Source organism: Fructobacillus sp. ESL1129 (assembly GCF_058507945.1).
The window spans coordinates 459,314-689,999 of the sequence record NZ_CP196668.1; the positions used below are offsets into that span (position 1 = coordinate 459,314).

Annotated in this window: 207 protein-coding genes, 2 tRNA genes, 3 pseudogenes, 1 riboswitch and 2 other annotated features (2 of these 215 cut by a window edge); of the genes and pseudogenes, 29 read left to right on the forward strand and 183 right to left on the reverse strand. The window is 45.1% G+C overall.

Annotation, left to right across the window (positions count from 1 at the left end):
• The 17 genes from argS to ACSYSL_RS02330 form a co-directional block, all read right to left on the reverse strand.
• On the reverse strand, positions 1 to 911 hold the 5' portion of the coding sequence (gene argS / locus ACSYSL_RS02250; RefSeq protein WP_338342118.1) for an arginine--tRNA ligase. It extends 781 nt beyond the left edge of the window; 911 of the gene's 1,692 nt are visible here — the first part of the coding sequence; its start codon is at positions 909 to 911; its stop codon lies off the left edge, out of view.
• 211 nt (positions 912 to 1,122) lie between these two features.
• Complete coding sequence (locus tag ACSYSL_RS02255) at positions 1,123 to 1,371, reverse strand: hypothetical protein (protein ID WP_010690669.1); 249 nt, start codon at positions 1,369 to 1,371, stop codon at positions 1,123 to 1,125.
• A 44-nt stretch (positions 1,372 to 1,415) separates the two neighbouring features.
• The gene (coaBC, locus tag ACSYSL_RS02260; RefSeq protein WP_491708938.1) at positions 1,416 to 2,663 is read right to left on the reverse strand and encodes a bifunctional phosphopantothenoylcysteine decarboxylase/phosphopantothenate--cysteine ligase CoaBC; all 1,248 of its coding nucleotides are present in this window, start codon (positions 2,661 to 2,663) and stop codon (positions 1,416 to 1,418) included.
• Entirely contained in the window at positions 2,656 to 4,191 is a 1,536-nt protein-coding gene (gene murE / locus ACSYSL_RS02265) for a UDP-N-acetylmuramyl-tripeptide synthetase (protein WP_491708939.1), read from the reverse strand. The genes coaBC and murE overlap by 8 nt, the downstream gene beginning before the upstream one ends.
• Positions 4,192 to 4,294: 103 nt before the next feature.
• The gene (locus tag ACSYSL_RS02270) at positions 4,295 to 5,431 is read right to left on the reverse strand and encodes a cation:proton antiporter (protein WP_491708940.1); all 1,137 of its coding nucleotides are present in this window, start codon (positions 5,429 to 5,431) and stop codon (positions 4,295 to 4,297) included.
• A 128-nt stretch (positions 5,432 to 5,559) separates the two neighbouring features.
• Positions 5,560 to 6,591: a tRNA dihydrouridine synthase gene (locus ACSYSL_RS02275; protein WP_420889346.1), complete on the reverse strand. Its 1,032-nt coding sequence runs from the start codon at positions 6,589 to 6,591 to the stop codon at positions 5,560 to 5,562.
• Positions 6,592 to 6,715: 124 nt separating this feature from the next.
• A complete protein-coding gene (locus ACSYSL_RS02280) occupies positions 6,716 to 7,315 on the reverse strand; it encodes a non-canonical purine NTP pyrophosphatase (RefSeq protein ID WP_491708941.1) in 600 nt (199 codons plus the stop codon).
• A 12-nt stretch (positions 7,316 to 7,327) separates the two neighbouring features.
• Positions 7,328 to 8,356 carry a biotin--[acetyl-CoA-carboxylase] ligase gene (locus ACSYSL_RS02285; RefSeq protein ID WP_491708942.1) on the reverse strand — a complete coding sequence of 343 codons (1,029 nt, stop codon included), beginning with the start codon at positions 8,354 to 8,356 and terminating at the stop codon, positions 7,328 to 7,330.
• 24 nt (positions 8,357 to 8,380) lie between these two features.
• On the reverse strand, positions 8,381 to 8,938 hold the full coding sequence (locus ACSYSL_RS02290) for a biotin transporter BioY (RefSeq protein ID WP_010690660.1): 558 nt from the start codon (positions 8,936 to 8,938) through the stop codon (positions 8,381 to 8,383).
• 101 nt (positions 8,939 to 9,039) lie between these two features.
• Complete coding sequence (locus ACSYSL_RS02295; protein WP_491708943.1) at positions 9,040 to 9,807, reverse strand: YutD family protein; 768 nt, start codon at positions 9,805 to 9,807, stop codon at positions 9,040 to 9,042.
• Between the two features lie 12 nt (positions 9,808 to 9,819).
• Complete coding sequence (locus ACSYSL_RS02300; protein ID WP_491708944.1) at positions 9,820 to 11,181, reverse strand: bifunctional metallophosphatase/5'-nucleotidase; 1,362 nt, start codon at positions 11,179 to 11,181, stop codon at positions 9,820 to 9,822.
• A 96-nt stretch (positions 11,182 to 11,277) separates the two neighbouring features.
• A complete protein-coding gene (locus ACSYSL_RS02305; RefSeq protein WP_338342109.1) occupies positions 11,278 to 12,366 on the reverse strand; it encodes a M24 family metallopeptidase in 1,089 nt (362 codons plus the stop codon).
• 171 nt (positions 12,367 to 12,537) lie between these two features.
• Complete coding sequence (gene rpmA / locus ACSYSL_RS02310; RefSeq protein WP_010690656.1) at positions 12,538 to 12,849, reverse strand: 50S ribosomal protein L27; 312 nt, start codon at positions 12,847 to 12,849, stop codon at positions 12,538 to 12,540.
• 27 nt (positions 12,850 to 12,876) lie between these two features.
• Positions 12,877 to 13,176: a 50S ribosomal protein L21 gene (rplU, locus tag ACSYSL_RS02315; protein ID WP_010690655.1), complete on the reverse strand. Its 300-nt coding sequence runs from the start codon at positions 13,174 to 13,176 to the stop codon at positions 12,877 to 12,879.
• Positions 13,177 to 13,189: 13 nt separating this feature from the next.
• Positions 13,190 to 13,265, reverse strand: a sequence feature (ribosomal protein L21 leader region).
• 72 nt (positions 13,266 to 13,337) lie between these two features.
• Complete coding sequence (locus tag ACSYSL_RS02320) at positions 13,338 to 13,967, reverse strand: TetR/AcrR family transcriptional regulator (protein ID WP_338349467.1); 630 nt, start codon at positions 13,965 to 13,967, stop codon at positions 13,338 to 13,340.
• A gap of 190 nt (positions 13,968 to 14,157) precedes the next feature.
• Positions 14,158 to 14,922, reverse strand: coding sequence for a nicotinamide riboside transporter PnuC (pnuC, locus tag ACSYSL_RS02325; protein WP_010690651.1), 765 nt, complete (start codon positions 14,920 to 14,922; stop codon positions 14,158 to 14,160).
• 41 nt (positions 14,923 to 14,963) lie between these two features.
• Positions 14,964 to 15,293: a DMT family transporter gene (locus ACSYSL_RS02330; RefSeq protein WP_010690643.1), complete on the reverse strand. Its 330-nt coding sequence runs from the start codon at positions 15,291 to 15,293 to the stop codon at positions 14,964 to 14,966.
• 184 nt (positions 15,294 to 15,477) lie between these two features.
• Here ACSYSL_RS02330 and ACSYSL_RS02335 point away from each other — a divergent pair.
• Positions 15,478 to 15,551: transfer RNA gene (locus ACSYSL_RS02335), tRNA-Arg, on the forward strand.
• Between the two features lie 224 nt (positions 15,552 to 15,775).
• A complete protein-coding gene (locus tag ACSYSL_RS02340; RefSeq protein ID WP_010690642.1) occupies positions 15,776 to 16,042 on the forward strand; it encodes a hypothetical protein in 267 nt (88 codons plus the stop codon).
• 42 nt (positions 16,043 to 16,084) lie between these two features.
• On the opposite strand, the gene trmB is transcribed toward ACSYSL_RS02340, so the two are convergent.
• Genes trmB through ACSYSL_RS02355 form a run of 3 tightly spaced genes read right to left on the reverse strand, consistent with a single transcriptional unit; the run spans position 16,085 to position 18,573 of the window.
• Positions 16,085 to 16,744 carry a tRNA (guanosine(46)-N7)-methyltransferase TrmB gene (gene trmB / locus ACSYSL_RS02345; protein WP_010690641.1) on the reverse strand — a complete coding sequence of 220 codons (660 nt, stop codon included), beginning with the start codon at positions 16,742 to 16,744 and terminating at the stop codon, positions 16,085 to 16,087.
• On the reverse strand, positions 16,745 to 17,866 hold the full coding sequence (locus ACSYSL_RS02350) for an ABC transporter permease (protein WP_491708945.1): 1,122 nt from the start codon (positions 17,864 to 17,866) through the stop codon (positions 16,745 to 16,747). It lies immediately after the preceding gene.
• The gene (locus tag ACSYSL_RS02355; protein WP_491708946.1) at positions 17,863 to 18,573 is read right to left on the reverse strand and encodes an ABC transporter ATP-binding protein; all 711 of its coding nucleotides are present in this window, start codon (positions 18,571 to 18,573) and stop codon (positions 17,863 to 17,865) included. Before ACSYSL_RS02355 ends, ACSYSL_RS02350 begins: the two co-directional genes overlap by 4 nt.
• Before the next feature lie 70 nt (positions 18,574 to 18,643).
• Here ACSYSL_RS02355 and ACSYSL_RS02360 point away from each other — a divergent pair, with 70 nt between their 5' ends.
• The 3 genes from ACSYSL_RS02360 (at position 18,644) to ACSYSL_RS02370 (ending at position 20,248) form a co-directional block, all read left to right on the forward strand.
• Positions 18,644 to 19,072 (forward strand): HIT family protein, encoded by a 429-nt coding sequence (locus ACSYSL_RS02360; RefSeq protein WP_010690638.1) that lies wholly within the window; start codon positions 18,644 to 18,646, stop codon positions 19,070 to 19,072.
• The gene (locus tag ACSYSL_RS02365) at positions 19,072 to 19,287 is read left to right on the forward strand and encodes a hypothetical protein (RefSeq protein ID WP_010690637.1); all 216 of its coding nucleotides are present in this window, start codon (positions 19,072 to 19,074) and stop codon (positions 19,285 to 19,287) included. Before ACSYSL_RS02360 ends, ACSYSL_RS02365 begins: the two co-directional genes overlap by 1 nt.
• Before the next feature lie 64 nt (positions 19,288 to 19,351).
• Positions 19,352 to 20,248: a peptidylprolyl isomerase gene (locus ACSYSL_RS02370; protein WP_491708947.1), complete on the forward strand. Its 897-nt coding sequence runs from the start codon at positions 19,352 to 19,354 to the stop codon at positions 20,246 to 20,248.
• 48 nt (positions 20,249 to 20,296) lie between these two features.
• On the opposite strand, the gene ACSYSL_RS02375 is transcribed toward ACSYSL_RS02370, so the two are convergent.
• The 8 genes from ACSYSL_RS02375 to ACSYSL_RS02410 all read right to left on the reverse strand — a co-directional run bounded on the left by ACSYSL_RS02375 (position 20,297) and on the right by ACSYSL_RS02410 (position 29,723).
• Positions 20,297 to 22,675, reverse strand: coding sequence for an ATP-binding protein (locus ACSYSL_RS02375; protein ID WP_491708948.1), 2,379 nt, complete (start codon positions 22,673 to 22,675; stop codon positions 20,297 to 20,299).
• Positions 22,665 to 23,843 carry a metallophosphoesterase family protein gene (locus ACSYSL_RS02380; RefSeq protein ID WP_491708949.1) on the reverse strand — a complete coding sequence of 393 codons (1,179 nt, stop codon included), beginning with the start codon at positions 23,841 to 23,843 and terminating at the stop codon, positions 22,665 to 22,667. Before ACSYSL_RS02380 ends, ACSYSL_RS02375 begins: the two co-directional genes overlap by 11 nt.
• Before the next feature lie 115 nt (positions 23,844 to 23,958).
• Positions 23,959 to 24,246, reverse strand: a complete 288-nt coding sequence (locus ACSYSL_RS02385) for a DUF7671 family protein (RefSeq protein ID WP_491708950.1) — start codon at positions 24,244 to 24,246, stop codon at positions 23,959 to 23,961.
• A gap of 1 nt (position 24,247) precedes the next feature.
• A complete protein-coding gene (locus ACSYSL_RS02390) occupies positions 24,248 to 26,767 on the reverse strand; it encodes a carbamoyl phosphate synthase preATP-grasp domain-containing protein (RefSeq protein ID WP_491708951.1) in 2,520 nt (839 codons plus the stop codon).
• Complete coding sequence (locus ACSYSL_RS02395; RefSeq protein WP_491708952.1) at positions 26,748 to 27,827, reverse strand: carbamoyl phosphate synthase small subunit; 1,080 nt, start codon at positions 27,825 to 27,827, stop codon at positions 26,748 to 26,750. The genes ACSYSL_RS02390 and ACSYSL_RS02395 overlap by 20 nt, the downstream gene beginning before the upstream one ends.
• A gap of 44 nt (positions 27,828 to 27,871) precedes the next feature.
• Positions 27,872 to 28,399: a bifunctional pyr operon transcriptional regulator/uracil phosphoribosyltransferase PyrR gene (gene pyrR / locus ACSYSL_RS02400; RefSeq protein WP_491708953.1), complete on the reverse strand. Its 528-nt coding sequence runs from the start codon at positions 28,397 to 28,399 to the stop codon at positions 27,872 to 27,874.
• Between the two features lie 24 nt (positions 28,400 to 28,423).
• The gene (locus tag ACSYSL_RS02405) at positions 28,424 to 29,344 is read right to left on the reverse strand and encodes an RluA family pseudouridine synthase (protein ID WP_491708954.1); all 921 of its coding nucleotides are present in this window, start codon (positions 29,342 to 29,344) and stop codon (positions 28,424 to 28,426) included.
• Positions 29,337 to 29,723 (reverse strand): EbsA family protein, encoded by a 387-nt coding sequence (locus ACSYSL_RS02410; protein WP_491708955.1) that lies wholly within the window; start codon positions 29,721 to 29,723, stop codon positions 29,337 to 29,339. The genes ACSYSL_RS02405 and ACSYSL_RS02410 overlap by 8 nt, the downstream gene beginning before the upstream one ends.
• 93 nt (positions 29,724 to 29,816) lie before the next feature.
• Between ACSYSL_RS02410 and ACSYSL_RS02415 the strand changes: the two genes are divergently transcribed.
• On the forward strand, positions 29,817 to 30,203 hold the full coding sequence (locus ACSYSL_RS02415; RefSeq protein WP_491708956.1) for a ribonuclease HI family protein: 387 nt from the start codon (positions 29,817 to 29,819) through the stop codon (positions 30,201 to 30,203).
• 44 nt (positions 30,204 to 30,247) lie between these two features.
• Here ACSYSL_RS02415 and ACSYSL_RS02420 read toward each other — a convergent pair whose 3' ends face one another.
• The gene (locus ACSYSL_RS02420) at positions 30,248 to 30,787 is read right to left on the reverse strand and encodes a GNAT family N-acetyltransferase (RefSeq protein WP_491708957.1); all 540 of its coding nucleotides are present in this window, start codon (positions 30,785 to 30,787) and stop codon (positions 30,248 to 30,250) included.
• A 949-nt stretch (positions 30,788 to 31,736) separates the two neighbouring features.
• Between ACSYSL_RS02420 and ACSYSL_RS02425 the strand changes: the two genes are divergently transcribed.
• Entirely contained in the window at positions 31,737 to 31,883 is a 147-nt protein-coding gene (locus ACSYSL_RS02425; RefSeq protein ID WP_491708958.1) for an IS3 family transposase, read from the forward strand.
• Between the two features lie 1,544 nt (positions 31,884 to 33,427).
• Here the strand turns inward: ACSYSL_RS02425 and ACSYSL_RS02430 are convergent.
• The 4 genes from ACSYSL_RS02430 to ACSYSL_RS02445 form a co-directional block, all read right to left on the reverse strand.
• A complete protein-coding gene (locus ACSYSL_RS02430; protein WP_491708959.1) occupies positions 33,428 to 39,352 on the reverse strand; it encodes a mucin-binding protein in 5,925 nt (1,974 codons plus the stop codon).
• Between the two features lie 189 nt (positions 39,353 to 39,541).
• Positions 39,542 to 39,952, reverse strand: coding sequence for a transposase (locus ACSYSL_RS02435; RefSeq protein WP_491708960.1), 411 nt, complete (start codon positions 39,950 to 39,952; stop codon positions 39,542 to 39,544).
• Positions 39,867 to 40,175 (reverse strand): IS3 family transposase, encoded by a 309-nt coding sequence (locus ACSYSL_RS02440; RefSeq protein WP_491709089.1) that lies wholly within the window; start codon positions 40,173 to 40,175, stop codon positions 39,867 to 39,869. Before ACSYSL_RS02440 ends, ACSYSL_RS02435 begins: the two co-directional genes overlap by 86 nt.
• Positions 40,176 to 40,306: 131 nt before the next feature.
• Positions 40,307 to 41,443, reverse strand: coding sequence for a THUMP domain-containing class I SAM-dependent RNA methyltransferase (locus ACSYSL_RS02445; RefSeq protein ID WP_491708961.1), 1,137 nt, complete (start codon positions 41,441 to 41,443; stop codon positions 40,307 to 40,309).
• Here ACSYSL_RS02445 and ACSYSL_RS02450 point away from each other — a divergent pair.
• Entirely contained in the window at positions 41,421 to 41,768 is a 348-nt protein-coding gene (locus tag ACSYSL_RS02450) for a hypothetical protein (RefSeq protein ID WP_491708962.1), read from the forward strand. The genes ACSYSL_RS02445 and ACSYSL_RS02450 overlap by 23 nt on opposite strands.
• 2 nt (positions 41,769 to 41,770) lie before the next feature.
• Here the strand turns inward: ACSYSL_RS02450 and ACSYSL_RS02455 are convergent, their stop codons facing one another.
• From ACSYSL_RS02455 to ACSYSL_RS02475, 5 genes are all read right to left on the reverse strand, one after another.
• Complete coding sequence (locus ACSYSL_RS02455; RefSeq protein WP_338349733.1) at positions 41,771 to 42,472, reverse strand: DnaD domain protein; 702 nt, start codon at positions 42,470 to 42,472, stop codon at positions 41,771 to 41,773.
• Between the two features lie 64 nt (positions 42,473 to 42,536).
• Positions 42,537 to 43,847 (reverse strand): asparagine--tRNA ligase, encoded by a 1,311-nt coding sequence (gene asnS / locus ACSYSL_RS02460; RefSeq protein WP_338342091.1) that lies wholly within the window; start codon positions 43,845 to 43,847, stop codon positions 42,537 to 42,539.
• A gap of 64 nt (positions 43,848 to 43,911) precedes the next feature.
• On the reverse strand, positions 43,912 to 45,099 hold the full coding sequence (locus ACSYSL_RS02465; RefSeq protein WP_187753371.1) for a pyridoxal phosphate-dependent aminotransferase: 1,188 nt from the start codon (positions 45,097 to 45,099) through the stop codon (positions 43,912 to 43,914).
• Between the two features lie 7 nt (positions 45,100 to 45,106).
• Entirely contained in the window at positions 45,107 to 45,631 is a 525-nt protein-coding gene (locus ACSYSL_RS02470) for a hypothetical protein (protein WP_187753372.1), read from the reverse strand.
• Between the two features lie 125 nt (positions 45,632 to 45,756).
• A complete protein-coding gene (locus ACSYSL_RS02475) occupies positions 45,757 to 48,174 on the reverse strand; it encodes an exonuclease domain-containing protein (RefSeq protein WP_491708963.1) in 2,418 nt (805 codons plus the stop codon).
• Positions 48,175 to 48,332: 158 nt separating this feature from the next.
• Here ACSYSL_RS02475 and mvk point away from each other — a divergent pair, with 158 nt between their 5' ends.
• Genes mvk through fni form a run of 4 tightly spaced genes read left to right on the forward strand, consistent with a single transcriptional unit; the run spans position 48,333 to position 52,355 of the window.
• A complete protein-coding gene (mvk, locus tag ACSYSL_RS02480; RefSeq protein WP_491708964.1) occupies positions 48,333 to 49,262 on the forward strand; it encodes a mevalonate kinase in 930 nt (309 codons plus the stop codon).
• Positions 49,263 to 49,308: 46 nt separating this feature from the next.
• Positions 49,309 to 50,268, forward strand: a complete 960-nt coding sequence (mvaD, locus tag ACSYSL_RS02485; RefSeq protein ID WP_491708965.1) for a diphosphomevalonate decarboxylase — start codon at positions 49,309 to 49,311, stop codon at positions 50,266 to 50,268.
• A complete protein-coding gene (locus ACSYSL_RS02490) occupies positions 50,261 to 51,301 on the forward strand; it encodes a mevalonate kinase family protein (RefSeq protein WP_491708966.1) in 1,041 nt (346 codons plus the stop codon). Before mvaD ends, ACSYSL_RS02490 begins: the two co-directional genes overlap by 8 nt.
• A gap of 13 nt (positions 51,302 to 51,314) precedes the next feature.
• Positions 51,315 to 52,355, forward strand: coding sequence for a type 2 isopentenyl-diphosphate Delta-isomerase (fni, locus tag ACSYSL_RS02495; RefSeq protein WP_491708967.1), 1,041 nt, complete (start codon positions 51,315 to 51,317; stop codon positions 52,353 to 52,355).
• A gap of 49 nt (positions 52,356 to 52,404) precedes the next feature.
• Here fni and ACSYSL_RS02500 read toward each other — a convergent pair whose 3' ends face one another.
• The 6 genes and pseudogenes from ACSYSL_RS02500 to guaB all read right to left on the reverse strand — a co-directional run.
• Positions 52,405 to 53,331: an aldo/keto reductase gene (locus ACSYSL_RS02500; protein WP_491708968.1), complete on the reverse strand. Its 927-nt coding sequence runs from the start codon at positions 53,329 to 53,331 to the stop codon at positions 52,405 to 52,407.
• A gap of 85 nt (positions 53,332 to 53,416) precedes the next feature.
• Positions 53,417 to 53,665, reverse strand: a complete 249-nt coding sequence (locus tag ACSYSL_RS02505; RefSeq protein WP_491708969.1) for a hypothetical protein — start codon at positions 53,663 to 53,665, stop codon at positions 53,417 to 53,419.
• A gap of 202 nt (positions 53,666 to 53,867) precedes the next feature.
• On the reverse strand, positions 53,868 to 58,841 hold the full coding sequence (locus tag ACSYSL_RS02510; protein ID WP_491708970.1) for a DUF1542 domain-containing protein: 4,974 nt from the start codon (positions 58,839 to 58,841) through the stop codon (positions 53,868 to 53,870).
• Between the two features lie 321 nt (positions 58,842 to 59,162).
• Positions 59,163 to 60,704 (reverse strand): glutamine-hydrolyzing GMP synthase, encoded by a 1,542-nt coding sequence (gene guaA / locus ACSYSL_RS02515; RefSeq protein WP_010690494.1) that lies wholly within the window; start codon positions 60,702 to 60,704, stop codon positions 59,163 to 59,165.
• A 2-nt stretch (positions 60,705 to 60,706) separates the two neighbouring features.
• A pseudogene (locus ACSYSL_RS02520) lies at positions 60,707 to 61,585 on the reverse strand (IMP dehydrogenase); the annotation flags it as partial.
• Positions 61,586 to 61,621: 36 nt separating this feature from the next.
• Positions 61,622 to 62,737 (reverse strand): annotated as a pseudogene (guaB, locus tag ACSYSL_RS02525) (IMP dehydrogenase); the annotation flags it as partial.
• 79 nt (positions 62,738 to 62,816) lie between these two features.
• Positions 62,817 to 62,913, reverse strand: a riboswitch (purine riboswitch).
• A gap of 134 nt (positions 62,914 to 63,047) precedes the next feature.
• Between guaB and ACSYSL_RS02530 the strand changes: the two are divergent.
• Positions 63,048 to 63,557 carry a GNAT family N-acetyltransferase gene (locus ACSYSL_RS02530; protein ID WP_010690491.1) on the forward strand — a complete coding sequence of 170 codons (510 nt, stop codon included), beginning with the start codon at positions 63,048 to 63,050 and terminating at the stop codon, positions 63,555 to 63,557.
• Between the two features lie 36 nt (positions 63,558 to 63,593).
• Here ACSYSL_RS02530 and ACSYSL_RS02535 read toward each other — a convergent pair whose 3' ends face one another.
• From ACSYSL_RS02535 to leuS, 3 genes are all read right to left on the reverse strand, one after another.
• On the reverse strand, positions 63,594 to 64,589 hold the full coding sequence (locus tag ACSYSL_RS02535; RefSeq protein ID WP_491708971.1) for a YitT family protein: 996 nt from the start codon (positions 64,587 to 64,589) through the stop codon (positions 63,594 to 63,596).
• Positions 64,590 to 64,721: 132 nt separating this feature from the next.
• The gene (locus ACSYSL_RS02540; RefSeq protein WP_491708972.1) at positions 64,722 to 66,830 is read right to left on the reverse strand and encodes a putative polysaccharide biosynthesis protein; all 2,109 of its coding nucleotides are present in this window, start codon (positions 66,828 to 66,830) and stop codon (positions 64,722 to 64,724) included.
• A 66-nt stretch (positions 66,831 to 66,896) separates the two neighbouring features.
• Positions 66,897 to 69,329, reverse strand: a complete 2,433-nt coding sequence (gene leuS, locus ACSYSL_RS02545) for a leucine--tRNA ligase (RefSeq protein ID WP_491708973.1) — start codon at positions 69,327 to 69,329, stop codon at positions 66,897 to 66,899.
• 307 nt (positions 69,330 to 69,636) lie between these two features.
• Between leuS and ACSYSL_RS02550 the strand changes: the two genes are divergently transcribed.
• Together ACSYSL_RS02550 and ACSYSL_RS02555 are read left to right on the forward strand one after the other, a co-directional pair.
• Positions 69,637 to 70,170, forward strand: a complete 534-nt coding sequence (locus tag ACSYSL_RS02550) for a hypothetical protein (RefSeq protein ID WP_491708974.1) — start codon at positions 69,637 to 69,639, stop codon at positions 70,168 to 70,170.
• A gap of 69 nt (positions 70,171 to 70,239) precedes the next feature.
• On the forward strand, positions 70,240 to 70,371 hold the full coding sequence (locus tag ACSYSL_RS02555; protein WP_010690486.1) for a hypothetical protein: 132 nt from the start codon (positions 70,240 to 70,242) through the stop codon (positions 70,369 to 70,371).
• Between the two features lie 67 nt (positions 70,372 to 70,438).
• Here ACSYSL_RS02555 and ACSYSL_RS02560 read toward each other — a convergent pair whose 3' ends face one another.
• From ACSYSL_RS02560 to ACSYSL_RS02600, 9 genes are all read right to left on the reverse strand, one after another.
• The gene (locus ACSYSL_RS02560) at positions 70,439 to 73,888 is read right to left on the reverse strand and encodes a mucin-binding protein (RefSeq protein ID WP_491708975.1); all 3,450 of its coding nucleotides are present in this window, start codon (positions 73,886 to 73,888) and stop codon (positions 70,439 to 70,441) included.
• Between the two features lie 42 nt (positions 73,889 to 73,930).
• Positions 73,931 to 74,761 (reverse strand): KxYKxGKxW signal peptide domain-containing protein, encoded by an 831-nt coding sequence (locus ACSYSL_RS02565; protein ID WP_491708976.1) that lies wholly within the window; start codon positions 74,759 to 74,761, stop codon positions 73,931 to 73,933.
• Positions 74,762 to 74,965: 204 nt separating this feature from the next.
• Positions 74,966 to 76,153 (reverse strand): elongation factor Tu, encoded by a 1,188-nt coding sequence (gene tuf / locus ACSYSL_RS02570; RefSeq protein ID WP_010691831.1) that lies wholly within the window; start codon positions 76,151 to 76,153, stop codon positions 74,966 to 74,968.
• Positions 76,154 to 76,380: 227 nt separating this feature from the next.
• Positions 76,381 to 77,292, reverse strand: coding sequence for a hypothetical protein (locus tag ACSYSL_RS02575; RefSeq protein WP_491708977.1), 912 nt, complete (start codon positions 77,290 to 77,292; stop codon positions 76,381 to 76,383).
• A 58-nt stretch (positions 77,293 to 77,350) separates the two neighbouring features.
• Entirely contained in the window at positions 77,351 to 79,177 is a 1,827-nt protein-coding gene (locus ACSYSL_RS02580; RefSeq protein ID WP_491708978.1) for a ribonuclease J, read from the reverse strand.
• A gap of 224 nt (positions 79,178 to 79,401) precedes the next feature.
• Entirely contained in the window at positions 79,402 to 79,821 is a 420-nt protein-coding gene (gene rplT / locus ACSYSL_RS02585; protein WP_010691824.1) for a 50S ribosomal protein L20, read from the reverse strand.
• Positions 79,822 to 79,867: 46 nt separating this feature from the next.
• Positions 79,868 to 80,065, reverse strand: coding sequence for a 50S ribosomal protein L35 (rpmI, locus tag ACSYSL_RS02590; protein ID WP_010691823.1), 198 nt, complete (start codon positions 80,063 to 80,065; stop codon positions 79,868 to 79,870).
• A gap of 49 nt (positions 80,066 to 80,114) precedes the next feature.
• Positions 80,115 to 80,720, reverse strand: coding sequence for a translation initiation factor IF-3 (gene infC, locus ACSYSL_RS02595; protein ID WP_218015517.1), 606 nt, complete (start codon positions 80,718 to 80,720; stop codon positions 80,115 to 80,117).
• Positions 80,666 to 80,790, reverse strand: a sequence feature (ribosomal protein L20 leader region). It overlaps the preceding gene by 55 nt.
• Positions 80,791 to 80,833: 43 nt before the next feature.
• Positions 80,834 to 81,520 carry a DUF1361 domain-containing protein gene (locus tag ACSYSL_RS02600; RefSeq protein WP_421825080.1) on the reverse strand — a complete coding sequence of 229 codons (687 nt, stop codon included), beginning with the start codon at positions 81,518 to 81,520 and terminating at the stop codon, positions 80,834 to 80,836.
• A 293-nt stretch (positions 81,521 to 81,813) separates the two neighbouring features.
• Here ACSYSL_RS02600 and ACSYSL_RS02605 point away from each other — a divergent pair, with 293 nt between their 5' ends.
• The 4 genes from ACSYSL_RS02605 to mscL all read left to right on the forward strand — a co-directional run bounded on the left by ACSYSL_RS02605 (position 81,814) and on the right by mscL (position 84,773).
• Positions 81,814 to 82,188, forward strand: a complete 375-nt coding sequence (locus ACSYSL_RS02605) for a YbaK/EbsC family protein (RefSeq protein ID WP_491709090.1) — start codon at positions 81,814 to 81,816, stop codon at positions 82,186 to 82,188.
• A gap of 112 nt (positions 82,189 to 82,300) precedes the next feature.
• Positions 82,301 to 82,474, forward strand: a complete 174-nt coding sequence (gene rpmF, locus ACSYSL_RS02610) for a 50S ribosomal protein L32 (protein ID WP_010691818.1) — start codon at positions 82,301 to 82,303, stop codon at positions 82,472 to 82,474.
• Positions 82,475 to 82,613: 139 nt separating this feature from the next.
• Entirely contained in the window at positions 82,614 to 84,335 is a 1,722-nt protein-coding gene (locus tag ACSYSL_RS02615) for an NFACT RNA binding domain-containing protein (protein ID WP_491708979.1), read from the forward strand.
• Positions 84,336 to 84,341: 6 nt separating this feature from the next.
• Positions 84,342 to 84,773 carry a large-conductance mechanosensitive channel protein MscL gene (gene mscL, locus ACSYSL_RS02620; protein ID WP_491708980.1) on the forward strand — a complete coding sequence of 144 codons (432 nt, stop codon included), beginning with the start codon at positions 84,342 to 84,344 and terminating at the stop codon, positions 84,771 to 84,773.
• A 53-nt stretch (positions 84,774 to 84,826) separates the two neighbouring features.
• Here mscL and ACSYSL_RS02625 read toward each other — a convergent pair whose 3' ends face one another.
• From ACSYSL_RS02625 to gatC, 22 genes are all read right to left on the reverse strand, one after another.
• On the reverse strand, positions 84,827 to 85,459 hold the full coding sequence (locus tag ACSYSL_RS02625; RefSeq protein WP_010017545.1) for a deoxynucleoside kinase: 633 nt from the start codon (positions 85,457 to 85,459) through the stop codon (positions 84,827 to 84,829).
• Positions 85,460 to 85,502: 43 nt separating this feature from the next.
• Positions 85,503 to 86,111, reverse strand: coding sequence for a Holliday junction branch migration protein RuvA (ruvA, locus tag ACSYSL_RS02630; protein ID WP_338342073.1), 609 nt, complete (start codon positions 86,109 to 86,111; stop codon positions 85,503 to 85,505).
• Positions 86,112 to 86,123: 12 nt separating this feature from the next.
• On the reverse strand, positions 86,124 to 86,891 hold the full coding sequence (locus tag ACSYSL_RS02635; RefSeq protein WP_491708981.1) for a class A sortase: 768 nt from the start codon (positions 86,889 to 86,891) through the stop codon (positions 86,124 to 86,126).
• Between the two features lie 63 nt (positions 86,892 to 86,954).
• The gene (locus tag ACSYSL_RS02640; protein WP_491708982.1) at positions 86,955 to 87,764 is read right to left on the reverse strand and encodes an HAD-IIB family hydrolase; all 810 of its coding nucleotides are present in this window, start codon (positions 87,762 to 87,764) and stop codon (positions 86,955 to 86,957) included.
• A gap of 44 nt (positions 87,765 to 87,808) precedes the next feature.
• Positions 87,809 to 89,278, reverse strand: coding sequence for a signal recognition particle protein (ffh, locus tag ACSYSL_RS02645; RefSeq protein WP_491708983.1), 1,470 nt, complete (start codon positions 89,276 to 89,278; stop codon positions 87,809 to 87,811).
• A 38-nt stretch (positions 89,279 to 89,316) separates the two neighbouring features.
• Positions 89,317 to 89,658, reverse strand: a complete 342-nt coding sequence (locus ACSYSL_RS02650; protein WP_010017538.1) for a hypothetical protein — start codon at positions 89,656 to 89,658, stop codon at positions 89,317 to 89,319.
• Positions 89,658 to 91,010, reverse strand: a complete 1,353-nt coding sequence (ftsY, locus tag ACSYSL_RS02655; RefSeq protein ID WP_491708984.1) for a signal recognition particle-docking protein FtsY — start codon at positions 91,008 to 91,010, stop codon at positions 89,658 to 89,660. Before ftsY ends, ACSYSL_RS02650 begins: the two co-directional genes overlap by 1 nt.
• A gap of 12 nt (positions 91,011 to 91,022) precedes the next feature.
• A complete protein-coding gene (gene smc, locus ACSYSL_RS02660; RefSeq protein ID WP_491708985.1) occupies positions 91,023 to 94,580 on the reverse strand; it encodes a chromosome segregation protein SMC in 3,558 nt (1,185 codons plus the stop codon).
• 15 nt (positions 94,581 to 94,595) lie between these two features.
• Positions 94,596 to 95,294, reverse strand: a complete 699-nt coding sequence (gene rnc, locus ACSYSL_RS02665; protein WP_491708986.1) for a ribonuclease III — start codon at positions 95,292 to 95,294, stop codon at positions 94,596 to 94,598.
• Between the two features lie 119 nt (positions 95,295 to 95,413).
• The gene (gene glmM / locus ACSYSL_RS02670; RefSeq protein ID WP_491708987.1) at positions 95,414 to 96,781 is read right to left on the reverse strand and encodes a phosphoglucosamine mutase; all 1,368 of its coding nucleotides are present in this window, start codon (positions 96,779 to 96,781) and stop codon (positions 95,414 to 95,416) included.
• Between the two features lie 47 nt (positions 96,782 to 96,828).
• Positions 96,829 to 97,821: a CdaR family protein gene (locus tag ACSYSL_RS02675; RefSeq protein WP_491708988.1), complete on the reverse strand. Its 993-nt coding sequence runs from the start codon at positions 97,819 to 97,821 to the stop codon at positions 96,829 to 96,831.
• Positions 97,818 to 98,642, reverse strand: coding sequence for a diadenylate cyclase CdaA (gene cdaA, locus ACSYSL_RS02680; protein WP_010017531.1), 825 nt, complete (start codon positions 98,640 to 98,642; stop codon positions 97,818 to 97,820). Before cdaA ends, ACSYSL_RS02675 begins: the two co-directional genes overlap by 4 nt.
• A 3-nt stretch (positions 98,643 to 98,645) precedes the next feature.
• Positions 98,646 to 100,742: a Na+/H+ antiporter gene (locus ACSYSL_RS02685; protein WP_491708989.1), complete on the reverse strand. Its 2,097-nt coding sequence runs from the start codon at positions 100,740 to 100,742 to the stop codon at positions 98,646 to 98,648.
• Between the two features lie 2 nt (positions 100,743 to 100,744).
• Entirely contained in the window at positions 100,745 to 101,635 is an 891-nt protein-coding gene (gene murB / locus ACSYSL_RS02690; protein ID WP_338349395.1) for a UDP-N-acetylmuramate dehydrogenase, read from the reverse strand.
• A 183-nt stretch (positions 101,636 to 101,818) separates the two neighbouring features.
• Complete coding sequence (locus ACSYSL_RS02695) at positions 101,819 to 102,307, reverse strand: YehS family protein (RefSeq protein ID WP_029489949.1); 489 nt, start codon at positions 102,305 to 102,307, stop codon at positions 101,819 to 101,821.
• Between the two features lie 23 nt (positions 102,308 to 102,330).
• On the reverse strand, positions 102,331 to 104,439 hold the full coding sequence (gene mutL, locus ACSYSL_RS02700) for a DNA mismatch repair endonuclease MutL (protein WP_491708990.1): 2,109 nt from the start codon (positions 104,437 to 104,439) through the stop codon (positions 102,331 to 102,333).
• A complete protein-coding gene (gene mutS / locus ACSYSL_RS02705; RefSeq protein WP_491708991.1) occupies positions 104,423 to 107,128 on the reverse strand; it encodes a DNA mismatch repair protein MutS in 2,706 nt (901 codons plus the stop codon). Before mutS ends, mutL begins: the two co-directional genes overlap by 17 nt.
• A 98-nt stretch (positions 107,129 to 107,226) precedes the next feature.
• On the reverse strand, positions 107,227 to 108,618 hold the full coding sequence (gene rlmD, locus ACSYSL_RS02710) for a 23S rRNA (uracil(1939)-C(5))-methyltransferase RlmD (protein WP_491708992.1): 1,392 nt from the start codon (positions 108,616 to 108,618) through the stop codon (positions 107,227 to 107,229).
• Between the two features lie 65 nt (positions 108,619 to 108,683).
• Positions 108,684 to 109,754, reverse strand: coding sequence for a diacylglycerol kinase family lipid kinase (locus tag ACSYSL_RS02715; protein WP_491708993.1), 1,071 nt, complete (start codon positions 109,752 to 109,754; stop codon positions 108,684 to 108,686).
• Positions 109,755 to 109,839: 85 nt separating this feature from the next.
• The gene (gene gatB, locus ACSYSL_RS02720) at positions 109,840 to 111,291 is read right to left on the reverse strand and encodes an Asp-tRNA(Asn)/Glu-tRNA(Gln) amidotransferase subunit GatB (RefSeq protein ID WP_010017521.1); all 1,452 of its coding nucleotides are present in this window, start codon (positions 111,289 to 111,291) and stop codon (positions 109,840 to 109,842) included.
• A 12-nt stretch (positions 111,292 to 111,303) separates the two neighbouring features.
• Positions 111,304 to 112,770 carry an Asp-tRNA(Asn)/Glu-tRNA(Gln) amidotransferase subunit GatA gene (gatA, locus tag ACSYSL_RS02725; protein ID WP_491708994.1) on the reverse strand — a complete coding sequence of 489 codons (1,467 nt, stop codon included), beginning with the start codon at positions 112,768 to 112,770 and terminating at the stop codon, positions 111,304 to 111,306.
• The gene (gene gatC / locus ACSYSL_RS02730; RefSeq protein WP_010017519.1) at positions 112,770 to 113,078 is read right to left on the reverse strand and encodes an Asp-tRNA(Asn)/Glu-tRNA(Gln) amidotransferase subunit GatC; all 309 of its coding nucleotides are present in this window, start codon (positions 113,076 to 113,078) and stop codon (positions 112,770 to 112,772) included. The genes gatA and gatC overlap by 1 nt, the downstream gene beginning before the upstream one ends.
• A gap of 224 nt (positions 113,079 to 113,302) precedes the next feature.
• Between gatC and rpsO the strand changes: the two genes are divergently transcribed.
• Both rpsO and rpsT read left to right on the forward strand, forming a co-directional pair.
• The gene (rpsO, locus tag ACSYSL_RS02735) at positions 113,303 to 113,572 is read left to right on the forward strand and encodes a 30S ribosomal protein S15 (RefSeq protein WP_010017517.1); all 270 of its coding nucleotides are present in this window, start codon (positions 113,303 to 113,305) and stop codon (positions 113,570 to 113,572) included.
• A gap of 46 nt (positions 113,573 to 113,618) precedes the next feature.
• Positions 113,619 to 113,870: a 30S ribosomal protein S20 gene (rpsT, locus tag ACSYSL_RS02740; protein ID WP_010017515.1), complete on the forward strand. Its 252-nt coding sequence runs from the start codon at positions 113,619 to 113,621 to the stop codon at positions 113,868 to 113,870.
• Between the two features lie 57 nt (positions 113,871 to 113,927).
• On the opposite strand, the gene ACSYSL_RS02745 is transcribed toward rpsT, so the two are convergent.
• From ACSYSL_RS02745 to recX, 40 genes and pseudogenes are all read right to left on the reverse strand, one after another.
• Entirely contained in the window at positions 113,928 to 114,206 is a 279-nt protein-coding gene (locus tag ACSYSL_RS02745) for a type II toxin-antitoxin system YafQ family toxin (protein WP_338342199.1), read from the reverse strand.
• Positions 114,199 to 114,453 (reverse strand): type II toxin-antitoxin system RelB/DinJ family antitoxin, encoded by a 255-nt coding sequence (locus tag ACSYSL_RS02750; protein ID WP_010017511.1) that lies wholly within the window; start codon positions 114,451 to 114,453, stop codon positions 114,199 to 114,201. The genes ACSYSL_RS02745 and ACSYSL_RS02750 overlap by 8 nt, the downstream gene beginning before the upstream one ends.
• A gap of 122 nt (positions 114,454 to 114,575) precedes the next feature.
• Positions 114,576 to 115,280, reverse strand: a complete 705-nt coding sequence (locus tag ACSYSL_RS02755; protein WP_491708995.1) for a hypothetical protein — start codon at positions 115,278 to 115,280, stop codon at positions 114,576 to 114,578.
• 191 nt (positions 115,281 to 115,471) lie between these two features.
• Positions 115,472 to 117,343 (reverse strand): hypothetical protein, encoded by a 1,872-nt coding sequence (locus tag ACSYSL_RS02760; RefSeq protein WP_491708996.1) that lies wholly within the window; start codon positions 117,341 to 117,343, stop codon positions 115,472 to 115,474.
• A 128-nt stretch (positions 117,344 to 117,471) separates the two neighbouring features.
• Positions 117,472 to 117,876, reverse strand: a complete 405-nt coding sequence (locus ACSYSL_RS02765) for a GtrA family protein (RefSeq protein WP_338342059.1) — start codon at positions 117,874 to 117,876, stop codon at positions 117,472 to 117,474.
• 90 nt (positions 117,877 to 117,966) lie between these two features.
• Entirely contained in the window at positions 117,967 to 118,620 is a 654-nt protein-coding gene (locus ACSYSL_RS02770; protein WP_491708997.1) for a hypothetical protein, read from the reverse strand.
• Positions 118,621 to 118,810: 190 nt separating this feature from the next.
• Positions 118,811 to 121,615, reverse strand: a complete 2,805-nt coding sequence (locus ACSYSL_RS02775; protein ID WP_491708998.1) for a glycoside hydrolase family 68 protein — start codon at positions 121,613 to 121,615, stop codon at positions 118,811 to 118,813.
• Positions 121,616 to 121,809: 194 nt separating this feature from the next.
• Entirely contained in the window at positions 121,810 to 125,382 is a 3,573-nt protein-coding gene (locus ACSYSL_RS02780) for a glycoside hydrolase family 70 protein (protein WP_491708999.1), read from the reverse strand.
• On the reverse strand, positions 125,382 to 125,936 hold the full coding sequence (locus tag ACSYSL_RS02785; RefSeq protein ID WP_491709000.1) for a KxYKxGKxW signal peptide domain-containing protein: 555 nt from the start codon (positions 125,934 to 125,936) through the stop codon (positions 125,382 to 125,384). The genes ACSYSL_RS02780 and ACSYSL_RS02785 overlap by 1 nt, the downstream gene beginning before the upstream one ends.
• A gap of 148 nt (positions 125,937 to 126,084) precedes the next feature.
• Positions 126,085 to 129,384 (reverse strand): glycoside hydrolase family 68 protein, encoded by a 3,300-nt coding sequence (locus ACSYSL_RS02790; RefSeq protein ID WP_491709001.1) that lies wholly within the window; start codon positions 129,382 to 129,384, stop codon positions 126,085 to 126,087.
• A 165-nt stretch (positions 129,385 to 129,549) separates the two neighbouring features.
• Positions 129,550 to 132,378 (reverse strand): glycoside hydrolase family 68 protein, encoded by a 2,829-nt coding sequence (locus tag ACSYSL_RS02795; RefSeq protein WP_491709002.1) that lies wholly within the window; start codon positions 132,376 to 132,378, stop codon positions 129,550 to 129,552.
• Between the two features lie 266 nt (positions 132,379 to 132,644).
• Positions 132,645 to 135,152 carry a hypothetical protein gene (locus ACSYSL_RS02800; protein ID WP_491709003.1) on the reverse strand — a complete coding sequence of 836 codons (2,508 nt, stop codon included), beginning with the start codon at positions 135,150 to 135,152 and terminating at the stop codon, positions 132,645 to 132,647.
• Between the two features lie 167 nt (positions 135,153 to 135,319).
• A complete protein-coding gene (locus ACSYSL_RS02805) occupies positions 135,320 to 135,784 on the reverse strand; it encodes a hypothetical protein (RefSeq protein WP_491709004.1) in 465 nt (154 codons plus the stop codon).
• Between the two features lie 19 nt (positions 135,785 to 135,803).
• Entirely contained in the window at positions 135,804 to 136,445 is a 642-nt protein-coding gene (locus tag ACSYSL_RS02810) for a hypothetical protein (RefSeq protein WP_491709005.1), read from the reverse strand.
• A 135-nt stretch (positions 136,446 to 136,580) separates the two neighbouring features.
• Complete coding sequence (locus ACSYSL_RS02815) at positions 136,581 to 137,486, reverse strand: glycosyltransferase family 2 protein (protein ID WP_491709006.1); 906 nt, start codon at positions 137,484 to 137,486, stop codon at positions 136,581 to 136,583.
• A gap of 129 nt (positions 137,487 to 137,615) precedes the next feature.
• A complete protein-coding gene (locus tag ACSYSL_RS02820) occupies positions 137,616 to 139,178 on the reverse strand; it encodes a glycoside hydrolase family 68 protein (RefSeq protein ID WP_491709007.1) in 1,563 nt (520 codons plus the stop codon).
• Between the two features lie 113 nt (positions 139,179 to 139,291).
• Positions 139,292 to 141,403, reverse strand: a complete 2,112-nt coding sequence (locus ACSYSL_RS02825) for a hypothetical protein (protein WP_491709008.1) — start codon at positions 141,401 to 141,403, stop codon at positions 139,292 to 139,294.
• A gap of 39 nt (positions 141,404 to 141,442) precedes the next feature.
• Positions 141,443 to 143,110, reverse strand: coding sequence for a hypothetical protein (locus ACSYSL_RS02830; protein ID WP_491709009.1), 1,668 nt, complete (start codon positions 143,108 to 143,110; stop codon positions 141,443 to 141,445).
• Between the two features lie 95 nt (positions 143,111 to 143,205).
• Complete coding sequence (locus ACSYSL_RS02835) at positions 143,206 to 144,144, reverse strand: glycosyltransferase family 2 protein (RefSeq protein ID WP_491709010.1); 939 nt, start codon at positions 144,142 to 144,144, stop codon at positions 143,206 to 143,208.
• 71 nt (positions 144,145 to 144,215) lie between these two features.
• Positions 144,216 to 145,406 carry a UDP-galactopyranose mutase gene (gene glf, locus ACSYSL_RS02840; protein ID WP_010017856.1) on the reverse strand — a complete coding sequence of 397 codons (1,191 nt, stop codon included), beginning with the start codon at positions 145,404 to 145,406 and terminating at the stop codon, positions 144,216 to 144,218.
• Positions 145,406 to 146,176: a DUF4422 domain-containing protein gene (locus ACSYSL_RS02845; protein ID WP_491709011.1), complete on the reverse strand. Its 771-nt coding sequence runs from the start codon at positions 146,174 to 146,176 to the stop codon at positions 145,406 to 145,408. Before ACSYSL_RS02845 ends, glf begins: the two co-directional genes overlap by 1 nt.
• Entirely contained in the window at positions 146,173 to 147,567 is a 1,395-nt protein-coding gene (locus ACSYSL_RS02850; protein ID WP_491709012.1) for a hypothetical protein, read from the reverse strand. The genes ACSYSL_RS02845 and ACSYSL_RS02850 overlap by 4 nt, the downstream gene beginning before the upstream one ends.
• A 9-nt stretch (positions 147,568 to 147,576) precedes the next feature.
• Complete coding sequence (locus ACSYSL_RS02855) at positions 147,577 to 148,200, reverse strand: YveK family protein (RefSeq protein WP_010017852.1); 624 nt, start codon at positions 148,198 to 148,200, stop codon at positions 147,577 to 147,579.
• A gap of 25 nt (positions 148,201 to 148,225) precedes the next feature.
• Positions 148,226 to 148,858, reverse strand: coding sequence for a sugar transferase (locus ACSYSL_RS02860; RefSeq protein WP_338342043.1), 633 nt, complete (start codon positions 148,856 to 148,858; stop codon positions 148,226 to 148,228).
• A 61-nt stretch (positions 148,859 to 148,919) separates the two neighbouring features.
• Positions 148,920 to 150,362 carry a flippase gene (locus ACSYSL_RS02865; RefSeq protein WP_491709013.1) on the reverse strand — a complete coding sequence of 481 codons (1,443 nt, stop codon included), beginning with the start codon at positions 150,360 to 150,362 and terminating at the stop codon, positions 148,920 to 148,922.
• A 72-nt stretch (positions 150,363 to 150,434) separates the two neighbouring features.
• Positions 150,435 to 151,493 carry an acyltransferase gene (locus ACSYSL_RS02870; protein WP_491709014.1) on the reverse strand — a complete coding sequence of 353 codons (1,059 nt, stop codon included), beginning with the start codon at positions 151,491 to 151,493 and terminating at the stop codon, positions 150,435 to 150,437.
• 110 nt (positions 151,494 to 151,603) lie between these two features.
• Positions 151,604 to 153,928, reverse strand: coding sequence for a GDSL-type esterase/lipase family protein (locus ACSYSL_RS02875; RefSeq protein ID WP_491709015.1), 2,325 nt, complete (start codon positions 153,926 to 153,928; stop codon positions 151,604 to 151,606).
• A gap of 53 nt (positions 153,929 to 153,981) precedes the next feature.
• Positions 153,982 to 155,622 carry a GH25 family lysozyme gene (locus ACSYSL_RS02880; RefSeq protein WP_491709016.1) on the reverse strand — a complete coding sequence of 547 codons (1,641 nt, stop codon included), beginning with the start codon at positions 155,620 to 155,622 and terminating at the stop codon, positions 153,982 to 153,984.
• 16 nt (positions 155,623 to 155,638) lie between these two features.
• Positions 155,639 to 156,079: a hypothetical protein gene (locus ACSYSL_RS02885; protein ID WP_338342039.1), complete on the reverse strand. Its 441-nt coding sequence runs from the start codon at positions 156,077 to 156,079 to the stop codon at positions 155,639 to 155,641.
• 237 nt (positions 156,080 to 156,316) lie between these two features.
• Positions 156,317 to 157,816, reverse strand: coding sequence for a reverse transcriptase/maturase family protein (locus ACSYSL_RS02890; protein WP_491709017.1), 1,500 nt, complete (start codon positions 157,814 to 157,816; stop codon positions 156,317 to 156,319).
• Between the two features lie 392 nt (positions 157,817 to 158,208).
• Complete coding sequence (mgtE, locus tag ACSYSL_RS02895) at positions 158,209 to 159,576, reverse strand: magnesium transporter (RefSeq protein ID WP_491709018.1); 1,368 nt, start codon at positions 159,574 to 159,576, stop codon at positions 158,209 to 158,211.
• A gap of 70 nt (positions 159,577 to 159,646) precedes the next feature.
• A complete protein-coding gene (locus ACSYSL_RS02900) occupies positions 159,647 to 160,552 on the reverse strand; it encodes an RluA family pseudouridine synthase (protein ID WP_010017839.1) in 906 nt (301 codons plus the stop codon).
• Between the two features lie 82 nt (positions 160,553 to 160,634).
• On the reverse strand, positions 160,635 to 161,438 hold the full coding sequence (locus ACSYSL_RS02905; RefSeq protein ID WP_491709019.1) for an NAD kinase: 804 nt from the start codon (positions 161,436 to 161,438) through the stop codon (positions 160,635 to 160,637).
• 42 nt (positions 161,439 to 161,480) lie between these two features.
• Entirely contained in the window at positions 161,481 to 162,053 is a 573-nt protein-coding gene (locus ACSYSL_RS02910) for a RelA/SpoT-related domain-containing protein (RefSeq protein ID WP_187753419.1), read from the reverse strand.
• 152 nt (positions 162,054 to 162,205) lie between these two features.
• On the reverse strand, positions 162,206 to 163,162 hold the full coding sequence (locus ACSYSL_RS02915; protein WP_029489969.1) for an ROK family glucokinase: 957 nt from the start codon (positions 163,160 to 163,162) through the stop codon (positions 162,206 to 162,208).
• A gap of 207 nt (positions 163,163 to 163,369) precedes the next feature.
• A pseudogene (locus ACSYSL_RS02920) lies at positions 163,370 to 163,558 on the reverse strand (YqgQ family protein); the annotation flags it as partial.
• A gap of 91 nt (positions 163,559 to 163,649) precedes the next feature.
• Positions 163,650 to 167,480, reverse strand: a complete 3,831-nt coding sequence (gene addA, locus ACSYSL_RS02925; RefSeq protein WP_491709020.1) for a helicase-exonuclease AddAB subunit AddA — start codon at positions 167,478 to 167,480, stop codon at positions 163,650 to 163,652.
• Positions 167,473 to 171,102, reverse strand: coding sequence for a PD-(D/E)XK nuclease family protein (locus ACSYSL_RS02930; protein WP_491709021.1), 3,630 nt, complete (start codon positions 171,100 to 171,102; stop codon positions 167,473 to 167,475). Before ACSYSL_RS02930 ends, addA begins: the two co-directional genes overlap by 8 nt.
• A gap of 121 nt (positions 171,103 to 171,223) precedes the next feature.
• Positions 171,224 to 171,793 carry a nucleoside tri-diphosphate phosphatase gene (ntdP, locus tag ACSYSL_RS02935; protein ID WP_010017830.1) on the reverse strand — a complete coding sequence of 190 codons (570 nt, stop codon included), beginning with the start codon at positions 171,791 to 171,793 and terminating at the stop codon, positions 171,224 to 171,226.
• A gap of 147 nt (positions 171,794 to 171,940) precedes the next feature.
• A complete protein-coding gene (gene recX / locus ACSYSL_RS02940; protein WP_248657084.1) occupies positions 171,941 to 172,738 on the reverse strand; it encodes a recombination regulator RecX in 798 nt (265 codons plus the stop codon).
• Positions 172,739 to 172,908: 170 nt separating this feature from the next.
• On the opposite strand from recX, the gene ACSYSL_RS02945 reads away from it, so the two are divergent.
• The gene (locus ACSYSL_RS02945) at positions 172,909 to 173,868 is read left to right on the forward strand and encodes a Dyp-type peroxidase (RefSeq protein WP_491709022.1); all 960 of its coding nucleotides are present in this window, start codon (positions 172,909 to 172,911) and stop codon (positions 173,866 to 173,868) included.
• Between the two features lie 61 nt (positions 173,869 to 173,929).
• On the opposite strand, the gene adhP is transcribed toward ACSYSL_RS02945, so the two are convergent.
• From adhP to ACSYSL_RS03170, 45 genes are all read right to left on the reverse strand, one after another.
• Positions 173,930 to 174,952: an alcohol dehydrogenase AdhP gene (adhP, locus tag ACSYSL_RS02950; protein WP_491709023.1), complete on the reverse strand. Its 1,023-nt coding sequence runs from the start codon at positions 174,950 to 174,952 to the stop codon at positions 173,930 to 173,932.
• A 92-nt stretch (positions 174,953 to 175,044) separates the two neighbouring features.
• On the reverse strand, positions 175,045 to 176,040 hold the full coding sequence (gene holA / locus ACSYSL_RS02955; RefSeq protein WP_491709024.1) for a DNA polymerase III subunit delta: 996 nt from the start codon (positions 176,038 to 176,040) through the stop codon (positions 175,045 to 175,047).
• 888 nt (positions 176,041 to 176,928) lie between these two features.
• The gene (locus tag ACSYSL_RS02960) at positions 176,929 to 177,837 is read right to left on the reverse strand and encodes a peptidoglycan recognition protein family protein (RefSeq protein ID WP_491709025.1); all 909 of its coding nucleotides are present in this window, start codon (positions 177,835 to 177,837) and stop codon (positions 176,929 to 176,931) included.
• Between the two features lie 11 nt (positions 177,838 to 177,848).
• Positions 177,849 to 178,160, reverse strand: coding sequence for a phage holin (locus tag ACSYSL_RS02965; RefSeq protein WP_491709026.1), 312 nt, complete (start codon positions 178,158 to 178,160; stop codon positions 177,849 to 177,851).
• A 37-nt stretch (positions 178,161 to 178,197) separates the two neighbouring features.
• Positions 178,198 to 178,473, reverse strand: coding sequence for a hypothetical protein (locus ACSYSL_RS02970; protein ID WP_491709027.1), 276 nt, complete (start codon positions 178,471 to 178,473; stop codon positions 178,198 to 178,200).
• 14 nt (positions 178,474 to 178,487) lie between these two features.
• The gene (locus ACSYSL_RS02975; protein WP_491709028.1) at positions 178,488 to 178,619 is read right to left on the reverse strand and encodes an XkdX family protein; all 132 of its coding nucleotides are present in this window, start codon (positions 178,617 to 178,619) and stop codon (positions 178,488 to 178,490) included.
• Positions 178,619 to 178,936, reverse strand: a complete 318-nt coding sequence (locus tag ACSYSL_RS02980; protein WP_491709029.1) for a hypothetical protein — start codon at positions 178,934 to 178,936, stop codon at positions 178,619 to 178,621. The genes ACSYSL_RS02975 and ACSYSL_RS02980 overlap by 1 nt, the downstream gene beginning before the upstream one ends.
• Positions 178,937 to 178,947: 11 nt before the next feature.
• Complete coding sequence (locus ACSYSL_RS02985) at positions 178,948 to 180,297, reverse strand: BppU family phage baseplate upper protein (protein WP_491709030.1); 1,350 nt, start codon at positions 180,295 to 180,297, stop codon at positions 178,948 to 178,950.
• A 15-nt stretch (positions 180,298 to 180,312) separates the two neighbouring features.
• Entirely contained in the window at positions 180,313 to 180,438 is a 126-nt protein-coding gene (locus tag ACSYSL_RS02990) for a hypothetical protein (protein WP_491709031.1), read from the reverse strand.
• A gap of 8 nt (positions 180,439 to 180,446) precedes the next feature.
• Positions 180,447 to 182,162 (reverse strand): glycoside hydrolase family protein, encoded by a 1,716-nt coding sequence (locus ACSYSL_RS02995; protein WP_491709032.1) that lies wholly within the window; start codon positions 182,160 to 182,162, stop codon positions 180,447 to 180,449.
• Positions 182,163 to 182,212: 50 nt separating this feature from the next.
• Positions 182,213 to 183,349, reverse strand: a complete 1,137-nt coding sequence (locus ACSYSL_RS03000) for a phage tail protein (RefSeq protein WP_491709033.1) — start codon at positions 183,347 to 183,349, stop codon at positions 182,213 to 182,215.
• Positions 183,349 to 184,176 (reverse strand): phage tail domain-containing protein, encoded by an 828-nt coding sequence (locus ACSYSL_RS03005; protein WP_491709034.1) that lies wholly within the window; start codon positions 184,174 to 184,176, stop codon positions 183,349 to 183,351. The genes ACSYSL_RS03000 and ACSYSL_RS03005 overlap by 1 nt, the downstream gene beginning before the upstream one ends.
• Positions 184,166 to 187,432 (reverse strand): tape measure protein, encoded by a 3,267-nt coding sequence (locus ACSYSL_RS03010; protein WP_491709035.1) that lies wholly within the window; start codon positions 187,430 to 187,432, stop codon positions 184,166 to 184,168. The genes ACSYSL_RS03005 and ACSYSL_RS03010 overlap by 11 nt, the downstream gene beginning before the upstream one ends.
• 15 nt (positions 187,433 to 187,447) lie before the next feature.
• A complete protein-coding gene (locus ACSYSL_RS03015) occupies positions 187,448 to 188,077 on the reverse strand; it encodes a Gp15 family bacteriophage protein (RefSeq protein ID WP_491709036.1) in 630 nt (209 codons plus the stop codon).
• Complete coding sequence (locus ACSYSL_RS03020) at positions 188,077 to 188,469, reverse strand: hypothetical protein (RefSeq protein WP_491709037.1); 393 nt, start codon at positions 188,467 to 188,469, stop codon at positions 188,077 to 188,079. The genes ACSYSL_RS03015 and ACSYSL_RS03020 overlap by 1 nt, the downstream gene beginning before the upstream one ends.
• 74 nt (positions 188,470 to 188,543) lie before the next feature.
• Positions 188,544 to 189,047, reverse strand: coding sequence for a phage tail tube protein (locus ACSYSL_RS03025; RefSeq protein WP_491709038.1), 504 nt, complete (start codon positions 189,045 to 189,047; stop codon positions 188,544 to 188,546).
• Entirely contained in the window at positions 189,048 to 189,455 is a 408-nt protein-coding gene (locus ACSYSL_RS03030) for a phage tail terminator protein (protein WP_491709039.1), read from the reverse strand.
• Entirely contained in the window at positions 189,455 to 189,808 is a 354-nt protein-coding gene (locus tag ACSYSL_RS03035; protein WP_491709040.1) for a minor capsid protein, read from the reverse strand. The genes ACSYSL_RS03030 and ACSYSL_RS03035 overlap by 1 nt, the downstream gene beginning before the upstream one ends.
• Position 189,809: 1 nt before the next feature.
• Positions 189,810 to 190,160, reverse strand: a complete 351-nt coding sequence (locus ACSYSL_RS03040; protein WP_491709041.1) for a putative minor capsid protein — start codon at positions 190,158 to 190,160, stop codon at positions 189,810 to 189,812.
• A complete protein-coding gene (locus tag ACSYSL_RS03045; protein ID WP_491709042.1) occupies positions 190,160 to 190,567 on the reverse strand; it encodes a hypothetical protein in 408 nt (135 codons plus the stop codon). The genes ACSYSL_RS03040 and ACSYSL_RS03045 overlap by 1 nt, the downstream gene beginning before the upstream one ends.
• Positions 190,568 to 190,583: 16 nt before the next feature.
• Positions 190,584 to 191,504, reverse strand: a complete 921-nt coding sequence (locus ACSYSL_RS03050) for a N4-gp56 family major capsid protein (protein ID WP_491709043.1) — start codon at positions 191,502 to 191,504, stop codon at positions 190,584 to 190,586.
• Between the two features lie 11 nt (positions 191,505 to 191,515).
• Positions 191,516 to 192,139: a phage scaffolding protein gene (locus ACSYSL_RS03055; RefSeq protein ID WP_491709044.1), complete on the reverse strand. Its 624-nt coding sequence runs from the start codon at positions 192,137 to 192,139 to the stop codon at positions 191,516 to 191,518.
• A gap of 193 nt (positions 192,140 to 192,332) precedes the next feature.
• Positions 192,333 to 193,469, reverse strand: coding sequence for a phage minor capsid protein (locus ACSYSL_RS03060; RefSeq protein ID WP_491709045.1), 1,137 nt, complete (start codon positions 193,467 to 193,469; stop codon positions 192,333 to 192,335).
• Complete coding sequence (locus ACSYSL_RS03065) at positions 193,469 to 195,052, reverse strand: phage portal protein (RefSeq protein WP_491709046.1); 1,584 nt, start codon at positions 195,050 to 195,052, stop codon at positions 193,469 to 193,471. The genes ACSYSL_RS03060 and ACSYSL_RS03065 overlap by 1 nt, the downstream gene beginning before the upstream one ends.
• Positions 195,052 to 196,374: a PBSX family phage terminase large subunit gene (locus ACSYSL_RS03070; RefSeq protein WP_491709047.1), complete on the reverse strand. Its 1,323-nt coding sequence runs from the start codon at positions 196,372 to 196,374 to the stop codon at positions 195,052 to 195,054. The genes ACSYSL_RS03065 and ACSYSL_RS03070 overlap by 1 nt, the downstream gene beginning before the upstream one ends.
• On the reverse strand, positions 196,361 to 197,161 hold the full coding sequence (locus tag ACSYSL_RS03075; protein WP_491709048.1) for a terminase small subunit: 801 nt from the start codon (positions 197,159 to 197,161) through the stop codon (positions 196,361 to 196,363). Before ACSYSL_RS03075 ends, ACSYSL_RS03070 begins: the two co-directional genes overlap by 14 nt.
• 235 nt (positions 197,162 to 197,396) lie before the next feature.
• Positions 197,397 to 197,543 (reverse strand): hypothetical protein, encoded by a 147-nt coding sequence (locus ACSYSL_RS03080; protein ID WP_491709049.1) that lies wholly within the window; start codon positions 197,541 to 197,543, stop codon positions 197,397 to 197,399.
• A gap of 646 nt (positions 197,544 to 198,189) precedes the next feature.
• Positions 198,190 to 198,265: transfer RNA gene (locus tag ACSYSL_RS03085), tRNA-Leu, on the reverse strand.
• 311 nt (positions 198,266 to 198,576) lie between these two features.
• Positions 198,577 to 199,005 (reverse strand): DUF722 domain-containing protein, encoded by a 429-nt coding sequence (locus tag ACSYSL_RS03090; RefSeq protein ID WP_491709050.1) that lies wholly within the window; start codon positions 199,003 to 199,005, stop codon positions 198,577 to 198,579.
• 5 nt (positions 199,006 to 199,010) lie between these two features.
• Positions 199,011 to 199,367, reverse strand: a complete 357-nt coding sequence (locus ACSYSL_RS03095) for a RusA family crossover junction endodeoxyribonuclease (RefSeq protein ID WP_491709051.1) — start codon at positions 199,365 to 199,367, stop codon at positions 199,011 to 199,013.
• Positions 199,360 to 199,701, reverse strand: a complete 342-nt coding sequence (locus tag ACSYSL_RS03100) for a YopX family protein (RefSeq protein WP_491709052.1) — start codon at positions 199,699 to 199,701, stop codon at positions 199,360 to 199,362. Before ACSYSL_RS03100 ends, ACSYSL_RS03095 begins: the two co-directional genes overlap by 8 nt.
• Positions 199,702 to 199,986: 285 nt before the next feature.
• The gene (locus ACSYSL_RS03105) at positions 199,987 to 200,619 is read right to left on the reverse strand and encodes a hypothetical protein (RefSeq protein WP_491709053.1); all 633 of its coding nucleotides are present in this window, start codon (positions 200,617 to 200,619) and stop codon (positions 199,987 to 199,989) included.
• Positions 200,620 to 200,644: 25 nt separating this feature from the next.
• Positions 200,645 to 201,322, reverse strand: a complete 678-nt coding sequence (locus ACSYSL_RS03110) for a putative HNHc nuclease (protein ID WP_491709054.1) — start codon at positions 201,320 to 201,322, stop codon at positions 200,645 to 200,647.
• Between the two features lie 15 nt (positions 201,323 to 201,337).
• Positions 201,338 to 201,460: a hypothetical protein gene (locus ACSYSL_RS03115; RefSeq protein ID WP_491709055.1), complete on the reverse strand. Its 123-nt coding sequence runs from the start codon at positions 201,458 to 201,460 to the stop codon at positions 201,338 to 201,340.
• Between the two features lie 58 nt (positions 201,461 to 201,518).
• The gene (locus ACSYSL_RS03120; RefSeq protein WP_491709056.1) at positions 201,519 to 201,956 is read right to left on the reverse strand and encodes a helix-turn-helix domain-containing protein; all 438 of its coding nucleotides are present in this window, start codon (positions 201,954 to 201,956) and stop codon (positions 201,519 to 201,521) included.
• A gap of 16 nt (positions 201,957 to 201,972) precedes the next feature.
• Positions 201,973 to 202,869, reverse strand: a complete 897-nt coding sequence (locus ACSYSL_RS03125) for a phage replisome organizer N-terminal domain-containing protein (protein WP_491709057.1) — start codon at positions 202,867 to 202,869, stop codon at positions 201,973 to 201,975.
• 3 nt (positions 202,870 to 202,872) lie between these two features.
• The gene (locus tag ACSYSL_RS03130) at positions 202,873 to 203,079 is read right to left on the reverse strand and encodes a helix-turn-helix domain-containing protein (protein WP_491709058.1); all 207 of its coding nucleotides are present in this window, start codon (positions 203,077 to 203,079) and stop codon (positions 202,873 to 202,875) included.
• Positions 203,080 to 203,094: 15 nt separating this feature from the next.
• Positions 203,095 to 203,547: a single-stranded DNA-binding protein gene (ssb, locus tag ACSYSL_RS03135; RefSeq protein WP_491709059.1), complete on the reverse strand. Its 453-nt coding sequence runs from the start codon at positions 203,545 to 203,547 to the stop codon at positions 203,095 to 203,097.
• A 9-nt stretch (positions 203,548 to 203,556) separates the two neighbouring features.
• A complete protein-coding gene (locus ACSYSL_RS03140) occupies positions 203,557 to 204,234 on the reverse strand; it encodes a hypothetical protein (RefSeq protein WP_491709060.1) in 678 nt (225 codons plus the stop codon).
• A gap of 16 nt (positions 204,235 to 204,250) precedes the next feature.
• On the reverse strand, positions 204,251 to 205,216 hold the full coding sequence (locus tag ACSYSL_RS03145; protein ID WP_491709061.1) for a recombinase RecT: 966 nt from the start codon (positions 205,214 to 205,216) through the stop codon (positions 204,251 to 204,253).
• A 117-nt stretch (positions 205,217 to 205,333) separates the two neighbouring features.
• Positions 205,334 to 205,495: a hypothetical protein gene (locus ACSYSL_RS03150; protein WP_491709062.1), complete on the reverse strand. Its 162-nt coding sequence runs from the start codon at positions 205,493 to 205,495 to the stop codon at positions 205,334 to 205,336.
• A 51-nt stretch (positions 205,496 to 205,546) separates the two neighbouring features.
• The gene (locus ACSYSL_RS03155) at positions 205,547 to 205,768 is read right to left on the reverse strand and encodes a hypothetical protein (protein ID WP_491709063.1); all 222 of its coding nucleotides are present in this window, start codon (positions 205,766 to 205,768) and stop codon (positions 205,547 to 205,549) included.
• Between the two features lie 12 nt (positions 205,769 to 205,780).
• Positions 205,781 to 205,990 carry a hypothetical protein gene (locus ACSYSL_RS03160; protein WP_491709064.1) on the reverse strand — a complete coding sequence of 70 codons (210 nt, stop codon included), beginning with the start codon at positions 205,988 to 205,990 and terminating at the stop codon, positions 205,781 to 205,783.
• 143 nt (positions 205,991 to 206,133) lie between these two features.
• Positions 206,134 to 206,829 carry a BRO family protein gene (locus ACSYSL_RS03165; RefSeq protein ID WP_491709065.1) on the reverse strand — a complete coding sequence of 232 codons (696 nt, stop codon included), beginning with the start codon at positions 206,827 to 206,829 and terminating at the stop codon, positions 206,134 to 206,136.
• Between the two features lie 16 nt (positions 206,830 to 206,845).
• Complete coding sequence (locus ACSYSL_RS03170) at positions 206,846 to 207,070, reverse strand: thioredoxin domain-containing protein (RefSeq protein ID WP_491709066.1); 225 nt, start codon at positions 207,068 to 207,070, stop codon at positions 206,846 to 206,848.
• A 197-nt stretch (positions 207,071 to 207,267) separates the two neighbouring features.
• Between ACSYSL_RS03170 and ACSYSL_RS03175 the strand changes: the two genes are divergently transcribed.
• The 4 genes from ACSYSL_RS03175 to ACSYSL_RS03190 all read left to right on the forward strand — a co-directional run bounded on the left by ACSYSL_RS03175 (position 207,268) and on the right by ACSYSL_RS03190 (position 209,146).
• On the forward strand, positions 207,268 to 207,669 hold the full coding sequence (locus tag ACSYSL_RS03175; protein WP_491709067.1) for a helix-turn-helix domain-containing protein: 402 nt from the start codon (positions 207,268 to 207,270) through the stop codon (positions 207,667 to 207,669).
• A complete protein-coding gene (locus tag ACSYSL_RS03180) occupies positions 207,666 to 208,091 on the forward strand; it encodes an ImmA/IrrE family metallo-endopeptidase (protein WP_491709068.1) in 426 nt (141 codons plus the stop codon). The genes ACSYSL_RS03175 and ACSYSL_RS03180 overlap by 4 nt, the downstream gene beginning before the upstream one ends.
• A gap of 79 nt (positions 208,092 to 208,170) precedes the next feature.
• Positions 208,171 to 208,560 carry a hypothetical protein gene (locus ACSYSL_RS03185; RefSeq protein WP_491709069.1) on the forward strand — a complete coding sequence of 130 codons (390 nt, stop codon included), beginning with the start codon at positions 208,171 to 208,173 and terminating at the stop codon, positions 208,558 to 208,560.
• A 1-nt stretch (position 208,561) separates the two neighbouring features.
• Positions 208,562 to 209,146, forward strand: coding sequence for a hypothetical protein (locus tag ACSYSL_RS03190; protein ID WP_491709070.1), 585 nt, complete (start codon positions 208,562 to 208,564; stop codon positions 209,144 to 209,146).
• Here the strand turns inward: ACSYSL_RS03190 and ACSYSL_RS03195 are convergent.
• Positions 209,118 to 209,282, reverse strand: a complete 165-nt coding sequence (locus ACSYSL_RS03195) for a hypothetical protein (protein WP_491709071.1) — start codon at positions 209,280 to 209,282, stop codon at positions 209,118 to 209,120. The two genes, ACSYSL_RS03190 and ACSYSL_RS03195, sit on opposite strands and share 29 nt — an antisense overlap.
• Positions 209,283 to 209,484: 202 nt before the next feature.
• Here ACSYSL_RS03195 and ACSYSL_RS03200 point away from each other — a divergent pair, with 202 nt between their 5' ends.
• Positions 209,485 to 210,537: a site-specific integrase gene (locus ACSYSL_RS03200; protein WP_491709072.1), complete on the forward strand. Its 1,053-nt coding sequence runs from the start codon at positions 209,485 to 209,487 to the stop codon at positions 210,535 to 210,537.
• Here the strand turns inward: ACSYSL_RS03200 and ACSYSL_RS03205 are convergent.
• The 7 genes from ACSYSL_RS03205 to pepA all read right to left on the reverse strand — a co-directional run bounded on the left by ACSYSL_RS03205 (position 210,520) and on the right by pepA (position 217,181).
• Positions 210,520 to 212,793 (reverse strand): ComEC/Rec2 family competence protein, encoded by a 2,274-nt coding sequence (locus tag ACSYSL_RS03205; RefSeq protein ID WP_491709073.1) that lies wholly within the window; start codon positions 212,791 to 212,793, stop codon positions 210,520 to 210,522. The genes ACSYSL_RS03200 and ACSYSL_RS03205 overlap by 18 nt on opposite strands.
• Complete coding sequence (locus tag ACSYSL_RS03210) at positions 212,790 to 213,485, reverse strand: helix-hairpin-helix domain-containing protein (RefSeq protein ID WP_491709074.1); 696 nt, start codon at positions 213,483 to 213,485, stop codon at positions 212,790 to 212,792. Before ACSYSL_RS03210 ends, ACSYSL_RS03205 begins: the two co-directional genes overlap by 4 nt.
• Positions 213,486 to 213,554: 69 nt before the next feature.
• Positions 213,555 to 214,034 (reverse strand): pantetheine-phosphate adenylyltransferase, encoded by a 480-nt coding sequence (gene coaD / locus ACSYSL_RS03215; protein WP_010017825.1) that lies wholly within the window; start codon positions 214,032 to 214,034, stop codon positions 213,555 to 213,557.
• Between the two features lie 14 nt (positions 214,035 to 214,048).
• On the reverse strand, positions 214,049 to 214,603 hold the full coding sequence (gene rsmD / locus ACSYSL_RS03220) for a 16S rRNA (guanine(966)-N(2))-methyltransferase RsmD (protein ID WP_491709075.1): 555 nt from the start codon (positions 214,601 to 214,603) through the stop codon (positions 214,049 to 214,051).
• Positions 214,604 to 214,927: a YlbG family protein gene (locus tag ACSYSL_RS03225; protein ID WP_010017821.1), complete on the reverse strand. Its 324-nt coding sequence runs from the start codon at positions 214,925 to 214,927 to the stop codon at positions 214,604 to 214,606.
• Positions 214,927 to 216,111, reverse strand: coding sequence for an FtsW/RodA/SpoVE family cell cycle protein (locus ACSYSL_RS03230; RefSeq protein ID WP_491709076.1), 1,185 nt, complete (start codon positions 216,109 to 216,111; stop codon positions 214,927 to 214,929). Before ACSYSL_RS03230 ends, ACSYSL_RS03225 begins: the two co-directional genes overlap by 1 nt.
• Positions 216,111 to 217,181: a glutamyl aminopeptidase gene (gene pepA, locus ACSYSL_RS03235; protein ID WP_491709077.1), complete on the reverse strand. Its 1,071-nt coding sequence runs from the start codon at positions 217,179 to 217,181 to the stop codon at positions 216,111 to 216,113. The genes ACSYSL_RS03230 and pepA overlap by 1 nt, the downstream gene beginning before the upstream one ends.
• Before the next feature lie 291 nt (positions 217,182 to 217,472).
• On the opposite strand from pepA, the gene ACSYSL_RS03240 reads away from it, so the two are divergent.
• The gene (locus tag ACSYSL_RS03240) at positions 217,473 to 218,783 is read left to right on the forward strand and encodes an NCS2 family permease (protein ID WP_010017816.1); all 1,311 of its coding nucleotides are present in this window, start codon (positions 217,473 to 217,475) and stop codon (positions 218,781 to 218,783) included.
• Between the two features lie 39 nt (positions 218,784 to 218,822).
• Here ACSYSL_RS03240 and ACSYSL_RS03245 read toward each other — a convergent pair whose 3' ends face one another.
• The 6 genes from ACSYSL_RS03245 to xseA form a co-directional block, all read right to left on the reverse strand.
• Complete coding sequence (locus ACSYSL_RS03245; RefSeq protein ID WP_010017815.1) at positions 218,823 to 219,158, reverse strand: hypothetical protein; 336 nt, start codon at positions 219,156 to 219,158, stop codon at positions 218,823 to 218,825.
• A gap of 181 nt (positions 219,159 to 219,339) precedes the next feature.
• Positions 219,340 to 221,040, reverse strand: a complete 1,701-nt coding sequence (recN, locus tag ACSYSL_RS03250; RefSeq protein ID WP_491709078.1) for a DNA repair protein RecN — start codon at positions 221,038 to 221,040, stop codon at positions 219,340 to 219,342.
• Between the two features lie 47 nt (positions 221,041 to 221,087).
• Positions 221,088 to 221,912 (reverse strand): TlyA family RNA methyltransferase, encoded by an 825-nt coding sequence (locus ACSYSL_RS03255; protein ID WP_491709079.1) that lies wholly within the window; start codon positions 221,910 to 221,912, stop codon positions 221,088 to 221,090.
• Positions 221,913 to 221,914: 2 nt separating this feature from the next.
• Positions 221,915 to 222,805 (reverse strand): polyprenyl synthetase family protein, encoded by an 891-nt coding sequence (locus tag ACSYSL_RS03260; RefSeq protein WP_187753431.1) that lies wholly within the window; start codon positions 222,803 to 222,805, stop codon positions 221,915 to 221,917.
• Positions 222,798 to 223,025, reverse strand: coding sequence for an exodeoxyribonuclease VII small subunit (locus tag ACSYSL_RS03265; RefSeq protein ID WP_491709080.1), 228 nt, complete (start codon positions 223,023 to 223,025; stop codon positions 222,798 to 222,800). The genes ACSYSL_RS03260 and ACSYSL_RS03265 overlap by 8 nt, the downstream gene beginning before the upstream one ends.
• Positions 223,018 to 224,292, reverse strand: coding sequence for an exodeoxyribonuclease VII large subunit (gene xseA / locus ACSYSL_RS03270; RefSeq protein WP_491709081.1), 1,275 nt, complete (start codon positions 224,290 to 224,292; stop codon positions 223,018 to 223,020). The genes ACSYSL_RS03265 and xseA overlap by 8 nt, the downstream gene beginning before the upstream one ends.
• A 464-nt stretch (positions 224,293 to 224,756) precedes the next feature.
• Between xseA and ACSYSL_RS03275 the strand changes: the two genes are divergently transcribed.
• Positions 224,757 to 225,011 carry a hypothetical protein gene (locus ACSYSL_RS03275; RefSeq protein WP_491709082.1) on the forward strand — a complete coding sequence of 85 codons (255 nt, stop codon included), beginning with the start codon at positions 224,757 to 224,759 and terminating at the stop codon, positions 225,009 to 225,011.
• Between the two features lie 170 nt (positions 225,012 to 225,181).
• Here ACSYSL_RS03275 and ACSYSL_RS03280 read toward each other — a convergent pair whose 3' ends face one another.
• The 6 genes from ACSYSL_RS03280 to ACSYSL_RS03305 form a co-directional block, all read right to left on the reverse strand.
• A complete protein-coding gene (locus ACSYSL_RS03280; RefSeq protein ID WP_010017807.1) occupies positions 225,182 to 225,694 on the reverse strand; it encodes a hypothetical protein in 513 nt (170 codons plus the stop codon).
• 96 nt (positions 225,695 to 225,790) lie between these two features.
• On the reverse strand, positions 225,791 to 227,134 hold the full coding sequence (locus ACSYSL_RS03285; protein WP_491709083.1) for a dihydrolipoyl dehydrogenase family protein: 1,344 nt from the start codon (positions 227,132 to 227,134) through the stop codon (positions 225,791 to 225,793).
• Between the two features lie 40 nt (positions 227,135 to 227,174).
• Positions 227,175 to 227,795: a YdhK family protein gene (locus ACSYSL_RS03290; protein WP_491709084.1), complete on the reverse strand. Its 621-nt coding sequence runs from the start codon at positions 227,793 to 227,795 to the stop codon at positions 227,175 to 227,177.
• A 137-nt stretch (positions 227,796 to 227,932) separates the two neighbouring features.
• On the reverse strand, positions 227,933 to 229,309 hold the full coding sequence (gene glmU, locus ACSYSL_RS03295; protein ID WP_491709085.1) for a bifunctional UDP-N-acetylglucosamine diphosphorylase/glucosamine-1-phosphate N-acetyltransferase GlmU: 1,377 nt from the start codon (positions 229,307 to 229,309) through the stop codon (positions 227,933 to 227,935).
• 2 nt (positions 229,310 to 229,311) lie between these two features.
• Positions 229,312 to 230,145 carry a pur operon repressor gene (gene purR / locus ACSYSL_RS03300; RefSeq protein WP_010017800.1) on the reverse strand — a complete coding sequence of 278 codons (834 nt, stop codon included), beginning with the start codon at positions 230,143 to 230,145 and terminating at the stop codon, positions 229,312 to 229,314.
• Positions 230,146 to 230,270: 125 nt separating this feature from the next.
• A protein-coding gene (locus ACSYSL_RS03305) for a metal ABC transporter permease (protein WP_010017799.1) crosses the window boundary here: on the reverse strand, positions 230,271 to 230,686 show its 3' portion. Its footprint extends 373 nt past the window's final position; the window shows 416 of its 789 coding nt (coding positions 374-789); its start codon lies off the right edge, out of view; the stop codon is at positions 230,271 to 230,273.

Here is a 230,686-nt window from a genome sequence, read left to right on the forward strand (position 1 = left end):
CCATCGGAACGCTTAATCATGGCAGGCGTCAGGTTTTCGTTAACCGGTGACAAATCAACGATTTGTGCCCCTTCCGACTCCTTCAAGAGATGCTTATCTTCCAATGCCTTGACAACGCGGTCCATCTTATCGTTATAGAAGGCTTCCCCGTTATATGAATCAAAGGTGATGCCCAAACGATCGTAAATTTCAGTAAATTCCTTTAATGATTCTTCACGGAACCATGACCAAAGTTTGTGTGCTTCTGGATCACCATCTTCCAACTTCTTAAACCAAGCGCGCCCTTCGTCGTCCAACGCTGGGTTTTCCTTGGCTTTTTCGTGGAACTCCACGTAATACTTCAGCAATGTCCCGATGGGATCTGCCTTCACTTCCGCTTCGGAACCCCAAGTCTTGTAGGCATAAATCAGCTTTCCGAACTGCGTTCCCCAATCACCCAGGTGGTTGATTTTAACTGGCTTGTAACCATTTTTAGCGGACAAGTTGGCCAGTGCATTCCCAATAACCGTTGAACGAAGGTGACCCATCGACATTGGCTTGGCAATGTTAGGCGATGACATGTCGAGCGCAATCGTCTGCCCCTTCCCATCGCTGTTTTCACCGTAGTTCATGCCGGCTTTCAAAACCTTTGTCAACGTTTCGGCCGTTACCTGCTTCTTATCCAAGAAGAAGTTAATGTAGGGACCCGTTGCCACGACTTTTTCAAAGGCGGACTGGTCGATTTGTTCGACCAAATCAGCCGCAATCATTTGGGGCGCTTTTTTCAATACCTTTGCCAACGTAAAAGTCGGAAAGGCTAAATCTCCCATTTTATGGTCTTTTGGTGCTTCCACCTTATTGGAAATTTCTTCCGTTGTTAAATCCGGTAGAACCGCCTGTAAGGCGGTTACTACTGCCGTTTTTTCTGCCATTGTTTTGTCCCTTTCAATGTTTAAAAGCAGGACCCATCTCGACATATCTGAAGAGACGAGCCCTGCCCGCGGTACCACTCTAATAGTTAGCTTGGCCAACCACTTTTGTTTATCAAATTGTTTCAGAAAAAGTGGCGCGGGTCAGGGGCAAGCCTTGACTCACACTACCGCCAAGGTCACTGGATGCTAGCCATCCTGCCTTCTTCTTTTTCTATTCTTCTTCAGCCGGTGCTTCCTGAATCACTTCCACATCAGCCATCCGAACGACTCCCCGGTGATTCATTTCGTTAACCGTGGGTTGGTCTGCTGGATCGTTTTCAATGATTTCGACAAGCAGTGCGTTGTCGTAAACCTTCTCGACTTTGCCAGTAAAGGGCTTTTCCAAGTTTCCGTAGGCTGGTGCCAAAAGCACATCCCCCACGTGATACTTAGCTGCTTGTTCTTCGTCTGTCTTTGCCATGAAAGCCTCCGATTCCTTATTAGAAACTAATTATACCACAATTCTTATCTATCTAGTATGGTAACCAAATGGGCAACGATGTCTTGGGCAACCGCTTGCTTCGACTTTGGACCAATCGATACCGGTTCCTGTCCTTCTTGAATAAGCGTTACCTGGTTACTATCCTTATCAAAGCCGGCTTGCGGAGCCGTTACATCGTTGGCGACAATCATGTCCGCATGCTTGGAAGCCAACTTCTTTTCAGCGTTTGCCAAAAGATTTTGGGTCTCGGCAGCAAAGCCAATAACCACCTGTCCGGCTTTCTTTTCTTGACCAACTGTCTTTAGGATGTCCGGATTTTGAATCAAATCAAGCACAAGGTGCTCATCTGGTTGGCTCTTTTTCACCTTTTGTTCAAAGGGATTGGCCAATGCATAATCCGACACAGCCGCTGCCCCAATAAAGGCATCAGCCGTCGGCATGGCCTTCTGAACCGCTGAAAGCATCTCTTTTGCAGAAGGTGCATAAACGAAATGAATGGCTGGTGAGTAAGGTCGTTTCGTCGCAGCAACTAACGTTACCTCTGCTCCTGCTGCAAGCGCTGCTTCAGCTAAGGCGTAGCCCATCTTTCCAGACGAACGATTCGTTAAATAACGGACTGGATCAATGGCTTCCTTTGTCCCACCGGCTGTTACCACAACTTGTCGACCAGCAAGTGGCCGCTTGTGAACTAGCGCCTGCTCGGCACTTAGTTCCTCCAGGGCCTGTGTAGTGGCCGTCATAATTTCTGACAATGCAGCCAAACGGCCCTTGGCCGCATACCCTTCCGCTAGAAAACCAGTTTCGGGGCCCACCACTTGCCACCCGTCTTTTCGGAGCGTTTCCAAATTGCGCTGGGTGGCTGGGTTGGCATACATCTGGTCGTTCATGGCGGGTGCCAGTACTTTGACCGGGGCGGTGGCAGCCATGATGGTTTCGGTCAAGACATTATCAGCCAGACCATTCGCGACTTTGGCCAGCGTGTTAGCAGTGGCTGGTGCCAGTACCAACGCATCCGCCCAGCGTCCCAAGGCAACGTGCTCAACGGCGGAAGATTCACCCTGTTTGGCGTCAGTCAGCACGGCTTCTTTTGATAAAATGGCCAGGGTTTTTGCCGATATAAAGGTTTCAGCCGTCTTAGTCATCAAGACTTTCACAGTCGCCCCAGCCTTAACGTAGAGACGAACCAGTTCGGCAGCCTTATAGGCAGCAATGCCACCCGTCACCGCAAGTAAGATTTTTTTATTTGTCAAAGGCTGTTCCATACTAGGCATGAAAAGTTCCTTCTTTAAGTTCTTGTTGGCAGTTTTTGACGACCGCAAAATCGCCAATATAGGGAGTGTCAACGCCATTTACCTTCTGATATGGGTCTTCTCCCTTACCCGCAACGACGACCAGGTCATTCGGTCCTGCTAGCGCAACCGCCTCATGGATGGCCTGAATCCGATCCATTTGATAGTGGATGGTCACAGCTGGATTGGTAATGGCCGAGGCAATTGTCTGACAAATGTCTTCTGGCTTTTCAAAGGCCGGGTCATCGGCTGTCAAGACCACCTGGTCCGCTTGCTTCGATAAGACTTTGGCAAAGTCTAACCGACGGGAAACACCCTTGTTACCGGGTGCGCCCAAGACCACAATGACTTGTCCTTCTGGCGACTGCCCCTTGGCAAAAGCCAAAAGGGCGTTCAAGGAAGCAAAGTTATGGGCGTAGTCAACAAAGGCCACCCCGTGCCCAGGCAAAACCATGGAGAGCATTCGACCAGGAATCGTGACCTCATCGAGCCCCTTTTTCATATCGTCGTACTTGGCACCGGCTAAAGCGGTCATCATCAACGCCGCCGTTGCGTTCTCCTCGTTAAAGTCACCAGGCAGGTTCAAACGATACGAACCGTTCAATTCAACTAAAGCCGGTTCTTTCACCAGGACCTCAGCCGTAAAATACGAATCATGTAATTCAGATTTGTCGGAATGAAAGGCAACCGTTGGAGTTAAGTCAGGTAACTGGCTGTCCGCCCCCTGTCGATTAAAAGTCAACACTTGATTGTGCTTCCGAGCAGCCCGCTGATGGATTTCGGCAAAATAATCCATGCCAGCGTTTAAAATCACCTGATTGGAGTGGTCCAATAGCATTTCTTTATGGGCTAGGTAGTCCTCAAAAGTCGGATGCTCGTTCGGACCAATGTGGTCTGGCGAAATATTGAGAAAAGCACCAACGTTGTAGCGCAACCCGTACACCCGGTTCTTCAGGTAAGCTTGCGAGGAAACCTCCATCACCAAGTGGGTCATCCCCTTTTTAACAGCCCGAGCCATGTCCTTGTATAGTTCGTAGGATTCGGGGGTCGTTAAATCGGATTTCTTACTATCTTCGGGGTTGGGTCCAACAATCCGGTTCACGGTCGAAAAGAGTGCGGTCTTCCCGTCAGTGGCTTCCTTCAAAATATTATAGGCAAAATAAGCCGCCGTTGTTTTCCCCTTGGTCCCGGTAAAGGCACCAATCCAGAGCTTTTGATTAGGATAGTCGAAAAACGCAGCCGAAAGAACCGCTAAGGCTTTTTGCGTATCCGTCACTAGCCAAAGAGGCACGTCCAGTCCGAGGTCTTCCGTTGCCACCAGTCCGGTCACACCCTGGACGCCGTCTAAATAGGCTGCCTTAAAGGCTCCTTTGGCAACAAAGAGGGTGTTTCCCTTTACTCGCCTCGAATCATAGTGTAAAAAGTCAAAAACCTGTTCCGAAACCGGTTCTTGAACCAATAAATTCTGTTCCTCTAAGAGGGTCGTTACTTGTTTTGAAGATAATTTCATAATACCTTGATTATAGCATAGGATGGTCATCCTCATTGCAAACACTCAACCAAAAAAGGCCCAGTCACTGACTGGGCCTCACAGCCGTTTATCAAAAGTTCAATCAACGCTTGAGCATTGGCTTTAAGGCAATCGGTGTAAAAATGGTGGTCAATAAGATCACCAGTACCATTGCCGCGTAAACATCAGCTTTCAACAAATGAGCCGCTAATGCCAAGTTAGCAATCACTAAAGCCATTTCCCCACGAGAAACCATGCCAACGCCAACAATGTGAGCAGGTCTTTTGGCCATTCCCGTGAGTCGAGCACCCAACACCGGGCCAACAAACTTTGTCACAATGGCTAATACGGTGAGCAAAATGATCAACCAAAGGTGTTTTTCTTGACCGGTCCAACTGACTTTCAACCCGATATTGACAAAGAAAATGGGGATAAATAAAACGTTGCCGAGGATCGTGATACCGTGTTCAACTCCCTCATGGACTGGTAAACGAGAAAAAAGCAGTCCTAGCAGGAAGGCCACGATGGCACCGGAAAGTCCTAGTTCTTCTGCAAAGTATGCGGAAAAGAGAATCAGAGAAAACACAACCGTCACCACCATGGCCGGATGAGCCACCTTGGTTAAAACAGCGATGACTTTTGGCAAAGCCCAGTAAAGGAAAAGTAACAAAGTGGCGAGATAAGCGAGCATCAAAAAGACCGTCAGTCCCAAGCCCATGTGTTGGCCGCCCCCTAAACCAAAAGTCGTCTCGAAGACCGTCCACATCAGCACTGCCAGCAAATCATCAATCACCGCCGCCCCAAGAATGGTTGTGCCCGCTTCTGATTTAATCTGCTTATACTCAGTTAAAATTTGTGCCGTTATGGAGACCGAGGTTGCCGAAAACAAGACACCCCAAAGTAGCGCCTGCTCGTTACCATAGCCGAGTAAATGTCCAAAAACAAAGAAAACGGTAAAGGGTGTCACCACGCCCGCTAAAGCGACGGAAAAGGACTGCTTAAAGTGCTTCTTTAGCAAGTCAACGTCCGATTCAATTCCCGCTAAGAACATCAGCAACAAAACCCCAATTTCGGCCCAGTGATCCGTTACCTGACTCGCTGAAAGGAAGGCAAAACCGGCTGGTCCAATCAATAGTCCTGCTCCAATTTGACCAACGACACCTGGTAGGCCGATTCTTTCGGCCAACCAGCCACAGAACAATGCGGCAAAAAGCATGCTTGCAAGCGTCACTTCAGACATCATTTCCTCCTTTTAACCAATTAAAAAAGTCGTACCAAAAACTTACCTAACTCCCCCGTTAGGTAAATCCTTGAGTACGACCTCAACCAAAGTTCAATTCAATTAATTTCAGTATACCATAAACCCTTTTAGCGGTCCTCGTTCTTCACTAGGCTGCCCACATGTTCGGCCAAAATCGCCCGTACTTCCTCGGTCGAGTGCGTCGTCATTAGTAGTTGACGTAACTGTGAAGCGTGGGCAAAACCACGGAGATAAATCTTAAAGTAACGCTTGAGGGCTTCAAAGTGTTTAGGCGTCACGGTTTTGGTGACCTCATCAAACAAATCCAGTTGCAACTCGAGCAAGGCGATGGACTCAGACAATTGGTGCTCTTTTGGTTCATGATTGAAGGCGTATGGATCTTCTAAGACACCCCTTCCAATCATAATGCCGTCAACACCCGGGTGCTCAGCGGCCAGTTCCAGTCCTTGTTGATAGTTCTTAATATCCCCATTAATTTGCAACAGGGTATTTGGTGCCAGTTCATCCCGCATTGCAATAATATCGTCAATTAATTCGAAGTGGGCATCCGCCTTGGACATTTCCTTCCGTGTACGCAAATGAATCGTCAAAACCTGAACGTCGGCCTTCAGAATGGTCTCAAGCCACTCATGGTACTCGTCGACTTTGTAAAAGCCTAGACGTGTCTTAACAGAAACGGGTAATCCCGATTCCTTCGCTGCTTCAATCAATTCCAGGGCGCGATCGGGATGACGAATCAAATCCGAACCAGAGGAATTCTTAATCACCGTACCATCCGGACAACCCATGTTGATGTCGACGGCTTCATAACCCATTTCAGGTAGCAACTTCGCAGCCCCAGCAATGGCTTCAGGAGTCGATCCCCAAATTTGCGCAATGGGCATCTGCTCTCCTGGCGCTACCGCCAAACGGCCTTGAATGGAAAACTTAGCTTCCGGATGAACCATTGAGGCTGCGTTCGTAAACTCCGTGTAGTAGACATCCGGTCCCCCTGCTTTCGCAACAACTCGGCGAAAAATGGTATCGGTGACCGCTTCCATGGGCGCCATGGAAAAGAACGGACGAGGATTCCCCTTTTCATCCACTGCATCATCAACAATTTTTTGCCAGTAAGCTGACTTTGCCTGTCGCATAAGCACTCCTTCGTGGCCATTAGCCAAACGTAAAATTAACCTTTATATTTTAGCACGCTTTCAAGTTCCCGACAAAGTCACTGCCTAGACCGATACAAAAAAGCCCACAAAAATTGTGGACTTTCTGATTTTAGCGTTGCAATTGTTGGACCAAGGCAGTTAACGTACGTGCCCGATCGTGATAATGAACGGCCTCTGTCAGTGGCATCTCGGATAACGTTTTGCCGTTTTCAGCCAACAGAAGATCCGTCAAGCCACCCAGGTCCGGGCCGCCAACCGGAGTCTGAGTCAGCGCGACCCCACCCCGACAAGCAGCCACGGTGATTTCGCCAGTGGGCGAACAAGCCGCCATGGTTGATAAGAGATAGGCTCCTCGTTTTTCAGCTGGGATATTTGCATAAAGATCGAGTAAATAGGCATTTTCTTCCTGAATCCCCTTCAGACCCAGCGCTTTAAATTCGCGGGCCGCCTTTACACCAAAACGTTCCGGAAAGGCCTCCAGAAAAAAAGCCGTGTCATCGGCCAAAATCCAGTCATTGGGCAAGAACTGGTGGATAAAAGCAGCCTTCCCCCGGGCATTGCTCTCCTGGTCCGTTTCGCTCTCTGGTGGAAAAGTCAATTTCTCACCCAAAACAGTCCGATAAGAAACGATTTCGTGCCCCAAAACCTTGGCTAACTTTGTTAATTCCCGAGTTTTGGCTTCGTTATTTGATGCAAAGATAAAACGCATATTGACCATCTCCTAAAGATTCAGGTTCTCATACAATTTTACCTTGGTCACCTCACCAGCGTAAAGCGTTTTTTTCTCGCCATTGTCTAACAAGAGTTCCAAACCGGCCTGGTTCGAAATGCCTGTCACTTCTCCTGACAGGATTTCTTGTCCCACTTGAATCGACACTCGCTGACCAATCAGAAAAGAGCGCTTGCGATAATCAGCCAAGAAAGTACCATCTTGGTAGCCATTATTCATGTCAATTAATGCCAACGTTATGCGTGCCAGCAAGAAGTTCAAATCAATTGTTGTTGAAGGATCGTCAAGAACAGCCATGGCCTTTTGCTGGATCTCTTCAGGATAATCAGCCGGTAAAATGTTCACAAAGAAGCCCAACACCAAGGCGTTATATTGTTGCCGCTCCATGTCAAAGACTGCTTCGGTAATGATTCCACCGACTTTATGCCCCTTCACAATTAAATCGTTCACCCACTTTAATTGGACATTCAGTCCAGGAAAAGTCTCTTCCAGCACCTGTGCAATGACGGCCGCCGCCGACGTTGTCAGCAAACTAGCAATCATTGGCTTTTCAGGGTTGACCGGTAACGACAACGAAATGTAAAGGCCCCTGTCCTTGGGGGCAAAGAAAGCACGACCCCGTCGTCCGTATCCGGCACCCATTGTACGGGCGGTGAAAATCGAAGGGTTTTGTCCGGGGTGCTTCGCCAGATAATCTTTGGCGTAAGTTTGTGTTGATCCGACCTCATCAAAGACACGAATGACATCAAAAGCCTGCTGTCCCTGACTCAGCTTTCCCAAGTACTTTTGCACAACCTGTTCGCTCACATGGTCAGAAGAAAGGTAGGCGTAACCAGTTTTTTTCTTGGAGACGATTCGGTGCCCCTCTTTTTGCAAGGTCTTAATGGCCTTCCAAACCGATTCTCGAGACACACCCAAATCACTTGCCAACTGGTCACCAGAAACGTAACGGCCGACATGGTCCAAAAGATCATCAAGAACCAAGTATTTAGTGGCTGTTTTTTTCTTTTCTTGATCCATAAAACCCTCCGTTAATAAGTATACTTATTTGAAAACCTTTTGAGGCAATGCCTGCACGACAATCGTTGCCAGCGCCACCTTCAGCAAATCACCAGGAATGAAAATCATGTTCGCCCAATAGGTTTTAACAAAGTCCAGGTGGGCCGTCCATGAAAGCCAGCCGGCACCAAATCCATAAACCAAAATCAAATCAAGCAGGAAAATCAAGACAAAAGACTGAACAATCCCTGGGCGAACCTGCCCCTTTTTCTTTGGCCAAAAGACGGATAGTAGTCCAAAGAGTGCAGGTTGGAATAGCCAGGCCCAAATGTAACCCGCAGTGGGACCAACCAAGACGGCTACACCACCGTGCCCACCTGTCAATACTGGTAGACCCAGTGCAATCATGATGATAAAGACGGCCATTACCGCGGAACCACGACGGGCACCTAAAACCAACGTAATCAGCATGACGCCCAAATTTTGGACAACAACCGGAACCGGTAAGAACCCAAGGGTCATGCCGGGAATCATGGCAAACACAATCAAGAGGGCCAAGAACACGGCCTCCAAGGTTAAATCACGTACTCTCGTACCTTGCATAAAAAATCTCCTTGTTTTTTAAGTAAACCAATTATAAATAACAAGTTCACTTAAAGTCAAGTTGCGAACATAAAAAAAGGGCCGAAGCCCAATTTTGTCTTTTATTCGCGCTCTTTAATTGTAAAAGAACGTGCCGTTTTTTTACGCTTATCAGTCGACTTTTGCTGCTGACCAGTCCTTTTTTTCTTCGAAGTGGACTGGCTGCCTTGTCGTTTTGGCTTCGCCGTCTGTTTAGCTGAAGCGTTTTTAACCATTTTAGACGATGCGTCTGGCTGCCCTTCGCGCTTCTTCTCAGTAAAACGGTGACGTCGCTTCTTCCGTTGATTTTGTTGACCATTGGTCGGCTTTTTGCCTGTTCGTTTCTGCTTTGGCCTTGTTTCTTCGCTGCTCTTAGCAGAATTCTTACCATTTTTGGCTTTTTGATTCTTAGCCTTTGGCTTCCCCTGACTCGCCTTTTTACGCTGTTCGTGCTCCCATTCACTTAGGTAATCACGAACCTTTACAGGACGAAAGGCGACACTTTCATTCTTTAAAATAAAATATGGCGCACCAAAGTTAACGGTTTCATACAGGTAATCAGCTAATGTATTGATTTTTTGATCAGCACTCACTTCGCGTTCTTCATGGTAAAAGCCGCGCAGACGAAGCTGCCCCGCCGATAAATCACCAACAATGTAATCGTATTGCTTCAACAACGGGGTATAACGCAAGGCCAGGCCTTCGTTTGAAAAGGCTTCCTTAAAATCATCCAAAAGGACGAATTTCAGTCCGTCCACTGTGATTTCATCACCAAAGCGTGTCACTTCGTACTCCTGCTGACGACGAAGTTGCTGCTCAATTGTTCGTTCTTTTAATGTCGCGTGATCCATTGATATCGTTCGTTAGACAGTGATGGTCACTGCCCCTTCCTCTTGTTTTTGATAGTAATCGGCCATCATTTCACGAAGAAAGACGTCCAGAGCAATCTTAGCTGGCGCTTCATCCAACATACTAAAGAAGTCTAGCCAGCGATAATGATCAAGGGTAGCGACTTGGTAGTCTTCGTCATCGACAATATCGCGCCCCATATAAGTGTACTGATTAAATTCATCCTTAGATAAACCAGTCATTTTCATTTCACCAAAGACAGAACCCCGAAAACCAGATCCCTTGATTCGCTCCGTCCGTAGCTTTTCAGCCTTCTGATCGTACTCGGTCAACCAGGCCTTTAAATCACGCCCCTTTATCGTCAGCAGCATTGGCTGAATGGTATGGGGCATGTCCTTCAAAAAGTCGTAACGACTCTTCGGACCAGCCGGTAAATTCATCAAAAAGAGGCCCGAAGAACAAACCGCAACCGGAATCTGGTAAAAGTCTTGCAAAGCCTTCAAACAGTCGTCTGTCTGCTGTTCTGGTGAAATTTCAGCCGGATAGGTGGTCACCATTTCGGTTGACTCCATCTCAATGCCTTCTTGGGCAATGTTTTCCGTTATCTCGGCGTCACCAGGTTCAGCCGGTAGTTCGGCCGTTTTATGAGCAACGACCGACACCTCTTGGACTTGGTGTTGGTCGTCGACTTCCAGGGTTACCTCGCCAACGTAATCACCATAACGACCGGCAGCAGCAAGCCAGGTACCGTTATCCAGTTCACCATTTGGTAAGACGTGGTGAGTGTGCGCACCTAAAATAACATCGATTGGATATTTCTTAGCCAAGTCCTGATCAACTGGCAACCCAAGGTGGGAAAGTAGCACGGTAATATCGGCCTTTTGCCGCATCTCAGGTAAGTAATGATCCAGCATCTCTTCTGGATCTTCAGGGTACCAATCAAGTGTTTGGTACGTTTCTTGGTATGGAGCGGTCATACCCAAAACGGCAATTTTTGTGCCGGCTTGACTTTCAAAAATCTGGTAGGGTTTTGCCCACGCTGGTAAAGTCTTGGTTTTGCCATCGACCATGTTGGCCAATAACACCGAAAAGTCAGCCTGGTCATATAAATGGTTAAGATCTTGATGGGGCATGACCAAACCTTCATTGTTACCAATGGTGACTGCGTCATACTTGGCTTCGTTCATGATGGCCACATTGGCCTTCCCCAACGTGGCGTCGGTCAGCGGATGTAAACGATCAATGGCATCACCAATATCAAAACGAAAAACAGTCGTATTAGCCGGTGCCTTCCGTAGTAAAAAGCGCTTAATTTTTGGCCAAGGACCAAAGTGTGAGTGCATATCGTTGGTGTGTCGTAATTGAATCGTTTCCATTGCCAACCCCCTTTTCTTTATCTTAACATGATTTAGCGGACTTTCCCTCAAAAATCAAAAAAGTCCCCACACTAGTGGGAACCTCCTTGTCTTTTCTTAATCAATGGTAATCAAATCCTTTGGAATACCAGCAGTCAAGACTTCATGACCGTTTTCGGTAACCAAGACGTCGTCTTCAATTCGAACGCCCCCCTTACCAGCGAGGTAAATTCCTGGCTCAATCGTCAACAAGTTGCCCGCTTGGACCTCATCTGATGAACGTGCTGACAAATAAGGACCTTCGTGGATATCTAGGCCGGCACCATGTCCAGTGCTGTGGATGTAGTAATCACCGTAACCTTCACCCGTGATGTAATCACGAACGACTTTATCAACTTCAGCCGTTGAAAGGCCAGGCTTGATGACGTCAATTCCATCTTCGTTCGCTTGCTTGACAATGGCATAAATCTTTGCCAATTCCGGATCAATTTCACCAATGGCAAAGGTCCGGGTAACGTCCGACGTATAACCATCAACATAGTAGCCAAAGTCGATGGTTACCAAATCGCCCTTTTCCAGCTTCTTATCCGTTGCAGTTCCGTGCGCCATTGCCGAACGGGCACCAGAGGCAACAATCGTGTCGAAGGAAGGCTTCTCACCACCATACTGCTTTTGCAAAACGTCCAAACGGTCAGCCACTTGCTTTTCGGTCCAGCCGGCCTTGATTTCAGTCATCAATTGGTTGAAGGCCTTCGTGGAGGCTTCCGCTGCTTTACGCAAAGCCGCAACTTCCGCCTCGTCCTTTACCTCACGGAGTGCTTCAACGGCCCCAGGAACGGCATCAAAACTAATGTTTGCAGGTAACAAGTCATCGAGCAATTCGTAGTTTGCAAAAGGCAAATCCGCTTCGAACCCTAACTTTTCGATACCAAAAGCCACGGCTTGCTTGACTGCTTCGCCATAGTAATCACGGGTCACTTGGAAAGAAACGCCTTCTGGCAAGGCATCCACGTATTCGTTTTCGTAACGAGCATCCGTAATCAACGCGGCATCAGCCAAGGAAACCAAAACAAGGCCATCACCAGTGCCACCGGTGAAGCCAGTCAGGTAGCGCATGTTCGAACCATTTGCCACGACCAAGCCTTGCAAGTCCAACTTCTTCAACAATGCCTGTAACTTCTTGATTCTTTTTTCGTAATATCCCATGAAAGTCCTCCTGCTTACTTACTTGTGTTCTCTTGTCGCCATTGTATCACAGATTTGCTTTAAAAAAATAATTTATCCCGATTAAAATAGGAAATGAGCGACTTTTATGATGACTTTTTAATTAAATAATGGCAATAAAAAAAGCAGGCAATGCCTGCTTTTTCCAACAATTTAGGCCTGAGCCAACTTGTTGTATTCTTCCCGAGTATAAACGGAAACTTGACGCTTGTCGCGACCCTTACGTTCGAACTTTACAACGCCGTCAGTCAACGCGAAGAGCGTATCGTCGTTACCACGCTTAACGTTCACACCTGGGTAGATGTGCGTTCCGCGTTGGCGGTAGATGATTGAACCGGCAGTCAAACCTTGACCGTCAGCAACCTTCGTACCAAGACGACGACCGGCTGAGTCACGTCCGTTGGCAGATGATCCACCACCCTTGTGGTGGGCAAAGAGTTGTAAGTTATCTTGATTCATCAACATAAGTCTATTCTCCTTTAACAGTGATGATTACGCGATGGAATCAATCGTCACGCGCGTGTATGGTTGGCGGTGTCCCTGCTTCGTGTGGGAATGCTTCTTAGGACGGTACTTGAAAGTCACAACCTTCTTTTCCTTACCTTGCTTTTCCACAGTAGCAGTAACCTTAGCACCTTCAACGAAAGGTGTACCGATCTTTGAGTCAGTCAAGACCACTTGGTCGAAGACAACCTTGTCGCCTTCTTGTGCGTCCAACTTTTCAACAAAGATGGTGTCGCCTTCAGCGACCTTGTATTGCTTGCCGCCAGTTACAATAATTGCATAGGCCATTATTGAATTCTCCTTTTATACTTAGACTCACCGATGCGAGGCGGTTCAATGAACTTACTTAAACCTACATCGTGTGGTTGTAGCTGCGCTAACAACTGTTTAAGTATAGCAAACAATCGTCAAGCTTGCAATCATTGGCCTAACAAGGGCTTTTGATTGATTCATTGCGTCATCAACACACGGTTTTTCTCAATTACTTTGCCACTTTCTGCCCGTTCAAAGTCGACCGTAAAATCAAAAAGGGCTTGCGCTGATTTCTTAGTGCGACCAGAGGTCCCCTTCCACAGTGATTTAAACTCCATCACTAAATCAGCTGCTGAAAACGGCATCCCCTCTTCCAACCACAGTGAAATGGCGGCAAAAAAGGCAGCAACCATCATTTCCCACTGGAAGATAATGCGTGTTTTCAAGGCACTGGAACGAAGGTTTTTCAACGCTTCATCTCGCCTTCTCCGCAGTTCAATCATCAACTCAAAAAGAAGCGAGGTGTTTTTCTTATGATTAAACACTTCGTGGTAAAACTCAGCCTGATCGGCAATTTGCTGAATAACACCGTAACAAACAAAACGCTCATTGTTATGCTTAAGCAACTGGGCCACCAAGTAGCCATTCACATCGTGAATCAAATCCGCTTTGTTGCTATAGTGCCGGTAAAAGGTTCCCCGAGTCACGTGGGCAGAAGCCAACAGTTCGGAAATGGAAAACCGGTCTGATTCGGCAAGTAATGCCATGGCTGCTTGTCGCATCACAAAGCGTGAACGTAAGATACGTGCATCAATTGTTTTGGTCATTATCTTATTCCTCCTGGCATGTTAAATGGACAATTCAGTCCACTTTTTTCACCATGAGTATAGCAAGGGGCCAAAACAAAGTCCGTGATTCCGTCCCGAAATAACAAAAGAGGTTGAAAATTTGTCCTAACTGACAAAATTTCAACCTCTTTCTTGATTTTTAAAAAAGATGCTTAATACTGACTGAACGTTATTTATTCATTTCAGCCTTAATGGCACGTGCCCATGGTGAGAAGAACAAGCCAAGCACATCGTTACCCAAGTATAGGATGTAAGTGGCGAAGAGAACCCAGTTGGCATCCCCTTGCAAGGCCGTCAATCCCCAGAGGGTCACTGACATAATTCCTTGTAATGTCCACATCCAGTATTGGGAACGGTACTTTGAAACCGTCAAAACAGCACCCGTGATTCCAATCGTGGCAGACAAGGCATCAATAACTGGACGAGGTGAAATTAAGAGGTGAGTGTCCATCAAGTACAACAGGATGAAGGCCACAACAGCCGTCAACGATGCCAGTATCCAACCATGGTTATCCATGGCCTTAATCTTACGGTTTTGCCAAGCATTTCCGAAGAACATGAAGTTCAGATCCAACGTGACCAAGTAGATCATCTGCATCACGATATCGGAGTAATTCTTTGAATGGAAAGCCACAATCGAAATCAAGACGGCTGAGATGAAGCCCAGCAAGCCGTTAATTCGACGGTTAGCCGTAATGGCCAAGGTACAAGTAAAACCAATGGCACCACCTAGCATGGACATCACGGACAAATAGTTGAGTCCGTGGGCCAAACCAGTCGTGACAATGACAAGTAGACCAATTACCAACCAGACGTATGATGAGCGGTCCCATCCCGAGAATCCTTCCTTGTAATAAGACCAAGTAAAGATTTGCTTCATGTTTTCCTTGACCTCCGGCCAAGAAAAACCATTTGTTGTTTCGTTTTCTGCCATGTTTCCTCCTCTATTGCCTCGGGGACAGGCTTCCCCGAGATTTATTCATGTACGTGCCCAAAGAGATTGACCAAGACGACGCCGACAATTAACAAGGCTAGCCCCAAGACTGTTTGCCAATTTAAACTTGCTTTGAAGACAACCACACTTAAGCTCGTGATGATTAGTATACCACTGGCCGACCAGATGGCATAGGCGAGGTGAACCGGTATCGTCTTCACAACAATGGCAAGTAAATAGAACGAAAGCCCATAACAAGCCAAAGTCAAAATTGTCGGTAACAATTTTGTAAAACCGTTTGTTTGGCCGATCAACGCTGTCCCAGTGGTTTCAGCGATTACGGCCAACGCAAGATAAAAATACGCTAACATTTTAATCTCCTTTGCTACCAAATGATTATCAAGGAATTACAGGAAAATAACAAGGTCAATAAGCGTCCTCCTATCACATGCAAAACATTTGCCCCCGATTTTATCTAAAAAGTCGGCTATGTACCGGCCGGATAGCTTTCTTTTATGCCCGACTTTTGCTAAACTAAGATTTGTTCATCTTTAAGCGTTGGTAGCTCAGCTGGATAGAGCAGCCGGTTTCTACCCGGCAGGTCGAGGGTTCGACTCCCCCTCAACGCATAATGAGTGTTAATATAAAAGCGTTTATAACTGTTTTGAAGCAATATTGATACCATCAACAAAAAAGCACCCCCAACCAATTAAGGTCAGGGTGTTTTTTTAGTCAGTAAAATCTTTTTAACTCCCCCATTTGCAATTTTTCCTCAGTCCAATACAATAAGGGTGTCTTCCTTTACTTTAGGAAATGCTCATTACAAATCAAATTGCAATTGAAAGGGTCCATAATGGTTCAATATAATTTTATTGTCGCGTCTGCCCGGGTGGAGACCGACATTTCGTTACCAGTTCGTCCTCAGATGGGAGATGTGATTTCTCTAACAACTGGTGTCAATACGCCGCACTACTTGGTGCAACGGGTGGAGCTCTTTGCCAATTCCGAGATTGTCAATCTTCACGTCCAACGTTTTCCAGATCAGTTATCCGCCAAATTAGCCATTGATGGCTTTCGAAACACGCGCGACTTTGTCCGAAGCGACGAAGGCAGCAATTAAAAGCAAAAGAAAACCTCCACGAACAATGTGGAGGTTTTCTTTTTAAAAGTGGGCTTTCACTTTGTAGATTGGTTGTCCCTTTGCTAGGAACTTTTCTTCGTATTCGGTCTTAACGTTACCCTCGACTTTGTCAGGATCGGCGTGCAAATCCATGGTGTAGTCTTCGGCTGTCCAACGCATGCCAAAATTCATGAAAGAAACCAACGAGTACTCGAACAAGTGGCGGTTATCCGTCTTAAATTCCACTTCCCCACCTTCCGGCAAAACCGCCTTGTAGGAAGCCAAGAATGACCGATAAGTCAAGCGACGCGCTTCATGCCGCGTCTTTGGCCATGGATCAGAGAAGTTCAGATAAATCTTTTGGATTTCACCCTTTTCAAAGTATGTTTCGACCCCCGAACCGTTACCGTAGAGGTAGCGCAGGTTGGGCAAAACCCCTTCTTGATCGAATGATTTGCGGGCCGCAATGGCGACAGCCGTCTCTTGAATCTCCATGGCGATATAGTTAATGTCAGGATGGGCCAAGGCCATTCCCAAAATGAACTGTCCCTTACCGGAACCAATCTCAACATGAATGGGCTGTTCTTTATCAAAGATTTCCTGCCAATGCCCCTTCATTTCCTGGGCACGGTCCTGATCGATAACCAAATCTTGATGAGCTTCTAGCCACGGCTTAGCCCATGGTTTTGAACGTAAATGCATTTATTTGTCTCCTTTTAACTTGTCGGATTTGAGAATAATTTGAAAATGAAGGACTAACAACGTGATGAAGCCGGCGAACATCAGAACGAGTCCGTCAACCAGCGTGAACAAGCAGCAAGCCAACAGCCCGATTAAAATGATCAATGGGCACAAAAGGGTAAAAATGGCTTGGCTAAAAGCACGCATCTGATATTGAACTCTTGGGAATAAAAGTTTATTCCATAACTGATGACGATTTCGTTGGAAGATTGGCCAGAGCTGGCGTACAGCCAAGTAAGTAAACGCAACGACCAGTATAACGGCGATGTACAGTGGCTGTTTTCTGAGGATAAACAAAAGAAAAACCGTTAGACCAAATTGACGTAGAACCAACGTTAAGCCTGATTCATTTCGAATTAGTTGTCGAAGGGCTAACTGCCTGGCTGGCGCTTTTGAAAAGGAAAAATGGGCCAGAAAGCGGTCCAGATAAGCCCGTCGTTTAATCGCCATCCCCTGTTTCGGAACCTCCGCAAAAAGGGAGAAAAAGGCGTAGCGACGAGCCGCCATCTTTTCTGACTGTGCCACTGCCACTGGCCAATTAATCTGATGCACGCCAGCTGACGAAGCTGGAAAAAGTGTCTGAAATTCACGTTGTACATGCCAGACTTTTACCAGAACCATCAATAGCAATAACAAGACCAGCGTCCATGGTCCATGAAGACCAGCCCGAACGAAAAGGGGCAACCCAAGGACGAAAAAAATCACTTCAATCATCACAACGGTTAAAAAAGAACGCCTTTTGGCTCGTTTAAGGTAGTCTTGTAAAAGGAATCCTTCGGCTGCCAGCAAAAAAAGGCGATCCGCTTTTTCTAGTTGACTTTGAAAGTGGCCGAAAAACATGGCCACGATGACCCAGAGTGTTGCCAATACCTGCCAAAGAGTGACGCCCGTCCCATAAATGGCAAGCGACTGCCCACTCAACTGTCGAAAGGCCAAAACAAGGGCGCCAAACGCAAAAGTCAAAAACAGTAGAAAGTGGTCATTAAACAGTAATTTTAAATAACGCTTTGTCTCAACCTGTTTGCGCTGGAGACGGTCTTGATAGAGCGCATCCAATTGTACACGATTTTCAGATTGCCTCATGAGAACAACTCATCCAGTTGATTGGTGGCCAAATGACGTGAAGCGGCTAGTTCTTCTGCTGAACCAAAAAAGGCCAACTGTCCCTGTTCCAAAAGGGCAAAGTCGTCGACGTAATCGGCTGCTTGACTCAATAAATGGGTGGTCAGCAGCACGGCCATCCCCTGCTCTGCTCGCTCTTTCATTAACCGAATCAGCTGCTTCTGCGCTAAGACATCGAGTCCCAAAAAGGGTTCATCGATAACCAGCAAATGAGCATCCAGCGAGAAAACAGCCACAATCATTACTTTTTGCTGCATCCCCTTTGAGAAATGCTTGGGCAGCCAATGTCCCTTCCCGTCCAAGCGGAAAAGCGACAAGAGGCCCTCCACGCGTTCCCAATGTTCGGCGTCATCTTGCCCATGGGCAGCCAACATCAAGTGGAGATGTTCGTCCAAGGTCAATTCGTCGTATAGAACGGGTTGCTCAGGAATGTAGGCCAGGTTTTGCTTATACAAGGCCGGCTCGTCCTCGAGACGTTGCCCATCCAAGGTTAAGGAGCCGTTCAAGGGACGGCCAACCCCAATCACCTGTTTAAGCGTCGTGGATTTCCCAGCGCCGTTTAACCCAATTAAAGCGACAATCTGCCCGGAGGCAACGGAAAAAGTCAAATTGGAGACGACTGGTTGCCCAGCATAGCCGGCTGAAAGATTGTGTATTTCTAATCCCATTCCTTTATTATACCAGGACGGGTCTGCTTTGCTATAATATTAGTAGAAAAACGATAAAGGAGCACAGCAGATGGCAGATATTTTTGACAAAATCATTCAAGGTGAAATTCCTTCCTATAAAGTTTACGAGGACGATGATGTGTTGGCTTTTCTAGACATTTCACAGGTCACGCCTGGTCACACCCTCTTGGTGCCAAAAAAGCACGTCGATAACATTTTTGATTACGATGACGAAACAGCCAAAAAAGTCCTATTGACTTTACCAAAGCTAGCCCGGGCCATTAAAGCCACAAACCCCAAGATTACCGGGATGAACATCTCATCAAACAACGGGGTTTCGGCTGGACAAACCGTCATGCACTCGCACTGGCACCTCATTCCCCGCTACGACGATGACAACTTAAACGAAACGCTAGTGCCAACCATCGACCATTCGTCAGAATATACGCCTGCCCGTTACGAAGACATTGCCAACAAAATCAAAAAGGAGCTATCTTAATGGCTTTTGAACGTATCAAACAAAAGATTGAACATCTCCAAGAGATTAACCAGTTAAGAAAAAAAGCGCAGCAACAAGCCGACGTCCTGAAGGCTGATTTACAAGCCAACCAGCAAGATATCGAGGACATTAAACGCGACGTTGCCCGTTACAATTTCAAAAACGCCGCTCCCCTTGCCCGCATCAATGACAAGTTGTCCAAGTATAAGGGATAAGTTTTCGGTTGTTGCTATGGTAAAATGACAACCATTAGATAAAAGAAGAAAGGATTCACGATCCATGCGACGTAAATTTATTTGGGGGGTCATACTAGTCATTTTTGTTGCCGGTGTGACCTACCTAGCCGTTAGTGGTTCAAAGACTTTGGCCACGACCGATAACGGAAAAATTACCCAAGCTGACTACTACGACGAGGTCAAGCAATCATCTGCCGGCCGCCAAGTGTTCGCACAAATGGTCATCAACAAAGTATTGGACAAGAAGTATGGCAAGGAAGTCACCACTGCCGATGTTGATAAACAATACGCCACCCTCCGTGCGCAATATGGTGACAGCAAATTTAAGCAATACCTCTCACAAGCAGGAATGACTGAAAAGCAGTACAAGGAATCACTGCGCGATAAGCAAGTCATGCAGGCTGCGGTGAAGGCAAACTATAAAATCTCAGCCGACAAGCTGAAGGAAGCCTACGATAACTACGTACCTGACACGACCATCTCTTTGATTACGGCAAAGGATGAGGATTCCGCTCAAGCGGCCATCGATGCCTTGGACTCCGGCGAGTCATGGGATGACGTCTACAAGCAATACTCGCAAGCTAACTCAGCTGTTTCAGGGACTGGTCAAATGGCTGCCTTTGATTCAACCAACACCAACGTTGATTCCGAAATCCGCAAGGCCGCCTTTAACCAGGATGCCGGTGTTTACTCAGCTTCGCCAGTTAAGGGAACCAACGGTACTTTCTACGTGGTTCGCACCGATGCCATGGCCGAAAAGCCAGCGCAATCAAAGATTGAGTCAAAGTTGAAGGATAAGATCACGAACGACTTTATCAATGACACGAAAAACCAGGACGAAATGAAGAAGATTATTGGCAAGTTGCTGAACAAGTCAAACGTCAACATTAAGGATTCTGATTTGAAGTCCGCACTGACGGGTTATTTAACCGCTAATTAAAATTAAAAACAGTGGCTCTTACGAGTCACTGTTTTTTTGTCTTTTAAATTAAGTGAGACGAATCCCGGACGGTCCCAGTAATCCTTCATCAAAAGTCCAAAACAATACCTGTTGTTCGGTCGCCAACTCCTGCAATAACACCAGTGCTGCCTGTCGCCGCTGGTGATCAAGATGAACCAGGGCATCATCAATCAAAAGTGGCAATGGTTCCTCCCGGTGTACACTCGTTGAAAGAGCAAGCCGAATCGCCAGGAAGAGCAAATCTCTTGTTCCAGAGGATAGCTCGATTGCCCGAAAAAGTTGCCCCGCCGAATCAAACACGTTAATCGAACCATCATTCAACAGAATTCGCTGGTAAGCGCCTTCTGTTAATTGCGCTAAGTATGCACCAGCCTGTTCAAAAACCTGTTGGGCCAGTGAATCTTCTTTTCCAACAAACGCTCGCTTGACAACGTCAACCGCCAGCACCTGAGCAAGATAATGAACATAATCCTCTTTTAGATCACTTTCAAAATTCGCTAATTCCTGAGAAATGCTTGTTAAACTACCCTTTTCAACGAGCTGTGTTAACTGCGCACTCACGTCCGCAATCAGCTGTTGCTGTTGGTTTTTGGATTGACGTAGGCTGGCTAACTTGTTCTGGTACTCGGCAAGTTGGGCCTGCAAATGATTGGCTACGTTTTCTTGACCAAGCGTGTCGACTAATTTTGAAAACGTCGCCAAGCGCCCCTGACCCAACTGCTTGGTAGCCATTCGTTGCGCTACAAGCAATTGCTCCTGCTTCTGCTGCTGGTTGATGCGTTCATAAAAGTCATCAATGTTTGCCAACCCATAGGGCGCCAACTGTTCCTGAAGACGTTCGGCCAGTTGCTCTTTTTGCTTGGCAATGGCCGCTTGCTGCCTGAGGGCCTCTTGCAAACGATGGTTCAATCCCGTTTTGCCCGTGTGACGACCATCGAGAAGCTCTTCTTTGACCCAGTCTTGAACTTGTTCATCAGACCAAGCGGCCAAAGTCGCTTCATCCAATCGGCCGGATTGCAGAAGAGCTTTCTTTAATGCTTGTAAGGCCTGCTGACGCTGTTTGTCAATCAAGGGAAGCTGACTTTGCTCCCGATAGATTGCTCGTAATCGGTCCTGATAGGCCAATATCGCCGCCTGATTGAGCGGAGCAAAACGATCCAGAAGTGCCCTCTTCTTAAACTTTTGCTGCCAGAAAAAGCCCAGTAGGGCAAGGGAAACTACCAACAAAAGGCCTGCTTCAAGGCCCGGCAATAACAAAGCTGCCAGCAAGCTAGCGCCAAGAAGAAGGAATGCAACGGTCCAAGGTAGTCTCGCACTTTTTTGTAACAATTTTTCTTCTGTTTGATTCAAAGGCTGTGGCAGGCCACGGGTAAAGCCATGCCCTGCGTGGGCAATTGCCTGAACAATCCGCTCTTCCTCACTTTGGTAAGCAGCCAAAGAAGCCATGGTATCTCGAATCACACTTTCAGAAGGAGGCACTTGGTTTTGGTCACTCAACTCCTGTTGAATTGACGTCAAGGCCTCTTGCTGTTCCTGTGCTTTCTTCTCCAGCCAACGCTTTTCCTGTTCCAGTTCCTGGATGGCTTGTCGACGATTTTCGTCCGGCAACTCAACCAATTCCTTTGATACGTTTTCCTTTGTCGACACATCCTGATAGAGGGGCCAATCAGCCAATTCACTTTGCTTATCATGCAGTGCTTCTTGCAGCTTTGTTTCCTCATCAGTTAATTGCGCTAACGTCGCCTCTAATTCGAGCCGCTTGGTTAGCAAATTCTGGTATTGCCCCTCCTGTTGGCTAGCGAGCGCCTGTTTCTCCTGTAAGGCCCGATAGGCCTTGTTCGCCATGTTAAGTGGCCGCTTCCCGTTTTTACCTTGCGCAAATTGTTGTTGCCCCAATTGATGATGTTGATCAGCCCAGGATAAAAACTGCTGAGTCTGTGGCTTCGCATAGGTCAATAACGCCTGCTCAAAATCGTCACCCGTCAGATTCGTCACTTGGTCGAGTTCGGCTTCATCAAAGGAAAAAATATGACAATAGTCTTTTTCAGTGAGGGGTGCAAAAAGTCGCTGTAGCCACTTTTCGGAATCGGGCATTGTTAAACCGGAGTCCAGCGAGCGAACCGTGAGCACTGACTGCGTACGGTCAAGGCGCTCAATGGTAAAGCGACCTTTCTGGGTCGCAATCGTTACCCGCCCCCCATACCGGGCACCAGAACGAGGTTCATAAAGCTGCTGATCCGCTCTTCGTCCCCGCGGAAAGCCAAAGAAAACACCAATAATAAAAGCCTTTAGACTGGTTTTTCCGGCTTCGTTAGGCCCGGCGATAATCTGAAAGTCATTGGAAAAGCGGAAGGTCACATCCGTCCATTTGCCAAAGCCAACGATATGGAGTTCCTCAATCTTCATCACTTGACCTCCGTTCCGAAAAGAGTTGTTCCAATGATTTGCGCAGGGCCGCCTGACCCTCCGGCTGATTTAAGTATTCCCGAACAACTAGGGGAACGTCGTCTGAAAGCTTTTTAGCCCCTACTCCCTCTTGAATGACCGCCTCAATGGCGGTCGAAAAATCATGAGTCGCTGACAAAGCATCCCCTACGGTCCTTTGCTCTTGCACCGTCAGTTCAATTGGCCAAACATTGCTCGACTTTGGTAAGGATTGCTGAATCACTTCTAGCAAGTGTCCCTCATCATAGGTTTGACGCAATGCTGGTTGAAGTGATCCGTCGATGCTTAACGTCAAAAAAGTCGGCAAGGAATAATTCGACTGAAGCAACGCATCCACGACAGCCAGCGGGTCAGCCACGTTGGTTAGCGTCAACGCTTCAAAGCGAACAGGTGCCAAATCAATAAACCGTTCGACCAAACCATGCGAACCCGACTGCACCAGTAGGACCCCTTTTGCTCCTACTTCCGTTCGATTCAGCCCCTGCAAATTTCCTGAATAAGCGATAGTGGGCTGTTCATGTAGCGTTGCCCGTTGGTGAATGTGCCCTAGAGCCCAGTAATCGTAGTTTTTTGCGAGCATTTCATCGACTGAAAACGCGGCATAGTCATCCCCCAGCTTGCCCACCGAACCGTGATACAAACCAATTTCGTAGTCAACATTTGGATTTCGGCTTGGAAAATCAGCCAGACGCTGTCGCCGTTCCGAACGGTCGGCATAGGAAAATCCGGTGAACGCCACGCGTTCACCAGAGCGACTGGTCAAAACTTTTTCTTGAACGGCGTGATCAAAGACAAGAACGTTTTCAGGCCAAAACCTTGGCTGACTGTCAAAAGCCTGGTAATCATGATTACCAAAAGAAACGATGGCGGTAATCCCCGCCTCTTTTAACTGGCGAAAGCCCGACATGAGCGTGGCCTGAACTCGAGCAGAAACGCCACTTCCGTTCAATAAGTCGCCAGGAAACAAAACAAAATCCACTTTTTCGGTTACCGCTAAATCGATGAGTCCTTGAAAGGCGATAAACGACGCTTCCTGAATCTCTTTTTGAAATTTTTCCGGTAGTTGCCGAGACAATCCCTTGAAAGGGTTACCCAGGTGAACGTCGCCGGCGTGGATAAACGACAGCATTTAAAGCTCCTTTAATTCAGCAAACAGATGTTCGTATAATCATTATACAAAACGACTCTTACTTTCCAAAGCATTCTGAACAAAAAAGTCTCAGCTTGTGCTGAGACTTTTTTACCTAATGATGATCGACCAACAGGTCATGCTGAACTTCCTTTGTAAAGCGACCGATAGGCTGAAAGTCATGCCGGTCTTTAAAGGATAGCGGCATCACCCTCGTCAACAAAACCTTCTGATTCTTCTCCGTTAAAAAGATTTGTCCAGGACCAAGTAACTGACCCTTGGTATGCTTACCAATCCGCCAATCGTGTTCCTGCTGCCGGTCTTTAACCAAGAGGTGCCCAGAAGCATCTTCCTCCAGCAAACACCCTGTCAAGATAGCCGTTTCATACTTGCCCTTTGCCATGCTAGTCCTCCTGCAGGCGAACAATCTTCGCCCCCATTTCGAAACGCGTCGAGTCGATTGGCGCGTCAGGCTGTAGATGCAAGTGAAAGTCGGTTCGATCAGAAACCATGGCAAAGTCAGACCCTCTTAGATCAGGCATGTGCGCCACCAGTGCTCCTAGATCATTTTCGGTTAGTCCTCCCTTCCAGGATCGAACAACCAACCGAATTAAGGAAATTTTTAGCAGCTTCGATAGAAAGGCGATTTGTCCAAATGGCATTGGTCGCAGCCAACTATCAACGGAAAAGTCTGGTAAGTCAACGTGTCTTACCCAGTTCAGGCCCTTTTTCCGCCAAATCAACTGGTAAACACCCGAATGGTCTAAATGAATGCCCGCTAAATCAGTTCCAGAAACATCTTGATCAACCAGACGAATTTCACCAGCTTGGTGCTGCGTCAAAACCAACGGATAGGCCCGCTGCCCGTCGTAAAACAGGTTCAAGGCAAATTCGGATTCATCCGCTTCTGGACCGAACGGCTGATGCTTCTCCTTTGGTAACACAATCACCCGCTGACCGAGAGCCAGTAATGAAGCAATTAGCTTTCGGCGATTACCCGGTACTAGAATCGCTTCAGGATTTTCCTGATCAACGACCGCCATGACATCCGATGTTTCCAGTGGTTCCAAATACTGTTTATCCGACAAATGCGGCAATAAGGAGGCATCGGCAGCGTTATTGTTCATAATCACTGTGTGGTAGCCCAACTTCCGCAATTCTGAAAGAGCGACCGAGGTCACATAACCAGCCGCTGCGCCATCCCCCATCCGAAAGGCCCCTGATCCGACTAAGAGAATGGTATGTTTTGAAACCGCAACCGATTCATTTTCCTCTTCAAAAGTCGCGAAAAACTGGTGAGCGTTTTCGGGAAATTCACCTGCTGAAGGTTCCAGCGCCTTATAGGTTGGAATGACACCAGCTTCCTTTGCCAGCGCTCGGATGTTTTGAAAATTACTATTCCAAAAGCGAGCCAGCAACCCGTCAGACAAACCAGACTGCTTCGCCTCCGCCAACTGTTCATGACTAGGACCACTGTCTAAGATTCGTTCCTCGGTCACCAGTAACTGCTTCAGTTGGTAGAAGTAAAACTCATCAATCTTTGTTAACTCAGCCAATTCATCGACTTCGTAACCACGACGCAAAGCCTCTAAGAGCAGAAGCACTCGGTTATCATGGGGGTGAATCAACTGCTGAATCATTTCATCGTCCGAAACATTCTTCATGTACTTCGGCGAAAAAGAGCGGTTGTTAAAGTGAGCAGCCCGAATGGCTTTTTCCATCGCTTCAATGAAAGTCCGACCGAATCCCAAAGCTGAACCGACTGACTTTTGAATTGAGTTTAATTGACGGTTCACGTGGATGCCGGATGCTTTCAAATCACCAAACGAAAAAACGGGTAATTTAACCACAATGTGATCCATCACCGGTTCCATCATGGCCGTCTTTTCATGGTAGGAATCGGCTGGCAACTCGACATCCATGATTCGACGACCAGTGGCTAGCTGGGCTGCCACTAACATGACGGGATAACCCGTCATCAAGGCCATGCGGTTACTCAATTGATCCAGGTATGGCGATACCTTAATAATATACAGTTGACCCGTCCGTTCGTTAAGCGCTAACTGTACATGGACCGGTCCCTGCACGTTTAAAATGTCAGCAACCAGAAAGGCTTGCGCCCGCATTTCTTGCACTATTTGGTCCGAAATGGTCAGAATTGGCGCAACCGAAAGCGAATCCGCAGTATGAATCCCAATCGGATCCATGTCTTCAGAAGCCCCCACTTGCAAGCAGTTCCCCGCCTTATCACGTAAGACAAGGAACGAAACTTCTTTTAGACCGTTAATCGCCTTCGAAATCACGGCTTCTTTCGTCAATGACTGCGAAAGAACTTGATTAACGGCTTCTTCGAAATCATCCAACCGTCGCACAATGCGCCTGGTCGTCCCCTGCGCTGGGTTATGGGCACGAACAAGCAGCGGTAGTTCTAAATCACGCAGTAACTCATTCGCCTCACTCTGGCTACACACGATGGTTGCCTCTGGCATCGCCAGTCCTGCCGCAGAAAGTGTCTCGAAGAGGGCCGTCGAATCATTCAGCAGGTCTAAGGTCTTATCCGAAATACCAAGACCGACTGGCCGTGCGCCATCCTCTTCCCGCCATTCAGCAATCACCTGATGCCACAGGCGTAACCCACGTAAACCAGCAAAGCCAGGAACAACAGCATCAATTTGTTTTTCCTTAATAATTGACTTGATACTTTGCACCGTCAACGTCGCCACGATGGTTTCGGCTTCTGACGATTCAAGGGCCAAAGAATAGGGATTATCATCCACAATAAAAAGTCGGTAACCCTGCGACTTTAGAATTGGCAGCACTTGATAAATGGCCGCATCGTTTTCGCCCTGCATGCCAAAGTCAGTCTCGCCGGAGCCAAGAAAGAGAATCCGTTTTAAATTTTCATCAGTTGTTCTTTTGTACATAGTCTACTACCGTTTCGAAAAAGTCCGCAAAAACACGTTTCGCTTCGAGTGGGCCCGGAGCCCCATCTGGGAAGAACTGTACCGAAAAAGCTGGAAAGTCACGGTGACGAAGTCCCTGAATTGACTGGTCAACCAAGTCACGATGCGTGACAAAGAGACGCTTACTGTCTAACATCTCAGGATCAACCACGTAACCGCGTCCCTGCCGGGCATAGAGAATTTCCTGTGAAATGATTTCCTGAATTGGGTGGTTCATCCCGTGGTATTCGGCTGGCAAAACCGTCAATGCCGAATGGTTGGCCAAGGCGAAGAGTTCATGCCCCAAGCCAATACCGAGCATAGGCACCTTACTTTGCAAAACTCGAATCAAAGTGAGTACGGATTCCGGTAAATCCTCTGGGTTTCCAGGTCCCGTCGACAAAATAATGCCATCGGGATCTAGGGTCAGTACCTCGTCAACCGAAGTTGTATAGGGTAATACCGTCACATTCGCATCGTAGTCCCCAAGAGCAAGTAAAATACCGTTCTTCAGTCCAAAGTCGATGACGATAATGTGGAACCCGCGACCCGGATTCGAATAAGCCTTATCGGTCGCCGTATTCTGAACCTGTTTATTCGTTAAGACCGTTGCCTGCAACTGGTCACGGGCGTGGTCATCCACCACATCAACAATGGTTGCTTTTTGAGAACCAGTTTCACGTAAGTGGCGAATTAACTTTCGGGTATCGACTTGGTAAAGACCGGGAATATTGTACTGTTTCAAAAATCGGTCCAAATTCATTCGCCGCTGCCGGTTTGTGGAGACCTCTGCTAGGTCGTGCACAATCATGCCTCGAATTTTAGGACTAATAGATTCATAGGCCTCGGCATGGATCCCATCAGCACCAACTACAGGCATGGCAAAAACAATCATCTGCCCGTCATAAATGGGATTTGTGATGGTTTCTTGATAGCCAGACGTGGCCGTGTCAAAGATAATTTCGCCAAAAGTCGTTGCTGGCGCACCAAATCCCTCGCCTGAAAAAACTGTACCATCTTCTAAAATCAGGTGCCGTTCCATGGAATCCTCCTATTCGAGTAACTTCGTACGAAAAAACAGGATGCCTAGTGGACAATCTCCACTTCGTCTGTTCCATCGATTTCTTTCACATGAACTTGAATCTTTTCGTTTTGAGCAGTTGGAATGTTTTTCCCAACAAAGTCAGCTCGAATCGGCAGTTCACGGTGCCCACGGTCAATCAAAACAGCGAGTGAAATGGTCTTTGGCCGGCCGATTTGAATCAGTGCATCCAACGCCGCACGAGTTGTCCGGCCCGTGAACAAAACATCATCAACTAAGACAATATTTTTATCGATGATGTTCACCCGGTCGCCTTCATTCAATCCAAGCTTCGTATGTTGGCCCAAACGATCATCACGATAATTCGAAATATCAATGGCCATCACGGGAATCTGGACACCTTCAAGTTGCTCCAAGCGATCCGCAATCCGATGTGCTAAGTATTCACCACGTGTTTTTACCCCGACCAAAATTAAATTTTGGCCACCCTTATTATGCTCCAAAATTTCATACGTAATCCGCGTTAACGCCCGTTGCATGGAGGCTTGGTCAAGTACAATTTTATTCGCCATTTGTTGTTCCTTATCTATGTATACTTACAGTTTTGATTGTTCGTTCAAAACTTTTAATACTCGTTCAAAAGTCGAAGGTAACGACGAATCGAACGTCATCTTCTCACCAGTTGTCGGCTGTGTCAGCACCAACGTTTTGGCATGAAGTAATTGTCCCTTTAAGGGAATGCCTAGTATTTCTTGCTGATGTCCATAAGTTGCATCCCCAACCACCGGATGTCCAATATATTGCATATGAACTCGAATTTGATGGGTTCGTCCTGTTTCCAAAGCTAACCGTAGGAGTGTGTAGCCGTGAAATCGTTCGAGCACTTCAAAATGAGTGACGGCTTCCCGCCCACCAGCAACCACTGCCTGCTTCTTACGATCCTTTGGATGCCGACCAATTGGCGCGTCCACTGTTCCATGGTCTTCCTTAAATCCTCCTTTCACCAGGGCGTAATAGTACCGCTCCGTCTTATGGGCCTTTAATTCGGCTGCTAAGGCTTTGTGAGCCTGATCGTTTTTAGCTACGATTAAAAGGCCAGAGGTGTCTCGGTCAATTCGATGAACAATTCCAGGACGAAATTCCCCATTAATTGTCGAGAGCGGGGCATGAAACAACAAGGCGTTCACTAGGGTTCCGCTAGTATGTCCAACGGCAGGGTGCACGACCATCCCTTGCTCCTTATTAACGACCAGCAAGTCACCATCTTCATATATAATGTCCAATGAGATATCCTCTGGCTGAATCGAAACCGATTTGGTATTCGGTACAATGATGAGAACTTGGTCCCCTGTTTTCACCTTGTAGGAACTTTTGACGGGCTGACCATTCACGAGCACCTGTCCATCCTTAATCCGACTTGCCAAATTCGAACGTGAATGCTCTAAACAGGTATTGGCTAGTGCCGTATCAATTCGCTTTCCGCCTTCTTTAATCGTCACTTCTGTTGTTTTAGGCATTGATTTTTTCCTCTAGACGTTGGCTCTCCTGCTTACTGAGTACAAACCGCATTTCTTTTTCTTCTGCTTGTCTGATGATAAGGATTCGCCCTTCAATCGACAGATTGGCAGTTGAATTCGTGAGATTTACCGATCTCTTTTTCCAAAAAATCACACGATGGATAACCAGTTTTTGATTCTCAACAACCATGAAACGGCGGCCAATACGAATCAAAAAAATAACTAAAATGATAACGGTGTATAGCATCCAAAAAACATTGACAGAATAAAAGAGTTCCGATGCCCAAATGGGGCTGACTAAGATTAAACAAACCCAAAGTAACCAGCTGATTTTCGACCAGTCACTTGATGGTTGATAGTGTATTTTCAATTTAGCCATGGCAACTCCTTTATTGAATCCAACTCTCTATATTTTACCATTTTATTACCTATTCTGTTATTGTAAGACTGTTAAAAAAAAGGAGAACGACAGATGATTCAAATTCAAACAGACGCTGCCTACCGACCAAGCAGCCATGAATCAGCGGCAGGGATTGTCTTTGTTAAAAATAAAAAACAAACACAACTGAACGGCAAACTAAACCCCTGCCAAAACAATCATGAGGCTGAATTTCAAGCCTTGATTTGGGGCTTAACCCGAGTTCAAACGAAACTTGATACTCAGCAGGTAATTGAAATTCAATCTGACTCCAAACTTTTAATTTCTTCCTTACAAAAAGGCTACGCGAAACACTTCCAAGAATATGTCGACCAAATTATTTATTTGCTGCCAAATCCAGAATTAACCTTGTATGTTTGGGTCAAAGATCGTGAAAATAAGGGTCCTCACCAATTAGCTTGGCAAATACTAAATAAGTAAACTTACAAAAAAACACCTTAAAAAAATTCCAAGGTGTTTTTCAATTAATCATCATCTTCAATTAACAATTGGTAAGCCCAACGAGCCGTTGAAATATGAGGGGCCTCTTGCATGTGAACCGTTCCACGCTGCTCAAAACCATTATTGGCAATAACTTTTTGCATTGGGAGATTACCTGGATGCGTATCAATCCTGAAATCACGTGCTCCCTGCGCATAAAAATATGAAATCAATGCAGTGATAAAGCGCGGAGTCAAACGCTGTCCACGGAACTTATCGGACATGGCAACGCGGTGAAGAGAAGCATAATCATGTCCATCCTTCAACCAAGAACCATCTTCTAAAGCCGTATACAATGGGTCTTCCCCTTCAAAGGCAGCGGCATAACCAGCTACTTGGTTCCCAACCATCAAAACAAAGGCGTGGTGCTTGTCCAAATCCCTTTCAATCGTTCCAGCATTGGGATAATCCCCCTGCCATTGGTCAAGTCCCTGTTCCTTCAAAAAATTCTTGGCCGTTTGTAAAATCTCGACAATTTCGTCAATGTCGCGAGCCTTGGCCCGTCGCATATATACTGCTGGCATATTTGATTAGCACCCGAATTTCTCCAGTGTGCAGCTCCTTTCTTCTCAATTACAAGAAGCAATTATATCACTACAAATCGGAATGCACCACCGTTATTCCAGAGATATTGTTAAAATACCTGACAATAAGAAGGAAACCTTCACAACACCTAAATGCGTTCAGGATTTCCTTTCAAATAATCCTACTTTTTTCAATAATTCCGACGTGACCATCCGCTAATAAAAGCCAGCATGGAGAGCAAGACAGAAAAGGAAGTCATTCTCACTTGCTCATGCTGATCACTTTTCTCAACATTGCCGATAAGGGACACTAATTTTCCTGGTCGTTTTGACTTGGTTGATTCACAGAGAACGTAGTGTTCCTACCATATTGTTACTTAATGTTTCCTATTCCCCTGATAACCATCATGGAACGGTTATCAGAACTGGACGCAATATAATTTTCAGCAGGTTGAATTGCTTGTTCATTAGAGCTGTTATTGCTCGTATGCTAATAGAGTGGACAGATTTTATGCATCTATCCACTTTATAATAATCAAGAAAAGATAAAGAATTTAGCATATGACAAAAATAACCACATTAATCAAAAAAATAAAAAATTAAATTATTACTCTTTACCAGGAGGAACGCTTTGCTAGGTTCCTTTAATAAGAATTCGAAATAGTCTCAACGACTGTTTCAAAATGGTCCCAAGTAAAAAAACAGATGATTGGCGATAAAATTGACATGAATAATGAGATTAAAAAAATCAAAAAGCAAAATGATAGTCTTCGAGAGGAAATGATATTTTAAAGCGAACGTCGGTATTACTGGCAAAAAGTTAAAGCGTGGTACCACATTACCAGCTGTCCAAGTCAATGTAATCACTGGCCATCGAATGACAACGGTACACCGTGCTTTAAAGAATTCACGGAGTACTTTTTACAATTTGCCGAACCATGTTCCTAGTATGCGTGAACAAGAAAACCAATTGATTCAAGAAAAGACCAAAGGAATCTGGCCATCCAGTGACCGTGTTTATGGTTATAAACGAATAAAAATCGTCTTAAACCGACAAGGAGTCAATGTTGGTGTAAGAAGATTATGGCGCTTATGAAGAAAGGCAAACTGTCAATCAGTGATGACCAAAAAATACCGTAAGCTAGTTACTGAAGTTCTTTATACACAGCGCCCGAATTAATTAAGCAACTCTATGATAGGTACAGGGTTTTGTCTGCAGATATCACCTATATTCGGGTCCCAAGTGGTCAATATATATATTTAGGAACGGTGTATGATCCAGACAATCGAAAAGCACTCACTCACAAACTGAGTTCAATCCGAAATGTCATTTTGTCGCCGACATTTTGTTAAATGCACTGAGCCAATTTCAAAATTTAACATGTTTGCATCGAGATATAGGAAGTGAGTATACCAGTGGTATCTTTGAAAATTTGTTAGAAACAAATAATATTCGCCACTCATATTCTGAGAAGAGACATCTCGATGACAATACGAGAATCGAAGCATTTCATTAAATTTTGAAAAAAGAATTCATTTATATCAATCGGTTTAGGAAAAAAATTTGAGCTGATAGGACAAATTTCTCGCTATATTCATCGATATAATCACGAACGGATTCATACGTATAAATCAAACCCGACGATGTAAAAAGCGTCTAACTTATTAACCTACAAGCAACCAATTTATTTTTCCAAGAAAAAACTACATATTTTAAAATATTAACCAATGAATCAGTATTGATGTGGTTTTAAGAGGAAATGTTATTATTTATTTTTTCATAAATTCATTAAACTTGCTTGAGAACGAACGACCGCTGTTTCATGAGACTTCTTGTGTTCAATCTGAATAGGTTACTTCATGTATAACAGCCTCAGCCGTTGCGCCAAACATAAACTTGTAAAATTTTGCACCGCAAGAACCTTCGTTAAGTAATTAATTTTAGCTTTACAGTTTCAATATAAACTTTTTCGCTTTATTCCAATGAGAAATACGATGTTTAGATTAAGTAAAAAGGACAAATAACTCAATGAACTAGTTATTCATCCTTAACTTTTTTAGCAATATATCCTCACCCCAAGGCAGATTACAATTTTAATTCCAACAACCCTGAAAAAATTCAATTGATATCCAATAATTATTGTTATTTCATGGTCCGCTTGTTATCAACTTGGGCATTTCATAAAGCTACTGCCCATTGGCGCCTCTAAAATAGGTAAAGTTTCAATTAAAAAATTTAACTGGCCTTCCAATCTGAGCTTAAAACATCTCTCAGACCCTCCTAGGTTGCTACGCCCAAGAGCCATCACTTTACCAAACACTTGCTTGGCGAGCAAATTCATAGCCAATTATTTATTGCCCAGTTACATGCTACGGCAATCTTTGGACGTGTTTTGAACGGAAACTACTGCCACCCTCCTTATGGATACACGCCTATCCCGTATCAGCGTTTTGGGGTAACGGCCCTAAGGAAATCAAAGGTTCGCAGATAGCTCGCTTTTTTGGGAGTAAGCGCATTGCGCGAATTCCGCTGGACAAGATAAAACATCGTAACAAAAAACGTCCTCGCTACTTACAAAAGTAACGAAGACGCCTTCTATTGATTCATCATGGGCATTAATGCATGATGGAATAACCAACTTATTGATTCTTATTTTTCTTTAATTTACCAAAAGTGACAAAGCCAATTAGAGAAAGAAACAATCCACTAATTAAAGAAACACGTACAGATCCTGATTTATCAGTTTTACCTGTTTCTGGTTGAATATTTTCCTTCGTTGAGTGCATTGGGTGACTAACCTGGTTTAATGGAGTGGAAACGATTGATGGGTTCTTTTTAATTGTTGTATCCGTTGATTCGGCTGGCGCATTCTTCGTGTACTTGACCGTGAAGTCCAAGTCACTTGAATTACCATTAACCGTTTGAGCCGCAATCTCACTCTTGTCGGCTGTATAACCCTTCAAGCTTGGGCTGGTTACAGCAACGAAGCTTTGATCGGCACTCCATGGACCATATGTGACGTCACCCGTTACCGCATCCTTATAAGCTGTGCGAGTAAAGGTCACGTCCTTCATGTAAGTACTTGCCGCTTCCGTTCCATCAGCGTACTCGTAATGGATAGTTTCCTTAACCGTCTTACTTTCCGTTGATTCGGCTGGCGCATTCTTCGTGTACTTGACCGTGAAGTCCAAGTCACTTGAATTACCATTAACCGTTTGAGCCGCAATCTCACTCTTGTCGGCTGTATAACCCTTCAAGCTTGGGCTGGTTACAGCAACGAAGCTTTGATCGGCACTCCATGGACCATATGTGACGTCACCCGTTACCGCATCCTTATAAGCTGTGCGAGTAAAGGTCACGTCCTTCGTGTAAGTACTTGCCGCTTCCGTTCCATCAGCGTACTCGTAATGGATAGTTTCCTTAACCGTCTTACTTTCCGTTGATTCGGCTGGCGCATTCTTCGTGTACTTGACCGTGAAGTCCAAGTCACTTGAATTACCATTAACCGTTTGAGCCGCAATCTCACTCTTGTCGGCTGTATAACCCTTCAAGCTTGGGCTGGTTACAGCAACGAAGCTTTGATCGGCACTCCATGGACCATATGTGACGTCACCCGTTACCGCATCCTTATAAGCTGTGCGAGTAAAGGTCACGTCCTTCGTGTAAGTACTTGCCGCTTCCGTTCCATCAGCGTACTCGTAATGGATAGTTTCCTTAACCGTCTTACTTTCCGTTGATTCGGCTGGCGCATTCTTCGTGTACTTGACCGTGAAGTCCAAGTCACTTGAATTACCATTAACCGTTTGAGCCGCAATCTCACTCTTGTCGGCTGTATAACCCTTCAAGCTTGGGCTGGTTACAGCAACGAAGCTTTGATCGGCACTCCATGGACCATATGTGACGTCACCCGTTACCGCATCCTTATAAGCTGTGCGAGTAAAGGTCACGTCCTTCGTGTAAGTACTTGCCGCTTCCGTTCCATCAGCGTACTCGTAATGGATAGTTTCCTTAACCGTCTTACTTTCCGTTGATTCGGCTGGCGCATTCTTCGTGTACTTGACCGTGAAGTCCAAGTCACTTGAATCACCATTAACCGTTTGAGCCGCAATCTCACTCTTGTCGGCTGTATAACCCTTCAAGCTTGGGCTGGTTACAGCAACGAAGCTTTGATCGGCACTCCATGGACCATATGTGACGTCACCCGTTACCGCATCCTTATAAGCTGTGCGAGTAAAGGTCACGTCCTTCATGTAAGTACTTGCCGCTTCCGTTCCATCAGCGTACTCGTAATGGATAGTTTCCTTAACCGTCTTACTTTCCGTTGATTCGGCTGGCGCATTCTTCGTGTACTTGACCGTGAAGTCCAAGTCACTTGAATTACCATTAACCGTTTGAGCCGCAATCTCACTCTTGTCGGCTGTATAACCCTTCAAGCTTGGGCTGGTTACAGCAACGAAGCTTTGATCGGCACTCCATGGACCATATGTGACGTCACCCGTTACCGCATCCTTATAAGCTGTGCGAGTAAAGGTCACGTCCTTCGTGTAAGTACTTGCCGCTTCCGTTCCATCAGCGTACTCGTAATGGATAGTTTCCTTAACCGTCTTACTTTCCGTTGATTCGGCTGGCGCATTCTTCGTGTACTTGACCGTGAAGTCCAAGTCACTTGAATTACCATTAACCGTTTGAGCCGCAATCTCACTCTTGTCGGCTGTATAACCCTTCAAGCTTGGGCTGGTTACAGCAACGAAGCTTTGATCGGCACTCCATGGACCATATGTGACGTCACCCGTTACCGCATCCTTATAAGCTGTGCGAGTAAAGGTCACGTCCTTCATGTAAGTACTTGCCGCTTCCGTTCCATCAGCGTACTCGTAATGGATAGTTTCCTTAACCGTCTTACTTTCCGTTGATTCGGCTGGCGCATTCTTCGTGTACTTGACCGTGAAGTCCAAGTCACTTGAATTACCATTAACCGTTTGAGCCGCAATCTCACTCTTGTCGGCTGTATAACCCTTCAAGCTTGGGCTGGTTACAGCAACGAAGCTTTGATCGGCACTCCATGGACCATATGTGACGTCACCCGTTACCGCATCCTTATAAGCTGTGCGAGTAAAGGTCACGTCCTTCGTGTAAGTACTTGCCGCTTCCGTTCCATCAGCGTACTCGTAATGGATAGTTTCCTTAACCGTCTTACTTTCCGTTGATTCGGCTGGCGCATTCTTCGTGTACTTGACCGTGAAGTCCAAGTCACTTGAATTACCATTAACCGTTTGAGCCGCAATCTCACTCTTGTCGGCTGTATAACCCTTCAAGCTTGGGCTGGTTACAGCAACGAAGCTTTGATCGGCACTCCATGGACCATATGTGACGTCACCCGTTACCGCATCCTTATAAGCTGTGCGAGTAAAGGTCACGTCCTTCGTGTAAGTACTTGCCGCTTCCGTTCCATCAGCGTACTCGTAATGGATAGTTTCCTTAACCGTCTTACTTTCCGTTGATTCGGCTGGCGCATTCTTCGTGTACTTGACCGTGAAGTCCAAGTCACTTGAATTACCATTAACCGTTTGAGCCGCAATCTCACTCTTGTCGGCTGTATAACCCTTCAAGCTTGGGCTGGTTACAGCAACGAAGCTTTGATCGGCACTCCATGGACCATATGTGACGTCACCCGTTACCGCATCCTTATAAGCTGTGCGAGTAAAGGTCACGTCCTTCGTGTAAGTACTTGCCGCTTCCGTTCCATCAGCGTACTCGTAATGGATAGTTTCCTTAACCGTCTTACTTTCCGTTGATTCGGCTGGCGCATTCTTCGTGTACTTGACCGTGAAGTCCAAGTCACTTGAATTACCATTAACCGTTTGAGCCGCAATCTCACTCTTGTCGGCTGTATAACCCTTCAAGCTTGGGCTGGTTACAGCAACGAAGCTTTGATCGGCACTCCATGGACCATATGTGACGTCACCCGTTACCGCATCCTTATAAGCTGTGCGAGTAAAGGTCACGTCCTTCGTGTAAGTACTTGCCGCTTCCGTTCCATCAGCGTACTCGTAATGGATAGTTTCCTTAACCGTCTTACTTTCCGTTGATTCGGCTGGCGCATTCTTCGTGTACTTGACCGTGAAGTCCAAGTCACTTGAATTACCATTAACCGTTTGAGCCGCAATTTCACTCTTGTCGGCTGTATAACCCTTCAAGCTTGGGCTGGTTACAGCAACGAAGCTTTGATCGGCACTCCATGGACCATATGTGACGTCACCCGTTACCGCATCCTTATAAGCTGTGCGAGTAAAGGTCACGTCCTTCGTGTAAGTACTTGCCGCTTCCGTTCCATCAGCGTACTCGTAATGGATAGTTTCCTTAACCGTCTTACTTTCCGTTGATTCTGTCGTCATATGCTTCAAGTGAATTTCGAATGTCTGATCATGACTATCATCAGTATCAAATTGAACCCCATTTGTAGGATAATCGTTTGATACTAACTCATAGCCACTATTTTCATATAAATTAATTTGTGATTGGGGGCGATAATTAGACAGTGTTTTTGAAGGCCCCTCAAGATTTTCTTCTGCTAATACTTTTTTGGTAGTGTCATCAATAAAAGTTACTTTTGCCTTTTGAGTATCACCTTTATAGATTACATAGTAGTTAACTGTAGTATCGGCAGATGGAAAATCCACTTCGGTTGCATTTGTTATGATTTTTGAGCCCTCAGGTGCATTAGCATTTGAAGGGATCGTCGTTGCGCTTGTATCAACTGAAAAGCCTGGAATGCTAGCTGGTTTAATGGCGGCTTGCTTTTGAGAACTTGAAGTTGGGAAGCCCCAAGTAGTGTCGATGAAGGAAAGGTTTCTACCATCTTGATCAATATAATGAACCTTTACTGCTGATTGACCTGCGAGGTGACTTGAGTTTGGTTGAGTTTGTGTTGTTGCAGTACCAATAACTTTTCCGTTTGCGTCCAGTTGCTCAACATCTACCGTTGCAACAATTGTCTTATCAAACACAGTGATACCAGTACCTGTTTGTACTCGTCCTGCCCCACCATTCATGTGTAGTTGGTGTGCATAAAAATCAATAGTTGCATTTTTTGAATCCATTGCATTAGACGATGGATCAGTTACGTTCAACTCATCTGCATCGACGCCTGCTTTAATTTGATCCGTTGTTAATATCAGGTCAGACTTGTCTACATATTTAATAACATATGCAGACCCATCAGACTGAATTGAGTAGTATAAGCCAGTACCCTTAACAGCTTTTTTTAGATCATCAAGGCTCAAACCTTCCCCAGCGTTAGTAGTAGAAAGTTTAATTTCTTTGGCATAATCATACCCGCCGTAATGGGCATATATATTATGATTCTTATCCAGTGCTTGAACCTTTTTAGTATCAGGATTTACAAAGAAAGTAATGATTCCTACACTACCACTAGTAACATCAAATTTTTGGCTACTGGTGATTTTTTCGTAACTAATAACTGGATTAGTTAAATCAACAGTCCCACTTGTCCCGTTACTATTTTGTAAATTCATAAACTCAGTATCGTTAGGAATAACGGTATGGTCTAAATACTCACGAATAGTAGCGCCACTATCTTGCGCACCAATTGTAGGAGCTGCACCAACACCATCCGGTTCAATCTTTTGAGCATCTACGGTTTTAATCTGAGAAGGTGTGATTTGAATTGGACTTGTGTTGCTGCTTCCCCCAAAACCCTTAACAGTAAAATCGGCCTTAAACGGAGCCTTGCTATAATTAGTTCTTCCTAATCCTAAGTTAAGAGTGTAGAACCATTTTGATGACATAGTGAAATTGGTAACCCCACCCTCAGTAAGATTATTTGACTGAGTTACTGTATAGGTTAAAGTACCACCAGTACCTTGATCATTACCAACATACTTTATGATTCCATAAACGTGCTTGTCAGAATCAACAACTTCGATATCTGATCCTTGCTTGACAATATTACTCATTGCGTCACTTGATGAAGTTGGGTTACTGACTGAGACATCCGCAAGCTTAATAGTATTTCCGCTGACTAATTCACTGTTCTCAATTGTGAAACTTCCTTGAAGTCCAACACGTGCCCAGTTATCTTCCTCTAACGTTGCTGGAACGTTAGTCATATAAATATTTGACTTAAGTGCCTCTAGCTGTTGAGTGCTATCGCCACTACGAAGAGCGACAGTATTATTTTCAGTAGATGATGACTTTTTAGCACTAATATCATCAGAAGTTGAATCGGATGACTTTTTAGCACTAATATCATCAGAAGTTGAATCAGATGACTTTTTAGCACTAATATCATCAGAAGTTGAATCGGATGACTTTGTTACACTATTAGTTCCCTCAGAAGTTGAATTATCTTTTAATTCTGAAGAAACCGTACTGGAGCTTTCAGACTTCGATGATGTCTGACTAGAATTAGCTTCTGAACCAGTAGTAGTTTGAGAGGCATCACTAGCGTGGGCTGTATTATCAGCAATACCTGAATACCCCACACCCAATACAGCAAAGGCAGCGATGGATACAACAACCCACTGCTTTTTTACTTTTTTCATCACTTTTTTGCTATTCTCTTTACTAAGTTTCCTCTTGTTATAAATCATTAATACACATACCTTCCTTTTTAATACTAATGCAACAATTATAATATTAAAGTAACAGTAATATGCTCGTATGTCAATAAGTTAGACAGTTTTTTACATCGCCGAGCTTGTTCCGTATGTGTGAACGCGTTCATGATTATATCAGTGAATATACCGCGAAATTCGAGTCACTAGCTTAAATTTACTCTTAAATCGATTTGGATAAATCAATTCTCTCTTTAAAATTAAATGAACGGCCTCGATTCTCGCATTGTCATAAGGGTGCCCTTTCTTCGAATAAGAGTGGCGAATGCGATTTGTCTCCAGTACATTTTCAAAGACACTACTCGTGTACTCGCTCCCCATATCACGGTGCAGATAAGCCGGTTTTGGATATTGCCTTAATGTTTCTAACAAAATATCAGAGACAAAACGGCCATTTTGAACTGAACTTAGCTGATGCGCTAATCCTTTTCGATTTTCCGGATCATAGACCGTTCCTAGATACATGTATTGGCCACTTGGAACCCGAATATAGGTGACATCTGCCGACCAAACACCAGACTTGATCATCAAGCTGCTTAATCAAGTTCGGACCTTGTGCATACCAAACTTCAGTAACTGGCTTACGGTATTTTTTGGTCATCACTGATGGACAGTTTGCCTCTTTTAATAATTGCCATAATCGTCTTACACCAACATTAATTTCTTGTCGGTTTAAGGCGATTGTTATTCGTTTATAACCATAAACGCGATCACTGGATAGCCAGATTCCTTTGGCCATTTCTTGAATTATTTGATTCTCCTACTCGCGCTTACTAGGTACATGGTTTGCCTAGCAACTACCCTTGTAAAGAATTCTTTGGTTTTTTGTTTTTCAATTGTCGTTCAAATTAATTATAGAATCTGCCAAAAACATTGAATAATTTATTTTTTTATTGGTTTTGCCCAATATTGGAAATAATCGACACGTAACTGACCATTATAGAGCTTGCGTTTCTTCGTCGCCTTCTGTCCGTAGAATTTTTCAAAAGACACGTTAGAAGTCAAAATATACTTTGACCAATGAACAAATGACCGGTAAAGGTTCCCCATAGTCCTGTAAAGAGCTTCAGCGGCATCGAGTTCGCCCAACCGCTCCCCGTATGGTGGGTTCGCCACCAGGACGCCTTGCTCACTCTCTGGCTGCCAATCAGCCAAATCCATGGTTTCAAACGTGATGTCTTGCGATAGACCCGCGTGCTTGGCGTTTTCTCGGGCAATTCGCACCATTCGAGAATCAATATCGTAACCGTGAATGTCCAATACGGTATCATAATCGGCTTTCTCTTCTGCTTCATCGCGAATGGTGTCGGACAAGTCAGTGTCAAACCAATCCATCTTTTCGATTGCAAAAGTCCGGGTTAGACCAGGGGCCAAGTTTCGACCAATTAAGGCAGCCTCAATGGCAATTGTCCCCGAGCCACACGTTGGATCAACAAAGGGCAAGTCCTTCCGCCAATTCGTTAATAAGACCAAAGCGGCTGCAAAATTTTCTTTCAAAGGAGCCGCTCCCTTTTCGACACGATAACCACGTTTAAAGAGCGAGGGACCAGTGGTGTCTAAGGTCAACATCACTTTGTCCTTTGTAATCATCACCTCCAATTGGGCAAAAAAACCGTTTTCAGGCAGGCGCGTCCGAACATGATAGGCCTCTTGCAGTTTTTCAACAATGGCTTTTTTGGTAATGGATTGCACATCGGGAACCGAGTGCAGGATCGACTTTTGGGAACGACCAGCCACTGGGAATTCAGTATCGTAGTTCAAGTAATCCTCAACGGGCAGTGCTTTAATTCCCTGAAAGAGTTCTTCAAAAGTACGAGCCTCAAAAGAACCAATCACGATTTTTACACGGTCGGCCGTTCGCAACCAAAGGTTGGCACGCATAATGTCAGCCTGTGTTCCTTCAAAAAAAAACCGGTAATTGTCGATACGAACATCGTACCCCATGTTTTTTAATTCTTGGCCAACTACTGATTCCAAACCAGCAGCAACCGTTACCATGATTGTGTATTTCTTTTCCATTTTTTTCCTTTATAATGTAGCTATTATGAATGTTTTCGACTTCTTTTCTCTCACAACTTATTGCGATCCTAAGACACTGCTTTACGGGCAAATTGATGAAAAACGTCAGGATATCCAACCCATCACGGCCCTACGGTTTTTGGACGATGATAGTCAGGTTGGCCTTGTCCTCAGCAAAACTGGACGCCCGCTCTCTCTGGAACAAGTCCAAACCAGACTTTCCCAAGTTGGGGACAGAGCCAGCCTATTCACTGTTTTAAATGAACAAACCACCCCTGTTTTGGGTTTCCACCAGGACGAGGATGGCAAAATCGTTGTTAAATAGTCTCACAAATCATCAAATTTAAAGATTGGAACCGTCGGCTGTCTCTTTTCAGATTGGTTGCCCTTCGCCTTGGAAGATTGACCAGCATCGTACACCACACCACGACGGCGCTCCTTAGCAATTTGAACTGCCTGAGGCGACGTTAGGTTGGCTTTCTTCCAATTAATTAGGATACTCTCAATGTAGCGCAACGAGCGGGCGTTGTTAGCAATCGCTTCTTGAATGGCAAGAATCATCATGTTCGGATCAAAATGTTCGATCTCAAACCATTGATTCACCGTTTGAAGTTCCATCGGGGAAAGTTGGCGGCCAAACTCTCCCTGCAAGGTTCGAACAACTTGTCGGCGACTTTGTTGGCCAGTTGAAACAACCTGGTTATCCTGATTGACCTGCTTGCCATTGAGTAACTGATCGAAAAGCGGACTAAAATCAAAGTATTCCTGTCGATTGCCCAAATTTTGGACCGTCACCAAATCCTGTTGAACAAAACGTTGAATTCGTTTTGAAACAGCTTGTTCCGTTACCCGCATGGTTTTAGCCAGCGCAGCTAATGTTGCTTGATCCCCTTGACTTTGCAAGTGATGAATTTGCATGTAAATCACCAGGTCATCATTATCCATGCCAATATCACGGTAATGAGCCAATAGGTAGTTATAAACCGTGGTTTGCCCGGCGTTAATTAAGGTTTTGACGTTCTCTTCCATCGCACATCCCCTCATTTTCGTAGAAAAGCGCCCAAGTCGAACTTGGGCGCTTTTTAAGGCTGCATTAAGGACGCAAACGGTGCGTCATCCGTGGGAATGGAATGGCTTCACGGATGTGCTCTTCGCCCGTGACAAAGGTCACCATTCGTTCCAAACCAAGTCCAAAGCCAGAATGAGGAACAGAACCGTACTTGCGCAAATCCAAGTACCAGCTATATTCTTCTAGTCCCAGACCATCTTCTTCAATCCGTTGCTTCAAATAATCGTAGTCCGTATCACGCTCGGACCCTCCAATGATCTCACCGTACCCTTCTGGTGCCAAGAGGTCCGCTGAAATCACGACATCCTCACGCTCGGGGTGTCGCTTCATGTAGAAAGCTTTGATTGCCTTCGGGAAGTTCACGATAAAGACGGGCTTTGAAAAGTGGTTAGCCAAGAAAGTTTCTTCGGGCGAACCAAAGTCAACGCCCCATTCGACGTCAAAACCGTTGTCCTGCAAAAGCGTAATGGCGTCATCATATGAAACACGTGGGAATGGCAATTGCGTATAAGAACGCAAGAGTTCCTTATCACGGCCCAGCATGTCTAATTCTTGATCGTTTTGTTCGAGAACTTTTTCAATCAAGAAAGCCACATAACGTTCTTGTAATGCCATGGAAGCGTCTTGATCATAGAAAGCCATTTCCGGCTCAATCATCCAGAATTCAGTCAGATGCCGACGAGTCTTTGACTTTTCGGCACGGAAGGCTGGTCCGAAAGTGAAGACCTTTGAAAAGGCCATTGCTCCGGCTTCGGCGTAGAGCTGTCCTGTTTGCGACAGGTAGGCATCTTGACCAAAGTAATCGGTTTCAAATAATTCCGTCGTTCCCTCAGGAGCCGACCCCGTCAACAAAGGCGCATCCAACTTAATGAAGCCTTCCTTGTTGAAAAACTCATAGGTTGCGGCAATTAGCGTGTTCCGAATCTTCAGGGTGGCGTATGGCTTCAAGTGACGAAGGTACAGATGACGTTCATCAAAAAGGAATTCGGTACCGTGTTCCTTTGGCGTGATTGGATAGTCGTGGGACTCACCGATGATGTCAATGTGATCGACTTTCATTTCGTAACCAAAAGCCGAACGAGCATCCTCATGAATCACGCCGTATACATACATCGACGTTTCTTGCTTCAACTCTTTGGCAGTTTCAAACACTTCTTCAGAGACGTCTGCTTTTGCAACAACCCCCTGGAAGAAGCCAGAACCATCACGTAGTTGTAGGAAAACCATCTTTCCAGAACCACGCTTTTGGCGTAACCAGGCCCCGATTTTTACTCGTTGACCAACGTAGTCTGGCGCATCTTTGATTTGAATTGTCGGCATCGTTTGCTCTGTCATTTTCTTGTGGGGGCAAGCCCCTCCTCCTTCGATATTATTCCAGCCAAACATGGCTTGTCAGTGACTATTCTTGGATAAAACGCTTAATTCGTGCAATGGCCTCATCAATGGAGGCTTGGTCCTGTGCATAAGAAAGCCGCAGGTAACCTGGCATACCGAAACCCTCACCGGCCGGCAGCGCGACTTTTTCAACTTCGAGTAGCTTTTCAGCGAAAGCAGCCGAAGAATTAAGTCCGAGGCGGTCAAGAACGGGCTGATCGATTTTGATAAAGAAATAAAACGCCCCTTCAGGCTTTGCGGCGAGCGTCAAGCCATCGATGGCCTCCAGTTGATCATAGGTCCAGTTGAGTCTCTCTTGGAAAGTCAAGCGGATGGCCTCAACAACCCCTTGATCCCCGGTGACGGCCGCTTCAGCAGCTGCCTGAGCGGCGGCCGTTGGACCTGAAGTCATGTGCCCAAGCACCTTGTTCAGCTGCCGAATGATGGTTTCATCGGCCAAAGCCCAACCGATTCGCCAACCGGTCATGGAGTAGGACTTCGAAACGCCATCAACAACAATGACCTTTGAGTTCGTCAGTGCCTTCAAGGAAAGCACGGAAGTAAAGGTGGCCCCGTTGTACACCAAGCGACCGTAAATCTCATCCACAATCAAAAAGACAGCGTGCTTTTCCGTCCACTCCAGCAAGGCAAGTAGCTCTTCTCGACTGTACAAAATGCCGGATGGATTCGTTGGGTTATTCAAAATAATGAGCTTTGGAACCCGATCAAGTTCTTCCAAGGCTTCAACCGTCAACTTTCCAGTTTGAGCATCCCCAATCGCCTGGAATTCCCCCTCTGCGAGATGAACTTGTTCCGCATAAGACACCCAATAAGGCTTAGCAGACACAACTAAATCGCCAGGATTAATTAGAATCTGATTCAGCGCATAAAGGGCCATTTTAGCCCCGGTTGCAACGGTAACTTGATTAACATTGAGCGACTGACCAGTCAGCTCTTTGGTTAGTTGCGTAATACCAGTTCGAAGACCCAACGTCCCTCCAACAGGTGTGTAAAAGGAGGTTTTTCCTGACCGGATTGCTTTGATAGCCGCTTCAGCGATTGGTTCTGGGGTTTCAAAGTCAGGTTCCCCCATCCCAAGGTTAATCACCGCTTCACCAGCTGCTTTTAGCTCTTTCGCTTTCTTGGAAACGGCTAACGTAGCCGAAGGCAGAACAGCTTGTGAGCGTTTCGAAAATTCACTATCTGATAACATGTTCCCTCTAAATTCCATTGACGGCACGGTAGACCGTTCCGTTTTGATAGTCCAACGTTAGGTAATTTAAGCTACCATCCTTAGACTGATAAGAAACTTCCCAGACCAACGTGTTTTGGTATTCGGAAAGGTTAGCTGAGTAAATACGCTTTGCAGCGTACTGATCTTGCAACTTATTTTTCAAGGACTTTTTGGAAAGTCCCTTTCCATAATCAAAAACCTTCACCTGGCCGTTCTTTCCATGCATCACGGCAACTTTTTGCTTACCATCTTGTGTCCCCAACACGGCGTAAGTCGTACCATCCCGGTAGTCAACCGTTAAATCATGTAGGTTGGTTAACGATGTTTTATCTTTCACTACCCGTTGAACAGTGCTTTCAGCCTTTGCCATTGGCCGTAAAGCCATATAGGCATACAGGCCAAAGGCAGCGGCCAGTAGGATAAGAGCGGCAAGAATCACTACCACGAACTTTGACCAAGAAAACCGCTTTGGCCGGGTCATCTGAACCCGAAAATTGTCATGTCTTTCCATGCAAACCTCTTTAAAATCGCTCTACTGTTAAATATTATAGCAAAAATGCCCCACATAAGCCGGAAAATCCAAGTAAATTTCAACTATTTTTTCAAAGAAAAAAGACGGTTTCCCCGTCTTTTTACTTATTTTTTTCGTAGTACCGATACCTTGGCTACCCGACGCCCACCGTTTAATACGTGTAAGTGGTTTGCCACGGTTTGTTCCTGCTTTTGACTCAACGAAGCCATTAACAACGACTGCGTATTCTTCATCATGGCCGTCACTAAGAGAAGAAGGTCCTCTTGACTGAGCCAACGATTGGCTCGAGGCAAAACAACCACTTCTGGCAGTGGCAAACTTTGCTCATAGAGATCCTTTAGAAAGGCCGGTGTTGTCACAAGGATTGATTGTTCTTCACCCGAAGCCTGCCAGGCAGCCTTTTTCAAGGGAGCTGACAGGTCTTGACCGTAAACCATGTAATCATCACCGTACTTATTGGAAAGCTTGTAATACCAATGTTTCACGGCTGAAAAGTCATCAACCACGAAAAGAAAGTGTTTCCGATTGGATTCAAAAAGTGCCTGAATTTGCTTATCTTCGTTTCGTTCAGCGGATAGCACCGCTTTTAGTTGGCGTGTTGGCGCATCATCCGACGCATCATCATCAAAATCACTTGTTTTTATACCAGCTGGAAGTGTCGCTAAGAACTGGCGCAATTCACTAGGGTAAAAGGCCGATACCGTCACCAACTGGCTCAGTTGCTTGACAAAATACTTTTGGTAAAGGAGTGATTCATCCACTTCGAAAGTCAGGTTTTGCTGAGCCCGTTCGTCATCAATTGTCCAATAGGTCTTCTTGACGCATTCTTGATGGGCAGCTAGCCAAGCCAGTTTACTGCGCTTTTCCAAAAGATCTTCGACCCGTAATCGACAGTGAAAATCGACTTTTTTAGCCAGGTCAAGAATGGTAATGAGCCGATCTAAAATGGCCTTAGACGCCTTCAAAGCCTCTTTTTCGCTCAAATTTTGATCAATCTTTTGACATGCAACCGACCAGTTGTGCAAATTAACCTGCCAAACACCCCTTTTCTTGGCTGGCAGCTGTGCCGCTTGGTCTGCTAAACGAGCGACCTGGTCTTGGTAATAACCAAGCGTCAGAGCTAGTCCCTGACTCTCCTGAATGGCCTGCTGCAATCCAATCGGTTTCTCCAGAATAACGGCTGGTTTTTCTTTTCGCTGCTGGTCATCATTGATGGCCTTACCATAAGAAAAGAACGTTTGGTATGGAGCCAAAAGGATATCTGCTTGCTTGGCCTCCGCATAAGCCTGACGGAATACTGCCGATTCTTCGTCAGCAGCCACCTGTAGTAAATCGGGATGCGAACGAATACCCCGGGGTAACTCAGCAAAAGCCGCTGTCGGGCTCTCTGATAACCAAACCAGGACTTGAGCCTGCCACAGCATCCCCCCCTTTTCCTTTGCCTTCTTGATGGCTGAACGAAATTTTTGTTCATCCAAGTAGTCAGATGGTTGGTAAAGAGAAGCAAACCGAATGCCGACCGCTGGTAAATGGTCGGTTAATGATGCTAATAACTGCTTCTGATGATGAATTAAGGACAAATCATCAGTTAATAGCCACTTTGTCTTTCTCTTTTTAGTGAAAAGCAATGGTAAAAGATAGGCCAGCGTTTTCTTCAATTGCGGTTCAGTCTGCATAATGGCCAGCTCATGCTGATTCCCATTGATAAGACGGAAAACCCGATTCATAAAGCTATTCCGTTGCTCATCAATTTCAAGGTCGGGTCCAAAGAAGCGCTTCTTTTCTTCAACTGTTTGGGGATAAGGCAGGACATTGCCCTTTGTCCCCACTGTTTTTTTCTCAGGCTGACGGCGTCCTGCCTGCATGCTTTCTCGTACGCGAGCAACCAGTTGCCTTTTCTCAAAAGTCCCCCGGGACTTGGCAGCCATTTTAAGAAAGTCTTGGCTTTGCCGAATCAATCCCCAATCAACAGAAAGCATCGTTCGCTTCGTTTTTTCGGGTAGGCTTTGCGCTTTTTGCCATAGCGCTAACATGAGGTAGGCCGTGGCTTCGGCATCAGCGTTAGCTCGGTGTGCCTGAGTCAATGGCAAATCCAGGTAAGTAGTTAAATCCGACAGACGGTACCCAGGAGCCGTTGGGAAAAGAATTTGGGCCAATTGAACGGTGTCGATGGCCTGTAAGTCCAACTCCGGTAACCCAACACGCGCAAATTCTGCGTTCAAATAAGGCAAATCGAAGTTAACATTGTGGGCCACAAAAACCTGTCCCTGCAGCAGCGCCTGTAGGGATGGTGCTAGTTCTTCAAAGAATGGCGCGTCCTGCACGTCCGAAGGACTAATGTGGGTAAGCTGTTGAATCTTTCGGTCAATCGGTTGCGCTGGATTCACAAAAGAGTCAAAGTGTTCCACGATTTTTTTGTTTTTTACGAAAGTCATGCCAATTTGGATAATTCGGCCACCATTCTCTACGGAAGGTGACGTTGTCTCTAAATCGACAATAACAAAGGCGGCTGATTCTTTCATCAGGTCTCCTTTCACTTGTGATTTTATGCTCCTCACCCCTATAGATATCACGTAATTTAATCTGTTTTATCTAAAATGACAAAAAGCACTTTCCGTTGCCATTTTACACTACTTAGGGCGGTGCGGTACAATATGTTTAATTATTGGAGTCTTTACATATGAAAAAAAATCAAATTGGAACTGGAAAAGCACATGCCAAAGCCATTCTCATTGGCGACCACGCCGTTGTTTACAACCAACCCGCCGTGGCCATTCCCCTTCTCGATTTAGTTGTTAGCGCCAGCTTCCAACACTTAGAAAAAGGGCAAACCATTATCTTAACTGGCCGTGCACACGAACTATCAGAATTAGGTGCCGACTTGGAGGGCATTCGTCAGTTAATCGTTGCCCTGTTGAAAGATGACGACAAGGCTGATACCGGTTTCTTGCTGGAAATTGAATCAAACATTCCACAGGAACGGGGATTTGGGGCCTCGGCTGCATTGGCAACCGCTATCACGAGAGCCTTTTTTAAATGGCAAGATAAATCGTTATCGAACAAAACACTGGCCCACTATACTTCGTTAGCTGAAAACATTTCACACGGTTCCCCCTCAGGTATTGATGCGGCAACCGTTTCATCTGAAGAACCGGTTTGGTTCAAGGACCGGATTAGCGCGACTTTTGAAACAACGCTTGATGCCACATTGGTCCTGGCCGATACGGGTGTGCGAGGGCAAACCGTAAGGGCGGTTAACATTGTAAAGGAACAACTAAAACAACATTACGACGACAGTTGGGGAGCTATTCAGCATCTGGGCGAGTTGGCCTACGGGGTCAAAAAAGCGCTCCAAGAAAACGATGCCATCGCCCTCGGACAGCTCTTTACATCTGCCCACCATGACTTACAGGCCTTGCAGGTTTCCCATCCCAAACTCGATCAACTCGTTGCTGCCGCTATCGACGCAGGGGCACTCGGTGCCAAGTTGACCGGATCCGGCATCGGCGGAGCCATGATTGCCCTTGTCGAAACGGATGAAGATGCCGAAAAAGTCGTGCTGGCACTCAAAAAAGCAGGTGCCCAAGAGACCTGGATTCAACCACTCTAAATTTTTCCTAACATAATACGTCATGAACTGACCAAAGGAGTTTTCCATGACCCAACAAGCAGGAGCAACGACTGTCGCCCACACCAACATTGCCTTAATTAAATATTGGGGAAAGGCCGACCCCGTTTTGAACCTTCCCACCACATCGTCGCTTTCACTCACGTTGAAGGAATACTACACCAAGACACAGGTGGAAGAAGCTGACGTTGATTCGCTACTCATCAACGAGCTCCCTCAGGATGCAAAGCGCGTCCATGAATTTCTGAATATTTTACGAGAGGAAGTTCAAGATTTTCCACCACTTCGTGTCATTTCAACGAATAAAGTCCCCATTTCGGCCGGACTTGCCTCGTCTGCTTCTTCGTTTGCAGCCCTAACGGCAGCTGTTGCCAAGTTCAACAACTGGCAACTTTCACTCGAAGATTTATCACGTTTGGCTCGACGGGGCTCAGGATCGGCGACTCGTTCTTTTTTCCCCGACTTTGCCATCTGGGAAAAAGGTCACGATGACGCCAGTTCGTATGCAACGCATTTTGATACGCCCGATATGCCGATTGCATTGGTTGTTTGCAAGATTTCTGGTCTTGTTAAGAAGGTTTCGTCAACTGAAGGCATGCGGCGCGCCCAAACATCACCCAATTACGCTGCCTGGGTTGAGGAATCTGCTCGCCAATTAGTTGATATGGAGGATGCGTTAAAAAAAGCCGATATCAAACGGGTTGGTGAAATTGCGGAGGCAAATGCATTGGGAATGCATAACTTAAACCTAACGGCTAAGGATCAGCGTTTCACTTATTTCAATGCTCAAACCATGCAAATTTTAGACGAAGTGAAGGCCCTTCGCCAGGCCGGTTACACCGCTTACGCCACGATGGATGCCGGTCCAAACGTCAAGATTATCACGACTTTGAACGAAGCCAATGCAATCAAAGAATCCCTCGCTAAGCGTTTCCTCAAGATTCAGTTTGATATTGCGACTCCGGGTCCAGGTATTTCTTATGAATAAACATGAACGGATTCACGCACCGGGCAAGCTCTTTTTAGCTGGTGAGTACGCTGTCACAGTCCCAGGTCAACCAGCCCTCATCACCGTCATTAATCGGGGCATTACCATCGATTTTACCGTTTCAAAGTCAACGGCAAAAGGACAGATAACGCTTTCTTCGTCCGAATACCAATCGACTTTTCAGACGGATTGGGCAACAGTTTCTAACTATAATCGTCAATCCCTGCAGACTGGGTCTTGGACTTTTATTAAGGCAGCGTTAGCTGTTTTTAAGCAAGCACACCCTTCCCTTGATTTTGGAACTCTGCCAAACGTCGAGCTAGACATCAGTTCGACGATGAAAAACAGTACCGGTAAGTTAGGACTTGGTTCTTCAGCCGCAGTCACGGTGGCAATCGTGAAAGCCATGCACACTGCTTTCTTAACAACGGTCGACCCGCTGGCAGTCTTCAAAGAAGCCGCCTTTGCCCACTACCTGGTTCAGGATTCAGGTTCTCTTGGTGATATTGCAGTCTCTGCCTTTGCCGCGCTCATCTACTATCAGTCGCCAGCCTGGATAGCCTTAGAGAAAGAATGGCTGCTCACAGACTTTACCAGTCTTGATTGGCAACATCTGAAGATTGAAAAAATTAACTGGCCAAGCGGTTGGTCTTTTGCAATTATTGCCAGTTCGGAGCCCGCCTCAACCAGAAAAGCACTGGCTAACCATAACGATTTAAAGGGACTGTTGGAACCATCAAGAAAGGCGGTACAATCCGCCTTTCATTCCTTGCAAGAACAGGATTATGCTGCCTTTCGTCTAGCGCTCGCACAAAACCAATCCGCCCTAATCCAACAGCTACCTGAGGGTTACCAAACGGCCAAACTCGCTGCTTTTCTTCACATTATTGAACGACTCAATATTGCAGGAAAAATTTCAGGAGCTGGTTTCGGTGACAACGGCTTTGTCGTTGGAAATGACCAACACTCCCTCTTCCCCGTTCGAACGGCGATTCGTTTAGCGGGCCTCCATCTTATTGAATCAGATAACTAGAAAGACATTGACCATGAACCACGCCCAATCAAATCGAAAAAATGAGCACCTCTCCCTAGCAACCAAGTTTTGGCGTGAGGAGAAGAACCCAGTCATCGGGCCAACCTTTGATGATGTGCGTTGGGTACCAGGTCCTCTAAACAATCAATCCGTTGCGACGGTGGACCACTCCGTTGAACTATTCGGTCAGCACTTTGACTGGCCTTTTTATATTGAAGCCATGACGGGCGGTTCGGCTTCAACGATGCGTGTCAACGCTGATTTAGCAACCGTTGCTTCGAAAAAGAACTTGGCCATGGCCGTTGGTTCACAATCAGTGGCACTAAAAGATGCTGCCCAAGCCGCTTCCTTTCAGATTGTTCGTGAGAAACATCCAAATGGTTTCTTATTTGCCAATTTAGGTGCCGATCATCCCATTGAGAACGTGCGTGCAGCCGTGAACATGATTGAAGCCAACGCCATTGAGCTCCATGTCAATTTGGCACAAGAACTCGCCATGGCTGAGGGTGATCGGCGCTTTTACTGGCTTGATAATTTAGCATCAGTTATCGCCAAATCACCAGTGCCCGTCATTATTAAAGAAGTCGGTTTTGGAATGGGACCTGATTTAATTAAACAGTTAGCAGCTTTAAAGCCCGCAGCCATTAACATTGGCGGTGCTAACGGAACATCCTTTGCTAAAATTGAACAAGCACGCGACCGTCAAAATGAGAATCCCATCGATTTTTCTGCCTTTGGATTGTCAACGGTCGAATCGCTTTTGGCTGCTGAAAAAAGCGAAGCAAAGACGCCAATAATTGCAACGGGCGGGATCCAATCGGCAAAAAATGTCACCATTTCACTCATGCTTGGCGCTTCCTTAACATCATCGGCTGGCTACTTCCTAAAAACGTTAATGGCCGATGGTCCAGCAGGATTGGAAGCAGAAATCAGTCTTTGGCAGCAACAACTGCCCCTCTACATGACACTTCTTGGTGCCCAAAGGGTTGAAAACTTAGTTCAAGCAAAACGTCTCTACTCCCCTAATTTAACAAACAGTTTAAAACAATTATAAAAAAGCCTGCAGAAAATATTCTGCAAGCTTTTTTTAGTAACACTTCACTTTAATAGACAACTTCTTTGTTAAGGTACTCATCAGTATCATCCCAGTATGAGACAGAATCCTTCACACCGGTCTCTTCTGAGCCCTTGTGCCAAGCAAAATCCTCGTGCCAAATTGAATGCTTTTCCTTATTCATGGCTTGAATTTGCGCCATTTCCTCATCCGTTAAGGTAAAGTCATCAATTTGTGCATTGGCCACAATGCGTTCTTCGTGAGCTGACTTTGGAATGGTAATGGCTCCCATCTGATAATCAAAACGAAGAATCGTCTGAGCTGTTGTCTTACCATGCTTATCAGCGATTGCCTTAATCGTTGCATCGTTTAAGGCTTCACCACCACCGAGTGGTCCCCAGGCTTCCATCGCGATGCCAAGTCCATTCATCTTGTTAAAGAGGTGTTTCTCTTGGACCAGTGGGTTAAATTCCATTTGGTTAACTTGAGGCATCAACCGGTTCAAGTTTTGAATGTCTTGCAAATTGGCTTCATCAAAGTTTGAAACACCAATCGCACGAACCTTGCCTTCATGATAGAGCTTTTCAAGGGCAGTCCAAGTGTCCAAGTACTTACCTTCAACTGGCCAGTGAATGAGCAACAGGTCAACGTACGTTAGGCGAAGACGCTTCAGCTGCTCATCAAAGTTTCGCAGGGTAGATAGGTAACCCTGATCACCATTGAAAATCTTTGTCGTGACGAACAAATCCTTACGGTTCAAATGGTTATCGACCAAGGCTTTCTGAATACCGTAACCAACACCCGCTTCGTTACCGTACTGCTTGGCGGTATCAATCATGCGATAACCATGTTTAATTGCCGCTTGAACAGATTCTGCCGCTTCCTTATTGGAAGACTTCCAGACACCGAGACCAAAGACCGGCATCTCAACACCGTTTGCCAAAGTCGTCCGTTCTTGCAAAATTGTTTCTGCCATGAATTGCCTCCTTTATTTCTTCACCACCATTGTAGAACACTGGGTCCACTTTTTTCAAACCCAATTTAGAAAAAGTCACAACAGTTTAACCTTTTCCGCCATTATTCTGGTCACCATCAGCCTTGGCAACTTTTTCACTTTCAGATTTTTCTTGCGCAGCCTTATCCTTTGTATCTGACTGAGAAGTGGGCTGATTGACCCGCACTTCAGAATGAACCTGGGCACTCTGCTGTCCGAGAACAAAGGCACCAACTACGACGACAACTAGTGCAATAAACAGCCCGACAATATAATACTGGCGCTTTCTTGAAAAATGTTCTTTTAGAAACTGCATGAGCAAACCCTCCTATAAGGTTAGAATAGTCCTAAAGAGGCTACCGGTCAAGCATAATGGGTAGACAAATCATTCGATAGCCGCCTTTAAGCCGGTCTAAATTGGCTTTTCTGCCTTATAATAAAAAAAGCCCTCTCATTTTGAGAGGACCCTAATCTAGGTTAAATGCAGCATTCATAACCAATAAATAAGAATAGGAAACTTATTTTTCTTTCTTATTCTCTTTGCTAAACATCATCGTAGCCATTGCAGAAACGAGCATAAGGAAACCGACAAGGCTTGTCCAAGTACTTGAGAGTACTTTGGCAGCCTTTGGTAATGCTGCACTGTCATTTTCGACCTTTTTCTGTTCGGGCAAATTCGTTTGTTGAACAGTGCGCTTCTCACTTTTCACGGAGTCATTAATGGCCTTTGGCTCTTTAATATCAACAGTGATTGTTTGGGCACCAGCAGTAACAGCTCCGCTAATTCCGTCAACGTCAGCCGTCTTATCAATAGTGGCATTGGCTGCTCTTGCATCCTGATTGACTTTGGCAAGAGCGTCGGCTTTCTGCTCAGACGTCAAGTTCTTCATACTGTTAATCTGATCCTTCGCCTTCTTTGTTGCTTCGGCAATGGATTGATGAGCCGTTGTCTTTGTGTCGTTCAAGATGTTTGCGTCGCCAGCAGCTCCAGCCTGGTTGGCATCATCAGAATTAGCCGAATTGTCAACGGTCTCCTTTGCCTGATTAGCATCGCTCTTAACCTTATCGATTGCTTGCTGTTTTTGTTCTGACGTTAAATCAGGCATCTTGTTAATTTTTTCAATCGCCTTGGCAGCATTGTTATCGATACTGTTTTTAACGTCTTCTTTCACATCCGAATGAATGCTTGTTTGACCATCTGCCATCTTTTGGTTCACGCCATTTGCATCCCCAGCAGTATCAATGTTCTTCTTAGCTGTGTCAGCGTCAGAATCGATTTTAGCCTTAGCGGCTGACTTTTGTGCTGTCGTTAGGTTGGATAGACCGTCGACTTTGTTCTTAGCATCAGTAGCTGCCTGGTCGATACCGGCCTTAGCTGCGTTTTTAGCACCATTTGTGCTATTAGTAGCTATTTCGGCTTGAGAATCCTTATTGATGGCAGCAATACCGTCATTTTTGGCCTTGTTAACGCCGTTTGCATCGGTGGCGTTGTCAACGTTCTTCTTGGCAGCGTCGGCATCAGCGTCAATCTTAGCCTTAGCAGCTGACTTTTGCTCTGGCGTTAGGTTGGATAATCCATCAATCTTGTTCTTGGCATCGGTAGCGGCTTGATCGATGTCGGAGGTAGCAGCGTTCTTGTCACCATTTGAATTGTTAATAGCTGTATCTGTCTTAATTTCTTTGTTAATGGCATCGATACCATCGTTCTTTGCCTTGTTAACGCCGTCTGCGTCGGTCGCATTATCAATGTTCTTCTTGGCAGCGTCAGCATCGGAGTCAATCTTGGCCTTAGCAGCTGACTTTTGCTCTGGCGTTATATTGGACAAACCATCAATCTTATTCTTGGCATCAGTAGCAGCTTGGTCGATATCCGACTTGGCACCGGCTTTGGCATTATCCAAAGTGGCAGCAGTCACATCGTTGTTAATGTTGCTGTTACCTTCTGTAGCTGCCTTATTGACATCATCACTATCCTTGGCGTTGTCAACGTTCTTCTTGGCAGCTTCGGCATCCGCATCAATCTTGGCCTTAGCAGCTGATTTTTGTTCTGGTGTTAAATTGGACAAACCATCAATCTTGTTCTTTGCATCCGTTGCTGCTTGGTCAATACCAGCCTTAGCAGCGTTTTTAGCACCATTCGTATTATCGGTATCCGTGTTGGCTTGAGAATCATTATTGATGGCATCGATACCATCGCTCTTTGCCTTGTTAACGCCGTTTGCGTCGGTGGCGTTGTCAATGTTCTTCTTGGCAGCGTCGGCATCCGCGTCAATCTTGGCTTTGGCTGCGGACTTTTGCTCTGGCGTTAGGTTGGATAATCCATCAATCTTAGCCTTAGCATCCGTTGCTGCTTGGTCGATGTCAGACTTTGCCCCGGCTTTGGCATTATCCAAAGTCGCAGCGTTCACATCGTTATCGATGCTGTTGTTGGCATCACTCTTTGCCTTATTAACAGTATCTGTATCCGTAGCGTTGTCCACGTTCTTCTTGGCAGCATCTGCATCAGCATCAATCTTCGCCTTGGCTGCGGATTTTTGCTCTGGCGTTAGGTTGGATAAGCCATCTATCTTAGCCTTAGCATCCGTTGCTGCTTGATCGATACCGTCCTTAGCAGTGTTTTTGGCACCATTCGCATCATTAACATCCGTATCTGTCTTAATTTCTTTGTTAATGGCATCGATACCATCGCTCTTTGCCTTGTTAACGCCGTCCGCATCCGTGGCGTTGTCAACGTTCTTCTTAGCGGCAGCGGCGTCAGCGTCAATCTTAGCTTTAGCATCTGATTTCTGTTCTGGTGTTAAGTTAGACAAACCATCAATCTTGTTCTTGGCATCGGTCGCTGCTTGGTCGATGTCCGACTTCGCCCCAGCTTTTTCATTATCCAAAGTGGCAGCGTTCACATCATTATTGACACTGTTGTTACCATCACTCTTTGCTTTATTAACGCCGTCTGCATCAGTCGCGTTATCCACGTTCTTCATAGCGGCAGCAGCGTCAGCGTCAATCATAGCCTTAGCAGCTGACTTCTGTTCTGGCGTTAGATTGGACAAACCATCAATCTTGTTCTTGGCATCGGTCGCTGCTTGGTCGATGTCCGACTTCGCCCCGGCTTTATCATTATCCAAAGTCGCAGCGTTCACATCGTTATTGATGCTGTTATTGGCATCACTCTTTGCCTTATTAACAGTATCTGTATCCGTAGCGTTATCCACGTTCTTCTTGGCAGCGTCGGCATCGGCGTCAATCTTGGCTTTGGCTGCGGATTTCTGTTCTGGTGTTAAGTTGGACAAACCGTCAATCTTGTTCTTGGCATCGGTAGCAGCTTGGTCGATACTTAACTTCGCAGCGTTTTTGGCACCATTCGCGTCATTAACATCCGTATCTGTCTTAATTTCTTTGTTAATGGCATCGATACCATCACTCTTTGCCTTGTTAACACCGTCTGCATCCGTAGCATTATCCACGTTCTTCTTGGCAGCGTCGGCATCCGCATCAATCTTAGCCTTAGCAGCTGACTTTTGCTCTGGCGTTAGGTTGGATAAGCCATCAATCTTGTTCTTCGCATCCGTTGCTGCTTGGTCGATGTCCGACTTTGCCCCGGCTTTATCATTATCCAAAGTCGCAGCGTTCACATCATTATCGATGCTGTTGTTACCATCACTCTTTGCTTTGTTGATAGCATCTGTGTCAGTGGCGTTATCCACGTTCTTCTTGGCAGCGTCGGCATCGGCGTCAATCTTAGCCTTAGCAGCTGACTTTTGCTCTGGCGTTAGGTTAGATAAGCCATCAATCTTGTTCTTTGCATCAGTAGCGACTTGGTCGATGTCTGACTTGGCACCGGCTTTATCATTATCCAAAGTCGCAGCGTTCACATCGTTATCGATGTTGTCATTACCATCGCTCTTTGCTTTGTTGATAGCATCTGTATCCGTGGCGTTATCCACGTTCTTCTTGGCAGCGTCGGCGTCCGCATCAATCTTGGCCTTAGCGGCTGACTTTTGTTCGGGTGTTAGGTTGGACAAACCATCAATCTTGGACTTAGCATCAGTAGCAGCTTGGTCAATACTTGATTTCGCATTCGCCTTAGCCTCTCCCTGACCGGCGGCATTGTCAGCATCCTTTTTAATCGCTGCTTGTCCTGCCGTTTTGGCAGCATCGATTCCCTTACTGTCCACTGCGTTATCAATATTTGTTTTGGCACTTGTAGCGTCTTGATCAACCTTATTTTCAGCATTTGTCTTGTCTGCGTCAGAAAGGTCAGACATGGAAGCAATTCGTTTTTTAGCATCGGTTACTGACTGATCGATGGCTGACTTAGCTGTCGCCTTTTCTGCGGCATTATCAGCTTCATTATTGATGGTAGTGATGCCATCGTTTTTTGCCTTGGTAATGGCATCACTATCCGTTGCGTTGTCGATGTTATTGTTAGCGTTTGTAACATCTGCATCAATCTTTGCTTTTGCTTCATTTTTCTGGTCTGAGGTTAAACCAGCTGTGCCATCAATTTTATTCTTTGCAGTGGTGGCAGCTTGTTTCACAGCATCTTTTGCGTCATTTTTTACACTAACTAAACCGGCTGCAGTAGCATCAGCACTATTCACACTATTATCAATGTTATTCATATCAGTAACAAAATCATTGTCAGTGCTTTCGCCATTGATTTTATCGTGGAAGGTATTCTTTTGATTTTGTGTCAAATTAGTTTTTTTATCAACGTTAACATTTGAATTTTTCTTCATTTGTGCAAGCAACGCATCGTTAAACTTTTGTCCAAAGTCGTCATAGCCCAGCGTGCGCACCGTTGAAAAAATTGGGTGGTATCCCGTTGTTCCCGTATCAGAAGAGAACATTCCCGTCACTTTATCGCTTTGCGTAATCTTAACAGGGTCAATGACCAAGGACATCTTTGACGTTCCACCAACGGTCGATCCAGCGTTAAAACTGTTACTATACACATTGTTAGTAAAATTCAAATCCGCGTGACTACCTGAGGCTGCGGTAAAACTAGGCGTACTCTTGATTTTTGATGTCATTGACTGTGAAAAAGCCAGATCAAAATAAGACGAACGAGATGACCCGTTCGTTGCTAAGATAGGCACCTTAAAAGTCAAGGACATGGTGTACTTGTTAGTACTTGCGTCATAAGTCAACGAATCAAACGTAAAACTCGTATCATTCTTCAAACTTGTGATTTCGTTCGCTGTCTTACCAGTCTGCCAAGTGGCTTGCTTCGCTTCGGGAACAGAGGTTGATTGAGGGGTTTCCTTATAATGCTTGAAATAATTCGCATTCTGCCCGAACCAGTATGGCCTTGTTCCATCATCCGCTGATGCTTTAATTGCTGGTGCATAACCAGGAAGACTGATGCCATTAATCGAACTAACGGCGCCAACTCCAATGGTTAATGTAACAATTCCTGCAAACAACCAGTTTTTGCCGGATTTATACATTTTGATATGCTCTTTGACATTTTTATCTTTTAAATACTTCATCGATGATCTCCCTTCACCTCTGCTGAATAACAAGTTACCATTGCTCGTTAGTATGATTGCCAGTAACAGTCCTAAAAAATTGCTTCACTATCGAACTCAACCCAGCTTTTTGTATCACACTTTTGAATCAATCATCTCGCAGTATAACGCATAAAATTGCCATTTTTGAAAAATGAAACATTAAAATTACAAAAAAGTAATCGGAATGAAATATAAACCCATTTTTTTATTAAAAAAACAAAAATAACTAAAATTAATACAAAAAGACTGTCCCTTTTTGCAAAGAGACAGTCTTTGATTTTATTTCAATAGTTAGAAATTCTATTCCCACTCGACCGTTGCAGGTGGCTTAGCCGTAATGTCGTAGACGACGCGGTTGATGTGGTCCACTTCGTTTACGATACGTGAGGAAACCTTTTGCAAAAGATCCCATGGCAGACGGGCAAAGTCGGCCGTCATGCCATCGATTGATGTAATGGCACGAATGGCAATCGTGTACTCGTAAGTACGGAAATCACCCATGACCCCAACGGACTTGTTGTTTGTTAGGACCGTAAAGTACTGCCAAACATCGTTTTCAAGACCAGCCTTCGCAATTTCATCACGAAGAATCCAGTCGGATTCACGGACGATTTCTAGGCGATCTTCAGTGATGGCCCCCATCACACGAATACCCAAACCAGGGCCTGGGAATGGCTGACGCCAAACGAGTTCGTGGTCCATGTTGAGCTGCTCCCCAAGTTCACGAACTTCGTCCTTGAAGAGCGTGTTCAGCGGTTCAATCAACTTGAATTGCATGTCTTCTGGCAAGCCACCCACGTTGTGGTGGGACTTGATTGTCTGGGCCGTGTCCGTTCCAGACTCGATGACGTCGGTGTAAAGCGTTCCCTGGGCTAGGTAATCGATGCCCTTCAACTTGGTTGCTTCATCGTTGAACACTTCGATAAACTCATTACCGATAATCTTACGCTTTTGTTCAGGATCTGTCACGCCATCAAGCTTGGACAAGAAGCGGTCCTGAGCGTCTACCTTGATAATGTTCAAACCGAACTTACCACCAAGCATGTGCATCACTTGGTCAGCTTCGTTTTTACGAAGCAAGCCATGGTCAACAAAGATACAAGTTAACTGGTCGCCAATGGCTTTTTGCAACAAAACACCAACAACGGAGGAGTCAACACCACCTGAGAGACCAAGGAGGACTTTCTTATCGCCCACTTCGGCACGAATCTTTTCAATTTGTTCATCAATGAATTTGGCCATTGACCATGTTGGCTTGGCCCCAGACACATCCATCACGAAGTTTTTAATAATTTCCTTACCATGCTCTGACAAAGTCGTTTCCGAGTGGAATTGGACCCCGTAGATACCTGCTTCATCGTTGGCAATCGCAGCGATCGGCGTTTTTTCTGAGGCAGCAGCCACCTTGAAGCCATCTGGCAACTTCGTCACGTTGTCTGAATGAGACATCAAAACGATTTGCTTTTCGGGCGTGCCGGCAAAGAGCTTGGACGGTGCGGTCAAAGTAATTTCTGTCTGACCGAATTCCCCGTTTCCAGGGTTCGCTTCGACTTTACCACCCAGGTGCCAGGCAATTAACTGCATTCCGTAACAGACACCAAGGATCGGAATCCCTAATTCAAAAATTTCGGGATCAATGGTAAAGGCGTCATCATCATAAACGGACTTAGGACCACCCGAAAGGATAATTCCCTTTGGATTGTATTCTTTAATCTCCTCAACCGTCATCTTGTTCGACTTCAGTTCAGAATAAACACCGAGTTCACGAACACGGCGAGTAATGAGTTGGTTGTACTGAGAACCGTAATCCAGCACTAAGATTTTGTCATTTGAAATGGCCATCGTTACTTTCTTTCCTGTTCAACGTAGTTCGGTGCTTTTTTCGTAATTTCAACATCGTGAGGGTGTGATTCTTTCAATCCATTGTCAGTGATTTGAACAAACTGAGCGTTTGCCTTCAATTCCGAAACGTCATGAGAACCGGTATACCCCATTCCAGCTCGCAAGCCACCATCAATTTGGAAGATGGCGTCGGCTGGCACTTCTTCTTTGACCAAATAATCAGAAACCATCACGGCATCCGCACCCGCAGCAATGGCTTTTACGACGTCACCTGAGTAATGAATACCACCTTGAGCGATGACCGCTGTCTTCGTATCAGCCAAAGCCTCGGCCAAAGTCATGACCGTTGTCAAGAATGGGTAGTGCGCATCATCAGGCCATGCTGAATCGTTTGCTCGACCAGCGATGATACCATCTGCACCGGCTTCGGCCATTTTCTTGGCAATCGCTGGGTCTTCAACAGCACCAACAATCAGTGTTTTACCAGCAAGTAGCTTCTTAGCCGTTTTAATATCAACCAACACGGATTCATCAAACGCTTCTGGCAAATACAAGACAACGGCATCGGCATCACTATCTGCCAAAGCAGAGATGCGGTCAATGTGATCCCCTGCCAACCAAACTTCAGCCGCCAAGTTCTTCACTTCTTTATTAGCCCGGATATCTTCGATAGCAGCAACTTGGTCACTAACAAATTCCATGGCAGTGACAATACCCAAACCACCGGATTGACTCATGGCCGTTGCTACTTCAACGACTTTGTTATCCGTCAAGTCACTGGCCAACAGTGGATTCGTTAACTTCATTTGGCCAATTGTTGTATCAAGGTTAACCTTGTGTGGCAAAACATTCGAGGCAGCTGGTACCAACAACGTCTCATCATAACCGAGACCATGCTGCTTAAGATCCGCAGCGCCCTTGACGAGCGCTTCTTGATAATCATAAGTTTTCGTTGTTTTATGAATGGATGACGCATGGGCAATGGCTTCTTGAACGGTATGAACACCCATCTTAGCAAAGCCGGCTACCAAGTGACTCAAAATTGGTTGCAAGACGTCCTTGAGTTCTCCCTTGTAGGCAACTCGAGCCTCAATCCCTTCTGGCACCATCTTCTTCGCTTCGTTCACTTCTCCTTGGAAGTAGCGATCTTTCGAACCATTTTCCATGGCTGCGATTGAACCCATACCACGGTAGAACTTGAATTGCTGGCCATTTTCCTCAAAGACCTCACCCGGCGTTTCCTTAGTACCAGAAAACATCGAACCGAGCATAACGGCATTACCACCCATTGTGATGGCTTTCAAAATATCGTCTGGCGTTTTTGCACCACCATCAGCGATAATTGTCTTACCACGCCGCTTTGCTTCCTTGGCAGCATCGCGAATGGCCGATAACTGTGGTACTCCGATTCCGGCCACCACACGTGTTGTACAAATTGAACCAGGTCCGATTCCGATTTTAACAACGTCGGCTCCAGCATCGTAAAGAGCAGCAGCACCGGATTCCGTTGCAATGTTACCAGCAATAATGTTCAACTTTGGAAAGGCGGCACGAACCTCAGAGACCTTTCTCAAAACACCCTCAGAGTGTCCATGAGCAGAATCCAAAATAATGGCATCGACACCAGCATCAACCATGGCCTTTGCACGGTCAACCGTATCGTTCGTCACTCCAACAGCACCCGCTACTAACAGGCGCCCCTTGTCATCAACGGCAGCCGACGGTGTCTTCGTTAAATCAACCGGTGTCTGCTTCACTTTAGCCACTTCTTCGGCCTGTGCCGCAATTGTCATGTTCTTATGGATGACGCCAAGACCACCAAATTGCGCGATGGCAACGGCAAACTTTGCCTCAGTCACTGTATCCATGGCTGCAGACAAAAGCGGGATGTTCAGCTTCAACGAATCAGTCAAAGCAGTTTGCAGTGACACTTCAGCGGGCTGAATCGCCTGGGAATTGTCATCAGACATTGCCATGTCATCAAAAGTCAGGCCCATTGGCACAAACTTATCTTTAATTTGAAATGCTGCCATGATTCTCCTTCATTATTTTACGGTTTTCGCAAAAAAAGGCACACTGCAAACCTTGCTCCAGATCCGCAGAATGCCACTCAAAAAGCGTACATTCACGGATAGTCACGACTTTTGGGGCGCGGTAGAGACTGCTGGCCATTTTCCAGCGATATATCTGTAAAATTTCTTAATTTATTTCCTTAATTATACAAAATAAGGGGCTCTTACGCAAGCTGGCCTCCTTCTCTAAAAAGACAAACCCCTTGCCTTTATTCTCATTTTGTTTTAATATTCTAGTAACCCATCACTTTGTGTCCAATGGAGATCATTCATGATTGAATTCACCACAAAAGTAGGAAGAGTCCAAGTGCTCCCCATCCAAACAAAATATGCGGCGGCCATTTACCAAAAAATTGCTGAAGGCCGAGAGGAAATTGGCCGTTTTTTGCCCTGGGCAAAGGGATTGACCCTTCGCGATGAGAAGGATTTCCTGTATCAGGAAAAAAATCGGACTTACCGAAAACATCCCCTTGTTTTTACCATGACTGTCAATAGCCAGCCGGTTGGTATGATTGATTTACACGAACTTGACGAACAGAAAAAAACAGCCGAGCTTGGCTACTGGCTCGCCGTCGATTACCAACGACAGGGAATTACCAGTCAAGCAACAAAGAGTATCCTTCATTACGCATACAAAACGCTGGGTCTAGAAAAAGTTCGGGTCTGTATTCACCCAAAGAACGTTGCCAGTCAGCGAGTGGCGACCCATAATCACTTTCAAGTAATCGGACAGAAAAAAGAGCTAACCTGCTTTGAACATCCAGGCCCTTCCTTTCTGTAAATAAAAATAAAAGAGACGCTCTTAAAAGCGTCTCTTTTATTTTTGATCTTCATTTTGTTGTCGTTGTTCTTTCAGCTGAGCAAGCTGTTCTTCGAGCTGTTGCTCCGCTTCAAGCTGAGCATCGATTGTCACAGCCTTTGGACCCATGGACTTCTTCATTTGGAGCTGTCGGTCAGCATCCCAGAATTCACCGGCAACCGAAACCGTTGACAGCAGGTCAATGAAAGCACCTGGATCAACCGAACGGACGGCTTCCTGCATTTCGAATAATTCAAAACGCGAAATGACCATCATCAACGTTGTTGACTCACGCTTTGTGTAGGCCCCGGATGACGGGAAAATCGTAATCCCACGAATCAAGTCGCGGTGAAGCACATCGATGACTTCTTCGCCCTTCGACGTCACAATCATGGCCGTCAGCTTTTGATAACCCGTGTAAAGGGTATCAACGACCTGACCCGTTGCGTAAATACCAATGAGTGTATACATGGCATTCTGCCAACCAATAAAGAAACCGGCAATCAGCACGATAATCCCGTTCGCCACGTTCATAAAGGCACCGATGGCCTTCCCCGTTCGTTTCTGCACGATTAACGAAATAATATCAAAGCCACCCGTTGAAAAGCCGTAACGCATCGCAACTCCGATTGAAGCACCAACTAGCAAACCACCGAATAACGAGGCCAAAAGTGGTTGCGTTGTGAAGGGCTCAGCCGGCACGACAATCAACATAATCGAAACGACCACGGCATTCAAAAACGAGAGAATGGTGAACTTACCACCAATCATTTTAAAGCCGATAATTCCGATGGGGATGTTAAAAAGTAAGAAGAACACACCAGTTTGAATGTGCAAATGCAGGAATTGGGCAGACGACAAAGACATCAACTGGGAAATACCATTTAACCCAACGGAAAAGATGTTATTTGGAATTAAAAAGTAATTCAGTCCCGCCACCTGTAGAGCAACAGAAAGGAAGAAAAAGACGACGGTTAAGGCGATTTTACGCCATTTCTTTCTTTGGTTTGCCATGAAAAGCCCCCTGTTTCGCGTTTTGTTTACTTTTTCCATCATATCATAGAATCACCCATCTCATAAGGGGACAGGGCTTAATTTAATTCAAAATAAAAAGCCCGGTTTAAGTAAACCGGACTCATGATTAGATTAATTGACTTTCCCCCGATTGAGTACTTGGCGAAGCAAGCCAAAGCGCTTATAAAGGAAAAGCAGAACAACCGCCCCGACACCGACGGATAGGAAAGTCGCGAGGCCAGCGCCCAACTTCGAACTATCCCCAAGGAGAAAATGAACAGAAAACTTTCCTGTTAGGTAGGCAATCAGCGCCATGACACCAGAAGAAAGGTAAGCTAACAGGAGCGTTTTGTTCATCTTGGCAAACGATAGGTCATAGGCCTTAAAGAGATAGGACAACATCTGGTAGAGCGACCAACCAAGACCGAGTCCTGTGGCAATTAACGCACCCATTCCTTGGAAGAGGTAAATCAGTGGTATTTGGGTCACCAGCTTAATTAACAATCCGTAGCCAAAGGCCCGCATGACGACTCTTCCTTGGGACAGCGCCTGTAAGACAAAGGCTAGTAGCATGAAAAGAGCCATGACGATTGTTAGCAAGGCAGAAAACTGAAGTAAGTAAATACCCGCTTCTGCCGTATCATCAATCGGGTAGAAGAATTTATAAAGAACATCGGCGATGGCATACATCCCCAAAGCCGATGGCAACAACACCAAGGCAGTTAGCTGAAGCGTGGCCATTAGTTGTTGTTTCAAACCAGCCAAATCCCCCGCTGCCTTCTTTGCTGCCAAGATGGGTAATGCCGTTGCGGCAATGGAAGTGGCAAAGGAGATGACAATCATGACCAACTTGTTGGGGTTGGCGGAAAACAAAGCAAACTGCACCTGTAGATTATCCCCTGAGCTGTGGAAAAAGGCTTTCATCAAAGGGAAAAACGAGTACTGATCCACAGCCAAGAAAAGATTAGTGGAAGCACCAATGATCACGAAAGGCCATGATTCCTTCAAAATGGATAACACCATTGATTGGGCTTTATCAGGGGTAAAGAGTGAGAAGAATCCTCTACCGGACTTCTTTTCACGATGGTAAACGAGACTACCGGTGAGTGGCTTTCGAGGATGAATCAACTTCTTATAACGCACCCAACCATATGCTAAGACAGTAATGGCAAACAGTGCCCCAACAAAGGCCGCAAAAGTCGCCTGAACGACAGCTCCCGTCCAATTACTGCCATCATGACTCAGCACAACCCAGGTTGCTACCAGCAGATAGATGATTCGTCCCACCTGCTCCACGATTTCAGAAAGAGCCGAGATGTGCATCAACTGGTGCCCCTGGAAGACACCCCGCACCATCGACATCGCTGGAAAAACGAGGACGGCTGGTGCAAGTGAATGCAAGACAGGAACAACGTTTGGGTTACCATTTGAAAGGACGGGTGCCGCTACGTAGAGTAATACAGCAAAGCAAATTCCCAGTAAAGTGCCAATCTGCAGGGATTGCTTTGTTAGCGACCACAAACCATCGTCATCTTCTTTGGCAATCAACTGCGCCATGACTTTAGAAATTGCGGAAGGGAAACCAAACGTCGCCACGGACAAGAGAATCCCGTAAATATTGTAACCCTGTGAGAAAAGAGCGTTCGCTTGGTTGGCAGCCGCCCCAAACATGGCTAACCAAGGCAAAATAAAGGCTGCACCGAGCAAACGTGACACAATGTTTCCCAGTGATAACCAGAATGAGCCACGAACTAAGGCCTGGTTGTCATTCTTGGCTTTCGTTGCCGGTTGTCCAGCTAACTCTGATTCGCTTTCCGTGTTTAAGCCTTCGGCGACCGTTTGCTGAATAGCAGCGGAATCAGAAGGCGTCTGCCCGAATGATTTCAGTGATTGATCAGCCAAATCATCTGTTTCGCCTTCGGCTGCCATTTCGTGATGGTTTTTTTCGAACCAGCCTTTGGTTCGGTCCCCCTCTTTCTCCAGCAATGCTTTATCATCTTGAAAGGAATCGCCAAGAAAGGAGGATTTCTTTTTTGGATTTTTGTTAGACAAAAATCCTTTAAAAAATCCCTTCTGTTCTTCAGATTTTCTTTTACTTAAGGCTTTTTTACCTCGTTCTTGCCGTCTTGGTCCCAAATTTTCTTCCAACTTTGCCAAGAGCTCTTCAGCAGTTAACGACTGATCGTCCTGAGTGTTGTTATTCATCTGTTTGAAAACATCCTTGTGATCTTTTTGAGTCATTATAAGCCAGATACTCCTTTAATATGTACCCCGAAGAAACGATTCCTCGGGTTATGGCTAATTGACTTACTTAGCCACAATGTTAACAAACTTGCCAGGAATGGCAATGACTTTCTTGATAGACAAACCATCCAAGTACTTCTGTACCTTTTCGTCAGCCTTCGCAGCTGCTTCCATTTCTTCCTTGGATGCATCAACTGACATTACCTGCTTCGAACGCACCTTACCATTAACCTGGAAAATGATTTCCTTTTGGTCGTCGATCAGCGCCTTTTCATCGTAAGTTGGCCAAGCAACAAAGGCAATGGATTCCGTTGAACCAGTCAACTTTGACCAGAGTTCCTCGGCCAAGTGTGGTGCAAACGGTGCGAGCAACTGAACGAACCCTTCCATGTAGGCGGCTGGACGTTGGTCTTGCTTATAAACTTCGTTAACGAAAACCATCAACTGTGAAATGGCAGTATTGAAGTGCAGATTCTCCAAATCATCCGTTACCTTCTTGACCGTTTCGTTGTAGACCTTTTCCAGTTCCTTTGATGTACCATCCGTTAACTTATCCGTCAGCGAACCATCTTCGTTGACGAGCATACGCCAAACACGGTCCAACCAACGACGAGAACCCGTCACTCCGTCTTCGGACCATGGCTTGTTTTGCGTCAATGGACCCATGAACATTTCGTAAATGCGAAGCGTGTCAGCTCCGTATTCGTTAACGATGTCATCCGGGTTCACAACGTTCCCCTTAGATTTGGACATCTTCTCGTGGTTACCACCAAGAATCATTCCTTGGTTGACCAACTTGTGGAACGGCTCCTTGTTTGGTACCAAGCCAAGATCGTACAAAACCTTGTTCCAGAAACGTGCGTAGAGCAAGTGCAACACGGCGTGTTCGGCCCCACCAACATAGAGGTCAACGTTTTGCCAATAATCCAAGGCCTTCTTTCCAGCCAAAGCATCTGGGTTCTTTGGATCCATGTAACGCAAGAAGTACCAAGATGATCCGGCCCACTGTGGCATCGTGTTGGTCTCGCGACGGCCCTTCACGCCGTCTTCACGCGTCACTTCCAACCAATCCTTAGCGTTAGCCAATGGCGACTCACCAGTACCGGAAGGCTTCATCTCATCCTTAGTTAAACGAGGCAAGCGGAGTGGCAATTCGTCTTCTGGAACCAACGACATCGTGCCGTCTTCCCAATGAATAACTGGGATTGGTTCACCCCAGTAACGTTGGCGGGAGAAGATCCAATCGCGGAGACGGTAGTTGACTTTCTTAGCGCCGGCATCGTGTTCTTCCAACCAGGCGATCATCTTGTCGATGGCTTCCTGCTTGTTCATGCCGTCCAAGAAGCCGGAGTTGATGTGGACACCTTCGCCCGTGTAGGCTTCCTTGGTCACATCGCCACCTTCAATGACCGGCTTGATTGGCAAGTCAAACTTCGTGGCAAAGTCCCAGTCACGTTGGTCGTGTGCTGGCACACCCATGACCATTCCAGTTCCGTATGAAGCCAAAACGTAGTCGGCAATCCAGATTGGCAACTTGTCGCCATTAACTGGGTTAATGGCATAGGCACCAGTGAAGACACCGGACTTGTCCTTGTTCAAGTCCGTTCGTTCCAAATCGGACTTCAAAGCAATTTGCTTTTGGTAGGCCGTCACGGCTTCACGTTGGTCAGCCGTGGTAATCTTGTCAACCAAGTCGTGTTCAGGTGCCAAAACGATGTAAGAGGCACCAAAGAGCGTGTCGGCACGGGTTGAGAAGACCTCGATTTGGTCTTCAGGGTCGTTTTCAATGGCGAAACGAATCGTTGCACCAACCGAACGACCAATCCAGTTTCGTTGCTGTTCCTTGATGGCTTCTGGCCAATCCAAGTCGTCCAGGTCATCGATCAAGCGGTCGGCGTAGGCCGTAATCTTCAAGACCCACTGCTTCATTGGCTTGCGGTATACGGGGTAACCACCACGCTCCGTCTTGCCATCAATCACTTCTTCGTTGGCAACAACCAAACCACCGCCTGGAAAGTCGGGAGCCCAGTTCACCATCATTTCATCTTCGTAAGCCAAGCCCTTCTTGTAAAGCTGCTCAAAGATCCACTGTGACCACTTGTAGTATTCTGGGTCGGTCGTGTTAATTTCACGATCCCAGTCGTAAGAGAAGCCAAGTGATTGAATTTGGTTTTTAAAGGTCTGAATGTTTTCGTTGGTGAAGGTTGCGGGATCATGGCCTGTCTTCAAAGCGTACTGTTCGGCTGGCAAACCAAAGGCATCCCAACCCATTGGATGCAAAACGTTGAAGCCCTTAGCACGCTTGTAGCGGGCAACGATATCCGTTGCCGTATAACCTTCTGGGTGACCGACGTGCAAGCCCTGCCCAGATGGGTAAGGAAACATGTCCAAGACATAGTACTTGTCCTTAGAAGGGTCTTCAGTTGCCTTAAAAGTCTTATTGCCTTGCCAGTAATGCTGCCATTTCTTTTCAATATTTTGGTGATCGTATCCCATTTTATCTCCTCTTTTTCTAAATAAAAAAGCCCTACATCAGCCCAAAAAAGCTGACGTAGGGCGGTTGAAACCGCGGTCCCACCTACATTTTACCAAAGATTTCTTTGGCCTCAGCGCCTTAACGCGGCATGACGGATTGACTACTTCGGTTCACCAATCACGCTTTCAACCGAGTTCATAACGTTGGTTGGTAAGCTTTCAGCCCCGCTCACTTTCTGATGCTCCGTCGTTACTACTAGTGTTGAAAAGTACTATTATTATAACACAAGATTCGCTATACTATCAGTATAATTCCTGGAGGTTGCCAATGACTTTTTCAAACGAACGCTTCTTACAAAACTTTTTAGAAAATGAAGTACAGACGGACATGTTAGTCGTCGATGGGCATGCCGGTAATGGACAAAAAACCCGATTTCTCGCCTCTCGCGTTGGTAAAAACGGCATGGTGCTTTCCTTCCACGATGACCGTGAAGCAGCCAATAAAACCGCTGCTTCCCTCTTTATGGCCGGTCTGCAAGAGCGAGCAACCATTGAAAACGGTGGTCTATCGGAAGAAGGACTCCAGAAAGAATTAGGGCGCTTAACCAAAGCCGATCTCATGATTTTGGACTACTCATCTTCTGAAACGATCAACCATCATCAGATCAATGCTGACTGTGATGTTGCCTGGGAATTTTTAAAAGAAAGTAGGCAATTACTCGTTCTTATCAGTGCCAACGATGACTTTTCTACTGTGCGAAAAGTGATTCTGACTGACCTAGCCGACTGTGCTTCATCTGCCCTTTTTGCCGCAGACGATGGCTCAACCCTTATTTTTGAAAAGAAAGCAACCGAAGAATAGCATCTTTTATCTTGGCTTAACCATGCATGCGTTATACTAATAGCAAGCAAACGAAAAAGGAGTAAACGAATGGCACGAATTGTAAATCAAGAAGAGCACCTCAACAACCCCATGAAGGATTTCATCGTCCTTCCAAACCCCGCCTCTGATAAGGAAAAAGAAGAACGCGCTAAGGCCTTGGGCCAAATTAAAAAGAATTAAGCGACTATACACAAAAACAGCGACTCCATTAAATGGAATCGCTGTTTTTTTATTTTGTCATTCAGACTTACTTATCGGACTTTTTGAAACAAAAGGCCAAAGAAAGACTTGATAACGTAGCAGCTGAGAACAAAGCAAGTGCCGCATTCTTATGTGATTGCTGTGCCGTTTCAGGCAATTCAGCCGCTGTTTCCTTCACATTGTCATGCTTAACTTCGTTTGGCAGATTGTCAGTTCCTGGCTTAACTGGTGTCGTTTCACCAGCTCCAGTATTTGGCAATGCCTCATTTTCCTTGTTATCAGCAAGCACAACAGTTGCTGCTGACTGACCATTATTAGTCGATTCAGGCTTTACTGTTGGTGCTGGCGTCGGTGTTGGATCAACTGGCGTTGGCGCTGGTGCCGGTGTTGGGTCAACTGGCGTTGGTGTTGGCGCCGGTGTTGGGTCAACTGGCGTTGGTGTTGGTGCCGGTGTTGGATCAACTGGCGTTGGCGCTGGTGCCGGTGTTGGGTCAACTGGCGTTGGCGTTGGTGCCGGCGTTGGTTCAACTGGCGTTGGCACTGGTGCCGGCGTTGGTTCAACTGGTGTTGGCGCTGGTGCCGGTGTTGGGTCAACTGGTGTTGGCGTTGGGTCAACTGGTGTTGGCGTTGGTGCCGGTGTTGGGTCAACTGGCGTTGGCGTCGGTACTGGCGTTGGCGCATTCTTGGTATAAGTCACCGTCACCACTTGATCCTGTGCATCGGCATTGACCGTTGTCTCTGCCGCCACATTCTTTTGATCAGCCGTCATGCCATCAACAGCTGGACTTTCAACTGCATTAAAAGCATCACCAGACTTGGCTTGCCATTCATCGGCTGACAAAACCTTACCATTCACAGCATCAACTGTTGCATTTCGCTCAAAGCGAATAGACTGAGTCACACTCGGAGCAACCGTCTTTCCTTCAGAATCCACGTAGTTAACGGTACGGGTAACGCTCTTCGTCGTCACACCATCGATGTTATCGGCAGGTGTTACATTCTTGCTAGCGTGTGTAAAGTCCATAACCCAAACAATACGTATATCATTTCCTGTACCTTCAAACTCGCTAGTACTTAACTTTTGGAAGATATATCCACGAGTTCCGAGTTGCTTTATTTCAGAACGGATTTCTTCAATGAATTTCTTATCCATTGATGGGAAAACATTATTTGACTCTTCTTCAAAGGTTTCTCCGTTGTTATCCAAATCTTTGTACTTAATGATAAAGTGCGAACGGTCTAATGGCAAATAATAAACATTCACAATCACATCTTTCTGACCAGGATGCGTGAATGCAAAATCTGTATCCTCAGTTGAAAACATTCCTGTAATTTTTGGTGCTGAAATAGCTGCAAACTTATTATTATCAGTTTTCCAATCAGTTGCAGACTTAATTTGTCCTGTAACTACGTCGATTGTTACTTCTCGAGTATAGGTCACCGTTTGAACTACGCTAGGGGCCAATGTATGACCTTCTCGATCAACAAAATTAAAGGTACGAGTGATGTTCTGAACAGTCTCCACGCCATCCTTTGGGTTTTCAGGTGTGACCACTTCAGTTGCATGATGTACGTAAATCGTTTGGTCATCATAGCTAACAGCCTTGCCATCAACATAAGAGATTGTCTTGGAGCTGTTCTTGTATGCTTCAACATACTTATTCTCAAGCAAAGAAGCGGCGGTGTTTTCGACTTCATCAACAAAGTGAGAAGAACTTTCAGCTGAATCATCACTGCGATGAGAAAGATCCATCAAAACGGTATTCGTATCCAAATCAACGATTGCCCGTCGTTCGATATACAGAGCAGGATCATCATAGGTCACCGTAACCGTTTGGTTATCCGTGTTGGCATCGACCGTTTCTGCAGCAACTGTCGTTTGCTTAGTAATGCGATCTTCAAGAGTTGGGCTCGTAACTGCTTCAAAGTTAGCATCCGTTGATTGCCAAGCAGTGGCTGACTTTTCAGCCTTTGTTACGGCATCAATCGTCACGTTACGAGTGAAATGAGCTGTTTGTGTCACGCTTGGTGCAACGGTCTTTCCCTTCGTATCAACGTAGTTAATGGTACGGGTCACCGTTTTTGAAGTTTCCACGCCATCCTCAGGGTTTTCCGGCGTTACAGTTTTCATCTTGTGATGGAAGTATAGCTTATTAATTTGCGAAGAAACGGTCCGTCCGTTAACCACTTCGGTTGAATCTGAGAAGACATGCTTATCGTCTTCATTTTCATAACCGGATGCTTCCAAAGCGGCACCAGCATTCTCAGTATTGTCAACAAACGCATCGAAACCACTCATACTCTTTGGATCTAAATACGTTCCCAACAGTTTGTCGTGATAAAGAATTTTATCATTATCATCAACGTCATACATTGTCACTTCATAATAAAGATCTGTCGTACTTTGGTACTGAATTGTTTCAGCTTGATCACCAGTAGTTGCCGTCACCGTTTCACCGTCAACTGTCTTTTTTGGTGCAATCCAGCCATTCACTTCTGGCAATGCTACAGCAGTAAAAGTCGCATCCGTTGATTGCCAATCAGTAGCTGAAATTTCTTTACCAGTTACCTTATCAACCGTCACTTCACGTGTGAAATGAGCAGTTTGTGTGACAGAAGGCGCAATGGTTCTATTTAGGCTATCCACGAAGTTAACCGTACGAGTAACCGTCTTTGAAGTTTCCACCCCATCCTTAGGCTTTTCAGGCGTTACGACCTCAGTACCGTGCTTCAAGTAGACGTAAAGATTACGGCCACCCTTCGGAATCTCCATTCCGAGTCCCTCAATCACCCCATCAGGATGCTTAACCACTGGGCCATCAAAGTCAAGTGGAGTATCCAATTCAACTAGTTCTTTGTCCTTACTTTGAACTTCATAGCCTTGTGCTAACAGGTCATTCTGTTTGTCATTATATTCGACCATTCCAGTGAAATCATAGGCGTGTTTTCCATCTGAAGTGACAGCAACTTCTTTGTTGCTATCATCAACATCAATGAAATGAACGACATTCGAAGCATCCGTCGTTTTTACATAGTAATGAACAAGCGCTGCTGGCTGTTGGTCAAGCTTAAAAGCCGGCCAAATATTTGACACATCCTGAGCTGTGTAGCCACCAGTTTCCTGTTGATGATACATATAACTTGAGCGAAGCGTATAGCCAAGGGAAGAAAGATCATCGCTACCAACCGTATACTGATCAGTAAAATTACCGTGTTCCCCCAACAAAGTCATTGGTGAAATTTGATCACCAGTGTCTTGGTCAACATAGAATTCTTTGATTACTTGTGGGCTGTATGAACCATAGACAGGTTGGGCAAAGCCACGGACAACGTGTTGAGTGGCAACAAAGTTATCAAAGTTCTTGGCGTCCCACGAAATGGCTAAGACATAGGTAGCGGAAGCACCAGATTGGTTCAAATCGACTTTGTCATTAACACCAGCATCGGCACCCTTTCCATCAGTGAAAAGTGAGTAATTTTGGTCATTAGGGTGCACATAGTAAGCAAGCTCAACGGCATCGTTAAAGTCCGTTACCTGCTAGCCCGCTGCGTTCAGATAGTATCCCAGCTTAACGTGGGCTGTGGTACCGTTTGGATAAGTGTAAACAGCATCCTTTAACTGGCTGGTATCGGTAATCCCAAGGTCAGTCAACTTGGCTAAGGTGCCATCTTGCTTATAAACACCGACTCCAACTGCCTTCAAGATACCATTGGCAGCCGTGTCTCCCTGAGCAGTTGCCGTCACCGTCATGGCAACTTTCATACCTTCGGCAGAAATATCCGAGGCGTTGGCCGTTGGTGTGAATTGGTAAGTACGGTTTTCTTGCCAGTTATCCCAGTTAATGGTTTGCGTCGTCGCATCTGTTCCAAAAGTCTGGGTGTTTTTGTTTGCCTTAGCAGAACCAGTTGTGGCATCTAGTGATTGGCCGTCCCCCACTCGGTTGTCAAGTGATTCCTGGTTAGCATTCGTTTCTTCAGACTGAGTGGTCACATTCTTGGTAGCATTTGATGATTCTGAAGAATCAGCAGACACAGTGGTCGTCTCCTTCTTATTCGAAGAATTGTCTTCCTGCGTATTATCAGTCGCCGTCTTATTAGAATCATTCGTCGTATTCTTCTGATCCTGAGTCGTCGTATCAGTTGTTGACTTTGTCGTTGCCGCACTCTGATCAGTATCCTTGTTGCTAGTGGAATTCGTCGTGCTTGACTGGTCTTGAACAACCGTTTGTGCTGGTGTTTCGTCAGCATTGGCACGGTCAACTTGCGCAAAAGCAGCCATTCCAAAAAAAGCGATACCAGCAAAAAGCCATTGCTTACCGGACTTATACATCTTAAAATGCTTTCGTTCTTGAGGCTTTAATTCATTCATTTAGTTTATCCTTTTCCTCATTTCAGATTACTGAAATGTCATAATCAAATGACAACCATTACAGTTACATTAATTATCCTTTAAATGAAGATTAAATTCAATACAAAAAGGAAATAAAGCGTCTAGTTTAGAATGAAAAGAAACAAAGAAATTAAAGGCAAAAGAAAAAAGCCTGCCTAAGCAGACTTTTTAAAAACTAATGAATTAGTCTTCGATTTCAGTAACCGTTCCGGCACCAACAGTGTGGCCACCTTCACGAACAGTAAACTTCAATCCCTTTTCAATGGCAACTGGGGCGATCAATTCAACGTCGAACGTTACTTGGTCACCAGGCATAACCATTTCAACACCTTCAGGCAATTCTACGACACCAGTAACATCAGTCGTGTGGAAGTAGAACTGTGGACGGTAGTTAGTGAAGAATGGCGTGTGACGGCCTCCTTCTTCCTTAGTCAAGACATAAACTTCGGCCTTGAACTTCTTGTGAGTCTTGATTGAGCCAGGGGCTGCCAAAACTTGTCCACGTTCGATTTGGTCACGGTCGATACCACGGAGCAATGCACCGATGTTGTCACCAGCTTGTGCTTCGTCCAAAGTCTTACGGAACATTTCGATTCCAGTAACCGTCGTCTTTTGGATTTCATCCTTCAAACCAACGATTTCAACTTCAGTACCAGTAGTCAAAACACCACGGTCAACACGACCAGAAGCAACAGTACCACGACCAGTGATCGTAAATACGTCTTCGACAGGCATCAAGAATGGCTTGTCATCTTCACGTGCAGGAGTTGGGATGTATTCGTCAACGGCCTTCATCAAGTCCAAGATAACTTGTTCTTGTTCCTTGTCGCCTTCCAATGCCTTCAAAGCTGATCCCTTAATAACAGGAATGTCATCGCCTGGGAAGTCATATTCTGACAACAATTCACGAACTTCCATTTCAACCAAGTCAACCAATTCTTCATCGTCAACAAGGTCAGTCTTGTTCAAGAAGACAACCAAGTGTTCAACACCAACCTGGCGGGCAAGCAAGATGTGCTCACGAGTCTGTGGCATAGGACCATCAGTTGCGGCAACAACAAGGATGGCACCATCCATTTGTGCGGCACCAGTGATCATGTTCTTAACGTAATCGGCGTGACCTGGGGCATCGATGTGGGCGTAGTGACGTGCGTCCGTTTCGTATTCGATGTGGGACGTGTTGATCGTGATACCACGTTCCTTTTCTTCAGGGGCGTTATCGATTTCGGCAAAGTCCGTAGCGGTCTTTCCTTCTTTTTCAGCCAATACCTTTGAGATAGCGGCAGTCAAAGTCGTCTTTCCGTGATCGACGTGACCGATAGTACCAATGTTAACGTGGGGCTTGTTACGAACGTATGTTTCCTTAGCCAATGTAGTTTCCTCCAAAATTTTATTTCTCGGGGTAACCCCCAAGAAAATCGTATGATTATATTTTACAACGCTTGACGGATAAAAACAACCATTACAAACGCTTTTTCTGGCCGATGAGCCGAATTCAATTATACTAAGTTCTTAATTTTTTGTAAATACTTTTCCAAATAAAAAAGTATCCTGTTTTTTTGGTGATTTTTTTCTTTTATGCTGTGTAGTCCAGCCTTTTAAACTTCCAGAATGGATAAAAAGTGATAAACGAGTTCGTGTAGTTTGGCTTGATCAGACGATTCATTTCTCTCGTCATTATCCGGTATGGATTGAAAACGTTGAATATCTTTTTGCATCCAGGCGATTGGATCAGTCACCCGATCGATTTGTGGAAACAGCGCGTTGAATTCAAGCTTCAACTGCTCATGCAACAGTTCAGAGCTAACGGGATCTTCCTGCCCAATGACTTCTTGCAAATAATCCCTTGCCGCTTCATAAACTGGGTGCGTTAATGGATTGCCCGCATGATTAATTTTTGTCGTGTAGTTTTTCCCATCAATGTAGCGATAAGTCAGTTCCTCATCCACCATCAACGACTGCATATCGATTAAAATAGTCATTCGAATTAGGGGCAAGCAGTCGGGGTCAATTAGTACCTGCTTTGCCGCGTCAAAGTATTCTTCAAAAGGCAGCAATTGCGCATCTTGATAAATTTGTTGTTGCGTAAAGGCGTCGAAGGCTGCTAAATGTTTAAGCTCCCGTGCCCTTTTTTTAATTAGTTCACCATTTTCTTTTCGGGCTTTTTCCTCTGCTTCTTTCAGCCGTTCCAAACGGTTCTCCTGCTTTTCGAAGTCAATCGACCCGAGTGCCAATCGACGGGCGGCAACAAAGGAGCTAGCGGCTAAGCAAAGATCGAAATAAAACTCATAACCCTCTGTGGTCCACATGTATTCCCCAACGAATTCGCGGGCGATTGTCAACGCTGTTTCGGCCTGCCCATTCTGATACAACGCCTTTGAAAAAAGCCAGTTATTTTCAAAGGATCGTTCGTCACCATACACCTCCCCAAGCAGTTCCACTGCCCTTGCAAATTCGTCATCCGCCAACGCTTGCTTTCCTTGGACGATTAATTGATCAAGTCTTGTCATGGTTTCCTTTCACACCGATTGATTGGGATATAAAAAAGACCTAAACGGCCTTTTAAGATTAGTCAGCGACTTTCGTAGCCTGACCATCATCAGTTTTCTTACCTTGGTTTTTTGCTTTTTTAGCTTTTCCTTGGTTCTTTTGATTTTGCTTGTTAGCAGGCTTTTTGCCCTTCTTATCGGTGTCGTTCTTATGGTGGGGACGACGATTCTGGTTCACTTCCATCACAACAGGCATCACCATTGGACGGCGCCTTGTTTCATTGAAGAGGAAACGTGACAACTTTTCGCGAACACCGTTTTTAAGTTCGTTCCAATCAAATGCCTTCGCATTTTTTAGGTATTCCTCAATGGCATCAATCGTTATCTTACCAGACTCTTTCATCAAATCCCGGTTAGCCTTCACGTAAACAAAACCACGGGAGGTCATCTTAGGTTTTGAAACCACCTTTCGCTTTTTACGGTCAATGGTTACCACGGTGACAAAGACGCCGTCTTCTGACAGAATGCGACGGTCACGCAAGACAACGTTTCCGATATCTTTCAATGAATCGCCATCAATCATGGTTTCTTCGACGGAAACGGCTCCGACTTTTTCAAAAGTCTCACCATTGTAAGCAATCTGATCACCACGCTTTGCCATGATAATCCGTTCCGTCGCCATGCCAACTTCTTCAGCCGCTTGCTTGGCTGTTACCATCACCCGGAATTCAGCCGAGACAGGAAGAAGTACTTCAGGCTTCAGAATGTTCAGCAAAAGTTGAAGATTTTCCTTCGATGCATGACCAGAAGAGCGAAGGTCTGAAGAAATCTGCTTGACGTTTGCCCCCTTCTTAAAGAGCATGTTACGTGTTTGAGCAACGTAGGACTCAACCGCAAAAGCCGGGTTCGTCGTGATAAAGACCAAATCGTTGGCACCGATGTTGACAACGGGGTCTTCCCCCTTTGCCATCTTATGCAAGGCTTTAACAGGTTCCCCTAGCTTACCAGTTTCCAAAACAACGGTTTGAGCATCGGGCAATTGGTCCAATTCCTTGACACTTGCAAACAATTTTTTGTTGTCTTCTGGAAGCTTCAAAAGGCCAAGATCAAGCGCTGTCTTCACAATTTTATCGGCATCGTACCCAGTCAAGACTAAACGGCGCTTTGTCTTAGCCGCCGCATCAATCACCTGTTGCACGCGCTGGATGTTGGACGCCACCGCAGCAACCACGATTCGCTTGCCCTTCGCCTCTTCAAAAGTCTCTTGAATATAAGCGTGAATCTGCCGTTCCGAAGCTGGTGCTTTAACGGATTCTTCCGTTCCCTCTGAGTCAGCTAGCAAAGCCAAGACAGGCTTTTGACCAATTTCAGCTAGGCGCTGATAGTTCGTCTGGTAGGCGGCTTCGACCGTCTGATCAAACTTGAAGTGACCAGTGTACACCACCTGTCCTTCATCAACCGTCATCACGATTCCCAAGGCCTCTGGAATTGTGTGTGTGGTGTTAAAAAAGGATAACTTCACATCACCAAAGTCGATTTCCGTCTTTTCGTTCACGACATGAAAGTCGTCAAATTGATCAATCGCTTTTTCTTCGTTGATGGCAATTTTAGCCAAGGCAATCGTTAGCTCTGAGCCAAAGACCGGTGCCTGAATTTGCTGCAACAAATAAGGCAAAGCGCCAATGGCATCGGAGTGTCCGTGTGATAAGAAAATCCCAGCAATCTTATCTTGGTTCTGAATCAAGTATTCAAAATCAGGAATTACAACGTCAATTCCTAATTGCTCCGTATCCGGATACTTTAGTCCAGCATCCAAAATAAAAATTTCATCGTTAACGGAGACGGCGTACATGTTCTTACCGTTTTCTCGAACACCCCCAAGGGGCAAAATATTCAAATCTGTCATATTGTTTCCTTTGTTTCGTGTTAATTTTTATCACTTGAGTTTTACCATGTTAGTCAAAACTCTTGTCTCGAATTATCAATTACTAATATTCTAGCATACTTCCAGCTTTTGAGCCTAAGACATTCACACGAAAGAAAAGGATTTATTGAGTGATTACCCAACATTTAACTAAAAAGTGACACAAAAAAAGCCACCCGAATTGGGTGACTTTTGTTTTATTAAGATTAACGAGAAACCTTAACCGTCTTGTCAGTTGTCGCAGCGTTGCGTTCCTTAACCAAAACGTTTTCCTTCTTCAAAGCTTCCTTTGCTTGGTCAGCAACCTTTGAGAAAGTGTCAAAGTCAGATACGGCCAAATCAGCCAACATCTTACGGTTCAATTGAACACCTGCCAAAGTCAAACCGTGCATCAACTTTGAGTATGACAAACCGTTCATGCGGGCTGCCGCGTTGATACGGGCAATCCACAACTTACGGAAGTCGCGCTTGCGGTTCTTACGATCGCGGTATGCGTACAAGTATGACTTGTAAACTTGTTGCTTAGCAACCTTGTAGTTGATACGACGTTGTCCACGGTAACCCTTGGCCAACTTAATAAACTTCTTACGACGTGCGCGTGAAACTGTTCCACCCTTAACTCGCATGGGAAAATCCTCCTAGAAAATTACTTACTTTACAGACACCCTGAAATTAAAGGGTAGACAACATCTTGGCGTACTTCTTAACCGTTGTCTTGTTCATCATGCGTGTACCACGCAATTGACGACGTTGCTTCTTCGTCTTACCGTGGAAACGGTGTGACGTATAAGCTGAGGCTGACTTGAAGCCACCCTTTGCAGTCTTCTTGAAGCGCTTCGCAGCAGCGCGGTGAGTCTTCATCTTGGGCATGTGTCCATTCTCCTATCGTTTTTCAAGTATCTAAAAGTCGTGTTCTGCTTTAGCCCTTCTTAGGTGCCAAAACTAAGAACATCTGCCGACCATCCATCTTAGCGCGTTGCTCAACCTTGGCAATGTCTTCCAATTCGTTGGCCATCCGTTCTAAGACTTCCCGACCAATATCTTGGTGGGTAATCATCCGGCCACGGAAACGCAAGTTCAACTTCACCTTGTCCCCTTTTTCAAGGAACTTAATGGCAGCCTTCTTACGTGTTTCGAAGTCACCTGAATCAATCACTGGTGACATACGAACTTCCTTAACCTGAACAATCTTTTGGTTTTTGCGTTGTTCTTTTTGACGCTTTTGCGCTTCGAACTTGGCTTTACCCCAATCCATGATTTTGGCAACTGGTGGTTGTGCATTTGCTTGCACAAGAACCAAATCTTGGCCCATGTCATCGGCACGCTGCTGTGCGTCACGCGTTGACATCTCTTCCTGCTTACCATCGTGAATCAGTAAAACCCGACTTGCACGGATATTATCGTTGACTAGATCAACTTGTCTTGGTTGACGTGCTATGGCTCGATACCTCCAAAATATTTTTGTGTGAACAACGAAGAAAAAAGTGGACGAACCGAAGTTCGCCCACCTTACCTGTCTGTACATTGAAGTACAACGTGTATCTGCCTGGCAACGCGAGTCACGAGGCGAGAAGCGGGCGCTTCTACTTGTTCAACGTCATTAAGTATAGACGATAGACGCGACCCTGTCAAACAATTTTAATTCTTTTTTTCTTCTGAGAAGTTCTTTGGCGTCTGCTCGTCATCCGTTACTTGCTGCCCCAAAACAAAGAGTAGCCGACCACCATAATGGTAGATAACTAAGATGGCGAACTGAGCGAGGGCGAAAAGCCCAACGAAGGCAAACATATGCCGGGAAATGGAATTTTGAATACTGCTAATCACCAGGTCATAGTTCGTAAAAACATCCCAGGAGTTCAACCGTAAGAAACGGCCGAGGTAAATCCCAAACGATGAGATCCAGGACACAACGCCCAGTGTAAACAAGGCAACCAAACCACGACGGTTTTTAAGGAAGTGTCGCATCATAATCTCAAGTGACAAAATCCCCAAGAAGACCCCAATAAAGATACCGGCCGCTAAAACGGAGTAGTTAAAGTATTGGTAACGAACATCCAAAGCGGTCGAAATGTACTGTAAGTGGATAAAATCCGTAATCATGTACATAGTGTTCGGAAAGAAAAGCAACCAAAGAACGGAGAAAACCAGTTGACTAATCTTCAACCGTGACACGATGACTAGCAAAGCAAAGTCCAGGGGCAAGAGTGCCAAGAAAACATTCCACATCAAAAAGTCGAAGTGGGTTGGCGTTAAGTACACAAAGGCAATGAACAAAAATACAACCAAGTGAACCATGAGGATATTGTTACGGTTTTTCATTGTCATAGGACGGACCTTTTACTAGTAGATTTTTTGTTTTTATCAAAAGGATAACAGTACTATTTTAACAGAATTAAGCCCTCTGGTTAAGGGCTTTCACCCCTTTTCTCTTTTTCTTTTCAGTACTTTTTCATATAATGAACAAAAAGAAAGACAGCAAACAAGGAGGAGCTAATGAACGAAGCAACCGAAAGAGAAGCCCTTACCCTTTTAGAAAAGAGTGGGGCCTCTATAAACGCTACACTCACCCCGCCCTTCACCATTTAAACGACACAACGGCACCAAAAGAATTTCTTCCACTGAAGAATCTCTTAATCAGAACGAAGAAAACGGCGCAATTCTATCTCTACATGACCATGCAGGAAAGAATCGACTTTGGCCGCCTAGCAAAGGCATTAGGAAGTACGAAAAGCCAATTACGCTTTGCTTCCGAAGAGGAGCTTTTTGACTTAATGGCTGTTCACCCAGGAACGGTTACCCCACTCGCTCTAGAAAAAGACAAAGATAAAAAAATCCACCTTGTGATCGATCAAGCGATTATTGATGCTGACCAAGTCGCCGTCCATCCGAATCAAAACGAAGCAACCGTTGTGATGACTTGGGCCGAATTTACCAAAGTCCTCGATGAACTTGGTGAGGAATATCAGGTTCTAACGGATTCCCCTGCAGTTTAATAAGACTTTTTCACAGTTTTTTTCTAATGACTTTCGTATCACTTATTGACAAGTATCAAAATCTTAGATAAACTTAAACAGTTGATAAATTGAACCGAAAGGAGGTGCCGGAATGGCTACCCCATCAAACAAGAATTCTAAGTCTCACAAGCGTAACCGCCGCGGACACATCGGTTTGAACGTGCCAAACATTACTTTGGACAAGACCACTGGTGAATACCGCGTTGCTCACCGCGTTTCTCCTTCTGGAATGTATAACGGTAAGCAAGTTACTGATAAGAAGTAATTTTGTTATCGAGTCCCTATTCTGTTAAACAGAATAGGGACTTTTTTTCTTTTGTTTTTCTTAAAAGGACGCCCTTTTGCTCTTTTTAGTCCATTCATGTCTTATAATGATAGTAAGTTAATCAATAAAGGAGGAGCTTATGCCCTTAGACGGCCTTTTTGTCCATGCCCTTGCGCATGAATTAAATCAAACGTTGGCTGGTGGCCGCATTACAAAAGTCCACCAGCCCTACCCGAATGAAGTCATTTTAGTCGTTCGTAATAACAGTACCAATTACCCCGTCTTACTTTCAGCTCATCCGGCCTATGCTCGAGCCCAAGTCACTCGGATCCCCTACCAAAATCCAAAGACGCCAACTAACTTTGCCATGTTTTTAAGGCGTAATCTTGAGGGTGCTCGTTTGGAATCGGTTACACAAGTCGAAAACGACCGTATCCTCCACTTTGCAGTCAAGACACACGATGAATTAGGTGATGAGCAAACACTCTTACTAACCCTTGAAATGATGGGCCGCCATTCAAACCTCTTTTTAGTGCGCGAAAAGGATCAACGAATCCTGGAACTAATCAAGCATGTTCCTGCTGATCAGAACCGTGTCCGTTCGTTGATTCCGGGTGCCACTTACGTGCTGCCACCTGCACAACATAAGGAAAACCCCTTCGCTTCAGATTTAGGCGCACTGGCCAAGTTGCTGTTGGACCAAACCAAATCTGACTGGCCGAAAGCCATCCAGCAACAATTCCAAGGATTTTCGAGTCAATCTGCCAAAAACTTAGCCGAGCATCTGGAGGCAGGCAGTGATGCCATGGGCGTGGCAAAGGACTGGCTGAACCATTTCAATCATCCAGAACCGACTTTGTTCCGGTCTGAAAAAGGAAAGCTTTCATACGCCGCCTTTAACTGGAATGAGCCCAATACCCAGGCCGAATCATTTGATACACTTGGCGCGCTCTTAGATGCCTACTTCTCCGGTCAAGCAGAAGCAGACCGTGTGAATCAACAGGCCGCCTCGTTGGTTCGTCTCGTTAAAAACGAGCTTAAGAAGAACCAAACAAAGGAAAAGAAGCTAAATCAGACCCTGATTGACTCAGAAAACGCGGAAGAGTTAAAGGTGAAGGGTGATTTACTCATCACCTATCCCCACCTCGTTAAAAAGGGAATGACCAGCGTTCAAATCGAAAACTACTACGATGAGAATCGCCTGCTCACCATTGCCTTGGATCCCCGTTTTGATGGCATGCAAAATGCCAACCGTTACTTCCATAAGTACCGGAAACTTCGGCTGGCGAAGGACCACGTACTTGGCCAGCTTCAAGAAACCCAAGCCGAAATCGACTACTTCTTGCAAATCCAGACGCAACTCGCGGTGGCCTCACCAAAAGACGTCGCCGATATCAAAGTCGAACTCATTGATCAGGGTTACTTGAGAGAAAAAACCAAGGTCAAGACGAGGGGCAAGCAAACGCGCAAACCCAAACACGTCATGGGTCAACCAGATCGTTTTACTGCCACCGATGGTACCCTCATCGAAGTTGGAAAAAACAACTTGCAAAACGATCAGTTATCGATGAAAAAGACGAATCGTCAGCGCATTTGGCTTCACGTGCAAAAGTTGCCAGGATCGCACGTGTTAATCGACTCGGATCACCCCTCTGAGCAAACTTTGAAAGAAGCCGCTGAACTAGCCGCCTATTTCTCAAAGGCCCGCGATTCTGCCAATGTGCCCGTTGATTACCTGCCGGCCGGCAAATTACGCAAGCCAAACGGTGCAAAACCAGGCTTCGTTATTTTTGAAGGCCAGCAAACCATTTACGTCACACCGGACCCAACGTTAGTACAAAAATTAAAGAAAGCGAAGTAATAAACAATGAAAGTATTGAAAGAATTTAAGGCATTTATTAACCGTGGCAATATCGTCGACATGGCTATTGGTGTCATTATTGGTGGTGCGTTTACGACTTTGGTCAAGTCCTTCACGAAAAACTTAATCAACCCGTTGATTGGTTTTTTCACCGGTTCCAACCACTCCCTGTCTGAACTAGAATTACGTCTGTCATCAAAATTAGTTTTTACCTACGGTGAATTCTTAAACGACGTCATTAACTTCTTGATTACCGCCTTCGTCGTCTTCTTACTCGTCAAGTTCCTTTACAAGACGGTGATGAAGCCAAAGCAAGCTGCGGCCAAGACGCCATCCGACGAGCTAGTTACCTTGCGCGAGATCAAGGATTTGTTGGCTTCGCAACAGGGTGTTCAAACAAAAATTGCAGACCAAACAGAAACAAAACAATCAAAATAAGGTCAATAAAAAAGCCATCGTTACGATGGCTTTTTTATTGCTCTTTTAAAGGATTAACGAATCTTTTTCAACGCCTCATCGATTTGTCCCAAAACAATCTCTCGATTTTTAGGGTCTTCCAAATCGTACTTTTGAAGGTCCACCCGAATCTTTGGTGATTTATCGTAGGAGTCAAACCAGCCTTGATAGGCCTTCCACATTTTATGGTAGTACTGGTAAAGCTCGTCATTGTCTTCGAACTGCTCGTAATCGCGACCACGCTTTTTAATACGGTGTAGAATCGTTTCAAAGTCCGCATCGGCATAAACCATTAAATCAGGTGCCTTCTTGGGCAAAGCATCCAATTCGGCCATCATTCGTGAAATCAGGTTATGGTAAACGTCCATTTCCATGTCCGAAATATTGCCGTCCTTGTGGTTCTCCTCGGTGAACAATTCATCTTCATAGATTGAACGGTCAAGCACGTTATTGTCATCAGCCAAGGCCTTTTTAATCATCGAAAAGCGACGGTTTAAAAAGAAAATCTGTAGTAAGAAACCATACTGCTTCGGATCTTTATAGTAAAGTGGCAAAACAGGATTGTCCCCAACCGGCTCAAAAAAAGCTTGGGTTCCAAAATGCTCTGCAATCAACTCTGTTAAGGTCGTCTTACCGACACCAATCATCCCCGCTGTAATTATCACCATATCTACTCCATTTCCATTTCATTTCGCCTATCACGGGCGATCGTTAACCCTGAACCAGCAGTTTCAAACCTTTCGAAACTAGTTCAGAAGTGGTGCCACTTTCACCAACCAAATTCTTTTTAACCTTAGTCAAGTCACGGCTAGCATACCCCAACGCCTCGAGGGCCGCCAGTGCATCTTCAAGATTCGAACGGTTGGCAGCCGTTTCGCTTGCCTCTGCAAAAGTCGTGGTCGACTGCTCGGCCAAGGTTGAAAAATCAGCCATTTTGCCAGCCAAATCCAAGACAATTTGCTGAGCAGTCTTCTTCCCAACACCGGGAAACTGCGTTAAATAATCAACCTGGCTATTTTCAATGGCCGCCACCAAGTCAGCCGGCTGAGCACCGGCCAAAATGGCAAGGGCCGACTTTGGTCCAATCCCAGACACATTTAACAATTTAACGAACAATTGTTTTTCAACAACCGTCGCAAAGCCGTAAAGTGACAGCTCCGTTTCCCGCACGATTTGTTCAACGAAGACTTGGGCTTCCTGGTTCACTTCAAAATGGTAGGGGTTCGCCGGATAAATGCGATAACCCACCCCGTCCTTAGTTTCCAGGACAATGGCTCCGGGAGCAATTTGCGTAATCCGCCCCTTTAGATATTCGTACATGTTCCCATCCTTTTAAGGTAAGACGTTTGTCTTTTGCTTCTGCAGGTCAAAGTAACCTAATTCGTCACTTTTCGCCTTGTCCCAACTAACAAAGTCACTGTACTTAGCGTTCGTGATAATTCGTTTTGTGGTATCTGGGAACAGACAAGTCACGATGGTTAGCTTGGCCTTTCCGTCAATCCGGTCTTCGGGATTTAGGACAGACCCATCGTTTTGATCAACGGTCGTTTGTCCCGTGACTTTGTAAGTGTAAATACCATTTTGGTTAGCGAGGTATATCTTAGTTCCGTTCAACCAATCCGAAGTACCAAGCTTACCGTTGGAATCCTCGTACGGCTCGTTTTGCTTTAATTTCTGTTGCAGGGCGGAAAAACCAGTGTATCCGTTATCCCAGTTATGGGCGGCAAACGTATAGTTTCCCTGCCCCATCACGGGAACCGGGCCATCCTTTTGAACCGTGTTCGCCCCCTTGTCTAAGGCGACTTTAGAATAAGCGTTGTCATAAATGGGCAAGAGAATGGAAAGCTTTGGAATCGCGACGTAGCCTTGTTTCGATAGGTTCAGCCCCTGCTGATCCTGTTTGGCAACGGCTGCCTTCAATTCCTGCCGTTCTTTTTTCGAGTACTTTCCCTGCTTTTGGGTTAGGACCTTGTTTGTGGTTTGCTTGACTTTTGAAGTGGCTGGCTGGCTTTGAATCCATTGCCAGGCGAGTACCAGAATCAAAACAATGGTTAGCAGCCCAAAAAAACGATGCAGAAACTTGCGGACTTTTTCATTCATTCCCTTACTCCCCCTTTTGCCTCACCCCCAGTGTACAAGAAAAAGATGACAGCAAAAGAACTTTTATAACAATTTTTGTAAAATAGTTTTCAAGACACCGTCGTGATTATTATCAGCAACGGCCTCGTTAAAGTGTCGGCCAAATAGTAGCGGATCCGCGTTTGGCATGATGTAGGGATGACCCACGTAGTTCAACATTTCCAAGTCGTTCAAGCCATCCCCAAAAGCCGCCATCGCTTCTTTGGGAACTGACAAACGCTTCCCTAAATCAGCCAGTGCCACGCCCTTGTTAACGTTTGGGGCTACCAAATCAATGGCACCATATCCTGAAGTCGTCACGTGAACCGGCAGCTCCATCCCTTCAATTTCTTGAATGAAGGGAAGCTCGTAATCCGGGATATTCACCGTCATCTTTAGAATTGCTTCGTCAATTTCGGCTAAATCGTCAATGATGGTCAGCGACTTGAAGTAACTAGCCGCTTTATCATGACCCAGCCCCCAAGTGGCTTGGTGACGTAACATAAAGGCTTTTTCGGTGCCCGTGAAGACCAAGCCCATCGCGACTCGGTCTTCAAGAGCGTTAACGGCGTTCACCACCGGGGCAAACGCTTCTGGTTGAATGGCATAGGTGGCGAGAACTTGCCCCGTGGCCGTCACAACCTCAGCCCCATTATTGGCAATGAGGGTGTAACCCTGGTCAACACTGTCGAAATAGTGTTGCACTTTGGCCGGGTGATTACCGGTTGCCACCACGAAGGTCACGCCAGCGGCTTTGGCCTTTTTCACCATTTCTTCATACAGCCTTTTATCAAAGCCTTTTTCGTCATTTAAAAAAGTCGCATCTAAATCCGTCGCAATTAACTGAATGGCCATGACTTTCTCCTAGTAATTCCACTAAACGATTTGCCGAAAATAGTTTATTTCTTACCGCGCTTTTTCTTCATCTTTTTCATTCGACGAGCAGCCTGCTTCATGGCAAAGTTTTGAACCTTTTGGCCAAAGTTGCCACCCGGCATCCCGGCGCCCCCCATCATGGAGGACATGTCCATACCAGCACCACCCATCATCTGTTCCATACCAGAGAAGTTTCCCTTCGTGGCCTGGTTCATCATCTTTTTCATTTGGTCAAACTGCTTTAGCATCTTGTTGACCTCGACGATGGGGCGACCAGCTCCAGCCGCTAAACGACGGCGACGAGACGGGTTCAACAAATCAGGATTTTCCCGTTCCGCCTTGGTCATGGAAGACACAATGGCTTCCATGTGGGTAAAGGTCTTCGGATCGATGTTCAGATTCTGCAAAGCAGGGTTGCCGGCCATTCCAGGAATCATCTTGATCAAATCTTCCATTGGTCCCATGTTTTGAACTTGACGCAACTGGTCAACAAAGTCGTTGAAGTCGAAGGTGTTTTGACGCATCTTCTCCAACTGTTCGGCCTGCTTCTTTTCATCGACGTCACGCTGTGCCTTTTCAATAAAGGTCAGCATATCCCCCATGCCAAGAATACGGGAAGCCATTCGGTCTGGGTAAAAGACATCCAAATCGGTTGGCTTTTCCCCTTGTCCAACGAACTTAATTGGCTTACCGGTCACATCGCGGATTGAAAGGGCGGCACCACCACGGGTATCGCCATCCAACTTGGTCAAAACAACACCGGTCAAATCCAAAGCGTTGGCAAAGCCTTCGGCCGTTTCCGTTGCGTTTTGTCCGGTCATGGCGTCGACTGTCAGCAGGATTTCATCTGGCTGGGCAATCGTTGCAATGTCCTTTAATTCAGTCATCAACGTTTCGTCAATTTGCAGACGACCGGCCGTATCAATAAAGACGTAATCGTTCTTATTTGCTTCGGCCTGCTTTAAACCATGCTTTACAATCTCACGTGGGTCAGCGTCCGTTCCTTCAGAAAAGACCGGAATATCCAGGTCTTTCCCCAAGACTTCCAACTGATCGATGGCGGCTGGACGGTAAACATCGGCCGCTATCAAGAGTGGACGGGCCTTGTTTTCCTTCTTCAACTTATAGGCCAATTTAGCGACCGTTGTCGTCTTACCAGCTCCCTGCAAACCAGCCATCATGATGACCGTTGGAATCTTATCCGACTTATTGAGGGGAACAGCTTCCTCACCCATTAGGGCCGTCAATTCATCGTTAACAATCTTAACGACTTGTTGGGGAGCGTTCAAACCATCAAGAATTTCGGCACCCTTCGCCTTTTCCCGAATGGCCGCGATGAATTTCTTAACCGTTGGATAAGAAACATCGGCTTCAAGGAGGGCCAGACGGATTTCCTTCAAAGAGGCTTGCAAATCCTCCTCATGAATCTTGCCCTTACCCGTTAAGTTTTTCAACGCCTTTGACAAGCGTTCCGTTAAATTTTCAAAAGCCATTGTCTGCTGACTGAGCCAAGCGCTCAGCTGCCTCCTTCTTAATTAATTTCTTGGTTCACCATTTGATCAAGCAACGCTTTTAGATGGCTATCCTTTTCATAGTGATTGCCAACGTAGGCGAGCAGGTCTTCTTCCAACGCCTGTCGTTTTAACGAATCATGGTACAGTGACAAAACCGCTTCGTAGTGCTCAAGCACTTCGCAACCCTTCTTCAGGTTGTCGGAAACGGCCTGCCTTGAGACATGCTCTTCTTCGGCAATTTCAATGATGGAAAAGTCGTCTTCATAATAATAACGCAAGTACGCTAATTGCTTTTTTGCCAATAACTCACCATAAAATGAGAGTAGGGCGTTGATTTTGTTTTTATATTCGATATCCATTAGGATTTCACCAGGTCTTTAAAAAGACCATAAACAAAGTCCTCTGCTGAAAAGACACGCAAATCGCTCGCCTTTTCCCCAAAGCCAATCCACTTCACGGGTAGATGCAGTTGGTCACGAATAGCAAAAACGATCCCGCCCTTTGCCGTTCCGTCCATCTTAGTGAGGACAAGACCCGTCACTTCGGAAGAATCCTTGAATAGCTTTGCTTGCTGCAAAGCATTCTGACCGGTTGTTGCATCCAAAACGAGCAACACTTCTTGCGGAGCATCTGGCAAGACTTTTTTAACCACACGGTTCATCTTAGCCAATTCTTGCATCAAGTTAACGTTGTTTTGTAAACGGCCAGCAGTGTCCACAAAGAGCATGTCGACCTGTTCTGCCTTAGCTCGCTCAACCGCTTGATAGACAACGGAAGAAGGGTCCGCCTTTTCAGGTCCGGTAACCACCGGTACCTGCGCACGTTCTCCCCATTCCTGAAGTTGTTTGACTGCGCCAGCACGGAAAGTGTCGGCAGCCGCCAACATAATTTTCTTTCCTTGATTCTTATATCGCTGCGCCATCTTTCCCACCGTCGTGGTCTTTCCGACACCGTTAACACCGACAAAGAGAACCACCGTTGGTTGACCAGCTGGAGCGAAGTGCATGTTTTGGTCCTCGCCCTTGCCTTGTTCCTCATATGATTCCACCATCAACCGAATAATCAGTTCACGAATGTCTTCCTTGCTTTTTAGGTTTTCCAACTTGGCTTCTTCACGAACTTGGTCAGAAATTTTAATTGCCAAATCGAAACCTAAATCAGCCCCAATCAGGGTATCTTCAAGATCTTCAAAGAATTCTTCATCGACTGAACGGAAATTAGCCAAGAACTTGTTAAAGCGACTAGCGAAACCCTTCCGAGACTGTGTCAAGCCCTTTTCGTAGACGGCTTGTTCATTATCATCGGTAGCTGATTCCGTTTTATCTTCAGCCGCTTCCGTATGCTTAACTTCATCGTCAACGACTGTTTCATTCGGCTCAACCACTTCGCTCTCAGCATAACGCTCGGTTTCATCAATTGATTGCTCGTTCGTTTGATTTTTTTCTGCAACCTGATTCCCATCAGTGTTGTCTTCTGGTAGCGTAAGGCTGTCTTCTTCATCAGCCACCGCTTCTTCTGCGCCATCGGTTCCTTGCTCAACCACCGCTTGATTGACAGTCACCGTTTCGTCAGCAGCGGCTGACGCCTCTGGCTCTTGGTTAGCCGAACCGTCCGTCTTTGCCGTTGCATCTTCTGGCTGAGCAGATTGTGGTGTTTCCTCCTCAACCGGTTCTTCCTGCTTCTTCTTTTTAAAGATATCAAAAAGTCCCATACGAGCCCTCCTTTAGGCGAGTTTCTCTTCCGCTTGTTCCAGACTAACCGCCACCATCTTGGACACACCGGCCTCTTGCATGGTTACGCCATAGAGGACGGATGCCGCTACCATTGTTCCCTTTCGGTGCGTAATGGTAATAAATTGTGTGCTGCCTCCGAAATTCTTTAAGTAAGCAGCAAAACGATCAACGTTGGCCTCATCCAAGGCAGCCTCGGCCTCATCCAAAACAGCAAACGGCACCGGACGAACCTGCAAAATCGCAAAGAGCAACGAAATGGCCGTCAACGCCTTTTCGCCTCCGGAAAGAAGTGACATCTGCTGAAACTTCTTGCCAGGTGGCTGGGCCTTAATGTCGATACCAGTGGTGAGCAGGTGTTCTGGATCGGTCAGTTCAATTTGAGCCTGACCGCCGGCAAACATCTTGGTAAAGACGTCCTTAAAGTGTTCCGCCACTTGGTCAAAGGTCTGCTTAAAGCGAACCTGGACTTCCTGATCCATTTCATCAATCGTTGCTTGCAAAGTCGCTTTTGCTTGGTTCAAATCCTCTGCCTGCTGCGTCAAGAATTCGTGACGTTCCTTAATCTCATCATACTCTTGTATGGCGGCAACGTTAACGGGTCCAAGCGCGTTCAATGCACGTTTTGTCTCAGCTAATTCTTGATTGATCTGCGCATCAGTCAGCTCCGATTGCTTCACATCCTCTTTGCTTTCAACCGTTAAGCCATAGGTTTGCTTAAGACTCGCCGCTTGCTTTTCCAACTTTTCTTGACTCGTCTGTAAGCGATGGCTAGCATCGGCCTGCTCAACCGTTTGTTGGTTAACGGCCTCTTGCTCTTTTTCTAACTGTTCTTCTAGGATGGTTACCTGCTGTCCCAGAGCTAACAGGCGATCGGCCAATTCTTGGGAGCGGGTTTGATTCATTGTCAGTTCCGCTTCCAAGACTTGGAGCTGTTCGGACAAAGCTGGCCCGTTTGCTGCTTGCTCTAAGCGCTGGCTAATTTCTTCCTGACGCTGCTCCAATTCGTTTTGCTGACGCTGCAACTCCTGCACCAGGGCTTGCAAGCGTTTCTTATTTTCTGAAGCCGCTTCTAATTTAGCTGAAACCGTCGCTGCCTCTGTCTGAAAGCCAGCCTTTTCCTCTTGGTAAGCGGCTTGCTCTTTCTCAAGCCGTTCGATTTGTTCTGACAAATCTGCCGTTGTCTCTTCTAATGCTCGTTGCTTCTTTTCCTGCGTCAACAAAGCCTGCTTTGATTCAACCAGTATTTTTTGTCCATCTTCTTCCTCAGCCTTTAAATCAGCCAGGTCCAGGGTCAGCGTTTGCAGCTTGGTTTCCGCCTGTGCAAGTGCATCTTTCAAAGTCGTCAGTTGGTAATCAACCTGATTCCCCTGATTCTCGAAGTCATAAAAAGCCGTTTGCTGCTCTTGCAGTTCGTCGGTCAACTGGTCCACTTTCGCTTGCCATTGACGACGCTTTTCTGACAGTTCCTGCAGAATCGCTTCCTTTTTGACCAAGGCGGCTTCTTTTTCCTTTAATTCGGCCTGCCGAGACAAAACCGACGGCCCCTGCCGGTGGTTGGCACCACCAGTAATCGAACCGCCAGCGTTGACCAACTGTCCATCGAGAGACACGACCCGCAACCGATTCTGGCAAGCCTTTGCCACGCGGGTGGCGGCATCTAAATCGGTCACAACCAACGTCGTTCCCAGTAAGTTCGACAGGATATTTTCCATACCTTTTGGCATGGCAACCAAATCACTGGCCACGCCCAGATAGCCGTTTTCCTGTTCAGCTCGGTATGTATCGCGAGCGCTACGGGCCCGAATGCTTTCTTCAGGTAACAGCGTCACACGACCCTTTCGGTTCTTAGTCAAATAGGCAACGATTGCCTTGGCCGTCCGTGTCGAATCAACCACAACGTTTTGCAAAGCACCGCCGAGAACGGTCTCAATCGCTTTGGTATAACGACTTGGTACGTCAATCAGTTCAGCGACAACCCCTCGAACACCCGGAAAATTCCGCTTGACGGCAGGCGCCATCAAGTTTTTAACACCCTGATAGAAGCCAGCGTATTCATCCAAAGAGGACTCCGCCTGGTAAAGCGAGCGGACTTTATCCAAGTCATAGGCTGCTTGTTGCCATGACTTTTGTGATTCTTGGTAACCTTCCTTCGCCATGCGCAACTGTTGTTTACAAGTCTCAATTTTTTCAGCGTATGGATTTTCGTCGGCTTTTTTTTCTGGATGTTCAAGCTGGTAGTCTGCAAGCGCCTGCTTGGCATTCGAAAAGACGCTTTGCGCCTCTTGCAGAGCAGCCTGCTTCCGCTCGGTCTGTTCCGCGTTTTGTGCCAAGGACTTTTTTTCAAAGGTCTGCTTATTGTGCAAGGTCGCTAATTCTTGCATCACTTGCACATATTCTTGCCGTTTGGAGGCAAGCGCTTCTTTGACCCGGTCGATTGATTTCTGACCATGTTCTTGGTCAATTCGTTGGATGGTTTTCTTTAATTCCATCCGTTTATCGGCGAGCTGCCGTTCCTGTGCATCCGCTTCGGACAAATTGCCAGCGGCCTCTTCCCCCTGACGCTGCAAGTTCGTCAGTTGTTCGGCCAAAGTTTGGCTTTCATGGCGTAGCGTTTCCGCTTCCTGAGAAGCCAACTTTTGATTCCCAATCAGCTGTTCTTTTTGCTGTGTCTTGGTCAAGATGGCCTGTGCCAACTGGTCCTTTTCCTCTTGCACCGCTGTCAAAGTCGTCCGAGCATCAGACAATTCAGTTCGCTTATAGCCCAAGTCACGTTGCTTGTCTTGTAAGGTTTGGTTTACCTCTTCGAGTGAGCTTTTCTGGTTAACCACATCTGCCTGCAGGGAAAGAATGGACCGCGTGAGGCGTACCTGATCAAGCTTCTCAAAATTCTCACGCTTTTCAAGGTATTTTCTTGCCGTTTGAGCCTGCTTCTCCAAGGGGAGCAAACGCCCTTCTACTTCGTGAACAATGTCGGCCACACGGGCTAAGTTGTCGTCCGTTACCGCCAAGTCTTTTTCCGCTTGGTTTTTATTTTGTTTGTATTTATACACACCGGCAACTTCTTCAATGATTCCCCGTCGTTCTTCCGGCTTGGCGGAAAAAATTTTTTCCACCTGTCCTTGGGAAATAATGGAAAAGCCATCGCGACCCAAACCAGTATCCATAAAGATTTCATGAATATCTTTCAGGCGACACTCTGCACCGTTCAGTTGATAAGACGATTCACCAGAACGATAGAGCCGCCGAGTGATGCGCAATTCTGAAAAATCCGACTGAATATAGTGATCAGAGTTATCAAAGGTAATCGAAACCTCTGCTCGGTTAAGGGCCTTCCGGTCTTTTGTTCCAGCAAAAATAACGTCCGCCATTTTGTTACCGCGCAAGTCCTTTGCGGACTGCTCACCCATAACCCAGCGGATCGCCTCGATAATATTTGATTTACCGGAACCATTGGGTCCAACGATTCCGGTCATCCCGTTTTGAAAGTCAATCACGGTCTTATTGGCGAATGATTTAAAGCCAACAATCTCCAGCGTTTTTAATTTCATACACTTCTACTCAATTTATTCAGCTAAATCGACCAATGCCTGTTGCGCCGCGGCTTTTTCAGCATCCTTGATGGAAGAACCAAATCCATAGGCTAAAATACGACCATCAAGCGCAACCGACACCTTAAAGAGTTGACTATTGTCTTCGTTTCGTTCTTCCTCTTCGATTTGGTAGGTGATATCAACGGTTCCCTTTGCCTGCAACTTTTCCTGCAAACGGGATTTAAAGTCAATGAACTGGTCGAAGAAATTTTCATCAATGGCGGCAAAAACAGTCTGGTTCAATAGGGAGACAACCGCTGCTTGCCCTTGATCAAGAAACAGAGCACCAATAAAGGCTTCCCAAATATCTTCAAGTAATGAAGGACGTTGACGCGCCCCATTCATTTCCTCTCCTTTACCAAGACGGATGGCCTCGTTCAAGTGAATTACCTGTGCGAAGTGAGCAAATGACTTGGTTTGAACCATGGTGATTCGCATTTCGGTCAGCTGTCCTTCATCCCAATCTGGATAACGCTTAAAGAGATATTCGGTAACGGACGCCTGCATAATGGCATCCCCTAAAAATTCGAGTCGTTGATAATCGCGCCCCGTCTCTTTTGGGTTTTCATTTAAAAAATTACGTTGGGTTAAGGCTTCTTTGAGCAAATTGAGGTCATTAAAACCAATCTGATAATGCTCGCCTAAATAAGATTTAAATTCTTCTGGTGACAATTTTGTCTTCCTCTCCTGTTTCAATTACTTCATATTATACCAGATTTAAGCCGCTATCTTTCCGTGACTCCATTGAAAAAAGCCAAGAAAACATCCGCTTTCCTGGCTTCATTTCTTTATTAATTAGCTAATTCCTGAACAGTTTGAACAAGTTGTTCAACATAACCATCAACAAGGTCCGGTGTTTTGGCTTCCGCCATCACCCGGACGAGGTTTTCTGTCCCAGAAGGTCGAACAAGCACACGACCGTCCCCAGCCATTTGCTTTTCAACTTCTTCAATCTTTTCCTGTAGAGCTGGGGCAGCCATGACGGCGTTCTTATCCGCAACTTCCACATTCACCAGCTTCTGTGGATAAATGGTTACTGGTTCGGCGAGCTCTTGAAGGGAACGACCCGTTTCTTTCATTACTTGCAACAGCTGCAAAGCTGTGAGCAACCCATCGCCAGTCTTTGCCCAGTCCCGGAAAATAATGTGACCAGACTGTTCACCACCAAGGTTATCATCGTCTTCCAGCATTTTTTCCATGACGTAGCGGTCACCAACCTTCGTTTTCACTGAAGACATTCCCTCAGCTTCCAAGGCCTTATAGAATCCGATGTTCGACATGACCGTTGACACAACCGTCTGGTGCTTCAAACGTCCTTGGTCGTTCATAAACTTGGCGGTGATGTACATGATCTTATCACCATCCACAATGTTTCCTTCGGCATCGACAGCAATCAACCGATCACCATCGCCATCGAAGGCCAGTCCGGCATCAAAGTTTCCTTCCTGAACCATCTGAACAAGGGCTTCTGGATGAGTAGAACCAACGTGGTCGTTGATGTTCAACCCATCGGGTTCAGTTCCCATCGTTTCAAAGTCCATTCCCAAGTCAGCAAAGAGACGCGGAAGCAAATCCGAAGTGGCACCATTGGCACCATCCAAGGCAATCTTGAATCCTGAAAGATCAGATGAAATCGTCTTTTGCAAAAAGGCCAAGTATTTTTGAGCACCTTCTTGATAGTGCGAAACCGTTCCTAAACCTTCTGCTGAAGGACGTGGCAATTGATCACCATCGTGACCATCGAGAATGGCTTCGATTTCAGCTTCCAAATCGTCCGAGAGTTTGAAGCCATCCTGTCCAAAGAACTTAATCCCATTATCCTTTGCAGGATTGTGAGACGCTGTGATTTGAATCCCGGCATCGGCTTCGAGTGCTTCAACTAAATAGGCAACGGCGGGTGTGGTAATGACCCCTAGATTCAAGACGTCAACACCAACGGATAGGAGTCCGGAAATCAAGGCTTCCTGAAGCATTTCAGAAGAAATTCGGGTGTCTTGTCCGACAATTACAACCGGCTTCTTATCAGGGTTGTCATTGTGGCGGGTCAAAATCGCCCCACCAGCCCGACCGAGTGAAAGCGCCAACTCAGGAGTTAACCCCTGATTAGCGACCCCTCTCACCCCATCGGTCCCAAAATATTTTAACTGCTTTTCTGTCATTGCTTTATCTCCAAATAGGTTTCACTGTCGTTTTATTCAATAAAGTCTTAGTTTTTATTCGAGCTGCTAGAAGAACTCGAGCTGCTTGACGACTTGGGTGTAATCGTAACCGATACCTTCTGTTCCGATAATTGGTCAACTCCGGTCGGCTTATCTAAGGTTACACTCTTTGTCGTTTTGCTTGAAATATTCGACAAATCTAAACTAACAGGCAAAGAATTAATGCTACTTAGTGTATCACTTGTCCCGTAAATTGTCACGGATGAAGGGTCGAAGCTAATCTCATAATCACTGGCAGTACCAGCACTAGCCTGGGCTTCCAAACTGACTTTTTTGCTGGACTGACTTTGCGAAACCGTTAGCTTGACGTTCGCTTTCGTTTGCGAAAGCGATGCCTGAACAACGTTTCCGTCCTTGTCATAAGGTGTTAACTTCACTGACTGTGTCACATTGGCCTTTGTGTTCTTATCGAGACTAACATCAGCGCCGACGTAGGAAACGGCATCAACATTGGTCTTCGGTCCAGTGACCGTTACGGACTTAACATCCGTGCTGGTATCCGTGACCGAATAGCCATTAGCCAGTTTTGATTCATCATAATCGACTTGCACGTTCTTTTTAGCCGAATTCTTTTCAGCCAAAGTCACAGTCACTGTCTGAGGCGAAGCTGCAGCCGTTAATGAACTATTCACCCCAGAAAGGGCAACGTTCACCGTGTGCTGTCCCGCTCCCAAACCACGAAGGTCGGCAGACGCCGTAATGTCATTATGATTCTTAGCAGCCGTTACCAATGCAGAAGATCCCTGCACATTCACTGAAACAGATGAACTACCGCCAACGATAACATAATCATCTGAATTGTATTGGAAAGTCAAAGGAACGGTGAGCGTGGCCTTTTTTTGTGGCACCAATGATGAATAAGAATTAGATGAATTTGAGTTTGAATAGTTCTTAATCGAAAGGACGTAGGCAGCCAATAGCAGGGCCAACAAAAGCGAGAAAATCACGTTAATGATTTTTGAAGAGGCTAATTTTTTCATGACTTCCTCCCTTTTAATAAGAACTGGAGCCAGTTATGCTTATTCTTCTTTTGTACAGGGTCAATCCACTGCTTTTCAAAGAAGTTCAAGTAGGATTCCTGATCCATGTTCCGGAGTAGGTCCCCGCGCTGCGTGATGGAAATTTCACCTGTTTCTTCAGAAACCACAACCGTAACGGCATCCGTTGCCTCTGAAATTCCAACTGCGGCACGGTGACGAGTTCCCAATTCCTTTGGAATACGTGTTGATTCCGACAGTGGTAAGTAAGCAGCCGCAACAGCAATTTGATCGTCATTAATGATGACCGCCCCATCGTGTAGGGGCGTGTTTGGAATAAAAATGTTAATCAAAAGTTGTCCCGTAATAGTTGCGTTCAACGGAATACCAGTTTTAATGTACTCTTCCAACGTATCCTTACCGTTAATCGTAATTAACGCACCAATCCTTCGCTTCGACATGTACTGCAAAGCCATATCAAGTCCCCGGATTAATTCACGTGCCTGTTCATTATCCAGGTGTTGCTTGCGAACCGTAATGCGCCGTCCGAGGCTCTCTAGTCCGCGGCGAATCTCCTGTTGAAAGATAACCACCAATGCAATCGGTGCCCATGTGATGATTTGGTCCATCAACCAGGAAAGCACCACAAGGCCCAATCGCCAAGCGATGACTTTGATCAACACAATGGCGCCAACCCCAAACAAAATTTGCAGGGCACGGGTGCCTTCTACAAAAGTGATGACCTTATATAAAATGAACCAGATGATCAAAACATCGACCAGGTGGGCCAAATTACTGGAGGTCATGTAAGCCCAAATTCCCATTTTTTACTCCTCATTGCGGCCAACCAGCGCCCTGGTTTCCGCGTAATTAATGTATTGTCGCAAATTAATACTCGTTTGCCGACTAATCCGCTTCTGATCGTATAGCTGCTGAACCATCTCACGTTCAGCCGACAGCGTCTTTAGCTCAAGCTCCAAGCGCTTCCGATCGTCTTGTTCTTGTTGGTCAAAAGACGGTACGTGTTTCGTCTTTTCAATTTGATAGCGGTAAATCACAATCAAGTTGTAAGCCGTCTGCCGAATGATTCGGTGGGTAACGGTGTCCCCAACTTGACGAGAAACGTAATCTGATAAAGCTTTAATGGCTGCCTTAGCCATCTCTCGAATCGCTAAACCGGATTCTTCATAGACCCTGTCCGATTCCTGATCGGACAGCCAGATACGAAAGTCAGCCCGTAACCGGCGATACAGCCACTTCATTCGCTTCAAACCAACCAGTTCACGGTCCGAGCCCAAATCCGCTTCAAATTGATCAAGCCGCTTGGCTTGCAAACTGTAAGTGATGGGGGAAATGTGTTCCTCAACCAACAGCTGTTGCAAGCGATTGCGTTGTGCTTGCAAAGCTAACTCTTGCAACTCCAACTCTTTTTCAGCAGCAAAGTCCGACTGATCTTGATCGTCATGAATGCGATGACGCAAAGAACGGGCTGACTTTTGCCGCCTGGAAATCAACTCATGGATAATTCGTCGATTCGATTCCGTCTGCATGTCACGTAGCTTTTGAATACCAACTCGCAGAAGCCAAAGTTGTGCGCGCCGTTCCGAAATGTCAGCCTTTGGTTGATCGGCAGCGTCTTCAACCGACATCGTCGATTCGGGCTGGGTAAAGTCGCGCTGACTCACCTCTTTGGTCACCAGCGGCAGCATAATGGAAGCCACAATTAATGACAAGACCACCACGACGGCCGCTATAAAAATGACCAAATCCCGCCCAACAAAGGCTGATCCCGCATCCGTAACGGTCGGTACCGTCAAAACAGCGGCCATCGTAACGGCTCCACGAACGCCCGTCAAGCCAGAAACAATGGCTGAACGGAAGGAGACCTTTGTCTTCCGGTGGTGCCAGTGCTGGCCCAACTGAATGCTGTATGCCCAAATCACTCGAATGAAAAAGACAATCAGCCAGACGAGAAAGCCATAGGCAAAGGCCTGCCAATTGGCAATTTCTGTATTCTTCAAAATACTGTGCAACGCATTGGGAAGAGTAATCCCTAACAGAACGAAAATCAAGCCGTTCAACACGTAAACGACCACTTCCCAAGAATGAACGGAAACGATAGTTGCCTCAGCTGATAAGAGGTTGGAACGGCGATCAGACAAAATTTTCGCCGCAATGCCCCCGGTAACAACGGCGATTAAACCAGAGGCATGTAACCAGCCTTCAGCCACCCAATAAATGATGAAAGGCATCAAAAGAGTGAAAATTGTATAAAAAACCACATCTGCTAAACCGGAACGAGAAACCCAATTTCGAAAGGCAATCATGCTTGAACCAAGCAGAATACCGACCAACACCCCGATAACGGTCATCCAGGCGAAGTTTAAGAGGGCATCCCCCAACACAAAGGTTCCAACAACCGTTGCTTTCACGGCGGTGTTAAACGAAACCAATCCCGTTGCATCGTTAACCAGACTCTCGCCGGTCACCACATGCAAGAGGTTCTCAGGTAGCTTCACCCGTTTGGCAATGGCCTGCACCGCCACCGGATCAGTGGGTGAAAGGACAGCCGCCAGAGCCAAGGCAACCGACAGTGGTAGCTGAGGGATTAGCCAATGAATGGCATAGCCACCCGCAATAGTGGTGACCAAAACGAGCAGAATGGCATTTCCAAGGATGGGAGCCCGTAATTCCCACAGTTCTCGTTTTGGAAAACGCCAGGAATCATTGAACAGGATGGGCGCGACGAACAGCATCATGAACCAATGCGAATCGACTTCGACATTGATGTTGCCCATGATTGCTAAAGTCACCCCAATGACAATTTGAAATAGGGAAATCGGGATGGCCGGAACAAAGTGCGAGATAATGCTTGAAAGCGCAACCCCCGTCACTAAGACGACCATTAACTCAATTAAGGTCATGGTTAGCGGTCTCCTATAATTCTTACTTCAGGTTCCAAATGGACTTGGTAGTTCTTGTAAACCTCTTGTTGGACAAGGTGAATCAAATCTTCATAGTCGTTTCCAGAACCATGGTCAACGTTGACCATGAAGCCGGCGTGCTTGGTTGATACCATGACACCCCCGACTGACGTTCCTTGTAACCCTGAATCCATGATTAACTTCCCAGCAAAGTAACCTTCCGGACGTTTAAAAACCGACCCGTTCGATGGCCAGGAAAGGGGTTGCTTTAAGGCACGAGCGTAGTTATTTTCATCCATTCTGTCCTGAATCTTTTGACGATTTCCCTTTTTCAAAGCAAAGGTTGCCTGGACAATAATCCCGCCATTGTCTTGAAAGACAGAGTGTCGGTAGGCAAAGGCCAGTTCCTTCCGTGAAAAAGTCTGAAAGGTCATGTCCGGCATCAAAGCCGTGACCGACTCAACCACCATGTCAGCTTGCCCACCATAGGCACCAGCATTCATGAAAACGGCCCCGCCAACAGAGCCCGGAATACCGGCTGCCCATTCAAGACCAGCTAAGCCCTTCTCCTGTGCCACGGCCGCCAGCCAAATGATGTCGCAACCAGCACCAGCGCTCAGTTCGTTTCCTTTCTGTTCCACCGTTTTCAATTCCGTCATTAAAATCACCAAACCGCGTAGTCCACCAGAACGAACCACTAAGTTGGATAGCCGGCCAAAAACGTGGATAGGAAAACCCTGTTCTTTTGCCCAAGCAACCAAGTGCTGAAGTTCTTCAAGCGAGTGAGGAATGGCTAAATAATCAGCTTTCCCTCCAGCCTGGGTATAGGCGTAAGGAGCAATTTCCGTGTTTGTTAAAAGGTTTAAACCGTTCTTTGGCATGGTAGTCTCCATTTGTGTTCTATCTCTTCTATCATAACAAATTTTACCCCTTACATATGAAAAAACTAATGAATTCAACTCGGCAGAAAGAAAGCAGGACTACGGAAAACCATTCTCATTAAAAACGACCAAACAAAAACAGCCCTGCGCTTGCAAGGACTGTTTTAATCAAATAATTGTCTCAACTATGAGGCATTATCCCCGGTACTTTTTACTCATACCGGCTAAGAGTTTACGCACGTAGCGGTCCCCGGCTTCCCGATAATTTCGGTGATCAGGGCGACGTAAAATCGCCGAGAGTTCGCCGTTCGAGATATGATCCCCCGCTAACTTCAGCAACTCCTGAATATCGTCAGAAGTATAGGCCATGGCAATTTTAATCTTTTTAATCGTCACGTTATTAACAAGCTTGGCGTTTCGCATATCAAAGGTTGCGGGCACAACTTGTCCATTTTTATCCTTACGGTGGCCCCGCTTCTTAATCACTAATCCGTTTAAGAAGGCTTCCAAATCGTGATTTGACAAGGCAGCGTCGTGGCTCTGGTCCTTTTCTTGACGAGTCAAAATTCGGTCAAGATCACTATCCGACACCGTGACACCACCAAGTTTAAACATTTCTTCAATCTCTTGGTTACTAAGTGATAAGGCGTAGCGCAAACGAATGACCACGTCGTTATTATTCATCATGGTGCTGCTCTCCTGTCTTTTTAAAATGGGTGGCGATCATAGTTTTGCCAAGACTCGTGTGAGTCCTGAATCCGTTTAAACATTCGTTCCATTTCAGTCAATGTGAATGCCGTTAGCACCGGTCGACCATGTGGGCAGTTATAGGGATTTTTAGCCTTTGCTAAATCAACCAATAAACGCCTGGCTTCATCGGGCGAAAGATGCCAGTTGGCCTTAATCGCTCGCTTACAAGACATCATAATCGCGGCTTTTTCACGGAAGGCTGCCACCGTCAGTTCTTCACCGGATAAGACCCAATCAATCATTTCTCGTACGGTATCTTCTACCTGGTCTGCTTTCATCCAAGTTGGGTGTTCATATAAAGCTAAGGTATTGGGGCCAAATTCCTCAACGGACAGCCCGACCTGCGCTAACACGTCGCGATGGTCCATGATCTTCAAAATATCGGCTGTCGAATAGGTCAAAGTCAATGGCTGCAGCAGTACCTGCTGGTTGTCGGATACCTCGCCCACTTGCTTTCGGTAGAACTCATAATTCAGACGCTCCTGTGCGGCGTGCTGATCAATCAGGTAAAACTTGTCTTGGTCTTGGGCAAAGAGGAAGGTCCCGTGCATCTGGCCAATGTAATCCAAATTGGGGAAGCCCTGCGGATTATCAGTCACATCTTGTACGTCAACATCAAGGTCAACGTTTTCCACCTTGGCTTGCTTTGAAACTGCTGCCGTTGGCTGATCTGGCATGGTTAAATGATGGGAAAAGTCTTGATTCTGATAAACGGCGATTGGTTCAGCGACCCGGTTTTCTAGTGGTTCGGCCATTTTGGCGTCATCTGCTACTAGAGGAGTTTTCTGTCCAAATGGCTCGACGTAGGCTTCTGCTTGATAGCGACTCATAAAACTAACCACCGCTGCATCATGCAAGTAGGCTTTATCCGTCAGCTGAATCACGGCATTTTTACGCACGGTAATGGCCGGCAAAGTCGTTAGCTTAACCGAACGTTGGGCTGAATTTAATAGCTCTCCCCCGCTACTTTTAGCGGTCTGCACTTCGACCGTGGCCGGTTTTTTTGGAGCAACCAAACCGGGATGGTTCACTTCAACTTCTTCTTTTCCTAGGTTTTCCAAAGCATCCGGAATCAAATTTTCTTGTGCCAGACGCTCAGCAATAACCTCTGTGAGTAAATCGGTTAATTCCCCTTGTTCGGACAAACGAATTTCAGCCTTTTGCGGGTGCACATTCACATCAACCATCAATGGATCGAGTTCAATCGAAACGGCTCCGATTGGGAAACGACCAACCATCAGTTTAGAACCGTAACCCTTAATGATGGCGTTGGAAACGGAAAAATTCTTCACAAAACGGTGGTTGACCAAAACCGCCAAGTAAGAACGAGAAGCCCGTGTTTGCTCCGGTAAAGTCAGATAGCCGGATACCTTAAAATGCTCCGACTGTCCGGAAAAGGCAACCATTTTCTCTGCGGTCTTACGATCGTAGATGGCCGCCAGAACCTGACGTAAATCGCCATTCCCAGCGGTCTTAACCAGGACCTTGCCGTTATGCGTTAACGTCAGCGCCCGTTCAGGGTGTGCTAAGGCCAAGTGGTTCATGACATCCGTCATGAGCGATAGTTCCGTTTGTGGTTTTTTTAAGTACTTTAGCCGTGCTGGTGTATTGTAAAAAAGATTACGAACCGAGACAATGGTGCCGTAACGACCAGCCGCCGGACTTTCTTGCACCACTTGGCCACCCTTTACTTGGTAGGTCATCCCGTTTTCAGAAGTCGCTGTTCGCGTTTGTAGCGTAACGTCCGCCACGGAGGCGATGGAGGGCAAGGCTTCACCACGAAAGCCCAGGGTCATGACTTTGAAAAGATCATGACGGTTTTCAATCTTGGACGTTGCATGGCGAACGAAGGCCAGGGGAACATCCTCGGTTGCGATTCCCTCCCCATTATCAATGACCTTAATCAAATCAAGGCCAGCGTTATCGACGACAACATCAATTTGTTGCGCGTTAGCATCAATGGCGTTTTCCACCAACTCCTTTACCACGGAGGCTGGCCGCTCAATGACCTCACCGGCAGCAATTTGGTTCGCTAATAGGTCGGAAAGTTCATGAATTTTCGCCATGGTTTTCCTCCATTTCCTGCAACTGATACAGCAGGTTCAGCGCATCAAGAGGCGTTAGTTTGTTCAAATTCGTTTGCTGTAACTTATCCAAAATGGCTTTTTGATCAGCCGTTAACGACTGGCCTTCTGGCTTGGCTTCGGCAATTTCAAAAAGTGGCAGGTCCTGCGCCATTCCGGTAAAGGCACGTTTTTCCGAGTGGTTAGCCACCTGATTGCTTTCTTCTGCAATCGTTTCGGCCACTTCGACTTGTCCAGCACCTGACTTTTCTAATTCCGCCAGAATCCCTTCCGCGTTTTTCAAGAGCGGACTAGGCAAACCGGCTAGCGCGGCAACTTGGATTCCGTAAGAACGATCAGCCGCACCGGGTTGTACCTGGTGCAAGAAATGCAAGCGACCGTCTTCAGACAATTTAGCGCCAACGTGCACGTTTTCGATGGCCGGATAGGCTTCAGACAGGGCCGTTAATTCATGGTAATGCGTGGCAAAAACCGTCGTCGCATGCAGGTGCTTGGCCAGGTATTCAATGATTGCCTGTGCCAAAGCCATCCCATCATAGGTAGCCGTTCCCCGGCCCAATTCGTCAAAAAGGATGAGCGACTGGGCCGTGGCGTTTTGTAGCGCCAGATTGGCTTCCGCCATTTCCACCATAAAAGTCGAACGACCGGCCACCAAGTCATCGTTAGCCCCAATTCGGGTAAAGATTTGATCAAAGATGGGCAGTTCCGCACTTTCTGCCGGAACAAAAGCGCCCATTTGTGCCAGAATCACGATGATGGCAATTTGGCGCATGTATGTAGACTTTCCAGCCATGTTTGGACCAGTCACCAATTGAATGAATTGGTCCTGTGGAAAAGTCACGTCGTTGGCCACGTATTCCCCAGCCCCGAGTAAGGATTCCACGACCGGATGCCGTCCCTGTACGATTCGAACAGCGCGAGAACCATCCTGATGGAAACGGGGACGCACAAAGTGCCGCTCTTCGGCAACATCGGCTAAAGCAGCGAGCACATCAATTTTGGCCAAATCATGGGCGAGGTGTTGCAACCGGTGCATCTGTTCCTTCACCTGTCGGCGAATGGCTAAAAAGAGTTCGTACTCACGGTCATAACGCTTCGTTTGGGCAGCAAAAATCAGGTCCTCATGCTCCTTTAACGCCACCGTTGTGAATCGCTCGGCGTTAGTTAGCGTTTGTTTGCGGGTATAACGACCCTCTTCTAACTTGCCCAGGTTGGCTTTGGTGACCTCAATAAAGTAGCCAAAGTTCTTGTTGTACTTGACTTTCAAAGTCGGAATCCCAGTGGCTTGCCGTTCTTCTTCCTGATAATTAGCTAACCAGTCCTGATTATCAGTCAACGCCTGCTTATAAGAGTCCACCAGATCATCGTAGCCGGTCTTAATTAACTCACCATCCCGAACGGAAACGGGTGGGTCCTCGACCAAGGCCTTTTCAATCAAATCCGCCAAATCCGAAACGGGATCGAGGTCTTCCCCCAAGGCTTGCAAGATTGGGTCCGCTGACGTTCCCATGAGTGCAGCTTGCAAAGCCGGCACGGCCTGGAGAGACTTTTTTAGCTGGACCATGTCCTTGGCGTTCAAAGTTCCCAAGGCAGCCTTGGCTGCCAAGCGTTCCAAGTCATAGACGTACTTCAGTTGGTCCTGAACGGTTCCCCGGGTGAAAAAGTCATCGGTAAAAGCCGCCAACACATCCTGTCGGGCTTGAATGTCCTTTAAGTTTTTCAGCGGCTTAATCAGCCATTGCTTGAGCAACCGCCCACCCATCGCCGTCTTGGTTTCGTCTAAGAGTGCAAAGAGCGACCCTGCCTTTTGCTTTGTTCTGGCGTTTTCGACCAAATCCAAGTTCACGCGACTAACTTGATTAAAAACCAAATAGGCCTGTCGCTCGTATGACTGAACGGGCATGATGTGGTCGAGTGACCGCTTCTGCGTGTCAAAAAGGTACTGCAACAACAGTCCCGTGACGGCTTGGCCCAAGACATCCTTCAAATCCTTCGTTAAATAAGTCAACGTGGCGGAAGGTTGTGCAGGCCCCTGGAAAGAAACCACGAGGCCCTTCTCACCAACGAGTTTGGCCAGCTCAGCAGCTTTCAAATCGTCTTCCTTGGCCAAGACAACTTCCTTGACCTCCAAGGCTCCCAGTTCGTCCATCACCTCTGCCGCCGTCTCTAGAAAAGTCGCTTTCAGCTCACCAGTCGACAAATCGATGTAGGCTAATGCATAGGGACGGGGAGCCGCCCCCTTCTTAACGGGTGCTAACCCAGAATTATCATGGACAACGGCTGCCAAAAAGTTGTTCGTTTTGCCATCGCCCTTTTGCCCAGCCAGTTTGGTCCCGGGCGTGATTAACTGAACCACGTCTCGCTTGACCATCCCCTTGGCTGTGGCTGGATCTTCCATCTGCTCCACGATCGCAACTTTGTAGCCCGCGTCCACCAAAATATCGATGTAGTTGGAGGCGGCGTGGTAGGGAATCCCGGCCATTGGAACCGGATTTTCGGAGTTCTTGTTTCGCGAAGTCAGCGTCAACTCCAGAATTTTGGCGCCCTTAATGGCGTCTTCTTCGAACAATTCGTAAAAGTCGCCCAGGCGGTAAAACAAGAAGGCATCGGGATAGAGGTCTTTGATTTGATGGTACTGCACCATCATTGGAGTATCAGTTGCTTTGGCCATGGTCGGTCCCTCCTTTTTTAGGTAAAACTATGTACAAAAGTCATCAAAAGATTGGCTTATTTACAAATCTTTCAAGACTTTTTTAGGTAACAAATTCTTTATTTAGCTCGAACCAACTTCACCACCGCTTCCACGTGCATGGTCTGTGGGAACTGGTCAACTGGCTGAACTCGACCAGCCACTTCATACCCCTGCTCAATCAAATCCTTGACGTCGCGGGCCAAGGTGGCTGGGTTACAAGAGACGTAAATCAAGCGATCCGGTTTCATGACCCCAACGGATTCAATGAAGTCCTTGGTGAGTCCCTTGCGGGGAGGATCAACGAAGACAACGTCGGCCGTCTTCCCTTCGCTGGCCCATTTGTGCATTTGTTCAGGGGCGTCGGCAACGACAAAGTCGGCGTTCCAAACGCCGTTTAACTTGGCGTTCTTACGAGCATCTTCAATGGCCGGTTCCACCACTTCCACACCGAGCACCTTCTTAACACGGTCGGCTACAGTCAAGGCAATGGTTCCAATGCCGCAATAGGCATCGATCACGGTATCAGTTGCTTTCAAATCCGCCATATCACGGGCCAAGCTGTATAGCTTGGCCGTTGTTGCTGGATTGACCTGGTAGAAAGAATTTGGGCCAATTAAGTAGGCTTTGCCAAGCAATTGATCCTCAATTTCAGGTTGCCCCCATAATAAGTGGTTTTCCTGGCCCATAATGACGTTGGTCTTTTGGGCATTCACGTTTTGAACCAACGAAACCATCTTTGGTAGCCGTGCACGGAGAGCCTCGATGATGCCCTCTTTTTCAGGGATGCGCTCCTTGGCCGTCACAAGCACCACCATTAGCTGGCCTGTTGCCTTTCCATAACGGGCCATGACGTGCCGCATCAATCCCTTGCCACTTTCTTCGTCATAGGCCGTGACACCGAATTCCTGCAAGACATCACGAGTCACACGAATCGCTTCATCGACGTTTTCATCCTGAATATAAAAGGAATCCGTTGGAATTAACTTGTGGGAGCCACGGCGGTAAAAACCAGTCTCCAAGCGACCGTTGACCATTTGAGTGGGCACTTGAGCCTTATTCCGGTAGTGAGTGGGGTCATCCATTCCGATGGTTGGTGCTACCGCGACCCGCAGCTGGGCTTTTTTGAATAACTCACGGACCTGTCGTTGCTTCCAGGCCAACTGTGCTGGGTAAGAAAGGTTAGCCATTGGGGCAATGCCCGTTGTCAACGCCAACTGGTCCTTTAACGGAACACGGTCCGGTGACGGCTTTACCAGTGTTTTAATCCGAGCAAAGCCATAGTTTTTCAACACCTTCGTCACAATCAAAACCGCCTGCTCGCCCGGCAAACCGTTCGCCACAAAAAGTGGAAAACCAGCCACTTTAGCCACGCCCATCCCCTGGTAAGTCAAGTCAATGATGTCGGCCTTAACCTGGTCGTTTTTGGAAACCGGTGCCTTTTGCTTGTATACTCGATTGGCTTTTGCCATGTTTGTCCTCGTTTCACCTACTTGTTATAACGCAAAATTGGCAGCACCAAGTGCCGCCAGTTCGCTTACTGATCAGCCTGTTCGGCCGGTTCCTCGGGTAGGTCGTCATGACCACCTTTGGCTTCTAATTTTTCAACTTGCTCGACAAACTGTTCCTGAATCTTAGTCGTCGTCACATCCGTGTTCATCTCATCAATGTTAGCCACGAACTCAATGTGTTGCTTCAAGTTTTCAAAAGTCATTGGGGCATCGCCACCGTATTCCCCATCCAGATTTACCTTAATCGGATCATCGTTCAGCGGTTCAATGTTCACCTTGGATGTCTTTTTGTAAATTAATTGGGGATTGTGGACGTGGGCGCCGCCCTTTAAGACCTGGGAAACCAACTGAGCAATCTGCCACAAGTTGGACTTTTTGACAATCAAAAGGGTGAACTGCCCATCGTCTAACTTGGCATCTGGCACGATGGTTTCGAAGCCAGCAACGGAGTTCGTTAATGCCAAGAAAATCATCGAAATGTCGCCTTCGTAGACGCCATCGTCATAGGTTACCTTGGCGGACACTGGCTTCAAGCGCGTGAGTAGTTCCGCGCCCTTTACCAAGTAAGCCAAGTAACCATAGAGAGACTTCATCGCGGATGGCACCGCATAGGTCAATTCGGACAACGTTCCCAGAGCCGCGATATTCATGAAATAACGGACGGGCTGTTTAACAAGCTGCCCTTCCTTTTCACCAGTCTTAAAGGCCTGGATTTTACCGATATCCATCTTAACGGTTTGCTTCTTCAAAATCACCTTGGCGGCTTCCAAAGGGTCATCACGAGAAACCTTTAACGCCCGGGCATAATCATTCGTGGTTCCCGCCGGGATGATAGCCATCATGGGCCGCTTTTCAAGGGACGCAATCCCATTGACCACTTCATTGATGGTCCCGTCACCACCCGCTGCCACGATGAGATCAAAGCCAGCCTTTGCAGCACGAGTGGCTTCGTTTTGGGCGGACATGGGTGCTGGTGTGGTCGCAAAAGTCGACGTTTCGTAGCCCGCCTGTTCATAAACGTTTAAAATGTCCAACATATCCCGCTTGACCATTTCACGTCCGGAACTTGGGTTATAAATTATACGTGCACGCTTCATTTTACTAGTCGAAACAGTGAAAACACTCTTTCTTCCTCCTCAATTCTATGTACACGGAGCATGCTCCGTTTAAAATGACCAGCGATTAGCGCTTGTTCAGTTCCTCTAGGAGTAACTTGTTCAACACGCCGGGGTTGGCCTGCCCCTTTGACTTTTTCATTAATTGACCAATCAAGAAGCCAGTGGCACGGTCCTTACCACCCTTAAAGTCTTCAATCGACTGTGGGTTGGCGTCCAAGACCTCCGTAATCCATGGCAACAACGTTGCGGGATCCGAAATCTGCACAAGGCCTTTGGCCTTTGCGTAGGCTTCTGGTTCTTCACCATCCATGATGGCTTCAAAGACTTTCTTGGCCTGCTTCGTTGAAATGGTGCCATCTTCAACCAACTTAACCAGACCAGCCAAGTGTTCTGGCGTCAACTTGGTTTCTTGCAACTCCACCTGATTCTTGTTCAAGAAAGCGTTGACGTCCCCAATCAAATAGTTGGCGGCGCGCTTGGCAGCGGCCTTTGACTCAGCACCAGCCTTGACGGTGTTGTCAAAGAAGTTCGACATAGCCAAAGTCTGGGTCAGCACTTCGGCATCATATGGTTCCAAACCAAGCTGGTCAACGTAGTCCTTTTGACGGTCGGCCGCGGACTTTGGTAATTCGTCAGCCACACGGTTGATCCAGTCTTGGTCAATGTGGATGGGTGACAAGTCCGGTTCAGGGAAGTAACGGTAATCATCAGCCGTTTCCTTGACACGCATCAAGATGGTTGACTTGGTTGGTTCATCGTAACGACGCGTTTCCTGACGAACTTGTCCACCAGAACGGATAATCTTGGCTTGACGCTTTTCTTCATAGGCCAAAGCCGCTTCCACGTAACGGAAGGAAGACACGTTCTTCATTTCAACACGGGTACCGTATTGCTTTGAACCGTGTGGGCGCAAGGAAACGTTGACATCGGCACGCATCTGCCCCTCTTGCATCTTGGCTTCTGAAACGCCAGTAAAGAGAATCACTCGGCGCAGTTGTTCCAAATAAGCGTAGGCTTCTTCTGGTGACGAAAGCTCGGCTTTGGAAACGATTTCGACCAAAGGCGTTCCCTGACGGTTCAAATCGACATAGGAATAACCATCGGTCCCGTGGGTGTTCTTTCCGGCATCTTCTTCAACGTGCAGCTCTTCGATGCCGATGCGCTTAACACGACCATCGGGCATCGTCACGTCCAAGTAACCATTCCGGCCGATTGGCGTGTGGAGCTGGGTTGTTTGATAAGACTTGGGGTTATCGGGATAAACGTAGTTTTTACGGTCCCAACGAATGTCTTCTGTAATGTCGGCGTGCAAGGCCATAGCCACACGCATCCCGTAATCAACGGCCCCCTTGTTCACGACTGGCAAAACCCCTGGATAGGCCCAGTCAATGACGTTGGTGTTTTCGTTTGGTGAATCCCCGTAATGAACGGGGGAGGGTGACAGCAGCTTTGATTTGGTCTGCATTTCAACGTGGACTTCGAGTCCAATCACTGTTTCAAAATTTTCATTTCCCATCAGCTGGCCTCCTTAGAAATCCTTCCCGATTGCGGGAATGTTGTCAGTAAAGTGATTTTCCTGTTCAAAGGCGTAAGCCAATTGGTAAATCGTTTGTTCATCAAAGGCCTGACCGATGATTTGCAAACCGATTGGCAAGCCACCGTTAAAGCCGGCGTTCACGGACATGGCAGGCAAACCAGCCAGGTTGACGGGGATGGTTAACACATCGCCCATGTACATGGCCTTCGGATCGTCAATTTCAGAACCCATCTTGTAGGCCTGCGTTGGCGTCGTTGGTGCCACAATCAAATCGTAGTCTTCAAAGACTTTGTTAAAGTCGTCAATGATCAAGGTCCGAATCTGCGCTGCCTTCTTGAAGAAGGCGTCGTAGGCACCAGCCGACAACGAGTAGGTTCCCAGCATGATTCGCCGCTTAACTTCGGAACCGAAACCTTCCGAACGCGTCTCCTTGTAAACTTCTTCCAGGCTCTTAGCTTCTGGGGCGCGGAAACCGTAACGGATACCATCGTAGCGCTGCAAGTTTGAGGAAGCCTCTGACGACATCAAGACGTAGTAAGCAGCCACACCATACTGAGTGTGTGGCAGCGATACTTCAGAAACTTCGGCACCCATCGCCTTCAACTGCGCAATGGCGGCGTTGATCTGGGCCTTCACTTCCTCAGAAATTCCTTCTTCGAAGTATTCCTTAGGCACAGCAACCTTCATCCCCTTGATGGACTGCCCCATCTTTTCAGTAAAGTCGGGAACGGGCAAATCACCCGACGTTGAATCACGTTGATCAAATCCAGCAATGGCGTTCAAAACCAAGGCGTTATCACGCACCGTCCGGGTCAACGGACCAATCTGGTCCAATGAGGAAGCCATGGCGAAGAGTCCAAAACGGGACACACGACCGTAGGTTGGCTTCATCCCAGCCAAGCCGTTAAAGGCAGCCGGCTGACGAATCGAACCACCGGTATCAGAACCAAGGGCGTAGGCCACTTGGCCGGCAGCAACCGCTGCCGCTGACCCACCGGAGGAACCACCAGGCACGCGGGACAAGTCCCAAGCGTTCTTCGTTTGTTTGTAGGCTGAGGTTTCAGAAGAACCACCCATGGCAAACTCATCCATGTTGGCTTTTCCGACAATGACAGCGCCGGCATCCTTCAGTTTCTTCGTGACCGTGGCGTCGTAAACTGGCTTAAAACCAGCTAAGATACGGGAAGCCCCAGTCGTTTCAAGACCTTCTGTTGAGATGTTGTCCTTCATGGCCATCGGAATACCGGCCAAAAGGTTCTCAAAGTCGCCCTCTTCGTCAGCAACACGCGCCGCTTCGATGGCGGCCTCTTCGTGCAAACGAACAAAGGCTTCCAGCTGGTCGTCAGATTGCTTAATGTTTTCCAGCGTGTCGGCCGTCAACTTCGTTGCCGTGATATCCCCCGCCTGTAAAGCGGCGTGGATGTCTTCCAGTGAGTGTTCGAAGTAGTTATACGTCATTAGGCTTCTTCCCCTCCCTGCAAAATTGCCGGCACCTTAATCAAATCAGCGGCCTCTTCTGGTGCCTGCTTCAAGAGTGCCTTCTTCTCGTGCCAGTTTTCCGCTTTGTCTTCACGCAAGTGGTTGACGTTTCTGGTCACTGAAAAAGTCGGTGCCACCCCGTCCGTGTCAACTTCGGCCATCTTGTCAACCAAGGAAACGATGTCCTGTAGTTGGCTTGTGTAGGCTTCAAGTTCTTCATCGGTAAAAGTCAACTTAGCCAAGTCGGCGACGTGGGCGACTTCTTCTTTCGAAATTGATGTTGCCATGTATTCACCTGCATGGCAGGCCGTAAGGGCGCTACCATGGCTTTCCTTTCAAGATTAATTACGATTCTATTTTACCATTAAACGACTGGGCTTGCCCCTTGATTTTCTAAGAAAAGTCCGTATAATTAAGACTGTTGTCAAAACAACTGACCAAATTCTTAGATTAACGTCTCACCGTCGTTTTTCTCAGACTTTGGCGACATTATAGAAAGGTGGAAATGATTATGGCCCTTACACAAGAACGTAAGAACGAAATCATGAAAGAATATGCCCGCCATGAAGGCGATACTGGTTCAGTGGAAGTTCAAGTTGCAGTTTTGACTGCTGACATTAACGAATTGAACGGTCACATGGAAACGCACAAGCATGATTTTCATTCACAACGTGGTCTTTTGAAGAAGATCGGTCGTCGTCGTAACTTGCTTCGTTACCTCCGTGGTACTGATGTTCCTCGTTACCGTGAATTGATTAAGCGCTTAGGTTTGCGTCGTTAAGCTTTCGCTTTTCAAAAACCAGCATCAAATTTAAGGAGACAGACATATGCCGATTATTGAATCATCTATTCAACGCGTACGCTTGACAAAGAAGCAACACGATCGCAACGAACCACAACGTTCTGCTTACCGCACTGCCGTTAAGCGTTTCGTTAAGGCTGCTAAGGCCGGTTCAGACGATACTGCTGAATTGTACAAGCAAGTTTCTTCTGCTATCGATCGCGCCCACTCAAAGGGCTTGATCAAGAAGAACAAGGCTTCACGTCAAAAGTCACGTTTGGCTAAGTACGTAAAGTAATTCATTTTAATGAATGACCCCCTCACCTAACAAGGCCGAGGGGGTTTTTACTTGGATTTAAAAAAGGTTGGTGTGACTACCCGTCTTAATGAACTCAACGTATTCACCATCATAGCGATAAATTAAGACCCAATCAGGCTTAATGTGCAATTCGCGATCGAGTCCTTGATTAATTAGCTGATGGTCTTCATAGGAAGCAGGAATTGGTAAATCTCGTAAAAGAATTTCAACGATTCGATCAAAATCTTCTTTTCGATATCTCCCTCCCTTCATTAATTTTCGATATTGCTTCTTAAAGCCATTAACTGAACGAACACGATATTTATACTCATTCATCTTCGTCATTATTTAAGTACTCCAAAAAGTCATCTAGATTTTCAAACGTCTTATAGTCACGACTCGCCATTGCTTCCCTCAACCGCTCATTCGGCACATCAATCTTAAATGGAATACCACCCGTATCTAAACTTTTAATCACAAAGTTCTGTACGGCATCCTGAACCGTTGTTCCTAATCGAGTACAAAGCTTTTCAAAAGACGCTTCATCCCGACTGTCTAACTCAATTTGTATTTGTGTGGTCATTTTTTCTCCTTTATTGAATCGTTTTCTGTCACCATCATAACAGCCAAAAACCCCTGTCACAACAGGCTTTTTCGATGTTATACAAAAAGGAATCAATCGTCTGATTGATTCCTTTTAACTGTTTAATTGACTAACTTAAAGTTCAACCGCTCGACGACGGCACGGCCGCCCTGTGCATTGACAAAGTCCACTACGTCTTCAACGGAAGCCCGGTATTTCTTCGCATCGTTTTTACTAAAACAGAGCGGTTTATCCTGAACTTCCGTATCATTTGATGACATTACGTAACGATAATAGGCAGCGCCCTTACCAGACTGGCCATTCGTGACCAAAAAGGTCGGAATCGTATCCGATTGGCGGGTCATCGTTAACGAACTGGCGGACTTCAAGGCCTTCCACGAAGCATCCCCGTTCACCAAACCATAAAGGGTAATCATCCGGTAGGCTAACTCATCACTCGACCGGAAATCATCTTCGGTCAAGGTATTCGCCGTGCTTGTCCCCTTCTGACTGTGGCCGGTACTCGAGCTAGCGCTTGCTGAGGCATCCCCCTTTACCTCACTGCTACTCGAAGAAGAGGCGGTTGCAGAAGAAGAGGACGCAACAGTCGAATCATCAGCGACCACCCCCTCTGCTTGAGCGTTTTTCTCCCAGTCCTGTTTACCAGAAGAAGAGGAAGAGCTGCTAGCCCCCTTCTTGCTCCCACTACTTGTTCGACCCCGGTCTGAAGCCGAAGAATCAATATCCTTCACAATAATTGTCACCGCGCCAGCAGCCAAAATGACCGTACTGAGCAACGTGACCAGTAATTTCTTTTGCTTTACCACACTGGTCAATCTCCTAAAACCTAATTCTAAACGTGAAAATATCAACACATTTATTCACCCCTTATCTTAAGGGCATTCTAGGAACTTTGCAATCATAAACTGAACAATTTTTTATACTTTTTCATCATAACAATTCAACTAAAAAAGCCGACCACTTCCCATCCAGAAAGTGCGTCGACTTTTTTAGTAAATTAAATCACGGCAACGTTCATCGAAGCCGGTGCTCCGTAGCCAACAGGCTGAACATTAGCGTTCAAGTAGGCCCAATCAGACGTTGACAACCAGTAGTTAGCACCACGGGCAATCGTCAACGGATCCGCAATCAAGAAGCCACCATCACGGTAACCGTAAATCAGCTGAACGTGGAAATTGTTCGATGCGTTGTTCAACTGTAAGTTCCAAGGCAAATAAGTAATGACAAGGTTATTGGCCATTAACTGAGAAAGCACGTCACCGACGCCTGCTCCCGTAATGTCCTTTGTTTCGACACCGTATGCGCCATTCAACTTAGCGGCTAATGGTGCAGCCAAAACGGTCTGCGTGTACCACTGACCGTAACCAAATGGATTCCCGTGGAAACCATCGTTTGGTGAAACGCCGAAACCATAACCAATTCGGTTATAGATGTCGTGGATGTCTGGAACGGACTTGCCCTTAGCCGACAAAGCCATTTGGAAGGAAACCCCTTCACAACCCTCGGGTGCACCGAGTGCTCGTTGATCTAACGACCAGTGTCCAAAGTCAATGTTGACCGAATCAGTATCCAAACGACCGTCCGCCCAGAAGTGGACGCTGCGTCCGTCGATGGTTTGCCAGTCGGTCACGATGTTACCATCACCGTTGGCGTAGTAGATGTTGCCGCCATCGGTGAAGAAAGTCGAACGACGTTCGTAATAGGTATTGTCGTTACCAAAGAAGTGCTCGGCGCCATCAATCCATTGACGGCCAGAAACGGCCCGACCATCACCATCGGTGTAGTAAGTGTAACCCCAGGCTTCACGCCAACCGGCGTTTTGGCGAACCCCGTCGATGAACCAGTAGTAAGTGCCCGTGTAGAAACGGAAACCAGTAAAGAGTTCACCATTTTCGTACCAACGGTAGCCACCGTTCTGTGACGAACCATCCCAAATGTAGCCCTGCAATGGTCGTTCGTAGAAGGTGTTGTCGTCACCGAAATAATGGGCGCGGCCATCAATGATTTGAGTGCCTTGCACCGCTCGACCATCGTTGTCGGTGTAGTACTTGTAACCCCAGGCCTCACGCCAACCAGCGTTTTGGCGAACGCCGTCGATAAACCAGTAGTAAGTATTGGCATAGTACCGGAACCCAGTGTAGAGCTTGCCGTCTTCGTACCAACGGTAACCCCCGTTTTGAGAAGAGCCATCAAAGAGATAACCCGTCGAACGCAAGTAGTAGGTGCCGTCGTTTCCAAAGTTAAAGGCTTGACCATTAATCGTTTGGTTTCCCTGGACGGCACGGCCATCGTTATCCGTGTAGTAAGTGTAACCCCAAGCCTGACGCCAGCCGGCGTTTTGGCGGACACCGTTCACAAACCAGTAGTAGGTACCCGTGTAGTAACGGAAACCGGTGAACAACTGCCCGTCCTCAAACCAGTTATACCCACCGTTTGCGGTCGAAACGTCTGGCGAATAAATGTAGCCCGATACGTGTTCGGATGCAAACTTGTCGAGGGCCTTTTGACGAGGGTCTTCCGTTTGCACTTGGTTATTCTGTTGGTTTTGCTTGTTTTGGTCAGCTGTGTTGGCCTGGTTGTTATCAGTCGCGGCGGATTGCTGATCGGTTGGTGCGTTGGCGGCCTTCACATCACTTGAAGACGATGAGGCAGTAGCAGACTGCGCACTAGCATTCGACTGACTGGCCGCTTGCTGCTTGGCTTGGTCAGTTACCGTATCATGATCAGTTGCTGCGCTTTGGCTAACTGCTTGATTCGTCGTTGTTTGCGACGTCTCGTCGGCATGGGCCAATCCCTGCCCAGCTCCTAAGCTCAGCGCCATGGCAATGGCTGCGGATGCCAAGTAAATGGTTCCGCGTGTTTTTTTCATTTCAAAAGACATGTATTTCTCCACATAAATCGGGTTTGAACACAACAGGTTCATTATACACGTTTTTTAATCTTCATTGAATGTCCAATTAAAAAGTCCCTATCGCAACCAACGATAAGGACTTTCATTTAGACTTTTTCTTTGAAAATGTATAACTTGCTTAACACATAATTGGCTAAAATCACGAAAATGTTTTGAATGCCATTCCAGAGCAAATCATTTTGATGAAGGATTCGGACCCCAAAAGCTAAAATCAACCAACCGAGCACACCGGTCACAATGCGGGCCAGATAAAACTGCCAGACTTCGCGAAAGACCCCAGCCATGTCCGTGACTTTTGACCGGAAAACCCAGATTCGATTGGTCAAGTAGGCAAACAAGACGGCGAGGAACCAGGAAGCAACGTAGGCCAGCGTGTATTCCCAGTGTAAAGCGGCTGAGAAGAGCGCGTAAGTGACGACCGATACCACAAAAGTCGCCCCACCAAAGAACAGGTAAAGGATACTTTCTTCGTACTGTTTGTATAGTTTCATTATTTTTTGCATGGGCATACCTGCTAGAAAAGTTTCTTAAATACTATAGCGAACAAATAAAAGGAAGATTAAGACGAAAAGCATCCCTACCTACTTAGTCGACACATCCTGATCATAATAGTGCTGTGTCTGACTATCTTGCGAAATCGCGTCCAGGTTATCAACACCCTGGACTTTCTCGCTACCAGAATACGTAAAGCTGTAGTTCTTATCCGTTGGCTTGGCAGTGAAGACCTCGTAGGCGCCACTTCCAATGTCGGCCACCACGACCTTCTGCAACTTGCCATCAATGGTCAACTTACTGCGCCAGAACGTAATGCCGTTTTGGAAAGCCGCATTGCTGTCTTCCTTCGAAGCAGCTTTAATCGTTCCAGCCGTCATGGGCAGTCCAACCGACTGCTGCTTGATATAGGCTTGGATACTCTTTACCTTGCTATCCGTGCGCTTCTTCAAATCAGTAATTTGCTGGGAATCGCCCGTTGGATAGACATCGAAACCATAGTCCGTCGACGTTGGCTTAACTACCTGTTGTTTCTGGGAAGTCTTACTATTTTGAGAGCTCTCCCCCTTAGCCAGCAGGGACTGTTGCTGACTCGTGAGCTGCGTGTTCTTACTCTTTTGCTTGGGACGGGAAATCGTAAGTACAGCCCCGACAGCTACTAAGAGAACCAGTACAATGAACGCTATCCAGAATACATGGTGTTTCTTGCCAGTATTTGGAATTTTCTTATTTTTCTTTGACATAATTAAATACTTCTCCTTTTTAACGCACCCTTCATTATAATCACTGGACATTGGTGAAGACAACCCAATTTATCAGCATTAAGAAAACCATAACAAAAAGAAACCGACGAATCGGTTTCTTTCAAAAAATATGCACCTATTCTTGAGAGTTTGTACAACTAATAGAGACAAATTCCAAAGAATTGAACGATTAACGCAAGTAGAATGTGTTGTCATCACCGAAGTAATAGTCAACGCCATCAATCTTTTGCCAACCTTGTACGGCACGACCATCGCCGTCCGTGTAGTACTTGTAGCCCCAAGCTTCACGCCATCCGGCGTTCTGACGAACACCATCAATGAACCAGTAGTAAGTACCAGTGTAGTAACGGAAGCCAGTGAAGAGCTCACCGTTTTCGTACCAACGGTAACCACCGTTGGCAGGTGATCCGTCCCATAGGTATCCCGTCAATGGACGAGAGAAGTAGGTGCCATCATTACCAAAGTAGTACAACTTTCCATCAATGAAGCGGCTACCCTGAACGGCACGACCATCACCATCGGTATAGTACTTGTATCCCCAAGCTTCACGCCATCCAGCATTCTGGCGAACGCCATCAACAAACCAGTAGTAAGTACCGGCATAGTAACGGAAACCGGTATAAAGCTGACCATCTTCGTACCAACGGTAACCACCGTTTTCGGCAGAACCATCCCAAAGGTAACCGGATGAACGGAGGTAATAGGTATCGTCATCACCGAAATCTAACGTGATTCCGTTAACAACTTGTTTTCCTTGCACAGCACGACCATCTGCACCGGTATAGTATGTCTTCCCCCAAGCTTCGTGGAAAGAATTATCCTGACGGACACCATCTTGGAACCAGTAATAGGCACCAGTATAGAACTTAAATCCAGTAAACACGCGGTTATTTTCGTACCAACGCCAATCGCCATTGTAATCCTGAATATAACCATTTAGTTCTAAGTTATCTTGAGCCCGGGCTGGGTAATAATGACCATTGTCGACCAGAGCACCTTGGTCAAGGACTCGATCGTTAATAATACGAGTGTTGTCACCATCAATTTCTAGGATATAACTTGGTGCAAATGTTTTAAAAGTCAGGTAGGCAGTCACCACAAAACGGTTGTTATTGGCATCACCATTGTTAATTGGGTAGAAAGAATAAGTTTCTGTTCCGCCCTTAAAGTCGCTACTCAAAACAATGCCGTTTCCGTTCAACTTTTTATAGTGTCCTTGAATCCCATCATCCGATACATAACCCAGCAAAAATGACTGATATTGAGCATCTGATCCCCAGGCAATCCGGGGGTTATCAGTCGCAAAATGCCAACCGCGGGTTACTACGAATAGGTACCAACGACCCGCGTGTTCAAACAAGACTGGCCGTTCGATTTCATCATTCACAGCGTTGGCAACCATCAAGGGTTTTTCAATCGATGCGACCGTATAATCCGAATTCAACTTCACCAAACCAACCGAAGCGTTTGAAAGATAGCCCATGTCATACTCACGGTTATCTTTGTGACTCAAAAGACGGGCTTGTTCTTTCTTGTAATCTTCAAAGGACATGCCATAGTTTGCTTGGTTAAAGAAATTATTGATTCCTTGGAAACCGACTTTGTAGCCTGTATTCGCTTCAAAGGCAACGTACATCTGGTCACCATCAAACACAAGATGAGGATCACGCATGGCGTTACAGTCGTCAAACTTTGGCAACTTATCAACGTTGGTGTAATTAATTTGATTGATATCGCCATCGCCAGCAAAAATGGTCTTATGATCCGTTGCTTTCGCATGGTTGATGGTCAAACCACTATTCCAATCATTCCCATCCTTTGGCTCAACTGACACTTGTGCAGTGGTCAGCGTTTGTTGCAACGGTTCCCAGTGGTAGAGGTTTGAATAAATAAAACGAATTGTTGTGTCTTCGGGGTGCAACATTACGGTTGAACCAGACCACTCTTGCTGCATCCTATCCAAGTACTGGTCTTGTACTTTTGGATCGCGCCCTTCACCAAATGAATTGAAGACATAACCTAAGTATTGCCAAGTGGAAATATCTTGGTTGTTGGCATCGATACGTTGAGCAAACAAGCCCATTTTACCTTGCCAATCATCACCGAAAACCAAACAAACAGCTAAATGATAACCGTGATAATTCGCCGGTGTGCCATCCGGGTTAGTGACTGGCCAAGAATCGCCCATGTGCTGCTTAACCATCTCCCCTGTCTTTTGGTCAGGTTCGTATACATTGGCAACATCCTTGCTTAAAGAGCTGAACTCAAACTGAGGGGCCCGCTTGGTTGAATCGTCAAGTGAATCCACGATGGTATTCATATCATGACGGGTAAAGTGTAATAAACCGTCATCATCATTGACATCTTGCGGCTGGCTCTGAACATCAGATTGTTGAACATAAGCAACCGTATTTGACTGACGCATCTTTACAAGAACACGACCGTTGACAACATTTGCTTGAACAGATGACACAACGTTGTTATCAGCCACCGTATCAACTAAGGTTTCGCCGGTTACGTCTGCGTAGAGCTTCGTCCCCTTCATCAAATAACCTGTTGCGGTCCCATTATCGTTAAAGTCGATTTGCAGACCCTGACGTGGTTGCTCATAAGTGTTTGTTGGCAACTTAGCTGCTTCTGTTTTAGTCCCATTATTGGAAGCATTCTGGTCAGCATTCGTTGATTGGTTAACTTGATTATTAACCGTATCCTTCTGCTGATCAGTTTGTTTATTATCAGCGCTTACCGTTTGATTAGTCCCGCTCACAGATTGTGCAGTGGTTGACTGTGTATCAGCATTTGACTGCTGCTGTTCAGTACCCTGTAAACTTTGGCTCTGTTGCCCAGCTTGATTCGTTTGCTGACCATCATCCGCACTGGCTGCCATTCCCGAAGCAGCGACAATTGATAAAGCGGTAACAGTAGCAATACACCACTTCTTACCAGCTTTATACATTTTGACATGTTTCTTCATTCCCTAACCTCAAAATACTCTCTCTAATTTACAAGTGAATTATTAGACATACAATAAAAATTATACAGGTTATTTTTTTATTTTCAATTAATATTCATTTTATCTAAAGCTACCCTTTTATCTTTTAAATAAATTGACAGTCTTTTCTTTGTACAAAAAAAGATCTAGGAAATTTCCTAGATCTTTAAGGTTAATTAACGCAAATAGTAGGTATTGTCATCACCAAAGTAACAGTTCTGACCATCGATGTTCTGCCATCCTTGAACGGCACGACCATCACCATCAGTGTAGTACTTGTAGCCCCAAGCTTCACGCCAACCGGCGTTCTGACGAACACCGTCGATGAACCAGTAGTAAGTACCGGTGTAGTAACGGAAACCAGTGAAGAGTTCACCATTTTCGTACCAACGGTAACCACCGTTAGCAGCGGAACCATCCCAGAGATAACCTGTCAAAGGACGTTCAAAGAACGTGTTGTCATCACCGAAGTTATAGAGCTTACCATCGATAAAGCGTGTACCTTGTACAGCACGTCCATCGTTATCCGTGTAGTAAGTGTAGCCCCATGCTTGACGCCAACCGGCATTTTGACGAACACCATCGATGAACCAGTAGAAGGTTCCGGCATAGTAACGGAAGCCAGTGTATAGTTGTCCATCTTCGTACCAACGATAACCACCATTTTCAGCTGAACCATCCCAGAGGTAGCCAGTTGAACGCAAGTAGTACGTACCATCATTACCAAAGTCTAGTTCTTGACCGTTGATATTCTGGATGCCTTGTACGGCTCGTCCGTCTGCTCCAGTATAGTACGTCTTCCCCCAGGCTTCGTGGAAGGCGTTATCTTGACGGGCACCATCTTGGAACCAGTAGTAAGTATCGGCATAATAGCGGAAACCAGTGTAAAGTTGCCCATCTTCGAACCAACGCCAACCATTTACATCATCATCGTAAAGATATCCATTCCAACCAGCATGCTTAGCTGCTTCGTCTGCGGCCTTCTTGGCGGCTGCTTCATCTGCGGCCTTCTTGGCAGCGGCTTCGTCTGCAGCTTTCTTGGCGGCTGCTTCGTCTGCGGCTTTCTTTGCAGCAGCTTCATCTGCAGCCTTCTTTGCGGCTGCTTCATCTGCAGCCTTCTTTGCGGCTGCTTCGTCTGCGGCTTTCTTTGCAGCTGCTTCATCTGCAGCCTTCTTTGCGGCTGCTTCGTCTGCGGCTTTCTTTGCAGCTGCTTCGTCTGCGGCTTTCTTTGCAGCTGCTTCATCTGCGGCCTTCTTTGCGGCTGCTTCGTCTGCGGCTTTCTTTGCAGCTGCTTCATCTGCGGCTTTCTTGGCGGCCGCAGCATCATCAGCTGAATAAAGGGAATCTGGCAAGAAGAATGTTGATCCATCGGATATATTTAGGTACCTACCTGATGATTTCTCCATCAAAGCATAGAAAGCACCCTTTCCTTGGATATTCGTTCCATTAAGATACTTTGCTTTCCATTGTGTGATTGGTTCATCTGTTGGCAAAGTTTTCCCATTTGAAATTTGAGCACGTGTAAACAACTGTGGATACTTTTCTTGAAGTTCCTTCAAGTATTTACCACCATAAACAGACTGAAAGTCTGATCCACTACTCATGGAATTAGCAATATAAACGCCATGAAGTAATTCTGAACCAGCAATTGGTTGTCCAAATGAATTAACTTTTGATGCTGTAACAGCCTCTTGCTTAGGAAGGGCATATAACTGATTAGGAACAAAATCAGCCATTGCCTGAATTCCCTGCGCATGTACTGCCTTTATTGCCTGACGTAATTGATCGATTGTTCCATACTTTGTTGGATTTGGTGTACCATCTGCATTATCAAATCCTAAGTCATATCGATCAGTAAAAGAATAACCGTTTTGTATCGTTGAGTCTATAAAACTATCATCATTAGCAGAACGATATTGTGGTGCAAATTCAAAACTAGTTACACCTAATTCCTTGAATAAACCAGCATTTTTGGCAATTTGTGCATTAGATGCTTCTTCGGTAGTTGTTGGAACAGGTTGGAAATTAGAAAAGCCTTCGAAAATTAAATTTGAATCAAAAGCAGCGTTTGAATGACTTGATCGCCCATCTGCGTTTCTCTCATCCGATAGTTTATCAAAAGAACGTACATCCTGATTAGATGGTGCTCCGCAGGGGACCCATACTGCTAAATAGCCAGAAACTTGAGGATCTGTTACGCCATATATCCATGAATTATCAAAATGAAGATCACCGTTTGCATCTGTTTGCATTGTTGGTGCACCTTCGTCAGAAGAGTAAATTTTCAACCCATCTCGTGTAGTTAATAATGATGCCCGAAACATTTGGTTTTTATGAGAAGCACCCATATGTAGCACAACTTCTTCACCATCTGCTAAAGCAAAATTTTGATTGTTACTTACAATGGTTCCAATCCCATCAGTACGCTGAGAATTATTTGATGAATCCTGATCCGAAGCATTCATTAATCCCTTCCCATAGCGAACTGAAGTTAACATATCCCAAGCGCGGCTTTGGACTTCTCCAGTTTTTACATTCTGAGTATCACTTTGAATAGCCTGACCACCAGATACATACTTCACACGATCCTTCATTAACTGAGTGATTGCATCAAAATATGGCGATTTTTCAGACATGTACTGAGCATTATCTACATATAAGTCACCATAATAAACACGAGGAACTGTATCTTTATTGGTTAAAAGTAATGAATAAGCCGATGGAACATTATATTTAGAATATTTCTTATCAGCTAATGTACGATCCTTATTATAAATTTCAAATGCCTTATCAAACTGTTCTCTCGTTGCCTTTAGTGTTTCAGTTCCCGGATAAAGATCCTTTAAAATATCATTAATCATCCATTGAATATCAGAATCATGGGCTGCTACAAATGAATAGTTTGGTTCAGCAACATTTTCTGTATTATTATTTTGACGATCAATGTACGTTTTCTTATAGAAATCATCTAGCTTCTCACGTTGGTTAGGTTTATTTTCCAACCCATTAACTAGATTATGAAGAACTGTTTGGTCCATGGATAATTGATTGTTACCCTGATCATTAACATATCTAAAATCATTGATATTCCAGTCTTCAAGAATTGAAAAATGATTATTGGCATTTTTTTCACTCTGATCAATTCCAAAATGGGCTTTCATATAATCTGTGGCAATATTTAACAAATCAGCATCAACATTATCAACTGCATCAAAACGATAACTATCAAAATTTGCATCAGCATCATTAGCAGTTATACTACCAAGGTTCATCAAAAAATGAAGCCAATTTAATTGTTCTGCTTGTACTGCTGGGTTGGAATTATCAACATCATTTGCCAATAAGAATTCAGATCCGCCATATTCCCATGGATCATCAAAATACTTCTGTGTCCCATCTTGTCGTGTGGGTGTTCGATTCATTTCACGATAATCAGAATTAGTATTAGGAGTTTTGTCACTATTTTCATAGCCGATGAATCCACCCTGAAAACCGTCGCTATTAGGGTTTTCACTTGTGGAATTCCAGTCTGATTGAGAACTTTTGAATTGGCTAAATAGTGGTTTTAACCAATCAGTTGAATTTTCACTACTAATTCTTTTTTCTATAGATACTTGAATAGCTTGAGAACGTGAATTCAAGTTACTTTGATCGGCGTTCGCATCAACATGGGCACCATCTACTATATGATTATCGACCATAAAATTAATATATGCGGCTTGGGTAGCCTTATTTGGCCACCATGCCATCAAAATTGGGCGACGATCGTTAGTCGTACTTGCTCCCAGTTTTGGCCATTTTTTAAAATATCTTTTGGTTGGTACCAGGCATCAGCAGTTATATATCCATCTACATTGTCAACTGAGGTAGCGTCTTTTGACACAAAATGATTATGGTTTGCAAAGTCATTTTGTTCGTTAGTACTGCTAACTGTTGAGTTATTTGTTGCAGTTGTTTCTATATTTGATGATTCTGCAGTTTGAGTAGTACTATTTGTCTCTACTTGACCTTGTTGGCTGTTATCAGCCTGATTATCCTTATTTTTATCATCTGACGATTGTTTGTTATCAGATTGTGTTGATGTTGATTCATCTTTATTTGATTGATTATCAGTTAGCTGATTGTCATTCTGAGCTTGTACAGCTACCGGAGTATTGGCTGAATTGTTATTAGTTCCCTGAGAACTATCATCAGCTTGTACTGTGGTCATCCCAGACACAGCTACTACTGCTACTGTAACTGCGGCCATACACCATGTTTTTCCAGCTTTGTACATTTTTACATGTCGTTTATGTTCTTGCATTTACTTGCCTTTCCCTACTTCATTTAAAATAAAAAACTTAATCAGTTTTTCCTAATTTAGTTCACTGTAAGATTATATCAAAATTAAAAAGAAAAAACTTTCTTATACATAACAAAAAAGTCTGACTAAAAAAGTCAGACTTTTCAAATTAACGAATGTAGTAAGTATAATCATCACCAAAGTAGTAATTTTGTCCGTCAATATTTTGCCAACCTTGAACGGCACGACCATCATTATCCGTGTAATACTTATAACCCCATGCTTCACGCCAACCAGCATTCTGTCGAACACCGTCGATGAACCAGTAGAAAGTTCCAGTATAGAATCGGAAACCAGTGAACAACTGTCCATTTTCATACCAACGATAACCACCGTTTTGGGAAGAACCATCCCAAATATAGCCTGTCAATGGACGTTCATAGAACGTATTGTCATCACCGAAGTTATAGAGAATACCATCGATAAAGCGTGTTCCTTGTACGGCTCGTCCATCGTTATCTGTATAGTAAGTGTAGCCCCATGCTTGGCGCCAACCAGCATTCTGTCGAACACCATCGATAAACCAGTAGTATGTGCCGGCGTAATATCGGAAGCCAGTGAATAACTGACCATTTTCGTACCAACGGTACCCACCGTTTTCAGCCGATCCATCCCAAAGATAACCAGATGAACGTAGGTAGAACGTACCATCATTTCCAAAGTCTAGTTCTTGACCATGGATGTTTTGAATTCCTTGAACGGCTCGTCCTTCACCATCCGTATAGTAAGTCTTACCCCAGGCTTCGTGGAATGCGTTATCTTGACGCTTACCATCTTGGAACCAATAGTAAGTACCTGTATAGTATTGGAAACCGGTAAACAATTGACCATTTTCGAACCAACGCCAATCATTGACATCTTCATCAAATAGATAGCCATTCCAGCCGGTATGATCTTGATGTGGAGCCGGTGTTGGCTCGGGTGTTGGAGTTGGGGTTGGCTCAGGGTTTGGAGTAGGTGTTGGGTCAGGAGTTGGTGTGGGTGTTGGGTCAGGAGTTGGAGTTGGGTCAGGAGTTGGGGTTACTGGCGTCGCAACACCATTCCCATCAACCCAAACTTCCTGTCCATTCAACGTCAACTTTTGATTAGTAAGCAATTCATAATTGGAATTAAAGCAGTAGTTTTTTCCATCGATGTTGGTCCAACCAGTAACAAAACTACCATTGTCGGAAGCATAGTACTTTTGACCGTCAAAGTTAATCCATGAATTTGTCTTAGCACTTCCCTTGTCGAAGTAATATTCATGATTTTCAAATGAACGGACTCCGGTATATAGCTCACCATTTTCGTACCATGAAGATGGGAAACCATCTAATGGCGCTTCCTTATACAGACCAGTTACATCACCCTTTTTCTGAGCAACCGTTTGATAGATCTTTGAGTCCATGGTAAGAGCACCCTGTGACAAGAGAATGTCATTAATCACCTGCGTTTGGTCCCCATTGATTTCAAGCACATAGCTTGGTGCAAAGGTCTTACTGTCCAAGTAACTGGTTACCACAAAACGATTACTACCATCCGTATTTGGCATAACCAAAAAGGAATACGTGTAGCCAGGTGTCTTTGGATTAACATCACTAGTCAAGACAAGGCCGTTACCATTTAGGGGCTTATAGTGACCAAGGATTCCATCTTCAGAAACAAAACCAAACAGGTACTCAGCACTACCGTTTGCTCCGTGGGTAATATAACCATTGGTAGAAGCAAGGTGCCAACCGTGGGCAGCAGTGAACAAATACCACTTTCCATCATGTTCGAATACGGTTGGTCGTTCCAATTCATCGGTTACTGCATTCGCAGTAATCAACGGCTTTTCAATGGACTTGACAGTAAAGTCATCGTTCAACTTGACAGCCCCTAGTGCGGCATTAGCCAAATAAGCTTTATTGAAAGCTAACTTATTACCTTCCAATGATAACTTGTCATTTTGATAAGTTGTTCCTTCGCTACCAAAATAGGCTTCGTTATTAAGATTATTGGCCCCCTGAAAACCAGTATCTGGGCCAGTATTTGACTCAAAAATGAGGTAGGCTTGCCCATTATCAACAACGAAATGTGGGTCACGAAGAGCAACTTCATCACTAAAGTTATCCATGGTAGCACCGGCTTGCGAGTCGTTCTGGTAAACTTTACCGTCTGCCACGAAAATACTCTTGTGATCCGTCGTCTTGCTGTGATCGATGGTCAAACCATTATTCCAGCTACCGTCTTTCCCTTCAACAAACACCTTAGCAGTTGTTAGAATTTGACCTTCAGCTGTAAAGTTTGTGTAGAAAAAGCGCAATGAATCATCATTAGCATTCATCATGACCGTTGAACCAGACCATTCTGATAATGTTTCTTCTAAGTAACGATCACTTCCATCAAACTTGTAACCTTCAGCCTTTTTATTGAAAACATAGCCAAGGTATTGCCAACTAGCAATATCATCAGTGTTATCAGTCAGTTTTTGGGCAAACAACCCCATTTTGGCATCGTACCAATGTTCGGTACCAGCTGCATCCGCAACTAATCCCACTGCCAAATGATACCCATGGTAGTCTGCCGCTGCACCGTTAACGTCTTGCACAGGCCATGAATCCCATACACGTAGTTTGGTCTGGCTACCGTCAGCATTCGTTTGGTAGGCCGAAGGAATTTCCTTCTTTAAATCATCACTACTAATTTTGGGTGCCCAATACTTTGAATCGTTGGTGGCATCCGGAATGGCGTTCATGTCCGCACGAGTAAAATGCGACTCACCATAACTATCATTTGTTGTAATCACATTTGCTGAAAGGGCATCCTTGTCAACAAAAGCAATAACTTGACTTTGACGGAACTTTACCAGTACACGGTTTCCATAGCTGTTCTGTGAAATGTAGTCAATCTCAACATTATCATCTTTAACTGTGTCAACAGCATCATTAGTCGTAGCGTTGGCATATAACTTAGTCCCTTTATTGACGTGACTAAATTGCGTATTCAATCCATCAAAAGTCTCATCCGTTTTATTCAATGGGTCTTTTTTAGTTGTATTGATACTATTATTAACCGTTGAGTTCGAAGAAGCATTCGTTCCTTGACTCTGTACTACTGAAGCATTCACTCCCTGACTGTCTGTTTTTTCGTCAGTTGTGGCAGCAGCTGCTTGATTAGAACCATCTTGATTCTTAGCTGCCGTCTGGTTCGATACGCTATTGCCAGTTTGATAACTAGATGTGTTAGTCGTACCACCAGTAGTCGTCTTATTAGCACTGTCCTGTGCTGTGTTACTTGTTGTGCCAGAAACACTTGTTGAAGCGTTATCACTAACGGAACTGCCCACACCATCTGCAGAGGCAGTCATCGTCATTCCAACAGCAAGACCGGCAATAGCCACCATCATAGTGCACCATTTTTTACCGGATTTAAACATTTTTATACGCATTTATATTACCTTCATAACACTATTTATATCTATAAGTCAAACAATGTAATTATCACATATTGAACAAACCAATGCAAAATTATTTAATATAGGGTTAATCTTATTGTTTATAAAGCGCTATAAAAAAGTCTTTAAAACTTTCGTTTTAAAGACTTTTAAGTTTAATTATCTCAAATAGTAAGTGTTATTATCGCCGAAGTAATAATCAACACCATCTATATTTTGCCATCCTTGAACAGCACGACCGTCTTGATCAGTGTAGTACTTGTAGCCCCATGCTTCACGCCAACCGGCGTTCTGACGAACACCGTCGATGAACCAGTAGTAAGTACCGGTGTAGTAACGGAAACCAGTGAAAAGTTCACCGTTTTCATACCAACGGTAGCCACCATTGGCTGGAGAACCATCCCAGATATACCCTTCTAGAGGACGTACATAGAAAGTATTATCCGTTCCAAAATTATAGAGTTTGCCATCAATCCACTGCAAGCCCTGAACAGCACGACCATCACCGTCCGTATAATACGTCAATCCCCAAGCCTGACGCCAACCTGCGTTTTGACGAACACCGTCAATGAACCAATAGAAGGTACCGGTGTAAAAACGGAAACCAGTAAATAGTTGGCCATTTTCATACCAACGATAGCCACCATTGGCAGGTGAACCATCGTAAAGATAGCCAGAAGACCGCATGTAGTAGGTATTATCATTTCCAAAGTCGAAGGTTTGACCGTTGATGTTTTGGATACCCTGAACAGCACGACCATCATCCCCGGTATAGTACCACTTACCCCAGGCTTCGTGCCATGAATTATTTTGTCGAACCCCATCCTCAAACCAGTAGTAAGCACCGGTGTAGTATTGGAATCCGGTAAACGGCTGGTTGTTTTCATACCAGCGGTAGCCACCGTTCTTTGGTGAACCATCATAAATGTAACCAGAGAATTGGTGATTTGTTTGCGGTGACACCGCGTAGGTAGGCCCATCAGCAGTCAACGCACCTTGGTTATAAACCCGGTCATTAATGATACGTGTTTGGTCGCCATTAATCTCCATTTCGAATGAAGCACCAAATGTACGCACATCCAAATAAGAGGTCACGATAAAGCGATTGCTATTATCAGAATTAGGAACAACAAGGAATGAATACGTATAATCCTTACCCGTGTTATCACTGGCAAGAACTAAGCCATTACCATTTAACGGCTTGTAATGTCCCAAGATACCATCTTCTGAAACGAAGCCAAACATGTAATTCATTTGGCCATTTTCCCCCAGAGTGATGCGAACATTGTCGGTTGACATGTGCCAACCGTGAGCAGTCACGAAGAGATACCACTTACCATCCCGTTCAAACAAGTTAGGACGCTCGACCTCATCGGTGATTCCGTTGAAAGCTACGATTGGCTTTTCAATTTGTGAAACCGTATAATCATCCTTCAATTTAACGATTCCAATGGCGGCGTTCCCAAGAACAGCCTTATCATAGGCGGCACTTCCCTTGTTATTTAGGAAGTATTGGAGTGACTTTTGAAAGTCAGTATCAGACATGCCGTAGTAAGCCTTGTTGTAAATGTTGTTCACACCTTGGTAGCCATCATCCAAACCGGTAGCGCCTTCAAAGGCCAAATAAGCTTCTCCACCACTGTACACAACGTGCGGATCACGCAACGCAATGGCATCCCCAAAACTCGTCAAAAAACCACCGTCTTGGGCAGCCGTTTGATAGGTCGAACCATCACCAGCAAAAATGGACTTGTGGTCGGTCGTCTTGCTGTGATCAATGATTAGGCCAGAGTTCCAGTCAAATGAATCTTTGGGTTCAACATAGACTTTCGCAGTGGTTAAAATTTGTCCCTTCGTTCCATAATTCGTGTAGAAGAAACGAAGCGAGTCATCATTGGCATTCACCATTACAGTCGAACCAGACCATTCAGCTTCCATGTACTTTAGGTACTGGTCATTGGTTAGATCTGCTCCTTCACCGAACGTGTTAAAAACATTTCCCAAATATTGCCAAGAAGAAATGTCATCACTGCCACCAATTTTTTGTGCAAACAGTCCCATTTTGCCGTAGTACCAATCCGTACTATTGTCAGCTGGCGCTGTTAACCCAACTACTAGACGATAGCCATGATAGTCAGCAACTGTTCCGTCCTGATTTTCGACAGGCCATGAATCCCAGACTTTTAATTTGACGTCTTCACCTGTTTGGTTATTATGTAACGCCAAACCGGTAATGTCTGAGTTTAAGGTTCCAGATTCCACCTTTGGTGCCCAAACATTCGAATTGTTTAACGAGTCAATAATTGAGTCAAGATCTGCACGCGTGTAGTGCGTCACACCATTATCATCGTTGACAACTTGAGGCGTTGACTGAATAGCAGCCGCATCAACGTAGCCAATAACCTTGCTATCCTTCAGCTCAACAAAAACACGGCCATCGGTACTATCAGCTTGTCGTAAAATTTGAATGTTATTATCTGTTGTAACTTGCTTGACAGTGGTTCCGGTCGTTGCATCATAGACATTAACACCCTTCATCAAATAAGCGGTGCTTGCCGTTGATTCGTTAAAATTAGCACTTGCTTGTTGCTGGCTAACGTTCGTGCTTGACGAATTACCAGCATTTGCGGCTTGTTTAGCGGGATCCTTCGTCGTTGTCTTCGCTGCATCTGTTGTTGATCCCGAAACGGATTGCTGGTTCGTGTTCGTAACGGTTTGAGAAGCAGCTAAAGTCGAGCTGTTCGAATCAGTATTCTTACTCGTATCAACGTTGGACGATCCATTTGTCGTCATTGACGTACTAGAATCGGTTGCATTTGATGTCGTATTATTTGTCGTTGCTTGTTGTGTTGTTTGTTGACTTGCAGTAGTGCTATCAGCATTCGCCTGCACCCCGTGCATTAAAATAATCGAAATGACTGTACTAGTAACAGTCATTGTCATCTTTACGCGATTCAAAGATGATGAATGGTTATGATTTACTAACATTATGTTCTCCGTTTAAAAATAAGCCCTAATATTTTTACTCTGACCATATTAAACCAATATTAATTACAAACAAATTACAAAATAAGGTAACGCAATTCTAATTCCTGTACTTTTATGGACGAGTTTTAATATATTTCTACCAACTTAAAATTGTAAAACAATTAGGAGAAAAAAGCACATTTTGACGACTTTCTTATGAAAGTCATAAAAAAAGGAACACAGTGACGCCTTTTAGGCACCTTTGTGTTCCTTTTGTATTGATAAATTTACCGCAAGTAATACGTGTTGTCATCCCCGAAGTAATAGTTCTGACCATCAATGTTTTGCCAACCTTGAACGGCACGACCATCGTTATCGGTGTAGTACTTGTAGCCCCATGCTTCACGCCAGCCAGCGTTCTGACGAACACCATCAATGAACCAGTAGAAGGTTCCAGTGTAGAAGCGGAAACCGGTGAAGAGTTCACCATTTTCGTACCAACGGTAACCACCGTTGGCAGCGGAACCATCCCAGAGGTAACCCGTCAAAGGACGTTCGAAGAAGGTGTTGTCATCCCCAAAGTTATAGAGCTTACCATCGATGATGCGGCTCCCCTGCACGGCACGGCCATCTTGATCCGTGTAGTAAGTGTAGCCCCAGGCTTGACGCCAACCGGCATTCTGACGAACGCCGTCGATGAACCAGTAGAAAGTTCCGGCATAGTAACGGAACCCAGTGAAGAGCTCACCGTTCTCATACCAACGGTAACCACCGTTGGTATAGGAGTTGTCCCAAAGGTAACCGGATGAACGCAAGTAGAACGTGCCGTCGTTACCAAAGTCTAATTCCTGACCATGGATGTTTTGGATGCCCTGCACTGCGCGACCATCCCCATCTGTATAATAAGTTCTTCCCCATGCTTGGTGGAAGGAGTTATCTTGACGGACACCGTTTTCAAACCAGTAGTAAGTACCGGCGTAGTATTGGAAACCAGTGAATAATCGGCCATTTTCATACCAACGGTAACCGTTAGCGTCTGAGTCATAGATATAGCCGTTATCGTGGAAGTGAACCGTCGTGCCATTGTCAAAAGTCATGTCGGAATGGTTATCCTGACCGGCAGTTGAGCCTGGTTGGTTGCCGTTATTCTGGTTGTTCGCTGAAGCATTGGCATTCGCTGTGGCATTCGCTGTGGCTTTCGCCTTGGCCTCGGCATCAGACTTTTGGTTGCGATCATTCACCGCGTTGTTGTATGCCGTTTGGGCAGCTGACTGCGCTTGTTCGGCTTTCTTAACCTGTGCATCGGCATCGTTCAAGATCGCCTGCTTCTTAGTCTGCGTTCCCTTAACAATCTTCAGGTTTTCCTTTTCACTCAATGAGTGCGCAATCGCGGTATTCAACTGAACGTTCTTAGCGTTTTGATCATCCTTCGCTGCATTAATGTCCTGTTCAGCCTTTTGAACGTCGGCCGCCGTTGGTAGTTGCTTGCTGTCATCGTACAACTTAAAGTTGTAGCTGTAGTCCCCCTTGGAAGTTTTGACAGTGACACGGTAGGCGTTGTTGGCTTGGATAGCGATTTGCTTGGCATCCACGTCGAAGGCAACAGCAGAATAACCGTTGCGTGAGAATAGGCTAGTATCGTAAATATCAGCATTTGCCACATTCAAAGTCTGACCTGTCGTTGTGTTTTGCACAGTGACAGCTAACTCTGAATGGTTGTTTGAAATTTTGTAACCGAGTCCATAGCCGAAATCAACGGACCAAAGAACGCCAGACCCTTTCGCCATGCTTGCAGGGAAGAGGTTCACAGCTGGATAGCTGATAATCGTTTTTGACTGCTTATCCATCTGCATCGAGGCATCGTTATTCATCGTTAATGCCGAACTTCCAGAAGCCGTTCCAAAGCCAACCGCCGTTGAGCTTGGGTTCAAAGCCGTTTGACGATGACCAACAGCAGCAGAGCCGCCCATTACGTTGCTGTCATCTCTTAGCCAACCCGCCATCGTTTCCTTCAACCAGTATGAAGTACCACCAGTGCTAAATAAGTTCGAGCTATCCGCACCCTTCGCGGCTTTATTCCAATCCGCATCTGAAACATTGGCAGGTTTCGTTGCGTCAGATTGCAATTCATGGGTCATGACCCTTGCTGCAGTTTCGACCGCTGCTGTCACCTGGTTTTGGTCAGTCAAAGTCGCATCCGATTGAACCGATGATAAACCAAACAATGACCGGTAGTAGTTCAACCAATCAATGGCGTTCTGCAATGCCTCGTTGGTCAGCTTACCAGCAACAAAATTGCCATTGGCATCAGTTTGTGGCTGAACGGCATAGATGTTCCCCAGTGACTTAGTCGTTGCAGCCAAACGGGCATATGTCGCGTTTTGATCGTTAATCTGCTTCTTTTCAGCATCCGTGTAAAAGTTGGCAGCTTGCTTGACTTTGTCCAAGTCAGCCGTCAACTGATCAGCCTTTTGCTTAGCCGCATTGTAGTTGCTTTGAGCAGCCTTCAACGCCGCTTCAGCGTTGTTAACCACCTGCTCCTGCTGATCCACATCGTTCGTCGCTGCATCAGCATTTCCCTTTGCAGTATCGAATGCATTCTTAGCATCTTGCAAAGTCTTGTTCGCTGCATCAAGTTCGCTTTGCTTAGCGGTAACTTGCTGATTAGCGTCGTTCACCTGTTGGCTCAAGTTCGCCTGATTGTTGTCATCTGCGTTAACCTTCTGGTTCGCAAACGCTGCCAAACCAGTTGCCGCAGCAATAGTCAAGGCAGTCGTATAAATTCTCTTTGACATTCCTTCTCTCCTTAAAAACTGAGGGAAATCTTCCAGTTCTACTTCTTATTTAAAGGTCGTTGAAAATTAAATCAACATTAAAATTGTAACATAGGTTGGCAATGGAATTGTGGGTAAAAGAAAAAACAGCCAGGGGTGGCTGTTAGAAAAATTTAAAACTAAAATTATTAATTTGTTTCATTACTTAAATATGCTAAATGAGTCAAATAAAGTGTTGGATTAATTCCTTTCCAGTTTTTAAGTAATTCTTCAACAACTTTACTCATATTATCATTTTCAGAATTGTCGTTGTTTATATTTCTTAATGTTTCAAGAATACCTTTATAATACTTATTATCAGATTTTAATTTCCTTCCACTGAATCGAACACGGCCGTCAACTATTTTATGTTTATTTACTTTAATTATTTCACCAAATTCTTTTGGCTGATTAACATATCCAGAAACACCAATTAGATATTTAATATTTTTGGCTTTATCAAAATTAATAAGCCAGTTGCCCAAATAGTCAGGTTTTTTTGAAGTTGGTATAGTTCTAACAATTAATACTTCACTAGATTTTATAACTACTTTTTGTCCACTATCGCTACCACAATTATTAAGTTTATTTTTAATAAATTTACATATCTTCATATACCCCCCCTTCGTCAACTCAATTTTCCGATTCATTTGTATCATCATTCCCTGTAAATTCTTGAACCATAACTTGTAATCGTGAATCACTTTCGAATAATTCTTGTTTTTTTTCTTTCTCAGTCCGCTGATCATTTTTTACAAGTTCGCCACCATCATAACGTAATTCAACTAGTTCTACTAACAAAGGTGCTATTACTTCTAAATTTTCTAATTCACCTTTATACTTATTCCGAGTTTTAATGGCATGAATTTTATTTTTATCATAATACAGACTATATAGTTGTCGCAATATTGCTTGACCTCTATGTATTGCTGAAATCCTCATCATTTGAAATTTCTCTAAACCTTCATTATCAGAAGCAATCTTTTTTAGATACTTTGTTTTTTCATACAAAGCTAGAAATTTAGGAATTTCATCATCAAATAATAAATTACTTCTTTTCTTATCCTCACGCCTTATAGATAGTAAATATGTTATTAATGCTAAAGGTACTGCAAGTGCCCCAATGCATGTCCAGATATCATTCCATCTTGCAATTAAATTATGATCTTTCCCTATATTATATAAGTCAATCACAAAACGAATGACAATATATAACAAAAATAATATAGCAATCACAGTTCCAAATTTTTTTAATCCGAATGACCTTTTTTTCATAAATTGTCTCCCCACAAAAAAACAGCCTCACGGCTGTCAAACGACAATGTTGAAATAGGATAGAATTCAACTTAGTCAGTATAGCATAAGTATTGCAGTAATGTTACATGAAAACTAAATGAAGATTAAAATACTTTATTTAGCTTTCTTGTCTTGGGCAAATTCAACGGATGGGTTGAATTTGAAGCCGGCCTTGACACCTTTACGGATGATGGCAAGCTTTTCTTTTTTGTTATCGGTGTTAGAGAAGAAAATGTCGATGTAGTCCAACCAAGGGCGGGCTTCAGCACGAAGCTTACGGTAAAGGCCACGTTGGCGGGCGTAGTACATCTTGTTTCGGTAGTGGTAGAAGTAACGGGGCGTCCGGTCGGCGGAGTCGGACTTCAAAGAGGAGCCGACGTTGGCCTTGGTAGCGTGGGTTACCTTTGAGGCTGGCACGAAGTATCCGGGACGAATACGGGCGAGACGTTCTGTATATTCGATGTCGTCACCCCAAATGAAGAAGTCCACGATTGGCAATCCGACTTTGGCAACACAGTCACGGGCAACCAAGAGGGAAACGAAAGTAGCGTTCCGTGTTTGAACGACATTGGTTTCGGAATCGGGAATGCGACGACCGTTCATGTACCCCATGACGTTCATCTTAGCCAAGCCACCGTCTTTCCACAAAACCTTTGATGACAGGAATGAGAAATCATCGTTCGTTGAGGCGTAATCCATCAAGGCCTTCAATGAATCAGGATGGGCCATCGTGTCGTCATCCATGATCCACATGTAGTCGTCTTCCGTTTCTTCCATGAAGTAACGGATTCCCTTGTTAAAGCCACCAGCGCCCCCGATGTTTTCAGGCAAGCGGAGGTAATCAATCTTATCCCCAAGTGATTCCAAGTATTCCTTGGTGTCGTTTTCACTGTTGTTATCAACAACAATGATGTGGGACAACTTATATTCTTGGTTAAGCAAGGCCTCGATGCTTTGCTTCAAAAGATCCAAACGGTTATAGGTAACAACAATTGCTGAAACCTTCTTTTGTTCAGTCATGGTATACAATTCCTCTTAATCAATATAATTCCAAATTATTGGCAATAAAATTATAGCATAAAGAAAGAGCAGCCGGACGATTGTTCGGCTGCTCCTAGAAAAGTTACTAAATTTTTAATAAATCACAGATTACTTATTTGTAGGCGTATCATCCTGGGCGGTTGCCTTATAAGTCTTGCCATCAAGATTCAAAGCCCCCTGGTCCAAGACCTTGTTGGTAATCATCTTGGTCTTGTGTCCCTTGATTTGCATAATGTAGCTTGGGGCAAAGGTGTGACTTTGTTGGAAAGCCGTGACGACGAACTGGTCATTGACCACCTTTTCTGGTCGAACGACTAGGTAGGCGTAGCTATAAGCCGGATCGGATTCCGCCAGATTTCCCTGCAAAACCAAACCGTTGCCGTTCAATGGCTTGTACGTTCCGTTAATGCCGTTATCTGATACATAACCAAACATGTAGTTCTTGTTAATCAAATATGGATCGTTCGTTGATAAGCTCTTTCCCGTGAAGCAAGTAAAGAGGTACCACTTGCCCTTGTACTCAAAGAGGTTTGGTCGCTCCATGATATCAAGGGTAGCGTTAGCCGTCACCATCGGTTTCATGACTTTCTTCACCGTAAAGTCCTTGTTCAGCTCAAGCTTTCCAAGAGCAGCGTTGGCTTGATAAGCGCGGTCGTACTCGTTGGAATTCACGTTGGACTTGATTCGATTCAGGTCCTTCTTGTAGAAGGAATAGTTACCGAAGTAACTATAGTTCTTAAAGTTCGCTGCCCCCTGTTCACCGGAATCACGAGCGGTGTTTCCTTCAAAGGTCAGGTAGTACTTGTCACCATCAACAACGAAGTGTGGGTCACGCATGGCAAAGGAATCTTCCACCTTGCCCTTGTTCTTGGCAGCTTGGTCGTACGTTTCGTAAATCTTGCCATCCCCCACAAAGACCGTCTTGTGGTCGCTGGCCTTCTCGTGGTTGATTGTCAAACCGGAGTTCCAGTCCGAACCATCGGCTGGGTCCAGTTGAACCTTCGCGGTGGTCAAAGCCTGCGCCTGGTTACCATTCACAATGGCGTTCGTGTAAAAGACACGGAGTGTTGTATCGTTTTCGTGCATCATGGTTGTGGAACCAGACCACTCACTCTTCAGCATATCGAGGTACTCATCCTTCTTGCCGCTGTGCCCTTCACCAGAAGCTTCAAAGACGTCCCCCAGGTACTGCCAAGAACTGATATCGGATTCATTATCTGAAATTTTTTGGGCGTACAGACCAATCTTCACTCCGTTGACATCGACTCGTTGCCCCTTGGAGGTCAACCCCATTACCAATCGATAGCCATGGAAGTTCGCGACCGTGCCATCAGGCTTGGTCACTGGCCAAGAATCCCAGACAGCCACTTTATCCCACTGACCAGTCTTGGTGTCGTAATACCGACTACTTGGTACGTCACTCAATAATTTATTCTCGGTAAACTGTGGTGACCGTTGATCATTGCTCTTCGTCATTGACGACTGAACGGACGTCATATCAGCACGGGTAAACTTGGCGACGCCAAGTTGGTTATAGGCCACCCGAATACGGTGACGGTGTTGGTAACCAAAACCAGCAGCTGCGGCAATCAACAAAAAGAGAACAAAAAGAATCCAAAAGTTTCGCTTGCTTAAGTGAAACTTCTTTTTTGTTGTGTGGCGATGTTGCATTTTTTTAACTCCCTTATCCAAAAGAAAAGTAGGCCTCAGAGTAAGACCTACTAGTATCAGATAATATTATAACGAGAATTAAATAAAATAACTAGGAAAAACTGACAGACTGGTTATTTTCGTTTAATCTTTATAAAAACGCAAGAAAAAGCAAGCGGGAAAACAAAGAGCACGAACAAGCTAGCGTAAGCAAGCGGGCTGACCCGATCGGCTTTTTTCACCGTTCCAAAGTCATAGACAAAGTTCAAGCCAGTCACCTTCTGACCGTTATCTTTCACAGCTGGTCCTTGCAGATTCGTTGTGCCTAACTGTTGTAGGAAAGTCGTCTTGATGGCTTGCTTGCCTTCGTTGACAAGGTCGAGTCGATAATTTCCCTTGGCGAAGGTTTCATCAAGGCTATTCAAGCCGATTTTTGGCTGAATTGAATAAACTTGGTTCGTGGCTAAGTTGGTTAAGGTCAGGGACAAATCCTTGGCCTCTGCCTCAGTGACGTCCCCCAGCGTGAAAGCAAAGTTCGTGGCCGTATCTTCCAATTTGAATGAACTGGTTTGGTAGTGGTGGCCAGGCTGCACCGTAGCCTCTTGCCGACCGTCTTCCGTATAGAAATCAAAGCCGGACGCGTAGACGTTTCCAATCTTCGTTTCAGTGGCCGTAAATTGTCGGAACCCGGTCCCGAAGCCAAGCAACAGGCAGAGCAGGCTGACGGTTGCTAAGCCAGGCAGAACGACCTGTTTTCTTGGTTGATCGGCTGACTTTTGTTCCTTAAAGGCCAGCCAGGCAATGACGGCAAGCATCAGTAAGAACGGCACTGCTGGTAGTGCGTAGCGGTCACGCACCTCCCACAAGAAGACGTGGAAAGTGAAGACGCCCAAAATACTCAAGTCCACAAAGAGAACGAGCGCGGTCATGAGTTCACTCAAAACCTTCTTTTTCCTCAAGAGCAGCCAGTTGACATAAAGAGCTGCCACCATCATCAGAATGTAAACCGGTTGAAAGAGGTTGCCCAGATAGCCCAAAAGGCTTGGCACCTGCCACTCATGCTTGACCAGTCCCGTTACCTGCATCTTTGCCATGTCCTGGTTTGAATAGGCCAAGGCAAATTGGAAGGTTTCCTTTTTCAGCAAGTGCTTCGCAATCCCATTAACCCCAAGCGTTTTCAAGCGTTGCTTGAACTCCGCCGTGATTTTCTTAGCACGTTCATCCTTTGGCAAATCGCCATACATGCCAGAATCCGGTCCGTTAATTTCACCACTCGTTTGTGGGTTCCAAGACATGTTGACATAGCGGATTGACGGCGTTACCAAACTAGGCTGACTGACGTAGCCCACCTGATGCTGCACAGACTTCATGCCAACGGTCCCAAGCAACGTTAGGGAAAGTCCCAGGACAACCGCTAACGCCTTCATTTTACGGCTAATTTTAGAGACAAAAAGCAGTGTCAATAATAGGGCAATGAGAATAATCACTGAATTTTGGCGTACCACAATCCCTGCCGCCATCAACAGCATCATCACCACTAATTGACCAGTTTGTCCCTTCCGGGTCTTGGCTAAGGACAAGCGAATAAAGGATCCGATCACAGCAAAGATTGTTGCAACAGCGATTAAATCATTATAGGGAAAGACGATGTAGGTCAGTAATGGCAAGTAGAACAAGGACAGGATGACCACGAGCCACCCGGCGTTTTGCTTGACTTTGTTAAACGAAGTGCCGAAATAAAAGAGGGCGAGGTCCAAGAAGAGCAACTGCAGTAAGCGGACCAGGAAGAAAAACTTCGTCACACCCAACCACTTGAAGGGCGCTAAGCACATGGCCCAAAACAAGGTAACGTTAACGTTGTTGGGATAAAAGTAAAAATATTGGTACCAATGATGCTGCCCATCTAACAAGCGCCCCACCATGGTCATCACATAGCCAGTGTCTGAATAGACCGACCGCGAGAAAGTCAGTAAAAAGACCAATTGGCAGAGCAAGCCCAAGGTGATGAAGAGAATAATCCCCCTTCTCGAAAGCTTTGCCCGCCGTTCCCGGAGTCCAAACAAAAGAACAATGAGCGAAAGAACGGCACCAATTCGAAAAGTCGCCGGTAAGAAACTTGATTGTCCGATCTGAAAGCCCGTTTCCGGGTAACGAAAACAAGCCACGAAGATCAAAGACAAAAACATGGCAATGGCGACACCAATCACTGGCCATGTAAAGAATTTTCGATTCAATAAACGGTGCATCTTTCTTCCTTTTTGTGTTATTACTAGCAGACAATTGATTTAAGAAAGTCTCTTTGGCCGGTACCGACGGTAGAAAAGGACAAACAGAATGAGCAAAATTGACAGGAACGAAATGCTCAACAGCACGGGATGAACTGAACTCTTCGCTTGAACCGACACCGTGTAAGTTCCGGCTGCCAACGCCAGTCGGGGTTGGTTCTCCGACTGGCTCGCAACGACTTTACCATTGACTAAAATCGCATAGTTAAAGTGGCGGTAGGTGACCACGGGCAGGTTCACCGCAGCCAGACCGTTGGTCTGCACTTTGAAGGTAATGCTGTTATAAGTGCGTTTTGTCTCTTTTAGCTGGGCATTTTCAGGTGAATTTGTCTCGTAATCGACTTTTTTCGTTTGCTTATCAACCGGTAGGTAATCTGAAAACGAATAGCGATTCGTCAACTGTTCATCATACGTTTTCGCTTCCAAGCGATCGTGGTAAACGCTACTACCTAAGAACTGCTGATGAATGTGGTAGGTCCCTGACAAGGACAAGGCGCAAACCAGGGCTTCGACAAGCAGGATTTTCCACTTGCCCCTAACTGGCCGTTGCGCGAAGTAAAGCACGGTCGCCACGATGATGCAAAGAACAATCAACGAATTTAAACGACCCAAAAACTGGATTAAGGAAATCGCTGAGTTCGAGAACTTGTCCCAGGGCCACCAATTAAAGAGCGCAATCGTTAACGCATCCCCCGCGATAATCCAAGCACCCCACTGCTTGAGACGTGCCGATTTAAAGACCGCCACCGTGAGCACCACTTGGAGCAGCAAGAGAGGCAAGCCATAGGCCCAATAAGCCGTGTCCCGCATATCATTTTGAACAAAAGCCTGTAAGAATGACCAGGGGTCGACCACAAATAAGTAACGGTCAGGTTCCACAAACTTGGCGTTCGCATACAGACTGACCAGGTTGACAATGGAATATAGCCCCACTAACAAGGCTAACCCTGCTGCTTGAAGCAGCGCCCACAGTTTTTGTAGCGATAACTGCTTTTTGAAACACACGATGATTTCATAAAGCGCGACAAAGCCCAAGGCAAAGAGCAACGTGAGCACGTGACTATTGATAATCATGCCCATGCCCAAGCCCAGCCAGTACTTACCGGATGGACGCTTTTCGTTAATCTGAATCACTCCGGCAACGACCAAAGGCAGCCAGGCATAGGCAAAACTCTCACCAAAAGCAGAACGGGTGTAAAGGTCAACAAAATGGAAATTGTTGAACTGGTACAGGATAATTCCAAACCAAATCAACCAATTATGCTGGGTCAGCGTCTTCATTAAGACACGTGCACTCAGCATGGTCAACAAATTTAAAATAACGAATCCAACGGCCAAGGCAACGATTGGATCAGCAATCAGAAAACGAGGTAAGACAAAAATTAGTCCAGGAATCCAAGGATAAATCGCATTAATGGCCACCCCAACCCGACTATTACTTGGTGAATAGGCGAAGTTGAATAAGGAGGGCAAGTGACCGGACTTGAGGGCTTGATAGATATTCTCAAAGCGGTCTAAGTGATAGAAAGCATCCGATGAGGCGTTGTAGTAGTGGCCGGTAAATGCAGGAATAACCGCCACCACCGCCAACAGCAGCATCAAGAACACATCCAGTAAAAGGTGAACTTTAGCGGATTCTTCGTATTTTAACCGAATTTTTGTTAGCATGACTTTTTCCAATCGATGTTTTGAGAATGTAATCCTAAATAAGATACAAAGGCAGACTGAAGCGTCTTATAACACTCCAAGTCTGCCAGCAACGACTACTTTTCTTCTTTTGCAATGAAAATGGGGCGACGCTTTGTCTCCAAGAAAATGGCCGCAATGTAGCGCCCAATAATCCCTAAGGACAACATCTGAATTCCCCCAATAAAGAGAATGATCGTGACCATGGATGGCCAACCAGCGACTGAGGTGTTCGAGACCAGCGCTCGAATAACGATGAAAATCCCAGCCAACAGTGAAGCCCCAAAAGTCAAAATACCTAGCAGGGTCACCACCGTCAGTGGCACCGTTGAAAAGGAAACAATTCCCTCAATGGCATACTTCGTCAAGGACCAAAAAGACCAGGAAGTATTGCCAGCCACCCGTTCACGGTTTTCAAAAGGAATGTACTTCGTTTTGAAGCCCACCCAGGTAAAGATTCCCTTTGAGAAACGTTGGTTCTCAGACATGGAAAGGATGGCGTTCACCATTTGGCGCGACATCACCCGGTAATCACGGGCCCCATCAACCAAATGAGTCTGAGACATCTTGTTCATCCACTTGTAGAACTGTGAAGAGAACCACGAACGGAGAGGGGCCTCCCCCTTACGATCCGCACGACGGGTGCCAACGGCATCGTATTCGCCTGTTTCCACACCCGCAAGCATTTCTGGCAACAATTCCGGTGGATCCTGCAAATCGACATCCATCACGGCAACGTAGTCACCCTTAGACTGTTCGAGGCCAGCGTAGAGGCCCGCCTCCTTTCCAAAGTTACGGGAAAAGGACACGTAATGGACGCTCGAATCTGTCTTTGAAAGTTCACGCAAGATGGGCAAGGTCCGGTCCGTTGAGCCATCATCAATGAAGTGGTAGTCGACCCGAGCGTTAAGCTTTGGGAGAATTTCTTGGATAGCATCATAGAAAATTTGGATGGTTGCCTCTTCGTTGTGAACGGGGACAACAATGGATAACGTTGGCACTTGTCCGTCTGTCATTGGCTTCTCTCCTTTTTTAAGTAAATGCTTATGTACGTCACCAGCTGGTGACTTTTAAATTTAAAAACGGATTACTTCACTTCGTCGTGAGCAAAGTTAAAGTCGTCATCGATCCCAAATTCTTGGCGAACCGTGTTCAAGGCATCGTTGAAGACCTGATCCATGTCGAAGTAACGGTACTTACCCAAACGACCACCAAACATCACTTCAGGGGCGTTTTCACGAGCTTCCTGGACGTACTTCTTGTACAATTCCGTGTTCTTCTCGTTGTTAACTGGGTAGTAAGCTTCCTTCGTGCGGTCCCAATCTTGTGGGTATTCACGCGTGATGATGGTCTTTCCTTCGTCGGCCAAGCCATCAAAGTGACGCCATTCCATTTGACGGGTAAATGGTGTTTCCGCATCCGTGTAGTTAATAACGGCGTTTCCTTGGTAGTTATCAGAATCAATGGTTTCAGATTCAAAGCGCAATGAACGGTATTCCAATTCACCGTGCTTGTAATCGAAGAACTGATCAATCATTCCCGTGTACAAAACCTTCGGGAATTCCGCCAAGAATTCATCCTTGTGGTCAAAGAAATCCGTATTCGTCATGACGTCAATCAAGCCGTCGGCCCGCTCAACCATGTGCTCAAAGATTTGCGTGTATCCACCGACAGGAATTCCCTGGTAGCGGTGGTTAAAGTAGTTGTTGTCGTAAATAAAACGAACTGGCAAACGCTTGATGATGAAGGCTGGCAATTCCGTTGCCTTACGGCCCCACTGCTTTTCCGTGTAGCCCTTAATCAAGGCCTTGTAGATGTCTGTACCAATCAATGAAATGGCTTGTTCTTCCAAGTTACGTGGTTGACGATCGCCCAATTCCTTCAAAGCGGCAGCCTTTTGTTCTTCAATCTTGGCCTTGGCCTCGTCAGGCGTCTTCGTTCCCCACATTTGGTAGAACGTGTTCATGTTAAATGGCAAGTTGTAAAGCTTACCGTTGTAGTTGGCAATCACCTGGTTTTGGAAGCCGTTGAATTCAGCGAACTGACGAACGTAGTCCCAAACCATCTTGTTGTCCGTGTGGAAGATGTGCGCACCAAAGTCGTGCACCGTGATACCGTCTTCCACGTGCGTGTGCGTGTTTCCACCGATGAAGGCTCGCTTTTCAACAACCAATGAACGCTTACCGCGCTTAGCTGCTTCGTAGGCAAAAGTCATACCGAAAGGTCCGGCACCGACAATCAAGTAATCGTAGTTCTTTGTGTTAAATTTGTTAGTCATTAGAAATGCACCTTTTTCTTTGCGTTAGGGAAAAACTTTCGCTTCAGGAACTGGGTTCCCTTATCCAACCAATTCGTCTTGTCCAACGAGATGACTGGCTCTTCCACGTAGGAATAACCCCGTGTATGGAGCCAGGTATCCATCAAACGTTCCGAGAGGAAGCCGAAGACCCGCAGGTCCTGCCCCTCGAGTGTGGATAAGTCGACCTGTTGCTCGACTTTTTCCAAAACACCAAAGAGGAAGGTTGCGTAATCATCAAAGACCGCGCGCTTCATCACAAACATGTTGAAGAGGTGGGCCTTGGTCGACTTTTCCATTTCCTGAAAGGCTGGATAAAAGCCTGGGTAGTCATCACGAATCACCTTTTCCATGATGAAGTAAGGTTCGTTGGCATGGGCATGCAGGTAGTGATTGCGCTGATTTTCAATGAAGTAATTACGGGCTTTGGGTAAAATCACGTCGTACTTTCGTAAGAGCGCTTCCATCTGTGCCTTCGTCAAACGATCAGCTGGAAGATGGGATTTCTTCAACCCCAAGTACCGGCGGTAATGCATCAGCCCGACGATGTCCGACTGACTGTTCTTCCAGGCCCAATAAATGGCCGTCAGTTCGTTGAAATTCGGATTCTTTTTGGAAATATTCTCCCCACTATCATCACGGAGATAATTCGCGGGAATGGACTCTCGCAATGCTGACCCAACCATGATTGGTTGGTAGCAGCCATCCGATGGAATGTCATAAACTTTATGAGTTGCTACGTAAACCGTCATTTTTGTATCTCCTGTTCAAGACGCAGTATGTGCTTACGGTAGAAGAAAAACATCAACAGGTAAGGCCAAAGAAAGACCTGAATCACGAAAATTGATGAGAAGGCTGCCAACACGATCATCGTCAGAAAGGCAATGATCAGAGCGCGACTCCACGACTTTTCCTCATCCGACAAAGCCAAGTAGGCCAGGCGGTACTTAACAAAGTACGTACGGGCTACCAGGCGGAAAAGTAGGAAGAAGGCGGGAACCATGATAATTAAACCAAAGGCGGCAAACCAACCCAAGAAGTCCGAAAGGTTTGGGTAACCATACTGTGAGTATACCTGTTGAAATTCAAAGTTGTGCGTCGTTGCTTCTGGCACATTTTGAATAATGTAATACGAAGTAAAGCCATAACCAACGCCCACCAAGGGATGGGTAACGAAGGTCAACAAGAGACCAATTGTTCCACCTAAGCGGTTATCAGTTCCCCCCTTTGCAAAAAGGAACTGGTTGAGCAAGTTGTGGATCGTTGGGACTTTCAAGTAGGCCAAGGCCAGCACGGCGACACCAGTAAACGCCATCGCGACCAGGAAGTAACGCTGTCCGCCCTTTGCCCAAACAATCCAGAGCAAGTAGGCAATGACCGCGGTCAAAATGCCAGTGGTCGTCTTCGCCAATAACAGCACCACGAAGAGAACGAAGGCAAAGAAAACGTTCAACGACACAGCGGCCCAACGGGTCTTTGTCCAGTTCCAAATCTTTTGCTTGGTGGTCGTTAACCCGATCAAAATGGGCAAATAAGTCACGCCCAATAAATTGGCAAGAAAGGCCGCTTCAGGTTCAAAGCCGTTCACACGGTTTTCCGTCGTAGCATAAGAACCATTGGCATAAAAGTTATAGCCCTGCCCGTGCATCTTCCAATGCCGTTCAAAGACTTTGGCAATGACGTTCACGTAGTGGTCCAAGCGGTGAAGACCGATGGTCACCATCACCTGCGGTAGGACCACAAGGAGAAGGTAGAAAAAGAGTGCAATCAACCCAGATTTAATAAAGACCTTCTCATCACGTTCGCTAATGACCGTTACTTGAATAACGGCCCAGGCAACGTAAACCGTTGCCGTCCAACCAGCCAAAACGATGACCGTGTGCAAAAGCCCAGACGTTAACTGGCTTTCACCTGTTTGTCCGTAGGAACGGAGCATGACCAGCAGCTGAACAGCCCAAACGAAAATGCCCATGTAGAGTGCGCTTTTCGAAGGACGAATGCTCGCTAACCGATTGGGAAATCGGTACAGCTGTAAGAGAATAATCAGAATAAATACAGGAAAAGCCACCATTGCGGTGGTCTCTGCCAAAGAATTGGTATAATTCTTCGAAAAAAATGTAATTGGAAGAAGAAAATTAACCATGTGGCAAACTTATCCCTGCTTCTTTGCTTGACGGTAGTTAGCGTGAATACCAGCCACCATGATACCAAAGGCTGACAAAACAAGACCGAGCACGGCACCAAAGAGCGTCAACTTCTTGGCTGACTTAAAGGCTGACTTGGTTACATCGGAACCAGTTGCCTTTGACATCAATTCAGGCTGTGCCATATCAGGGTAAAGCTTTGGTCCCATTTCGGCAAAAGTCTGGGCATAAACGTTAACCAACGTTTTGGCCTTGTAAGTGCTTGCGCCCGTTGCCTTAAAGGATAGCATCAACGTGTCTGTTGGGTTATCAACTTTGACAGCAGTGGAAATATCAGACTTGGACAACTTGTATGGTAAGGCATCCTTGACAGCCGAAACGATGGCGTCGTCTTGAGCAATCTTTTCATAGGTGGCAATCATGGACTTGTCAGCCAGGAAACGGGAATTTGGATCCTTGACGTTCGTGTTGTCCTTGGCCACTAAGACATCACGCGAAGCCGAATAGTTCGTAATGGTCTTACCAGACTTGGCGTAGGCAAACCCCGCCCCCGCAAAGATAATCATCATCAAAGCGATGACCCAGCTGTAGCGGATAAAACGCTTTAACAAGTTCGTTAACGAAAATTCCATTTTGTATCTCCTATTTCTAGACACTTTAGTAAGCGCCGTCCCCTTTAAAAATGGCAATGACTGTCAAAAACATAATCTTAAAGTCCAAACCAAGGTTCGCCCGATCAACGTAATCCAGCTCAATTTGAGCACGTTCAGGGTAGCCAATGTTTGACCGACCGGATGCTTGCCAAAGACCAAAGACACCAGGCTTGACCGATAGAAACTTTTTAATCCGTTCCGGACTACCATATTCAACCAGTTCTTTTTCCACGACTGGTCGAGGACCAATAATGGACATATTACCTATCAATGTATTAACAAATTGAGGAAGTTCATCCAACGAAGTTCGCCGCAGGATTGCTCCAATTTTGGTAATTCGTGGGTCTTCCTTTGTCGGCAACTTATAGCCGTTATCGACAAATTTTTGATAAAGTTCAGGATTTGATTTCAAAATCTCATCCGCATTATCGACCATTGATTGAAATTTGTATATTTTAAAATGTTTCCCACCTTGACCAACGCGGTCTTGGCTATAGAAAACATGCGACGTCCCCTCTGAAAACTTAATCCAGAGCGCGATTATAAGAAAAATCGGTGAAAGAACCACCAATGCGACGATGGACACCACAATATCTAATAAACGTTTGGGAAGACGATAGAACAAGAGCTTCTTCACTGCCCCATCCTCCGTTTAATTATTTTTGTTCACAACCGCTAATTATACCAGAAAGGGAGAATTAGCGGAAGATTGTGCGTTTTAAGAGCTGATTAAGAATTGGCGCCCGGAGCAAGAGCAAGACCAGGAGGTATACCAAGATTCCAATCAGACTTTCAACGGCTGTTGAGACAATGCCAATGCCATGTGTTGAGACAAAGGCAGTGACAACACCATACATGATGGCCGATGCCAACAAGTAGCGCCAAATACCGGTAAAGTGCGCCCAGACGGCCATGTCATGTCGGGTGACCACAAGCTGGTAGCCAATCACCGCCAATTCAGACAAAGCCGTTGCAATCGCGGCCCCGGCCACTCCCCACAAATAAATGAAGAAGAAGTTTAACAAAATGTTCAGCAAGGCGCCAAATGTCACGGACCAAGTGTAGTCATTTAAACGCTTGGTTGGGATCAAGAATTGGTTGCCAATCACGTTTGACCAGCCAATAAAGACGATGATTGGTGTCAGCAAGACCAAAGCCGTTCCCACTTCGCCCCAGGACTTTCCCAAGAACCAGAGCATGGCCGTTGGCCCCACGGCAGCAATCCCCGCTGCCAGTGGGATGGCGATGGCCGACACAAAGTCCATGGACGAATGAATGGCTTTTTTCATTTGATCGTGTTCGCCAGCGGCAAAGTGAGCCGACATCCGGGGCAGCATCACCATCCCCACCGAAGTGACCAGTGCCAGACAGACTTTAATAATCTTGTCGGCGTTATCGTAAATTCCGGACGACGCTGTTGAACCCGTGATGAAGGGCAGCATCGTTTTGTTTAGTTGCAGGTAAATCTGTGTGGCAATGGTTGGCAAGAACATGAGAAAGACCGGCTTCCAATGAATGTTCAAGTCAAGTGAAGACAGTTTTGGTAGCTTAAACTTACCAATCAGGTAGAACCACATGGACAGGTTCCCGACAACCTGCGAAATGGCCAACAGCAAAATATAAGCCCCAACGTCGTTTGGCGTCTTCACCATAATGAAAATTAACGCCGTCATCAACAGCTTAATCAACATGTTTCGCAGAACGGTCTTCTTAAAGTCTTCCAAGCCCATGAAGTACCAGGAAATGTCAAAGATTCCGGAGAAAATCACCCAAATTTGATACCAAAGAAAGAGCTGGTAATGCTCAATCCGACTGTTCATTGCCCCACCGGCATAGATAAAGACAATGTAGAGAATGATTGCAAGACCACCAGCCAAAAAATGAATGGTCTGGATTTCCCAAAATTTCTTTTGGCGAAGGGCTTCGTCCTCGTGGACATAGGCAATTTCACGTGATCCATAGGTCACGATTCCTAATGACGCAATCAACAAAAAATACGTAACCAGCGAATTTGTCCAGGAAGCAATTCCCACACCATCCTTACCAAGCACACGTGCCAAATAAGGTAAGGTAATGATGGGAACGATAATGTTTAGCAGCTGATAAGCCGCGTTGTAAAGATAGTTTTTAGCAACTTGCATGAAAATTTCACCTATTATTTTGGGTAGACAGTGCTACTTTATGACTTTTCATTAGTCGTAACAAAAATTACTTTACACCGTTTCTTTTAAAAGCGGTATCTTTTTAATCAGCAAAACCAGGAGCACAGATAGTAACCAGACGAGCACTGGCATGCCATAGAATTGTTCTGGTGAACCATTTTTAAGGAAGCCTTGTCGACTAATAGTGTCGATAAAAAAGTCATGAATGACATAGACACCGAGTGAGGCACCCGCCACGTTCTTCAATAGGCGAGCCAAGCGTGGCTTCGGTTGGAAATTAATCAACCAACGCTGGAATAAATTATAGACCGCAACGGACCAAGTGATACCAAAGATTCCCCAAATTGTGTAAACCTGATGCTGGTATTGTCCCCGTCGATCAGAGAGAACAATCGTTGCCACAATCATGATGACAACGGAAAGCAAGCCCGCAATGGTCAGCAGGTGCGTCTGACGTTTAGCCAAAGGAAAATGTTTGAGATACCAACCAATCGCAAAGAAAACGATGGAGCCTGATAACCCAATACTGAACCCACCGATGAGGGCAAAGTCGTCTTGCTGTTTCACCTGGTAGTAATAGCTAATCACCCCATTAATGATCAGGTTTAGCACAATCAGGTACTGCACGAGCGCCTTATTATCAACCGTGAAAATCTTCGTTAACAAGGGAGCCGATAAGTAGAAGCCAATGATAATGTAAAAGAACCAAAAAATTGGCTGGACGGAATTATGCATCAAGCCATTGAACAGCCGAGCATAAGTATGCCAGCTCGACCAGGGATGGTGCCATTCCTGCATGTTTTGATAGATAAACCAAACGATTGTCCAAAAAAGAAAGGGAATGGCTATCCGGTGCAGACGCTTCCTAAAAAAGGATGACGTTTCTTCTTTTAACCGGTAATCCAATAAGTTGGCACCCGAAATCATGAAGAAAACCGGCACCGCAAAGATAAAGAGAACCTGTAGCACAACCGCTTCACGCCATGGTGCATCCCCCACGTTCCAAAAAGCATAGCCAGTCGAATGAAGCATCACCACTGCGAAAGTAGCGAAAATATTCAAAACATCCATATAGTAATAGCGTTTCATGATGACATTTAATCCTAACATTTCAAATAAAAATTGTCCGATACTTGTATTTTACCCTATTTTACAAGGAAAGATTAAAAAGGAAGGCCTTCTCAGAGAGAAACCCTTCCTTTTTAAATAAATCTTTATTTTTAACGAAGATAGTACGTGTAGTCATTACCGAAGTAATAATGCTTGCCATCAATCGTTTGTTCACCCTGAACCGCACGACCGTCGATGTCTGTCCAATAAGTGTAGCCCCAGGCTTGGCGCCAACCTTCATTTTGACGAACACCGTTAATGAACCAGTAGAAAGTCCCCGTATAGAAACGGAAACCTGTAAAGAGTTGACCATCTTCATACCAGCGGTAACCACCGTTTTGTGACGAACCATCCCAAATGTAGCCCGTCCATGGCATCATGGCACCCCGATCATCGTCAGCCTTATAGGTTTGACCGTCAATGGTTTCGAGCTGCCCCTTACGAGAGTAATACGTGCCGTCATCGCCGAAGTAGTACTTCTGACCATCAATTGTCTGCCATCCTTGCACAGCACGACCATCAATGTTCGTCCAGTACGTGTAACCCCAGGCCTGACGCCAACCCTCGTTTTGGCGAACCCCGTTAATGAACCAGTAGTAAGTCCCGGCATAGTAGCGGAATCCCGTGTATAGCTGGCCATCTTCGTACCAACGGTAACCACCGTTTTGCGATGAACCATCAAAAATATAGCCAGCCCATGGCTTTAATTCGCCCTGATCATCCGTCTTATACTTCTGACCATCAATGGTTACTTCCATGTTTTTACGAACTTCGAAGGTATTATCGTCACCAAAGTAGTAACGCTTTCCGTCAATGGTTTGCCATCCTTGCACGGCCCGACCATCGCTACCCGTGTAGTAACGGTTTCCCCATGCTTCGTGCCAAGCATTTTCTGACCGAATCCCGTTTTGGAACCAGTAGTAAGTGCCTGTATAGAATTGGAAGCCAGTGTACGCACGGCCGTTTTGGAGCCAGCGCCAACCACTCATCGTGTTCACATAACCGGAAACGTTTCCTAAGTCATAGTTATTATTGTTTGTCCGGAAGTTGTTTGACTGGTTATTCGTCATTGAATCGGCAATCTTTTGACCGATTTCTTGATAAACAACGTTTGTTGGGTGAACACCATCAGGCAAAGTCGTGCTGTGGTTGGCATCATTAACGATGCCAGCATCAATCACGACAGCCCCCATGTCCTGGGCCACTTGACGTTCGGCAGCACGCAGGTCATTCAATGAATAGCCACCGTTTCCAGGCGTATCACTCGTCTTACCATTCAAATAGTTTCCCTGTGGCAAAAGAACGAAAATTCGCGCATTAGGATTGGCCATGTGCAGACGTTCAATATTACGCTTAAAAATAGCCATGACCGTGTTCAACACACGGTCGTCACCGTTGTTCACGTCATTGACACCCATCCCAATCACAATATCGGTGGCGTTTTTGAACTGGGCCAAGTTAATGGCTTCGTCCGTCATCCAATCCATATCGTTTTCAATTAAGGTACCAGAGTGGGCAGAAACGTTAATGAAAAGCTTATCCGTATCCTTAGCGGCGTAGTGATCATAAGACTGACTACCATCGTTGTAAGGATTCCAACCTGCCGTTGTTGAATCACCAAATCCCCAGAGGACACCATTCTTGGGGTTGGCAACGCCGTATTGGTTCGAATGATAAGTCACACCATCGTACTGGTGGTCACTATTAATAGCCAAGACGTGATCGTTTCCGAAGAAGTAAAGATTCCCATTGGTGTTTAACCAGCCGGTAGCGGCTTTTCCATCGGCCCCAAAGTAGAAGGTCTTGTCTTCCTGGGTTGCCCATGTGTTGGTCTGCTTCACTCCTTCAATGAACCAGTAACGGTCGGCACCGTCATCGACCAAGCCATCGACTTTTTCGGCCACACCATTTTGGTCGATGTGGTAACGAACATTTTGCCAGTCAATGTCTTGATTAACTCGCTTTGTGTAGGTATCATCATCCCCAAAATAAAACAGCTTTTGACCAATTGTCTGCCAACCTGAAACGGCATTACCATCGGACCCAAAGTAGTAGGCCTGACCTTGTGCATCGGTATACCAGCTATTCTTCTGTTGAACACCATTGACAAAGTATTGGTAGCGTTGGCCATCCTTAATTAAGCCATTCTTAACCGTTTCGTTTGTCTTGTTTTCTTGGTTAGTTGAATCGGCTGCTTGGTTCTGATCAACTGAATTGGTCGTTTGCTGGTTAGAGCCAGTGTTTTGATTATTGGATGCCTGTGTCGTTTGCTGGTCGGAGATAGCCGATTGATTGCTCGTTGCCTGCGTCGTTTGTCCCTGGTTACCAGCCTGATCAGCGTGAACTGCCGTTGTGGATAACGTCATGGTCAAAGCGACTGCTGCTGCGGAAGCAATTAGCCAGCTTTTACCACTTTTGTACATTTTAAGTCTCATTGTCTCTTCTCTTTTCAATAAAAAGTCGTCCGGAAAAAGACGACTCACCGAACTTAACGGAGGTAATACGTTCCGTCATTTCCGAAGTAGTAGGACTGTCCATCAATCGTCTGATGTCCCTGTACGGCACGACCATCGTTATCCGTGTAGTACTTGTAACCCCATGCTTCACGCCAACCAGCGTTTTGACGAACCCCGTCAATGAACCAGTAGTAAGTTCCTGTGTAGTAACGGAAACCAGTAAAGAGCTGACCGTTTTCATACCAACGGTAGCCACCGTTTTCTGCGGAGCCATCCCAAACGTATCCTTGAACCGGACGTTCGTAGAAGGTGTCATCGTTACCAAAGTTGTAAACCTTACCATCGATCACCTGGTTACCCTGTACGGCACGGCCATCGTTATCCGTGTAATAAGTGTAACCCCAGGCCTGACGCCAACCAGCGTTTTGGCGGACACCATCGATGAACCAGTAGTAGGTTCCTGTGTAGAAACGGAAACCAGTGTAGAGTTCACCATTTTCGTACCAACGGTAGCCACCGTTTTGTGAGGAACCGTCATAGATGTAGCCACTCCAGTTCGTAATCACGCCGTTTGCATCCGAGTGATACTGCTGACCGTTAACGGTAAAGGTCTGATTCTTACGAAGCGTAAAGCTGTTATCATCACCGAAGTAATAACGCTTATCACCGATTGTTTGTAGTCCTTGAACAGCACGACCATCGGCATCGGTGTAGTAAGTGTTCCCCCAAGCCTCGTGCCAAGCATTGTTCGAACGAACACCGTTTTCAAACCAGTAGAACGTGTCGGCATACCATTTGAAGCCAGTGAATAACTGACCATTTTCAAACCAGCGCCAACCATTCGAAGATTCATCAAAGAGATAACCGGACTTCTTGTCCACCGTCGCAGCCGTTGGTGTTGCCACGGCTGATTGATTGACCGTTGTTCCTGATCCGGCAGAAGCGAGCTTGGTAAAGTCCATCGAAACATCAAAGGTTCCAGAAACACCAGGAATCTTCACGTTTGATGACCACTGCCACATCCCGTATTCTGTGTTCCAGATATGGTCAGCTGATGGTTCGAAAGGATACTGGGCCATCCAAATATGCTGGTTATCCACAAAGGATGTATCCAAATTCAATTCGTTTTTATACGAAACATAGGTATAAAGGGATGGATTGGTAAAGCCACGGGACTGTAACTGGTTGTTAAAGGCCCGGGCGTTGGATGAAACAGAGGCGACTTTCGTTCCGGAAGCTTCCAAATCATCAATCAAAACATCAGATGAAGCAAAACCAAGGTTCTTGGCTGCATCGGCAAAGTAGTTTGCTTCTGCGCGAGCTTGATCTTCGTTAGCATAGCGGGAGAAATGGTAAGCGGAAACCTTCATCCCAGCTGCCCGTGCATTGGCCACCTGCGTAGCGGCAAATGGGTTGGTGTAGGTCGTGCTTTCCGTTAACTTCACGATTACCCCGGTAATTCCAAGGTCCTTCATCTTCTTAAAGTCATCAACCGTCAAATTTCCCTGGTAGGAAGCAATGTCAACGGCGTCCATCCGTGGCAAGCCAGACTGTCCAGCAGTCACTTGCTCAACATCTGCAGCTGAAACCAAATGTTGTGATTGGGCTTGTCCAGCGGCCAAACCAAAGGCCGAAACGGCCGTTAATGTTAATAGTGCGTGTTTCACATTCATTTATCTAAAATCCTTTTTACTGGTGGTAATTTTGCTTCGCATAGTCAACAACAGACACACCCTGTTGCTTGGCTTCCGAAACAATTTTTTCAATATCTGATGGGGCCCACTGATCGACCGGGAAACCAGCGTTACGCAACTGCGTTGTTGCATCGTTCACCTGATCTTGGCTTGGCGTACTTGGTTGGGCAGCACCCTGTCCACCAAAAGCCGTGTGCTTTTCACTCGAACTAGAGGAGGCAGTTGAAGACTGTGCGCTCGCACTTGATGACGAACTAGCTGAGGAACTAGCAGACGAACTCGTGGATTTCTTTGTTTTTTTACTTGAAACGACCTTTGAAGAGCTCGAAGAATCGTTGCTCTTGCTTGAATCATGGTTCGTTCCTAGTGCAAACGCACCCCAGACAACCAATCCAGCAGCTACCAATGCTGCTAAGGAAATAATGATTTTTTTCATGTGTTTCTCCAATCTTCTGTGTGTTCATTTATGACGGACTGCACCAGATTAAATACACCTTAATTTTACAGGAAATATTCGGATTTTTCATGTTTTTCAGTCGATTAGGACAAATTTTCAAATTGCTTTATATTATTTTCGGTTTACTTAGAAATTGGGTACAAAAAAAGAACAGGCCTCAACATCCTGTTCTTTATATTTGGAAAATTAATTTTTGATTTTTTAACGTGAATACAATTATCTCTTACCGAATTTCCTTCTGGCTTTACTTGCTTGTTTTTCAAAATTAATTTTATATTTTGAGGCATATCCTTGTTTTTCACTAAATATTTTAGTCGCCAACTTTACATATGATCCAAATGACTCTCTCGGGTTCGACCTATCTGTATTCCAAAGATATCTTATCTGACTCTTTTTTACCTCTGGTAATCCCATCCCCTTATCAGCACGCTGAGCAATGTGCCAGACCCTATTTTGGTCTGCTTCCTGCTTTTTCTTATTAGAATCAAAAATTTTTTGAGCAGATTGCTTTTTACGAACAAATTCCCATAAATTTGTTTTACCCAACGATAAAAGAGACCCATTAGTTCTTTTCTTTAATTGTCTTAAAATTTCATAAGTTTCTTGAGCAATTTGCGCAGAAAGCACAAATCGCTTCCCACGATAGAGAAACTTATAAATACTTTTAGGACGAAATGAAACCGTATTATTATACAGAGTGAAACCCAAGTAATCCAAACTCGTTTCTTTACCATTCAATTTTTGAACGTTATTATTAGAAACATAAATTTTTTTAGTCTTATGATCTTCAATGGTAAGATGGACCAGATTTTCACTCATTTCAACTATTTGTGATGCTAATTGAGTGAATTCATTCTTACATATATATTTTTTAGGAATTACTATGATAAAGTCATCCGAATACCTTCTGTATACTCCCCCCACCCTGCTAACTATCTGAGTAACTTCGTTGTCAAAATTAATCATATAAACATTTGCAGCTACTCCGCTAATTGGTGTCCCTTGCGGTATACCTCTTTTACTATTTCTAAAAACTAACTCTTCATTCTTTTTGATGAATTTTCCATATGATTTTAAATCAGGAAAAAAGGCGCTCTGTCCCCCACGCCGAACCAGCTTATAACCTTGAGAATAATAACATGATAAGAAATTTGCTTCGTCAATATATTCGAAGCTACATAATTTCATTATCATTTTTCTCCAAGCTAATAATTCTTCAGAACTTTTACAGGAACCAATCACCTTATTGAAATTCTGTTTCAAAACGACATGATTCAGATTATCAAAAAAACCCTTGAAATCTCCTTTAAACACCCAACTTTCTTCTTGCTGATCAATATATCGAAACATTTCATTAGCAACGGTTATATTAGATTTTCCACCAACAGTCCTATAGGCAACAGAAACATCATCAATCCCGTTATTTTTCATAAATTGATTATATCTATCATTCAAAAGCTCTGCAAAGAGTGCGTATACACCCGTATCGTGGTGGGAAACTAGTGAAATTGTTCTAGTCTTAACTTTTTTCTTTTTTCCATCAGGGTATTTTTCAATATGGTTATCATATTGTAGTACTGGTAAGTATCTGTGAGCACCTATATTATTCCATTCTTTCAAAGATAATTGAAATTTTTTAGCTTCTTCTTTTGACAGAGGAAAATCGATATGATGATAATTCTTACTTACCTTATGATAAAACACATCTTCAATCATTTTCTCTCCAAATACAAAAAGCACCAGACATACGTCAATAGCCAGTAACAGACCTCAGTATCGGTGCTATAATCCTTAGCCGAAATTACCGCCAGAAGTATAATCGGACAATTAAAAGATTTCTTGTATTAAATTTCTAGAGCATAAGCTCCGGTTACTATTAGTATAATGGTATTGACAAGGCAATTAACCTATCAATATTCATGACAACAGCAAACCGTACAACCATTATGGTATTTGTCTCACTGATAATCATATCCATCTTTATTACTCACACGAAAGGATTAATTGCATCCATGCGAGAACAGGTGTATCAATATGTCTAGAGCCTTTTACCTGGCGACTCTAGGTGAACAAATTGTACAATATTTTTTTTACTTTATCAATTCATTTTACTTTCCCACAAATTGTGACAACATGGCCGTGGCAATGCTGAAATAAATTAAAATGGATGCCCAATCACAGACCGTGGCAACCAAGGGACCGTTCACGATGGCCGGATCGACGTTGACCCGGTTCAAAAGAGCGGGTACTAAGTGAGCCAGAACGGAAGAGGCCAAGATTGAGAGGGCCAAAGACAGACCAACAGCCATGGCTAGGCTTTGGTTCCCTTGCCAGAACAAGGTGACGGCATAAAGAACAACACCACCAATAAGGGCCAAAACAATGGCTGAAATGAATTCAGACAACAGGTTCTTGAAACCTGAACGGTCGGAACCGTTTCCGAAATGACGGATAGCCAGGGCCAACGACTGGGTACCGGCGTTACCCGCAGTACCAGCAATAATGGTGATGAAAGCCGCTAGGATTGGCGCCTGACGAATGGTGTGCTCAAAGAGGCCAACCAGGACGGTTGAGGCCAAACCAAGAACCAACAAAGTCAACAACCACGGAATTCGCTTAACCGCGGAGTGCCAAGCCGAATCATCCGTATCCGAAACATCCACGGCTGCTAGGCCGGAATAATCACCAACGGCTTCTTCATCAATAACGTCAACGATGTCATCAACGGTAATGATGCCGAGCAGGTGCTTCTCGTCATCAATGACGGGTACGGAAAAGAAGTTATAATCCGCAACAACCTGGGCCACGTCTTTTTGGTCGCTATCGGCCTTAACGGAAATGACACGGGTATTGGTGATGGAATCAATGGTCATGTCGTCCGGATGTGTTAGCAAATCACGCAGTGACACCACCCCAATCAACCGGTGTTCTTCGTCAACAACATACACGTAAATGATTGATTCGGCCTCTTCGGCCTGCTTCTTAACCTGAATCAAAACATCCTTGACTTTTTCGGACTTTTTAACGGCCAAATACTCCGTGGCCATCAAGGCCCCGGCCGTTTCATCGTCGTAGTTGATGAGCTGCTTGACTTCCTTCACTTCGTCCGCTGGCATCAAGGCTAAGTAATTGGCCACCTTACGGGCTGGCATGGCCTGCAACAAGTCGGCTTCGTTATCGGCAAACATGGCAACGAGAATATCCGCACCCTTTTGTGCGGGCATCTCTTCCAGAAGCTCCACGATTTCTTCTGGATCCACTTCCAAATTATCAAAAACCGTTGCCAGCGTTTCATCATCCATAATGCGCCAAGCGACTTCACGAATGTTTTCGGGCATGGCGGCATAAACCTGCCCCTTTTCAAAGTCGTGCAAGTTCGTAAAGCGATTCATGAATTCGTCATCTTGACCGGAATTGATTAAATTCACTAAATCATGAACCGTTTCCTTTAATTGCTGGTCATTATCTTGTTCCATCGTTTCGTTGTTCCTTTCAAGGTTGCCCTTCTCGCAACCTTTCCACTCATTTCTTTTTTATCTCGAAGAATCAATCTTCGACTCCCTTTAACGCCACCAAGTCCTCCGGCAGATCAGTCTGCAGGTGCCTTGTTTCTTCGGCAAAAGGATCATAGAAAGCCATCTGATAAGCATGTAAAGCTTGGCGCTTCAAGCCGTACCAGAGCGGCCCCCCGTAAAGATCATCGCCCACCAAGGGGAAACCAATGTGCTTGAAATGCACACGAATCTGGTGTGTTCGTCCGGTATGCAGCTGGACTTTAACACGGGTCATGGGATGCTCGGGGTCTTTTTCGTAGCGCTGCTCCACCCAGTATTCCGTCTTCGATGGTTTGCCGTCCTCGGTTACCGTTCGCTTAATAAAGTCACCCTCGAGACGACCGATTGGTGCCTCGATGATACCATGGTCATCTGGCAAAATTCCCGAGACATAGGCCGTGTAAAACTTTTCAACCGAATGGTCTTGGAGCTGCTGGTCCAAGACTGCATGGGCAAAGCGGTGCTTAGCCAGTAAGACGATACCCGAGGTATCCCGATCCAAACGAGTGACAACGTGTGGCACCAAATCCTCTGCTTCCTCGTCAATGAGGTGGCCTTTGACTTTGTTAACCAAAGTATGCAATCGGTCGGCGTGCCCCGGTACGGTGGTCACCCCGTAGGGCTTATCCACGGCTAAAAAGTGGTCGTCTTCATAAATCACCTGGATGGGGTCAAAGTCTGGCACCACCAGATCGTTGCCCTGTTCTACCGGCATGATGATGGTGGCAACATCCCCCTTCTTAATATAATCGGACGTGTAGACCTGCTTGTCGTTTACTAAGATGGCGCCGCCGTTGTGTTTCATCTGTGAAAACATGCGGTGGGAAACACCATGACTTTGGAGAAAAGAACGAACCTTACGGTCCTCATCCCCTTCATAGGTCCAAGAAAATTTCATGCTTTGCTACTCGACCAGCCGGATTAGCGGCACTGGCCCTTCCTTTCAAAAATTAATGGTACGGCGATTGGGCAGCTAGCCATCACTCGTCCAAAGCGTTGTCGGCAATGAAGGCTTCCTGCACCCGGCACCAAAAGTCCAAATGGCGGTAGGAAGCAAAGTGAATCATCGTTTCGGCCACTTCGAAGGTAACCGAAACCACGTCTTCTGCCAGAATTTCTAATTGGTCGCAGGTAATCAAGAACGACTGGTGCTTTGGCTTCACGGTAATTGTCTGACCAGTCGGCACGATGAGGGGTGACCCCAAGGTACGAAAGACCCGGTTATTGATTGAAGCAATTTCTGACATCTGAATGGCTTTGATGGAGGGGTGCAAAACCGCCCCGCCGTTCGCCTTGTTGTAGGCTGTGGAACCTGTCGGTGTCGCAATGGCCACGCCGTCGCCTCGAAAGCCCTCAAACAAATGATCGCCCAGGTAAATATCGGCCACTAGCGTGCCAATCGGCTGCTTAATCGTGGCTTCGTTCAAAGCCAAGTACTCCGTCTGACGGCCATCCGCTTGGGTCGTTGTCATCTTTAACAGGGGGTACGAAACCCGTTCCCCGGAGTCCTTCACCAAGGAAGCCACGAGTTCTCTCACCTCACTCCCGAGCCAATCGGTATAAAAGCCAAGATGCCCCGTGTGCAGCCCCACAAAACGAAGGTCGGGATTGACCCCAATGTATTCATGAAAGGCACCCAAGAGCGTCCCGTCTCCCCCAACTGTAATCACGAGGTCAGGGTGGGCATCATCGCGTTCGATGCCTTGCTGGGCCAACTCTTTTTTCAATTCTTTCACAATTTTTAATGACCGCTGTTGGTCGTTGTGATAGAGTGCGACTTTCATAGAACTTCTTTCTTTGATATGAATCAACGGTGGAAAACCCCATTAATCCATTTCTTTAATTTCGGATAATTCCTGTTCAAGAGCAAAGGTTTGCTCAGAAATGTCAGCCAGTTTCGCGGCCATTTCGGGTTTAATCTCACCATGCTTATAGTTCAAATCATGTTCAATCGTCGCCCAAAAATTCATGGCCATCGTTCGAATCTGAATCTCGGCCAGCACCTTGGTTTCCCCAGAATACAGTGAAACGGGGTACTCAATCACCATGTGGTAAGAACGGTAACCGGATGGTTTTGCGTTCATCACGTAGTCACGTTCTTCCAAGATGGTAAAGTCGGTGCGCTTCCGGAGTAATTCGACGACCTTATAGATGTCATCAATGTACTTCGTCATGATGCGCAAACCGGCAATATCTTGCAAGTCCAAGGCCAACCGATCCTCGTGCAGGTGCCGACGCACGATTTTTTCTTCAATGGAGGCCTGCGACTTGACACGGCCGGTGACGGACTCAACGGGACGTGTACCGCTTTTTACTTGGCCAGTCGTCAAATAATCGAGCTTGACTTTTAACTCGGCTACCGCCTGTTCATAAGGCTCAAAAAACTTCTCCCATTCCACGAATCGGCCTCCTTCTCTCCTTTTGGCAAAATAAAGCCACAATACTTTTATATTTTACCATATCTTTTCATTAACTAGGCTAAGACAGAAAAAGAGTAGCCAACTGGCTACTCTTTTGGGCTCATAAAAGAGCCAATCATTCGTTTTAAACTTTATTTTGCCAACGAAGCGGCACCGATAACACCGGCATCGTTTCCAAGTTCAGCCAACTTAACACGTGTTGACGTCCGAACCGTTGGGAAGGCAAAGACCGACCAGTTCTTCTCGACACGTTCGCGCAAGAATTCACCGGCAGCGGCCACCCCACCACCAATGACAATGGCGGATGGATTCAAGATGTTTGAAATCGTTGCAGCGGCATAACCTAGGTAGTAAGCCAACTTGTCAACCGTTTCGTTTGCCAAGAAGTCGCCTTCCTTAGCCAAGTCAAAGATAATCTTTGAGGTTACTTCGTCCCCGTTATCGATCATCTTCTTCAAACGGGATTCACCAACGTATTGTTCGGCAAAATCCTGAGCCAAGTGGACAACCCCAGTTGCGGAAGCATATTGCTCCAAGCAACCGTGGTTACCACAAGTACACAAGTAACCGTTTGGTTCAACAATGATGTGGCCAACTTCACCACCGGCACCGGCAACGCCGTGAATCAATTCATTGTTTGCAACCAAACCACCACCAACACCCGTTCCAAGCGTGATGAAGGAAACGTCGGCGTCGTTGTTACCGGCACCCTTCCAGGCTTCCCCGAGGGCAGCAACGTTCGCATCGTTATCAATGGTCAATTCGAAACCAGTTCCTGCTTGGATTGGTTCCTTAACGGCTTCTTCTTTCGCCCAACCAAGGTTATAGGCACCCTTAACCGTTCCGTTCACACGGTCAACCGTTCCAGGAGTACCCATTCCAATTCCAATGATGCGTTCGCGATCCAATTGGTACAAGTTCAAGTGATGATTGATTGAATCGATGATGTCCGGCACGATGTACTTACCATCGCCCAAAATGTTCGTTTGGATTGACCACTTCTGTTGGACCTCACCTTGGTCAGTCAAAATTGCAAACTTGATAGTCGTTCCACCAAGGTCAACACCAATTAATTTATCTTTTGTCATGATGATCGTTAGCCCCACCGGCCAAGGCAAGTTGGGGTTCGCCTCCTATATTCATTAATTACAACTTTATTTTAACAAAGGACGGGAAAGCTTTGCAAGCGTTTACAAAAACTTTCTGACGGGGCTTTACCCTCGTACGCCCTGCTCAGAAAGGGTTGTCTTCAAGCCCTCTTTGGCATCAAAACCAGTGGCGTTCGTGCTGCGAGCCAACTCGTCCTTGTGTTCCTTCGCCAAAATAATCTTCATTGTTTGATAATCCGCTGTGGACAACACCTTGGCTTTGTATAAATTATCCACTTCGAGTGCCGCCACTTCGATATCCCAAAGTCGTTTCCCGACATGGATGTAGACATCGTAGCGCTTTAAATACTGCAAAATATCGTAGAAATTCTTCACCGCTTGCTCCTTTTGTTCTGCAAAACACGAGCTTCTTTCGATACGTTTCGGCTATTATAGGCGCATTTCAGCAAAAGTGCAACACCGTTGACTAGTCCAACGTGAGGACAAGATTGGCTGATAGCGAAACAATTCGCCCCGGCAAAACCTGGTAATCCGGGTACTCATCCTGCAGGGCCTGACGATAGAGATTTAACTGACCACGGTAATTTCGTTGTAAGCGCCGAATGGCCTGCTTTTGTCGGTCGCCGGCACGCTTGGGGACGAAATCAGTTTTGTAATCGAAAAGAGTAATTGTTTTCTGACTTTCATCGATAAAATACCCATCGATAATTCCATGAACCAAAATCGGCTGCTCATCCTGCAAATTTGGGTAAACCTTTTTTGCCGGAATGACCATCGCAAAGGCCGCCTCACGCTTTAGACTCTTTTGGTGGCGTGCAATCGTCTGGGCAAAGTCCGATCGTGTAAAGTCGATGATTTGACTCAAATTCACGAGCGGTGCGACTTCAGCTGCGATTTTCCCGCTCGCCACCAACTGTGCCAACAGCTTTTCTAAGTCCGCTTCTTCCAGCCACTGGTTAAAGTCCAAAAGCTGCAACATCAAGTGCGTGGCCGTTCCGACCGCCGTTGGTGACGGCTTGACTTTGCCATCAGACATGAAAGCAGGCATTGGCAATTCCTGCTTCAACAAGTTCTGGCTCTGTTTCGTTTCATCGCTTTTTTCGTCAACAGGTTGTTTAGCTAAAGCATCGTTTGCGGACATGGCCAGCCCCTCTTCATCCAGATAAAGATCGGTTAAGTAGGGGCGGTCGGGGTCTTCAAAGAGCTGCTTAATTTCTGATACCGATTGGTAAGCGGCCGTCTGGGTCGCCTGCTCGTATGGATAACGATAACTCAATTTTTCAACCAGGAGCGCCTGGTCGATAGGCTGTTCAGCGGCCGATTCATGCGGCTCTTCTTGTCGGTTCATTTGAGCAGCAGGGCTTACCAAGCCATTCTTATTTGGCAGCGTTTCTTCCGGCACATAGCGGACTTGGACTTGGCCCTTGCGGTTCGTCTCTGCTCCTAGCCACTGACGCTCGCGACTTTTGTCCGCTAAGAACAGGACATCCAAATCGGCATTTTCCAAACGGGCAAAGGATTGCAAGGTCCAGTCCAGATAGGACTGGGCAGTCAACCGGTCGGCTGCTGGCAGGAATTGTGCAGTTGATTGTAACGCGTTTTGATACAATCTCTGCTCTCTCGTTGCCTTGTCCTGCAAGGGATCGATTCGGCCAATCAAATAAAGCTGTTGCTTAGCACGGGTAAGGGCCACGTAGTATAACCGCATTTCTTCTGACCAGGCCTGCTTTTTCAAGGCCTGCTTTACGGCATACTTACCAATCGTTGGTATTTTAACCTGGGCGTTTTCTTCCAGGTAGTTCAGACCAATTCCCGCATCCTTATGCAGGATAAAATCACCCGAACTGTCCATTTTATTAAAGGGCTTATCCAAATCTGGTAGTAAGACAATTGGAAATTCCAAGCCCTTAGACTTGTGAATGGTCATCAAGGATACCGCCGATTGCGATGATTCCTGCGCCACTTCACCAACGTCGCCACCGGAATTCTGCACTTCTTCGATGTAGCGCGTAAAAGCGAAGAGTCCAGATTGACCGTTTTCTTGAAAAGTCGCCGCTCGCTGGTACAGGGCGTGGAGGTTTGCTTGCCGCTGTGGACCACCGGGTAGTCCCGCGACGTAATCGAGCCAACCCGTGTCTTGATAAATCGCCCAGATGAGGCCGACCAAATCATTTTGGCGAGCAAAAATCCGCCAGTTCGCCAGTTGTTCTAAGACTTTAGCGGCTTTGCTTTTTTCCTTGGCGACCGCTTGAAGTGCGCTGTAAAAATCGTGCCGTTCGTCGGCCAGACGAATCTCGGCGAGCTCGTTTTCCTTAAAGCTGAAAATGGGCGAACGCAGGACTGCTGCCAAGGGAATATCTTGGTGCGGGTTGTCAATCACCCGTAAGAGATCCAGCACCAAATACACTTCCATCGTCTGGTAATAGTTACCGACGGATTCGGATTGAACGGGAATGCCAGCCTCCTTGGCTAATCGAAGCAAATCAGGATAAGTCGTTTTCGAACGGGTCAAAATCGCAATGTCACCATAATTAACGGGACGCATCACGCCCTGTTTTTGATCGTAGACCTGCCCCTCACGCACCAAGTTCTGCACCCGCTGCAAGAGGTAGGTCAACGTCTTTTCACGGGTATCGCGGTCGTCCTCTTCGGATTCATCCTCGTCATCATTGGCCGCTTCAGATCGTTTCACCTTCGGTAGTGCCAATAAATCGAGGTTGAAAATAGCCGGCACCTCTTCTGGAAAGGCCGCCTTGGCAACTAACTTAGCCGACCCTTGGTAGGCCACATCCCCCAACTCCTCATCCATAATCTGAGTGAAGATCTGGTTGATGACCTCGGTCACGTTATTTTCGGAACGAAAGTTATCAGCCAACTCAATTCGTTCGTCCTCGTTATCGACTTTGGCAAAGGCTTCGTACTTACCAGCAAAAAGCTGTGGTGCCGCTTGCCGGAAACCGTAAATGGACTGCTTAATATCACCGACCATGTACATGTTTTGGCCGTTCGACATGTCCTTTAAGAAGGCTTCCTGCAGGCGGTTAACATCCTGGTACTCGTCCACCATAACTTCGGCAAACTGCGACTGCACGAGCCGCTGAATGTCCTTGTCCTGCAAAATCTGACGAGCCAGCACGACCAAATCTGAAAAATGGAGGACGTTTTCAGCCGTCTTTGCTTCTTTTAATGCCGACAAATAATCCTTGGTTAGCGCGACCAAATCCGTTATGATGCGCTGCCCACGGGCGTTAACCGTTTGCCACTGCGCTTCGCTGAGACGGAAAAAGCCGTCCGCCATACTTTGCAAAGGGGCCGTCTTACCGGAAAAGTGCCGGTCCTTATAGGCGAGGGCCAACTCGAGTTGCGCTGCCTTTTCAGGACCATTTTCGTCCTTTTCCAACATCTTTGCGGTGTACCTGCTAGGAAATTTGTCTGTGAAATCCTGCTGGATTGCCGCTCGTAAATCCTCATAAGGGGCGTCATTGTCCAACAAAGTCAACAAGTTCTTCAAATAGACTTCCCGCTCCAAAAGGGCGGTCGCGGCCTGTTGGAACTTTTTCTCATCGCCTTCTCCTTCGACAGCGGAAAGCGCTTCCGGTAACTCCGTCAGCGCCCCAACGACGGCTGGCCGAACCTGATCGGTTAAATAGCTTTGATAAGCTTGCTGTTGATTGAGGGGCTGATTTTCATCCGCACCCGCCGCAAGGGAGTCCAGCCAGTTATCCTCTTTGGGCCGTGCAGCGTCAAAGTCAGCCAGCTTTAAAATGATGTCTTTCAACTTTTGATCGCGCGAAACGGAAGCAAAGTTGTTAACAGCCGCCATGAGTGCTAAGTGATCAGGATGCTTGTCATCGTATAGTTCGTCAAAAAGCGAATCTAAAACCTGCTGTTTAAAGAGCGTCACCTCCGCGTTATCGGCAACCAAGCGAAAGGCCGGATCCAAATCAATCGTATAGTAATAGGATTCGATAAGCTTCAAAGCAAACCCATCAATGGTGGTCACCGCTGCCGTGGGCAACAAGGCCAACTGTTCCTGCAGGTAGGCACGCATCGTTGCGTCATCCGTATCCTGTAAACGGGCGGTCAGCGCCTTTTCCAACCGTTCCTTCATTTCACCAGCCGCCGCCCTGGTAAAAGTCACGATAAGAAACTGGTCAACGGCAGTCCCAGCCATAATTCGCTGAATCAGCCGTTCAATTAGGACGGTCGTCTTTCCCGAACCTGCCGAAGCAGAAACCAGAATATTATGTCCCTGATGTGTGATGGCTTTCTTCTGATTGTCTGTAAATTCAGGCATCGGTCTTTCCTCCCCTTTGCTGTTCTGGTTTCTGCTGCCCCTCGTCGGTCAAACCATCCGATGGAGCCATCGCTTCGTTTTCTTGCCGGAGTCGTTCCAGAATCTGTTTCTTCCCGCCCGTGTAATCCGGCTCTTGGTAGCGGTCCCCTAGGGCCCGGTCAAAGCGCATCACGTCTTGGTATGGTGAATACTGCAAACTTTGTTGGACCGGCGAAAGAGCGAAATGACCGGTGGCAATTTTGCTAGCCGCCGCTAAGATCAACCGCTGATTATGGGCCATCAATAACTCAAGGTCGCCCTTGTCAATGGTGTCCGATGCAGCCGTAAGCTGACCGTCTTTTTTGCGCGCCAAATTGTAGGCGGTTGACTTATCAGAGGCCTCCAGTCGGTCCAAGTCGTCTAAGTACTCGTCATCAGCCAGGGCCAAGCCGGCTAGCTGTTGCTTTTGAGCAGGCAACTGCCCCGCCAAGAGCTCAGCAACGGCCCCATGGAAATCAGCAAAGTTAATCTTTTGCTGGTTGATGGGGGCAAAGAACGCGCCCCCCACTTGTCCGTTTTCTGCCAAGCCCATTTTTTTGGCGTTTTCGTTAACTGCTTGCCAATAGGTTAACAGTTGCAATTCCAAGCCATTGGCAGCATCACGGTAATCAAACTTCTTACCGTTCAACTTATAGTCGACAATCGTTCCAAAGTCACCCGAATCCTCTTGACAATCGAAGCGATCGACTTTTCCACGAAGATGAACCGCAGCTGGCCCATGACCAACCGTCACCATTGGTAGGTCCGATCCTGGAAAGCCGAAGGGCGCCTCCACACGCGTTGGTCGGGATTGGTTGTTGAGGCGGGCAACGTCACGTAATTGTTGCAAGACCTTGACGGCTCGTTCCTTCATGAAGCGCGCCTGACTTTGTCCCTGGCCTTCTTCGGTTAATTCTGAAAAGGCCACTTCCGCCGTCAAGGCATCGAGGCTGGCCTCAACTTGTCGTTCAATACTGCCATCATCCAAATCAGCCAGACGGCCGTTTTGTTGGATGACCTGGTCCACCGCTTTTTCAAACAACGCGTGGTAAACCGTCCCTTCAATTCGAGCATCGATTTCAACCGTTGGCTTCTCCTTCAAACGAAGGCCATAACGTAAGAAGTATTCGTAGGGATTTCGGTAAAAGGATTCCACTTGTGAAATCGACAAGACGAGCGGTCCATGAAAAAGGCGCTTGGCCATCTCAATGGTCAACCTTTCCGGCTGGTTGGCATAATGACGACTGGCCAAGACGCGGTCAGCCTGTTCTTGAAAGCCTGCGTCATTAAGCGCCTGTCGAATCTGGGCAAAATCAACCCCCTCTTGTTCAATTTCTGGTAACTTCACTAACTGTGACAAAGTCGCTTGAGCAGTACCAGCGTAGCGGGTCGCCAGCTCCGCCTCGTTCTTCGCTGAAGCGGCCACCGGTTCAATCTCCTGGTCAAAGGCATTGGTTAACCTGGTCAGGTATGGAGAGGCTTCGTTCACGTTCCCGTCTTGGTCAAGTAAGGGATAGGAAATGGTCACGCCGTCACTCGCCGCTTGCAGGGCGTTGTAAAAGACTAGGTTTTCTGTCCCCATTTGTTGCTTCGCCGTTTCTTGCAAGTAGCGTGGTTCCTCTTGTTCAGCCAAAGCAGGTTGGACAAGTAGCCGGTCCTGGTCAGAAAGCAGCGACTTATTGTTAACTTGCGCCGGCAGCGCGGAGCGGGTTGCCCCAATAAAGTACAGCTTTTTGTACTGCTGACTCTGAACAATCCCCGCTTCCGAAATGGTCAACTGGTCCAATTGGTTGGGAATGCCTGAAAAAGTTCCCCCAGCAAAGCCGGCCTGCAGTCCCTGCAAGAAAGTTTGTCGAGAAAAAGGCCGTTCGCCGGCAACTTGAACTAATTGGTCCAAAATGTTCACAAATAATTGCCAGACTTCTTCCACCTGTTGTGACTTAATCAGTTGATCAGCAGCAACCAACTGGTCACGCTGGTTTAACACGGCTTCTGGCAGCCGTCGTTCTTGCAAAAAGTCCATCAACCGGCGGGCAGCTGCTTCAATATTTTCAGCGCCTTCGAACCGTTCCGCCAATTCATCAAGGAGCTGGTGGACAAAGACTTTTAACCGACTGATGTTCTGGTTCACTTGATCATCTTGACGCTGAGCCGCCGACTCCTCATCAACTGGCAGGTCAAAGAGCACGAAGCCCTTCGAATCATCCTGCCAAAGTCGCTTCGATACCCGGTGACCGTCGAGGTAATTTTCCAACTGTGCCACCATCTCAAAATAGGGTTCATCGTCCATCAGCTGGCCGTTAACTATCGGCCGCAGGTAGCCGGTTTTCAAGATGGTCAAAATCTTATCTTTCTGATAGAGCCTACCTGGATTGTCTAACAGTGTGGTCGTTAGTTCGACGAGGGGATGGTTCCCCATCTTCACGTCGTTATCCAAAAAGTAAGCGAGGTCAAAGTCCGCCATCACGGCTGGCAAATGCTGACTGTAAGGCCCCAAATCCCGGGCCAAAACCAAAATGTCACGCAGGTGCAATCCCGGATTTAACCGTAAATCTTCCCGAATTCGACGTGCGACTTCTTCCAGTTCGGTTACGGCGTTCGCCGCAACAAAGGCCTTTAACTGGGTGTTCCGCTGCTCATCGGCATTGGCTTCATAGGGCTGGTAAGCGCCTAATTTTTCCCAGGCACGCAGCAAATGCGTCCGGGTGTTCGGCTGCACGCTTGCGTCCCCTTCATCCAGAACAGTAATTTGAAGCTCTTTTTTGCTAGTTTTTGCGAGCTTTTGAATCGTCCGGGCGGTTTCCAATGGCTTTTCAAAGACGGAACCCGCACTCAGACTTTTTAACGGATCCTGAGCATCTACATCCCCCAGCAAAGCTACATGCACTTCGGCTTTGTCCACCAACAACTTCACCACCGACCACTCGGCCGCCGTAAAACCGGTGAAGCCGTCAAAGTAGAAAACCGCGTCGGACAAATCAGCGTCAGCCATTTGGACCACAAAATATGGCAGCACTTCCTGAGCCAACAGATATTGCCCATCGATGCGACTGTTAAAGTCATCGGCCACAACCGACAAATCGCGCAACTTCTGCTGCAAGGCGTTGGCCGTGAGTGCCTGCTGCTCCGAGGACGTGTCCAGTTGATTTACGATATTCAACAGGTCTTCGGGTGTTACCCTGGATGCCCTCAGTTCCGTTAGCTGAGCCACTAATTTTTCGACAAAGCCCTTCTTGGCTGCCATCCGGGCAAAAATCGGTAAGGATGCCTTCTCTTCTGCTAAAATTTCTGAAATCATGACAAAAAGCCCAGCCGCCCCAATGATTGGTGGTTGGGTCAAGCCCTCGTCTTCTAGCAGACGCCAAGCCAAACGCGACAACGAATAAACCTGAACCTGCGATTGGGCATAGGAAGCTGTCTTCGCTAAGCCATTCTCTCTGGCCAACCGTGACAACACATCCACTTCACCGTCAAACTTGACGTGGTTGGGAACAAGATAAAAAATTCGACGTTTTTCGCCTTTTTGTATTGATTTTTTAATCTCCTTAACAAAGTGGGCCCGGCTGTCCACTTGCCCAGGTGCGATGTTGATAGTCACGGTCATGTTATCACCCTTTACCTGCTTACTCTTGTCTAGTTAGTTTCATTGTGGCGAATTTATAATTGAAGTGCAAGACTTTTAATCAATAAAAAAAGCCCGGTCATTAACCGGGCTTTCGATTTGGTCAACGACGATCATTCAACCGCTGTTGCATCAAGTATTGGTAACGGGAATACCAAACATCCACATATCCTTTTGAAAAAGGCCCCTTTTCATGGTCAATCCAATCGACCAAAATTTTAACGTGGGCCTTCAAGATTTGGTCTACCTCTTTAGGGTAGTGCCATTTCTTACTGTGGGTCGCGTATTCATCCGCGTCCAGCAGGTGCTTCTCGCCGTCTGGAAAGACTTTGACGTCCAAGTCATAATCAATGTACTTGAGCGCCTCTTTATCTAATGTGTAGGGAGAAGCCAGATTGCAGTAGTAGGAAACCCCGTTATCGCGAATCATCGCAATAATATTAAACCAGTACTTTTTATGAAAGTACACAATGGCCGGTTCGCGGGTCACCCAACGCCGGCCGTTATCTTCTGTCACCAAAGTATGGTCATTTAATCCAATGATGGCATTCTCACTGGTCTTTAACACCATGGTGTCACGCCATGTCCGATGCAACGAGCCGTCATGCTTGTAGCTTTTGATCGTGATGACATCCCCTTCGCGTGGCCCGCGACTCGGTTTATCAACAATCATGCTCGTCCCACTTTTCTGACAAAAAATTCCTTTCCGATTATATCATATTTTAAAAATATTTCGATTAAAGTTTATGAAAGTCGCTCCGACTCGCTAGTTAAGGGTGAACCATGGATTAGACTGATGATGCGCTAAGGTTGGTAAGAGCTAATCCTCAAACGCCATGTTTTCTAGCACTTCCTCGATTGTTTCACCCGAAAAACCCTTACTATATAACTTGGCTTTCACCTTGTAGTAACGTTCTTTGGCCGTGCCAGTCCGTTGGCGGCGCAGGACTTTTTCAGCTTCACGGCTAGCGTTGGCTCGTTCATCCTCGTCATCTTGGGATAGGTCAATCTGATGAATGGCCTGGCTGGCAATGTCAAAAGAAAACCCCTTTTGCACGAGCGCCTGGGCGGTTTTTTGTTGCCGAATGCGGTTCGAATCTCGTTTATGACTCTTTGCTATTTTTTCCGCCATTTTAACCGCAACGGCCAACTGATCTTCCTCGGCGTAGTTGAGCAAAGCTTCTTCGATTAACGCATCCGCTACCCCAGCCCGCTTTAACTCCATGGCGATAACACGGGGCCCTTTTGGCGAAAAAAGCTGCTTTGTGTTCACGTAGGCCTTGGCATAAGTTCCGTCGTCTAAGAGCTGCTGATTGACGAGGTAAGCAATCACTTGATCGATGACCGTTTCTTTGATGTCCTTACTCTTCAGACGTTCGGCCACCTGCTTTTTGGTTCGCAACGCTGGTGATAGATAGTTGAGCGCGACTTTTAACCCTTGATCCACTAAATCCGCCGCCTTGATACGCTCAACTTCTTCTTGGCTCAGTTCCCGCCCCTTCATCAGGCCAAACTTCGCCAAGACGTTTTCCGAAATACCAAAGGCAAAACGACCATCTAATTCCAGATTGTAACGACCGGCTCTTTTTTGAGTCGAAATTTTCGTAATTTTTGCCATGCCTTTATTGTAGCGGAGTGAGGCCAAAAGGAAAAGTCACACACTATCCGTTCATTCTAAATTGTTATATTAAATTAGACTAGTTAACAATGACTCTAATTAAGCAATATCGTTCTCTAAAAATACGCTATAATACCATTATTAATCAAAATGAAGTGAGGAACTACACCATGCCAATCAATCCAGCAGTCGCTCAAGATGTCTGGAAAGATATTGGACAAAGCGTCCAATTTACTGTCTTGAAATTCAAAGATTTGCCCGCCGAAGAATTAAAGGAAGTGTTTGAAGCCTTCGCTGATCGTTCTCAAGCCATCATCCGCTCGTTGCGGATTCGCGATGGTCAAAACGATGGCACCCCCTCCCAATTGAAGGTTGCCATTGGCGTTTCTAACCATGCTTGGGATATCTTGTTCCCGAACACGACGAAGCCAAAGGAATTGGAAACCTACGAGACTTTAAAAGGGCCAAAGTATGAAATGCCGGCAACTGAAGGCGACCTTTTCTTCCACATTCGCGCCAATAACCAGGCTATCATCGTCGAATGCCAAACGCAATTCATGAAGTTCTTGAAGGAATACACCGAGGTTTTGGATTCGACCCAAGGTTTCCGTTACTTCGAGGGACGGGCCATTATCGGCTTTATCGATGGAACAGAAGCACCGGCCGCTGAAGATGCCGCACCGTACGCCATCATTGGTGACGAAGACCCTGATTATGAAAACGGTTCTTACGCCTTTGCACAGAAGTGGCGTCACGACATGGACTTCTGGAACAAGATGAAGACTGAACACCAAGAAAAAGCCGTTGGACGTGAGAAGTTCACCGACTTGGAATTGGAAGACGAAGATAAGTATCAAAACGCCCACAACGTGGCCTCCCAATATGATGAAAACGGCGAAGAACAAAAGATTATTCGCATGAACGTTCCCTACTCTGACCCTGCCACTGGTGTTACGGGAACCTACTTCATGGGGTATTCCCGCTACTGGCACGTGACGAAGGGCATGCTGATCAACATGCTGGACCAATCGGACTTTTTGTTGACTTTTTCAGACATTTTAACTGGTCAACTCTTCTTCATCCCATCACGCGAAACGCTCGCACAAATCGCAGATGGCGAGTTTAACTAAAGTCAATTCAAACCATTCAAAAACCGTTCTCCGAAACTTACTCTGGAGAACGGCTTTTTATTTATTTTGTGAAATCAATAACCATGCGGCCTTCAATTTTACCGGCCTTCATTTCATCAATGATATCGTTGACTTCTTCAAGACGGCGAGTGGCCACAATTGGCTTCACTTTACCCTCCGCCCCAAATTGAAAGGCTTCCGCCAAATCCAGTCGCGTCCCAACCAATGAACCGGCTACTTCAATCCCATCAAACACTAAGGAAGGAATCGATAGGTTCATTTCTGAATTAGGTAAGGCCACGGCGACCATCTTACCCATTGGTTTCAAGCACTGAACGGCCTGTTCAAAGGCAATTCGAGCCACGGCAGTCACAATCGAGCTTTGGGCCCCCAATCCGCCAGTTGCCTTCTTAATTTCGGCTACTGGATCGACCTGCTTGGAATTAATGGTAATATCAGCCCCAATTTTCTTCGCTAAGGCCAACTTATCGTCATTAATGTCCACCACAATGACTTTGGCGTTAAAAACGTTTTTAGCGTACTGAATGGCCAGGTTACCTAATCCACCTGCGCCAAAAATAACCTGCCATTCACCCGGCTGAACGCCCGAGACTTTAATAGCCTTATAAGTCGTGACACCTGCACAAGTGATCGAACTAGCTTCAACGGGATCTAAGCCCTCTGGCACCTTGACAGCATAGTCGGCCGTGACAATGGCCTGTTCAGCCATTCCGCCGTCAACCGTGTACCCAGCGTTCTTTACCTCACGACAAAAGGTTTCGTTTCCGGAAACACAGTACTCACAGTGCCCACATCCTTCAAAGAACCAAGCAACTGAAACCCGATCCCCCACCTTAAGCGAAGTCACATCCTGACCGATTTCCTTGACGATACCGATGCCTTCATGGCCTAAAACGGTTCCTGCCTTATTACCATAATCACCAGCTGCCACGTGTAAGTCGGTATGACAGACACCACAGTACTCCATGTCTAACAACGCTTCATTTGCCTTAATCGGACGGAGTGTCTTCTCCACAATATCGGCATAACCATCTGGGGTGTTTCGTACAACTGCTGCTTTCATAAGCTGCCTCCTGTTATATTGATTGTTTATTATTTCACATAATCATTTTACCATATCTTTCATCAAAAAAAGCTAATAAAAAAAGCAGCTCATTAAAAATTCACCATGAACTGCTCAAATAAAAAGAGTGGGTCAACTTGCTTCGACTTCATTTGAATTTCCATATCCAAAATCTTTAAAAAACCCTCACGAATCTTTCCCAATGGGTAGTTTCGCAACGACTGCCGCGCTAACTTCACCCGGAATGGATGAACACCCAAAGTCTTACCAGCATCCGCATCTGAACCTGACAAAGAGGCGACTTGAAGAAGTAGGCGGAACTGGCCCAGTAGCAGGGCGTTCAAGCGAAGGGGGGCCTCCCCGTTTTTGACCAAGTCGTGGTAGGTTTCAATCGCCGCTTGCCGCTTCCCCTTTAAAACAAGGTCGGCCAAATCAAAAGCCTGGGCCGTTGACTCTTTGACAACCAAATCGTTCACCGCCTGCCTCGTAATTTTGCGACTATCAGCTGCATAGGCAAGCAATTTTGGTAGTTCCTGTAAAACACGGCTGTACGAAGCTTGTGTCCGAAGTAGCAATTCCTGCTCCGCGTCTGGCTCAATTTGAAAAGCACGCTGAGTTAACAGTTGCTGAACAGCTTGGCGCACTTGTCGTTCATTTAGGCGTTGCAAATCTAATGGTTCAGCCTGTTTTAAAATCTTTTTGGTTAATTTTTTACGTTTATCTAACTTTAAATCAGCGGCAAAAATCACGAGCAAATTACCAGGAACTGGCTGATCCAGTATAGTGGACAAGGCTTGTTCCTGCCCTTCCGATAACTTTGCTCCCCCAGCTAGAAAAGTCGGATTAGTCACCATGACCACCCGGTGGTTCCCAAAAAATGGCGGTGCCGTTAAATCAGCCAGCACATCATCAAGTCCAGCTGTTGCAAAATCATAGGAAGAGAAATTCATTTCCTGGTCTTCAACTGGGATAATCGAGGCAAACAAACGCTTGGCTTTTTCAAGTAAGGCCGGTTCATCACCAGTTACCAAATAGGAGTCCGGCAACGCTTCGTGCTCAATTTGTCCCTTTAGATTTTGTAATGTCATGACGCGATACCTCGAAATGTCCCTGATTTTTCTGATAAACATATCTTAGCATACCCTGAACCTGTGTACTGTAGACAATCATCCTTTCATGATTGGCAACATCCAAAACTTCCTGATGCGGATGCCCATAACGAGTATTAAGACGATTTGAATATGAAACAGAAAAAAACGTCAAAAACGTTGCTAAATCAGCATTTTGTTATTTTTTATATTCACTTATATAATTTATAACTTTGTATAAATTAATAGAAAATAGTATAAATTTTAACAACAAAGTGACACTTTGGTGACACTCCTAAGCACAAAAAACACCCTAACCAATTAAGGTCAGGGTGCTTTTTTATTTTAGGAGTTGCTATGATAACGATAGATTTAATTGTACACGTTTACGTTCAAATTGTAATCACGTCGCAAAACATCAACATCTTTTAGCACTTCATCTTGTTGATTGGCTGCATATGATTTAACTAATCGAGATATAATTTTTGCATGTACCACCATCAATTTTTCCCCACTAATGGGGAACGGTCTATGTTCAACTTAGGGCGTAATGTTCCGTTATTCCTCTATGTCGGCCTAGGTTCAATCTAGGGCGTTTAGGTGACCGCAGTTCTGCCACTTCTGGCAGAAAGTAAAAGGCCAGCCCATTTTAGCACTTCTTTCGAAGGAGGCTTGGCTGACTCGGTTACTAAATATATTATCAGATAAATACTTTTATGCACACCCCGAATGGCATGGGTTAATTACAATAATCAAAAAAGACCCACCATAAGGTGAGCCTGTAATTAGCAGCTCGCATTAACGAGCACTTCTTAATTTTAACATATATGTACAGGGCATAAGCCCCATTTCTTAAGTAAAAAATCATCGAAAATTTACTTAAGGTTTTTAAGCATGTGCCAAAAACTTATCTGCATCAAACCAAATCATGTCTGGATATCCAGTGAACAAAATACCAATTGAATTAGTGTTCGTGTCATAGGAATCAATCGTTCCAAAGTTGACATCATCCTTAAAGCGAACCATTGCACCATCTTCAAATGATCGCCCTTGTGGATCAGATAAGTCTTCAAGCAACTTAGTAGGAATACCATTGTAGAACCATGAATTAGGTTCAACGTTCAAATCATCAGTTAATACCTGGTACATACCGTACTGCATCTCACAAGTACGAATTCGGAACGGTTCACGTAATGCCCAGCGGTTCTTCCACTTGTCTTGGAACTCCTTAATCGCTTCCGAACGGTTATCTTCCTGTGGCGTTTGCACTGATTCTGGTGCCGCCTGTGTTGATACGTTGCCATTCCCACCGGCCATGATGTCATTAGCCTTGTCCGCAATTTCTTGCAACTTAGCCTTCAATTGTCCTGGGCAAGCCGTTCCGTAAAACTCGGAGTGTGGAAACAAGTTCTTGTAAGGTACGACCTTGCCAAATCCATAACGCTGGGCAATATCTGCAACCAGTTTAGCCGATGCGTCAATGGTTGCCTGCGCAATACCCCAGTCGGGGGCACCCGTTGTGTTAGCGTGTTCAATCCCAATTGAAGATGAGTTAGCCGACCACTGTCCAGCATGCCATGCTGTGTTATCTTCATCAACGTAGGCACGAATTTGTCCGTTCTGTCCAATACCATAGTGTGCCGAAGCTTCCCGTGTCTTCCAGATACCCGGAACGGAGTCATAGTCTGTTGTCGCCATGTGGTGAATAACAATTTTATCAATTGCTGCGCTACGACCTTCTGTATAGTTTGGAAAGTCTTGGAATCCGTACGGTGTTGCTAATCCTGAAACTGTCATGTGTGCTCCTCCTATTTGTTTGTGGCGTTCAACTGTGCCACTGCTTGTTCAATCACTGCTGAAATTTGTTCGTCTGAAAACTTACCGGTGAGCTTATTAGCAACTAACCGTTGTGAAACAAAGCCAATTGCCTCTTTCTTCTTTTGCGAACCAGCTAAGGCGCTCCCTTCTGCAAAAGTAACAGCCTGGTCAGCCCACGTTAGCAAAAGCTGTACATTTTCGTTCTTAGTCTTGGAACGGTAATACTTAATTACCCTATGCTCATAGGTGCCAAACATTGCAATTGCCGTAACAGCCAACCCCAAGTATTCTAGTGCGTTCATAATTTCCTCCAATAAAAAAGACGACCGAAGTCGTCTGTTAATGATTTACCTTGTCTTGTTCTAATCGCAAGACTTCCTTTTCTGCTGAAAACAACCGCTTTTCGTGGTCGGCAACAGTGTCAGAAAGCTTATCAACGTCGTTCTGCGTCTTTTGCATGGTTCGGTCAAGTCCTTGAATGGTACTAGATAACAAAGCCATTTGGTTAGAAAGTGGATCGCTAAACGCTTTCTTCATGTACCAACCAATCAACGACATAATCGCACCGCCGATTCCAATCAAAACACCCCAATCTTCTAATGTATGTGGTGTCACTAGCCACCTCCTTTCTAAGCCGTGTATTCCTTGCCGGTAATTGTTTTGTAGTCATACTGGGTGATATATCCACCTTTGACCCAACCAACTAAATCGTCAGCGGTAGTAAGCCCCATGCCATACCAGTCTTTCAAAATATCGAACATTAGTTACCCCCTTTTAGCTGTGCGGTCAGTTGGTCAATTTTCACGTCTTGCTGTGCAATTTTTGACATGAAAACTTGCGAGATGTTAGCTAATCGTTGCTGGTAAGGGTCAACACTCGTTGCTGCCAATTTTTCTGCCTTGGCAATCTTGTCAGCAATCAAATCGCCTTCCCATTTACCGGTGGCAGTGTTGAATACTGGGTCAATCAGTCCCTTTGGTTCAAGTTCAGTTGCGTTTTCCGGACACTTTTCAGCGAATATTGCTCGCAAGAAGTGTCCTGTGTTTGGTTCGTATGCAAAATACGTATTTTGTGCCATGTTATCCTCCTTTAAGCTGGGAATCCGTCAGTTGTTACCCAGCAACCGAACCCGAATGGAACACCATCACCGCCATTGTTGTCCGCCACCTTGAAAGTAGTGTCAATATTCCAAGCTGAACCATCTGGGAAAATCTTAATTAAACCTTTTGAGAATCCAACAGAAGCCAGCAGATCAGTTTCAGCAACAGGACGGAAACCAACAGGAATATCCCAAAGTAATTTAGTAAAGGAGGGGTGGTCAAACAAAATTCCCCCATACATCCGAATCATAACTACATTACCGACTCGAGCAAGGTGCCCGTTAAGACCGTTGTCGTAAATATCAGCCTCTCGAACTTTTGTCATATTGACGTTTCCAAAAATATTAACGTCTGAATGGGTATTGAGGTCTTTGTTAAAATCAATCTTGCCATCAATCACAGTTTCCCCGTGGGTTACTGTTTTTCCATAAATATCAACATTATCTTTTGAGTTGATTCCACCTTCGACATATATGCCGGACATGACATTCGCATGACCTTTCAATTCCTGATTACCTTTAACGGTTAGGTAACTAGAAATGGTTGCATTGTCTAAAAAGTTGTCACCAGTCAAGTTAGAACCATCTTTAACGAAGATACCTCCGCCATTAATGGCTAAACCATTCAAAAAATACGATTTCTGATGACCTGTGAATTTGCCGTTAGTGTCAATATCTCCATTGGTTTCAACTGATTTTTCCATCACAACAGAGTTATTAACAGTTAGCTTTCCATTAATATCAACGTCAGAAAACGTGTTTTTCCCAGTAAATTCATTATCTTTGGTTTTTTTAGCCAACAAGTCAATATTGTATGCCTGATTAAGTGCATCAATATTTGCTGTCAGCGCCCTCATCGCATTTTGGTTAGCTTCAACACCAGCAGTTGTTGATTCAATTCTTGGTGCTAAATCATTCAAGATTTTTTGGACACTGTTAATGTAAACGGTCGATTGAGATTGCGTAACACTCATTCCGTTGGCAATAACCTTAAATGCAAGTGGGATAGTAGTTAGGACGGTATCGTCCTTTTTAATCTGCAAGAATGATTCTTGCGTATCGCCTTCTGCCTGATAGAACTCTTTTGGAATGAGCAAAGAAAAACGACCTGCAGTGATCCCTGCTCGGTCGTTAATCGTTGATGCTGTCTTGACACCCCCAACGGCATCTTTCATGAATAATGTGACCGTCTTGTCCGACAAGTCAAAAGGTCGTACACCCTTCTTAATGAAGAAATAAACCTCTCGATTATTGTCTCCCTGACGACCGTTAAGCTCTGGAACATAGGTTGTTCCGTTGAAGTCTAAATCGGTATTTAGTTCAACAAATTGCTTCACCATTAGTTCTCCTTTCGTCTAATCATAAAAACCCAAATCCTTGAGCTTTTGTTCAATATTAGTTAATCGTTTGTCAGTTTCATCAAAATTTTCGTTCAAGTCGTTCCTGAACTCCTGATCAAAACCGTTGCCAATCTTTTTCATCACGCCTCCTACTTATATGGATAAACTTTATTGTTGACTGTGATCGTTCTTCCACCTGCTTGCATTTTAATGCGAGTATTTGGATTAGTTCGTTTTCCCCACTTCAAGATTGAGTAAATCTGTCCTGTGTTGGCAAATTCCACCTCGATTGATTTCGTATCTAGATAAACTGTCATGTTGATTTCTTTTAAACCAGCTTGACCAAATGAAACACTAGTATTTTCGGTGTTGTAATCAGTATTATCAAAATTACCATTGCTTGAACGCTTTATGTGGCAAACTCCACCAGCTATATCAATGAATAAGCAAATTGAGTTATCGTCTTGTTCAAAGACAAGAGTAAAGTAGCCAGTGCCATCATCACTTTTGACAATGTAATCAACTACCCTTGTACTACCGACCGTCGTATCAACTTCACTTCCAGATTGGATATCGTAAAATCTTTGCCAGTCATCATTTAACGCATTTGTTCGATTAACTATCGGCAAGACAACTGACTTGAACTTATACCCTGCCGGTTCAGATGGATCGTAATGAAGTGTAGAGTGGCGGAATAAGGCGCAAGTACTTCCTTTAGCACATCTATTCCCGTCTATTCCCTTGACTTCAACAGTTGCATAACCCCAATTATTCATCCATGAAGATGTGATGAGTGTCGAATCGTTAACTTTTCCAAAGTTTGAGCCGTAATAGTCTGGTCCAATGTCAATACGAACCGGAATAGTATCCTTGTTCGTTTTGGTAAAATTGCCGTTCTCGTCAACATTACCAATTAAGTAACTAGTTCCAGTCGAATGGCCGTGGTTAAAGTCGTTACACCCAAAAAACATTGCCCAATGTGTTGTACCATCATCTGCTTTGATTTCGGTAACATATGGACACTCAATCAGGCCATAATCTTTACCGTCAGAGAATTGGTCACCGGTCGTCATTGTTCCACCAGCAAACACCCAGTTCTTACCGTTTGTCGAATTGTAGGTTCCAATTTTTTGACCCTCGGCAGTGTACATGACCCACTTGCCGTTGTGCTTCATCACAAACGGATCACGGAAATCTGGAAAGTTTTCATGGTTAGGCATGATTGCGTCATTGTACAATGATTGAAATGTCACTCCGCTGTCTTTTGAAACAGCAGCCCAAATAGACTGTCCACCACAATTCTTGGCACCATATGAAGAAAAGAAAGCAACAAAATCGCCATCGCTTGTTCCTTCAATTGTTCCATCACTAATGACCACTGAACCAGTGGCGACCGAACCCCACTTAACAGAACCATCAAACAAATCAGCTTTAATGGAAAGACCTGGGTCATTAACCCAATGAATACCATCGTCAGTCGAGGTGGCATGTTGCCAGTTAGATGTCCCTCCCTCACCATTTACTTGAAATAGTGGGTTTTGCAAATACCACACATGCCAAGTTCCGGCTTTGTCTTGGATGATGGACTGCATATCGTTCATGAATCCGGCAGGGTTTTCCAGATGATGGTCTTGGTTGTATGACGGGTCGGTCTGTGGCGTGTAGTCCTTAATCCCAAGTGTTTTTAACTTGATGAGACTAGCATCACTCTTAATCGAAAGGTTAGAATAAACGTCATCCCCTTTCAATTCAGCTTTCTTAGCATAACCAGACAGATCTGGAACAGGTGGAATATCTGATTTTTTTGCGTAGTCACCAAAATTTGGCTTTCCATCTATTCCATCCCAATGTGTTTTAGGATACAACTGATCACCATTATTTTTGTGTAGCCAACCTATTTCTCTATAATCAGACATCACTTTGCTACCTTTCCGGTTACTTCGAAACCAAATTGACCATCAAACAATATCTGCATATTATTGTTAATACCCTTTAATTCTTTTGAGATATTAGCATTTGCTTTTTGTGCCGATTGTTGTTTTGCCATGTTATACGCAAAATCAAATAGCTTATTGCCAAACGTAATCGTATCAGTTTGCGTTGGATCATTTGGAAAATACGACTTTCCAATAATTCTAACATCAACATCAATTCCTAGACGGTCCTTAACAAGTCCATAGTTACCAATTGATATATCGTTAATATCTTCAAACCTAGCATTGTGTTCAAACTGCGCCTGTTCCATTGTATATTGCACAATTGGGTAGTCTTGCAACTGTGTCTTCAAATAATCACGTAACGAATTGTTGTCAGTAAAACGCTCATCACTGACAGTTGCTGCTTGAATAACACCATAAATATCAGCGTTTAGGCTTCGATAGTCTGCTATTGCTTGATAACCAGTAGCATTGTCTCCCTCGTTAGCTTTTCCAGTCCCTTTGATATAAGTAGCCATATTGGAATAATCTTCCGTAGAACCGATTTTAGTGGCGTTGTAACCATCAACGAAAACAAACTTATCTGAACCGCCAAGTTGCTTGTAAATATGAATTGTAGTGTTATCGAATACAAACTCAAAGCCAAAGTCCTTGGACAATGTGTTCATCAACAAATCGTCAGCAAATCCAGCGCCAAATCCGTCACTAAATCCATAGTTGTTGAACGTATCATGAATATCAAATGTGAACTCGGTATCCTTCGTAAGATACTCTAAACAAGTCTGTAACGACTGTGAACCATTAAGCTTGTCCTCAATGTACTTGTTGTGTAAACGAGTACCAATATGAACAGCAGAGACATTGTACAAACGTGTATCAAGCTGACTGGCTGAAGCAACGTTCGTTAATTGAAACCACTGATTAATGACCGGTACATAAATACGAGTAAACGGCTGCAGCATTTCAATAGCAACCTGGTTTTGTTCTTCTGAAAGCAAAGAAAAAGAACAAGTAGAAAACTCGTTCAAATTCTCGTTAATATTCAATTGTTGAACATTGGCAACCGTTTCTTCCCCAATAGCGTTTCTCAATGTAACGAAATTATTATTAAACATTAGTAATAAAACCTCGTTTCAAATGAGATTGTAAAGTCAGAAGCACCTCTAACCGTAATATTATTGTCACCTCTTTTGAAGTCCAAAAATTCACGGTTTGAATATCCGCTTCCCATCTTTTGTTGACCATTAACAATCGGAACGATTCCAATTAGTTGCAATGTGTCGTTTGATGATAACGGTTGATTATACTTGAATGTTTGACCAGTGCTGTTATTCGTCAATGTTAGCCCACTAGGAGCGTTCCCCTTGAACTTAATCACAATGGGACGTTCATTGGCTAAAAGTGGAATACTGGACGGATTAAACACGTCAAAATCGTTTTGATTTGAAAAGCTATACTTCTGACGGTCAAATGGAATGCCCATTCCAATTCCCCAGGTTCCCACATCAAATTTGAACGGATCACTGGTTTTTGCAATCGTTTCACCATAACCATCAATGGCATCCAGTGTAATTGCTACCGCTTTTGCCATCCAAAAGTTTTCCTTACGTGGATAAGTAAACGTCTCTGCAACTACTTTCCACCGCAACCAAGGTAATCGTTGATTGATGACGTAAAACCATTCCGTACTATCGAAAATACGCATAACCTTGAGCCATTGGAGCTCATAATCAGCATTATCACGGGCCTTAACATCAAATGTTAAAGTTAGCTGCCGCTGTGCAACGGTTGTTGTTGAAAGAGCAGTGTAATACTTACCCAATGATGACCAAGAGTGATTGTAGGCAGGAGAGCTAATATCAAATGAAATAACCTTAATACCTTCTTTGGATAGGTCGTAAGTTGTTCCATCTTGGCGTTTAACAATAATATTATCGGCCATAGATTGCCCCCTTTGCTTGTCCAGTTAACTGAATATCCATGTTTTGAATCATCTTAATCTTTGGATAGATCTGTTGAGCAAATGTCTGACCATCAACATTCAATACAACCTTAGTATCTCCGGACAGGTCAACGTTTCCACCACCAACAATTTGCGACTGCATTGATTGCTGACGATTATTGCTGAGGGGATTAATTGCGAATGTTTGTCCTAATGCTGCTTTAGCCTGTTTAGCCATCATTGCAAAATGTTCATGCAAATTAAACTTCTCCAGGTCGTCATTGTCTGGGAAAGAAACATCTCCGACATGTCCACCAGCGGCGTATTGCTTAATACCGTTCTTATCCATGATTTTCTTGGTATCTTCTCCAGAGTAGATACGAGTTCCAACTGGCAATGGGAGAACAGCGTTCTTGTCACGTGCCATTGTTAACTCACCACTTGGAAGCTTAATTAATTCCTTCCAATCGGAACCAACACCATCGTTAACCATAACTAACTGATCGTTAGCCTGAACAATACCACCATGAGCGAACTTTGGTAGAGCGTTCTTAATCCCGCTAACTGCATCCTTACCAACGTTGATAACACTCTTAATGGTATCCATAGCTCCTTTAACCTTTGAAGTAATTCTGTCCCAAATACCGCCAAAGAATGAACTAATCCCATCCCAAGTTGATTTCCAGATATTCGAAATTGCATTCAATGGTCCAGAAATAGAATTATGAAGTCCATTCATTGCTGAAGAAGCAGCCCCAGTAATTCCTCCCCAGATACCATTGAAGAATGAACTGACTCCATTCCAAACAGATGACCATGTAGAACTAATTGACTTAGTAACGCTATTAATCACGTCACTAATTACCTTCATTCCAGTTTTTGCTGCTGAAGATATGCCATTCCAAAGTCCGCTAAAGAATGAACTAATAGCATTCCAAGTTGAGTTCCAAGTATTACTAATTGTTTTAAGTGTTGAATCAATTGCATCGCTAATTGACTTAATAATCGGCTTAAAGAAGGAGACAATTCCATTCCATACCGACTTAAAAATAGACGATATCGTGTTCATCACGCTATCAACAGTTTTTTGCCAGGCCTTAACAGAACTATCAATAACTTGGCCAATTGTTTTGAATACATTTTGGAAAAACTTTACAACTGGGTCAAGAATCGGTTTCAACGCCTTTAAAAGAAGTGAACCAAGAATGACAAAAATTCCTACAACCAGGTAGACATATGCTTTGAATAAATTGTAAATTCCTTTCCAAAATGTTTGGAAGGCCTTTACATATGAATTAATGCCTTTTTTAATCTCTTTACCAACAGTAGACATTGCCGAACTGACGGACTTTCCAACAGAGCCAAACCATTTACCAATCGAACCAATAAACTTAGCAACCGATCTACCAAACTTTCCAAGTTCTTTACCTGCAGCGTTCATAGCACTACCAACAGCTTTACCAAATGAATAGAATACTTTTCCTGCGCTTTTCATAAAGCCATTGACAAACTCTCTGAACGGCTTGAAGTTCTTATACAGTAAGAATAGAGCCCCAATAACGGCAGCAATTGCAATAACAATTAATCCGATTGGATTAGCATTCATAGCTACATCAAGGGCCCATTGGGCAGCCGTTGCAATTTTTGTTGAAGCTGCAAAAGCTTTCATTGCTTTTCCAACCTGAACAAATTTAAATTGCATTAGCTTCAACACACCACCAGCTAACTTTGTCTGGTGAATAAATGATGATATTCCAGATGTAATGCCAAGCGTTGCGTTGACCTCTTTAACGCCTCTGACAAAGTTAGAAAGCTTTTTAACGCCAAATGCGGTAGCAATCAATCCGCCAATCATCTTGATTGCACCTTGATGACTAGCAATAGCCTGTAAGGCGTTAGCTACTCCATTAAGTGCATCACCGGACTTCTTGCCATTACCAGATAATCCACCAAAAGCGGCACCAATTGTCTTAATCGTGCCAGCAAATACCGACCATGCCCCACCAGCCAATTTGCCACCAATCTTAACGATTGATCCAATGATATTTGTTATATCTTTGGCGTGATCAGTGATATAAACAATCAGCTTAGACACCCATGTAAGAGCAACAGATAAAGCACTTGAAATTGCTTTCGCATAATTCTCCATGGCCTTATCGGAAGTGATTCTCTGCAAGGCTGCAGTAGCTGATTTAGACATGTTGAAACTTGACTTCATCACGTCACCAGAAAGCATAGAAAGACGTGATTTAAGGTACATTGACATACCTTGCATTGATGTCATGGCCTCTGCAGTACCGCCTTTGTACTTTTCTCCCAAGTAATCAAGGGCCTTAGTAAATGCTTCAGCGGTAAGCTGTCCCTTTGATGACAATGCTTGCAATTCTGCCATTGATTTACCAGTTGCCTTTTGAACAGCTTCTCCAAACATAGGGAACCGGTTGATCATGACGTTCAAATCTTCTTGACTGGCTTTTCCACCAGCAACAATCTTGGCGAACTGTTCTCCAGATTCGGACAACTGTTCATTAGTCATGTGCATGGTAGAACCAAGAGCGATAAACGAATTAGTCCATCGCTTCGTTTCATCAACGTTTGAATGAACGTGATAGAAAGACTGGGCCATGTGGTTAATTGAATCAGCGGCATAGATAGAATGCTGTGACATCTGATTAATATAATCAATCAGCACTTTCCCATCGTTAGGGGCTTCTTCGGTCAAAGAATGCCAAACTGTCTTCATGGTATCTTGCTCTTTGTTGAACTCCATACCAGCCGCAACAGCACCTTTTAAACCAGTAGTAATGGCACCCACACCAGCAGAAATAACGTTAGCTGCCATGGCACCAATCATGGTCTGTTTAAGAATGCTGAACCGACTTTCTGTCGTCTTAGCTTCTTTTTGGATATTCCTAAGCCCTGTGCTGGCATTGTCGTTTAACTTAGCTTCTGTCGCTACTTTAGACGGTATCTTGCGCAATAACTCTTCGAAGTCGATAATCTGACCTTTTTGCGCCTTAGCAAGCAACTGTGTCTGCTGTTCTTTTGGCAACTTATTAAGCATTGACCTAAAATTGTCGATACCCTGCTTCTTAGCTTCCGCATCAAGCTTCGCAACTACTTTTTTATCAAATGGCTTTGACATATTTTCATATGCCTTATTGCCAGTATCAGAAGCCTTCTGTTTGACGCCTTCAAAGTAGCCACTGGACTTGTCATTGATAATAAAATCAATGTTAATCGCACCATCTGCCATGTTTTACCTCCTTTCTTATTTGCTATTAAATATGGAATCAAAAATGCTCTGGGCGTTTCCGGTCATCTTATCCTTTGATGGGTCATTTTCGATTTCTCGGACTTTATCGAGCTTATAAAGTTCCTTCATATCGGCAGCATGTGCTAACCCGTCTGGATCATCATCATAACCACTTAAATCATCTTGTCGATACGACATGATTCGATTAATGGCCGTTTCTCCATTAAGGTTCATGAACAAGGCAATAAATACATCCCAGTGCATCTTTCCTAGATGTTCATTTAAATCAATTCCATACTGGTCCATGAACGAAGCATAGATAGCTCCTGCGTCCTGTTCAAAGTCAAGCATTGGTAACTCGTTGGTATCGTCTCCTTCCTCTCCACCATCGTTATGGTAGGAATAAGGACGTTTAGACAAGTAACCGAATAATGAATTGACCACTTCACTTTTCAAGCTCATATCGAACTCTTCATGCCCGACAATCAGTTTTGAGAAGCACCTTTCAATCTTCTGTTCGTCAGATAATGATTTATCCTCAAGAATTGAATAAGACGCAATGACGTTATCAAATGATAAGTTGGCCCTTAACTCTTCACCCAGTACATTAATTGACTCCTCTGGGCGTTTAGTAAAGGAGTACATTACGCTTCCTTGGCACGGCGTTGCTTACGGTTCTTTTGTTCACCATCATTTCCAGCCTTGAAGAACGTTCCAGCCATGCGAGACAGATTAATTGCACGCTTTCCAGACTTTGAAATAATGAAATCAGCGTCTTCCTTGTTGAAAAGCGCCTTGATGTAGTTGGTTGCTAAGTCAGATAACTTCTTCATCGAAGTACGAATCAATTTCTTCTTCTCATCAACAGGCAATTCATCTGCTTCCTTGGATTCGACCTTCTTTTGTAGAGCTTCCAAATCAATTAGCAAGTCGCCGAACTCTTCATCAATTTCAGGCGTATATACTGCTTTCAAATGACGGCCTTCAAGGACGAAATCTTGTGATGTGATGATTGAAGAATTAAGTTGAATAGCCATGGGCTACCTCCTGTTATTTTTAGGTATCGGGCCTCTCACCCCGTTTGAACGTTTTAGCCGTTGTCGCTGTGAACTTACTTAGATACTGAAGAAGATGAAGAATCATATGCTGAAACAGTCGTTCCTGCAGCTGAAGTCTCATACTTCATCACACCGTTAGCGGAAATAGTGAATGAAAACGTCTGCTTGGCGTTGGCAGCACCACCGAATGGTACAATCGCAGTCATCGTTCCAACAAACGTAATCATGTTTCCTGTTGGGTCAGTCCAACGAACCAATGTCTTAACTTCATCGCCCTTCTTCATGAACTTTGAAGCAACATAATCTTGTGCCTTATCGCCAATCGTACGATGACCAGCAATAGCGAACTTCAGTGTCTTTCCAGTAACATCGGTAGATGTTGAACCTTCGTCATCCCAATAAGATGTTTCTTCTGTCTTATCATTAGGAGAAGGTGTAATCGTTGTGATTCCAGCAGCCAACTTAGCCCATGAAGCGGACGTTGACTTGTCTACTGTGGTATTCCCAAGGGTGTCAATTTCAACCTTGTTTTCCCAGTTTTCCTTAAATGTAGCCATTTACTTAAAACTCCTTGTCGTTTTTTGCGTGTAAATTGTCAGAGAAAAGTCCAACAAAAAAAGCCCATTATCGGCCACATCAATCGTTGTAAGAAACGGTTGTGGGTCAATATCTAGGCTTTGTACGGTATAAGTACCGTCAGTGTCTAAATGATCTAGGTTATCAAGATAAGTACTAATTGCGTACATCACTGCATTACCTTTGGCCAGGTCTTGCGTCTTGAAAGCAATTTCAAATGGCAACAGTTTTTCCTGATTGCCGTCATAATCTTCTTCCAATATTTTAGAACCTGGTTGGGCATATAGTGACAGCGGTTTATCCTCATCAACATACCCAAGCAATAGTTTTGTTGGCAATTCGCTAACATTTTGGTTGATTGATTTAGCGAGTTGATTTAATACATCCATTAGTTAAGTAGTCCTTTTACAAATGCTCTTGTTACGTTTGACATGGACTGCTGATTGCCAGCCATACGTAAGTCCCATCTCCTCGAAGTACCAGGGGTTGAATAGTTGCGTACCTTTGAACCCCTTTGGCCAACAAAGCCATAATATTGAGCCTTTGCGTATGGTGTGTTGTAAATAATTCGTGAACCATCAGAAGATATTGAAGCTGAATCGCGCAAATGCCCAGTCAACCTCGGCACATACTTATTCATTTCAATCATGGCCTGATTAGAAGCAACATACTGTGCTTTTCCATTTACATTTCCAAGCTTTCTTTCAATGTTTCCTAAGTCCATTCGAATATTTACTGGCATATTACATAATCTCCAATTCGTACGACCACAGCTTGTTACTGAACGGATCCAAGTTTTCATCAATGGTCTTAATCGTATATTCTTTACCTTGATATTCAATCGCGCTACCAAGCATATCTTTAGACATTTTCGGAAGCGGTGTTGTAACACCTGCGTAAAGAAAAACAACTCCATTAGCAACAACCTGTCGGTCGTTATTTGAACCAGAATAAACAGTTCCAAGCTGTACGACACAATTATTGATCGTTACATTAGCAGTTCCATGCTTACCCCAATCGTCAGCTTCTTCTTCTTTAACTTTCAGAATGACAGACTGTTGGCAAGCCTCTTTTGGCACCTTTGGCAGTTTCATTAGTAACCACCTCGATACAACAAACCATTCCGCGCTAACAATGAATAAGCCTCGTTAGGAATGACTGTTCCAGAGATGTTAACTCCACTAAAGTCATATCCTTGTACGTGCGTTCTTCCAATCGTTAGCTGCGCTTTGCCATTTGAATTAAGGTCAGCAGATGTTTGCACATCATTTGCAACCATAAACTCAATTGTCAATGCAATGGACTGCTTGTAAGCACTGGCACGCTTCTGTTCAGGAGCAAACGCCGAGTTTTCATCATCTTCAAAAGAAAAACGATCATAGAACCCGTTCGTCATTTCATCAACAGCTAGCTGTGCTTTTGGAAGCAGCTTCGCTACCTCTTCTTCACTAATTTCTGAATTACCAGTTAACTTGCTAAATTGTTCTTGCATGAGGTTCATGTAAACCTCCATTTAATTACTTAGTTGCGTCTGCTTGTGCAGGCTGTTCTGCTTGTGCAGGCTTCTTGTGCTTGTTCTTAGGGTTAGCTTCACCACCAGCAATGTCGAACTTGTTGATTACCAAAAGCTTGGAATCATCATAGATAGCAACACCGTAGTGTTCGTTAGCAACCGTTGTCGTAGTCATCTTAGTGACATTTCGTTGTGTTTCAACAGAAGCCGCCTTCTTCAGATACGTCTTCATTGCTCCTGGCTTAGCAACAACTGCTGAACCAACAGGAATCTTACGTGAGCGAATAATCTGCCAACCAAGAACTCCTCCAAAGACACCAGTTGCCAAAATTGAATCTCCCAAATCAGTGGCACGGTCCCAGTTGTTGGCAGCAGCCTTACGAACCTTGTTAACATCCTTAGGGTTCATGAAGATAATTCCTTGCTGACCATCATTTGATTCCACATTCAAATCTGAATCGGAATCAACAAAAGCGGCTTCAATATTGTCAATGAAGTCAAGCTTAGTAAAGTCTTGACCGGGAAGGTTAATTGAAGCCTGGTTTGCAGTTTCAACAATGTCGTTATCAATCTTAGAAGCAATTGCCATCATCAACTGACGACCAGCTTCACCAACCGGGTCTCCGTATCCAGACAAAACCGCTTCATCTGTCAATTCAACGGCCTTGGCAATCTTCTTGATTTCAAATGTGTCAGTAGAAGTCTTCAATGCGTCTGCATCAATGGCTTGTCCCTCTGCCAATGTCTTAGCATCCCCGATATATTCAAACCTAGGTACAGTAACAGTCGAACCGGGACGGCCCTCCAACGTGTTATCAATCGGTGCAATGGCAGTCAACTTGATTGCTTTTGGCAAATCGGCTGACAGCATGTTAGCAAGTACCTCTGGGTCAACCTGCGTAGAAAGTGTAGTTACATCTGACATGTAGTTTCTCCTTATTGTTCTTGAGTTGCTCGCTCATACCCTTCTGGGTCTTTTTGCTTAAACTCAACTTGTTCCTTGTATGACATCTTCGAGAGGTCATGCTTATCGTTTTCGGATGAAGCTGGATTTCCCTCAGCAACTGCGTTAATTCCAGGCTTCTTGTCCGATGTTTCTTCTGTCTTGAACAAGAAAGCGTTTTCCTTCTTAACTTGTTCAAGTTGCTCATCAAATCCAGTTAGCTTTCCATTGTCGTCCAAGCCAACCTTTTCCATATCAACAAGCGCCTTAGTGGCCTTAGTGTTCAATGCACCATTCTTAGCCAATGCCATGTCGATTTCATAACCAAGCTTTGTGTCTTTCAACTTCTGGTCGGCATCAGCCTTCGCCTTTTCAGCAGATTGCTTAATGTCTTCCAATTGCTTGGATAGCTCACTCCCCTTTTCAGCCGACTTTTGAGCTTCAGCCAACTTAGTAGAGTAATCTTCAATTTGCCCTTTTAATCCGTCTCGCTCAGCCGTTACATCATTCAACTTGGCCTTAACCTCGTTAACATCTGCACCGTGAGCTTTCATTACCCCCTTTACTTGTTCATCATTAAGACCTAAGTCCTTCAACGATTCTGTTGTAAATGCCATAATTCTTCTCCTAGCCTTAATTAGCGGGTCGGCTCCCACTGGATAAAATACGGTCGGTTGCTTTTATAAGGGCCATTCCCAGGGCCCAATAAATGGCGATCAGTTATTTCTTTTTCTTACCTTTGCATCCCATGAATACATTCCCTTTCAAAAAATATGTACGAAAAAAGCAACCACCTAAGTGATTGCTTAATTACTGAATAACTTGTTCTCTAGCGTATTGCCTATGCAAAAAATCATGCTGATTAACTAGTTCTCTAAGTCTTGCTTGTTGTCGACTAATTAAATTCTTGATATTAGCTTGCGCTTCTTCATCACCCATAGCCTTAGCAACTTCTAACTTAGACTTACTATTTCTGATAGAACGTTCATATCCACGTTGCTTTGCTTGGATATCTGCATTCTCATTGGCCTCTTTAGGGGATGGCACATTATCATCTGGTTCAGTATTAGTCCCTGGTATGAAAGGCGTCAGCATGTGTTTACAATTAGCACCTTGCGTTCCACCGGCTGTACCATAGCCATGATTGTAAATACTATCGTACTTATCGTCGTACGATTCATCAGAACTTGGAACAACATTAACTACCTTACCCTGAATGGATGAACAAGCACGCCTTGCTGCTGGATGAGCAGACATGTAAGCCTGTCCGATACTATAATCACTCATTCGTTTTAGGCGTAAGTCATTGAAGGTACTGTGAGCCGTTGTGTTGATAACCATGCGGGAATATGACGATAACCGCCAATTTTTACCACCCTTATCCGTCAACGTTGAAGGTACGCCTTGTTCGGCCATCCGATAAACATTATCACGCAGTGCTCGTTCTGGCGTTTTAAGCCCGGTTGCAACTTCTAACGAAGATTGAGTAATGACATTACGCCACATCTTGCTAACGCTGTTATTTGGAGAATTACGGCTTAATAGTGACTCCTTAACAAGGTTACTTAGGTTTTCTTTCGCTTGTCTAGTATACGAGTCGATAATGTTAGCTGATTCAATACCATCTTGTACTGTTTTATTAGTTAAGTCAGAAAGCTGTTTATCAATTCCTTCAAGCGTTTTTTCTCCACTTGCTTCCAGCATGTTAACAACAGCGTTAATTGCTTCAGACGAGCCAGAATTAACTAATTTAGCCACCTTTTCAACTAATGATTTTGCTTTACTTAATTGTTCGGTCTGCCAACTTAAGATATTCGACTGATCATAATTTTCAATTCCCGTTTCATTCAGATTTTCAGCAAGTAATACCAAAATACGTTGCTCTAAATCATCAAAATATCGGTTCTGTTTATTAACCTGATTGTCGATATCGTTGTGGTCGTACATTAAACATCTCCAGCCATGCTATTATCTTGTTCTGTGCTTGTACCGTCAATCATCCCCGTTTCGTTACCGACTTCTGACATCCAGCGCTTTGCATCTAATTCTGATAGCCCATAGTTACGCTTCAAGAACTCAATCTTCGGCATTAATCCTGCTTGAACAGCGAGAATATCGTTCTTTGCCTGTGTGTCCTTGTCAACGAACACGCCATCTTCAAAGTAGATATTAATATCCAATGGATTGTCGATTACAGAATAGTTAAGTGGCGATTGGCCATCATCAAACAATTCAGAGATGCTTGAAAGCTCGACAATCGTTGTGATTAGACCACGCAACTGCTTTTCACACTGTGTTAAGTATGATGAGCGAGTGCGGTACGTCTTAGAGTTATCAGAAACGACCTCTGTTGCCGTTTTATTGCTATCTGCACCAACAGACAGTGTTCCTTGAGAAAGCCCCACAGCGTTCTCAAATTGGTGCATATACAGCTCTAGTGTCTTTGAGTAATCATCTACTCGAATGTTAGCCGTTAGGTCTTGCAACCAGGTCTTATCGTCTCGCCCATTTGCCAGCTGCATGAATACATCATCATCTTCCGCAAACTTTGGATAACCTTGGTTGGCCAACTCACCCATTTGTGGCTTTTGCATGACTGCTGGCTTAATCATTTCAGCAGATACACCAATACGCCGCTTACCAAGCTTTACTTCACGTACAAACTGGTCATTAGCAATGTTAATTGCATCTACCAGCTTTAAGTGGTTGTCAACAATCCCAATGCCAAGCGGACTGTCAACATTCAAATTGTTCTTTCCAGGCGTCTTGAAATAAGCAAACGTTGGTCGACTAATTCCGTTAATCATGACGCTCTCTTGAAGATTAGCGTACTGATCTAACGAACCAAGCGTAACTTGTTCTCCTACTGAGCTAGCACTAGTTGAACGGTAAAGTTCGTTTGTAATCGTTTCACTATTGTTATTTCTGTCGTATTCGTGGAACTCCAGCAAAGAGTAATAGACCGTCTGACGGTTTTCCGTTCGATACGTCTTCGACACAATTACGGCTGATTGAATTTCATTTGTGTTCGCCTCAAGGGGGATGAACTGGTCAGCTCTTACCCAAGCTAAGCGAATGCGGTTGTTACTAACATAAGGACGAATAGCAAAACCACCGGTAGCAATTCCCAACTCAAGATTTTCTTCATAATTCTGATAAAAGTTATTGAAATCAAAGACTTTTTTCAAGTAATCATCAATCTCATCATTTTTATCAGTTTTGGAAGTATTACCCGATTGAACGGATACGTGAAATCCCTCATTGGCAATCAAACTGGCCAATTGACGACTAGCCTCTTTAGTTACGGCCAAGTAGTTAATCGGACGCCTTTTCTGCTGATTGTATGTGTTGTAAAAGCTAATCTGACCGAAATCGTTACGGTAGTACTGGAAAGCACGACTTATACGCCCTAATTCATTCGGCGGCAGGTTAATTCGTGGGTCATCCGTAATTAACCCTAAACTGCTATTCGTTTGGACCATTGTCATCCCCCTACTAAAAAAGTTCTTAATACTGTCTAAAATTGCCATTACCAAGCAACTCCTAACTCTTCTTCTGATTCACGAACAAGATACTTGAATTGGTCGACCGTGTGGTCATCAACCTTAACTACTTCTGGTTTTTCAGATTGAAGCGTCCGCTCGTCCCACTGATACTTCTGGTGTTCCTTGATGAAATACTTCTCATTGTTTTCAGTCGGTAGGTAGAATACCTTACCTTGCGCTAAGACGTTTTGTACCCGGTCAACCATGTCAACATTCTTTAGCTTACGAACATTCTTCCAGTCAACGCCATAGCGCTTGTGGTACTCATTTCGCAACGCCTGTTCGGCACTATCCATAATCATTCCTGCAACATAGTATGGATACTTATCTCGCATTCTACTGATGAACTCGTAAATCTCTGGCGCTAAATCACTAGGGCTCTTCTTATTCGACTTCCCCTGTGGAGAATAGTAGTAGGTATCAAGCACCACAACTCTTCGTTGATATGTAATGCCGTAGCAACCAACAGTCGTTGCCGATACAGAGTGCCCAACATCGGCCGAAAACTTCAACATGACAACATGGTCGTCTTCTGGCAACTCGTCCAGGCTATCAATCTTATGGAACAAATCCATATCATAGATTGACGTACCAAGTCCGACTATCTCGCCAAGGAATAACCAGCGATAATAATCTGGGTCATTCTTTTTGAATGTTTCAATTTGACGTAATTGTTGTTCTGTCGTGAACCCTAACTCGTCATCTAGGTATGTCGAATGGTCGATGAAAACATTGCTGTCTTTTGACTTCTCTTCTAGCCACTCGTTAACCCAATCATAAGGGTTCTTTGGTGGGTTGTATGAATAGTAAGTCTGGACTTTCGCTAAATAGTCTGGCTTTTGCCTAATAAACGTAGGGTTTGCTGTATCAAATACTTCTGGTGACTTCATGTTGGCACATTCTTCGTACCATAAGCCAATCACATCACCAACTCGATTAGACTTTAATTTGTTTGGGTTATCGGCACCATAAAAATAAAACGTTGATCCAGACTTTTTGTGTTCAATCTCAAGTTTTGATTTCCCATAATTAAACTCGTCAAGCATGCCGTATTTTTCAATAGCCCAAACTATCTGCTTATAAACGGCATCTCGCAAATCGGTAGCATTAGACATAATGCAAACAACATTCGCTTTGTAACCTAGCATGGCGAAGTGTTTCATCTTCAATAGAAGTAGCTGTGAAATGACTGATGACTTAAAAGAACCACGGCCACCTTTAGCGATTACTTCATCTTTATCAGTGCGAAGCATGCCGAAAAAATGTGGGTTGACGTTATCACGAATACTTACTCTATTTTCCGCCATAACTAATACCTACATCATCAACGATAATCGTCTTGTCTTCATCATCTTTAGCAAGCTTCTCAAATTGCCCAGTAGCCAACAAGTAATCTAGCAGCTTGTCACGGGCCTTGTTACGGTCGTGCAGTTCAAGCACCAGTCCGTCCTTACCCTTGCTAATCTTTTTAATAGCACGAGTATCAAGCTTCTCCTGGTTTCTAATCTGAACCCAAGAACGATGGTGAATGATTGGGTTACCTTCCGCATCTTCAATAAGTCTTCCTTTTAAGTCTTTTTCGTTAAGGTCATAACCACCAAACTTCAAGAAGTCACCAATGTCCGCTCTAGCCTCTTTCTCAATATCATCAATCAAATCAAAAACGCCCACACCAAGCTCTTTTAATCGAGCCTGACGTAGACGTTTAATTTCGTTTTGAATTGCAACATTTTGCAACAATCTTTGACCGGCAGTACCGGCTGTTTCATAGTTTACATCGTAAGCATTTATATAGGCCTGTGTCGCATTCGAAAGCCGCACATACTCGATAACAAAGCGCTTTTGCTTGTCAGTAAGGTCGCTATCCTCCAACTCTTGAATGGCCGGATGCAGCATTTTTGGCGTTGCAACGTTTTCGTTTTTTGTTGCAACACTTTTTGATTTTGTTGCAACGTTTTTATCTGGTGTTTCATTGTTCCAGTAACGAGCTTTCCAAGAACGAACTGTAGCTGCTGAAACGTCATACTTTGCCGCAATGTCTTTTGGTTTCATCCCAGCTAAGTAGTCTTTCTTAGCTTCATCACGTTTTGTCATGTCATTGGCGCTCCTCCTTTCGACTTGATATATGTACTAAAAAAGGTAGCCTAATCCACCTAAATTATTTCGTATGTCTGCTTGAATATATCCGGTTTCACGGGCCAGCATTCTCCTTGAATACCAGTAATGATATAATCGCCAATTTCAGCCTTCATCGTTCCTTCTATCGTTTCAATATATTCAACTTGTTCAGCAACACGTGCCTCACAGATAACAGGTTTTCTTCTCACCTTCACAACATCACTCCGAACCAAGCTAACTTAATTGCAATCAGGACAATCCCAACACTAGCAATCATTCCGGCTAGCAAAATAGTAAGCGCGATAGATAGTCCGAGGACAAGTGTCCCTTCTTTTAACTTGCTGATAATCTTTTGCATTCTTTTTCCTCCAAATAAAAAGTGGCCATTTCCAATTCGGAAACAACCACTGTGGCAAATAAAAAGAACCATTGCATAATTTGCAACAGTTCGTTATGTACGGTATTGATAGGGTAAGTATTTGCACCTTACATAGGCCACTCTATATATGCTAGTAGCAGTTCTTAAGTGCTCCCTGTACATATAATTCCCACGTGAGTGAATTGTGTGCGTCTACCTATTCCGCCACCTATCATTTCGTGTTGACCGTAGAAGTCACGATCGAGACACCTACTAATATAGCCATAGGCGAGCTGGGTCAGCACCCGAAGTCTGACAAGAATGAGAAGTACAAGGCCCTTCGTCATGGCACGTATGTACACAGGGAGCTACCCTGAAACGTCCGCACCGTCGATAACTAAATCAACGGCTGGCAGTAATATATCGCCGGTTGACGTTTCCCGTTTCAAACCTAAACAAACGGGTCTGCTCTTCCGGATAGAGCGTTTTTAATTAGTTTCGTCTTACGTCATCAATCGGTCACTGATGTTATTTCAACCAGCCCGTTGCGAAACTAACATAGGAATATGTACCGCAACCATAACCGCCAAGAAATGGCCACATTTGCTCGCTACCAAGGTATCTAATCTTGGGTCTCGGCAAGCAATGACTCTGGCTGGAATTGAACCAACAACAGCACCAGCTTAATTGCCGGCGTGCTCTACCAGTTGAGCTACAGAATCATTTGCCAACCATTCCAGGCCGGCTATTTATCAAAAGGAGCTAAGGTGTTTCCGCACCCCGCACGCAGTACCGGAATACTGAAATGAACAACAGCGGAGTTGCACCGCTCATGCGTCAAGGTGTAACCATCACCAATGAAACATGAAGCCTAATACTTATTGTTCAGGGACACAGCGATATTACAGACGAATTAACGCCTGCTCCATAATAATATCGTGCTCCTGTGTCCCTATCGATTTATTCGATAATACAAATATAGCACCTTTTTTAAGGCAAAACGCGCAGTCAAAACGCAGTCTTTTTAGGGGGTCTAGTTTTCCACAGGTTGAAAGAGAACACTTTGGGTGAAATCCTCTTTGATTGCTTTCAAATCTGACTGGCACTGCCTAACAGACTTGTACAATCGGTTAGAATCATTAATCCACGTGTGACGTTTCTTTGCATAGCGGAGTTTCAACAGGTTAACGTGGTATTCATCTAGAGACAACTCGTAATTCTTAACTGTCTCAATCTTATGCCGGAGTTCTCTGACAATCTTGTCATCTTCAACTGCTGCAATATTTGCAATGGTTGAGTTCAACGTTGTGTTGACATTCTTAACCCTTCCTCCGCCTACATTTTCATCTTGAGTGCTGTGTGAATATTTCAAATCATGAATCCGCCACGCTAAATCATGCTCCCATTTACCCGAGTAGTAGCATTTGAAATATTGCTCCGCTGTCTCCGCCAAATTAATCACCTCCTTTAATACTGATTATCGTTAATCTTGCTTACCTCAATGACAATCTTTTCTTCGTCGCTAAATCGCTTTTTTGCGTTGATGTCACATAGCATGGCATCGTCTTTCCACAGAATGCCGTTTAAGGCGTCCTCAGTGCTCTTAATGTAGTTGCTAAGGTCTGGTTTCTTAAAGGGCAACAGCTCGCCCAGAATAGCCATGTCGTGCTTAACCTTGCTTAGTGACTTAGGCGGCAGAACATAAAATGTCACAGTCAATGCCAACGCCCCACTCAATGGCTCGAAGTAGTTCACACTCTTCTCAAGATTGGCAAGGTAAGCCAACTGCTTTTTATATTCGACTGTTTTTTTCGGATCATACAAGAAGGGCTTCCGCCTCGTGAATGTTTCCGATGACATCAATGGTATGCTTATCATTAGCAGCCCAATACTCTTGACGTGCAATAGCCCTTCCAAAGTTAATGCAGTAACCAAACTCAGGTCGGTACTCGATATACCCGATTTTGTCATCAGGGGACAAGATGACAACATGCAACTTAACAATGTCGCCCTCGTAGATTTCTTTACCGTTTTTGTCGTGTAAACCGGTGTATTGTTCCAAATCCCACTCGCCTCCGACGTCACCATTAATTCCATCAGAATCAACAATGCATTCTGCACCGTTTGTACCAAAGTCAATTGTTTTAGCAAAAACCATTTCTTTAGCAAATCTATCCCACGCCCTAAACTTAATCTCTCTCATCACTTCGTTTTTTCCTTTTCTAAAGACCGCTAACAATTTTTATTTTTAAAACGCATATTCCCACATACACGATAAATGAAATTGTTCCAATTACTGAAGCACAAAGAAAAGTCACCGATACAAAATCAGTAAAAGTGTTCGTTTCAGTTTTTGAATACAACCACATTGAAAAACTGTCTACTAAAACCATTAACAATAAATATAACGGCCACAATTGTTGGACATGTAAGTTAATAATCATCACTCCACCTCTTCCTTCTCGAACATGTCAACATCTAAATATGCTGCTTTTACTTCAGTTTCAGTAAATGGATATCCGATTGGGTTACACTCTCTTGAGTAGATAAGTTTTGGCCTATTTTTATAGTCACGACTAATATGAACGTAACGTCCATCTTTATCGGTTGCTTTACCCGTCCAAAAATACTTCTTCTCTTTCTCAACAAACTGGTCATGCGCCCAGTCACGAGATTTTGGAAGTGCGATTAAAGCAAGCTCTTGGTTTAGTTCTTTGAATTTATTGCGTTCTTCATTTGTTGACGAATTCTGTATTTGAAAATAAATTCCGTCAAGTGTTGATAGTTCAATAACTGACCTGTTGCTAAGAAGATGATTAGCAATTCCAACAATCTTCTGATATTCTTCTTCTGTAAATTTTTTAGTCATTTTCAACCTTTTTTTTACATAGCTTTCTGGGTTGTATCCCCATTTGATAACTTCTTCTTCCGTGAAAGCGGTAACTGAATCAGACATATCGGAAAACTTCGTCCAAATAGAATCTTGCGAAATATAACCAAATGGGCTTTTTAACAAGTAAATCGGTTTCCCTTCGTTGTCAGTGCGTTTGTTTTTCCAATAATATTTTTTAGTCATAAATACACCTATACCAATTTAACTTTCACCAATAATTCAAGTTGTAAATTCTTGCAATTTCTTCGTTCACAGGAACACCCTGCAAATGATATTCAGCCATGCGCTCTTTTTCCTCGTGATGGAACAAGTCATGGTGTTCTCGGCACAAGGCAATCAAGCGCCGGCCTTTGTGGTTAATCTTCGTGCGGTCATTGCCAATTCCAACCTTGCTACCCGTGATGTGGTGATGGTCTGCCTTCAGTCCACAAATCACACAGCGCTTATTCATCAAGCAGGCATACTCATATCGAGCAATGGCCGGATCATCTAATGCATCTAGCGGATGGCGACTTAATGCCACGTTATGTTGCAGGCAAAACTCTAACAACATGTTGATAAACGTGTTGGCATCCGACATATTTCCCCGACCGTTTGACAAGCTAAAGCCCTCGATGCCATAGAACATATCCATGGCGAAGTAGAATGCCCGCTTAATCAGTTCAGGTTCGCCTGCCCATTTACCACCAATTTCAGCTTTGGCAATATCGCCGATAAGAGCAAATGCAAAATTACGCTGTTTAGGGCTCACAGAACGTCCATCTTGTATGTTTAGTGTGATTACACTATCCTGCACTTTATCGAGCTCATACAGCTTATCTGGGCTTTCTAGCTCTATTGTGACGACAGACCCACGCCTGCTTAGTAACTTACCTGGCAACTCCACATTACTTCACCTCTTCTAATCTTCAACCAAATCATTTACTAAATCGTTCCATTCATCCAGTTTTTCGGCTGGTATATCAGCGACAGACTCATAACCCATCATGCTTGTTGCAATATCTTGAGCTGCACATTCTCCCATCACTTCACCTTCTTTTTGTCTCGCTTGCCCAGCTTACGGTCACCGTATAAATCGTATGTCATCGCACTCTCCTGTCTGTTGCGCCAACCAAATACCCAACCCATACTCCGAAGAAGTCGGCCAGCTTCTGCCATGTAGCTGGTGATGGCTCGTTGTATTGGTTCTCGACACTCCGAATCAACTTAATACCGATACCAGATTGTTCAGCTAGTTCATGATCCGTTAGCCCAAGCTCTCCCCTTAGCTCACTAACACGGTTAACGGCCTCAAGTTCGTTTTTGCCTGTGTATGAGTTGTCAAAGCGATAGAGATTGTTTGCAAGCTTCGCATAGTTGACTTTGCTTATTCGTTTTCTATCTCCGTTACAAACACGAAACAGAACACTACGAGTTACACCAGTCATTTCGGTTAGCTCTTTAAAGCTATATGACTCCTTGTGGTCTTTGATAACTTGAATCTGACGATCAGTCAGTTCGACACCTAATCCATCTTTCATTTCTCAAATCTATCTCCTATCCGCTTGTCTTAATGCCTTTTAGCATTCCTTTTACTGCCTGCATATCTACTGGTTCACTGCTTGCAGGCACCTCATTCCTAGCCAGTGGTGGCTCTTGCTTAACAGGCTTTCCCTTACTATTCGTTGGAACAGAAATGGTGAAGTCATCTTCCCATGACCGGTTGTTAAAGAATGTTGACCCCATCTTGATAAAGTTAAGCTCTGTCTGTTCAGCACTAATCTTTTTCGAGTAAGCAACGATTCCATCTTGGATAGATTTATTAGTCACCCCATCACGAATAGCTTTCAAGTACGCTTTTTCTGCTTGCTGCTTACCTTGTTTGCGTGGGTACAACTTCCAAAGAGCTTCAAAATCTGTCTTTTCCTGTTTTGACAGTTTGGTTGATTTAGATTTTTTCGAGATAGGTGGTTCAACTTGTTGAACATTATCTTTTTTTATATCTATCTCTAACTCTTTCTCTAACTCTTTCTTATCGTTACCAATCGTTACATCGGTGTTACTTTGTAACGCTTTTTGGTCTTGTCGCTTCCTAAATTTTCTTACTCTTTCAGCAGAATCCGTTTCAGAACCAGTTAAATCTGGGGTAGCAACTAAGAACAAATCTTCCTGTAATTCAGGGTGTGTAATTAGCTTTTTTGCTTCAAGATAAGCCAACAATGCTCGAACATCTTCAACGTTTTCATTTAGCATTAGCGATAGTTCTTCAGCTATGTCAACGCCAGCACCTTGAAAATAAATCATGCCGTCTGTATGGGTACTCTTAACTAGCATTTCCAGATAAATGATTGTATAAGTATCTCCACCGGCCATTCGGCGTAACATTTTGATATATGGGTCATTGAAGAAGTCTGGTTTAAGTTTTATCCAGAAATATTTTTTATTTCTTGCCAATAGCTACCTCCTTCCTCGTCCTACAAGGTCATCTAGCGACATCTCGAAGTAGTCTGCAATGTCAATCAGCACGTCAAAGCTTGGCTTCGAATAGCCGTTCTCAAGGTTTGCTATCGTGCCTGCTGACATGCCGATATGCTTCGCCATTTGTCGCTGCGTGACCCCTTCTTTTTCTCGTAGATTCTTAAGTCGTTTTCCGAATTTGAACATAGCTATACCAATTCTTTAAAACGGTAGGTCGGAATCACTAATATCAAGTCCGTCATTATTGTTTGAAAATGGATTAGCAGTGCTTTGTTGTTGCGTAGGTTGCTGGTTATTACTTGATCCGTTTTGCTGACGGCGGTGTTCTGATTCTGCCCTGCTTTCAAGTAGTGAGAAGTTATCAACCGCTACTTCCGTCACATATACACGCTGTCCTTGGTTGTTTTCATAGTTACGTGTCTGCAAGCGACCCTCGATAGCTACCAAAGCTCCTTTACCCGTGAAGTTAGCAAAGTTTTCGGCTGCCTTCCGCCAGATAACAGCATTAATAAAGTCGCTCTCACGTTCGCCATTAGCGTCTTTAAATGGACGTTGGACTGCTAGGTTGAAAGACCCAACCGCAACGCCTGACTGCGTATATCTGACCTCTACATCTTTTGTTAATCGTCCAGTTAATACAACTCGGTTAATCATGTTTTCCCCCTATTTGTTGTTATCCAGAATGTACTGCTTAATTGGTTCAATCAGTTGTTTAACCTCAGATCCAGAATAAACGCCGTCATCATCAATCTGTTTCCACGACTCAACCACCCGAAAGGCCAGCGCCTTCGCAAATACCTGCTTTTCGGTTAGTTTTACCGGTTCGTTTTGCTTGTATTTCTGCAGGTCTGCTTCCTTAACGATTTCGTTAACAACAGAATTCTTTAGCTTACCAGTTGGGGTAAATGAACCAAGCAAGCGCCAACGTGTTGTTGTTAATTTGCGGTCATCATCAAGCTCACGTAGCTTATTTTGCTCTGCAACCACTTCATCAAGCTGTGGCAACCATGAAGCAAGTCTGGCATTTTGTTCGGCTAAAATTGACTCTCCCAAGTCCTCTTCAATCGACTTCAATGTATCAAAAACAGCAAAGGCCTTATGATTTTCCCGCTCCCATTCAACGACCGCTTTATTACGCCCCTTCTTGGCAGCTTTGTGCGCCTCACGGAGAAACTTGTTAATGGTGGCACGCTGTTTAGTCACAATGGTTAAATTCGCTTTAACCGTTAAATCTTGAGGAAAATCTAGGCTATTGACATAGGCCATCATATCGTCAAATCCAATTAACTTACCGTCTTCATATCGAATGACAGGTAGTGCTTCTACAGTTCCATTCGTCATAGTTTCCTCCTCTTTTTTAGTGCAACTCGCTTAATTCGCTAAACAAGCTCTGTTCATTGTTATTAACTGGATTATTTTGTTCGTTTTCGTCAGTATCGAAAGGAACTTCAACTTCGTCTTCCTTTTTATTGTTCCAAACGTTTGGCGCTTCTTCAGTAGGTACTGCTACTGTTGTCTCTTTGTCTGTTTCCTCAACAACTTTTCCTTCCACTCGCTTCGGTTCTTCTTCAACTTGGTGTTCCTCTGTCACATCAACCATTTCTCGTTCTGCTCGATTATCTTGTTCGATTAGAACTTCTGATTCAGATGACTTTGGCGCAAACTTCAACAGATCCTTCATAACAGTTTTGATGGCCATTGCATCAAAGTTGTTGTACCAAGGCGTATATCCTTTAGTTCCCTTCCCCTTATAAGATTTCGAAAACTTCTTTGCGTGCGCTTCTACTTGTTCAATCGGCCAGTAATTAACAACTCGGTCGCCATTTTTCAAATAGTAATAGGCTACATATCCAGCTACCTTCTTGTCATTTTCATCTTCCGATGTATAGGGGTTGAAGTCTTCGTTTTCCATTGTGAAATCTCCGAATACGAAGTTGTAGTGTGGTTTATTACCAACGTATACTGGAGAACCGCCCAAACGTCCGATATTGCCAGTATTCTGAACAAGCTGGATGATTCCACGATAACCAAGTTGAAGCTGCGCTTGAACCGTTCCATGATTGTTATACGGAATGATATAAGCCTGACCAAGTTCGCTAACCAGTGATAGGTTAAGCGTGGCCACTTTTTGAGCCACCGTTATCAAGTCTGTTAGGTTTGTATTGGCTAGGTCAGGGTACTGTGCAACCGCATTTGAAAGTCCAGCTAAGAAGTTATCAGCCTTATTCCCTAGCAGCTTGCTAAATTGTTCAACTACTTTTGGCTGCGTCAATTGCTTTTGTCGCTTAACGACTGATTGTTGGTCTACTTGTGGATATGCCATTAGATAACTCCTTTTTGCTTGTAATACCACCACGTCATATCCTCGTCGTATAGATCATGCTGGTTATTGTTAGTCATTGAATTACGGTATTCTTCCTCTTGAGCACCAACGATCATGCTATTCTCGATTGTCATTGTTGCCTCCCGCGAAACCTTTTACTACGGTCTCTTTATCTAATCGTTCTTGATATGAAACAACTAAATCAGTTAATGAAGCGATAACATCCGCTTGGGACTTAATCACTTCACTCTGTGCTGTGATAATTTCTTTATCAGTCATATGTCCTCCGTGATATACTAGAGGCATAAAATTATTTTTAGTCGGATAAATTTATGCCTTAGCTCTCTTGGTTGCCGCCTTGAGAGCTTTTTTCTGTGCTTTTGCTAACCGACGTGATTGTTTTGGCGTCTTATCTCGCAGCAAATCATTCCGAATATCGTTGTTAGTGTAGGTTGGTTTACTTGCCTTATTGAAGAAGACCATCAAACTAATAACAACTCCCAACAAACAACCACCTACTACCACGTCATTCCAAAACATTAAATTTTCCATTGTTATCCTCTCTTACATTCTTGGATTAAATGATTGGTGTTCATACAACCAATCCCATACTGCTGCTTCAAAATACATACGACGCTTTCGACCATTAACTGTGAAATAAGGAAAAGTTGGTTGTAACACGAGATAGTCAACTGTGCTTCTTGAATATCCTTCAAGCTCTTCGGTTAACATTTCAACGGTCAATAATCGACCGCCATTTTTAGTTAAGGCCATTTACGCCTCCTTTTTTTAATTGGTTAACACAGCTAGCAAAGTGGCTATCAAAACTCCAGTAACGAAACTAGTAACAAATAAAACTGGATTCATTTGTTCTAAATAGTCATCAGTTGGAAATTTTTTCATTTGTCATTCCCCTTTTATGCCGTCTGGTCTTGTTCAATCAAAAGTTTAGTAGCGCTAGTCGGTCCCCAGTTTTCAATGAATTCGATAACCATGTCGTAGTCCTTTGACTTGATACGTGAACGGTTACCTGCTCCAGTGATCTGTTTGATTTGACGGTTCAAGTCCTTAAACAGTTCGCCACGCTTTGACTTTCCAATATGGTGCAATGCTGCATACTGGTGAACATGATGTGATACCGCAGCGCCAATTGCACCATAATCAGTTGCATTGACTGGTTGATTATCCTTAATTTCAACTAACTCGTCTTCAACTAGTCCAACACGCTCGCTTACTTCGAGAATTGAATCATTTTGCAACTTCAACATTTCGGTTGATGTCAACTTTTTCATTGAATAGCTACCAGTCTTGCGAATGCTTGGCAGGACTTCTGACGTTACCCAGTCTTGGAACTTTTCTGCTTGTGGGCTATTAGCCTTAATCGCTAACTTATACAATTGAGGTTCCGTGATGAAATCACCACGTTTTACCAGTTGTCCAGAAGTGGACAATCCAAGGTATTGATTAAGCCTTGACCATCGAACGACTTCGTTGCCACTTTTGGCAACGGTCGTAATTCCAACACCTTTAGCCACTGTTTCTGCGTCGAACAAAATTTGTCCGTTTTCTTCTTTGACCTTCAGGTTGTCAAATACCTTTACTTCATTTGCCATGTTGGCCTCTTTCTTCTTAAAACCAAAGCTCACCATCATATCCGGTGAACTCAAACAATTTTTTCAAATGATTACGTGCAGCTTGACCACTAGCAGCCCCAGATAAGAGTTGTCGAACATAAGTTGTCGAACGTCCAATAACTGGTGCAAGCATGTCTGGTTTCATCCCCTTTTGCTTCAAGTAAAACTGAAACTTAAAACGGGCTTCTTCTAAAACCGCCTTTGCTTCTTGAACAGACATATCATTCTCCTTCCTCAAATAGTTTGTAAGTTTAACTTTACAATTAGAAAATATTACACTATAATTGCATAGTAAACTCATAACAAAATAAACTTCATAATCTTTAGCACCCTGCCAAGAAGCTTAAGTTTTAACTGTTTTTTGTTTGAGTAATTAACTTACAAGAAATAGTATAGTGCAATATTTTCCAACTGTCAATGGATAATTGGAATATTTTACACATTAATTTTTCTTTACGATTGAAGGTTTATATGACTGTATTTGAAAGAACAAAAGAACTAGCAAACAAAAGAGGATTATCATTAGCAGATTTGGAAACGAAGGCTGGACTAAGTGATAAATCTTTATACAAGTGGAAAAAAAGCAACCCTTCATCTGATAACCTACAGAAAGTTGCCGACGTATTAGATGTATCAACAGACTACTTACTCGGTCGTACTAATCAGATGAATAGCTATAATTCAAAAAACAAAACAACTGACCTTGAAAATACAACTATTTTAGCATTCGACGGTAAGCCAATTGATGAAGAAGACCGCCAAAAGCTACTCCAGTACGCACGGTTCATTGTGCAAGAACGTGAGCGGGAGGGACGATGATTGAAAACAATTTTATCGATTCTTACTTATATGAAGAAATTGGAGAGTCGTTGAAAAAAATTGCAACCAAAAACAACGTCAAGGTACTAAACATTGACGATGTGAAGAGTACTGTTCCAGATACAACGTGGCCGTCATGTAACGCGATCATAATGAACATTAACTTTTATACGAAGGTTTCCTATCAATTTCGATTAGCTCATGAACTAAGCCACCTTTTGTATGGTGATACGTCGTTGCAAAATGTTTACCAATTTAGTGAGTTTGGAAAACGGGGCGAAGAACTGTTAGCGCACAAGAACGCAATTAAAATGTTGATGGAAATAGAACGACCGACGAATGTTCAATCGTTCATGGAGTTCTATGACGTTCCATCGTGGTTGTTTGATTACGTAGAGGCTGAATATAGTCATCCGGTTTAAAACAAAAATACGTGCAATTCTGAACCACGTTAAAAGAAAATAAAAAAGCCACCAGCAAGGAGGCTTGAAAGGTACTCAAATGGACTCTAATTCATTTAAGAATATATCTTCAGATAAAATAGTTACCAGCATTGGTACTGGTATTGTATCCACTTTAGTTGCTAACATAAGCGGAATGACTACTGGTCAGTCATGGATAATTGGTGTAAACCTTATGTTTGTCATGTATATTTTCCTCTGGGCATATAGTTGGGTGAACATGGTCAATAATAAGTTATCAATGATCGATACTACTCAGCAAACAAATACTACCAACAACAACAATAATAATAATAATATTTTTAATACTAATAATCTATTGAGTGTTCGACAAGCAGATACTCAAGAATTTCAAGAATTTAATGAGGCATTAAAACGAATTGAGAATAGTATTCATCAAAAATATGAAGATGAAGGAGCAAATAAATAACATGACAAATATTACTGATGCAGAGTATACAGGAAAAATAAGCGCTGTTACTATCTTAGACTCTAATGGAAATCCGACTAACCAAGTAATATTAAATTCATTTGAAAATTCATTTAAAATAATTGCCCGTATTCAATTTTTTAACTTACTTCCCGATACTACTTATCAATATTTATTAGAGGTTGACAGAGCATTTGATGATTCTTGTGCCCCAGATAGCTACAAAGAAGACATTAAAAAACATGGTGGCACCATCGGCATTCATGATGCACAGATGGGGGGGACTTCACAAATAATTAAACTTAACAAAGAGAATTTAAAAGACAACGCGCTAGTTTCAAAACATGGATACTCTGCTTCTACTGTTGTAGAACTTAACCACATTCCAATAAGAGAGAATGATAGCTATCGCACATGCAAAGTTAAGGTTTCGTTTTTATCGATTGGTATTACTTCTAAAGAGGATATTCAAATATTCGAAACATTTATATCCATACCTGAAAATCCCTATAGACCAGGTTTACCTATTCCTGATCAAAAAGAGAGTTATCCTGATATCAATGATTTTGAACAAGATCACCAATAAATTCAGGTTTCCATTCTACTGTTATTTCTCCATATTCATTAATAAAAAAATCAATTTTATTATTTTGTAAATCAGATACAAATCGAGAGATAACATTAATTTGACTTTCTGGATTTACTATAACATTAGATTTCATAATTTCTCCTTAATTTTTACTATATTATGTAAATTGTAACATCAAATTAACTAAATAGTTATGTGCCCTTTTGGGCGTACATACACGATTAAGGCCACAGGCCTTTTTATTTGTACAAAAACGTGATTTTAAACATTTACAGTAACTAACTATGATTTTAATTTGTCAAAATAGTCGTTTTGTTAATTTATAAGGAGTATTTATGGCGAGTATTATTAAAACACAATCAGGCACTTATCGTGTCCGAGTGTCAATTACTAAAAACGGAAAACGATCATATGCTACTAAACAAGGTTTCCACACGAAAAAAGAAGCTTCACTTTGGGCGGCAGAACGTGAATCTGGTAAAGTGACTGACCATCAAAATACCTACTCCAATTATCTTTTATCAGAATATTTCGAAGAGTGGTTTACGACATACAAGAGCGACCGTTCATCGGCTACACTCTACCAATATGAATCAACACTAACTGTCATCAAAAAACACCTAACTAACACTTACTTGAACGATTTTACTCGGCAAAAGTTCCAAACATTTATTAATGAGTTCGGGAAAAACCACGCCCGTGCGACGGTCTCTAAACGTAAAAATCATATTTCGCAGTCGTTAAAGGATGCATACGCTGATGGGTACATTACACGAGACCCAACAATTCGCATTGAAAGTGTTGGAAACGACGGCAAAGATAAAGACCTTAAATTTCTTGAAGAAGATGAATTGCTCAAACTAGATGAATATATATACAATCATTTAACTAATGACAGCGATTTAGACAAATCCAATTACTTGGCAATTTACATTGCGATTCATACCGGTATGCGGCTTGGCGAAATACAAGCGTTAACTCGTAACGATCTAAACGTTAAAGAACAGTTGTTAGTAATTGATAAGGCTGTTGGAAAAGAAAAGGAAATCAAATCAACGAAGACCAATGCTGGGAATCGTGTTATTAAGGTTGATAGCAAGCTCATAGAGGTGCTTAAACCGCTATCCGGTGTATTTACACAAGTTTCATCAAACGGTGTTAATAGAACTTTTAAAAGTGTTCTAAAAGAATTAAACTGTAAGATAATAACTTTTCATGGGTTGAGACATACACATGCTTCCCTCTTGCTAAGACGAGGAGTAGCAATTAATTATGTTTCAGAACGATTGGGTCACTCTAGTGTAGCAATTACTCAAAAGGTATATGCTCATCTTTTAGAAACACAACGTCGTCAGGAAGAAGAAAAGACATTAGCCATTTTCAAATAAAAAGTGGGTGACACTTTGAAAGTGTGTGACACTATCGTGACACTTTATCGTTAAAGACCTATATATAAAGGGATTGATATGCCCATAACGAGAATCACGTCCTGCTGACACGATACCGATCCTTGGTTGCCACACATCAAAAACATTTGGATCAGTTGCCGTCCTCGAACCATGGTGGCCGAACTTAACAATCTTTGGCGCTAAGAACGGATACTTATCCAGCATTTTTTGTTCACCCGAACGGTCCAAGTCCCCCGCCGTGTAAATTTCAGTTCCGCCAATTCGACCCGTCCAGGCCAACGAATCATCGTTGCCAGCCAACCCCGAGTCAAAGGGGTAGCGAATTGTAAGGGGACAGTTAGTCAATTTGGTCCTATCCGTTGCTTCTACTACTTTGGTATTTTTTAAGTAGGGCTTAATTTTTCGTTGATAAGCAGGTAATTCAGCCATTCCAGCCGGCATCACCACCCGATCGACCCGAAAGTTTTCGAGTAGTACTCTGGTATCGCCAATGTGATCTTGATCCTGGTGGGATAGTGAAATGGTATCGATGTGAGCAATGCCCCTGGCGTGCAAGTAGGGAATAATCACCGACTGAGCCAGCCCCTCCTGTTCTTTTAATTTCTTTTGCTCCAGCACCCTTGGTCTCGTCTCAATCCGGTTCGCCGTTTGGTAAACGGGGTGGCTACCAAAAGTGACTTTCCCACCCGTATCAATCATCATGACAGAGCGGTGCTTCGGCTCAATTAGAACAGCAGCATCCCCCTGCCCGATATCAAAAGTCGTCCATTCTCCCTCCTTCGGCCAATGAATCCATGCATAATTTAAAATGAACAGCGCGCACCAACAGAACGAGAAAAAGCTTTTCAGTTGCCATTTAACTCGAAAGAAAAACCAAGGAAGAATGAATAGAAATAATAGCACTGGCCAGGCAAAAGCACCTATCACTACATAACCTGGTAGTTGCCCGAACCAGTAAACGAAACGGTCAAACAGGTTAATGACCACATTGGTCGATTCCTTTACCACGGACAGCCAGGCACCGAAATAACCGATTAGCGTCGCGGGTAACACAATGGCAGAAAAAAGTGGTACGACGAGAATATTCGCCATCGTTTGCCAGATATTCCAAGCAAATTGTTGGGCTAATATAATGGGGAAACTAACAGCCGATAAAAAGAACCCACGCAGCCAATAGTTGTACCGTACTGTCAAGATAATTGCCAGCGTTAGGGCAAACGAGAGCTGCCCACCAAGTGTTAACAATATCTGTGGATAAAATACTAAACTAGCTAAAAGCGACCAAGACCAAATCGTGACAGGATGCCACTGGCAGGAAAAGTTTCGGTTCACAATCCGCAGTTCGCCAGCCACAAGGGCTCGGAAAAGGACTGCTAAACTACCTGTAAAAAAGTAAAACATGACCAATAAAACGGCCAATAAGCCATCGGCAACTTCCCGGGTGATTCGTAACCGCCGCGTAAGCTGTCGAAATTGTTTAGCTAAAAAAGAAACATGCAAACCCGATAGTGCGAAAAGATGAATGAGTCCAAGTTCCGCGATTTTGGGATTGTTTTCGTACAGCATCGTTCCTTTCATCCCTAATAAAAGAGCCCCTGCATAATCCCCCAAAGGGTTAGGGAGTTGATTGGCCAAACGTCCAGCGGTTGCGTGTAATCGATGGCTGAAAAAGAAAAAAGCCTGCAAAGGATTTTGAGCATGAGCCCTTGCCAACGTCACCGACTGAAAAGTAGTCTGCTGGGTAACCCGCTGCGTCTTCCAAAACTGATGAAAGTCAAATTGATAGTCATTTGTTGCCCCCAAAATTGGCACTTGTTTAACTGGCCCGCTCATCTTTGTGGGAAAGCTAATTGACGTAAAACGGTCCACGTCTTCTTGGTTCTTTGCTTGATAAGCAAGTAGAAAACGTTGTCCCCGCTCATCTTGGCCCTGGCCCCGTACAAAACCATGGTCACTGACTTGTAATTGATCTGGAAAAACGAGTAACTCAACGTTTTTTTGCTGGGCTATTTGTCCTTCTTCCATACTTAACGAACGGTAACCAATCAAACTATAGCCAATCAAAATAAGAGCTAACAAAAACAGAAGGCAGATGCGTCGAAAGTCCCTCAAAGTCAGGATAGATAATGAAAAGATGACGGCTAAAACAATCGTGACAGCATTCGGTCGGTAGAGCACAGTCACCCAACTGGCACCCACAACCGCCAATAAAAAATGGAAGCGAACGCGAATCATAAGGCCACTTCTTCCTTCAACTGCTCGAACCGTTTCGGCCCAATGCCCGAAACCGTTTTCAATTCATCGACAGATTGAAAGGGATGTTCCTCCCGATAGGAAATAATTTCTTCTGCTTTTTTGGGACCAACACCAGACAATTGCTCTAATTCTGATTGGCTAGCATGGTTTAAACTCACACGCGAACTAGCCGACGCAGTCTTTGATTTTTTACCACCCTTTCCAGTTTCTTTACCTGGCAAGGAACCAGCGTTGGTGATAGCCGGATCATGTTCTTCATGTTCTTTTGCAATATAGATAACCATTCCGTCTTCGAGCGGTTGCGCTAGATTAACCCGCTGCTGACTATTTGGCGACTGAAAGCCACCTGCTTTTTGAACAGCATCTGCTAAGCGGGCACCAGCTTCTACTTGATAAAGTCCGGGATGTTGAACCGCCCCCTTCACATCAACCTTAATCGCTGTTTTGACAGCCTGATCCGAACGCTTGGCAGCTGGTTGGCCGACCGCCTTCGTTGCACTGGAGTCCGTCTTTCCGCCCGCAGTCACCGGTTCAGCAGGAAGGTTTGATTGTTTTGGATGTAGAAAAAAGATGCCCATAACCAATAGAAATAGGCCAAGCAGGGCTGACCCTACCCAGTAGCGATAACGCTTGCCTATTTGCCAAATAGCGGACCACTCAAATCGATTCATTCTTGGTCACCTCCTTTAGCAAATATCACGAAAAAACACAGAAAAAAACCTCCGAAAATTCGGAGGTTTTTATGCTTCAAAATGATTCTGTAACGCTTTGACAACAACGGGTGGAACAAAATCCGCCAATCGATTTGATGATAGTTTGGAGATTTCTTTCACCATCGATGATGAGATGTTTTGGTTTTCAGGTTTGGCAAAGAGTAGGACGGTTTCAACGTCGTCAAGAACCGAATTAACACCCGCAATATCCCGCTCGTATTCAAAGTCTTTACAATTTCTCAAACCACGAATGATAAACTTGGCACCAATGGTGGCCATGTAGTCGACTGTTAAACCATCGATTTGGCCAACCGATACGTTTGGAATGTGGGAAACCGCAGCTTTCACTAAGGCTAGCCGTTCGTCCGGTCGAAAAAGTCCTTGCTTATTCGTATTTTTCCCCACGGCAACGACGACTTCATCAAATAAATCCGCCGCACGCGCAATAATGTCCAAGTGTCCGTTTGTCAGCGGATCAAACGATCCAGGAAAAACCGCCTTTTTCATGTTTTACTTTCTCCTCACTTATCATAACGATAAAGGGACACACGGGTGATGCCGTAGTCCTTTTGCTTGATTAAATCAAGCCGTTCGTCTGCCTCAGGTAAATCGGCCACTTGATCTGATTCAACCATCACAATCGCCCCATCCTGCAGCAATCCCAAAGTAATCATCTTCTCAATATCTTGCTTCAGTTTTTCTTTTGCGTAAGGTGGGTCGAGTAAGACCAATTGAAAAGTCACGCCTTGGTTAGCCAACCGTGTTAACGCAGTATTGGCCGGTGACTTTATCACCGTGAACGCTTGTTCTTCGTGCGTTTTTGCAATGTTTTTTTGAATAACGGCTAGGGCACCTGCCTGCTTATCAACCAAGAAGGCGTGGTCCATCCCACGAGAAATGGCTTCAATCGCCAAGCCACCTGTTCCGGCATAAAGATCTAAAGCCTCACCACCATCAAGGTATGGCAACAGCATTGAAAAAATCGCCTCTTTGACTTTGTCAGTAGTTGGACGGGTTGCCCGTCCCTTCACCGCTTCAAGGTGTAAGCCGCCAAATTTGCCAGCAATGACTCGCATTTACTCTTCCTCCGTCTTTGCTTGTTCATCAGACGGCGTTTGATTGCTTACTTCCTTGTCATAAGCCTCAAAAAAAACATCGTCGTGCTGATCATCTAAGTCTGGATTGATATCAGGACGGGCTGAGGGCTTAACCGTTTTAACAAAGCGGTACTTCTTCAGCTTATCTACTAATTCATCGACTTGATCTTCATTCACATACAAAGACACGTAGTTCATTTTGTTCGAAATATAGGCGATGTCACCAAATTTTTTTAGTTGATTCACCTGTTTCAGGCCACGCATGTATACGTATAAGGCCCTTCGTTCCTGCATATCAAACATTAGTGCTTTAATTCCCTTCGTGCAGCATCATCTTGTGGATTAGGTCGAGCTAACTGTTTTTCTTGGGCGGCAATGTTTAGGGCATAACCAACGGCTGCCGAAAAGAAAACGTAGGAAGAACCCCCACCTGAGATAAACGGAAAAACAACGCCGGTAATCGGCAGTAAGCCTAGTACCCCGCCCAAGTTAACAAAGGATTGCATAATCAAAAGGGCAGCTAGGCCATACAAAAAGAGGCGGTTGTACTGAACTTTTTGTTTAATGCCAATAATGATTAACCGGCCAATCAAAATCATCATAAGACCGAGAACAACGGCAACCAGAAGGGCCCCGAGTTCCTCCGCGGCCACCGCCATGATAAAATCGGTATTCGACTCAGGCAAGTATGGCTTAATCAATGAGTTCCCCAGGCCAACTCCAAACAAGCCACCGTGTGAAATCGCGTAATAAGAGTACAACAGTTGGCGACTTTGGTCCATGTTATACCACGGATCAACGAAGTTAGATAGTCGGCGAATGGCGTAAGAAGACGATTCCTTCAAATCAAAGAAGGCGATAATATTTGGCAAAAAAGCCAAAATCATGAAAAAAATAACGAGCAAAATCAAGTTAGCTTTCGGCTTAACCCCTGATGCCAAAATCATCAGGGTTAACACAGCTAGGGTGATGAAAAAGTTTCCCATATCCGGCATCGCTAGCGTAATGACCAAGAGCAATCCTGGAAAGATTAACTTCAGCCAACGACCCTTTTGCAGCCATAACCGAATAAAACCCAAAAGACCCTTACCAGGCTGCCATGGATAGGCCGATAGCCACTGAGAAAAGTATAGAATTAAGATAATCTTTGCTAATTCAACGGGCTGCAAAGTCACCGGCCCCAAGTTAATCCAGCCGTGGGCACCGTTAACAGCTGGCGCTAATCGAGCAAGGATCAATAAAATTGTCGTAATCACCAGCAAGCCATTTAAAAGTGAAGATGATCGAAGCACCTGTCGGTTGATTTTAAAAGTAAAGAAAGCCGCTGACCAACCAACAACCACAAAAATCGCCTGCTTGGCAAAGGACATAATTGGCGCTAAATAGGCATTCTGCGTTGCTGAAAAGACCATGACAATTCCAATTAAGGAAAGAACAGCGTATGGAACGGCAATCCAATAATCTAAGCGTTGTAACTTCTTAAACATCACTTCCCCACAATATCATCAACAGCCGAACGATCAAGATTTTTGGCAAGAGCAACAATCAATTCACGGGCAGCGTCAAAGTCCGGAATCGACCATACAGTTTCGTGGGTGTGAATATAACGAGAAGCAACGCCTAAGGCAACTGCTGGCAACCCTTGGCCATACTTTTGAACTGCTCCAGCATCGGTTCCACCCTTTGAAACAAAGTATTGATAAGGAATTTGATTATCTTCGGCCGTCTGCAAAATAAATTCCTTTAAACGTGGCGACGTGACCACAGTTGGATCAAAGACACGAATCAGTGTTCCTTGGTCCAGAATGCCTTGCCGACCAACCTTTTGGTCAACATCGTTAGCGGCCGACGAATCAACAGCAAAGAAGACATCTGGCTTGAACTGTTGAACGGCGGGGAGCGCACCACGCAAACCGACCTCTTCCTGCGCATTAGCCCCCATAATCAGGGTGTTCGGTGTTTGCACACCTTGTAAATCTGTCAATGCTGATAAAATGGCCGAAACACCGAAACGATTATCATAGGATTTGGACAGTCCCCGGTTGGGGTTGGCCATCCGCACCGTCTTGCTCTCCGGAACGATAAAGTCACCCGGACGAACACCCATTGATTCTGCCTGTTCCTTTGACTCAAAACCAGCATCAAAAAGAATGTCATCGATGCTTAAGGCAGCTGCTCCGCCCTTGCCACGCAAAAGATGTGGGGAAACGGAGGAAGAAACCACCGGGTATTGACCATTTTTAGTAAAGAGAGTGAAGCGGTGGGCAGGCACTGTCACTGGGTTCCAGCCACCAAGTGAAACAACCTGGAGGGCCCCCGTTGGCAAGATACCTGCCACCATGAAGCCAACTTCATCAAAATGAGCGGCGAACATGACACGCGGATCATCTTCTCGACCGACTTTGGTACCAAAAAGGCCCCCCAAGTCGTTTTGCTCAACATGGTCAACCAACGGCGTTAGATCGTCACGAAACGCCCGACGAACGGCCTCCTCTTGTCCAGACGTTCCCTGTAGCTCCGTGTACTTCACGATTCTTTGCCATGTTTCTTGATTCATAACTCGCGCCCCCCTAAAATGTTGTAATACCTTATTATAGCCCAGCAAGTGACCGACTGGAAAGGAGATTTCCCAACCTTTTACTATTGAAAAAGGAAAATGAGGTGACAGAGACTTTTCTGGTCAAAATGACCACGCAACAATCAGCTAAAGGTATAAAACACAAACAATCAGCGTATTTTCGTTTTATCGTTCGCTTTTAAAGCGTATTTTTCTCATTTTATTCAAGACATCTTCCGTCATTACTGTTAAACTATTCAAGTAGTTAATTAACATAAAGAGGAGTTTTACATGTCACGGATTGCATCTTACTTCCAGTTCAAACAACTGGGCACATCCCTTAAGACGGAAAGCATTGCTGGTTTAACCACCTTTGTTGCGATGTCTTACATTCTTTTTCTTAACCCAAACGTTCTTGCCGCCGCTGGAATGGATAAGGGAGCGGTCTTTACCGCCACTGCCATCTCTGCTGCTGTGGCAACCCTATTCATGGGAATTGTGGCCAAGTACCCCATTGCCATCGCACCAGGTCTTGGCGTGAACGCCTACTTTGCGTACTCCGTTGTTATCGGTATGGGCGTCTCTTGGCAAACGGCCATGGCGGGCATTTTAGTCGCTGCCTTGATTTTTTTGGTTCTAACACTCACACACATCCGTGAAAAAATCATTGATGCCATTCCATATAACCTACGAATCGCCATTGCGGCCGGAATTGGTCTTTTCATCGCCTTTATCGGTCTTCACAACGCTGGCCTGATTGTTGCTAACGCCGATACCATGGTTGCCATGGGTAATTTAACAAAGGGCAGCACGTTACTGGCCATCTTCGGGATTGCCATCACGTTGATTTTAATTATTAAAAAAGTCCCCGCCGCCATCTTCTTCGGAATGGTGGTAACGGCAATTGTCGGCATTGTTTTTGGCGAAATTGCACTGCCAAAGTCCGTCATTGCCTCTGCCCCATCCTTGGAACCAACCTTTGGTCAGGCCTGGTCACACCTCGGTAACATCAACACCTTTGGGATGCTAATTGTGGCATTGACCTTCTTGATTGTCGTCTTCTTTGATACGGCGGGAACCCTAATTGGTCTGACTGAACAGGCAGGCCTCTTGAATAAAGAAGGTAAAATGCCACGTGCCGGTAAAGCCTTGATGGCCGATGCCGTCGGAATGACCGTTGGTGCAACTTTGGGTACTTCTCCAACGTCCGCCTTTGTCGAATCATCTTCTGGAATCGCCGTTGGTGGTCGTTCAGGATTTTCTTCTGTAGTGACTGGTCTTCTCTTCATTTTTGCATTGTTCTTCTCGCCGTTACTGTCCGTCGTGACTTCACAAGTCACCGCCCCTGCCTTGATTGTGGTCGGTATTATGATGGCTGGTAATTTGAAGAAAATTCAATGGGAGGATATGTCAATTGCCGCTCCTTCCTTCTTAGTGGTGATTGGGATGCCATTGACCTACTCAATTTCAGACGGTATCGCTCTTGGTTTCATCGCATACCCCATCACGATGATTGCGGCTAAACGAGCAAAAGAAGTCAATATTTTGATGTATACGCTCGCCATCATCTTCGTTGCCTTCCTCTTCTACACCCATAGCTAACTCAAAAACGCTCCACAATGATGATTGTGGAGCGTTTTTTTAACGCCTAAAATAAACTTTTTCATTGTCAATTTCTAACCAGAAACTACGTCCCTTTTTATCGATTTCACCATAATAAACGCGATCATCTAAGTATATTTTCAATTGATCTTGCTTCAATTCGTAGCTACCGTTAGTCCAACTATCTGAACCATTCAAATTACCAATCACGTCATCACCATGAATCGTCAACGTATCATTACTCACCAAAGCATTGGGAGCTACTTGAACATGGTAAGAACCAGAAAGACGGGTAAAATTAAAGGTCAATAGAAAAGTGGCCGAAAGAACAAAAAGATTAAAGAGTAAAACCCAAAGTAACTGGTAGTTTTTCATCCTTGTATAGGTTTTTTTTAACACTTTTTTCCCTCAGCAATAAATAACGCGGTTTGACGACATTTATGACAATACTGTGACAGCACTATGATAAAAATAATACAGGAAGTTACGAATACAAACAAGTTCGAACTGACCAAAAAACAAAATCAATAAAAAAAGAAGGCGATGCCTTCTTTTTTTATTGACCCATACTACGAGTCGCCCCTCGTAATTCACGCGCATTTGCTAGCGCTGCTTCTGAAATTTCGTCTCCAGAGAGCATCATGGCAATTGCCCGATCCCGGTCCTCAGTTTGCAAGTTATTCACTTCCGTGACGGTTCGTTCACCATCCGAACGTTTCTCAATCAAGAAATGGTGATCAGCAGCGGCAGCCACTTGTGGCAAATGGGTGATCGCCAGCACCTGTGTATTTTTTGAAATCGCCCGCATTTTTTGAGCAATGGCTGACCCAACCCGTCCAGAAACCCCCGTGTCAATTTCATCAAAGACAACGGTGGATAGTCCTTGCTGCGCAATGAAGACGGTTTTTAAAGCCAACATCAATCGAGAAGCCTCACCACCTGAAGCCGCCTTTTCTAAAGGCTTAACCCCTTCTCCCTTGTTGGTTTGCACGTTAAAGCTGACCCGATCAGTGCCATTTGGAAGAAAGCCATTGACCGGTTCAAAGTGAACTTCAAAGAAGGCCTCCTTCATTAACAAGTCGGCTAATTCCTGATTAACCGCTTTTTCGAGTTCTTTGGCCACCCGTTGTCGATCATTTCGTAGCCGATCTCCCGCCTCTTGAATTTGTTTGTTCATAGCGGCCTTTTCAGCCGTTAACTGATCAATGTCCATCGAACCACCATCCAATGTCGCAAGATCCTGATTGACTTTTTGTTGAAAAGCTAAAATTTCGTCAACTGTATCCCCATACTTACGTTTTAGTTGGTGGATGACCTGCAAACGATCATCAATTTGTACCAAAGCCCCTTCATCAAACGAGAGATTGGTAACGGATTCATCCAGTTCACGCCCGGCATCTTGGGCAGCATAGTAGGCTTCAGATAGTGATTGTGCTAAATTCTCGTAACCTGTATCAAAAGAAGCCGCACGGGTGAGGGCTTGGTTTGCTGCCGCCAAAAGATCAATTGCGCCCCCTTCAATGCCTGGATTTAATGCCTGCTGTGCTTCGTCAAGCGAATCCGCTATTTTCTTGTAATTTGACAGCTTGCCTCGCTCTTCCAAAAGCTGTTCTTCCTCACCACTTTTTAAATCGGCGGCTTTTAATTCTTCTGCTTGAAAAGTCAGTAGGTCAACCCGCTGATTGAGGTCGTGTGCTTGCTCCGTCACTTGCTTTAAACGCAGTGCTAACTGCCGATACTGAGCAAAAAGATGCTCGTAATCCGCTTTGTCTCGTTTCATCTGTTCATCAGCAAAGTCGTCCAACAACGTTAAATGCGAATCTGGATTTAACAAGAGTGATGTGTCGTGTTGTCCTTGGATTTCAACCAAACGGGCGCCCAATCCAGCCAAAGTCTTTAGGGGCACGATGACCCCGTTAATTCGCGATACAGACCGCCCCTTCTGGTTAAATTCACGGTAAATGACCACTTGATTGTCTGAAACATCAATCCCCGCATCCAAAAAGGCCTGTTTCAATGCTTCCTGTCGTTGCGCTGGCTTGAGATCAAGAGAAAACACGGCCTGCAGGACAGCTTTTTCAGCCCCTTTTCGAATCATTTCCGTACTAGCCCGACCGCCCGTTAACATCGCAAGGGCATCGATGATAATCGATTTACCGGCACCAGTTTCTCCAGTCAAAACCGTTAAACGGTCATCAAAGGACAGTTCAACCTGATCAATAATGGCAAAATTTTCAATGACAAGTCGTTCGAGCATCCCCAGCCTCCAATCATTATGTACTCGCCTTTTTCAGGCGATTGCTGTCAGCCCTCTTGGTCTAACTGACCATGGGCTTCCTCAATTATTTGGTCAATCTTGACTGATCCAGCGATTGAAGCATCATCACTGCGTTCCAACCAAGCCAAAAACTCAATGTTGCCTTGTCCACCCTTGATTGGCGAATAAGTCAAACCCTTCACTGCGAAGCCGTTTTCGACCATCATTGGCAGGGTTGTCTCGAGTACTTTTCGATGAACAGTTGGATCCTTAATAATCCCGTGCTTACCAACAAATTCACGACCTGCTTCAAACTGAGGCTTTATCAAAGCCGCCACTTCGCCACCCTTGGCCAAAATGTCTTTCAAAGTTGGCAAAATAAGGGCAAGTGAAATAAAGGAAACGTCAATGGTTGCACGAGTCGGCTGTCCCTCCATGAAGTCAGCCAGTTTTGCATAGCGAAAATTGGTGTTTTCCATCACCGTCACCCGCTCGTCAATTCGCAGCTTCCATGCTAGTTGGTTCGTCCCCACATCCAGCGCATAGACGTGCTTCGCACCGTTTTGCAAGGAAACATCAGTGAACCCACCCGTTGAGGAACCAATGTCTAAGACAATTTGATTCGTCATGTCCATACCAAAGGTTTCAATGGCTTTGACCAGTTTATAACCACCACGAGAAACAAACGGAAGCGGTTGCCCCTTAAAGTGGAGTTCCGTTGTCACAGGAATCTTTTGTCCAGCTTTATCCAACCGCTCTTCGTTTTCACCAAGAATCTGACCAGCCATCACGGCCCTTTTGGCCTGTTCACGGGAAGTAAAAAGCCCCTGCTGAACCAATAAAATGTCGACACGTTCTTTTGCAACTGCCATCGCTATGCTCCAATTAAATCAATCAGGTCCGTCAATAAGGCGGAATCAAAATGCTGATCGTATTCCGCCAAGTCAGCTAACGCCGTCTTCGCTTGTTCCCGTAAGTTAGCGGCCAACGTCTGGGAATCAGCAAAACCATATAGGTGGACAAGGGAGGCCACGCCCTCCTTTTCGTCCTGCTCATAATCATCAATATCGTCTGCAATTTGGAAAAGCAGTCCCAGGTTTTGCGCATAACGCGCCACCAACAAAAGAGATTTCTCATCCAAAGACAGGTAATGACCGCCGATTAACGCAGCCGCCATGATGAGATCCGCCGTTTTCATCTGATAGACTTTCATTAAAACGGCAGCCTCATCCAAGCGGTCGGAAACATGGTGATTGCGCATGTCTAAGACCTGCCCATAAACCATGCCAAAGGCGCCAGAACGATTGGCCAAAGTCGAGACCATCTTCACCTGCTGTTCTGCTGGAACGGCCGTAAGCGAACTCAAAATGGCGTAGGCGTTCGCCTGCAAGGCGTCACCCACGAGCACGGCTAAGGCTGGTCCAAACTTCGCATGAACGGACAACTGTCCCCGACGGTAGGCATCGTTATCCATTTCGGGCAAATCATCGTGGACCAAAGAATAAGCATGTACCCATTCAATCGCCGAAGCCGCTTTAATGGCTTCAGCATCAATGCTTTTCCCAAAAGAATCCATCACTGCCAAAGCTAGGAGGGGTCGTAAGCGTTTCCCAGGGGTGAGCAGTGCGTATTGTAAAGCCGCTTCGTAGGTCGAATCCTTTTCATAATTTGAAATGAGTTCGGTCCTTGGTTCGGTAACTTCTTTTACAAGGGCTGCCTGAACCATTGGCTTATATTGCTTGATAAAATCCTTAAACCTAGTCATTGTTCGTCAATTCCAAGTTGGTCATGGAACCGTCATCTTGCATGACTTTCGCAAGGGTCTTTTCAGCTTCTGCCAGAGTCTTTTGCAAATCCTTGGCCAAAGTCACACCGGTCTTAAAGTCAACTAGGGCCGTTTCCAAAGGACGGTTTCCCTGTTCCAAAGCGGTCACAATTTGATCAAGTTGCTTTAATTTTTCTTCAAATGATGCTTGTTCAGTCATGTTCTTCTCCTAAAATTTCCGCCTGTCGCTGCCCATCTGAAAAGGTCAGCGACACATGTTGCCCCGGTGCCAGGTCGTTTTTAGACTTCACAACCCGGCCCTCTGGATCTTTTACAATACTATAACCGGAGGACAAAATTTTTAATGGTGAAACCAAATCAAGTTTAGCTGCCGCCAGCGACAGTCGCTCTTTGTATGGGCGCAAGAGCTGACTTTGCTGGTTGGCCAGTCGTTCGGTCAGGGCCTGCTTTTGGTACTTGGCTTGGTCCGTCTTTCTTGAGAAAGCTTGGACTAATCGCTTCTCTAACGAGTCCACCTCTTGTTGATAAGCGGCATAAAGTCGGTCAGGCTGTTTCATAATTGGCCGGTCAATGACGTACTTTAAATCCTGCTGCTTTTGTTGGATAAGTTTTTGCCCGGCGAGATTGAGGCGGGCAGAAAGTTCCAACACTCGGTCGATTAAATTTTGCTTTGTAATTGGCGTTGCCAATTCAGCTGCAGCAGTCGGCGTGGCCGCCCGTTGGTCAGCCACCAAATCCACCAAGGTGTTGTCGGTTTCATGCCCTACTGAGGCAATGATTGGGGTTTTTAAAGCAGCAACCTTACGAACCAAGGCCTCATCGTTAAAGGCCCAAAGGTCTTCAATCGAACCGCCACCACGTCCAATGATTGCTGTGTCGAACCCAAGTTGGTCGACCCGATCAAGCTGTTTTAAAAGAGAAGGTACCGCACCATCCCCTTGAACAACAGCTGGTAACAGCACCACTTGGGCTTGTGGTAACCGGCGTTCAACCGTTTTAGCCACATCCTCCACAACCGCCCCAGTTGGCGAGGTAATGACGGCGATTCGCTTAGGCAAAGGTGGGATGGCCCGTTTTGGTGCCGTAAAGAGACCTTCTTTAGCCAATTTATCTTTCAACTGTTGTAATGCTAAGAAAAGATCACCGACTCCGGCAGGGGTCATCTGTTCTAAAATAATGGAATAGGAACCAGCGGGTTCGTAGATTTGAACACGTCCAACCGCCTGTATCTTCATGCCTTCTTCCGGTTCAAATTTCAAACGAGAAGCGTAGGAAAACATGGCAGCCCGAATAACAGCCTTTTCCTCCGGATCCTTGATGGAAAAATACAGGTGACGGGAGCGCCGATTTCCAAGGTTGGAAATTTCACCAGTCAAGTAAACCTTTCCCAAGTGAGGATCTCGGTCAAATTTGGCACTCAAATATTTTGTTAAGGCCGACACGGTAACGTATTGTGATTCTTCCACGAAAGCCCCCTCCTCTGCACGAATGAATTCCCTTTCATTATATCAGAAAGTTTGACAGCCTGACTTTTGGACAATAAAAAAGGACGAACCGTGGTTCGCCCTTAGTTTGGCATGCCGAATTCGCTTCGACGGGCGGTTTGATTCAGTCACGAACCAAACAAGTCTTGCGTCACCCTAGCTTGCGCTAGTAGTCATGGTGAGAAATGGAAGTTCCACAACAACCAAAACACCTGCACCAAATCCGTGGCTTGGAATTTAATCCTAGCAGGCCGCGTGAGCGTCCTAAAAGACGCGTTCGACTCATCGCATACTTCTATTATGCCAGTAATGTTTGAAAAAAGCAAGCCTGGTGGTCCCGTCTCATGCACCCGAGCTGACAACGTTCATCCGGTAATAAACCTTCGCCATTTTATCCCGATCAAACAGTGGTTGCTTTCTGATTTCGTTCTTCCTATAATAGCGCTATGCTAATCATTACAAAAATCCAAACCAAAGAATTAAAAGCCATCGGTCCAGCTGAAGTGACAGACTGGGAAGATTTGGCCATCCCAGAAAACGACTTTGTTGATAAAAAGACGCTGATTACAGCAGTCGTTGAGGCCTATGATTTAGGCAAACTGCAGACCCTTTCACACATATCATCCCCGTCCGTTTTGAAGGCAACGGTGGAAAAAGATGACCAAACCTACCATTTATCCGCCAAAATCAATCAGGAATAGGCAGCATTAATCACCATTTTTTAGGAGGGATAGTTGCTTTGTTCCCCCCTCCAAATGTTACCAATACCAAAATGAAAAGAACCCCTCATCATACTGATTCATCAGTTCTTATGAGGGGTTCTTTTTCTTGATATTGTTTACTTAGTTTGATTTATCCACTGAAATCAATACTATTCTGCCGATTTTTCTTCTTTTTCAGTCGTCTCTGCCGCCTCTTCTGCTTCCTGCAAAGCCACTTTCTGATTTTCACGAATTTCATCGAGAAGTTCAGCAAAACGTTGGGCCGCTTTGGCAAAAACTGAATCAGAATCATCTAAGAAGGCCGATAGTGAAGCCAGTTTTTCAATTTTCAAAGCAGATTTGGAAACGTTGGCATTGTCAACAATCAGGTAAACGTTCAATTCATATGCCTGATCGACGTAAACCAGTTTCTTTTCCTGGTTTTTGTAACGAAGTGGTAAATTGATGACGTTTAATTCCAGTGACAAAGTCGTGCCACCCTGCTCAATTCCCCCATCAATGTCCAATGCGGCCCGTGCCGGTTCTTCATTTTCGGCTAGTTGCAAAAAGGCAGAAAAGAGTGCATCTAAATCAACATCCTTTTCTTTAGAATTCTCAAGCACCGTGTCCTTGTATGACTGATTTTCAACTAGATCAACTATATTTTCACCTGATAGTTCCATGACGTCTCCTTTGCTTAACAAAAGAAGTATAGCATAGGCAGAAAGGTCAACAAAAGCAAAAACCGTCCTTTTCAAAAAAGGACGGTTTTTCATTGCTTAAACTAGTGGTAAGCGTCGTTGCAAGGTGTAGGCAATGGAAGGGAAAACATAAACAAAATCGTTTAATTCTTCCTTTGTCAACGCCATTTGCACGTATGGAACAATTGTGTTGATTGTTTCCTCAGCAGCGTTTGCCTTTTCAGCAGCACCAACTAGTTTTTGGCTCTTCTTATCAAAAATTAAGGCAAGCTGTGCACCCTGCTCATTTTCAATCTGACGATACCAGTCCCCATCGTAGGAAGCTTCGACCACTTCATATTGATCAGGATTGGCCTTGGCCTCATCCAAATGAACACCCACCTGGGCAATCCGTGGTGAGGTAAAGACAATTTCAGAAATGGCTGGGTAGGCAATTGGCCCTTCATTGGTTCCCATAAACTTAGCAGCCAGGTAACGAGATTCAAAAGCGGCTGTCGGTGTCAACTTCGGAATGGTCTTATCGATGGCATCCCCGGCAGCGTAAATATTTTCGACGTTTGTTTGCAGGTACTCATTAACCTCAATACCCCGGGGGTTGGCTTTGACCCCCGCTGCTTCGAGGTTCAGCTGATCATGATTTGGAATTCGTCCCGTTGCATCTAGGACATAATCAGTCGTTAACTGGAATTCCTTGGGTCCATACAAAGTCAATGAACCGTTTTCTTCCTCTTCAGCTCGTTCAATTTCCATGTCTGGAATAAACCGAACACCAGCTTTTTTCAAGTCAGCCTGGACAGAAGCCACGTATTCGGCTGGGAACTGCTTCAAGAGGCGGTTGCCACGAGTAATCACATCGACTTTGGCACCAACCGCAGAAGCAATCGTTGCAAACTCGATTGCGACAAAACCACCACCCAAAATAGTGACATGTTCAGGCATATGTGGCAGTGACAAGAAATCCGTCGAGTTAGCGAAGTTTTCAGAACCAGGGATGTTCAAGCGGTGGGGCCGCAAACCGGTGGCAATGACAATCTTGTCGGCCGTGTACGTTTTCTCACCAACCTTCACTGTGTGAGCATCAACGAATTCTGCGTGACCATTAATGGTGGTGATTCCAGCATTATCCAAGCGGTCCTTACCATGCTGGTCTTGGGGCACGATAAGTTCGTGCTTGTGAGCCATCAAGTCTTCCCAATTTACTTTAGGAACACCATCAAGGCCGCGACCTTGCAGTGCTTTGATTTGGTCAATCAACTGCAAGGGTTTGTCCAAAATAATTTTGGCATTGCAACCCTTATTCGAGCAAACCCCGCCGTATTGTGACTCTTCAATGACGCCAATTTTCACACCAGTCTTAGCAAGCGGAACGGCCCCGTTCCATGTTGCTTGACCAGATCCAATATGCAGTACGGAAAAATCCATCCAAAACTCCTTTCGAATTCGTGATCATAACAATCCTAGCTTAGCGTGCTTGAATCTCTGATTCAACCAAGTACTTATGGTTCATGACCATGTTACCACCCGTTGTTGGTTGGTAATTAACAGCGTATGCTGGTCCGTCTTCCACCTTAGTAATGGTAGCCTTAGCACCCTTCATATTTGGCATGTGATCACTTTCAAGTGTTACCTTGTCACCCTTCTTGTGGTCCTTCATGTCTTTAAAGTCGTCCTTGGTCAACCACTTATGGCCTGTCACTTTCTGACCGCCATTTGTTGGTTGGTAAGTGACTTCATAGACCTTCGTATCGTAAACAGCCGCAACCGTACCTTGTGCGCCCTTCATACCGGACATATGGGTGGCTTCAAGCGTGATAGCTGTGCCAACTGGATACTTAGGATTTTCGGCTGCCTTTAAGTTGGTTGGCAAGCTCTCATCCATTTTCATTCCAGACATATCGGACATCGATGATGACATGTCCATTGACGATGACATGTTCATTTTCTTGTCAGAAGACATCGACATTCCGCTCATGGAACCATTATTTTTACTATTGGACTGGTGATTCCCCACCACGATAGCGGTCGCAACACCAGCAACAATCACGACAATAGCAGCAATTAACGCAAGGGCTTTCTTAGACATATTCGACTCCTTTTATCATATTGGTCTAGTTGTAATTATATTACCAAGAATCATTATAACACAGATAGCCAGCCATTTTTAAACCATAATAAAAAAGAAAGGAAGAATCCCTTCCTTTCTTTTTTAGCTAGCAGTTTCTACTTTTTCTTATGTGGCATACGCTTCCAAAAGTCTGCCTTATTTTCCTGACGTGAGCGCGCAATACCCATTGCATGCTTCGGAACATCATTTGTGATGGTTGAACCCGCAGCCGTAATTGCCTCGTCTTCAATGGTCACGGGCGCAATGATCTTCGTATTGGAACCGATAAAAGCACGGTCCCCGACTTTACTATCGAACTTATGCACACCGTCATAGTTAACAAATATTGTACCAGCACCCACATTAACATCTTCGCCAAGAGTGGCGTTCCCAACGTATGAAAGGTGCCCCACTTTTGATTGTTTCCCAATGGTTGCTTTTTTCACTTCGACAAAGTTACCTAGGTGGGCACCGTCTTCAATCACTGCCAAAGGACGTAAATGGGCATAGGGACCGATGGTCGTTTCGTTCTTTACGACCGCTTCTTCCAAGTGAGATGAGGTAATCACGTTGCCATCCCCAATGGAAGAGTCCGCAATCACCGTGCCATTCGTCAGGTGGTTATCATGACCGATAACGGTCTGCCCGGTCAACGTTACGTTGCCTTCGATGACCGTATCCTGACCAATTTTAACATCGGCCTCGATGTAGGTCTGGGCAGGGGCCAATAACTCCACCCCATTACGCATGTGCTTTTCATTGATGCGTGCTCGCATAATTTCATTGGCCTTTGCTAAAGCCACGCGGTCGTTTACCCCAAGCGACTCTGAAAAGTCCATGGTTTCATAGGCACCGATAGGCTGCCCGCTTTCACGAAGAATGTCGAGCGTATCCGGCAGGTAATATTCTCCCTGGGCGTTATCGTTACCGACTTTGGCAAGGGCCTGAAAGAGCAATTGGTTATCAAAAACGTAAACACCAGTATTGATTTCTTGAATTCGACGTTCCGTGATGGAAGCGTCCTTTTCTTCAACAATCTTCAAGACCATGCCATCATCGTCGCGAACAATCCGACCATAACCCGTTGGATCATCGGCATGAGCCGTTAATACCGTCACGGCTGCCTTCGTTCGATCATGTTCCTCAAGCAAAGCATCAAGCGTCTTGGTCGTAAAGAGTGGGGTATCACCAGACAAAATCAACGTTGATCCCGCTGAGTCGCCAAGTGCCTTTTTCGTTTGCAAGACAGCATGGCCAGTCCCCAATTGCTTTTCCTGAATGACAAAGTCGGAACGGCCAACAAGGTGTTCTTGCACTCGTTCAGCGCCGACACCAGTGACCGTCAGAATCTTTTCAGGCGACAGGGGTTCAACGGCTGAAATCACCCAATCCACCATGGCTCGGCCAGCTACCTGGTGCAGCACTTTTGGCAAGTTCGACTTCATTCGCGAACCGTTTCCTGCTGCTAAAATGACAACGTTTGTTCCTTTCATGATCAATCCTTCTTTTGATAAATTCGCTTCTGAAAGTTGCCTGGCGCAACCTTAATAGCCCCCGTCGCATCGGGACTTGTTTCAACATGGAGTAATGAGGTGAAGTCTTCGATTAGACGGACATTCGAACGACCTTCAGCAAAAACAGCCGTTCCCACAACATGTCCCCCGAATTCACGAACCAGCGTCTGCATTCCCTGAATGGTGCCGCCGGCTTTCATAAAATCATCAACAATGAGTACCTTAGCACCCGACCGCAGGGACCGCTTCGACAAAGCCATTTTCTCAACACGCTTGGAGGAACCAGTTAGATAATTAACTGAAATCATGGAACCTTCCGTTACCTTGGCATCATCACGAACAATGACAAACGGAACGTTTAATTCGCTCGCGACTGCCTGAGCCAACGGAATCCCCTTTGTCGCAGCCGTCATAACCGCGTCAATTTCTTGGCCGGCGTATTGGGTAGTGAGCAAGCGACCCGTTTGGCGAAGAATATCGGGACGCCCAAGCAGATCAGAAAGGTAAACATAGCCTCCAGGGAGCACACGTGATTCGTCTGACACCGCTTCGCAAACGGCATTGACAAAGTCCACGGCCTCCACTTCACCCATTAACGGTGTGTAAAAGACACCGCCTGCAGCACCAGGATAGGTTTTTAAATCGCCAGTCCCGCGCGTTTTAAAAACACGCCGAACAATCGCCAAATCTTCTGAAATTGATGACTTGGCGGTTTCATAACGTTCTGAAAAGAAGTTCAAGGAAACGAGTTCCCTTGGATGCTCTAGTAAGTAATGGGTCATATCGACCAAACGGTCGGCTCGTCGTGTCTTCATATTGCCATGTCGGGCCCTTGGCCCGCCCCCTTTATTAAACAAAATCTCCCGAACATTATAGCATAAAAAAAGTTAAAAAGACGAACATTCGTCTTTTTAACTTAGAATTTTTAACTTTTTAAAGCTTAGTTCATTTTTTGCATTAGCAAAGACATAAGATAAATTCCCACCTCAATTAAGGCAATGAAAACCGAGGTCGGTAGGTTAGTTAAGTAAGCCAGCGAAAGGCCCATCCAGGTACCAAACAGTGCGAAAAACATACTCATCCCGATCAGACCAACAACCGACTTTTGAAAAGTTCGTGCCGAAGCCGCTGGCAATGTAACGAGAACAAAGACCAATAGCGAACCAACTAATTGAGACGAAATCGCAACTGACAAGGCCATGATTAGGAGGAAAAAGATTCGCAAAAGCCCCTTCTTATTTCGTGACATCAATAAACCCTCTTCATCAAAGGCTAGTAATGATAACGGTCGATAGAAAAAAAGGATGAGCGCCATCACCAAGGCAGCCATGCCGAGCAATAGGTAGATATCGGAAA

Bases quoted from the DNA above. Each gene is read 5' to 3' on its own strand.
- ACSYSL_RS02490 (WP_491708966.1), top strand. From the start codon at position 50,261: ATGAATAAACATGAACGGATTCACGCACCGGGCAAGCTCTTTTTAGCT.
- ACSYSL_RS03025 (WP_491709038.1), bottom strand. From the start codon at position 189,047: ATGGCTACATTTAAGGAAAACTGGGAAAACAAGGTTGAAATTGACACC.
- pyrR (WP_491708953.1), bottom strand. From the start codon at position 28,399: ATGGCGAATAAAATTGTACTTGACCAAGCCTCCATGCAACGGGCGTTA.
- ACSYSL_RS02365 (WP_010690637.1), top strand. From the start codon at position 19,072: ATGGCTTTTGAACGTATCAAACAAAAGATTGAACATCTCCAAGAGATT.
- ACSYSL_RS03155 (WP_491709063.1), bottom strand. From the start codon at position 205,768: ATGGAAAATTTAATGTTTTGGAATGACGTGGTAGTAGGTGGTTGTTTG.
- infC (WP_218015517.1), bottom strand. From the start codon at position 80,720: ATGTACAGACAGGTAAGGTGGGCGAACTTCGGTTCGTCCACTTTTTTC.
- ACSYSL_RS02450 (WP_491708962.1), top strand. From the start codon at position 41,421: ATGATTGTGTATTTCTTTTCCATTTTTTTCCTTTATAATGTAGCTATT.
- ACSYSL_RS03010 (WP_491709035.1), bottom strand. From the start codon at position 187,432: ATGGCAGATGGTGCGATTAACATTGATTTTATTATCAATGACAAGTCC.
- rplT (WP_010691824.1), bottom strand. From the start codon at position 79,821: ATGCGAGTTAAGGGTGGAACAGTTTCACGCGCACGTCGTAAGAAGTTT.
- ACSYSL_RS02555 (WP_010690486.1), top strand. From the start codon at position 70,240: ATGGCACGAATTGTAAATCAAGAAGAGCACCTCAACAACCCCATGAAG.
- ACSYSL_RS03115 (WP_491709055.1), bottom strand. From the start codon at position 201,460: ATGGGAGAATGTGCAGCTCAAGATATTGCAACAAGCATGATGGGTTAT.
- ACSYSL_RS02470 (WP_187753372.1), bottom strand. From the start codon at position 45,631: ATGGAAAGACATGACAATTTTCGGGTTCAGATGACCCGGCCAAAGCGG.
- ACSYSL_RS02565 (WP_491708976.1), bottom strand. From the start codon at position 74,761: ATGAATGAATTAAAGCCTCAAGAACGAAAGCATTTTAAGATGTATAAG.
- ACSYSL_RS02500 (WP_491708968.1), bottom strand. From the start codon at position 53,331: ATGGCAGAAACAATTTTGCAAGAACGGACGACTTTGGCAAACGGTGTT.
- ACSYSL_RS03105 (WP_491709053.1), bottom strand. From the start codon at position 200,619: ATGACTAAAAAATATTATTGGAAAAACAAACGCACTGACAACGAAGGG.
- ACSYSL_RS03205 (WP_491709073.1), bottom strand. From the start codon at position 212,793: ATGATTCGCGTTCGCTTCCATTTTTTATTGGCGGTTGTGGGTGCCAGT.
- ACSYSL_RS02320 (WP_338349467.1), bottom strand. From the start codon at position 13,967: ATGACCAAAACAATTGATGCACGTATCTTACGTTCACGCTTTGTGATG.
- mscL (WP_491708980.1), top strand. From the start codon at position 84,342: ATGAAAGTATTGAAAGAATTTAAGGCATTTATTAACCGTGGCAATATC.
- ACSYSL_RS03165 (WP_491709065.1), bottom strand. From the start codon at position 206,829: ATGGCAAATGAAGTAAAGGTATTTGACAACCTGAAGGTCAAAGAAGAA.
- gatC (WP_010017519.1), bottom strand. From the start codon at position 113,078: ATGGCAACATCAATTTCGAAAGAAGAAGTCGCCCACGTCGCCGACTTG.
- ACSYSL_RS02535 (WP_491708971.1), bottom strand. From the start codon at position 64,589: ATGGCAAACCAAAGAAAGAAATGGCGTAAAATCGCCTTAACCGTCGTC.
- ACSYSL_RS02510 (WP_491708970.1), bottom strand. From the start codon at position 58,841: ATGAAGTATTTAAAAGATAAAAATGTCAAAGAGCATATCAAAATGTAT.
- ACSYSL_RS02410 (WP_491708955.1), bottom strand. From the start codon at position 29,723: ATGGCTAAATTGAAAATACACTATCAACCATCAAGTGACTGGTCGAAA.
- ACSYSL_RS02580 (WP_491708978.1), bottom strand. From the start codon at position 79,177: ATGACAGATTTGAATATTTTGCCCCTTGGGGGTGTTCGAGAAAACGGT.
- ACSYSL_RS03040 (WP_491709041.1), bottom strand. From the start codon at position 190,160: ATGAAACTGCCAAAGGTGCCAAAAGAGGCTTGCCAACAGTCTGTCATT.
- ACSYSL_RS02355 (WP_491708946.1), bottom strand. From the start codon at position 18,573: ATGGGATTAGAAATACACAATCTTTCAGCCGGCTATGCTGGGCAACCA.
- ACSYSL_RS03140 (WP_491709060.1), bottom strand. From the start codon at position 204,234: ATGACGAATGGAACTGTAGAAGCACTACCTGTCATTCGATATGAAGAC.
- ACSYSL_RS03130 (WP_491709058.1), bottom strand. From the start codon at position 203,079: ATGTTCAAATTCGGAAAACGACTTAAGAATCTACGAGAAAAAGAAGGG.
- ACSYSL_RS03075 (WP_491709048.1), bottom strand. From the start codon at position 197,161: ATGACAAAACGTGATGAAGCTAAGAAAGACTACTTAGCTGGGATGAAA.
- ACSYSL_RS02785 (WP_491709000.1), bottom strand. From the start codon at position 125,936: ATGCAAGAACATAAACGACATGTAAAAATGTACAAAGCTGGAAAAACA.
- ACSYSL_RS03065 (WP_491709046.1), bottom strand. From the start codon at position 195,052: ATGGCAATTTTAGACAGTATTAAGAACTTTTTTAGTAGGGGGATGACA.
- mvaD (WP_491708965.1), top strand. From the start codon at position 49,309: ATGACCCAACAAGCAGGAGCAACGACTGTCGCCCACACCAACATTGCC.
- ACSYSL_RS02845 (WP_491709011.1), bottom strand. From the start codon at position 146,176: ATGACGGTTTACGTAGCAACTCATAAAGTTTATGACATTCCATCGGAT.
- ACSYSL_RS02715 (WP_491708993.1), bottom strand. From the start codon at position 109,754: ATGAAGCGTGCACGTATAATTTATAACCCAAGTTCCGGACGTGAAATG.
- addA (WP_491709020.1), bottom strand. From the start codon at position 167,480: ATGCCTGAATTTACAGACAATCAGAAGAAAGCCATCACACATCAGGGA.
- ACSYSL_RS02635 (WP_491708981.1), bottom strand. From the start codon at position 86,891: ATGAATGAAAAAGTCCGCAAGTTTCTGCATCGTTTTTTTGGGCTGCTA.
- ACSYSL_RS02820 (WP_491709007.1), bottom strand. From the start codon at position 139,178: ATGCAACATCGCCACACAACAAAAAAGAAGTTTCACTTAAGCAAGCGA.
- ACSYSL_RS02330 (WP_010690643.1), bottom strand. From the start codon at position 15,293: ATGTTAGCGTATTTTTATCTTGCGTTGGCCGTAATCGCTGAAACCACT.
- ACSYSL_RS03285 (WP_491709083.1), bottom strand. From the start codon at position 227,134: ATGGATTTTTCCGTACTGCATATTGGATCTGGTCAAGCAACATGGAAC.
- ACSYSL_RS02425 (WP_491708958.1), top strand. From the start codon at position 31,737: ATGCGTGAACAAGAAAACCAATTGATTCAAGAAAAGACCAAAGGAATC.
- ACSYSL_RS02415 (WP_491708956.1), top strand. From the start codon at position 29,817: ATGATTCAAATTCAAACAGACGCTGCCTACCGACCAAGCAGCCATGAA.
- ACSYSL_RS02975 (WP_491709028.1), bottom strand. From the start codon at position 178,619: ATGTTCGATATTTTGAAAGACTGGTATGGCATGGGGCTTACTACCGCT.
- ACSYSL_RS02300 (WP_491708944.1), bottom strand. From the start codon at position 11,181: ATGGAAACGATTCAATTACGACACACCAACGATATGCACTCACACTTT.
- ACSYSL_RS03290 (WP_491709084.1), bottom strand. From the start codon at position 227,795: ATGTCTAAGAAAGCCCTTGCGTTAATTGCTGCTATTGTCGTGATTGTT.
- mutS (WP_491708991.1), bottom strand. From the start codon at position 107,128: ATGGCCAAAGCAACTGATACTCCAATGATGGTGCAGTACCATCAAATC.
- ACSYSL_RS02825 (WP_491709008.1), bottom strand. From the start codon at position 141,403: ATGCACCGTTTATTGAATCGAAAATTCTTTACATGGCCAGTGATTGGT.
- rplU (WP_010690655.1), bottom strand. From the start codon at position 13,176: ATGGCCTATGCAATTATTGTAACTGGCGGCAAGCAATACAAGGTCGCT.
- ACSYSL_RS02960 (WP_491709025.1), bottom strand. From the start codon at position 177,837: ATGACAGTTTCAGGATTAGCAACACCGTACGGATTCCAAGACTTTCCA.
- coaBC (WP_491708938.1), bottom strand. From the start codon at position 2,663: ATGCCTAGTATGGAACAGCCTTTGACAAATAAAAAAATCTTACTTGCG.
- ACSYSL_RS02745 (WP_338342199.1), bottom strand. From the start codon at position 114,206: ATGAATGAGTATAAATATCGTGTTCGTTCAGTTAATGGCTTTAAGAAG.
- ACSYSL_RS02615 (WP_491708979.1), top strand. From the start codon at position 82,614: ATGCCCTTAGACGGCCTTTTTGTCCATGCCCTTGCGCATGAATTAAAT.
- ACSYSL_RS02835 (WP_491709010.1), bottom strand. From the start codon at position 144,144: ATGACAGACGGACAAGTGCCAACGTTATCCATTGTTGTCCCCGTTCAC.
- gatB (WP_010017521.1), bottom strand. From the start codon at position 111,291: ATGGGAAATGAAAATTTTGAAACAGTGATTGGACTCGAAGTCCACGTT.
- ACSYSL_RS02810 (WP_491709005.1), bottom strand. From the start codon at position 136,445: ATGAAAAAAAGGTCATTCGGATTAAAAAAATTTGGAACTGTGATTGCT.
- ACSYSL_RS02985 (WP_491709030.1), bottom strand. From the start codon at position 180,297: ATGGTGAAGCAATTTGTTGAACTAAATACCGATTTAGACTTCAACGGA.
- ACSYSL_RS02375 (WP_491708948.1), bottom strand. From the start codon at position 22,675: ATGAAGATTGAGGAACTCCATATCGTTGGCTTTGGCAAATGGACGGAT.
- ACSYSL_RS02945 (WP_491709022.1), top strand. From the start codon at position 172,909: ATGCCAATCAATCCAGCAGTCGCTCAAGATGTCTGGAAAGATATTGGA.
- ACSYSL_RS02475 (WP_491708963.1), bottom strand. From the start codon at position 48,174: ATGAAAGAATCAGCCGCCTTTGTTATTGTCGATTTAGAGACAACGTCA.
- rpmF (WP_010691818.1), top strand. From the start codon at position 82,301: ATGGCTACCCCATCAAACAAGAATTCTAAGTCTCACAAGCGTAACCGC.
- ACSYSL_RS02770 (WP_491708997.1), bottom strand. From the start codon at position 118,620: ATGTCAAAGAAAAATAAGAAAATTCCAAATACTGGCAAGAAACACCAT.
- rpmA (WP_010690656.1), bottom strand. From the start codon at position 12,849: ATGTTGATGAATCAAGATAACTTACAACTCTTTGCCCACCACAAGGGT.
- ACSYSL_RS02685 (WP_491708989.1), bottom strand. From the start codon at position 100,742: ATGACCTTAATTGAGTTAATGGTCGTCTTAGTGACGGGGGTTGCGCTT.
- ACSYSL_RS03045 (WP_491709042.1), bottom strand. From the start codon at position 190,567: ATGAACCTCATGCAAGAACAATTTAGCAAGTTAACTGGTAATTCAGAA.
- ACSYSL_RS02285 (WP_491708942.1), bottom strand. From the start codon at position 8,356: ATGGATCAAGAAAAGAAAAAAACAGCCACTAAATACTTGGTTCTTGAT.
- glf (WP_010017856.1), bottom strand. From the start codon at position 145,406: ATGACTAACAAATTTAACACAAAGAACTACGATTACTTGATTGTCGGT.
- ACSYSL_RS02385 (WP_491708950.1), bottom strand. From the start codon at position 24,246: ATGGCAAAGGGCAAGTATGAAACGGCTATCTTGACAGGGTGTTTGCTG.
- ACSYSL_RS03265 (WP_491709080.1), bottom strand. From the start codon at position 223,025: ATGACTGAACAAGCATCATTTGAAGAAAAATTAAAGCAACTTGATCAA.
- ACSYSL_RS02305 (WP_338342109.1), bottom strand. From the start codon at position 12,366: ATGGGATATTACGAAAAAAGAATCAAGAAGTTACAGGCATTGTTGAAG.
- ACSYSL_RS02905 (WP_491709019.1), bottom strand. From the start codon at position 161,438: ATGAAAGTCGCACTCTATCACAACGACCAACAGCGGTCATTAAAAATT.
- ACSYSL_RS03030 (WP_491709039.1), bottom strand. From the start codon at position 189,455: ATGGATGTATTAAATCAACTCGCTAAATCAATCAACCAAAATGTTAGC.
- ACSYSL_RS02395 (WP_491708952.1), bottom strand. From the start codon at position 27,827: ATGGAACGGCACCTGATTTTAGAAGATGGTACAGTTTTTTCAGGCGAG.
- ssb (WP_491709059.1), bottom strand. From the start codon at position 203,547: ATGATTAACCGAGTTGTATTAACTGGACGATTAACAAAAGATGTAGAG.
- ntdP (WP_010017830.1), bottom strand. From the start codon at position 171,793: ATGATTGTTGATAAACCGAGTCGCGGGCCACGCGAAGGGGATGTCATC.
- ACSYSL_RS03190 (WP_491709070.1), top strand. From the start codon at position 208,562: ATGACAAATATTACTGATGCAGAGTATACAGGAAAAATAAGCGCTGTT.
- gatA (WP_491708994.1), bottom strand. From the start codon at position 112,770: ATGACGTATAACTACTTCGAACACTCACTGGAAGACATCCACGCCGCT.
- ACSYSL_RS02875 (WP_491709015.1), bottom strand. From the start codon at position 153,928: ATGAGACTTAAAATGTACAAAAGTGGTAAAAGCTGGCTAATTGCTTCC.
- ACSYSL_RS03280 (WP_010017807.1), bottom strand. From the start codon at position 225,694: ATGGAACTATCAGGTGAAAATATAGTTGATCTAGTTGAAAATCAGTCA.
- ACSYSL_RS03240 (WP_010017816.1), top strand. From the start codon at position 217,473: ATGTCACGGATTGCATCTTACTTCCAGTTCAAACAACTGGGCACATCC.
- ACSYSL_RS02795 (WP_491709002.1), bottom strand. From the start codon at position 132,378: ATGTTAGTAAATCATAACCATTCATCATCTTTGAATCGCGTAAAGATG.
- ACSYSL_RS03120 (WP_491709056.1), bottom strand. From the start codon at position 201,956: ATGAAAGATGGATTAGGTGTCGAACTGACTGATCGTCAGATTCAAGTT.
- ACSYSL_RS02600 (WP_421825080.1), bottom strand. From the start codon at position 81,520: ATGACAATGAAAAACCGTAACAATATCCTCATGGTTCACTTGGTTGTA.
- ACSYSL_RS02800 (WP_491709003.1), bottom strand. From the start codon at position 135,152: ATGTCAAAGAGAATTTATACGACTGCCTTGACTATTGCTGCGGCAACT.
- ACSYSL_RS02255 (WP_010690669.1), bottom strand. From the start codon at position 1,371: ATGGCAAAGACAGACGAAGAACAAGCAGCTAAGTATCACGTGGGGGAT.
- ACSYSL_RS02930 (WP_491709021.1), bottom strand. From the start codon at position 171,102: ATGACCGTGACTATCAACATCGCACCTGGGCAAGTGGACAGCCGGGCC.
- ACSYSL_RS02965 (WP_491709026.1), bottom strand. From the start codon at position 178,160: ATGAACGCACTAGAATACTTGGGGTTGGCTGTTACGGCAATTGCAATG.
- ACSYSL_RS03055 (WP_491709044.1), bottom strand. From the start codon at position 192,139: ATGGCATTTACAACAGAATCGTTGAAGGACTTAGGTCTTAATGATGAA.
- ACSYSL_RS02765 (WP_338342059.1), bottom strand. From the start codon at position 117,876: ATGAAACTATACAAACAGTACGAAGAAAGTATCCTTTACCTGTTCTTT.
- ACSYSL_RS03260 (WP_187753431.1), bottom strand. From the start codon at position 222,805: ATGACTAGGTTTAAGGATTTTATCAAGCAATATAAGCCAATGGTTCAG.
- ACSYSL_RS03230 (WP_491709076.1), bottom strand. From the start codon at position 216,111: ATGTTTAAGAAGTTACAACGCTTAGATTATTGGATTGCCGTTCCATAC.
- ACSYSL_RS03160 (WP_491709064.1), bottom strand. From the start codon at position 205,990: ATGGCCTTAACTAAAAATGGCGGTCGATTATTGACCGTTGAAATGTTA.
- ACSYSL_RS03060 (WP_491709045.1), bottom strand. From the start codon at position 193,469: ATGTACGACCACAACGATATCGACAATCAGGTTAATAAACAGAACCGA.
- holA (WP_491709024.1), bottom strand. From the start codon at position 176,040: ATGACATTACAAAATCTAAAGGGACAAATTGAGCACGAAGCGTTGCCG.
- ACSYSL_RS03210 (WP_491709074.1), bottom strand. From the start codon at position 213,485: ATGAATCGATTTGAGTGGTCCGCTATTTGGCAAATAGGCAAGCGTTAT.
- smc (WP_491708985.1), bottom strand. From the start codon at position 94,580: ATGAAATTAAAAACGCTGGAGATTGTTGGCTTTAAATCATTCGCCAAT.
- ACSYSL_RS03100 (WP_491709052.1), bottom strand. From the start codon at position 199,701: ATGGTTTTTGCTAAAACAATTGACTTTGGTACAAACGGTGCAGAATGC.
- ACSYSL_RS02360 (WP_010690638.1), top strand. From the start codon at position 18,644: ATGGCAGATATTTTTGACAAAATCATTCAAGGTGAAATTCCTTCCTAT.
- recN (WP_491709078.1), bottom strand. From the start codon at position 221,040: ATGCTCGAACGACTTGTCATTGAAAATTTTGCCATTATTGATCAGGTT.
- ACSYSL_RS02445 (WP_491708961.1), bottom strand. From the start codon at position 41,443: ATGGAAAAGAAATACACAATCATGGTAACGGTTGCTGCTGGTTTGGAA.
- purR (WP_010017800.1), bottom strand. From the start codon at position 230,145: ATGAAGACACGACGAGCCGACCGTTTGGTCGATATGACCCATTACTTA.
- ACSYSL_RS03180 (WP_491709068.1), top strand. From the start codon at position 207,666: ATGATTGAAAACAATTTTATCGATTCTTACTTATATGAAGAAATTGGA.
- glmM (WP_491708987.1), bottom strand. From the start codon at position 96,781: ATGACAGAAAAGCAGTTAAAATATTTTGGGACCGATGGGGTGAGAGGG.
- ACSYSL_RS03170 (WP_491709066.1), bottom strand. From the start codon at position 207,070: ATGTCTGTTCAAGAAGCAAAGGCGGTTTTAGAAGAAGCCCGTTTTAAG.
- coaD (WP_010017825.1), bottom strand. From the start codon at position 214,034: ATGAAAAAGGCGGTTTTTCCTGGATCGTTTGATCCGCTGACAAACGGA.
- glmU (WP_491709085.1), bottom strand. From the start codon at position 229,309: ATGAAAGGAACAAACGTTGTCATTTTAGCAGCAGGAAACGGTTCGCGA.
- ACSYSL_RS03195 (WP_491709071.1), bottom strand. From the start codon at position 209,282: ATGAAATCTAATGTTATAGTAAATCCAGAAAGTCAAATTAATGTTATC.
- ACSYSL_RS03145 (WP_491709061.1), bottom strand. From the start codon at position 205,216: ATGGCATATCCACAAGTAGACCAACAATCAGTCGTTAAGCGACAAAAG.
- ACSYSL_RS02390 (WP_491708951.1), bottom strand. From the start codon at position 26,767: ATGTACAAAAGAACAACTGATGAAAATTTAAAACGGATTCTCTTTCTT.
- ACSYSL_RS02530 (WP_010690491.1), top strand. From the start codon at position 63,048: ATGATTGAATTCACCACAAAAGTAGGAAGAGTCCAAGTGCTCCCCATC.
- ACSYSL_RS03050 (WP_491709043.1), bottom strand. From the start codon at position 191,504: ATGTCAGATGTAACTACACTTTCTACGCAGGTTGACCCAGAGGTACTT.
- ACSYSL_RS02430 (WP_491708959.1), bottom strand. From the start codon at position 39,352: ATGAAAAAAGTAAAAAAGCAGTGGGTTGTTGTATCCATCGCTGCCTTT.
- asnS (WP_338342091.1), bottom strand. From the start codon at position 43,847: ATGACAGAGCAAACGATGCCGACAATTCAAATCAAAGATGCGCCAGAC.
- ACSYSL_RS02790 (WP_491709001.1), bottom strand. From the start codon at position 129,384: ATGCGTATAAAAATGTTTAAATCCGGTAAAAAATGGTGCACTATGATG.
- ACSYSL_RS03245 (WP_010017815.1), bottom strand. From the start codon at position 219,158: ATGAAAAACTACCAGTTACTTTGGGTTTTACTCTTTAATCTTTTTGTT.
- ACSYSL_RS03175 (WP_491709067.1), top strand. From the start codon at position 207,268: ATGGATAATTGGAATATTTTACACATTAATTTTTCTTTACGATTGAAG.
- ACSYSL_RS02380 (WP_491708949.1), bottom strand. From the start codon at position 23,843: ATGCTGTCGTTTATCCACGCCGGCGACGTTCACCTGGGTAACCCTTTC.
- ACSYSL_RS03275 (WP_491709082.1), top strand. From the start codon at position 224,757: ATGCTAATCATTACAAAAATCCAAACCAAAGAATTAAAAGCCATCGGT.
- mvk (WP_491708964.1), top strand. From the start codon at position 48,333: ATGAAAAAAAATCAAATTGGAACTGGAAAAGCACATGCCAAAGCCATT.
- ACSYSL_RS02455 (WP_338349733.1), bottom strand. From the start codon at position 42,472: ATGGAAGAGAACGTCAAAACCTTAATTAACGCCGGGCAAACCACGGTT.
- ACSYSL_RS03070 (WP_491709047.1), bottom strand. From the start codon at position 196,374: ATGGCGGAAAATAGAGTAAGTATTCGTGATAACGTCAACCCACATTTT.
- ACSYSL_RS02915 (WP_029489969.1), bottom strand. From the start codon at position 163,162: ATGACAAAAGATAAATTAATTGGTGTTGACCTTGGTGGAACGACTATC.
- fni (WP_491708967.1), top strand. From the start codon at position 51,315: ATGAACCACGCCCAATCAAATCGAAAAAATGAGCACCTCTCCCTAGCA.
- ACSYSL_RS03255 (WP_491709079.1), bottom strand. From the start codon at position 221,912: ATGGCAGTTGCAAAAGAACGTGTCGACATTTTATTGGTTCAGCAGGGG.
- recX (WP_248657084.1), bottom strand. From the start codon at position 172,738: ATGGCAAAAATTACGAAAATTTCGACTCAAAAAAGAGCCGGTCGTTAC.
- ACSYSL_RS02290 (WP_010690660.1), bottom strand. From the start codon at position 8,938: ATGCAAGGTACGAGAGTACGTGATTTAACCTTGGAGGCCGTGTTCTTG.
- ACSYSL_RS02890 (WP_491709017.1), bottom strand. From the start codon at position 157,816: ATGATTGAAGATGTGTTTTATCATAAGGTAAGTAAGAATTATCATCAT.
- ACSYSL_RS03185 (WP_491709069.1), top strand. From the start codon at position 208,171: ATGGACTCTAATTCATTTAAGAATATATCTTCAGATAAAATAGTTACC.
- ACSYSL_RS02540 (WP_491708972.1), bottom strand. From the start codon at position 66,830: ATGACTCAAAAAGATCACAAGGATGTTTTCAAACAGATGAATAACAAC.
- ACSYSL_RS02870 (WP_491709014.1), bottom strand. From the start codon at position 151,493: ATGTTAGGATTAAATGTCATCATGAAACGCTATTACTATATGGATGTT.
- murB (WP_338349395.1), bottom strand. From the start codon at position 101,635: ATGGAGACTACCATGCCAAAGAACGGTTTAAACCTTTTAACAAACACG.
- murE (WP_491708939.1), bottom strand. From the start codon at position 4,191: ATGAAATTATCTTCAAAACAAGTAACGACCCTCTTAGAGGAACAGAAT.
- ACSYSL_RS02990 (WP_491709031.1), bottom strand. From the start codon at position 180,438: ATGAAAAAGATTGGCAACGGTTTTGATCAGGAGTTCAGGAACGACTTG.
- rlmD (WP_491708992.1), bottom strand. From the start codon at position 108,618: ATGGCAAAAGCCAATCGAGTATACAAGCAAAAGGCACCGGTTTCCAAA.
- ftsY (WP_491708984.1), bottom strand. From the start codon at position 91,010: ATGGGACTTTTTGATATCTTTAAAAAGAAGAAGCAGGAAGAACCGGTT.
- ACSYSL_RS03015 (WP_491709036.1), bottom strand. From the start codon at position 188,077: ATGTACTCCTTTACTAAACGCCCAGAGGAGTCAATTAATGTACTGGGT.
- ACSYSL_RS02650 (WP_010017538.1), bottom strand. From the start codon at position 89,658: ATGGATATCGAATATAAAAACAAAATCAACGCCCTACTCTCATTTTAT.
- ACSYSL_RS02435 (WP_491708960.1), bottom strand. From the start codon at position 39,952: ATGATCAAGTCTGGTGTTTGGTCGGCAGATGTCACCTATATTCGGGTT.
- ACSYSL_RS02675 (WP_491708988.1), bottom strand. From the start codon at position 97,821: ATGAAAAAATTAGCCTCTTCAAAAATCATTAACGTGATTTTCTCGCTT.
- ACSYSL_RS03200 (WP_491709072.1), top strand. From the start codon at position 209,485: ATGGCGAGTATTATTAAAACACAATCAGGCACTTATCGTGTCCGAGTG.
- ACSYSL_RS02280 (WP_491708941.1), bottom strand. From the start codon at position 7,315: ATGCGTTTTATCTTTGCATCAAATAACGAAGCCAAAACTCGGGAATTA.
- ruvA (WP_338342073.1), bottom strand. From the start codon at position 86,111: ATGTACGAATATCTAAAGGGGCGGATTACGCAAATTGCTCCCGGAGCC.
- leuS (WP_491708973.1), bottom strand. From the start codon at position 69,329: ATGGGATACGATCACCAAAATATTGAAAAGAAATGGCAGCATTACTGG.
- ACSYSL_RS02900 (WP_010017839.1), bottom strand. From the start codon at position 160,552: ATGAAATTTTCTTGGACCTATGAAGGGGATGAGGACCGTAAGGTTCGT.
- ACSYSL_RS02575 (WP_491708977.1), bottom strand. From the start codon at position 77,292: ATGACAAGACTTGATCAATTAATCGTCCAAGGAAAGCAAGCGTTGGCG.
- ACSYSL_RS02805 (WP_491709004.1), bottom strand. From the start codon at position 135,784: ATGAAGATATGTAAATTTATTAAAAATAAACTTAATAATTGTGGTAGC.
- ACSYSL_RS03000 (WP_491709033.1), bottom strand. From the start codon at position 183,349: ATGTTTAATAATAATTTCGTTACATTGAGAAACGCTATTGGGGAAGAA.
- ACSYSL_RS02980 (WP_491709029.1), bottom strand. From the start codon at position 178,936: ATGGCACAAAATACGTATTTTGCATACGAACCAAACACAGGACACTTC.
- trmB (WP_010690641.1), bottom strand. From the start codon at position 16,744: ATGCATTTACGTTCAAAACCATGGGCTAAGCCGTGGCTAGAAGCTCAT.
- ffh (WP_491708983.1), bottom strand. From the start codon at position 89,278: ATGGCTTTTGAAAATTTAACGGAACGCTTGTCAAAGGCGTTGAAAAAC.
- ACSYSL_RS02640 (WP_491708982.1), bottom strand. From the start codon at position 87,764: ATGGCCATTCAGTTAATTGCGACGGATTTAGATGCGACTTTTTTAAAT.
- cdaA (WP_010017531.1), bottom strand. From the start codon at position 98,642: ATGGGAATTTGGGCTTACATGACCTCCAGTAATTTGGCCCACCTGGTC.
- ACSYSL_RS02370 (WP_491708947.1), top strand. From the start codon at position 19,352: ATGCGACGTAAATTTATTTGGGGGGTCATACTAGTCATTTTTGTTGCC.
- ACSYSL_RS02760 (WP_491708996.1), bottom strand. From the start codon at position 117,343: ATGAAAAAAACACGCGGAACCATTTACTTGGCATCCGCAGCCATTGCC.
- ACSYSL_RS03035 (WP_491709040.1), bottom strand. From the start codon at position 189,808: ATGCCAGTAAATATTCGAATGGACTTAGGAAACATTGAAAGAAAGCTT.
- ACSYSL_RS02550 (WP_491708974.1), top strand. From the start codon at position 69,637: ATGACTTTTTCAAACGAACGCTTCTTACAAAACTTTTTAGAAAATGAA.
- rpmI (WP_010691823.1), bottom strand. From the start codon at position 80,065: ATGCCCAAGATGAAGACTCACCGCGCTGCTGCGAAGCGCTTCAAGAAG.
- ACSYSL_RS02880 (WP_491709016.1), bottom strand. From the start codon at position 155,622: ATGAATGTGAAACACGCACTATTAACATTAACGGCCGTTTCGGCCTTT.
- rsmD (WP_491709075.1), bottom strand. From the start codon at position 214,603: ATGCGAGTCATTGCTGGCAAATTTGGCGGCTTACACCTTGAAGCGGTG.
- ACSYSL_RS02695 (WP_029489949.1), bottom strand. From the start codon at position 102,307: ATGAATAATAACGACGTGGTCATTCGTTTGCGCTACGCCTTATCACTT.
- ACSYSL_RS02830 (WP_491709009.1), bottom strand. From the start codon at position 143,110: ATGCTAACAAAAATTCGGTTAAAATACGAAGAATCCGCTAAAGTTCAC.
- ACSYSL_RS02815 (WP_491709006.1), bottom strand. From the start codon at position 137,486: ATGACTGAACAAAAGAAGGTTTCAGCAATTGTTGTTACCTATAACCGT.
- ACSYSL_RS02420 (WP_491708957.1), bottom strand. From the start codon at position 30,787: ATGCCAGCAGTATATATGCGACGGGCCAAGGCTCGCGACATTGACGAA.
- ACSYSL_RS02405 (WP_491708954.1), bottom strand. From the start codon at position 29,344: ATGCCTAAAACAACAGAAGTGACGATTAAAGAAGGCGGAAAGCGAATT.
- rpsO (WP_010017517.1), top strand. From the start codon at position 113,303: ATGGCCCTTACACAAGAACGTAAGAACGAAATCATGAAAGAATATGCC.
- pepA (WP_491709077.1), bottom strand. From the start codon at position 217,181: ATGAATCAAGAAACATGGCAAAGAATCGTGAAGTACACGGAGCTACAG.
- ACSYSL_RS02865 (WP_491709013.1), bottom strand. From the start codon at position 150,362: ATGCAAGTTGCTAAAAACTATCTTTACAACGCGGCTTATCAGCTGCTA.
- ACSYSL_RS03020 (WP_491709037.1), bottom strand. From the start codon at position 188,469: ATGGCTATTCAACTTAATTCTTCAATCATCACATCACAAGATTTCGTC.
- ACSYSL_RS02885 (WP_338342039.1), bottom strand. From the start codon at position 156,079: ATGAAAAAAATCATTATTTCCTTAGCAGCATTGGTAGCTGCTGGATTG.
- ACSYSL_RS02780 (WP_491708999.1), bottom strand. From the start codon at position 125,382: ATGGCATGGTGGCCAAATAAGGCTACCCAAGCCGCATATATTAATTTT.
- ACSYSL_RS03225 (WP_010017821.1), bottom strand. From the start codon at position 214,927: ATGTTTGATATGCAGGAACGAAGGGCCTTATACGTATACATGCGTGGC.
- ACSYSL_RS02465 (WP_187753371.1), bottom strand. From the start codon at position 45,099: ATGTTATCAGATAGTGAATTTTCGAAACGCTCACAAGCTGTTCTGCCT.
- pnuC (WP_010690651.1), bottom strand. From the start codon at position 14,922: ATGGCAGAAAACGAAACAACAAATGGTTTTTCTTGGCCGGAGGTCAAG.
- ACSYSL_RS02855 (WP_010017852.1), bottom strand. From the start codon at position 148,200: ATGGAATTTTCGTTAACGAACTTGTTAAAGCGTTTTATCCGCTACAGC.
- ACSYSL_RS02340 (WP_010690642.1), top strand. From the start codon at position 15,776: ATGGTTCAATATAATTTTATTGTCGCGTCTGCCCGGGTGGAGACCGAC.
- ACSYSL_RS02850 (WP_491709012.1), bottom strand. From the start codon at position 147,567: ATGGTTAATTTTCTTCTTCCAATTACATTTTTTTCGAAGAATTATACC.
- ACSYSL_RS02750 (WP_010017511.1), bottom strand. From the start codon at position 114,453: ATGACCACACAAATACAAATTGAGTTAGACAGTCGGGATGAAGCGTCT.
- guaA (WP_010690494.1), bottom strand. From the start codon at position 60,704: ATGGCCATTTCAAATGACAAAATCTTAGTGCTGGATTACGGTTCTCAG.
- rpsT (WP_010017515.1), top strand. From the start codon at position 113,619: ATGCCGATTATTGAATCATCTATTCAACGCGTACGCTTGACAAAGAAG.
- adhP (WP_491709023.1), bottom strand. From the start codon at position 174,952: ATGAAAGCAGCAGTTGTACGAAACACCCCAGATGGTTATGCCGATATT.
- ACSYSL_RS02775 (WP_491708998.1), bottom strand. From the start codon at position 121,615: ATGAAGAAACATGTCAAAATGTATAAAGCTGGTAAGAAGTGGTGTATT.
- ACSYSL_RS02505 (WP_491708969.1), bottom strand. From the start codon at position 53,665: ATGCAGTTTCTAAAAGAACATTTTTCAAGAAAGCGCCAGTATTATATT.
- ACSYSL_RS03005 (WP_491709034.1), bottom strand. From the start codon at position 184,176: ATGGCCGATAATATTATTGTTAAACGCCAAGATGGAACAACTTACGAC.
- ACSYSL_RS02625 (WP_010017545.1), bottom strand. From the start codon at position 85,459: ATGGTGATAATTACAGCGGGGATGATTGGTGTCGGTAAGACGACCTTA.
- ACSYSL_RS02295 (WP_491708943.1), bottom strand. From the start codon at position 9,807: ATGGATCACGCGACATTAAAAGAACGAACAATTGAGCAGCAACTTCGT.
- ACSYSL_RS02270 (WP_491708940.1), bottom strand. From the start codon at position 5,431: ATGTCTGAAGTGACGCTTGCAAGCATGCTTTTTGCCGCATTGTTCTGT.
- mutL (WP_491708990.1), bottom strand. From the start codon at position 104,439: ATGGCGAAAATTCATGAACTTTCCGACCTATTAGCGAACCAAATTGCT.
- ACSYSL_RS02350 (WP_491708945.1), bottom strand. From the start codon at position 17,866: ATGAGGCAATCTGAAAATCGTGTACAATTGGATGCGCTCTATCAAGAC.
- ACSYSL_RS03150 (WP_491709062.1), bottom strand. From the start codon at position 205,495: ATGACTGATAAAGAAATTATCACAGCACAGAGTGAAGTGATTAAGTCC.
- mgtE (WP_491709018.1), bottom strand. From the start codon at position 159,576: ATGGAACAAGATAATGACCAGCAATTAAAGGAAACGGTTCATGATTTA.
- ACSYSL_RS03080 (WP_491709049.1), bottom strand. From the start codon at position 197,543: ATGCAAAAGATTATCAGCAAGTTAAAAGAAGGGACACTTGTCCTCGGA.